Origin of the sequence: Acinetobacter sp. YH12086, from assembly GCF_013419345.1 — a bacterium.
Taxonomy (GTDB): Bacteria; Pseudomonadota; Gammaproteobacteria; order Pseudomonadales; family Moraxellaceae; genus Acinetobacter; species Acinetobacter amyesii.
Genome location: NZ_VPAF01000006.1, coordinates 1 through 202,178, shown reverse-complemented (window position 1 = coordinate 202,178; position 202,178 = coordinate 1). Strand labels below are relative to the sequence as shown.

The window sequence follows — 202,178 nt, the reverse complement described above, 5'->3', positions numbered from 1 at the left end:
AATTACTGACAAAAATTTGCTCAAATAAACTTCGAGTAATTTCTACCATCAATCAATGAAAATAATTTCGATCAATCAATCAGTAAAAATCCACACAAGTTGTTCTTCATAATCTCTTAATGATCTTCTTGTTGGTTCGTCACCAGCAAGCTAGGTCGGCTATATTACTCTTTATTTCTAAAGAGTCAACCAGTAATTCAAATTATTTTTAAACTTATCAAATAAAACCCAACTCAATCAATTCAACCAAGTCATTGTTTTATCAGAAGTTTTAATCTTCATCACCGCCGATGGATGTGCATTCTACAGCATTTCTGACCCAACGCAACACCCTTTTCCATTTATTTTTAATTTTTCATTACGTTTGTTTATTTATTCTACTAAATTGAGTTTTTTTACTATTTTTTGAGCATAAAAGGGACAATATTTCCATATTTGTCCGTTAATTTATCTTTTTCATTCTTTTCTTGCCATTTTAAAGCTCGACAATCGACATATTCACAGTAGCCACCCTCCCCACACTCGATTTCGTCGTTAATTTTAATTCGATAGTTAAAGCTTCCTGCATAGCCAGCGCCGAGTCCAAATTTAAAATCCCCACGGCTCTGCGCCTGTATATGTATTTTTAGTTTGTCATTTTGGTAAATCCATTCAAATTCACGTGGTAAATACATTTTTTGCAAATTCGGTGTTTTAACCACAGGATAAACGCGCATGACTTTAAAGAACACGCCTTGATCCGCCATGAACACTTGCTGCTGATTTAAATCTCTTAGATATAAACGTGAACTCAAAATATTGTTATAACGGTCTCGCGTTTGCATAAAGATAATTTGACGTTGTCGACTAAGGTTAATCACCTGATGGGTATAAAACGCTAAAGGTAAATATGGGAACTTGCGTATTTGTGCATAAGACAAAACCGCCAACTGATTTACATCATACATCTGGCCCTGAAATTTGATTTGCCCTTCACATTGGCACATCACCGACCAATATTCAGCTAGACCTAATCTCAATTTAATTAAACACGAAGAAATATCGGTTGTTTGCACGGACAAATCTAAACTGAGTTCAGTATCTTCTCGATGGATTTGAAATACTGCTCCATCCCAACCGACCTGTTCTTTGTCTCTAAATTTAAAGACGGTATCACTCAGACTACAGTCGTCTTTGATGGAATATGATTGTAATTGCCCAACCATATGACCGCTCACACTGGTCAATACTGTGGCTGTATTGAGTTCGTCTTGTTGAATGGACGCAGGATTTTGAAAAGCGGGAATCTGAGGCTGCCCAAGCCAACTCATAAAGTTAAGATAATGTAAGGGCGCAGGAAGATTCGGTAGACAAAGTCCATAATGGACTGAAGGATAAGGCGTATTCGGCGCATGTAGATTTATTTTTTTATGTTGCATATCTGGAGCTTGATTCAATCGTCTTGATTGATCCAAGAAATCTTGAAATATCTGCATATCAAGCTCCTTTTCATTATTTTATTTCATACTTTAACTCATACTTCTGCCTTTTTTGCCATTAAGGTTGTGACAAAGCCAGACAATGCATAAATTACTGAAATAATTAAAATACCCATTGGAATATTATACGTTACAGCAGCTAAAACAAAGACTATGATTGGTAATACCGCAAATGGAACACGGCGACGATCCACCGTTTTAAATGAATAGTATTTCACATTTGAGATCATCAATAGACCCACTGCAATAATCACTACCGCATTAAAAATCTGAATACCTGTTTCGCGTAAGTCGAAGACCGCAGGGATATCCATGCCCACCCATACCAATGAAATAATCATAACGGCTGCGAGTGGACTTGCAACACCAATAAAGTAACGTTTATCGACGACCCCAATTTGTACGTTAAAACGTGCCAAACGGAAGGCTGCACATGCGGTGTAAACAAAACATGCTGCCAGGCCAATACGGCCTAAGTCATTTAGACTCCAGCTATACATTAAAATGGCAGGTGCAACACCAAATGCTAACAAGTCCGATAACGAGTCAAACTGTTCACCAAATGGACTTTGCGCGCCGATAGCACGTGCGACACGCCCATCCAAACCGTCAAATAATGCTGCAAGGAAGATGGCATAAATGGCTTGTTGAAACTCACCATTCATACTGGCAATAATTGAATAAAAGCCGGATAACAACGCTGCTGTTGTAATCAAGTTTGGCCACAGATAGATCCCACGACGTTTCACTTTATGCCCTTCATGGGTATGCTCCTCTTCTTCAACTTCGAATGTAATGCCATCAAAAGCATTTTCATCCTTTGAAGAAATTTCCCGCTCAGGTTTATTTGTATTTGTCATTGTTCGATCCTAACTGTGACCTTTCTTTTTCAAGTTTAAAATTATTCGCCAACCAACCAGCGTACAGCTGCGTGACCACCATTTTCATTCATACGAAGATGTGGGAACAACCATTGTAATGCTTCGTCCGCATCTTCAGAGAATTTCCAAGGTGGGTTAATCACCAGTAAACCACAACCATTCAAACCAACTGGAGTGTCATCAGGCCATACACAAATTTCGCAAACCAACTGACGACGAATGCCGGTTTTGTACATTTTCTTTTCAAAACGTTCAATCATCGCGCGGTCTTTAATTGGATACCATACCGCAAAAACGCCTGTCGGCCATTTTTTATAAGCAGCTACCAACAATTCTACAAGCTGTGGAAAATCTTTACGTTCTAATTCGTAAGGTGGGTCAATCATGACCAAACCACGTTTTTCTTTTGGTGGAATTACACCCAGTAAACCTTCGTAAGCATCACGCTCATGCAAGCCTGCACGTTTATCAAAAATATTGTGGCGCAATTGTTGGAATACATCGCGCTGCATTTCAAAAATCGTTGCCTTATCAGTTTCACGCATGCCTTCAAGTGCGAACCACGGAGAGCCTGGATAAGCGCCTTTACCAAAGTTTTCACGCATTTTTTCAACAACTTTTAAATATTGTTGAACACCTTCAGGCGCATTGCGTTTAATCGAATCATCGAGCTTAACTAAACGATGAATACCATTTAAAAACTCACCTGATTTCTGCGCTTCAGAGGTCGAAAGATCGTATTTACCTGCACCGCCATGTGTATCTACATAGCGATAAGGTTTATCTTTTGCATTCAGTCGACTTAATAACTGAAGCAGCAAAACGTGCTTCATCACGTCGGCAAAGTTGCCTGCATGGAAATGGTGACGGTAATTCATGTTTCTTTAATTCCTGATATCAACGGACATTTTAGCATGAAAAATAGTTTCATTCCGATGGTATTCTTGCTCTAGAATACGTCACCTTTTTTTCCACAACTTTATGGATCGTATATGGAAACAGCCTTTCTCCCAAAGTCATGGCCGGTTGATCAAATCCTCGATGATTTAGATCAACACGGTTTTAGCATTATTGATGACGCTTATCCTGCAGAATATATACATGCACTTGTTGAAGAATGTATGTCAAATTTAAATAAATTCAGGGATGCAGCCGTACAAAATGGAGTCATCAGTAAAATTAGAAGTGATCATATTTTATGGATTAACGACACATTAGATGTCGCACAAGAACACGTTCAAGCCTTAGAACATTTATCAGAACAATTTAATCGCGCATTTTTTTCTAACATTCACGAAGTCGAAGCACATTTTGCTTGTTATAACGCAGGTGAATTTTACGCATTGCATAAAGATAATCCTCAAGGCAAAAATGGACGTGTCATTTCAGCAGTTTATTATTTGCATGAATATTGGCAAGCCGACTGGGGCGGTGAATTGCGCTTACAAGATAAGAATGATGTTTGGCATATTTTAGAACCTAAACCAAATCGCATTGCGTTATTCCAAAGTGACCTATTACACGAGGTACTCGAAGCTAAACATCAACGTTTATCGATTACGGCTTGGCTACGTAATGACAACTCGATGTGGTAATTCGAGATTCCTCCTTTAAATCCCTTAAACTATCCTCATATATGAGTCATTCATAGATGAGGATGTACCCGATGCGTCAAAACAGTCATAAAATTATTCAGCGTATTGGCGAAACCGATCAATTATTTCTACAAGGCAACAGCCCTGAACTTGCTCTTGAGCGTGCAGACTTACGCCTGCAATTGGTTAATTTAAGTAAGAACCATCAAGAACAAGTGTATTTTCTGCAAGAAGCCATTGTTCTACTTGAGCAAAGCCGGATTGAATTTGAAGAAATGCCGATTGAGCTATACATCAATTTGTCTGTACATTTAGCCAAAGCTTATATGATATTTTTTGAAATTACCCAAGAGCAGCGCTATGCCCTGATTACCCAGCAGATTATGAAACCGATGTCCAAAGCTGAACATGGCGACATTTACTTCTACTTGGCCTATGCCTCTGCGGTAAAACAGGAACCTGCGTTAACCCGCCACTGGTTAAATAAATACTGCAAATCTCAAGAATTCAAACTGACCACATTACTTGAGCATCCTGCATTTAATCCATATCGCCAAGAAGATTGGTTTGCAGAGTTACGCCAAAGCAAACTGCACTAAATAAAAAACACCTCTGAGGAGGTGTTTTTTATTTGTGGAAAAATGAAATCTATGCCGGCTGCAGCTTATATGCATCCATATGCAACTGTTGATTCAGCTCATCAATCCATATAGCCCAATCATCATCTTGTACTAAATGACTGATTAGAAAATCACGCTGCGCTTTATTCCAAAACGGCGCATCATGTAAATTTTCACTTGCAGCAAGCTGATGCGTACGCACGTATAACTCGATCGCAGCTGGACTGCTAGCTAACCCCAATTGAGAAAACAATAAAGCTAAGGATGGTTTATTTTGATTGAGCATCTCGCCCTCCTTATCAACTAATCTGTCATTTATTATTTAATTAACTTATATGATGAAGCTAAAAAAACCTAGCGTTAAAACTAGGTTTGTTGTTTCAAATTGTATTTAGATTTTGCATGATCCGGAAAGCTTATGTTCTGTATGCAATTGTTCATTTAAAATATCCACCACTATGGCCCAGTCATCATCTTTTTTCCAATGACTGATAATGAAGTCACGCTGTGACTTCGTCCAAAATGGCGCTTCATGCAATGGAACATCCATGGTGATTTGATGCGTTTCGATAAATTGATCAATGCCTTCCGGACTTGCATCTAACCCCAATTGTTCAAAAAATAGTTCCAACGTCGGTTGTTGATCAAACATTGCCGTTCTCCTCAAGCCAAAAACATTTCTTCCACTTCATAGTTATCTGTTTAATTGACTTTGTCAGTTGCAACTACATCTCAACGTGTTATTTTTTGTTCAAAACTTAAGCTTGGTATTTTTCGCAGGCCATAAAAAAGCACCCCAAATGGAGTGCTTTTTTTTATAATTTAATTTAAAAAATTAAATTATTTAACCATGTCAGCAACTGCTGCACGTTCTTCTTCAAGCTCGTTTAGAGTGACGTTGATACGTTCACGGCTGAATTCGTCGATTTCAAGACCTTGAACGATTTTGTATTCGCCATTTTCACAAGTTACAGGGAAACCGAACATTACGCCTTCAGGAATACCATAAGAACCGTCAGAAGGAATACCCATAGTTACCCATTTGCCGTTTGTGCCAAGAGCCCAATCGCGCATATGGTCGATTGCAGCGTTTGCAGCAGAAGCAGCAGAAGAAAGACCACGCGCTTCGATGATCGCAGCACCACGTTTACCAACAGTTGGAAGGAATACGTCTTTGTTCCAAGCAGCATCGTTGATTTTGTCTTTTAAGCTTTCGCCGTTTACATTTGCAAAACGATAGTCAGCATACATTGTTGGAGAGTGGTTACCCCAAACTGTCATGTTTTCGATGTCAGAAACTGCAACACCCGCTTTTTGAGCAAGTTGAGTTAACGCACGGTTGTGGTCAAGACGTAACATTGCTGTGAAGTTTTTCGCTGGAAGATCTGGAGCAGATTTCATTGCGATGTAAGCGTTAGTGTTTGCAGGGTTACCCACAACAAGAACTTTAACGTCACGGCTAGCAACTTCGTTAAGTGCTTGGCCTTGACCGATGAAGATTTCACCGTTTACTTTAAGAAGGTCAGCACGTTCCATACCAGGACCACGTGGACGTGAACCTACAAGAAGAGCGTAGTCAGCATCTTTGAATGCAACTTTAGGATCATCAGTACCGATCATACCTTCTAAAAGAGGGAATGCGCAGTCATCAAGTTCCATCATTACGCCTTTAAGCGCTTGTTGAGCTTTCTCAACTGGAATTTCTAATAATTGAAGGATAACTGGTTGGTCTTTACCCAACATTTCACCGCTTGCGATACGGAATAATAAGCTATAACCGATTTGACCAGCTGCGCCAGTAACGGCAACACGAACTGCTTGCTTCATGTAATTATCTCCAATTGAGGAAGGTCATAATGATTAAATAGCTGTTCTATCTAATCTTAATAATCATAAACGGCAAAGATTGTACTCCAATCTTTTGACGCTTGCATGTAAAAGAGAATGCTTTTCAACAAAAGTATGATAGGAAATATAAATAAAATGCAGAAAAAAGCTTAGAAAGAACCTTTAATTATGAAAGTTGCAGGACAATTTCCGACAATAGTCGTAGGGCAACTTTTATACTGCCCATTGTTTTTATAGCAAATTTTAATCTCGGTCAGTAAACTGCCACCACGGGTTTGCATACAGTTAAATTCAATACTTTGGGATACCAATCCGCTGTTCATACGCAACATTTTATTACGCAAGACATTGGCATGAATGGATTGGGTTTCTTGGCTAGTCAATTCATCTGGAATTTTTAGCTTATCTGCATGATTAATAATGGTTCTGAAATACTGACTAGCATTCATTGGGATACAGCCGCCGGTAGTGTGCCAAAGCGCCACGCGAGCATTTTCATCAGGCATAATCCGTGCAACCACTTTGGCTTGCAACGGAGAAAGTTTAGCTGAACTATTGGTGGTGCAATCACGGGTAGAAGTTTCTGGATATAGGCCCGTGATATTGAGTGAATAGCCTTCCAGACATTTACGTTTTTTACTTTTTAAAGGATCATAGGCGCAAACAGCTGGCACCATTTGTACATCCATCACATAGCCATTAACCACGGGTGCTGCCGAAAGCACAGACACACCAAAGCCTGCACCAATGCCGATGAGCAGTGATGTCAGTATTCGATAAACAGGTCTAATGTTCAAGTTCGGCATTCATTATTTACCCATATTGCGCCTCAAAACAGGCGCGTTGCTTCAATGCTTATTGCGCATTCCGTAATGGAATCATTTGCATTCGTTTTTCAATCGATTGCGGCCCCTGACCCAATAAAAGGCCGTAATGGGTTGCATTGGTCATCACATGTTTTACATAGTCTCGAGTTTCCGTTAATGGAATCGATTCCGTATATTGGTCCGCTGCAATCGCTTGATACTCAGGCTGCCAGCGTCGAGCACGATTTGGACCCGCATTGTAGCCTGCAGTCGCTAATACTGGACTATTACTCAATTGACGTTGAATCATTGATAAATAGAAAGTGCCATAACGGATATTGGTATTCATATCCGTTAATGCAGCGGGGTTATAACTCTCCCCCATCTGACGAGCCACCAATTTTGCGGTGTCTGGCATAATTTGCATTAAACCACCGGCACCGACATGTGAACGTGCGCTAGTGACAAACCGACTTTCTTGACGCATCAAGCCATAAGCCCATGCAGGGTCAATCCCTGCATTACGACTATGACTCACCACATAATTTTGATGCGGCATAGCATAACGTAAAGCATAATTGTGCTGTTTAGTGGTTCGATCTGCCGCATAAATCGCCCGATCATACCACCCCATATCGGTTGCACGTTTAGCTGCGGCAAGAATCATGCCATCATCATGCTTTAAATAGGCTTGACGCACTGCCCAGTTCCATTCACGGTTAATATAGCTGTCAGATGCATTAATATTGCGCAATGCAAAGGCACGACGGAAGTGAATGTCCTGACTGAGACGCTGCGCATCTTGTGACGAAGGCTGCACATTTGACGGAATATTGTTATAAGACTGACCAATTTTGTCACGTGCTAACAAATTATGGTAATCATCGCCAACGGCAAGCTTGCGATAAATTTCTTTAGCCGCACGTTTAGATGAGGCATCTCCACGTTGTTCAGAGGCTCGTGCTAACCAATATTGCCAACGCTCTTCCTGCTTTTGCGAAACGCTCATCGCATCAATTGCACGAATGACACTTTCCCATGCGCCAAAACGAATGGCTTGTCGCGCATAAATCTCGGCTTCTTCTGCACTAAAAGGCAGTCCATAACTCAAATCAAGATAATTTAGAACTTCACGGTTGAAATTATTTTTCATTACCGTTGTACCACCGATATACCCGACACTTCGGTATAGGGCTTTTTGTACATCGGCTGGTGTGCCTTCTGCTGCACGTTTCACCGAAGAAATTGCGCCATTTAAGTCGCTATCTGCCAAGCGTCCCATCGCATAAATCAGGTATGCATGATCTTCAGCTGTGGCTTTGGGTGCAGACCATAAATAATTCAGTGGATTGGCTTGAATGGTGTTGAGTTGTGACAAATTAATATTTACGCCAATGGTTTGCGCAGTCGCAATCGCTTGTCCTGACTGACCCGCTCTTAACTGTCCCCACATCCGTTGATGGCGGTCATCTTGAGTCATTAAAGGACTCGACAGCATCATACGGCCCAAGCCAGTACACGAGTCAGGTTGTGAGTTTGTGGTCAACCATACATCTTTAAATTCTGCGTAAACCAGAGGGTCGCCCGACTTTGCTCGGACTTGAGCCATGGCACATGTTTCAGCACGGTCAGCATTAGTCACATATTGCAAGACAGGCTGTGCTGTAGCGAAATCAGCTTGTTTGACTTTTTCTTCAACATAATCTGCAGCTAATTTTTCTGCCATTGCCGAGTTTGGATAGCGCTGTGCAAAATTAATAATGGCACTTGCTGGCTGTGAAGCCAAATTGTTATTCAGTAACCAATATTCTGGATAATAGCCCAAAACGTCATTTTGCATGGATGATTGGTATTGTTGTAATAAACTAATATTGCCTGCATTCGCAGCACGTAAAGCATCGTTAAACTGCTCATCTGCAGCTTGGGTAAACGCAGAAATTCCGGAGAGCCCGACACTCAAAGCAAGTAATTTAGCGTAATTTTTCTGTTTAAAATTATGTTTTAACATCCACTTGCCTTCTTTCATGTCATTCTGCTCAGTTACAGCACATCGAACTTTGTTTAGGAATTAGTTTAATAATTCTAAACTCTGCATTGTGTTCTGTTATGTAACCTTATGATTAGCCAATATTAATTTTCAAACATTTTTGCTTCATAAATCAATATGGCAGAGTTGTAATTTTAGGCTGTAAGTTTCTAGTGAATTACTGCTAAAATATTGCCCATTCTTAAAATCCCCTTTTTGACCTCCGCAGCTGCACAATTCAATTGATTGAATTGTCTGTCAGCCACGTATGGTTATTGATTTTCATAAAATTCCTTTAGGAGCCTACATGACGGTTCAAACCTTCATCCCGAATAGTGCCCAAGCTGCCCCAGATAACACTGTTACCCAGCCACAGCACACCCCAGCTCAAGATGGAGCAGTGAAAAAACTGTACATCGAAACGCAAGGGTGTCAGATGAATGAGTATGACAGTCAACGTATGGGCGACCTTTTAGGTGATTCTCACGGCTATGTGCTGACAAACGATCCAAAAGAAGCGGATATTCTCCTGATGAATACCTGCTCTATCCGTGAAAAAGCACAAGAAAAAGTATTTTCTGAGTTAGGCCGCTGGCGCAAGCTGAAAGAAAAAAATCCTGACTTGGTGATTGGTGTTGGTGGCTGTGTTGCCTCTCAGGAAGGTGACAACATTCAAAAACGCGCACCGTATGTAGATATGGTGTTTGGTCCACAAACTTTGCATCGTTTACCGCAAATGCTGGATCAACACACTGAACAAGTGGTCAAACCGAAAAAAGAAAAAATTCAGTTGGTGGATATTTCATTCCCTGATATTGAAAAATTCGACTTTTTGCCGGAACCGCGTGTAGAAGGTTTTAAAGCCTTTGTTTCTATTATGGAAGGCTGTTCTAAATACTGTTCATTCTGCGTAGTTCCTTATACCCGTGGTGAAGAGGTTTCTCGCCCACTCGATGACGTATTGGCTGAAATTGCCACTTTAGCTGAAAAAGGCGTACGTGAAATTTCATTACTCGGCCAAAACGTGAATGGCTACCGTGGTGAAACTTTTGAAGGGGAAATCTGTACCTTTGCAGACTTATTACGTTTAGTTGCTGAGATTCCAGGGATTGGTCGTATTCGTTACACCACATCGCACCCGCTTGAATTTAATGATGACTTGATTCAATGCTACCGTGACTTACCGCAAATGGTTTCTCACTTGCATCTACCAGTTCAAAGTGGTTCGAATGACGTGCTACAAGCCATGAAACGTAACCACACGATTGATGTATATATCGATAAAATTGCTAAATTACGTCAAGTTCGCCCTGATATGCATTTATCTAGCGACTTTATTATTGGCTTTCCGGGTGAGACTGACGAAAACTTCGAAGAAACTTATCAATTTATCCAAGATATGGACTTCGATCATTCATACAGTTTCATCTACTCAAAACGTCCGGGTACTCCTGCCTCAGAACTTGAAGACACAACCCCTGAAGATGTGAAAAAAGAACGTCTTGCAAAAGTTCAACAATGGATTAAACAATCCAGTATCGATAAAACTGATGCCATGCTGGGCACCATTCAGCGTGTTTTGATTGAGTCTGTTTCAGACAAAGATCCGAACTTGCTGATTGGTACTGCAGACAATACACGTTTGGTTAGCTTTATCGGTGATCCTGCATGGGTTGGGCGTTTTGCAGAGATTGAAGTGACCGATATTAAAACTTTGAAGTTTGTTTACGGTGAACTCTTGAATCTTGAGCCTGACGTGGCGTAATGTAAGCTTAATCGTCAGACCAATTTAAAGGAATTCTCTTGACTGCAGCGATTCGACGTACTGTAACTTTTGCTGGTATTCCACTTGACCGTTTACAAAGCATGCTCGGTGCCTATAACGGTCATCTCAAACAAATTGAACAACGTTTAGATGTCAAAATTTCTCATCGTGCAGATGCTTTTTTTGTCGATGGGGAAATCGATGCGGTAGAGAGAGCCGAAAGTCTCCTTCACCGTCTTTATGAAGAGTCCGAAACCAATCCACAGATTAGTGCGGACATTTTACACATGATGATTCAAGGCAGTCAGACTGACCGCGAAATTCAGGAAGATTTTTCTGAAAATGAGCATACCGGTTTAGACAATGTTTATCTACAAACCCGTAAAGGTCGGATCAACCCACGTGGCGCCAATCAAAAACGCTATGTACAGCGTATTTTACAAAGCGATATTTCATTTGGTATCGGCCCAGCGGGTACAGGTAAAACTTATCTCGCGGTCGCCGCTGCTGTAGATATGCTAGAACGTAATGAAATTCAGCGTATTTTATTGGTTCGCCCTGCGGTTGAAGCCGGTGAAAAACTGGGGTTTTTACCCGGTGATTTGAGCCAAAAAATTGACCCTTACTTACGTCCGCTATACGACGCTTTGTATGAAATGCTCGGTTTTGAAAAAGTCGCTAAACTGATTGAACGTCAAGTGATTGAAGTTGCACCACTGGCCTACATGCGTGGTCGTACCTTAAATCATTCTTTTGTGATTTTAGATGAAGCACAGAACACTACCCCTGAACAGATGAAAATGTTCCTCACCCGTTTAGGCTTTGGTTCTCGAGCGGTGATCACGGGCGACATTACACAGGTCGATTTACCTCGTGGTCAACAATCTGGTTTGGCACATGCCTTACGTGTGATTGAAAAAATCAAAGAAATTCATATTACTCGCTTCCACTCTCGTGACGTGGTACGTCATCAATTGGTTCAAAAAATTGTTGAAGCCTATGAGGGATGGGACAGCGAACAACATCGCCTCACGGCTGAACAACGTGCAGAACGTAAAGCACGTCAGGAAGCCTTGGTGGCGGACAATGATGCTAAAGCTGATGGGCAGCATCAAGACGAAAACATTTAAGGATTCATTTTGAAACTTAATCTCTCCTTGCAGCAAAATTTTCAGTCACCTGAATTGGTGGTGAAACGTGCGCATATCAAAAAAGTCGTGGAAACGGCTTTACGTCATATCGATACACAAAGTGATTGTGAGATCGGTATTGCATGTGTGGACAATGACGAAAGCCACAAATTGAACTTGGAATATCGTGGTAAAGACAAACCGACTAATGTGTTGTCTTTTCCGAGCGATCTCCCCGATGAAATGGCTGCAGTTTTAGACTCATTTCCGATTGGCGACTTGGTGATTTGTATTCCTGTGGTTCTTCGTGAAGCACAAGAACAAAGCAAAGCACCCCTGACTCACTTTACGCATATGCTGGTACACGGTACGTTGCACCTCATGGGCTACGACCATGAAACCTCTGATGAAGATGCTGAAGAAATGGAAGCTTTGGAGATCGAGATTTTAGCCAAATTGGGGTTTGATAACCCTTATCTGGAAAGAGATTAAGAACCCAAAAAGCGAGCTCCGGCTCGCTTTTTTTATCGTCATAAAAAACAAGGAAGGAAAGATATGCAATATGTCGTGATTTTTAAAGCACGCATTCGTACGCTTGATGAGCTGTATTTTTCGACTGCACAGCAGCTTAGAGACAAAGCCTTGACACACTTTAACTGTCAACATTTTGAAGCGCTGACAGAGGGTGAGCATGAAATCGCCCTTTCCTACTGGAATACATTAGAAGACATTCGAGCTTGGCAACAAGATGCACAACATCTGGTCGCGCAGCAATTGGGGAAAAACCAATGGTATGCGAGTTTTAGCGTCGAAATCTGCGAAGTTTTGCGACGCAATCACAACTGATTAACGCACCTCAAACTCTGCTTCTGCAGGATCGAAGCGCCAAGTACGCACAATACGAAGTTCTGAGATGTCTTTCATTTTGGCATCAAACAAACCAAAAGGTGCCGCCTTACGTACAGAGGTTTTTGCAGCTTCGTCCAATAAGTTTGAACCTGAACTTTCGATCAAACGAATGGCACGAATCCCGCCATTACTGTTCAAAATAACCATTAAACGTACTTCACCGCGTAGCTGTTGCTGTTTTGCCGCTTCAGGATAATAACGGTTACCGTAAAATTCGACTTTTTCGCGAAATTTTTCCATGTAAGCAGCAGAAACATCTTGCTTGGCTTGAATACCATCAATGGTTTTAATTTTTTGCTGACGGCTAAAATTTTGTTGACGTTGTAAATATTGGGCTTCGATACTCGCCACCATCGCAGCCTTGGCCTGAAACTGACTATTCAACTCCTCAACGGCTTTTTTGCGACTGTTTTCTTCAGCTTGTTTTTGCCAACTCAAGGTTGTCATCAACACTTTGTCTTCAAAGCTCAGCTCTTTCTTTTGTTGCAGTTGTTCTAAAGCTTCGCTTTTTTGCTCCCCGGCTTTTTGTTCGATCATCGGTGCAGGCATGTCACTCGACATACGATGTGACTCACGGAATGTCCCTGAGCCCTGCTGATCGGCTTGTGCTAAAAAGTCTGCATGTTCAATTTTTTCCGTCGTAGAACGTAAAGAAACTGCAATTTCTTTGGTGTTATAATCCGCCTCTTGGGGCATGGAAAATTGCATGGTTAAAAAAGCCAAATGCAACACAGCAGCAAACACTAATGCAGTTGCAAATATGGGATCTTTCCACCACTCTTTCATCAAGGGCATGAACGTTATTTTTTTCAGCATCACATTAAACCGACAATTTGCCGCATTCCCCAAACTGCTTAAAACAGTATAAAATAAAACTCGTATTCATTTTTTGATGAAAACGAGAAATCCATCAACACATCGATAATGCACAATTAAAATCATGAAAATGGTGCAATTTATTTTGCTAAACTGCAAGATCAAAACCTTGTGTTTTTATAGAAATCGACAAGATAAACATCGTTAAAAAACATAATTTGTCAGGATGCACTTCTTATGCAAACGCTAGTTTCCAATATCGCTAAACGTATACGCCAAGTGTACCAAAAAGCTGAAGGATTTATTGAAGATGAGCGTGAATTCCCAATGTCTCAAGTGTTTTTAAATGCGACATTTCAGCGCTTTGTGACCGATAATGTGAAAATGCTCAAAGACTTGCATGCTGACCTGCATGATGACTGGCTTCGACTGTATGCCACATTGGATTATAACGGGCTGATCATAACACTCTCTGTCGATTTAAAACTGGTACAGATGGAACTCAACAAACAAACCCAATTGATCGTATTTGAACAAATTAGTGATACACAAGTGATTGAAGCGAAGTATCCAAATGTTCTGTATAAGATGGGCGTGCGCATGGCGTTATGGTTCTATCAAAAAGTACTCAACCAAGATCCATTGGGTATGATTTTGGAAAAGCTCAATGTGATCAAAGTTAAAGATGATTTACTGTATTTAGACCTGAATCGCTGGCTCGGTAAAAGTCGATCGATTATCGACACACTGGGCAAAGTCCATGTCAACCATGCTGTTTTACGTGAGGCCGAATTGGTGGTGATTGGTAATGTTAATTTAACCGCATTGTTCACCAAGATGTCGCAAGAACGGATAGAAGACTGGGATGACTCAAATTTAAAAGACGATGAAGTCACGCCAATTAAGCAAAAGGAAAGCTAGACTTATCCTGTACTTAGATATCTTGAGCCTATAAAACGCTACACAACATATACATTAGGCACGGATTTGCGACGAGATTCTCCACAATCCAGCCGCATAATAAACATATCAGGTGGTTTAGCCCACCGCACTTCTATTGAATAGGAAAACCATACTTATGGCACATTCACTTTTGAAAAATTTAGGTCTTGTTGCTGGGGTATCGACTACACTGCTTTTGACTGGTTTCTCAAGTCAGTCATTTGCCATGAGTCCATTCCAAGCCAACTACCAATTTAACTACAACGGCAAAAACTTGGGTTCTGCAACACGTACCCTAAAACAATCTGGGAATAACTGGACGTATGTTTTCGCAGCAAAAGCTGGTGCGATGGCCTCTGCAACTGAAACCAGTCGTTTTAGTTTAAATGGCAGCCAAATTCACTCGAACAGCTTTAGCCGCAGCAGCAAAATTTTGGTGCACAACAACACCATGAATATTAATTTTAATGCTGGCGCAAAAACCATTAATACCAAAAAAGATGATAAAGCGCGTTCATTTGCGTGGAAATCAGGTGTGTTAGATGAACTCAATGCTGAATTGCAAATTCGTGAAGATTTAAAAAATGGTGGTTTGAAATCGAATTACTACATTGCCGATGCCAAAGAGGTTGAAGCTCGTAAGTTCGTGAAACAAGGCACTGAAAAAGTGAAAACCACTTATGGAACTTTTGACACCGTTAAAGTCGTGATGCGTCATGACAAACCAGGCCGTCAAACGACTTTCTGGTTAGCACCAAAACTAGATTATCTACCTGTCAAAGTTTCCCACCAAGACAATAAAACCTCTTACGGTTTATTGTTAACGGGCTATAAAGGTGCAACAAATTAATTGATTTGATCAATTTCGCTTGCATTTTTCACGGTGCTTTTTAAAATACGCTTTTGCTTTAAAAAGCACCTGCCCCTCGAGGATTCTCCCGTGCACGCTCTGGAACAGAAAATCTTAGCTGAAGGTATCGTTCTCTCTGAAGAAGTTCTGAAAGTCGATTCTTTCCTGAACCACCAAATTGACCCTGTAATGATGCAGCAAATTGGTCAAGAATTTGCCCGTCTATTTAAAGATGCTGGCATTACCAAAATCATCACCATTGAAGCTTCAGGTATTGCACCTGCAGTAATGGCTGGTCTTGAACTTGGTGTTCCTGTGATTTTTGCACGTAAATATCAATCTTTAACCTTAAAAGATGATTTGTATCGCTCAAAAGTGTTTTCTTTTACCAAACAAACTGAAAGCACGATCGCGATTTCTAAAAAGCACATCAATGCTGAAGATAAAGTTTTAGTGATTGATGACTTCTTGGCCAATGGTCAAGCGGCTTTAGGTCTTGCAGATCTTATTCATCAAGCAAGTGCTGAAGTATTGGGTATCGGTATCGTGATTGAAAAATCATTCCAACCTGGTCGTGATATTTTGCTTGAAAAAGGCTATCGCGTTGAATCATTGGCACGTGTGAAATCACTGGCGAATGGTACAGTTGAATTTGTTCGTGACTAGTTTGCGTTCAAAAGAAAAAAGAACACATCAGGTGTTCTTTTTTTTGCTAAAAATTTGCCATTAAGGTGACATAGAGCGCACTTTTTAACGCCTTAGTTACAAGCAGACAAAACATCGGTGTGCAAAACTCGATAAAATTCAGGAAAATCGTCACATTTGATCGAATGGGTCAACTACTCATCTGTCAAATTACATTATGCTGCACCATAAATTCGGCCACTTTATTTTTTAAGGCTATGGAAAGTTATGAATACAGAAGAGCAAAACATGGAATCGACAGTTAAATGTCCAAAATGTGGATCAACCCATATTGAAAAGCGTAACCATGAACAAAACTTACAAAAAATTGGTGGTGTCTTACTCAGTGGTGCAGGAACTGCTGCAGGAACTGTCGGTGGTGCGGCATCTGGCGCATCTATTGGTGCTGCGATTGGTGGCGTGACTGCTGGCCCACTTGGCGTGATTATGGGCGGAACCATCGGGACTTTTGTTGGTGCAATTAGCGTCGGTATCACAGGCGGTTTCCTCGGACACCGTTTTGGTAAAAAAGCCGGCGTGATCGTCGATCAAAATATTTTTCTCGACTACCAATGTTTAGATTGCAAACAGCGCTTTGAAGTTGAGCAACAGCCTGAAGACGCTGCAAAGACTTCGGATCAAGACTAATTTGGATATAAAAAAAGAGCGCATCAGCGCTCTTTTTTTATAGGTTATTGTTTTTCTAATATGTATTTCTAGTCTATTGAAATGCTATTCGAAAACCATGGCGAATCAATTATTTTGAAACATCAGTTAAAGATTTTGAGTCCACTTTAACTTGATCTTGTTTCGCTAAAAATTCTTTTTCTTCGGCTTTTTCTCTTGCGGGAAATCCATACTGTATAAACTGGCATTGCCGTACACAAGGAAGATGCAGCCAATACGGAACACAGGAAAGTCATTAGAAAATTAACAATAGACATCACACACCCTAAAGAAGAAATTTAAATACAAATCATGTAATCAAAAAATAAAAATAACGCGCCCAAAGACAGAGCAATATTCGACTCGAAACCATCACTGAGCAGGCTGTATTTAAAAACTTTCAATATATTGTTGATATCATTTATTTTTAATATTTCAGGAATAGTTCGACAGATTTATTTTTATATTTTGGGCGGTATACAACGTCATAAATAAAAAGACGTCACACGTAAATAAAGCAAGAAAAGTGCAATATTTAAACCTTTTCTTGCCCGTTCGCTACAAAGTTAGCGCAACTTCCTAGAGCAAGTAAGTATCAAATCAACTTTTTGACGACTTCGCCTAGGCGTTTACCCAGCTCTTCACACAAGTTACGCTCATCTTGACTCAATGACTGATCATGGCGTGGACCACTGACATGGCTTGCACCATAAGGTGTACCACCCGTTTTGGTATTCGATAATGCAGGATGGGCATTAGTTAAACCCATAACCATCATTCCGTGATGAAACAAAGGCGGCAGCATGGTCAGCAAAGTACTTTCCTGTCCCCCATGCATTGAACCTGAACTGGTAAACACACAGGCAGGTTTGCCATGTAATGCGCCATTGAGCCAAAGCGCTGTGGTTTGATCCCAGAAATATTTCATTTCCGACGCCATATTACCAAAACGTGTTGGCGAACCAAGGGCTAAACCTGAGCAATGCGCTAAGTCATCTAAGCTACAGTAAATATCGCCTTCGGCAGGAATACTGGGCTGCACGTCAGTCACCACAGTAGATAAATTTGGAACGGTTCGTATTTTTACTGCCATTCCAGACGCTTCAATTCCATTGGCAATTAAATGTGCCATCTCACGTGTTGAACCATATTTGCTGTAATACAACACCAGTACATAAGCTTGCGTCATTTTTATAAATTCAATGAAAAAAGAAAACTATACGGTATTTTTCCTATTTTTTGGTTAAGCTAAGTGATGAAAATTGCATAAACATGACTAAAATAACTCGAGACTTGAACGAATGATCGAAGCATTTTTAAAAAAACTTCCCTTTTACGACAAGAAATGGTTTCAGTTTGTTTTATTTGTCATTCGACGTTTTGAAGCCGATCGCTGCCGTGAACAAGCAGGATCATTAACCTATACCACCTTGTTTGCAGTGGTACCCATGTTGACCGTATTCTTGGTCATCATCTCCTCAATTAAAGCTTTAGAACCTGCTCGTCAACAGCTTCAACAATTGATTTATAGTAATTTCCTACCGAAAACGACAATTGCTTTTGATAAAGCACTGAATGCATTCACCGATAAATCCAGTAACCTGACTGTTATTGGTGTACTGTTTTTATTCATTACCACAGTTATGATGCTGACCAGCATTGAGACAGTATTTAACCGAATTTGGCGGGTGCGTGAGACACGTGGCGGCATTATTGGCTTTATGCGCTATTGGACTATTATCTCATTAGGCCCAATCTTATTGGGTAGCGCATTTGTTGTGTCATCTACCTTGGCCTCTATGAATGTCCTCAGCAATAATTTTGCCGGCTATGAACTGGATGGGGCTTTTCTGCTGTGGATCTTGTCTTTTTCATTGACCATTTTAGGTTTTTTCATTCTGTATTGGACGATTCCCAACCGCAGTGTGCCGATTAAGGCGGCGCTGATCGCGGGTGTCTTTAGTGCCGTGGTATTTGAATTACTCAAAAACCTCTTTGGTTTTGTCATGTCAAATTTCACCAGTTATCAAATCGTTTACGGTGCTTTTGCTGCAGTGCCAATTTTCCTGCTTTGGATATTCCTTTCATGGAATATCGTACTGATTGGGGTAGAAATTAGTTATGCACTGACAGCTTTCAATTCGGGCAACGACCAAAAACGTCATCCTGTTATTATGTTGATGGATTTGCTTGAATTATTTTATAAAAAGCAAAAACTCGGTCAGAGCGTGACAGAAAAAGAAGCGCTTGAGGTTTTAGGGCGTGATGAAATCGGCCGCCTGCCAAGCTATATTTTATTGTTTGAAGAGCAACACCTGATTAAACGTACAGATGATGATCATTATGTTTTAGTTCGTAATTTAACCCAAGTGGACTTTTGGAGTTTTTACAGTAAGCTGCCCTATCCGCTCCCTAAACGGCAAGATTTAGGTCGCGTCGATCCAGATGATGTTTGGATGGAAAAAATTGGGCCGCAACTGGTCGAATCGGATGATTATCTCGCGGCCAAACTCTCGATACCGCTTGCGACTATTTTTGAAGAAAAATAACCGTATAAATTAAAAGGGAGAACTGCAGTTCTCCCTTTTAATTTATACATGATATTAGATCGCTGTGCACTGATGTCCCATCAATTTAGACAACCACCGATGCAAGGTTACCGTCATCACTCCAACCATTACTAAGGCCGTTCCCAAAATAAAGTTCAGTTCAATCGTTTCGTTTAAGATCAATACGCCAAAGACCAGTCCAAAGATTGGGGTAAGGAATGAAAAAACGCCCAGACCATTGGCCAGATATTTACTTAACAGCCAAAACCAAAGCATCAGGCTAAAAAATGAAATAATGAGCACATGAAAAATCATACTGCTGATGGACAACACCGTCCAATGTACAGTCATTTGTCCTGTCAGCCACGCCACGGGTAATAAAAATACACAACCACCAACCAACTGATAAAACAAGGTCTGAGTCGGAGGTGCATCAGAGAGTTTGGTGAGTCTTAATGAAATGGTGGTCAAGGCCCACATCACCCCAGCAAGTAATGCCATCGCATCACCCAACAGGGCTTGAGTGTTGACTGTAGTACTACTTTCACGTCCCATAAACGACAGTACTATTCCTGAAAAGGCAATAAAAATACCGACCCATTGGATCGCTGTGAGTTTTTCTTCAGGCAACTTCCAATGTAAACCTAATGCCACAAAAATCGGTGCGGTATAGAGCAAGACAACGGTATGTGATGCAGAGGTATAGCGCAGGGATTCTGCCACTAAAATAAATTCGGCTGAAAATAAAAACGCCAACCAAATACCCGGCAGCAAGTATTCGCGTGTATATAAATGTGTTCCCGGCTTGAGACGAATCAGTGGAAAGACCAACAGCGCAGCCAAACCCGATCGAATGGCAATTTGCATGATCGGCGCAATATCAACCGCGGCCAATTTCAAAATGACCTGCTGAATCCCTAAAATCATGCACAAAATAATCATCAGGCCAGAAGCTTTTGCATCTAGCGCCTTACGCTGTTCCACACTATTTACTCGACAATACGATAAGCAACACTATAGAACTGTCAGAAATAAAATATATACTTCAAAATAGACAAGTGATCTTCTTATTCAGGCAAAATTTCTCATGCGTCATAAAGCTCGTGCAGATCATACGCAGTTGCAACAACTTCCCACCAACGATGAAATTCAAGCAGCACTGTGGATCAGTTTTCGTGACGATCCTGCACTGTCTGTTTATCCCGTTCATGGACATGCTTGGGGCGAGTTTGTCTATGCCTTTAATGGCGTAATGGAAGTGAACATCAACCAGATAGACTATATTACCCCACCACCTTATGGCATTTGGCTTCCCCCACACTTAGAACATAGTGGTTTAAATCGTACTGCAGTTTCACATGGCACCTTATATGTACATGAATCTCTATGCACCCACTTGCCGAAACAACCGGGGATTTTACTCAGCTCACCTTTAGTTACAGCGATATTCAGCCATTTGCGTCTGTTGCATCAACAAGCCGATCTCATGGAAAATACGGCCGAGTATCAACGCTTACTCCATGTGATCTTAGATCAACTGCATCAAGCCAAACTGGTCAGTAGTTATTTACCGCATTCGGATCACCCTGCCCTCAAACAGCTGCTTGATTATTTACATCAACATCCTGCAGATCAGAGCGCGCTTGAGCAATTGGCACAGCGGATAAACATGACGGAACGTACTCTGGCACGTTATTGTCAAAAAGAACTTGGGATGTCGCTGCATGAATGGCGACAACGCCTCAAAGTCATGAAAGCCATGTCGATGCTCAACGCAGGTCAAACCGTCGAAAATATTGCTTTAGAACTTGGTTATGCCAATGCCTCGGCGTTTATAAATATGTTTAAAAAATGGATGCTTTGCACCCCAGATCAGTTTAGAAAATCTGCCTTAAAGCCCTAAATTTGTTTAAATTTAGCTATAAGGGTCTCTATAAAGTGATTCAACAATCCGCTAAGATCAAAAAATCCACAAAGAATGATAATGACTCCATTTCGAATGAATAAAAAAACCATTTTAGCGCTGTGTTTATCTGCCGTATTTTTAACGGCTTGTAGTTCCAAAGAACAGCGTGAATTTAAATCTGCACTCAAAACCGCTCAAACGGGCGATGCGACTGCACAAATGAAAGTGGGTGATTTATACCTCAGTGGAACGGGCACAGAACAAAATATCGAACAAAGTGTACATTGGTACAAAGCTGCTGCGGATCAAGGCACTACGGACGCATTCGCATGGTTGATGACCCAAGCTTATCAAGGCAACCCGCATGCAGATCAAGTGATTCGAAAGATGCAGCAAGATGGCAATATTTTCCTTGCACACTGGGTGCTAGACCTTGCAAAAAAGACCCATGATCCTGCTGCTGAATATACCGTTGGTTGGATGTACGACACGGGAAAAGGCTTAATTCAAGATAAGCACCAAGCGCAAATTTGGTATGAAAAAGCTGCCAAACAAAAGAATGTCGAAGCGATCAAAGTCTTGGGAAATCAACATTATTTTTCTGAACATCCTTCGTCTACACCCGACAAAGCAGCTGAATATTTAAGCTATGCCGCAGAACAAGGGCAAGATGCTGACGCGGCGATGAAAATGGCACATTATTATCATTATGATATTCGAGATGGTGAAAAAGCGCGACAATGGTATGCCAAAGCTGGTGCATTGGGAGACACCGACTCACAGCATATGGCCGACACCTATGAAACATGGAAAGACACTGGTCCTTTACAACCCAATGAGCCACCACCATCAAGCAGTACTGAATAGATCAATCAAAAAAGGCTGCATTAAGCAGCCTTTTTGTATGTCGTTCACAGATTATTTGACAAAGGTTGTCCAGACATAGTCCTGATTTTTGCCTTTTAGGGTCATTTTCAACTGCTCACCTGACTGTAGTGCCGCGACACCTGCAGGCGTACCCGTCATGACCACATCACCAGCTTCAAGACTAAATACTTGGCTAATATCGGCCAGTAATGTACCCACATCAAAAATCAGCAAAGCAGTATCACCGTTCTGACGCAGTTCATCATTGACATGCAAGGTATAATGCACATCTTTCCAATCTTGAACCACCTCTTGGACATCGACCCAATCCGCAAGGATGCAAGAACCATCATAAGCTTTGGCACGTTCCCACGGCTGACCTTTTTTCTTTAAGTCATCTTGTAGATCTCGCAAAGTCAGGTCTAGGCCCAAAGTCACAGCTCCTACTGCTTCTAAGGCTTTGAAAGGATCAGTTTCAGCCGATAAAGGTCGATCAATACGTAAACTTAATTCGCATTCATAGTGGCAACTGCCCCATACAGGATTCCATGAGATGCCTTGCTCTAATGCGGTTAATGCACTTGGCGGCTTCATAAAAAGCACAGGACGGTCAGGAATTGCATTGCCTAATTCTTTGGCATGATCTGCATAACTACGACCGACGCAAACAATTTTAGATGGACGTGACTGCATACTACTCCCTCTTTTGTTATGAATAGATTGTCTTAGTGCTGAAAAGTATTGGTAAAAATCGCTTGGTCCGCAGTATTTTTAAATGCACTTTTCGGCACAATAATCACGGTTTTATTTTTCAGCTCAAGCATATAGGTCAATTTGCCTTCAGCAAAATTTGCCACTTCAGCATAATGGAAGACATTCTTACGACCATTGGCATGACTTTCTGCATAGTCTTGAAATAAATCAATACCTTGTTCACTTTTGCCTAATTGGTATTTTACAAACTGGCGTTTAAACATCATCGGTAAAAACCAATAACGCATGATGCCTTGAAGGAGTAAAAAGAAAGCACCCAGCCCAACATAGTAGGCACCAACTCCATCTACACCCAAGTAAAAACCCCAGATGATAATCCCAAGGCTAATCGCTGGCGTTAAAAAACGCGTAAATTGCTTTTTGCCAAAAGTTGCTAGTGCAAAACCATCCTGTGATTCTTCTAGATTTAAAAAATAGCGCAGCGATAATGCAGGTAGATTCTCAGACATAAGCGTATGAATATTTAAAAATGAATTGCGCTAAATACTACACCACAATTCAAACTTGCTTCATGCTTTTTAATGGTCGGTTGTAACACTTCACTACTTCCCTTCCCTCTAGAAATACGTTAAAAACAGCAACAAATAAAAGATTGCATACGCAGGATGTGACATGCAGATAACAAAAATAATCATGGTACTGGTGTTTCTGAGTGGACTGAGCATATCGACCAGTTGGGCCAAATTCGTTCAATGGCAACCCCAGATCCCTAGTAGTTTGGACTTGTTTAATGGCAATGCCAAAGCCTTGGCAAATCTTGCCGGTGATCACATCGTGATTTTTGCACATCCCTCACAGCAGATTAGTCTGCCCACGATGAAAGCAGGTCAAAAAGTCGTTGGTAAATTTCAAAGTGCCGCCGTGGTTGTCCCAACCAACAGCAAAAATGTGTCCAGATTACTCAGTAATTATCCAAACTATGCTGGCTTATTTCCCACGCTAAAATCTGCTGAGGTTTTGCAACAGCAAGGTTCAACCAGCCAAGTTGAATACCGCATCCATATCCCGACACCTATTCCGGTTTTAAACTTTAAAGAAACCGTGGTGATGCAGCACCAAATTGATCACAACAGCATTAATAGTTTGGTTCTACAAGCACCGGTGCCCTTTGGTGCAGGGAAAATTGAATGGTTTGAGATCGATGCTCAACACACCTTGATTAGTGTGACCCAATGGGGCGATTTAAATCAGCCCAAAGGTTTTTTGTTTAGCAAAATATTAAATGCCTTACCCGATGCCAAATTAGGGATTCCTGCGGGAACCAATGGTTTTTTACTCGAATCTTTACAGCGCCGATTTAAAGCCTTTAGCAGCGAAACTCTCGCTGCAAATCAATTACCTGAACTCAAATTAAATGCCTCTCAACTCGACAAAGTCACCCAATTAAGTCAAAGCTCAAAAGAACCTGTGTCCTTTATTTTGACAGCGCAACGCGTTCCCTTTGGGCAAAATTATGAATTGATGCGCTTTAGCACCAGTTTTCAATATTATGCACAAGAGCCTTCGAGCTTACAGCGCTGGATTAATGTGTCTTCGTTCAAGCACTTATTTCCAAGACAAGTTAAACATATGCAAGTGCAGAAAATTAATCCGCACCTCATGGATGCCGACTATAAAATTTCGGTGGGTTTAGGCGTGATCAATATTCCCTTTGATTTTAAGATGCGTTTTAACTATCCCGACTTACTGCAAAATCAATATACCGCAACCGGTGGAGACTTAAAGTTTGTCCGAGGTGCAATGCATATTCGCCCCTTACAACAAGGGTCGTTATTACAATTGACCAGTGCGGTGAAGATTGATGACAAAGCACCGTTTTTACTTCGTGCTATGCGCAGTATGCCGTATCACGACATGTTGCCGGCTTTAGGCGGAAATACGGTCTTTGCACTCAAAGTTAAACAGAAGTTAAGTTAGAACCTCGAGTGATGAGCTGAATTTATTGTTTTTAGCTATATTTCAGACACAAAAAAACCGCAACATGTGCGGTTTTTTCAATCTTGATCAAGTTGGTGCGCTCAGAGAGATTCGAACTCCCGACCCCTTAGTTCGTAGCCAAGTGCTCTATCCAGCTGAGCTATGAGCGCGACGTCTTGATGAGGCTCATTATACGTGATTTTTATTTTTTGTTAAGAGCTTTTTCATATAAATTTAACCAAACGCACAGCAAATAAACAATTGCCCTTTAAACACGCTAAAAATCAGCTAGATTTACTTTTAAAGGGCTTTTGCATCACAAGTATGGAATTTAAAGTTAGCAATACTCACGTATAAATGCTCAAGATAGATTACAAATCTATCGCCATCATTGAATCACTGCTTTAACTCACTCAATTCTTTTTTAAACTTAGATTTAAAAAAATTGCATCACTATGAATATCTGAAAAAAGGGTTATCTATAGAAGATAAGCAAAATTGAAATTTACTGATGGGTAGTTTTATGAAATAGAACGCTTAATAGAATCCAAACAAAAGACAGCTATATCAAAGCGATAAATCACAGGCACAAAAAAACCGCAACATGTGCGGTAATTTGTTCAAGTTGGTGCGCTCAGAGAGATTCGAACTCCCGACCCCTTAGTTCGTAGCCAAGTGCTCTATCCAGCTGAGCTATGAGCGCGTAACTTGTGTCGTCTTAAAAGACTACGTATTCAGATTTACTTATTGGTGCGCTCAGAGAGATTCGAACTCCCGACCCCTTAGTTCGTAGCCAAGTGCTCTATCCAGCTGAGCTATGAGCGCGACATAAGTAAATCGTGGCGGTGAGAGAGGGATTCGAACCCTCGATACAGTTGCCCGTATGCATCCTTAGCAGGGATGTGGTTTCAGCCACTCACCCATCTCACCGTAACGTGCCGCCATAATACAAAGATCATGATACGACTGCAAGCACAGTCGTTATATTTTTTTCATTTTTTTACTCAATTAGATATTTTTTAAACGATTTTCAAAAAATTAGTGCAAAATTAGTTCAGCGCACACTGCTGTCCCCCTACATTTCAGCTTTAAACATTATAAAATATCGGCATAAAACACTTTATTGCAATCAATTGCGTGCAGTATCTGCTTGCATGACTTATGCTAATCCTAATCTTCTGATTTGAAGCCAAATACATATGAAAAACTGGGTCGACCCTGAAGCAAAAGCTGAAGCCGAACGTTATGACAATCCAATTCCAAGCCGTACTCTGATTCAAGAGACGATTGAACAACTGAAAACTGCAATGTCGCATGCCGATCTTGTAGAACATTTTGAAATTGCCGATCAAAAAAGTATTGATGCACTGAGTCATCGTCTGATTGCGATGGTTCGAGATGGTCAGTTGATGAAAGATGGATTTAAGTTCCAGCTTGCAGCTGAGCAACCGACTCATGAAGCAACGGTTTATATCAACTCAAAAGGTTTAGGCACAGCCAATATTAGCGGTGAAGATGACCTTTTACTTCCTGAGCGTGAGTTACGTCAGGTGTTTAATGGTGACCGTGTTAAAGTCCGCCAAACTTCGGTAGACCGTAAAGGCAAAGCATGGGGCTTTATTACTGAAGTTCTACAGCATCGTGTCAAAGAAATTATCGGTAAAGTGTCTGAGTATGAAGGTGAATATTTTATTCAGCCGGCAAATCCCAATGCACACCAACCGATTACGTTAGAAAGAGAATTAATCGAGCATGCCAAAGTCAAACTCGGTGACTCTGTACGTATTGCGATTGACAGCTACCCAACCAAAGAAGAATTTGCGACAGGTCATATTGTTCAGTCGATGGCTGATAAAGCAGACACTGAAATTATTATTCCGCAAACCATTTTAGAATTTGGTTTACCTTACGAATTCCCTGAAGCAGTACAACAAGAAGCCGACAGCTTTAAAGAACCGTCAGAACAAGACCGTGAAGGTCGTGTCGATTTACGTGATTTAGCGCTTGTCACCATTGATGGTGAAGATGCCCGCGACTTCGATGATGCCGTGTATGCGGAAAAACGTCCGGGTGGTGGTTATCGTGTTGTGGTGGCAATTGCCGATGTCAGCCATTATGTACGTCCGGGTAAACCGCTCGATGACGAAGCTCAAGAGCGCGGTACATCGGTGTACTTCCCTCATTTTGTATTGCCGATGTTGCCTGAAGCGCTGTCGAATGGTTTATGTTCTTTGAACCCACACGTAGACCGTTTATGTATGGTCTGTGATTTAAACTTATCTCGCGCGGGTCGTGTCACTAAGTTTGAGTTCTATCCGGGTGTAATGCATTCAAAAGCTCGTTTGACCTATACTCAAGTGGCCGAATATTTTGAGGGTAATAGTCAAGCCATTCCTGAAGACCGTGATGTGCGTAAATCGGTCAATACCTTATTCCAGTTGTATCAAGTGTTGAAAGGCTTACGTGCTGAACGCCACGCGATGGAATTTGAAACCGTTGAAACCTATATGACCTTTGATGAGCTAGGCGGTATTAACGAAATCCTACCGCGTAGCCGTAATGATGCACACAAACTGATTGAAGAATGTATGTTGTTGGCAAACGTTGCAGCGGCAGAGTATGCTTTGAAGAATGAAATTCCGATGCTGTACCGTGTGCATGAGCCACCTGAGTTCTCACGTATTCAAAAGGTTCGTGATTTTGTGAAGTTATTGGGGCTGCCATTCCCTGAACAGCCGACTCAAGCTGACTATCAAGCCGTGATTGATGCCACCAAAGACCGTATTGATGCTCCAAGTATTCATGCCGTTTTACTTCGTTCAATGATGCAAGCCTATTATGGCGCGAACAATGCAGGTCACTTTGGTTTGGCCTACGAAGCGTATACACATTTCACATCTCCAATCCGTCGTTATCCAGACTTGTTACTTCACCGTGCCATCAAAGCACAATTGAAGAAAAAACCTTACCCAATTTCTGGTGCTTCGCTGGATGATGCAGGTGAACACTTCTCTGCGACTGAGCGCCGTGCAGATGAAGCTTCTCGTTCTGTCACTACATGGTTGAAGTGCCATTACATGCAGCAGCATTTGGGTGAAGAATTTGTCGGTACCATCAGTGCGACTGCTGAATTTGGCCTCTTTGTAACGCTCAAAGACTTATATGTTGATGGCATGATCCACGTCAGCCAATTGGGTGATGACTTCTTCGTCTATGACCAACCAAGTCAGAGCTTAATTGGTCAATCTCGAGGTCAAGTTTTCAGTCTAGGCGATGAAGTAAAAATCAAAGTTGCTGGTGTAAATCTAGAAGAGCGCAAAATCGACTTTGAATTGATTCAACAATTGAGCCATGCAGGTCGCGCTATTCGCGCACGTGCCCCTCGTGTTGCAAAACCTACAGCCAAAGAAGAAGTCTTTTCAGAACGTAAAACCAACGCTGCTGAAGATGGAGAACAGCCCATACGACGCAAAAAGTCGAAATCTAAGCCCAGTTCATTCGGTAAAAAGCCTGCTAAAAAATCTGCAAGCAAATCTGAAGCGAAGGCTAAAGATAAAGTGAAGAAAAAATCAAAACCGAAAAAGAAAAAATCCAATGCAAAATCATCTGCGGATTAAGGTTTAAATCAAGAGCGCTTCGGCGCTCTTTTTGATTCTTCAGGTCAGTGAAGACTTCTCGACCTCTGCAGAAGATGAATAATTCCTGATTTAGTCTTGATTTAACCCGCAACAAACCCTACATCTATAAATAACTCAGGATTTATAGATGTAGAAAATATGACTTTAGAAAAGGCAACTTTGCCTGTTCCTCAATTTGATCAAATCACTTTAGATCAACTCAAAGAAAAAATTCAAAATGCGATTCAACACGGTCAACAATTTCTAAATGAACTGACGGTTGTTCCAGATTCGGTACAAAAACAACTGAATACTTTAGAACAGGTCGATGACCTTGAAAATAATATGAGTGAAGCTTGGGGCGTGCTGTCGCATCTGAACGCCGTGATGAATAATGCTGAAACTCGAGAGCTCTACCAATCTTTATTACCCAGCCTGAGTGAGTACTATACGCAGCTAGGTCAACATACAGTGTTGTATCAAACGTATCAGCATGTACATGACAACAGTGTATTCGACACGCTTCCTGCAGCACAGCAAAGCGCGATTAAACTTGCGTTACGAGATTTTAAACTTTCAGGTGTAGCCTTAGAAGGTGAAGCGAAAAAACGCTATGCAGAAATATCTGCACGACTTTCACAGTTATCATCAGACTTTTCCAATCACGTATTGGATGCCACCCAAGCCTACTTCAAACCTTTAACTGAAGCGCAGCTCAAAGGACTACCTCAAGGCAGTATTGAACTTCTGAAACAATATGGTCAGCAACGCGAACTCGAACAGGCTGTAGCCACACTCGACTTCCCGTCTTATATTGCCATTATGACCTATGCAGAAGACCGCGAAGTGCGTGAAGCACTCTATAAAGCCTATACCACACGTGCTTCTGATCAGGCAGACTCTGCTGAATTTGATAATACAGCGGTCATGGAAGAAATCTTGAAACTACGTCAGGAAATGGCTAGCCTGCTTGGTTTTAACAACTACGCCGAATTGTCTTTAGCAAGCAAAATGGCACCCGATGTGGCAACTGTAGATCAGTTCCTGATTGAACTGGCAGAACATGCGCGTGCGCCAGCAGAGAAAGAAATCGCTGAACTGAAAGCCATTGCAGCGCAAGACGGTATCACTGAGTTGCAACCGTGGGATGCCACTTTCTATTCAGAAAAACTCAAAGTTAAACAATTTAATTTGTCACAAGAAGACCTGAAGCCCTACTTCCCTGCACCTAAAATTATTCAAGGCTTGTTCAGCATTGTAAATCGTCTCTATGGCATCAATGTAATCGAGCGTGAAGCGCCTGTTTGGCATCCCGATGCACGTTACTTTGAACTTGAAGATCAAGGCAGCGTGATTGGCGGTTTTTACTTTGACCTGTATGCACGAAGCGGTAAACGTGGCGGCGCATGGATGAGCGGCTTCCGTTCACGCATGCAAACTGAAAATGGTCTGCAAAAACCAATTTGCTACATGGTCTGCAACTTTACCCCACCTGTCGGTGAGCAAGCTGCTTTACTTACCCATGATGAAGTAACGACGTTGTTCCACGAATTTGGTCATGGCTTACATCACATGCTCACTGAAGTCGATAATATTGCTGTGGCTGGTACACATGGCGTGGCGTGGGATGCAGTAGAGCTACCAAGTCAATTCATGGAATTTTGGACTTGGGATCAAGAAAGTTTAGATTTACTCAGTGAACATATCGAATCAAAACAAACTTTACCAGCCGATCTGTTAAAAGCACTACAAGATGCGCGTTTCTTCCAGTCAGGGATGCAAACGTTACGTCAAATTGAATTTGCCATGTTTGACTTAAATATCCATAAGGCCAACCCTGCTTTGGACGCTGCAGGCATCCAACACACCTTAGATGATATTCGTCAAAAATATGCAGTTGCACCCATTACTTCGTACAACCGTTTCCAACATGGTTTCAGTCATATCTTTGCAGGTGGTTACGCTGCTGGTTATTATTCATACAAATGGGCAGAGGTTTTGGCAAGTGATGCCTTCGACCGATTCGAAAATGAAGGAATTTTTAATACTTCGACTGGCAAGTCGTTTAGACAATTTATTCTAGCAGTTGGCGGAAAAGATACGGCACTTGACGCATTTATCAATTTCCGCGGACGCGAGCCAAAAATAGATGCTTTGCTGCGTCATCAAGGTTGGACGAACGCATCTAAAAACGCTTAAACTAGGGACCTTAGTTAGATTCAAGGTAAGTATGATGACCATTAAACGACGCTTCATTGCAGGTGCAAAATGTCCAAAATGCCAAGCGATGGACCGGGTTGTCATGCTGACCTCTGGCGAAGACGAATGGATCGAATGCATTGATTGTGGTTACAGTGAAAATCGACCGACTCATGTCGATCAACCTGAACAACCCGCCGTGCCAGACGATATCGGTGTGATCCAATTTAAGCCACGTCAGCCTAAATAAAAATTAAGGTCAAGCAATGACAGAAGATCAAAGACATAATCCAAAATTGTTAGTTGGAATCATTGGGGGCTTAACGTTATTGATTGCTATCTTTTTTGCATATCAATGGTTAAGCAGCAGTACAGCAGATAAATCTGCACTTCAAGAAGAACTGGTCGCTGCACCGGCTAAACCGCCTGTTGCAACCCCTGTCCAATCTGAAACTGAAGCATCAGTCCCTGTCGCAGAGACTGAAACCCTTAAATTGGTCGAAGAAGACATTTTAGATGCAGCTGTGCCTGAAAATGCCTCTTTAGCCAAAGAGGAAATTGCCAAATTAGATGACATTCAACAACAATTGAATGATCAGGAGCAAAGCTTAAAACAGCAACATTCAGATGCAGATGAGCTGATTAAACTGAAAGAAGAACAAATTAAATTACTCGAAGCACAGTTAGCGCAACAAGCAAAATAACTGACTTCTGCTACACCATGCGTACTTATAGGCTAGAATATCATCAGATTTTCTAGCCTTTTTGTTATGTCCACTACTACAACGCCACAAAATATCCCCAAAGCAATTGGCTTTCTCATGCTGTCAGCGCTGCTTTTTTCCATCATGGGGGTTTGTATACGCTTCGCATCTCACACAGTAGATAATGCCACCATCGTATTTTTTCGCAATGCGGTTGGCTTATTGATCTTTTTACCCCTGATTTTGCAAAAAGGCAGCACGTTTTTTAGAACTGAAAAACTGTGGATGCATACCTGGCGTTCAATCGTAGGCTTGGTGGCAATGTATGGCTTTTTTTATGCCATCGCACACTTAAAACTCTCCAATGCCATGGTCTTCACCTATTCCTCGCCGATCTTCATCCCCTTAATTGCATGGTTATTTTTAAAAGAAAAAATGACCCTGAGTATGCTCATTGCCGCTGTCATTGGTTTGATTGGCGTCCTCTTCGTCGCAAAGCCCGATGCAGGAATGTTTAATCAGTTATCACTGATTGGACTGACCGCAAGCTTCTTGGCAGCCATGGCATTTGTCACTGTCCGTGCCCTTACAGCAACCGAGCCGCCTGAACGCATCGTGTTTTATTTCTGCTTTTTTGGCACACTCATTTCCATGATCCCGATGTTCTGGCTTTGGCGTCCTTATAGTTTCAAGGAGTTTGCTTTTCTGATTACAGCGGGGCTTTTGGCCAATATCAGTCAAATTTTTATGTCCAATGCCTATAAGCTTGCACCCGCAGGTCAAATTGGCCCCGTGAACTATATCGCGATTATTTTTGCGGGTATTTGGGGCTTTGCACTGTGGCAAGAATTGCCAGATATTTACAGCCTATTCGGTTTTGCTTTTATATTTTTAGCGATTTTGCTATGTAGTCCGTTCCTACAAAATAAGTTTAAAAAGTCATAAATATCCATTCATTTACCTTCAAACGCACAGCCCCCTATTCAATAAAAAAAGCACCCGAAGGTGCTTTTTTAATGGCTCACTGCGAACTTATTGGTACCAACCAAACAGTTTCAGAATATAAGGAGCATAAGTCACGATCACCAAAGCTGGGAACAAGACAAGGATCGGTAAAATCCAACGTTCATAGCGATAATAGAAATTGGTGTATTGGGCTTTTGCTTCTGCATCTGCTGCCCGTACCTCTTCATCCCCGACGGAGAGTCGTGTCAATAAGTGATTCAGCGCTACAGGTGGCGAAACATAACCGAGCTCAAAGGCAACCAAAACGATCATCCAGAAGTGAATCGGATGGATACCATTTTCGTAGGCTACTGGTGCAATCGTTGCTGCAACCAAAATTACTGCCCCGAATGGATCTGTCGTCATACCAATAATCGCCAATAACAATGCGATAAAGGCCAACGAAATATAGATATTGCCCAAATGCGTTGGTAATAATTCAACGATTTCTGTCCGTTCAATCAAACCGCCGACACTTGCCGACAAGGCCATTAAGATAATTAATGCGCCAATGTGTCCAACCGTTTCTGAAGAAGCAAACCAAATTGAACTACCGAAACCACGACGGTTAGCCCCATGTCCACCATGTTCACGCATGAACTCAGAACTTTGCTCATGTTGTAAGCTGAGTTGTTCATGTGCATCTACAGTTTGCGAAGTAAAACGATCTGCAAACCAACGGTCAAACATAATGTAAACAATCAGAATGATCGGTAGAACCACAGGGGCAGTGAATTCATCCATTTGCGTATCTAAACCGTACTTGTAGAAAGCAATCACAAGCAAGGTCAGTACGATATACGGAATCACGGGAATGAATGCTTTCAGCATGCCCGGAATAGCCACTTTCGGCGATGCCACACGGAAACGTGTTTCTGCCAAGAACAGTGAAATACCCAAGAACAAGAATGCTGTTAGCCAGAACACATAGATACCGTGATCAAATAGTTCATCTGACGTGACATGGCGGCTATCAAGCATCGAGATCAAGATAATCAATAGACATGGACGGATGACCACACCTAAGGAACCTGACATTGCAGATACAGCGAGTGCGAACTGACGACGAGAGCCAGAGTTCCACACTTCTTTATAAATAATTGCACCGGCTGCTACAACGAAGATCCCTGAAGCGCCGGTATAAGCAGTTGGAATAGCCGCAGCAATCAGAATTAACCACGTCAAAGTCTCAGGTGCTAAGTTCCATGGACGTAAAATCCCCAAGAACAAATCCATCACGCGCGTTTGGGTCAATAACATCCCGGCCCAAATAAACAATGCAAGGTTTAGGAAAATCCCAGAGAATTCAACCAATTGTCCAAGGTAAATCCCCTGACCCATTGGATAGTCCATAAAGAAGGTAAACGCCACACCCGTAATAATCGCCATAAAGGCATATAACGGAACACTCAATAGTGCAAAACCAATATTCCCCGGCCCCGGCTCTTTCGCAGCAGGTGGTTTAAAGAACTGATAAATACTGATGAGGGTGACAATACCAAATAGGGCTAGCCACAACCAATATACCACCAAGGTTTCTGTGGTCGATTTCACCCCAGAATTCAGGACTGAATTAAATTGGCTATATACCGAGAAGGTTAATAGGCCATTCCCAATCGCCATGAATAAAGCATAGACTTTATAATCCAAGCGTGTTGTTGGCGCACGTAGACCAATATGATGGAACTTCACTGAAGCAGTAATGGCAGACACCAAGACCATCAGTAAAAGAATCAATACACGGTTTTCGGAACCAAATTTAAAGATGCCAAAGAATGTCGTTTCAATCGCACGATAAGTACGAATACTTGGATGCTCATCTAAATAAGCTTTTGCTTTGTCATAAAATTGGAATTTTTCTTCACATTGCTGTACACCTGCCATGACCGATGCACGTACATCGGATTCAGATGCTGTACCAAAAATGTCAGCAAATTCGTCAGCCGCATTGGCTTTCATTTGCGTTTGCACCATTTTTTCTACATCTGGGTGGCGGTCACAATCTGGCTTGGTCGGTTCTGCACGTAAAAATGAATACTGCATCCCAATGCTTTCATTACCATACAAACGCTCACCAGTACGCAGAAGCTGACCATGAATCATCTCCCCTGTCCCGATAATCAATGTAAGCAGAAGCAAGATCAACACGACTAGAGTCGAAATCCATTCTGTCCAGACATACCTTAACAGCCCGACGATGCCGGATCTGTTTTGTGTATCATTTTGCATGAGTCTTCCTATTTTTTTATTTTGGAGCCTAGCGGGGCTAAGCATCCTTTTCCTTATCGGCTCGAGAAGTTCCTTTCCCTGACCTAACTGTTTTATTATTACGTTTAAATTTGCATCAATATTCAAAACATTAAAATGACAATATGTATTTTCTTTTCGGTTTTTTTTGTCAACCCAATCACCTAAAGTGCGTTAGCGATCCCAGAAATAATTACCAATAAGATAAAACACGGCGATGACAATGCCCCAAATCACCCCCAATAAATGGGCTTCGACTAAAACGGGGCTTCCTATTAATTCTGCCGTTCCGGTATTCCCTACGGTATTTTCCCACACCAATTTTGCCAAAATCAGCAAGAGGACAAAGGCTGCAAAATTTCGCTCCCGCTTATACATTAAATGTACGCAAGCGACCGCAACATAGGCGCCATGCAAGACACCAGATAATCCTGCATAGGCTTCAATATCAGGGAGGAAAAAATAAAAACTCAGACTGATTAAAGGGGATAAAATCAATAAGATGGCAACAAAGTGCCATATTGAAACTCTTGGAAAAATAAACGGTAAGCAGATAAAGGCCAACATATTTAAAGCAAAATGAATCCAACCGACATGAACCCAATGGGCCGTCCATAAGCGCCAAAAGTCATGAAATAAATCATCTTGCCAGTAGATAAAATAGTCTTTAAATACCTGTAGCGAGGCACAGATCGAAACGAATACAGCAAGAAAGACAATTTTCGGAATTAAAAATTGTGTTTTCATTTTCGCTCCTCCTGTACCTCACATTTGGACTACATGCTTTATTAATTTGTTGCAGCGCCACTCGTTTCTGTAGCACCACTGGTTTCAGCATCGCCACTAAACAAATCATCGAGTTCTGAACTATTGGCACTTTCATCCCAGAAATGTTCCATACCATCATCGCCGGTACGAACGCCTGTATGTTCAGTCCAATAACGATCTGAAATCCCTTTCACCATGCTTTCAGCCATACTGTCGATAAGCTTAAATTGTGGATTAACAGGTTTTTCATCACTACGCGCTTGTGCAAAGGTACGTAAGGCATCACGGATTTTCGCATCATCGCCACTGGCTTGTGCAGCAACTGCATATAACGCATGTGACAGTCTTACGCCTTTTTGCTCACCAATTTGCGCGGATTGTTTTAAGGTCTGGTATGGATCAGGTTTTCCATCTCCTGCACCCGGCAATAACGTCCAGATCACAGCGCGGGTTGCATTTGGTGCGCCCCAGAATTTTTCATTATTCAGACAAACCATACCGCGTTCAACGATGGCAGCAATGTCTTTAGGAACGTTTACCGCCCCACCTGAGTTAATATCATTGGTCATGGCCTGTAAGCCACTTAACATTCCCAACATATACACTGTTTGGTCAATGTCACTGTTCATTTTTGGACAGCCTTCACCTAGACTTTTCTTATACTTCTTTTCAAAACGATCTTGAAATAATTGATAGCCGGTATATTGACGCTGTGCAGCAAGTGCCGCCCAACGCTTTTGCTCAACACGAGCATCCTGTGCTTCGGATACTTGGTTAGCTTTAGATGCACGTAAATAGCGTAACTCTGCATCCAAGGCTTTTTGTTCTGCACAAATCCCTGCTGCTGAATACATCAACACAGCCACACGTGTTGGGTCTGCGCCCATATCTTTGGTGGCCATAATGGCTGGAGTTAATGAATTACCTGAATTACACACCATTTCAGCATCTTCCATGGCTAAAATGGGTGGCACAATATGTTTTTCGGTAAATCCGAGTGCAACATTAGCACCGGTTTTTACAACCTGCGAACAACCCGCGAATAATGTACTTGTTATTGCTACAACTGCCACACCCTGGCATATTTTTTGGACGCTCGACATTTTCCTGTCCTCTATAATTGTGTTTATGTCCATCACGACAAACATATCAGAAGCAAAAAATGAATAAAAGAGTATTTGCTCTAATTTGAACGACACACTGTGCCATGAATTACGCTGAATGCAATTGACTGATTTTTCACAAAGACTAAATTTTAGGCAAAAAAAAGTAGCATAGCGACGGTTCGGCACATGCTACTTATTAACTGTGAAAGCGTTTGACTGCTTATTTTTGAGTTAACTGTTCCTTCAGCACTGTTCCTAGTCGTCCTATAACAATTGCTAACACAATCGCTATTACCAGAAACATCCAAGTTGGCATCATCATGATGATTTCCTTTAACGGCTGTTGGTAAGGCTAATATATAGGCAGAGAATCACCGCACAGCTTAAAATTGTCAGACAATTTAAATATTTTGCCAATAAAATCCAATCCTGTCAGACAAGATTATTTTAACCACAACACAAGGTAATGAAATATTTACATTTTATAGAATTTTAAAAATACAGGCTGTCTAACAATTAGATCATTTTGGCCAATACTTTGAGTGATTTCCACTGTTTCAATGACAATTGATCGCGCCAAATAATCACCGGTTTTGCACGCGCATGCATAAAGTACACCACAATATACATTTGATGATCCAAAATATGGCTAATTTGAACGCGTTGCACCGGGCGGTTCAGTCGTTGCAAAGACCAATCAGTTCCATCCAAATAATCTAGACTGGTGACGTGTAAATGCTTACGGAAAAACAGAACATAAACCACTAGCCCGATGAGGAAAAATATCCCCCAAAGCATGGGTGTTAGTAACTGATAAAGCAGCGTCATCAATACCGCAAAAATAAAAAACTGAAACGCATGCGATAAAAAACTGCGTTTCAGTTTGAATTGCCGATTATCCATGAACGTAATGTTTTAATTTTTGAATAAACGTTTTTAATTCAGGACGTGGCGGTTCACTAACTTCCATAAACCAATCCAACAAATCTGGATCTTCTGCAGCAACGAGTTCTGCAAACATGTCTTTTTCAGCTGCATCGGCTTGTAAATAGTAATTTTTGACGTAGGGATCAAAATAAACATCAATCTCTTTTAAACCACGACGTGCACGGTAGATCACTTTACGCTCTTCTAAGCTGATTTCATCAGTCATTGTCTTCCCCAATCGTTGAACCCATCTAGTGTAACTCATCCACCCCATTGAAGTGGAGTGTTTTCAAAGATTGACCGAATCCTTCATCGCAATTCTTGCTTTTGAATGTTCTGCACATTGTAGTCACACGCTGCATCTTATAAGTTGAGACAAAGCCATAAAAATGAATAGGATATTCAAAATGCAATCTGGAGCGATTCGCCCTCTCAACAACATGCTGCCACGTCAATTATTTAATGCGGAACATGATGCATTTCGTGAAACAGTACGAAAATTTTATGAAAAAGAAGTTGTGCCCAATATCGAAAAATATGAAAAACAACAACATGTTGACCGTGACTTATGGAATAAAGCCGGTGCCATGGGCTTGCTTTGTCCAACAATGCCCGAAGCTTATGGCGGCTATGGTGTAGACCGGCTTTATAGCATGATTCTGATTGAAGAGCAGGCCTATGCCATGGACTCCTCTACCGGCTTTTCACTGCATTCCGACATCGTGGCCAATTATATTCATAACTTTGGCAATGAAGAACAAAAGCTGCATTGGCTGCCGAAAATGGCATCTGGCGAAACCGTGACTGCCATTGCAATGACCGAACCGGGCACAGGTTCAGACCTACAAGCCGTACGCACAACTGCTACAGAAGATGGTGATGACTATATTATTAATGGGTCAAAAATTTTTATCACCAATGGCTATTTATGTGACATGGCGATTGTGGTCTGTAAGACAGGCAATAGTGAAAAAGGCTCAGCTAATTTATCGCTAATTATCGTCGAGGCAGATCGCGTCGGTTTTAGTAAAGGCAAACCTTTAAACAAAATTGGCATGAAAGGTCAGGATACCTGTGAACTGTTCTTTGATAATGTCCGCGTCCCTAAAAGCAACTTACTCGGCATGCAAGGTATGGGCTTTATGATGCTGATGAAGGAATTGGCTTGGGAGCGCATGTTGGTTGCGATTATTTGCCAAGCCGGTGCAGAAGCAGCCTTTGCGCACACAGTTCAATACACCAAAGAACGTAAGGCATTTGGCAAGACCGTATCAAGTTTCCAAAACACCCGTTTTAAATTGGCAGAACTACGTACTGAGATCGATTTTTGTCGAGCTTATCTAGATCGCTGTATGGAACTACAACTTGAGGAACAGCTCGGTATTGACGCTGCAGCCGCTGCTAAATACAAAATTTCAGAAATGTTTTCCAAAGTTGTGGATGAATGTCTGCAGTTGCATGGTGGCTATGGCTATATGCTTGAATATCCAATTGCTCGCGCTTATATCGACAATCGAGCCAATCGTATTTATGCAGGTACCAATGAAATTATGAAAGAGCTGATTTCCCGCTCTTTATAACAACAAAGCCCATCATCTGATGGGCTTTTTTCATTCTTTCGATATCAACTTAAATCATTCACAAAATCACAGATCAGTGCAGTGGCCAATGCGGGTTGCTCTTTATGCGGCATGTGATGAAGCCCTTCCAAAATCTCTAGTTCAGCATCACCTTGTATACCCGAAAAAAGTTTCTGAGCTTGTGCTGTCGTCCCGTATTCATCCAGTTCTCCATGGATGATCAAGCTTGCACACTGTACTTTTCCAACATATTGCTCGAGGTTCCATTGACGAAAACTCGGTGAGAGCCAAGTTTCAGTCCAAGCATCCAAAACCCATTGGGCTTTATCCCCATGATATTTAGCCAAGCGTTCAAGCTGTCCAGGCTGCGCAAACCCTGTTTTAGCTTCACGTATACCCGATAATGTGAGTTCTTCCACTTCATACTGTGCTGATATAGTAATCAGACCTTGACATTGTTCAGTATATTCACTGGCAATCACAACAGACATTCCTCCGCCAACACTATGCCCCATCACGATAAACTGTTGAATAGAATAATGTTGAAGAAGCGCCTTAAAGCCCTGCTGTGCTTCGGCATAGACAAAATCCGTACTTAATGCATCAGGGTTCGCTGATGATTTCCCGAAGCCCAAGCGATCATACGCTATTACCGTTCTGCTAGACTCAGCAGCCAATTGCGCAGGAAAATCACGCCACAAATCCACACTCCCCAGTGAATCATGCATCAATATAATCGGGGCCAAAGTTACATCTTTATCTGCTGTTTCAGGCTGCCAAGCTTTGCTATATAGCTCATAATCATTTAATTTTATAAATTCTGAATGTTCTTGAATATTCACATTAACCCTGTGTGCTTTTCCTTATTTTCAACATGATATATTTTTCAACAAATAAAGCGCATCAAATAAAACCCTAAAGTCACTCATCTAAAGCAAAAAAAAGGAGCATGATGCTCCTTTTTCTATAACTGACTTAAGAAACTAATCTGGGTTTAGCCGCCACTTGATCTGACTTTTTTTCAAATTTCAGCACTCCATCTTCAAATGAAGCATGCTTTAATTCTTTACGATCTGCCAAATAGTTATTGCTGACTTTCCACGGTGCATGTTTACCCTGTTTTGGCATCACATCTGCTGCACGTGCAATATAGCCTGAGGTCAAACTGCCCATCACCGTATCTTCTAACAACTCGGTCGCATCACCTTGTGGAATCACTTGGTTATAACCATTTTGATCCATATAGTTAATCAATTTACAGATGTATTCAGAAGCAATATCGACTTTTAAAGTCCATGAAGCATTAATATAGCCAATAATCATCGCCATATTGGGTACATCACTGACCATCACACCACGATATAACATATGTTTTGAGGTATTCAGTGGCTGTCCATCGATTGTGGCACTAATGCCGCCTAAAATTTGAATGTTGAGACCTGTAGCAGAAATTACTACATCTGCATCAAGATGTTTACCTGATTTCAATTGAATGCCATTTTCAGTAAAACTTTCAATTTGATCAGTTTCAACAGATGCACGGCCTTCGCGTAAAATTTTAAACAAATCACCATCTGGCACCACACAAAGGCGCTGATCCCAAGGATTATAATCTGGGGTAAAGTGCTTCATATCCACTTTACCTTTCAACTGCAACTCAATTGATTTTAATAAAAATTTACGGAGTAATTTAGGTTGCTTTTGTGCAACAGCATAAACAGCCCGTTGGACACCGATATTTCGTGCACGGGTAAGTTTATAAGCAACATCTTCAGGTAATACTTTACGCATTTTGTCGTAAATGATGTCAATAGAAGGTACTGAGGCAATATAGGTTGGAGAACGCTGTAGCATGGTCACATGCCCTGCACCGCCTTTTGCCATAGCTGGTACCAGTGTAATCGCTGTTGCTCCACTGCCAATAATCACCACTTTTTTGCCTGCATAATTAAAATTTTCAGGCCAATGTTGTGGATGAATGAAGGTACCTTTAAAGTTTTCCTGCCCTTTAAACTCAGGTTGGAACCCTTGGTCATAATTATAATAACCTGTACAGCCAAAGACAAAATTTGCAACCCAAGTTTGTTGTTTCTTCTTCGCATCTTCAATAACAACAGACCATTTACGAGTTTGTGAGTCGTAATTTGCACTCACAACACGATGTTGAAAATGAATTTTTTCTTTGATTTTATATTCATCAATCACTTCAGATAGGTAGCCTTTAATCGAAGGCCCGTCTGCAAGCACACTAGATTTTTTCCACGGCTTAAAATTAAAGCCAAAAGTTGACATGTCCGAATCAGAACGAATACCCGGATATTTAAATAGATCCCATGTTCCACCGAAACTTTCACGACGTTCAATAATTTCAAATGAACGATTTGGACAATTTTTTGAAAGATGCGCAGCCAAACCTACACCGGAAATCCCTGCACCTACAATGAGAATATCAACTTGTTTTTCCATGTTGTTCTTTTAACCTATCTTAGATTTATATTTATTAAATCACATTTTTGACAATGCACAATGTCAAGTTTAAGCAAAAGGCGATTTATTTTTATCTTTTAAGGACAAATTGAATTATTGTCTAACAATGTAAAGCTAATACAAAACTTCAGACACTAAAAAAGGTCGGTTAAAAACCGACCTTCTTTAGAACAATGTACGCTGCTCTTCACGAAATTAGTTAACTTCGCGATCTACTAGCTCAACGTAAGCCATCGGTGCAGCATCACCTGCACGGAAGCCCGCTTTAAGAACACGTAGATAACCGCCGTTACGCTCTTTGTAACGAGGGCCAAGAACGGTAAATAATTTACCAACAGTTGCAGCTGAACGAGTACGAGCAAACGCTAAACGACGGTTTGCTACAGAATCGACTTTAGCTAAAGTGATTAAAGGCTCAGCAACACGACGTAATTCTTTTGCTTTAGGAACAGTAGTTTTAATTAACTCGTGTTCGAACAAAGAATTAGCCATGTTTTGGAACATCGCTTTACGATGACTGCTTGTACGGCCTAATTTCACACCACTATTACGATGACGCATGGTGATAGTCCTACTTAATTAACGGCTACGATAAGCAAAGCGATCGTCCATGCGGAGGCTAGCCGGTGGCCAGTTCTCTAAACGCATGCCCAATTGCAAGCCTTTCGATGCCAGAACATCTTTAATCTCAGTCAACGATTTTTTACCTAAGTTAGGAGTTTTAAGCAACTCAACTTCAGTACGTTGAACAAGATCGCCAATGTAGTAAATATTTTCTGCTTTCAAACAGTTAGCAGAACGAACAGTAAGCTCTAGATCATCTACTGGACGAAGCAAAATCGGATCAACTTCTTCACGAGGCTCTTGAGCAACTGGTGCTTGATCTTTCTGAAGATCAACAAAAATTGCAATTTGTTGTTGCAAGATTGTTGCCGCTTTGCGGATTGCTTCTTCAGGATCAACAGTACCGTTGGTTTCAAGATCAATGATCAGTTTATCAAGATCAGTACGTTGTTCTACACGAGCGTTTTCCACTATGTAAGACACACGTTTGATTGGGCTGTAAGAAGCATCTAATTGCAAACGACCCACTGGGCGAGTTTCGCCCTCAGGGAAGCGTGAATCAGAAGTCTCATAACCACGACCTTGAGAAACTTTCAGGCGCATTTTTAATGAGCCAGAAGCACTTAAAGTACCGATCAAATGTTCAGGGTTAACCACTTCAACATTGTGTGGTAAACGAAGGTCAGCGGCTGTAACGTCGCCAGGACCTTGTTTTTCCAATGTCAGATAAGCTTCATTTTGATCGAACAGCTTAATAGACAATCCTTTTAGGTTCAGCAAGAGCTCGACGATGTCCTGCTGCAAGCCTTCCAAAGTACTGTACTCGTGCTCGACACCTTCAATCTCTACTTCAACCACGGCTGCGCCAGGTAAAGAAGACAAAAGGATACGACGTAAAGCATTACCAAGAGTATGACCAAAGCCACGCTCTAATGGTTCTAGAATAACTTTTGCCGAGGTCCCGCTTGCCGCTTCGACCTTAATCGCTTGCGGAGTTAGAAACTCATTTGCAGTACGCGTCATTATTGCTACCTCAAGGATTATTTAGAATACAATTCTACAATCAAGCTTTCGTTGATTTCAGCAGGTAAATCAGAGCGATCTGGTGCAGCTTTGAATGTACCTTCCAATTTAGAATGATCAATTTCAATCCAAGATGGAATGCCACGTTGAGTCGCTAACTCAACTGCGTTTTTAATACGCAATTGTTGTTTAGCACCTTCGTGAACCGCAACAACGTCACCAGCTTTAACTTGGATAGACGCGATGTTAACACGACGACCATTTAAAGTGATTGAACGGTGAGATACAAGCTGACGAGCTTCTGCACGTGTAGAACCAAAACCCATGCGATAAACAACGTTATCTAGACGGCTTTCAAGAAGTTTCAACAAGTTTTCACCTGTTGCGCCTTTAACACGAGCAGCTTCTTTGTAGTAGTTACTAAATTGACGCTCTAAAACACCGTACATACGACGTACTTTTTGTTTTTCACGTAATTGTAGTGAGTACTCAGATTGTTTGCCGCCACGAGCGCCACCATGTTGGCCAGGTGCTTTAGCAGCTTTTTTTGTTTTGACGTCAAATGGTTTAACGCCAGATTTTAATTGCAGGTCTGTCCCTTCGCGGCGAGAGAGTTTGCATTTTGGACCAATATAACGAGCCATGAATGTTTCTCCTTACACGCGACGTTTTTTAGGTGGACGGCAACCGTTGTGCGGGATTGGCGTCACATCGGTAATGCTGTTAATTTTATAACCCACTGCACCTAAAGCACGAACCGCAGATTCACGACCTGGACCAGGACCTTTTACAAGGACATCCAAGTTTTTCAAACCGTAATCTAAAGCAGCTTTACCAGCAACTTCAGCAGCTACCTGAGCAGCAAACGGAGTTGATTTACGTGATCCACGGAAGCCTTGTCCACCAGAGGTAGCCCAAGCCAGTGCATTACCTTGACGATCGGTAATAGTCACAATGGTGTTATTAAAAGAAGCGTGAATGTGTGCAACACCTTCAGAGACGGTACGAGTGACCTTCTTGCGTGTGCGAGTATCTTTAGCCATCTTTTAGCTTCCAGAAATCTTATTTCTTAATAGGTTTGCGCGGACCTTTACGGGTACGTGCGTTAGTTTTGGTGCGTTGACCACGGACAGGCAAGCTGCGACGATGACGAAGACCGCGGTAGCAGCCTAAATCCATTAAACGTTTAATGTTCATGGAAATTTCGCGACGTAAATCACCTTCGGTAGGAACCTTAGTAACTTCTGCACGAATCGCATCAAGCTGAGCGTCATCTAATTCACGAATTTTAGTTGTTGGTGCAATACCAGCAGCAGCTAAGATAGCTTTTGCAGTGTGGCGACCAATACCAAAAATGTACGTTAGAGAGATAACAGCATGCTTGTTATCCGGAATGTTTACACCGGCAATACGAGCCATTCAATTTTCTCCAAAAAGGCAGTTAAGATAATCAACCGCCCGACAAAATCTTTGAGGGGCGGATAATAACCTAATTAGCCTACTGAAATCAACAGGTCTTGATCAGATTAACCTTGACGCTGCTTATGACGAGGTTCTGCGCTGCAAATTACGCGAATAACCCCATTACGACGGATAACTTTACAGCTACCACAAATTTTCTTTACAGAAGCTTGAACTTTCATAATGAAACCTCTAAGTGCGCTTATCCTTTCGGATGAGCAGTCGTTTTACGCATTAACGATTGATTGTCATATTGATGCGATGTGAGATGAGCTTGAAGCTGAGCCATAAAGTCCATCACCACCACCACTACGATCAGTAAAGACGTACCACCTAAGCTAAATGGAATACCAAATGAACTTTGTAGAATCATCGGCATTAAACAGATGATTGTGATATAAACCGCGCCAATAAAAGTCAAACGATTCAAAATATGATCTAAATAGCGTGCAGTTTGCTCACCAGGACGAATACCCGGTACATAAGCACCACTACGTTTTAAATTCTCTGACACTTCTTTCGGGCTAAATACTAGCGCAGTATAGAAGTAACAGAAGAAGATAATTAATGCGCCAAATAGCACCAAATACATCGGTTGACCCGGCGACAATACGAGTGCCAAATCTTGTAAGCCACGTTTAATCACGCCAGCATTTGGATCTGCGCTGCCTACCCATTGACCTAAGCTCGCTGGGAACAATAGCAATGAACTAGCAAAAATTGCAGGAATCACACCCGCCATATTAATTTTTAATGGCAAATGTGTTTGCTGGGCAGTAAATACACGACGACCTTGTTGTTTTTGAGCATAGTTTACCGGAATACGACGCTGCGCCTTCTCAATAAACACAATTGCTGCTAACACTGCAACAGACAGCAATGCAAAAATTGCAAGACCAATTAAACTTGATTGGCCATTATCTACTGAGGTTAAAGATTGCAGAACCAAGTTCGGCAAACCAGCAACAATACCAGCGAAGATGATCATGGAAATACCATTCCCTACTCCACGCTCTGTAATTTGCTCACCTAACCACATCAGGAACATTGTACCTGCAACTAAAGAAGTTACAGCAGGAACGTAAAAAGCAAGTCCACTAGTCAAAGTAATATTTTGACTAATCAGACCTGCACACATCCCAACAGCTTGCACAAGTGCAAGAAACAATGTGCCTTGTCGCGTATATTGATTGATCTTACGCTTACCTTGTTCGCCTTCTTTCTTTAAAGCTTCCAGCGAAGGAACAACCGTAGACATTAACTGCACAATAATCGATGCAGAGATATACGGCATAATCCCAAGAGCAAGAATTGACATACGCTCTAATGCACCACCTGAGAACATGTTAAACAAACCAAGGATCGTACCTTGGTTTGCATTAAACAGATTCTCTAGTGCGGCATTGTTAATGCCCGGTACTGGAATATGTGCTCCCAGTCGAAAAACCAACAACGCCCCGATGAGGAACATCATACGGCGGATGATTTCACGATATTTCACATGAAAAGGCTGGCCTTTCATCATGTTAACATGACCTGTCGAACTAGGAGTCATAGACACTGGGGATTACTCCTCGACTTTACCGCCAGCAGCTTCAACAGCAGCTTTAGCGCCTTTAGTCAATGCAACACCTTGAACAGTGAACGCACGAGTAATTTCACCAGAAAGTACGATACGTGCACGTAACATATCTTTACGTACAACGTTAGCAGCTTTTAAAGTTTCAAGAGACACGATGTCGCCTTCAACTTTAGCGAGTTCTGATAAACGTACTTCAGCAGTTTTCAAAGCCATTTGGCTAGTGAAACCGAATTTAGGTAAACGACGATATAACGCAGTTTGACCACCTTCGAAACCAGGACGTGTACCACCGCTCTTACGTGAGTTTTGACCTTTGACACCACGGCCACCAGTCTTACCTACGCCAGAACCGATACCACGGCCTAAACGTAGGTTGTCACGCTTAGCACCTTCTGCAGGTGCAATTGTATTTAAACGCAGAGTCATGGCTTATTCCTCTACACTAACCATATAGTAAACTTGGTTGATCATACCACGGTTAGAAGGCGTATCTTGCACTTCAACTGTATGACCAATACGACGCAGACCTAAACCTTTAAGGCTAAGCTTGTGATTTTTCAAGCGATGCGATGAAGATTTAGTCTGGGTAACTTTAATCGTTTTCATGATTGATTACCCTTGAATTTGTGCTACTGATAAACCACGTTTCGCAGCAACTTTCTCAGGAGAAGTCATATCACGCAAACCGTTAAAAGTTGCGTTTACTACGTTAGCAGCGTTAGTAGAACCATAACACTTAGTTAATACGTTACGTACACCTACAGCTTCTAAAACTGCACGCATAGCGCCACCAGCAATTACACCAGTACCTTCAGAAGCAGGTTGCATGTAAACGCGGCTTGCACCGTGACGAGCATTGATAGGGTGCTGAACAGTACCGTCAACAAGGTCAACAGTAATCATGTTGCGACGAGCAGCTTCAAGTGCTTTAGAAATAGCAGCTGGAACTTCACGTGCTTTACCACGACCAAAACCTACGCGACCATTACCATCACCCACAACAGTTAATGCTGTGAAAGAGAAGATACGACCACCCTTAACAACTTTGGCTACACGATCAACGGCAACCAGCTTTTCAACAAGACCTTCGTTTTGTTCAACTTTAGCCATGATTAGAACTCCAAGCCGTTTTCACGAGCAGCATCAGCCAAGGCTTTGATACGACCATGATATTTGAAACCAGAACGGTCAAATGCAACTTTAGTTACACCAGCCGCTTTAGCACGTTCTGCAATTAAAGCACCAACTTTCTGAGCCGATTCAACGTTACCAGTAGTACCAGCACGTAGAGTAGCGTCTAAAGTAGAAGCTTGCGCTAATACTTTGCCACCATCTGCAGAGATAACTTGAGCATAGATGTGACGCGGAGTGCGGTTTACACACAAACGAGTCGCACCCAATGCACGGATGTGCAAGCGTGTGCTTTTCGCACGACGCAAACGGGATTGTTTCTTTTCGTTCATAAGAACCTCGCGCCTTATTTCTTCTTAGCTTCTTTACGAAGTACAACTTCGTCAGAATAACGAACACCTTTACCTTTATAAGGCTCTGGCGGACGGTAACCACGGATTTCTGCAGCAACTTGACCTAATTTAGCTTTATCAGCTGATTTAAGTACAATTTCAGTTGCACTAGGAGTTTCTGCAGTTACACCTTCAGGAAGGTTGTAGTCGATCGGGTGAGAGAAACCAAGGTTAAGGTTAACAATGTTACCTTTAACCGCAGCTTTATAACCAACACCGATAAGCTGTAACTTACGTTCGAAACCTTCGTTAACACCTTTTACAAGGTTGTTAAGCACAGCGCGAGCAGTACCAGCCTGCATCCAAGCATCTTTAGATTCAGCTTTAGGAGCAATAACTAGAGTACCGTCTTCCTGTTTTAGCTCGACCAGCGCATGCAGGTTGAAAGACAATGTACCTTTGCTGCCTTTCACTTCGACCTGCCGGCCGTTCTGAGTAACTGTAACACCGTTAGGTACAGTTACTGGGGCTTTAGCCACACGAGACATGAGGAATCACCTATTAAGAAACAAAAGCAATAACTTCACCACCGATACCTGCAGCACGTGCAGCGCGATCAGTCATGATGCCTTTGCTTGTAGAAACAATTGCAATACCTAAACCTTGCTTAACGCTAGGAAGTGCATCTTTACCGCGATATTGACGTAGACCAGGACGGCTTACGCGTTTCACAGTATCGATAACTGGTTTGCCTTCGAAATATTTTAAAGTAATCGTTAAAGTCGCTTTGCCTTCATTGTCAGCAACAGCTACATCAGCGATATAACCTTCTTGTTGAAGTACGTTAGCAATCGCAACTTTCAACTTTGAGTTTGGCATAGAAACAGTTTGTTTCTTTGCCATTTGTGCGTTACGAACACGTGTTAGCATGTCGGCAACGGTATCTTGCATACTCATTTATAGTGCTCCTTACCAGCTTGCCTTAACAACGCCCGGTACATCACCTTGCATTACTGTTTCACGTAATTTGTTACGGCTTAAACCGAACTTACGGAAGTAACCATGAGGACGACCAGTTAAACCACAACGGTTACGTAGACGTACTGGAGACGCATTACGTGGTAATGCTTGAAATTTCATCATCGCTTCGAAACGTTCTTCGTCTGATGCATTTACGTTTGCGATAATTGCTTTTAATTCAGCACGTTTCGCAGCGTATTTAGCAACAGTAGCTTCGCGTTTCAATTCGCGATTAATCATACCTTTCTTAGCCATATCGACCTCTTATTTGAACGGGAAGCCGAATGCACGCATAAGCGCACGGCCTTCGTCATCGGTGCGAGCAGTCGTAGTGATGGTAATGTCCATACCACGAATACGATCAATCTTATCAAAATCGATTTCAGGGAACATGATTTGTTCCTTAAGACCCATTGAGTAGTTACCACGACCATCAAATGATTTCGCAGAGAAACCACGGAAGTCACGGATACGAGGGATCGCGATAGAGATCAAACGGTCTAAGAATTCGTACATACGTTCGCCACGTAAAGTAACTTTACAGCCGATCGGCCAACCATCACGGATTTTGAAACCAGCGATAGATTTACGAGCTAAAGTAAGTACTGGTTTTTGACCAGCAATTGCTTGCATATCAGAAAGAGCGCCATCTAACAATTTCTTGTCAGCTGATGCAGCACCAACACCCATGTTGATGGTAATTTTTGTAATGCGAGGGATATCCATCACATTCTTAACGCCCAATGTTTCTTTTAATTGAGCCTTAAGTTCGTCGTTGTAACGCGTTTTAAGTCTGGCCATTGCCTAGTCAACCTATTACTTCGCTACCGCCACTGATTCACCATTAGATTTGAATACGCGAGTTTTCACGCCTTCAATCACTTGGTAACCAACACGGTCAGCCTTTTGGGTTGTAGCATTAAAAATTGCCACGTTAGAGATATGAAGCTCAGCTTCTTGAGTTACGATGCCGCCTTCAGCGCCAGTAGCTCGGTTAGGCTTTTGATGCTTCGTTACCAAGTTAAGGCCTTCAACCTTAACACGGTCATTTGAAACAGACAAAACAGTACCTTGTTTGCCTTTTTCTTTACCTGCGATCACAATTACTTGATCGCCCTTTTTAATCTTAGCCATGAGTGCCTCTTATAGAACTTCAGGAGCCAATGAAATAATTTTCATGAACTGTTCAGTACGAAGTTCACGAGTCACTGGTCCGAAAATACGAGTTGCAATCGGCGCTTTGTTGTTGTTCAAAATAACAGCTGCGTTATCGTCGAAACGAATAACTGAACCATCTGCACGACGGATGCCGAATTTTGTACGTACAACTACAGCATTCATCACGTCACCTTTTTTAACACGTGCGCGTGGAATAGCTTCTTTTACAGTAACTTTAATAATGTCGCCAACAGAAGCATAACGACGATGTGAACCACCAAGTACTTTAATACATTGTACGCGGCGAGCACCACTGTTGTCTGCTACGTCGAGCATACTTTCGGTTTGAATCATTGCCCTACTCCAAAACCGAGCATCACCGGTCGCAATTTCGAAAGGCTCAAAGAGTACTCGAAATTGACCGATGATGCAAGAACGTTTAATTACTCAGCAGCAGCTTCAACAACTTCAACTAAAGTCCAAGACTTAGTTTTAGACATTGGGCGGCTTTCTTTGATGCTTACTACGTCGCCAACTTTAGCAACATTGTTTTCATCATGAGCGTGTAATTTAGTTGAACGGCGGATTAATTTGCCATACAACGGGTGTTGAACGCGGCGTTCGATAAGAACAACGATAGACTTGTCCATCTTGTCGCTAACTACTTTACCGGTTAACGTGCGAACTGTTTGTTCACTCATTGTCCGTTCCCCTGTTTTTCGGTAAGGAGGGTCTTAATACGAGCAATTGTCTTACGAGTAAGCGCAACTTCGTGCGATTTACCCAATTGACCAGTTGCTTTCGCCATACGAAGACGGAATTGGTTAAGCTGTTGCTCATCAAGCAAAGCTGTCAACTCTTCTACCGACTTTTCACGTAGATCATTAGTTTTCATTACATTACCGTCCGAGTCACGATAGTGGTTTTAAACGGAAGTTTTGCAGCAGCAAGCGTAAACGCTTCGCGAGCAAGTTCTTCGTTAACACCATCAATTTCGTACAAGACTTTACCTGGTTTGATTTGGCAAACCCAGTATTCCACAGAACCTTTACCTTTACCCATACGAACTTCTAATGGTTTTTCAGTAATTGGTTTGTCTGGGAAAACACGGATAAAGATCTTACCACCACGTTTAATACGACGGCTGATTGTACGACGCGCTGCTTCAATTTGACGTGCTGTCATTTGACCACGTTCAACTGATTTAAGTGCAATAGTACCAAAAGATACTGAGCTACCGCGATGTGCTAGACCAGTGTTACGGCCTTTTTGCACTTTACGGAATTTAGTACGTTTAGGTTGTAACATGGATTATTCTCCTTTTTCAGCAGAACGATCATTGCGACGACCACGACGCTCTTGACCTTCACCACGACCACGGCCACGTTTAGCTGGACGTTCTTCAGCTGGAGCTGGGTTCATGACTTGTTTCATGCCGCCCAAGATCTCACCACGGAAGATCCATACTTTAACGCCGATCGTACCGTAAGTAGTCTCAGCACGCATAGTAGCATAGTCGATGTCAGCACGAAGAGTATGAAGAGGTACACGACCTTCACGATACCATTCAGTACGAGCAATCTCAGCACCACCTAGACGGCCTGAAACTTCTACTTTGATACCTTTAGCACCAGCACGCATAGAGTTTTGAACCGCACGCTTCATAGCACGACGGAACATTACACGTTTTTCTAATTGAGAAGCGATTGCTTCAGCAACTAAACGAGCGTCTAAATCTGGGCGATCGATTTCGTTGATACTTACTTGCGCAGGAACACCCATAATGGCTGTTAATTCGCGTTGTAATTTCTCAATGTCTTCGCCTTTTTTACCGATCACGATACCAGGACGTGCAGTGCTAATAGTAACTTTAGCTGCGCCTGTAGGGCGTTCGATAAGAATATTGCTTACCATCGCATTCTTAAGTTTTTTAGTTAAAAACTCACGAACTTGAAGATCTTTTAGCAAATATTCAGCATATTGTTTCGGATTCGCATACCAGTTAGCGTTATGACGTTTCACAACACCTAGGCGGATACCGATTGGATGAACCTTCTGACCCATATCAAACCCCTACCTTAACGGTAATGTGACAAGTACGCTTAGTAATACGATCTGCACGGCCTTTAGCACGTGGCAAAATACGTTTCAGGCTCATGCCTTCATCAACGTAGATCGTAGAAACTTTAAGGTCGTCTACATCTAAACTGTTATTGTGTTCAGCGTTTGCAATCGCAGATTCCAATGCTTTTTTAACTAAAACTGCAGCTTTTTTGTTGCTGAAGTTTAAGATATTTAAAGCATGCGCAACAGATTTGCCGCGAATTAGGTCTGCAACCAAACGTGCTTTTTGTGCCGAGATAGCGGCACCGCGTAATTTAGCAGTTACTTCCATCATAGCACCTATTAACGTTTAGACTTCTTGTCAACACCGTGACCACGATAGGTACGAGTTGGCGCGAATTCACCTAATTTATGACCAACCATATGCTCAGATACAATCACTGGAACATGGTTACGGCCATTGTGTACAGAAATTGTTAGACCAACAAAATCCGGTAAGATCATCGAACGACGCGACCAAGTTTTGATCGGCTTACGGTTATTAGCCGCGATAGCCGCTTCAACCTTAGCGAACAAGTGCGCATCGACGAATGGGCCTTTTTTCAGAGAACGAGGCATTGTCAGATTCCTTTACTTGTTACTTAACGCGACGGTCGCGAATGATCATCTTAGTCGTACGCTTGTTGGTACGTGTTTTGTACCCTTTAGCTTTTTGACCCCATGGACTTACAGGTTGAATACCTTTGTTACGTCCTTCACCACCACCATGTGGATGGTCTACTGGGTTCATCGCCATACCACGTACGGTAGGACGAACGCCACGCCAGCGTGATGCACCTGCTTTACCAAGTGAACGAAGGTTGCTTTCTGAGTTAGAAACTTCACCTAACACAGCACGGCATTCAACGTGTACTTTACGCATTTCGCCTGAACGAAGACGAATGATAGCGTAAGAACCGTCACGACCCAACAATTGAGCAGATGTACCAGCAGAACGTACTAATTGTGCGCCTTTACCGATTTTAAGCTCGATGTTGTGAAGAGTAGAACCGATAGGCATGTTGCGAAGTGGCAAGCAGTTACCTGGACGGATTGGAGCATCGTTACCAGACTGAACTTGATCACCAGCGCGAAGGCCTTTAGGTGCAATAATATAGCGACGTTCACCGTCAGCATATTTCAATAAAGCAATATGAGCTGTACGGTTTGGATCGTATTCAATACGCTCAACTACAGCTGGGATGCTGTCTTTGTTACGTTTGAAGTCTACGATACGGTAGTGCTGTTTATGACCACCACCTACGTGACGAGTTGTAATGTGACCGTTGTTATTACGACCGCCAGTACGTTTTTTAGCTTCAACCAACGGAGCATATGGCGCGCCTTTGTGAAGGTGGTTATGAACCACTTTCTCTACAAAGCGACGTCCTGGAGACGTTGGCTTACATTTTTGAATCGGCATAATTTTCGTCCTTATTCCGCTGCGTTTTCAGCGGTATCGCCCAAGTCAGCCATTTCAACATCTTGGCCAGCTTTCAGGGTGACGTATGCTTTTTTAACATCAGAACGACGTCCTAATGTTTTACCAAAGCGTTTAGTCTTACCTTTAGTGATCGTTGTGTTAACTTTAACAACTTGAACACCAAATAGTTGCTCAACAGCTTTTTTGATTTCAAGTTTGTTTGCATCCAGTGCAACTTTGAACACTTGAACACCAGCAGTTTCGCCTAAAACTTGTGCTTTTTCTGAGAATACAGGTCCTTGTAGGACTTGATAGATACGTTCGTTGTTCATCCGAGTTCTACCTCAATTTTCTTAGCAGCAGCAACAGACATAACAACTTTATCGAACGCGATCAAGCTAACAGGATCGATTGCAGCAGCATCAACCACATCAACGTGTGGAATGTTGCGAGCAGCAAGATACAAGTTCTCATCAACAGCATCTGTAACGATTAATGCACGAGGTGCATTCAAGTCGTTAAGTTTTGCAAGCAATTCTTTAGTTTTTGGAGCTGCAACAGCAATCTCTTCAACTAAAACAAGGCGATCTTGACGAACAAGCTCAGCCAGGATGCATTGCATAGCACCGCGATACATTTTACGGTTTACTTTTTGAGACCAGTCTTGTGGACGAGCAGCAAAAGTTTTACCACCGCCAACCCAGATTGGGCTACGAATAGAACCAGCACGAGCGCGACCAGTACCTTTTTGACGGAAAGGTTTTTTACCACCGCCAGAAACGTCAGCACGTGATTTTTGCGCTTTAGAACCTTGACGACCACCAGCTAAGTAAGCTGTAACAACTTGGTGTACAAGAGCTTCGTTAAAATCACGACCAAACGCAACTTCAGATAACTCAACAGCAGAGCCGGAAACAGTATTTAAATTCACGTTATTTCCCCTCAGGCCTTGATAGTAGGACGAACAGTAACGTCGCCACCAGTAGCACCAGGAACCGCGCCTTTAACAACTAGAACTGAACGTTCTGCGTCGATAGCAACGATTTCAAGACCCTGTGTAGTTACACGTTCAGCACCTAAGTGACCAGGCATTTTTTTGCCTTTGAACACGCGACCAGGAGTCTGGTTTTGACCTGTAGAACCGATAACACGGTGAGATACAGAGTTACCATGTGTAGCGTCTTGAGTACGGAAGTTCCAACGCTTAACACCACCTTGGAAACCTTTACCTTTAGATGTACCAGTAACGTCAACAATTTGACCCACTGTAAACACATCTACACCGATAGTTCCGCCAACTTCACGACCTTCAAGATCAGCTTCTGTAGCGCGAAATTCTTGAACTAGACGACCAGCAGCAACACCAGCTTTCGCAAAGTGACCTTTCTGAGCGTTAGTTACGCGAGATTCGCGACGTTCACCAGTAGTGATTTGAATCGCTTGATAACCATCAGTTTCAAGCGTTTTGATTTGTGTGATGCGGTTAGGATCAACCTCAATCACTGTTACAGGTACAGAAACACCAGCATCTGTAAAGATACGTGTCATACCGCACTTGCGACCGACTAAACCAATAGCCATGTGCATAAACCTCTAAAAAAGCGGCCTAATTAACTTAGAGCGTTAATTAACCGAAAGCCTTAACCCAAAGCGATCTGAACATCAACACCAGCTGCAAGATCTAACTTCATCAATGCATCAACAGTTTTATCTGTAGGTTGAACGATGTCGATCAAACGTTTGTAAGTGCGGATCTCGTATTGGTCACGCGCATCTTTGTTAACGTGTGGTGATGTTAAAACGTTAAAACGTTCGATACGTGTAGGCATCGGGATTGGACCACAAACTTGTGCACCAGTACGTTTTGCTGTTTCTACGATTTCTTGAGCTGATTGATCAATTAGACGGTGATCAAAAGACTTAAGACGGATACGAATTCTCTGGTTAGACATACCAGTTAACTCCAAGCCAAATATATAAAGAATCACTCTTGACGCATCTCACCCCACTTTAAAAGAGGCAAGTGTCAAGAGCAGTGAAATATCACTAAGGTCACGATCGATGCCGTGACTGTCACGATGTTAACTACTTTATTCGTAGCTAACCCCCTTCATCAAAGGGTCGCCCATTATAGCTATTGTTTAATGCATAAGCAAATCCCTTTTGCTGTTTTCTTATATTTTTCATTTTTTATGCAAGATCAATTGCTTAACTTTTAATCAATAGGCATTTTTTCTTAATACATACTCTATTGCTTGGTTTAGTATTTGATTTCCCTCAATAAATTTGTTTTTTGCGCTTTTCCGTAGATCATGTACTGGCTGTACATGTGTTCCTGAAAAAAATGCCACCTCTTCATCATTTTCCAAAAATAAATCGAGTACTTCAGGGGTAATTTCAGGATGAAATTGAAAGCCCAAAACATTTTGTCCAATTTGATACATTTGATTACGACATGCATCATTTTCCGCCAGTAATACCGCTCCTTTGGGAATTTCAAATGTTTCACTGTGCCACTGCATGACTTTAAACTCTTCAGGTAGTTTAAAACAGTCATGCGGTACGTTAGCGACCTTACGGATGGTCGTCCAACCCAATTCTTGTTGTGCATTTCGACTCACTGCACCGCCCAAAGCATTAGCAATCAATTGCCCACCTAAACAAAGCCCGATTGCGGGTTTGCCGAGTGCTAAATAGCGTCGCAGCCACCGTTTTTCTATTTTTAACCATGGGAAATTTGCCTCATCATTTACACTCATGGTCCCACCCATAATGATAAGTAAATCAACATCTTCAACATGCGGCAAAGCCTCGAGATCCAAGGCTTGATCGACCGGTAATGCAAAGAATTCTGTGGCCGAAATTTTGGCCTGATGCTGTTTTAAAAATTCATAACAACTGCCAAATCCTTCGCCAGCAATATGCTGAAAATAATGTACTTTTAAATGCGACTTCATGCGCTAAACCTATTGTTGTTGCTCTGATATCGGTTTTGCAAGAATGAAGCCAACTTTGCTTTTCACTTAATTTTCTATACAAAAGCATCGTAAATCCATGCGTTTTAGTCGTATTCTTTTGAACATTCATTATTATTTTGATCATTTCAGAGCGCCACGTGAAAAAGAATCCTCAAACTGAACTCATTCATGCACCAAGAAAGGCACCGCAATACATCAATAGTGTTCAACCTCCCCTGTTTCGTGCATCCACTATAATTTTCGAAAATACAGATGCGCTATTTAATCGCCATTGGACTGATGATTATGACTATAGCTATGGAACACATGGCACACCCACTACATTTACCCTAGGCGATCAGATTACTCAGATTGAAGGTGGCTTGTATCACTTACTCGCACCAAGCGGTTTATCTGCAATTAATTTGGTCAATTCATGTTTTTTAAGTCAAGGGGATGAAGTGTGGGTCGCAGATAATATCTATGGCCCAAATATGGACCATTTACGCAATTTAGAAACCCGCTATGGCATCGTGGTCAAGGTTTATAACCCTATTGATGTCGATTCATTTAGCCCTTCAGCGCAAGCCAAGCTTATCTGGTTAGAAGCGGCGGGTTCTGTCACTTTAGAGTTTCCAGATTTAGTCGGCTTGGTCAAAAAAGCTCAAGCGCAGAACATTCTCACTGCACTGGACAATACGTGGGGCGCAGGACTTGCCTTTAATGCTTTTGATTTTAGTGCTGAGCACCTGGGTGTCGATATCAGTGTGCATGCCTTGACCAAATACCCAAGTGGCGGCGGGGATATTTTGATGGGTTCGGTAATTACACGAGATAAAAAACTTCATCACAAACTGTTTCGTGCGCACGCCATTCAAGGCATTAGTATCTCTGGTGATGACACCGCGCAAGTACAACGCAGTCTGGCTTCTATGCGCCTGCGCTATGAACACCAGTCACAAAGTGCTTTAACTTTATTAAATTGGCTAAAACAGCAACCAGCCTTTGTACAGGTTTTACATCCTGCTGATGAAGCTTCCGCAGGACATCAGTATTGGAAAGAAATTTGTACAGAACAACACAGTGCCGGCTTGGTCAGCGTGGTATTTAATGAAAAATATAGCTTGCAAGATGTACGCCGTTTTTGCGATGCGCTGAAACTATTTAAACTCGGTTTTAGCTGGGGTGGCCCAGTCAGTTTAGTCATGTTATATAACTTAAAAGATATGCGTGTACTCGAACATTCACATATTCAAACCGGCTTACTGGTTCGCTTTTGTATAGGACTAGAACATCCTGCAGATTTAATACAAGATATAGAAAACGCACTACAACATTTAAATAAACAGCAACTCGAATAAATACAGGAACATCTATGGGTACACCAATTGTTATTGGCAAAAAAACACAAGACACTACACAAGATGTGGTGCTTCATTCACAATTTGCAAACCGCCATGGTTTGATTGCTGGGGCCACAGGTACTGGTAAGACGGTAACGTTGAAGGTGTTGGCAGAAAGTTTTTCTCGGCTGGGTGTACCTGTATTTTTAGCCGATGCCAAAGGGGATGTTTCTAGCCTTGCCAAAGCAGGTGAAAACAATCCTAAGTTTGACGAACGAATTAAAAGTTTAAATATCGAGAGCATTCCTTTTGCTGCCTCCCCTGTGGTGTTTTGGGATTTGTTTGGTGAACAAGGACATCCCATTCGCACCACCATTTCTGAAATTGGTCCACTTCTCCTTGCCCGAATTCTAAATTTAAACGACACGCAAGAAGGTGTGCTATCTGCGGTCTTTCGTATTGCCGATGATCAGGGCTTATTGCTCATCGACTTTAAAGACTTAAAAGCCATGATCAGCTACGTCAGTGAACATGCATCCGAATTTAAAAATGAATATGGCAATTTATCACCTGCAAGCTTAGGTGCAATTCAACGTAATTTGCTTGCATTGGCAGATCAAGGCGGTGACAAGTTCTTTGGTGAGCCTGCACTCAATATTATGGATTTCATTCAAACGGATGCGCAAGGTCGTGGCAACATCAACCTGCTCGCCGCCGACAAGTTAATGAATACTCCTAAGCTCTATGCGACTTTCTTACTTTGGATGCTATCAGAACTATTTGAACAATTGCCCGAAGTTGGAGATATGGATAAACCCAAACTGGTGTTTTTCTTTGATGAAGCGCATTTATTGTTTGATAATGCCAGCCCTGCTTTACAAGAAAAAATTGAGCAAGTGGTTCGTCTGATTCGCTCTAAAGGGGTCGGCATTTACTTTGTAACGCAAAATCCACTTGACTTACCTGAAAGTGTTTTAGGCCAACTGGGTAACCGTGTTCAACATGCCCTACGTGCATTTACCCCCAAAGATCAGAAAGCGGTCAAGACGGCAGCAGATACTTTTCGAGCCAATCCTGCGTTTAAAGTCGATCAAGTGATTACGGAACTGGCTGTAGGTGAAGCACTGATTAGCTGTCTAGATGAACAAGGCACACCTCAAATTGTTGAACGTGCTTGGGTCATGCCACCCTACTCTTCATTTAGCCCAATTGCTGTAGAAGAACGCAAAGCTCTGATGGCAAATAGCATTGTCGCAGGTGTGTATGACACCGAAGCAGATCGTGAAAGTGCCTATGAACTTTTACAAAATAAAGTGGCGGAGCGCCAACAACAAGCCGTCCAAGCGGAACAAGATAAAATAGAAGCCAAAGAACAAGAAGCGTTGGCCAAACAACGTGAAAAACTGATTCAAGACACGGTAGGAACTTTTGCAAAAAGTGCTGCACGCAGCTTGGGCGGGTCGACAGGTCAGAAAATCGTACGCGGTTTGCTAGGTTCACTGTTTGGTAAAAAATAATTCGCCATTACGATTATCTATGCTGAATTTATGGGATATTTTAATATCCCATATTTTTTTTATGGTTTTTACTAAAACATGTATTGCGCGGATGTATTTAAAAATGTATTTTAAATACATCTTATAAATAACAGCCATGAGAGATCAGCTATGACTCCGCAGCAAATTGACCTAGTAAAAGCTACTGTTCCTGTTCTACGTGAAAATGGTGTCGCGCTGACTGGTTACTTCTATAATCGTATGTTGGGCAATAACCCTGACCTCAAAGAAACCTTTAACATGGGACATCAGCGCAGCGGTGCTCAGGCACAAGCTTTGGCGGGTGCTGTATTGGCTTATGCTGAAAATATTGAGGACCCATCTGTACTTTTACCAGTTGTAGAATTAATTGCGCATAAACATGTGAGTCTTAACATTCAAGCTCCAGACTATAATATTGTCGGCGAAAATTTGCTGCACTCGATCAGTGAAGTATTAAGCATTTCAATGGAAGATCCACTGATTGCAGCTTGGGCAGCAGCATATGGACAATTGGCAGACTTGTTTATCAGCACTGAAAAAGCGATTTATGAGCAACATCAGCAAACTAAAGGCAGTTGGTTAGGTTGGCGTAATTTCAAAATCGCGAAAAAAGTGGCTGAAAGTGATGAAATCACCTCATTCTATCTTGAGCCTTCTGATGGTGGTGATTTACCAAAATATGAAGCAGGTCAGTACATCTCTGTACGTGTATTGGTCGATGAGCTGGGTCTAAAACAACCACGTCAATATACACTGTCTACCAGCCCACAAGACAACTACTTACGTATCTCTGTAAAACGTGAAGATCAGAAAGGTGACTTGGTTCCAGGTTGGGTATCAAATACACTGCATGGCTTGGAGATCGGTTCAGAAATCGAAGTGTCTGCACCAACAGGTAATTTCTTCCTGATTGATTCACAAAAACGCAATGTCTTTATCAGTGGTGGTGTAGGTCTAACACCAATGATTGCGATGCTGAATCAGTTGGTGACTTTAGACATGCCACAACCTGTAACCTTTATCCATGCCTGCCGTAGCAAACAAGTGCATGCAATGCATAAACACATTCAGGATTTGGAAGCAAAATACCCACGTCTTAGCACTTTTACAGCGTATGAGTTCCCTCATGCTAATGATAAATTAGGTGAAGATTATGATGCTGCTGGTCGTCTAGACTTAGGCAGCATGGATACTGCACTGTTACCGATCAATGCGGATTATTACCTTTGCGGTCCAATGCCATTTATGGCTGAACAACAGAAAGCTTTAATTGCTCGTGGTATTCCTGCTAGCAATATTCACAGCGAAGCTTTCGGCACTGGTGGTGTAAAACACTAACTAAGCTATTCACCTGAAATACAAAGGGTTAGTTTAGTTATGCTAGACTAGCCCTTATTTATTTCTCTCAGACTCACAGTATTATCATGCAACTCAATAAATTCACCGATTATGCATTACGCATTTTGCTCTATATCGCACGCCCTCGTGATGTGCCTTATAACATTGCTGAAATTGCAGAAGACCTGCATGTTTCGCGTAATCACTTGGTGAAAATTGTGCATTTTATGGCAAAACAAAACTGGTTAATCACCAGTCGCGGCAAAGGTGGCGGCATTCGCTTAAACCCTGAAGCACTTGACGCTCAGCTCGGTCAAATCGTACGAATTCTGCAAGGCCATCACCAGATAGTAGAATGCAATGACCCACCCTGCGTACTACGCAGTCAGTGTGGTTTAAAAAGCCTCTTAGACCAAGCTTTAGAACGGTTTTATCAAAGTCTCGATCAGTACAAACTTGCCGATGTTTTACAACCAAGCAGCGCATCTAAATTTACAACACAATCTCCGATTCAACTGATCAATCTCTAATTTCACTTTGCCTGCGACAAAATTCGCTTGCCTGCCCGACTTCCTTTATAATGCGTGTTGTTAAATCAGTTATTGAAGTTGGGTTATGCATCAGCACAGAGGAAAATCACGAAACAGTAAAGCGGCCAATGCGCCGAAGCAAAAGATTACTTATGAGAAAAAAGTAGACTCTGCGATTACTGAATATGCTGTGCGCTCGCTCAACTGGCTACGCAAAGCTGAGTTCTTAATGAGTGCGCCTAAACTCAACCTCTGCGTTGAAGATACCGGCTATGAAATTGCCTTTGCTGGCCGTTCCAATGCGGGTAAGTCGAGTGCCATTAATGCGCTCACTAACCAAAAACAATTGGCACGTGCGTCGAAAAAACCGGGTCGTACCCAAATGATCAACTTTTTCAGTTTAGGAAATCCTGATCAACGTTTGGTCGACTTACCGGGTTATGGCTATGCCGCTGTACCAGAAGCGATGAAAATCGTGTGGCAAAAAGAGTTAGAAAACTATCTGATACACCGTGAAAGTTTACAAGGTCTTGTGCTGTTGATGGATATCCGTCATCCACTACAACATTTTGACGTCATGATGTTGGAATGGGCACATTCACGTAAATTGTTCGTGCATGTACTGCTCACCAAATCAGATAAATTAAACCGTGGCCCAGCCTCTAAAGCACTACAAGAAGTGAAAGCGGCATTGAAAAAAATGAAGCTTAACTTCTCTATCCAATTGTTCTCATCATTGAATAAACAAGGTTTAGAAGAGTTAGCGAGTGTCATGGCGGGTCGTCTCAACTTCACTCTAGAACAATCGACAGAGTTTGATCTCGACAGCATCCCTGAAGCATCAGAAGATGATATTGAAATCGATGCAGACGCGGAAGCATTCGATGACTTCCACACTACATCTGAAGACTTACCCCAAACTGAAGGCAAAAATTCAGACCACTAATCGAGTAATTTTAAAGTCAGCGCAAGAATGATTGTCTGACAAAAAGTATCTTCTGAAGATAATGAAATGTCCTGTATTGCTAATCACAATGCAGGATTTTTTTTGGATACTGAATACATCAGATGTGCACTCGATCACATAAAAACAAGGATAGGTCATGAAATTACTCTCCCGCTTGAGAAATACAAAATTTGGATCATCAATCGAATATAAAATTAAGCCACGTAAAGTGAAATTTGAGTGGCAAGATACTCAAGTTGACTGGGTGCCTAACCAACCTTTTGTTAGCTATTTTATTAATGAAATTAATATGATCTTACCGGCAGGTGAGTTTTGGTTTTGCCGTCTGTATAACAAAGTATTGCCACAAATTAGAGATGAGAAATTAGCAGAGGACGTTAAAGCATTTATCCGCCAAGAAGCTATGCATGCTCAGGCGCATAACTCTGCCAATAAAGAATATCTGTCTCAGCGCAATATCAGTATTCAACGCAACCTCGAAATCATGGACTTTCTCTTTGGCAAACTGCTTGCGGACCAACCTCTAGGGCTCAACGTACCTAAAGCTTTGGATCATCAATGGGATCTCTTTCGTTTAGGGGTGATTGCAACTGTTGAACACATGACCTGTGTACTAGGCAAATATGCTTTATACAACAAAGAGTGGGAACGCCTCGGTGCCGATCCGAATATGCTCGATCTAGTAAAATGGCATGGTGCAGAGGAAATAGAACATCGTACCGTGGCTTTTGATTTGTATCGTCATCTTGGTGGGGGCTATATTTCTCGCTATTATCAAAGTGTGATCGTAATTGCAGCCGTACTAGGTCTATGGGTCGATGGTGCAGCACATATCATGCAGCAAGACTCGCGCTATGCATCGATTAAACCTGCCGTATATAAACCGTGGATTTGGCGTGAATGGGCGCGTATCGCGCAAAAAGACAATCGCTTATTGCCACATCCACTTTGGTTAGTGTCGCAGCAATTGGGGTATTTAATGCCTTGGTACGATCCTGTGCATGAAGCAAAAACGGAAGATGCGATTGCATACCTCGACAACTCTCCTGCTGCAAAACGTGCCGCACTGAAAGTCGCTTAAACACCACTTTAAAATCTGTATTAAGCAGGGTTCGCCCTGCTTTTTTTGTGCTCACATCCATTACGCTCCGTTTTTTATTGAGCAATCAACAAACTCAAGATGGATAGGCTCATAAGTTCGAGGTTTAAAGTACAGTTATTCCGAGTTCCCTATTCTCTTTAAAATGTATTTATACTCAGTCTCATCCTAAAATAAAAATAAGCCATTCAGGAGCATCTCCATGCACGCTCACATCTCCGTCATTACACTGGCCGTGAAAGATTTACATGCTGCATTCGCGTTTGATCAAGAGGGTTTAGGTCTTAATAGCGCGGGGATTATTGGGACTGAATTTGAACATGGCGCTGTGGCATTTTTTGATTTACAACACGGTTTAAAGCTCGCACTCTGGCCACAATATAGCCTTAGTCATGATACAGGAATCAGCACTTCAGCGTTTTGTCCAACGCAAATGTCTCTTGGACATAACGTCAACAGTCCCGCAGCCGTCGATCAAATCATGCAACAAGCCCAACGCGCAGGTGCAAAAACTATTAAGCCCGCACAGCCCACGTTTTACGGTGGTTATGCAGGCTATTTTCAAGACTTAGATGGGCATCTGTGGGAGATCGTCTACAACCCACATTTCAGTACTTTATCTGCTTAATTCGACAACGTTGGTTCATCTACATCTCGCGTATGGCGATCAACCACCACGCTAATCATCATATCGCCCTGTACGTTCACCACAGTCCGTACCGTATCTAAGAGTCGATCTATCGGTAGTAAAATTGCAATCGCTTCTGCAGGGAGTCCGACTGATTGTAAAACCATAATCATTGTCACCATTCCAGCGCTTGGAATGCCCGGTGCGCCGAGTGACGCAATCATGGCGGTTGCACAGACAATTAACTGCTGACCCAAGGTTAAATCTAAGCCCATCAAGTTGGCAATAAACAAGGCAGCAGCAGCTTCATATAGCGCTGTACCATCCATATTCAACTGCGTGCCCAATGGAATTACAAAGCCTGCCGTTTGAGGACGTACACCTAAATTTTCCTGCGCACATTTCATCGACAGTGGCATCGTTGCTGAACTTGAACTGGTTGCAAAAGCAGTGATTAAGGCAGCTCGTGTTCCTCTAAAAAATGTCAGTGGACTCATTTTCCCAAAGATCCAAAGCAGCAGAGGTAACACCACTGCCCCATGAAAAATCGTCGTCCCTGTGACCACCGCAGCAAACTCCGCGAGGCGACTCAACACCGAAATATCTTCTGTAGCAATCAATTTAGCCAATAATGCAAAAATACCAATCGGTGCAAGCTTCATCACCCAACCGATAACCATCATCATGATGTCAAAAAATTGCTGACTGAGCTTTCTCACACTTCGAAATTTTTCACCGCCTTTGACCAAGGCTACACCTAAAAATAGTGAAAACACCACAACTGCGAGTACGTTGCCATCACTAAAGGCTTTAAACGGATTGATCAGTGTATTTTGAATAAAATTGGTAAAGAATGAACCTGCTGTGAGGGTGTCAGGGCTCTGATGCTGTTGCATTGCATCTTGGAACATGACGATGTCCACGCCCTGCCCGACTTTAAAAATATGCGCGCATGCTAGACCCAAGATCAGTGCCAAAGTTGTGGTGGTGACGCAGCACGCTAAGGTAATTTTCCACGTTCGACTCAGCTGACCACCCGCTTGTAAATTCGATACCCCCACCACGATCGAACTAAAGATCAACGGAACCAAGATCATTTTCAGCAAACCAATAAAAATACTACTGGCAATCCCCAAGCCATACAGGCTGGCGGATAAAAACTGCGTCTCTGGAAACTGAATTAATAAAAAGCCAAATGCCACACCCAATATTGCGGCAATTAAAATCTGCGTATTTAAGCTCATTGTGCCTTGCATTTATCATCCTTTATTCAGGCACTATGCCATGCGCCCCACTGGGAATCGAGGAATTTTTTGTCACATGTACTGCTGCATTTCTGCAAAGCCCGAATTCAGCTTAATTTAACCTATGCCGAAAGACACTAACGAGATAGATCAAATCTACGAGTAGGCTCATACAGATAAATAAAGGTAATAAAAAACCGAATCTTCTGATTCGGTTTTTTCCAGTATTCAGCTTTTACGACTTAACACATAGTGCTCAAAACTTATTGGGTTTCAATTTCGCGTAAACGGATCAAGCCTTCTTGTGACGTACTACAGACCAACTCACCGTTTTGCCACATGCGACCGAAATTTAGACCACGTGAACTAGCGCTGACGGTGGCATCCATGTCATAAAGCATCCATTCATCTACACGGAATGGCTTATGGAAATACATGGCATGGTCAATACTCGCACACTGTAAACTTGGTGATAAATAACTTAAACCATGTGGACGTAGTGCAGTCGTCATCAATGTAAAGTCTGAATAGAATGCTGCAATGGCCTGATGTAAAGAGATGTCATCAACATCGGCAGCAATCGTGTCATGGGTACGAATATAGTGTGCATACGATGGCGCAGCAGGCTGCGGTTGGTACGGGTTTTGCGGATCAATCGGGCGAATTTCCACATGGCGGTCGCGCATAAAAGATGCACGGACGTTTTCAGGGACAAATTCCACCATCATTCTTTTCAGCTCAGCTTCAGATTTTAAATCTTCCACGGCTGGATATTCTGGCTCTGCAACTTGGTAGTTCAACCCGTCTTCTTGCTCTGCAAATGACACCATACACATAAAAATGGTTTTACCATGTTGAATCGCACGAACCTGACGACTCACAAAACTGCGTCCATCGCGAATACGATCCACTTCATAAATGATTGGTGCACTGATATCACCGCCAAATAAGAAATAGGCATGTAAAGAATGAGCAGGTCGATCTGTCGTATAAGATGCCGCACGTAGCGCCTGACCTAAAACCTGTCCACCAAAGACACGTTTCCCGACCAAATTTCGGCTTTGCCCACGAAAAATATTTTCTTCTAATTTTTCAAGGCTGAGTAAATCAACCAACTCTTGTGTTAAGGCATTCATAACAAACCTATCTATCATTCGGGATTAAGCTAATGCAGGCAACATCAACAGATGTTTAAATATATTTTCCATTTTGCCATAAATCCAGACTAAAACCCTAAAGATTCGCTGACTGATCTGTCACCTTGCTGATGCAATATAACTGCTAAAAATACGTTATTTAACGATAAAATCTTACAATATCTATGCAATTTGTCAGAAAATGACATACAGTTTTTAAGTACAATTACGCAGAATAGATTCCCCTCAGAATCTCTGTGGTTTGGTCATGAAAAGTAGGAGTTTGTATGTCCAAGAGCGGCTTTGGTCAGATGTATCGAAAGCTTTCGAGTAAACTGCTTGACCTTGTGGTAACACCGCATGTTTTAGGTGAAGTCCCTGTAGAACCTGTAGTGACTGAAACCGATACAGATACCGGCGTACAGACAACGAAAATTACCTGCTACGTTCTGCAAAATCATTCACGGAGTAATGCTTTAATTGTCGATGGTGAAACCCGTCGTTTAAAGCTACACCCTGCACTCGACCCAATGACAGTGGGTACGCAAACAGAAAAAGCATCTGTGGTGTTTTTACAACATCATGATGAAGACAACTTACTCAATCCACCGCCACATGCCTTTCCACCTCGTTTATTGCGTTTAATTGAGGTTTTGGAAAAAAATCCTGATGCGGATGTTGAGCTCGTTCCTGTAACCGTGCTGTGGGGTCGTGAACCCGATAAAGAAGATTCTTGGTTTAAATTATTATTTACCGATACATGGTCTACACCAAGCAAAGTGAAGCAGCTGGTCAATATTGGTTTGCACGGTCGTCAATCGTACCTTGAATTCCATGAGCCACAGTCTTTGCGTCGTTTGGTTGAATATGCCAAAACTACACATCCAAACTTGTCACCTGCGACTTATATTGTTAGCACACTGAATGATTATTTAGATGCGCAGCGTGAAGTGGTTTTGGGTCCGGATTTATCTGACCGTCGTAATGTGATGCATGGCCTGATCAAATCTACGGATGTGCAAGATGCGATTCGTCGTGAAAGCATTCGCAGTAAAATCAGCATGGTTGAAGCTGAACGTCGTGCGATTGGTTATTTAAATGAAATCGTTTCTGACTATTCAGCCTCAACGGTTCGTTTTGCTGACTTAGCTCTGACTCGTCTGTGGACACAGCTTTATGATGGCGTCGAAGTGCATAACTTCAGTACCGTTCGTGAACTAGCCAAAGACTACGAGATCATTTACACCCCATGTCATCGTAGTCATATCGACTATTTATTATTGTCATATGTGATCTATAAGCGTGGCTTGATGGTGCCGTACATTGCTGCGGGCGATAACTTAAACATGCCATTTGTCGGGCAAATTTTACGTGGCGGCGGCGCGTTCTTTATTCGTCGTTCATTCCGTGGCAATGGTCTCTACACCACCGTATTTAAAGAATACCTCTACAGTATTTTGGCGCGTAATACGCCGCTGGAATACTTCATCGAAGGTGGGCGTTCACGTACTGGTCGTTTATTACCACCGAAGACCGGCATGCTCGCCATGACTGTCCATGGTCATTTACGTAATCCAGCCAAACCGATCGTGTTCTTACCGACCTATATTGGCTATGAGCGTTTAATGGAAGGTGCGACCTACGTTGGCGAAATGAATGGTAAGCCGAAAGAAGGCGAATCAATCATCGGGATTATGAAAACACTGCGTAAGATCGAACGTATTTTCGGTAAAGTTCATTTGAACTTTGGTGAGCCGGTTTTCCTTGATGATATGTTGAAACAGCATAATGCAAGCAACATCAAAATCGAGAAAAATGACGACCCAATTCCGCCAGAAGTTTCGGATGCCATTAACAGTTCTGCACACGTGATTTTAGAAAATATTAACCGTGCAGCAGTGGTGAACCCAGTTTCATTGCTTTCACTGATTTTATTGGCAACATCTAAACACACTTTAGATGAAGAGATTTGCATTAAGCAGTTAGATACCTATCGCGATCTTTTAAATGCCTTACCTTACGATGAGCGCATGCAAGTAACACCGCTGTCAGGTAAAGAAATCATTGCTTATGGTTTAAAACTCAAGCTGATCAAACGTGTTAATCATGTCCTTGGCGATATTATTGCCATTGCTGATAATCAAGCGGTGCTGTTAACCTACTTCCGTAACAACATCCTGCACGCATTTATTTTGCCATCACTCATTGCTGCTTTGGTTGAACATAATGGTTCTATTCGCCGTGGTGATTTGATTAATGTCATTCGTACACTGTATCCGTTCTTAAAAGCTGAGTTATTCCTCAAATGGAATAATGAAGAGCTTAAAGATCAGATCTGTGCGTATGCAGAAGTACTGATCAAAGCTAAACTGATTTCTGAAGATACAGAAGGCAACCTGATCTCCCCTGCGCCTAACTCAGAGCAGCACAATCAGTTAGTGGTCTTGGCTGCACCTGTAATGCAAAGTCTTGAGCGTTACTACATGACTTTGGCTTTAATTACACAACGTGGTTCGGGCAATATCTCTACGCGTCAGGTTGAAGAACTCAGTCACTTGGTTGGTCAACGTCTATCTGTGCTGTATGAATTTAACTCGCCTGAGTTCTTTGATAAGGCCTTGTTCCAAAGCTTTATTAAAGTCTTAACCCAACAAGGTTATATCAGCACCAATGAAAACAATGCCATTGTGTTTGATGAAAATTTCCAAAATGTTGCGCAATATGCCAACCTCGTTTTGGATGATGTGACACTGCAAATGTTGCAGCACATTACGACCTTTAGTGATGAAGAATTAAAAGAAGCACTAGATAAAGTGGCTGCGGAACAAGCCAAAAAACGCTTGAAACGTAAGAAGAAATAAACCGTTCTGATTTTTTCGCAATAAAAGCGGAAGAAGATGAGCAAAATCAGGGACAAGTTGTAAAAAGCTTGTCTCTTTTTTTTGGACTATACAAAAGTATTTAATATTTTCTTTTTTAAAATTAAGGTATGTACATTCCAAAATTTTGGAGTTCCATTGGCTAGCGGTTTATTGCCTTTAAATTCATCGATATAAATAATATCAAAGTCCGCATCAAACAATTGTTTAAGCTCTTCCTGTTCAAAACCTATAAATTTTTCAGAAAAATTATTTACCCAATCATCATCTTTCCCTAACAGTTGTATGAGTAAGATGCCTTGCTCACTTAAGGATTGCTGCATTTTCTTTAAAACACTTTCAAGCGAATCCGTAGAACAAAAAAATAAACTGAATAAAGCAATAATTAAACTAGCTTTAGGAAAGCTATAGTCTTCAAAGGCCTGATTAGAAAATAAAAAATTCTTATTGTCTTTAAATTTACTTAGACAGATATTTTTAGCGTCAACAGATGGATCAAATGCATATACTTTAAAATTATGACGGAGTAGAAATGATGATTCATTTCCTGCACCACAACCACAATCAATCGCGATCTTTGGTAAATTCTCAAAATAACTCAAAGCTTTTTCCAAAATCGGTCTATGGGGTAGATTCTGAGTAAGTTCAGCAAATGATTTTGTCATTATTTAAATTTTATCCTTTGAGATCCATTCGAAAATTTGAACAATCCATGTTGTAAAAGACCTATCTTATTCATTTATAGATTTTTTTTAATACTCACAAAGCTGCACTGAAATTTATACGTCACACCAATTTTACACTACACATCACAATCAATCGTGCGCCAACTTAAAACCACTCTCCATCATCCGCGTTGCATAAAGCTTTTTCCCTGTTTCTGCTTCGCTCTCTAAAACCAATTCGGGTAAATGCATAGCTCTTTGCAATTCCAAGATTCGCTCATGCAAGGGTTGAGGTTGATTATTAGTACAAATATATGATTTTTCATGATGTTCCACGTGAAGTAGATGACACAGAAATTTTGCCAAATCATCGATATGTATTCGATTTGACCAATGGATATTGGGATAGCGATGAGTCGTTTCTGCCAGTTTCTGCATTCGTTTTGTCGATGTGCCATAAATCCCAGATGGACGTACAATCACGCATTCGGTAGGAAATGCTTGTGAGTAGCGATGCTCCATTTCGCGTAACAACATCCCCTGCTCATCGATCGGTTGTGGCACAGTGTCATCATCAATGCGCTCCCCCGCATGCTCACCATAGACACGAGTGGACGACACCACGATTAAACGTTGTATTGGATGATGTGCTAATGCTTGAACAATTGGCTGTACAGAATCGACATAAGTGTGTTGGTAAGCATCCACAGCATTGAATTGAGCATGACGTGCGGGAGCCAAAAGAACATAGACAGCATCAATCGGTTGAACCTGCGACAAATCCAGTTGGTGAATATCTTGGATTAAATGTTCTGCAAAATCATCCTCTTTCTCACTACGACTCACTGTGGTAATTTGGTGACCTTGCTGAAATAATTGTTTAGCAACACGTTGCGATGTTTTACCATAACCAATAAATAGAATATGCATCAAACGACCTATTCTCAGAACTGATCCATTTAGATCATATAAACCGAAGTTGAGGGGACATGGCTGCCGTCCATCAATTGCAAGGGGTTGGCAATGCCGCCGCTGCTTTACTTGAAAAACTAAATATTTTCACGACAGATGATCTTTTGTTTCATCTGCCACGCGACTATGAAGATCGTAGCACGATCATCCCCATGAACCAATTGACCGTGGGTCGCAGTTATTTACTGGAAGGCACAGTCAAAAGTATCGACTTCCCACCCGGTAAGCGTAAATCGATGGCCGCCCTACTGGATGACGATTGTGGCAAAGTTACTTTACGTTTTTACCATATCTACAAAGGCATTACTGATCGGGTAAAACCGGGGAATCGTTTACGGATTTTTGGTGAAGTCCGTGTTGGTGCTCGTGGCTTAGAAATGTATCATCCTGAACTACAGGTGATTACTGAACACACGCCTTTACCACAAACCCAACTCACTGCGATTTACCCTGCAACCGAAGGCTTAACACAGCCCAAACTACGTGAATACGTCAAACAAGCCCTACAGTTATATAGTGATGACTTACCTGAATTACTGCCAGAAAAATTCACCAATGGCTATGCACTAAAACAGGCTTTGGACTATATTCATCATCCCCCTGTCGATGCCAATATGTTGCAACTCAGCCAAGGTTCTCATCCTGCACAGCAACGTTTAATTTTCGAAGAATTGGTTGCCCATCAGGTCAGTTTGCTCAGCCGCCGTGCTTATATTCAACAAATCGAAGCACCGTCATTCTCTACAAGTAAGAACTTCACCAAACAACTTTTAAGTACACTACCGTTTGAAATGACCGGCGCACAAAAACGCGTGTCCAAAGAAATTGCGGTCGATCTGAAAAAGAACAAACCTATGCTGCGACTCGTACAAGGCGATGTAGGTGCAGGTAAAACCTTGGTTGCAGGCGTTGCAGCCTGTCATGCGCTTGAGGAAGGTTGGCAAGTGGCTATGATGGCGCCGACAGAAATTTTGGCCGAACAACATTATCTAAATTTCAAAAAATGGTTTGAGCCGATGGGTCTAACTGTGTCTTGGCTTTCCGGTAAACAAAAAGGTAAGGCTCGAGCTGCGGCAGAACAAAGTATTCAAGATGGTTCAGCCAATTTAGTGGTCGGCACGCATGCTTTATTTCAGGACAATGTTCAATTTGCCAAATTGGGTTTAGTGATTATTGATGAACAACACCGTTTTGGTGTCGATCAGCGTTTGGCGCTACGAAACAAAGGTCTCAATGGCATGACACCGCATCAACTGGTGATGACAGCAACCCCTATTCCTCGTACCTTGGCCATGTCGGCTTATGGCGATTTAGATACCTCCGTCATTGATGAACTGCCACCCGGTCGTACACCGATTCAAACAGTCACTATTCCACTTGACCGTCGTGAAGAAGTACTACAGCGGATTGCCAGCAATTGTGCTGAAGGTAAACAAGCCTATTGGGTCTGTACCTTAGTTGAACAATCAGAAACTTTAGATGCTCAGGCCGCTGAAGCGACTTTTAATGAAATTAAAGAACGCTTTCCAGACCTCAATATTGGTCTGGTTCATGGCAAAATGAAGGCCGATGAAAAACAAGCAGTGATGCAGCAATTTAAAAATAATGAATTGCAATTACTGATTGCAACCACAGTGATTGAAGTTGGTGTGGACGTCCCGAATGCCTCAATCATGGTAATTGAAAATGCAGAGCGTTTAGGGCTTTCACAATTGCATCAGCTACGTGGTCGTGTAGGACGTGGTGCCAAAGCCAGTTTCTGTGCCTTGCTGTATAAAAATCCCTTATCGCAAAATGGGCAAGAGCGTTTACGCATCATGCGCGAGACCAATGATGGCTTTATCATTGCTGAAAAAGATTTGGAAATTCGTGGTCCCGGCGAGCTCCTCGGCACTAAACAAACAGGCGATATGGGCTTTCGTGTAGCCAAATTGGAGCGAGATGATCATTTACTCAATCAGGCACACTATGTGGCTCAACAAGTCCTAAATGATTATCCTGCACAGGCTCAAGCGCTTTTAAAACGATGGCTGCCTGAAGCACCCCGTTATGCCTATGTATAATAATTATTGGGATGACAGATCGATCATCCTAAAAATACAGATTAGCTTTAACCAATAAGCTTGTCGAACAGGTTTCTGTGGTGTTGTGATTGCACTTCACCACGAACTGTGCAAAATATTCAAAAAAGAATGATTAGAATAAAAGCATGCTTCAATCCATCCAACATTTCATCCAAAAAGGAATGCAGAGCGTTTCCCCTTGCCTGCTCTGTGGTATCGATCGACAACAACATCATTCGCTTTGTACCGATTGTTGGGAACAATTGCCTTGGTTTAAACAAGTAGTTGATCGCCATGAACACAGCATCTCTTGTGCCTTTCACTATGATTTCCCAATAGATCGCATCATCCAAAGCTATAAGTATGAGCAACAATTGCACTATCAAAATTTACTGGCACAGAGCCTTTTAAGCATGCGCTTAGCTCGAGTTCAGGCCATTGTTCCCATGCCTATTTCAGTTGAACGCCTCAAGGACCGTGGATACAACCAAATGCTGCTCGTTGCACACATAATGGCAAAGCAATTGCGCATCCCTGTGTGGCAACCAGTGATTCGTCAAGCACAGCACGCTCAAAAAGGTTTAAGTCGGCTAGAACGCCTAGAAAATATCGAACAGCAATTTATTATCAACCCAACCGAAAAAAGCCGTTTCCGTAAAGTCCTCATCATCGATGATGTGGTGACCACTGGGAGTTCAATCCATGCATTAAGCAAGCTGTTACATCAGCTACATTGCACGCAGGTATATGCCGCATGCATTGCTGCGGCACAGCCTTAGTTTCAAACATCAACCAAACAATAAACTGAGCAAACTAAGTTGTTTAGCTTTCAGCAAGAGATCGAGCCTGCTGCTTCACCCAAGGAATCACCACCTCACGCGTTAAAGGCGCAAGTTTTGTTTGTGTATCATCCAAGCTGACCCATTGCATCGCTGCAATTTCCGCATCAATTTTCGGTTCACCTTGCAACTGGACCAGATAGACATAACTCACCAGTAGATGATCGACTTCGTTCGCAGCAGCCGTTTCAAAACGACCAATGAATTGCTCAATCTGCGCAGCGCAGCCAATTTCTTCCTGAATTTCACGCAGCATGGTGATTTCAGGAGCTTCATTGGGTTCTAATTTTCCACCTACTTGCATAAAGAATGCCGTGTGTTTTTTACGAACCACTAAAAGTTCATGCTGTTCATTTAAAATAATGGCTGCGGCAACAGTGATAATTTTCATCTATCTTGTTCCAAATCGGCGATAAAGGCTGTACGTTCAACCATGCCCCATTTCGGCTCTGGCGCAGTGAAATGTTGAAACTGCTCAACAATCGTTTCAATATTATCTTCTGCAATTAAGCCTTCGATAAAACGCGGATGGGTAAAGCCTTTTTCTGCAGTTGTTTTTAGAAAATTCAATAAATCGTCATAAAAACCATCTACATTGAGAAAGGCACATGGCTTTAAATGAATGCCCAATTGAGCCCACGTCCACTGCTCAAAAATTTCCTCTAAAGTCCCTGCTCCACCTGGAATCGCCACAAAACCATCCGAGAGTTCAGACATTTTAGTTTTCCGTTGTTGCATATTTTCTACCACATGCAATTCGGTTAAATCTGGATGTGCCAATTCTTTATCGACCAAGACTTTTGGAATCACCCCAATGACTTGCCCACCTGCACGCAAAGCACTATCTGCCACGACACCCATCAAACCTGAACGGCCACCACCATAGACTAATGTAATACCTTGGGCCGCTAAATGACGACCGACTTTTTCAGCCACCTGTAAATAGGCAGGATTGTTACCAAGGGCGGAACCACAGAAAATTGCGATAGATTTCATTTATAATCACCATCAGATCAGGAACGCTATGCTGGAAAAATCAACTTTAAACAGATTTTTTCATAAATTAAGCATTAGAACAGTGTTTTTCAGCAAATCCTTGTCTAAAATACACCCATTCATTTTTAACTTACTGCGTAAGGGGAAAAGACAACATGCTTGAAGCCTTTTACGCCACAGAGCGCGGTAGCCTGGAAGATGTCACCATCAATGGTGACTTCGATTTACATCAGGATTTAGTCTGGCTCGATCTCATTGCCCCGTCTCAGGAAGAACAGCAATGGATTATGGATGCCTATGATCAAAATTTACCTACATTAAAATCATTAGAAGATATTTCGTCGAGTGCACGATTCTACCGTGATGACGACGGTATTTTGCACATCAGCACCTATTTTTTAACGAAAAATAAAAATTTTCAGGTCGATGGCGAACCCGAAGAAAATGCCAGCACCTTAGCTACCGTACAAACGGTTGCCTTTATTTTGCATAAAGAGCGCTTATTCACTTTACGGGGTGAAAAGCTGGTGGCTTTCCGTGCCTTTCGTGCCCGCGCGCGTCGTAATGACTATGAAATTGACTATAAAGATCCAACTTGGATTTTATTAGGACTTTTAGAAGCCAAACTCGATGAGCTTGCGGATATCTTGGAAGATATCCACAAGGACTTAGAAAAGTATTCCACAGAAGTGCTGAATAACCGTCATCGTGAGATGATTTTAGACTTAGATGACATGATTACCCGCCTTGCGCATTTAGAAGATATGCTCGGGAAAGCACAGCTGTGTCTGATCGATTTACGTCGTGTTCTCACCTTCCTATCACGTCCTCGCGCCTTGGGCAGTCATATTTATGATGCCGACATCCGAGAACTCAGTGAGGACGTGCGCTCTCTTGTTGAGCATGATGCCTTCTTGTTCCAAAAGGTTCGATTCTTACTGGATACCACTTCTGGGTTCATTAACACCGAACAGAACGATACGATTCGTCGATTCTCGATTTTACCAAGTATGCTTGCGCCACCGATGTTAGTAGCTAGCGTCTATGGAATGAACACCGATGTACTGCCATTCGCGCATGGTACCACCAGTTTTATCGTGGTCAGCTTAATCATCGTGGCATTCTTTATTGGCCCATTGATGTACTTCCGCTGGAAGAAATGGATTTAATCCTTTCCTATTGCGTGGACTTGCGAGAACTTCTTATCGCACTGCAATAAAAAAAGCACCTTACGGTGCTTTTTTTATTTAGATCAATTGCAAGTCATGCTCAAGATGACAGGCTTGAATAATCTTCATCATTTTTTCAGGGACTGCTTTAAACTGCAAACCTTGCGCTTTTGGCGTTTGACGTAACCAACGAACCAAAACAGCTAAAGCTAAAGTACTGCCATGCTCAAGCTCAGCAAGATTGACCACTAAGGGAAAAGCTTGCTGTTGTTGAATCAATTTCAAGCCGTCTTGATAATACAATTCGGCATTGTTGTAATCGATTTTGCCTGAAACCATCAATTCTTGTTGATGAAGTTTAATCACACATCACCTATCTTATTTTTTCTTGTCTAATGCTGCATCAGCATCAGGTTTGAAGTTCGCAATTGCTTTATCTATGTTACCGCCATTACGTTTTACAGTGGCCGCAAACTGATTACGGAATTGTAGGCCTAGGTCGATACCCGAAACGTTGATATTACGGATTTTCCATTGTGAACCTTTATCCGCCAACTGGAAAGAAACTGGAATTTTTTCACCGTTGTTATGGAAATCAATCGTTACAACAGGGTTCTTACTGTTCGACGCTTTATATGGACGCATGCTATACGTTTGGTTACTAAACTTGGCAAAAGCTGAACCATAGTTTTCGATCAGTGTTGCACGGAAGTTACGTTCAAACTGCGCACGTTGAGCCGCTGAGCTGTATTGATTCGTTGCATAAGTACCCATCACGATACGTGTGAACGCTTGTGAATCGATATACGGGTCTAAGTTTTGACGAACAATCGTTTTCACAGCCGCAGGGTTATTTTGTAGTTTTGCGTGGTCTGCTTTTAAACGTGTAATGAGGCCATCAGCCACTTTTTTTACAAATGCAGGTGGTGCTTCGCTTGGAGCTGCAAAAGCTGTACCTGCCATCATAGTTGATAAGATACTTGCTGTAAGCGTATGTTTTAACAATGTGTTCACTTAATTTCTCCTAAAAATTATTCAACAAATGCAGGTTCTTCTGCCGTTGTTGTGTCAGCAGCTTCTGTTTTTTGTTCAGCTTCTGCTGTGCTGTCAGTTTTGTTCCCTGCACCACCGGTCACAAATTTAGACACCAAATCTTCGATTTCCATCGTACCTTGGGTATTACCAATCTGGTCACCACGTTTTAAGAAGTTGACACCACCACCCGGTACAATTTTCAAATATTTCTCGCCCAATAAACCATTGGTTGCGACCATAATGTAAGCATCTTCATCAATATTGGTGATGGATTTCATGTTAGCAATCAGTTGCTGTTCCATTTCTTTTTGTTTCGCAGGTGTTGCTGCTTCATAATCTGATGTGTAACGCAGTTCTTCGAGTGCATTCTTTTGCACTTCTTTTAATTGTTCTGCATTGTAAGAAGTTAATGAGCCATCCATAATGAGATGTGCTGTCACTAAACGCGTCACAGGATCGAGTTTCAACGATTCCACTTGACCAACTTTAACACCGCTTAAGGTAACTTTGGCACGGGGTTTAATCCCGTTTACATTTTCAAATGTCGCGGTCAATTCATAACTGTCTTCGATGTTATTGCCGACCAAACCACTCACACGCATCGCCAAGAAGAAAATAGCGATAGCAAACAGAATGACAAAAAAACCGACGGCCAGTTCACTCGTACGTGATTTCATTAAATACCTCCGAACATGACCGCAGTCAACACGAAATCTGAACCTAAAACACACAACGAAGAATACACGACAGTACGTGTGGTCGACGTTGCAATACCTTCTGAAGTTGGGACACAGGCATAACCCTGATAGACCGCAATCCAAGTACAAATTAATGCAAAAACAAAACTTTTGATGATGGTGCCATTAAAGACGTCTTTAAAGAATTGCACACTGTTCTCGATGCCACTCCAATAAGAGCCTTCATCTGCACCCAGAAAATCAACACCCACCAATTTACCACCCATGATACCGACCGCAGCAAAAATCACCGACAACATTGGCAAGCTAAAAATACCAGCCCAAAGTCGAGGCGAGATCACTCGTTTTAATGGATCGACCCCGATCATTTCCATACTCGACAACTGCTCAGTGGCTTTCATCAAACCAATTTCAGCCGTCAAAGCAGAGCCTGCACGCCCTGCAAAGAGTAAAGCCGCAACCACAGGTGCAAGTTCACGCAGTAAAGTCAGTGCAACGGCGGTACCGAGCATCGCTTCACTACCAAAGGTCGACAGAATGCTATACATTTGCAAACCCAGTACCGAGCCAATAAATAAGCCAGATACCACAATAATCAGTAATGAGAGCACACCAACACGGTACATCTGATAAATAAACAATTTCACGCCAAGTAAAGTCGGCATGGAAAAAAGAATCTGCAGCAACATAATGGTTGCTACGCCGATTCCTCGAACACGTTCAATGACGCGTCTACCTAATGCGGCAATAGCATTCATGAACGAACCTCATGATTTAAATAGGGCTGATGACTGAATTGATAATCGACTGGACCTTCTACCGAACCCGTCAAGAACTGCTTCACAAAAGGCGAGGCATGTGCTTTTAACTGCTCAGGTGTTCCCTCGCCCTGCACTTTCCCTTCAGCCACCACATAGATGTAATCTGCAATTGATAATGTTTCAGCCACGTCATGCGAGACAATAATCGTGGTTAAATCTAAAGCTTCACGTAGCGAACGAATCAAGCGAGTTAAAACCCCCATCACAATCGGGTCTTGCCCTGCAAAGGGTTCGTCATACATGATTAACTCAGGATCGAGTGCAATAGCACGAGCCAAAGCCACACGACGATTCATACCACCTGAAAGTTCAGAGGGCATCATTTGTTCTGCACCACGTAAACCAACAGACTCTAATTTCAACGCCACAATTTCAGCAATCAAATGCTCTGGCAACTTGGTATGCGCACGAATTGGAAAGGCTACGTTTTCGTATACCGACATATCCGTAAATAATGCGCCGCTCTGGAACAACATCCCCATACGTGCACGCGCAGTGAAGAGCTCCTGACGTGACATTTGTGCAATGTTTTGCCCATCAAGCAACACCTCTCCATTATCGGGAGTCAATTGACCACCAATTAAACGTAGTAAAGTCGTTTTACCTGTACCAGATGGACCCATAATTGCAGTGATCTGACCACGACGAATTTTTAAACTGACATTGTCATAAATGACGCGCTCTCCTCGCTTAAAACTCAGGTTTTTCACTTCGATCAGTGCCTGAGTCTGAGAAGACGTTTGATTATTCATAGCTGAGGATTTTCCTGCATTTTTTTCAGCATGCATACTATAAAGGATTGAAGTTTAAAATGTTACCATTGCATGAGCGCATATCCCTGCATTCCATCAGGTAAATTGTTTTTTATTATTAATGCGATTTTATAGAGGGTGTTTTCAACCCAATAGAAGAATTTAGTTAAAATAATTGTATATATAGTAAACGATATTACACAATAAGAGTGTCAAACCGATATAAGGCATAAGTACCTCGATCATCACTGTACGCATATTTACCAACGCGTTTCCGTTCATATTAATTATCATTAAACACATAAAGTTTGATCAAGTATACATTTTTCTGATTAAAAAGCTAATTTAAATCCATAAAAAAAACCGGTGTTTCCACCGGTTTTTTCGATATTTCTTTCGAAATTCAATTAGTCATTGAATTTACGACGTGGACGGTCTTCACCGAAAGTGCGTTCGCCACGCGGTTTATCATCACCGAAACGTTTTGGACGGTCATCGCCGAAACGTTTTGGACGATCTTCACCAAATGAACGTTGAGGACGGTCACCGTTGAATTCACGACGTGGTCGATCTTCACCAAATGAACGTTTTGGACGATCGCCATAACCTTCACGAGCTGGTTTGTAATCTACACGGTTACCACGGTTGTCATCGTTAAAACGACGGTCAAAACCACCTTCACGACGTGGACGATCGCTGTTAAATTCGCGACGTGGACGATCTTCAAAACCGCCTTCACGACGTGGACGATCGTTGTTAAATTCGCGACGTGGACGATCTTCGAAACCGCCTTCACGACGTGGACGATCGTTGTTAAATTCGCGACGTGGACGATCTTCGAAACCGCCTTCACGACGTGGACGATCGTTGTTGTATTCGCGACGTGGACGATCTTCGCCACCGAATGAACGACGTTCGCCATCACGGTTGCCTTCACGACGTTTGAAGTTTGACTCACCTTCAAAACGACGACCGCCACCGAAACCACCACGACCACCGCGACCGCCATCACGACGACCACGACCGCCATCACGGCTACCACGTGCAGGAGGTGGAGATGGCTCAAGACCTTCAATTTCAGATACATTTAAACGTGCATCTAAGAAGTCTTCTAAAGCACGAATTTTACCGCGTTCACGGTAAGTCGCTAAAGTAATCGCGTTACCAGTACGGCCCGCACGACCTGTACGACCGATACGGTGTACATAGTCTTCGTTCTTCATTGGAAGACCGAAGTTAATTACGTGAGAAATAGTTGGTACGTCTAGACCACGTGCAGCAACGTCAGTCGCAACTAAGATTTTTGCACGACCTTCACGAATGCTGCGTAAACGACGGTTACGTACAGTTTGTGGCATTGCACCGTGAAGAGCGACAACTGAGTGACCTGCTTCTGCAAGTTCTTCAGCCAACATATCTGTATCTTCTTGAGTAGATGCGAATACAACTGCTTGATCTACAGACTCATCAGATAACCAGTGAGTCAAAAGTTTTTTCTTGTGTTCGAAACCGTCAGTCCAATGAAGAGTCTGAGTAATGTCAGTATTTGTAGAGTGACCAGTTTCAATCGCAATACGCTGTGGATCATTCATCATGCGTTCTGCAAGTGTAATGATACGCGGCGCAAATGTTGCAGAGAACATTAATGTTTGTTTACGGTTAGCAGCCAAGTCGCTGATCGCTTCTAGGTCTTCAGAGAAACCTAAGTCAAGCATACGGTCAGCTTCGTCAACGATTAACGCATCAACGTTGTCTAGTTTAATTTGACGACGGTTAACCAAGTCAAGTAAACGACCTGGAGTCGCTACGACAACTTGTGCACCTTTAAGCTGTTGAATTTGTTTACCGAAAGGCATACCACCCATAATTGCAGCAATACGAACACCTTTCATATGACGTACTAAAGCAATTGCGTCTTGGCTAACCTGTTGAGCCAATTCACGTGTAGGGCAAAGTACAAGAATAGACGGTGCAGTTACCGCTTTCATGCGCTCTTTGAAAGACATCAAAGTGTCTTGACCAGCCAAAGCATTCACAGTTGGGAGTAAGAATGCAGCAGTTTTACCAGAACCAGTTTGGCTTGATACAAGAAGGTCTTTACCTTCTAATGCAGCTGGAATTGATTGTTCTTGCACTGGAGTCGGAGTAGTAAAACCTAGACCTTGTAATGCTAGTTGTAACGACTCATGTAAAGGAAAATCAGCAAAAGTTTTGCTCATAGAGTATTTCACCCCAAAAATGGGTGCTCCATTAAAAATATAAATTCAGATGGACATCGGCAAAAAGCGGCACAGCAAAAAACGCTGAAAATATAGAATCAGCGGCGATCCGAGAACGACGATGTGTATAACGCACACATGATTACAGCCGCAACCTGAAGGAATCGCTTAGCGATTGGGTGGGGCGCGAAATATCGTCCTCTCTTTGGACCGGAACGCGCATACACAATGATAGAAGAGAATGTTCAGGTAATGAACGAAATTTAGTGCGTGCGGGGATTATAGCAGAAAGTTTTTAAATGTCACCTGTTTTAGTCAACTTCAGAATGTTTTTTGTAAGAAGCTTTAAATTATAGGTGTTTAAGCCTTTATTTTTGACCAATTAGACAAAATAAAGCCCTCATAAAGAGGGCTTTATTTCATTATTCTGTCAATAAACTCGAACTAAGCGTTCTATTATTTAGCAGCTTCACCCCAAGCTGGAACAACAGCTTGCATAAGTGGTTTAAGCATTTTCATAGAACATGCAAGTACTTGACCATTGTCCATTGAGTCGTTACCACCACGAGCATCAACCACAGTACCACCCGCTTCTTTTACAATAAGTTCACCCGCAGCGATGTCCCATGGTTTCAAACCAAGTTCGAAATAACCATCGAAACGACCTGCAGCAACATATGCTAGATCAAGAGCAGCAGAACCTGAACGACGGTATTGAGCACCGGCTTCAGTCACATTTAACAATGAGTTGAAATGGTTTTTCGCATAAGAAACCACTTCGCCATTACGAATTTTACGATACGCATGACCCACTGAAAGGAAAGTGTTTTCTAAGCTGTCTTTTACATTTACACGAATACGGCGTTGGTTCATCATCGCACCGCGACCACGGCTTGCAGAGAACAACTCATCTTTCACAGGGTCATAAATAACACCGTGTTGAGTTACACCTTTATGTTGAACTGCGATAGAGATGCAGAAATGTGGAACACCATTAACGAAGTTTAATGTGCCATCAAGTGGGTCGATGATCCAACACCAATCAGAGTCATGACCTTTACCTTCTTGAAGACCAAACTCTTCACCTAGGAAACTGTGATTTTTATAGCTTTTACGTAGGGTATCGATAGTCAATTGTTCCAAATAACGGTCTACACGCGTTACTGGACCATCAATTCCTTTTTCTTCGACTTGTAGATCGAGTTTATGACGATTTTGATGCGCTTTTAAAAGCTCTTGACCAACTAATTGAGCCGCACGCGCAGCCATAACCACCATAGGTTCCATTGAACACCCACTACAAATTTGAAGATACTGATAAAGAATAATGCATAAAAGCCCTTATATCTTATCAAATATAAGGGCTTTTAGGGAAAAAATGTTTCTAAAAATTAGAAATTCAGCAAACTACAGTTGACTTATGCTTTATCCAGCTTTGTGTCACAGAAGTGATAATGCCTTCAGCATCTAGTCCAGCTTGTTGTAGCATTTGAGCATGTGTCGCCTGATGCATAAATTCATCTGACAAACCTAAATTCAGCATCGGTTTAACAATACTAGCCTGCGCTAAATATTCATTTACCGCACTACCCGCACCCGCCATCACTGCATGCTCTTCAACTGTCACAAATAGTTGCGTGCTTGCCGCGATTTGATCGATCAACTGTGTATCTAATGGTTTTACAAAACGCATATTTAGCACACGAACTGCAACATCCAGTTTTTCAGCCAATACTTCAGCCGCCTCAACCGCTGCCTGAACACGGCTACCAAATGCTAAAATAGAAATTGTTGCATCTTGCTGAACATTGAAGTTTGCAAGAACTTCACCACGGCCAATTTCAAGCTCGGTCATCTCTTGCTGAATCTCAACACCTAGTCCATTACCTCGTGGGTAACGTACTGCCGCTGGGCCTTTATACAAATAAGCCGTATGCAACATTTGACGACATTCATTTTCGTCTTTCGGCGCCATGATCACCATGTTCGGCACGGTACGCATAAAGGCATAATCATATGCACCGGCATGCGTTGGGCCATCTTCACCAACCAAACCTGCACGGTCGATACCAAATGTCACATCAAGATTTTGCAAAGCGACGTCATGAATCAGTTGGTCATAACCACGTTGTAAAAAGGTTGAATAGATTGCAACAACCGGTTTTACCCCTTCACAGGCCATACCCGCAGCCAAAGTCACCGCATGTTGTTCTGCAATGGCAACATCAAAAAAACGCTCAGGGAACTGCTTTGCAAATTGCACCATGCCTGAGCCTTCGCACATCGCAGGAGTAATCGCTAATAAACGATCATCCTGTACAGCTTCATCACATAACCACTGACCAAAAACATCTGAATATTTCGGTGCAGTTGCCACAGCAGCAGGTGCATTCAGTTTACTGATGGCATGGTATTTAATTTGATCTGCTTCGGCAGGTGCAAAGCCTTTACCTTTTTTGGTATAGACATGCATTAAACGTGGGCCTTTGCGTTTTTTTAAGGCTTCAAACACGTGTGTTAATTGTTCAACATCGTGCCCATCAAAAGGACCAAAGTAGTCAAAGCCAATGGCTTTAAATAGGTTGTCTGCAGCATCGGTCGCAGCACAATGTAGGCGTGAGTTATACGCCCATTCAGGATGAGGTTGAATATAAGCTTCGCCATTTTCAGAAATATTCACCGATTGACCACTTTCCCAAATCGCAGCCAAATGCTTAGCAAAACCACCTGTACTGCATGAGATCGACATATCGTTGTCGTTCAATACCACCATGAGGTCAGCATTGTGTGCCACCGCATCGTTCATGGCTTCAAAAGCCATGCCCGCTGTCATCGCGCCATCACCCACGATTGCAACCACATGACAGGGATCTTGCTTGAAGCGACGTGCCAATGACATCCCAAGACCAGCAGAAATCGCGGTTGATGAATGGCCCACACCGAAGGTGTCAAATTCAGATTCTTCACGGGCAGGAAACGCAGCCAAACCATCTTTGGCACGAATCGTCACTAATTGTTCACGACGACCCGTTAAGGCTTTATGCGGATAGGCTTGATGACCCACATCCCAAATCAGACGATCACGTGGCGTATCAAAACAGTAATGCAATGCCACGGTTAATTCGATCACCCCAAGATTGGCACCAAAATGCCCACCACTTTGTCCGGCCGCATACAAAATAAATTGACGTAACTCATCCGCCACTTGCTCTAATTGGCTGCGCTCGAGTAAACGAAGTTGTTGAGGATGGTTAATCGTATCCAGCAACGGTGTTACAGGGCGTTGAAATGGTATTTCTTTATACAGCATAATGTGGCAAAGCCTTCTAAAGCCTGGCAAATTCCTAAGCTCGGTCTAAATGGGTAACTCGATCATATCGTCGAATTGTATCACCTTACAATCAGCCAAACTTGTAGCGATGTAATTTTTAGCAATGATCTCGTTGGGGAGATTTTGAATGAGTCAGATTATCCTGAATAATCTTCCTATTTATCAACTATTATCGTTCGCTTTATACAAAAAAGAAAATGTTCTGCATAAATTCGTCGTTGCAATTCTACCAATGTCCAAGCATTACGCTATACTTTAGCCAATTTATAATCGAATAAACGGGTTAAGCAGTGCCTATAGAATTTGTCGCAACGTCAAGATTACCGACCGCTTTTGGTGAATTCAATATTACGGTTTTTCAGGATCCTGAAACCGGTGAAGAACACGTCGCACTCTCTAAAGGACTAGAACAAGCTCCCACTGAACCTGTTTTAGTTCGTATCCACTCCGAATGCCTCACCGGTGATGCCTTCGCTTCACTCAAATGTGACTGCGGCCCACAGCTTCAAGCGACCCAAAAATTAATTAATGAAGCAGGTCAAGGGGTGATTTTATATTTACGCCAAGAAGGTCGCGGTATTGGCTTGACCAATAAAATTCGTGCTTACGCCCTACAAGACCAAGGCCATGACACAGTGGATGCCAATTTATTATTGGATCTTCCTGCCGATGCACGTCGTTATGATATGTGCCCTATCATGTTGAATCATCTCAACATTACGGCTGTGCGTCTCATTACCAATAACCCATTAAAAATTGAAGCGCTCCAAGAGCAAGGCGTGAATGTCGTTGATCGTGTTCCGCTGACTGTGGGTTTAAATCCCTTTAACGAACAATATTTAAAAACCAAACATGATCGTATGTCGCATATGTATCAAAAGGACGATTTTTAAAAAATCTCCCCTGCCCCCTCTTTAAAAAAGAGGGGGAAAATAAACCATCCTTTGAAAGAAAGATTTCACTCCCTCCTTTTTAAAGGGAGGTTTGGAAGAGATTCAAATCGTCATCGAAAAAATACGATTTTCAGGAACACGACGTTTTAATCGTAAATCAAAAGCCATGCAGATATTACGGACAAAAGGCTTGCCTGCATCACTCACCTGAATGTGCTGATCAAAAATCTCGAGCAAGCCATCTTCTTGCATTTCAGCCAATTGCGCTAATACTTCATCAAGCTCAGGAAATTGCATTTCTGGACCTGCCCAAGAAGTTTGGAAGGTACACATCAAATTGAGAATATGTTTACGAATGATTAAGTCCTCATCTGTCAGCACATGCCCCCGATAGACTGGAATTTCATTCGCTTCTAAACGTGCATAATAGTCTTCAATTTTCTTTTCATTTTGTGCAAAGCTGTACCAACTGTCACTGATCGAAGATAAGCCGAGACCAATCATCACTTGGGTTTTCGATGCGGTATAGCCCATAAAATTACGGTGCAAACTGCCCTGCTGAAAAGCTTGATACATTGGATCTTGGATTAATGCAAAATGATCCATTCCAATTTCATGATAGCCATGTGCAAGTAATTGCTTCTTACCTTCTTCATAGCATTGACGTTTTAAATCATCTTTCGGCACATCGGCATCTTTAAAACCACGTTGCCCATTGCCCTTAATCCACGGCACATGCGCATAGCTATAAAAGGCTAAACGATCTGGCATCAAACGATTGGTCTGTTCAATAGTATGCAACACGTCGTTTAAATCCTGAAATGGCAAACCAAAAACCAAGTCATGCGAAATAGAGGTATAGCCAATATCACGTGCCCACTGTGTCACTTGTTCAACATGTGCAAAGGGCTGAATACGGTGGATGGCTTTTTGCACCTTCTCATTATAATCCTGCACTCCATAACTTACGCGTCGAAAACCAACATCATACAAAGCTTGTAAATGCTCACGTGTGGTATTGTTCGGATGCCCTTCAAAGCTAAATTCATGTGTATCGGCAATATCAGCATGCACTAGAATGCCTTGAATCAACTGGGTGAGATGCTCAGGAGAAAAGAAAGTAGGCGTTCCCCCGCCCAAATGAATTTCTTTAATTATTGGCCGGTCGACCAAGAGCTGACAATATAAGTCCCATTCTTTCAGCACCGCCTGAATATAAGGCAGCTCCATCTCATGTTTTTTCGTGACTTTTTTATGGCAACCACAAAACGTACATAAGCTTTCACAAAATGGTAGATGGATGTACAGACTGATGCCTTCAAGGTGATTGCTCTCATTAAAAGATCGCTTCAAGCCCTGTTTCCACTGTTGTAATGAAAACTCAGCTTCCTCCCAATACGGCACGGTTGGATAACTGGTATAGCGTGGACCTGGTACATTGTATTTTTGAATTAAAGAACTCGCCTGCTGAGACATCGATGCACCATTTCAATCAATGAGATTCAATTTAAATCTACCTTATGATTATTGTGCTGAGCTTCAGATGTGAATTCAACCTAGCAAATTTGTCGGAATAGGCCCAATTTCAGCCGGAGCAATTGCTGCTAACTTTGCATGATCTTTTGGTTTAATCACTAGATATCTAGATTTAAAGCAAAGATCCGATGCTGAGTATCGGGAAAAATGCCTTAAGTTTTCACGTAATTTATGCTTTGATGACACTTATCTTTAAATTATTTTAATAAAGGTCACCATGCAGAATCCAACTTCAGCCGATATACAACGTGTAGATGAATTCCTTCGCGATTTACAGGCACAGATTTGTGCCGCATTGGAACAGCAAGAACGTGCTGGTGGCGGAAGTGCCGAATTTGCGATCGATGACTGGGAACGCCCTGAAGGTGGTGGTGGTCGCTCACGTGTTCTTCAAAATGGAACGGTGATTGAAAAAGGCGGCGTGATGTTCTCGCACATTAACATTTCAAAATTACCGGCCTCTGCGACTGAACGCCATCCCGCTATTGCAGGTGCAAAAGCGCAAGCCATGGGCGTGTCATTGGTAATTCACCCGAAAAACCCCAACGTCCCGACCTCACATGCCAATGTGCGTTTATTTGTCGCGGAAAAAGAAGGCCAAGATCCGATTTGGTGGTTTGGCGGTGGTTTTGACCTCACTCCATTTTATCCAAATGATGAAGATGTCTTGTCTTGGCATCAAACTGCCCATGATCTTTGTGCCCCATTTAGCGATACACTCTATGATGAACATAAAAAATGGTGTGATGACTATTTTTATCTCAAACACCGTGATGAACAACGTGGTGTGGGCGGTTTATTCTTTGATGATCTCAACCAATGGGACTTTGAAACCTGTTTCAAATATATGCAGGCCGTGGGTAATGGTTATTTAGAGGCGATTTTACCAATCTTCCAAAGAAACCAAGACAAAGCCTATACCGAAGCACAACGAGACTTCCAACTTTACCGTCGTGGTCGTTACGTTGAATATAACCTAGTGTATGACCGTGGCACCTTATTTGGTTTACAAACTGGTGGGCGTATTGAATCCATTTTAGTAAGTATGCCACCTTTGGCGGGCTGGTCATATCGTCCTGAATGGGAAGAAAATTCTCCAGAGAAAAAGCTCACCGACTTTTATTTAAAACCGCATGATTGGCTTAATATATTGAAATAAAATAGATAGACATGTATTTGCCTCTGTCCATCAGGGGCTTTTCATTGCCTTTTAATTAAAGTATTTATATTTCTAGGTAATATCTTGATGCATAAATAAATTTTTTAAGCATTTACTTTGTAATCATATTGCTCAACAATGACACATCTTTTAAACAGCTTTACGCTATGTCATTGCACAATGTGTCAATAAACTCATGGCTGTAACTTTCTTGTACGGAGTACAACGCACATGACACATCAAACACTCAATAAAAAAGCAGTCAGTCTTACTGCCTTGGTGTTTTGGAGCTTTGCTGTTGTGCTGATCAGCGCTATCAGTACTAATATTTTTTCCGAAACGTCTTTGAATGACAATTTGGCTATTGGCTTCATGGTGGTTGCCTTGATTGGTTTAGTCATCAGTGCTGCCAGCATCTTGATTCAAAGCGTCTTAGATATTTGTAATCCTTAATTTTCCGCCTTTATTTCACGATTTTAAGACTGCCCGAACTTTAGCCATCATCACATTTGGCGTATATTGTCTGCTCTTTCACATCTACATGGACGCTGTGCAATGAGCAAACAATTTGCCGTGATTGGCAATCCGATTGAACAATCACGCTCACCTGAACTTCATCATGCCTTCGCTGAAAAAACAGGCCTCGACATTCAGTACAGCAAACGACTTGCGCCACTTGATGGTTTTCAGCACAGTGTCGAATCCTTCTTTGCCGAAGGTGGCATCGGTATGAATGTCACTGTTCCGTTTAAAGAACAAGCTTATGCACAATGTGCCGTCCTTACTGAACGTGCCAAAATTGCAGGTGCGGTCAATACATTATGGATGCAAGATGGCACACTCCATGGCGATAATACCGATGGACAAGGCCTGGTCGATGCCATCCGTGCCTTAGATTGGAATTTAGAACAGAGCGATATATTGATCATTGGTGCAGGTGGTGCGACACGTGGCGTGATTTATCCACTGGTACAAGCTGGGGCCAAAAAAATCGTGATTGCCAACCGTACTTTAGCGCGTGCTGAACAATTGGTCGCTGACTTAAAAACTGCCGTACCGAATGCCGAACTTGCAGCCATTGCCCTCACCGAATTAGCAGGTCAATTTGATCTGGTGATTAATGCCACATCGGCAAGCTTAACGGGTGATCCGCTAATTTTGCCTGAAGCTTTACAATTCACCCACGCCTATGAAATGGCCTATGGCAAACCATCGACATTTTTGGATCAAGCCAAAGCACGCCATGTTCCAACCTCAGAAGGTTTTGGCATGTTGGTTGGTCAAGCGATTGAATCTTTTTCCATTTGGAATGGCGTCAAACCTGATCTAAAAGACTTTCTATAATTCAAAATGATTTGCTCAATTTACTTTCAAAGCAGTCGAAACACCTAAAAAAAGAACCTCAATTGAGGTTCTTTTTTTATCCAACTTAGTTCTTGTGTTTTTGTATGGCTTTATAGGTTTCATAATAAGCCGATTGGCTGAACAACTCTTCGTGTTCTGCTGTTAGGCCTTGTAATGACGCTTCTGATAATTTTCCTTTGATATCATCAGTAAAGGCTTGCGCATAGATTTTTGATGCTTTCACCAAATGTGCTTTTTCAGTTCCTTCCAGTTCATAGCTAGCTAAAAAGTTTTGTTGGTATAAATGTGCAAAAATCGCCTGATCAGTCTTATAGGTTTTTTGCAACTGCTTCCATTCAACCTGAGCTTTGTACTCACCAATCCCCGACTGCACATAATGATTGACTGAAGAACCTAAGTCATCAAAGTCTTGATAGCGATGCAAAGCATGCTTATCACGTAATTGATTTAAACGTTTCAGCGCATTGCCTGTTGGCTCTTTTAAGCCATCAACAAATCGATATGCATAAACTTCTGCAATTTCATTCAAATCATTGGCCGAGTAATAACGCACATACTGAGCGCGATAGTTAGCAAATGCCACGACAAATGCCGCTTGATAGGCTTTCACTTCAGATTGATGGCGCTTATAACTTTGCAAAGCCACAGTACTGAGATATTCAGGAAGTTCGATTTCTTCATTTGCAGCACGGACATCATCAACCGATGCAGTTTCTGCTTCAACAAGCAGAGGATCATTTCCCGTGATTGGCGCAAGCAGGCCTTTCAACATATTTTCAAAGAGTGAATCTTTACTGACTTCCTCAATGGATTTTGCCTGTTTCATGGCTTGACGATCAATTTTAGTCGCATTGCCATAATTCAAAATTTGGTTGCTACTTTTCAGCTTTAACTGACCTAAACGTGGCTCATTAAAGGCCAATTGATAGTCCATTACTTGGACGCGGCCTTTGTGATCTAAGCCTACATCCATCACAACATTCGAAGATGATTTATCCTGTCCATTCAGCACCTGCGCAATTTCAGCTTGATGCTTTTGCCATAATTGCTGAAATTGTTTTACATCGATAAGTTGTTCACTTTGATATTGCTGGAATACCGGCTTTAACTGCTCAACAGCGTCCGCAATCTCAGAATCTGTATAGGATGCGTCCGCAGCAGAGGCCGATGGTACAGAATCTTCTTGCAGCGGTATCACCCGAACATCTTGATAATCCTGACACAGCGTGACTTTACCAATCGGCACCTGTTTGGTGTTCATCAAGGCCTGACAGGTTTCCTCAGATAAGTTCGCTGTTTCGTCATCTTCTTCGGAAGCCGCATAAGCTTCGGTTACTTCAGTATCCGAACTATAGGCTTCTTCGTCATCACCCGCGGTCGCCTCCGCATATGCACTTGCAGTATCAATCGCGTATTCAGCAGATTCAGCGGCAGAAGACGTTTGTTCTTCTTCCGTTTCATGTTGGTGATACATCAGGCCATGCATTTTCGCATTGAGCAGCTCATTCACACGTTCTACAGATGCATAAGCCGCATCATAGTCTTCATCCTCAGCTGCTGCCGCTACTGCACCTCCCGCCGCTTCAGCCGCAGCCATCGCCTCTTCGGAAGCACTGAGATGCACAGCTGCATCCACAGATTCATCTTGCTCAGCGTCACTATTGCGCTGACCTTTGATTTGCGTGGTGTAATAGTTGGCGTTCACAAAATCAAAAAGTTCAAGCTGGGTGTATAGCGCATCAAGATCACCCACATAGCGGATTTTTTTAGTCAGCCCTGCATTTTTTTCATCACGTGTTAAAGCAATATTTTGCACTTGATTCGGCTCTGCCAAGACATAAGGCAAAGCATTCATTTGTTTTAAATAGTCAGCAAATTTTTTCAAATCGTACTGAGCAATCGTGTCTTTATGTTTTGAAAAATCCACATAAGCCAAGCTGTTTTGGCTTTCACGATTTACCATAAATGGCATGAACGCAAAGTAGTTGGTATAAAATTTATGCTGATTAAAATCAATGATCATCGGCAACTGTGCATTCACCTGCAAAGTCGGTTTTTGATAACTCAATTGCAAGGTTAAGGCAGCAAGTTTTTCTCTAAAATGTACTGAACCGCTATAGCTAAACTGTAAATCATTCAACACATTCAGCAGTGATTGAGCAATTTTAGATTGCGGAGAAACGCCATCATCTTCATCGCTATAGCGCGCTGATGGTGGGATCGATTCATTGGCAATAGCTTGATAGAGCTGTTTCTTTTCTTTTTGGCTAAATGGAATATTTTGGGTTTTAATCAACTGATCCAGTTGTTTTTTAAGTTTAGGATCCAGCTCTGGCTGTGTAATAGTTGCAGGCTTTGACTTGGTTTCAGGCTTTTTTTCATCAAACTGAATATCGGTCTGAATTGAAAATTGCCCTTTCATGTCATAACTGGCATTTTCAAACATTGCGTTTAAGCCTTGAGTGGCTTGTTGCCCGAGAGACTGATCCGTTGAATTGGTTTTTATGACATGTTGAGCACACCCAGTAATACTCAAACCCAGTAAACAAAGTGTTATATATTTTAATCGCATAATTGTACGAAAGACCTAAGTTCTTTATGATTTATTAAAAGAAAAAAATGATCAAAAGATCAACATCCAGTCTATCAGAAGTTTACATTTCACATGTTGGTTAAATATTACAATTCGCCTTTCTGACATTTTTTAAGGGCGTATTCATCAATGTTTTTTGGATAAAATTATGAATAATCAAATCATCAATACAGATAATCCAAAAAAATTTAGATATTAGGATTAAGACTATGCCTGCATATAAAGCGCCTTTACACGATATTCGTTTCTTAATGAATGAAGTGCTCGATTACCCAGCACACTACAAAACTTTGTCTAATGGTGAAGCTGCTGATGCAGATACTGTCGACATGATTTTAGAAGGTGCAGCGGATTTTTGTGAAAACATCCTTTCACCTTTAAACCAAACGGGTGATGAAGAAGGCTGTCATTTTGAAAATGGTGATGTGAAAACACCAAAAGGGTTTAAAGAAGCCTATGACCAATTTGTACAGGGTGGCTGGCAAGGTCTGTCTTTCCCTGAAGAATTTGGCGGTCAAAACTTGCCACAGTCGTTGAATCTCATCAAATCTGAAATGATGGGTACAGCAAACTGGTCATTCCAAATGTATCCAGGTCTAAGCGTAGGTTGTATCAACACCATTCTACAATTTGGTTCAGAAGAACAGAAAAACCAATATTTACCGAACCTTGTTGCTGGAACTTGGTCAGGCACCATGTGCTTAACTGAACCTCAATGCGGTACCGACTTAGGTCAGGTAAAAACCAAAGCGGAACCTCAAGCTGACGGTAGCTATGCAATTTCTGGTACAAAAATCTTCATCTCTGCGGGTGAGCATGATTTAACAGAGAACATCGTGCATATCGTACTTGCTCGTCTTCCAGATGCTCCTGCAGGTACTAAAGGGATTTCATTGTTCATCGTTCCAAAATTCCTTGTGAAAGCAGACGGTTCAGTGGGCGAACGCAACCCAGTGACTTGTGGTTCGATTGAACACAAAATGGGGATCCGTGCTTCGGCAACAGCTGTGCTGAACTTTGACAATGCCATTGGTTACTTGATCGGTGAAAAACACAAAGGCCTACATGCAATGTTCACCTTCATGAACACTGCACGTATTGGTACAGCAATTCAAGGTATTGCACATGCTGAATTGGCATTCCAAGGCGCACTTCCATACGCCAAAGAACGTATGTCTATGCGTGCACTTTCAGGTAAAAAAGATCCTGAAAAAGTAGCCGATGCGATTATTCACCATGCAGACGTACGTCGTATGCTTTTAACTCAAAAAGCGATCGCTGAAGGCGGCCGTTCAATGATTTACTATGCAGCTCAAATTGCGGACAAAATGACTGATGCTTTAACCCGCGGTGATACAGCAGCGTTTGAAGCACATGATGACCACTTAGGCTTCTACACACCGATTCTCAAAGGTTTCTTAACCGAAATGGGTTATGAAGCTGCAAACCATGGTATGCAAGTATACGGTGGTCATGGTTATATTAAAGAATGGGGCATGGAACAAATCGTTCGTGACTCACGTATCTCTACTCTCTACGAAGGCACAACCGGTGTTCAAGCACTAGACTTGATTGGTCGTAAAGTTCTGCTGACCTCTAAAGGTAAAGTGATTCGTGACTACACAGCAGAAATCTTGAAGTTCTGTGGTCAACATGCACGTAACAAATACATGCGTCGTTTTGCGTGGGACTTAACGAAGCTTTGCGCACAGTGGAATGCATTAACGGTTCGTATCATGCTTGCAGCACGTAAAGACCGTGACATCGTATCTTCTGCTTCTGTCGATTTCTTAATGTTCTCTGGCTACGTGATGATGGCTTATTTCTGGGCACAACAAGCTGCCGTAGCTTCTGAAAAATTAGCAGAAGGCAATGGTGCAGAAGTTCCTGAGTTCTATAAAGCAAAAATCAAAGTGGCTGACTTCTACTTTGAACGTCTATTACCACGCTCACAAGGTCACGCTGAAGCAATGGTTAACCCATCGAAGACCATGACTTCTTTGGCTCCTGAACACTTTAGCTTTGACTACTAAGCTTTAAACCGAGTTAAATGACTCTATAAAAAGACCGCTTCGGCGGTCTTTTTTGTCTTCTCTTTTAATTTTCATCTATAGCGATAATGAGCAGCATTCTTAATTTCTTCATGAGGTAATAACAATGTATAAAGATGAACTTTATATGGAGAAATATTGTTGTATTTTTCAAAAAAATAATTTTATTTAATAAATATTAAATACTTAAAGTAAATTTCACTCGATGATTTTAGCTTTACATTTGTATCTCATACAACTTCATATCTTCTCCATAGCCTCCCCCTATGATGACTTCATTGATTCATAAAGAGCGTAAACATGAAAAAATTGATGTCTTCATTAATGATTGGTCTAATTGCAACAACTGCGACAATGTCTGCAATGGCAGCGCCTGCATTCGATCATAAAAATCCACCACCTGCTCCATACTTTGATAAAAAACCTGTACCGCCTAAAGCAATACATCACAAATCTGCTGGGCCCCACATGGTGAAAAAAGAGCATCAACACGCTCATGCAAAATTTGCCAAACAAAATCATAAGGCAGTAGCTTTTAAAGGCAATCAACACAAACCTGCTTCGCAGCATAAATTACCGCCAATGCCACCGAAACATCGTTAAGCTAAATTAAAAAAAGACCGCTCATGCGGTCTTTTTTAATATTTACTTTGCTTTATCAGCAATAAATTCTTTAATCTCTATGGGTTTATCTTTTACCAACTCAACTGTCCCTTCATTCACACCATTAAAGTTCTTAAAGTGAATTGAAACACCTTGGTCGTTGGCAAGTCGTACACCACTTCCTGAAACTGCTCGTTTCAATTCATACACACGATCAGAATTATCAGTCAATTGTGCGGTTTCAAAATTATCTTTGGTTTTTAACTCAAGGCTTAGATCTTGTGGCCCTGTAAAGTGAATCACTTGCTCATCTTGAGCTACTGCAACATCGTTTGTTTGTGTAGTTGCGATCGTTGCCTCTGTTGCAACATTTTGTTCTGATGGTGCTTTTTTATCGGTGCAACCCACCAAAGCTATAGTTAATAACGTCGTAGTTAAAATATATTTCATTTTCTGAAGTTCCTTTATGACATGTAAATTCAATTATCAACTGAATAATTTCATACACATTCTGCAAATTACATTCGAAATATGAAAAATTACTTGTCGCTCAAATTTTAAAACAAGTTTGACATAGCTTTCATTACAGGAATTCTTCCAATACTGAATTTAAAAAGATATGTCCCTGCTCGGTACAAGACAAAAGTGTTGGATCACTGACCATCAATTTACGTTCACGTAATGAGTTCAATAACTCGGCAATTGGCTCTAAACTTTCCCCTGTACGCTCACTATATAGCTTGGCTTCCACCCCATGATTTAAACGAAGTGCATTCATCATAAATTCAAAAGGCATGTCGGCTGCTTCGATACGCTTAAACTGAAGATGTTCAGCAGGTACTTTGGCTAAATAGTCTTTCGGCAATCGGGTTTTTTGGAAACGATACACCCCGTCTGGCATGGTCACTTTACCATGTGCGCCTGCGCCAATCGCCAAATAATCGCCAAACTGCCAATAATTTAAATTATGTGCCGACGGCTTTTCTTTACGCCATGCCGATACTTCATAATTGATAAAGCCTTGCGCTGTTAAATAGGCTTCGCCCTGTTCTTGAATATCTTCAAGCACATCATCGACAGGTAAAATTGGTTTTGTGCGGAAAAAAACTGTATTGGGTTCAATGGTCAATTGATACCACGACACATGGGTTGCCCCATTTTCAACAGCAAGTTTTAAATCCAACAGTGCTTGTTCTAGACTTTGCTCAGGAAGGCCATGCATTAAATCAACATTCACTCGCTCAAAGCCTGCTTCTCGCGCATGCTGAATGGCTTGAATCGCATCATCATTGGAATGAATACGACCCAGTTTTTGTAAATGCTCTGGATTAAAACTTTGTACACCAATTGAAAGTCGGTTAATGCCTGCGTCTAAATAACCCGCAAAAGGATCGTGCTCAACCGTGCCTGGATTGGCTTCTAAGGTAATTTCACAGCCCGCTTCAAATGGCACTAACGCTTTGAGTTGAGCAAATAACCATTGATAGCCTTTGGATGAAATGAGCGATGGTGTACCCCCACCAATAAATACACTATGAATCAAGCGACCCTGAGCAAAATCGACTTGCGTTTTAAAGTCTTCAACCAACGCCTGTAAATATTCTTGTTCTAAGTCTAAAGACAATTCACCATTCGGCACCGCATGCGAATTAAAATCACAGTATGGACATTTGCGCACACACCACGGCATGTGAATGTATAAAGATAACGGAACAACTGCAGGATTTAATTCAGCCAAGGAAAATGCTCAAAAGGAACAAAAGAAGTAAGCGCATTTTAACATGACTGCATCAGAGCGCTTATGAAATCTCATCCACAATACAGTAGACTAATAAATTTAAGAAGAATTAGATGATTAGAAGATGAAAATAAGCAGCCATTTATTGTACTTACTGCCGCTCGCGATGGGTGTTGGTATCGCTATGACCATTCAAACAGCGATCAACAGCCAATTGCGTGAATATTTATATTCACCGCTGCAAGCTGCCCTTTTTTCTTTTTTGATTGGTACAATAGTCCTCGCCTTTATGGTGTTTTTTCAATCGGCCGAAAAACCGGACTTTGCAAGTTTTGCTCAAATCCCTTGGTATTTATGGCTGGGGGGATGTTTGGGTGTTTATGCCATCAGTATCAGTATTTATACCGCACCGAAACTGGGTTTTTTATCCCTCTCCGGTCTGATTATTTTTGGACAGATCTTAATGTCGATGGTATTTGACCATTTTGGCTTGCTCGGCACTGAAAAAACCCCGATTAACTGGCAACGCTTATTGGGTGGCGTGGTGATTTTTATTGGTGTGCTTCTCACTTTCCAACGCTAAGACCTCATTCCTAAGCACCTCACAAGAAATGAGTACATTCTGTGTCTACTGTCACGGCTGTAACAAGCAGCAAGTATGAATTAAAACAACTGTTTCATTTAATGATCCCGATATTGATCACGCAGTTTGCGCAAGCGGGATTTGGTCTCATTGATACCATCATGGCTGGACACATGTCCGCCAATGACCTTGCAGCCATTGCGGTCGGGGTCGGCTTATGGATACCAGTCATGCTGCTGTTCAGCGGCATTATGATTGCCACCACCCCATTGGTGGCCGAAGCCAATGGTGCTCGGACGCCTGAAAAAATTGCCACCATCGCCCGTCAGTCTTTGTGGGTTGCGTTGTTTCTTGGCATTATCGCTGCACTGGTTTTACAGGCAATGCCGCTTTTACTTCCTGTACTTGGTGTACCTGAGGCCTTGCTTCCCAAAGCCAGTTTATTTCTACATGCGATTAGTTTAGGTATGCCTGCTGTCACCATGTACGCAGCTTTACGTGGTTACTCAGAAGCATTGGGGCATCCGCGTCCAGTCACTGTGCTGAGTCTGCTGGCCTTATTGGTGTTAATTCCACTGAATTTTATTTTTATGTATGGTTTAGGCCCAGTCCCTGAATTAGGTTCTGCAGGATGTGGTTTTGCCACCGCGATTTTGCAATGGTTAATGTTCTTTGCTTTGGCGATGTACGTTTTCAAAGGAGCGGCCTATCAAAAAACCCAACCTTTCGCTGCTTTTGAAAAAATGAACAGTGAATGGATCAAACGTATCTTAAAACTTGGCTTTCCCATTGGCTTAGCCATTTTCTTTGAAGTCAGTATTTTTAGTACAGCCGCTATTGTTTTGAGTCCCTTGGGCGAAGTCACCATTGCCGCGCATCAAGTTGCCATTTCGATTACCTCGCAATTGTTTATGATTCCCATGTCACTGGCGATTGCGCTGACCATTCGGGTCGGTACCTATTATGGGGAAAAGAACTGGCTAGCGATGCGAAAAGTCCAGAAAGTCGGTATGTTGACAGGGACGGTATTTGCCCTGATTACCATGTTGCTGCTTTGGCTTTTACGTAATGAAATTGTGTCACTCTATACCAATGACTATGATGTGACTCAGCTTGCAGTATATTTGGTCTTGTTCGCGATTGCCTATCAGTTGATGGACGCATGGCAAGTCAGTGCCGCAGGGTGTTTACGCGGCATGCAAGACACTAAAGGGCCGATGTGGATCACCATGATCGCGTATTGGATCATTGCCTTCCCTGTCGGGATCTATCTTGCACGCTTCACCACGACTGGTGCTGCAGGCGTTTGGATTGGCCTAATTGTGGGTCTGACTGTCGCCTGTATACTGCTACTTACACGTTTATTTATGATGAATAAACGTTTAGCACATGCGGGATAAGCCCTAAAAAATCATCTAAAAAGTTACTTAAAAATACGGCTACGCTATGCAGAAGATTAATGCAAATTAACACCCTGCATAGCAATGCCATAAATAAAAAGCACGAAGAAGAGGAAAATAAACATGTCCCATGTATTTCGCTCGATCAGTCTCTGTCTGAGCTTGGGCTTCTCCATGTCACTACAAGCTGAACAAACGATCAACCGACATGAATTTCCTTTATATCACGCACCTATCAAAGTCCAATCACAACCCGAATTTGATTACATCAATCAAGCACTTTGGACAGCCTTTCGCTTTTATCATGAACAACAAGCGGACTCATATACCACACGTTTAAAATTAAGTTGTCAGCAGACTGGTATGGCATACACCTATCAGGACTTCATCAAGGCCAATCAAAAGTTTGTCTCTGCGGATGATCAGGATTTTATCGTGACGCAAAACCTTATCACCTTGAATGAAAATTTACACCATAATCAATGCAGCAAATATCTCAGTCCACATTTAGAACTCGAAAAAACTGAAGCAACTGATGTTACGGAGTGACATCAGTTGCTCAATTTGATTCAAAAAAAGAACTATACACGAAAAAGTCATCTGCAATTGTTTGAGACAGGACTACCTCTAATCAAAAATGTTTTTGCGATACTTTAAATAATTAGACGCTAGCGAACGAGTTTTGTCGGTAAGGTGCATTGCACCGCAAGATGGTTTCCTTGCGAAGCACGCTTCTCATTTTGCCGAATGAGAAACAACGTTTCGTAAGAGTACCTCCAGCTGAAGGCTAATCCCTTTATTCAATCCCTGGATGAAAGACTCTAAAGAATAGAATTGAAAATCTTTTTTTAAATGCGTAAATACTTTTACATGCATAACATCAGTGAAGCAAGCAAAGCACCAAAACCAACTAATTAAGCGCCTCGATGGCATTTTTTAAACCTTGTGGCACTTGGCTGTCGTCCTCTACGTCTTTCACGATCGCTTGCCCGACAATCACATCTGTCCCATTAAAACTCATGGTTGGTGAGCCATACAATTCATAGCCTTCATTTAAAGCTTTGGTCACACGGGCACAGAAATTGACATCATCTTTACCGGTTAAATAGCGATACACTTTCATCGTTCAGTTCTCTTCTAGTGACGCGATATTTTAAACCATTCAGCGCGTGGCTTAAATTTGCCTGAATTATTTTCAGTATTTACATTTTTGCCCATAATTTTATCAATGGAAATAAAGTCTTAACAATTTAAAGTAGGCAGTTTGTGTTTTGTCGCCTATGATCGGTATTAGATAATAAATGATGATCTTGAGGAACATCACATGGCAAAAACGGCTAGCACACCGGGTCGTCGCTTTATGAAACTTGCCAGTATGACGGCAAGCATTGCTACTAAAACCGTTTCCAATTCCATCCGCAATATCACTGCCGACGAAGAACAGAAAAATGCATCTCGCAGTAAACTTTTTCAGGACATCGGTCTGCAAATTGCAGACACTTTGGGTGAAATGAAAGGTGCGGTGATGAAAGTCGGACAAATTGCCTCGCAGTACAAAGACATTTTTCCACCTGAAGTCGCAAAAGCCATTAGTAAATTACAACGCCAAGCACCAGCCATGCCCTTTGCTGAAATTAAGGCCCAAGTAGAACAAGAACTCGGCAAACCCCTCGCGCAAATTTTTAAAAGTTTTGAAGAACAACCTTTTGCCGCTGCATCCATTGGGCAGGTGCATAAAGCCGTGTTACCTAATGGTCAGCAGGTGGTGGTGAAAGTGCAATATCCGGGTGTCGAAGAAGCCTGTGAAAGTGACTTAAAACAAGTTCGGCTTGCACTTCGTCTGATGGGCGTATTGAAAATTGATCGGAAGTTACAAGACAAGCTATTTCGTGAAATTCAGGACAGTTTAGACAACGAATTGAACTATGAAATTGAAGCGCAAAACTTAGATGTGGCCCGTGCGTTTCATTGTGCGCTGGATGACAAAATCATCATTCCACAGGTCTATAAAGATTATTCTTCACGTCATATTTTGACTCTAAGTCTAGAGCTTGGCGACAGTATAGAAACTGCCAGCACATGGTCACAAGAAACACGAAATGCCTTGGGAAGACGGTTATTCCGTGCCATTGGCCGTGAAATTTTCTTCCTTAAACGTTTCCACTGTGACCCACATCCGGGCAACTTCGCCTTTCGTGAAGATGGTTCAGTCATCGTATATGACTACGGCGGTGTGAAAACCCTGTCTCCTGAAATCGTGTCGCACTTTAAGCAATTGATCAATGCTGCACGCAAGCACGATATTCCACTGATGGAACAGCAACTCGATGCCTTACATTCACTCAATGAACTCGGTAAATTCCCTACGGAGTTGTATGAGCAATGGCTTGAAGTACTGATGCGTCCGCTGACCACACAATACGACTTTGCTGAAAACTCAGCACACCATGACGGGGTAGAATTAATTAAGCCTTCTCTTAAATACTGGGATGTGTTTAAACCATCACCGGATACCCTGATGGTGAACCGGACTGTTTCAGGACATTATTGGAATTTGATTCATTTGAAAGTGAATGACAATCTCAATGATCTCTTTGATGAGTTGGTCCCACCTAGCGCTTAAGAAAACATGAAGCGCTGATGATTGCCTGATGAATTTCAGACAATATTTGCATTTTCAATTGTTATGTTATAACATTTCTTTAATCAATAAATTTAAGGAACAGAAGAATGCGTGCCAACATCCATCCCGAATACCGTGAAGTACTCTTTCATGACACCAATGCCAATGCCTTTTTTGTGATTGGCAGTACCTTAAGCACCAATCAAACCAAAGAGTTTGAAGGCAAAACTTATCCCTATGTGACGCTCGATATCTCAAGTGCATCACATCCTTTTTATACAGGTGAACAACGCCAAGTGAATAACGAAGGACGTATTGCGAACTTTAATAAACGCTTTGCGCGTTTCAAACGCTCACAATAAGTTCAGTTTAGATTAAGTTTTTTCTTTTAAAATTAAAACATTAAAGAAGTTCAGGGTTCCCCTCCTCCAGCCTGAGCTTCTTTTTTTATGTCTGAAATTTTGTGGTTTTCAAACGTTGTTTTAAACATCTATTTTTAAAATCGACTGAAATAAGTAATATCCTAGCCCCAATACGATGACACCAATTACCACACTGGAAATGGCATAACTAAATGCCAGCCCACTTTGCCCTTGTCTGAGCAGTTGAAAGGTTTCTAAGCCGAAACTGGAAAATGTGGTAAAGCCACCTAAGATCCCGACCATAAGCAATAAGCGTGCTTCATTTTGTAGAACGGGATATTTTTGGCTAAATGCAAAGAACGCACCTGCACAAAAGCAACCTAAAATATTCACCCACCATGTAGCCCATGGAAAGAGTACTGTTGGCTTGGCCAATAACAGTCCTGCTGCATAGCGAAGTGTTGCTCCAATTGCGCCGCCACATGCGACCAAAAGCCAGTTCATAGTTGTCCTACTTCAACATCATTGGTATCTACAATTTAGGCAACAGTCTGCCTAAGGTCGCCCTTCAATATACACGCATTTAATTTACGCAAATAGTGTTAAATGTTTGGGCCAAAGCTTGCTATAGTCTGCAACACTTTGCGGTATTTTTTATTGAAAGAGGACATTATGGCTCAGGAATTATTAGATCAACTTCAAGCAGGGACTGCGAAATTTTCAGATGTGATTGCATTTATTGAAGCGCGTTATAACCACACACCAACTGCTTTTACCAATGGCAAACAAGCCAATGCAGCGACTGAAAACCAAGGCAGTGCCAAAGTATTTTCTTTTGCCCAATTGAATGGTCTAAACCAAGCTGAAACCTTAAGTCTTTTTGCTGAACATTATGCTGCTGTTTTGGCGACACCAGACGCAACTGACCACCAAAACATTCGCCAATTTATGCAAAATGGTTGGGAAGGTATTCAATTTGACGGTCAAGCGCTGAGCGCGAAATAATGCATACGTGGACGTTTTAAATCAGTTCATCTGCAATAAAAAAGCCAGTATAAATACTGGCTTTTTTATCTTTTCATCATTGGTTCAAATCAAGATACTCGAACTCTGCAAGTCCATTCAGCCATCGCGGTTTTTTCCCAAGCTCGTGCATGCTTCAAATGTAGTAATTCTTCACCCGCAGTCGTTGCGGTAAAACGATAAGTTTTTTGACCACCGACACCAAGCACTGGTGTCGCATCTGCAGCAGCAGCTTGTTGTTGTTGAGCTGATTGAAACACTTCTTCAACTTTAAAAAGTTTCGGTTGCTCAGCCAAAGACCATACATATCCGGTACTTGGATTTTCGTTTAACAGTACTTCTAAAGTTTGTCCACGATCCATCTCAAGCAAGGTCGGACAACTTTGCTGTTCAGTAAATACATGGGTTTTCCCATCTACAGTTGAACTCATACTGGTACATCCACCAAGCGCCAAACCACTCGCCAACATTAGACTCAAAATAAGCTGTTTCTTTATCATCATTTTCATCATCAAATTATTTTACCTTGAATCTAATGCACACCGATTTCAATACGATCTCGATGTAATCGAAGTTTAGCCTTTGACTTTTTCAATCCACTGAATCGAACTTACACGAAAAACTTCACAAGCCCCATCACCCGTATCTGTTGGGGTCAAAGATGAAGTCCAAACCAAATCTTTGTCTTTCACCTCAACCAAATCCCCTTTTAAACGCACAAGATCGCCACGTTTTACTTGAGTAATTTGTTTAGCAATTTGCGGGTTTGCAGGAATGATGTGCATATTCGACACCATCATCATGGCTTGCTTTTGCGGTACAGGAACACGATCCATTTTCCAATTTAAGAAACGGTCATATTGATTGACTGAAATCGTACGAGCAATTTCTGGCTCTGCAAATAAGCCCCAACTGACCGCATAATCAATCGGAGAAAATTTTGCTTGTTCATCTGTTTGATAGGTTTTAGAACCTAAAATTCGGAAATCACCTTTAAATTCTTTCAAGGTAGAAATCGACTGGCCTTTGGCAACAGGTGCTAAGCCTTTAGCAATATTATAATCTGAAGACGCTTGGACACCGACATTCAATAAAAAGCCTGCAAGCACAGTACTTAATGCAATTCGCTTGATCATCGCGTTATCCTCTTACCCTGTAATACTTCACATTACTCAATTTTCATTCTGCAATTGAGCCGACTTCATCTATACATAATGCCCCAACCTGAACATGAGCTTAAAATCCCGTAGGTTGAGCGTGATGAATGTCGTTTTTACTAGTTGTAACTCTATATTACGCACACAGTCTGCATAAACCTTATGAACTTGGTAACAAAATGCTGTTATTCAGTCAATTGGCCCATATTCATGCTCCACGACATGATTTACACTTTAAAAAAAGCCAACAATAATGCCCGCTATGATTTATAAATTTTATCAACAACACATTTTTCCGCATCTTTTAAATCAAGTCATGCAAGTACCAAGCTTGATGGATAAACGACGCGAAATCCTGTTAGCCGTATCTGGTGAGGTGCTCGAAATTGGCTTTGGTACAGGTTTGAATTTAGCGCTTTATCAAAATGTCGATACGGTTTTTGCCCTTGAGCCCAATCCCGATATTTTTCATTTAGCTGCTGAACGTGTACATGCAGCACCTTTTGAGGTACAGCATATTTTAGCTGGTGCTGAAAAATTACCCTTTGCAGATGAAAGTCTAGATCATGTCGTGAGTACATGGACCTTATGCAGCATTGCCGATATTGAAACTGCGCTTGAAGAAATCTACCGTGTCCTTAAACCAACAGGGACATTTCATTTGGTTGAGCATGTACAACACAATGAAAATCGAAAAATTAAGCAGTTACAGCATTTACTCACACCCATTCAAAAGAAAGTCGCGGATGGCTGTCATCTGGATCGTAATATGCAAAAGTTGCTTGAAGATGCCCAGTTTGAATGTTTTGAAACGCAGTATTTTGATGCTGAAGGCATTCCAAAAATTGGACAGCGCATGTTGCTCGCCCGCGCACGGAAGTTGAGTTAAAGCTTCCAAGGCCATGTTTAAGCACAATCAAATCTAGATAAAAATACCTAGTCTTTGATTAATCGAATGGCATTAATTTTTAGGATATGACAGGGCTTTTTATTCAACACATTATAGGTGTTATACGACTTCCCTGTTTTGATGGAATGTACATCCACCCATGCACCCAAAATCTCCACACGATCCCCTGATTTTAAACGACGAATACGATTTGCAACGTCTTCGGATTGAGCAATCACACTGACATTTTGCAATTCAGACTTGAGCTGTTTAACTTGTGTCGAGGGTACATTTTTCGCTTGTACGTTAAAACAGCGGTTCTGCTGCGACCATTCAAGATGATATTTTAAAGACTGGAAATCATTTGCGCCTGAACCCAGTAGCAAATCAATATTGCTGACATAGGCCAAGTCTTGAAAGCCACCCACCACGGTCGGTGCGGCCGGATGTAATGTACGACTACTCGCACTGTAGTAGCGTTTATCCAACAGCAAATATTCACCGGAAAATGCCTGAGTCGGTGTGACCTGAAAATTTTTCAGCACACCAGTTTGCTCTAAATGTGGAATGGCACGAAAATATTCAGACCATATCCACAGCATGAGCGCAAAAACGGCTGCAGTCGCTAAGAGTTTTTCCATGTGGATATTCTGTCCTTATTACTTTTCGACGGTTCTGAGGCTGAGTCACGCGAGCTTAAATATGCTCAAAATCAATTCGGATGGTTTCAAAACGTACTCGCCCTTCGGCAATGGCTTGAGCAATCGCTTGTTGCCCTTTGGTCAAACGTGCGCCACCACTTTTAATATCAATCAGCACCACTTCGATGTCTTCAGCAAGTCCATCACCATCACGAAAGTCGGTATAGCCATCAAAAACCACATAATCAATCGGGTCACCGAGAAACTTTGCATCGCTAGGTAAATACTGAAATTCAGGCATGATCGGCGCCATTTGTTCGGCCATTTTGCCTTTTAAAACAGCACGACTGGTATTTACACTGCGTTTTTGTGCATGGGCCAAGGCCTGCTGATGTTCCAATTCTAGTTCTGCAATATATTGCTCGTATTCTGCCTTAATCCTTCCATTGCGACTGCCACTTAAAATTAAGGTGGTCAGTACAATCCCAATACACGCGCCAATGAGCATGGCCATCCAGACAGACATTTAAAATTCCTAATCTTTTTAATATATTACAGCGAAACGTATAGAAAAAACTTAGACTTTGGTTCTTTGTCATATTCCCCGCATTAAACAATGATATGCTAGGGATGAGCAGAATAAAATCTATTTAGGTCGATGAAAACGATATTAATTGCCAATCAAAAAGGTGGTTGTGGCAAAACCATCACAGCAATCAGTTTAGCCTCTGCACTTGCGCAAAAAGGTTATAAAGTGGCCTTGGCAGATGCTGACAATCAAAAGTCTGCACGTCAATGGCTCAAACAGCGCCCAGAGACTGCAGCCCCAATTCAGAGCCTAGATTGGCGTCATGAAAAATCGATTGGTGATGTGCCGAAAGGGATTGAATATCTAATTATCGATGCACCGGGTGCGTTATCGGGTGAACATGCAGATCAGTTGGTGAGTGAAGCTCATGCCATCATTACCCCGCTACAACCATCTTTCTTCGACATCGACTCGACCCGTCGTTTTTTAAAGCATTTGCAAGAAATTAAGCGGATTCGTAAAGGTAAAGTCCAAATCCTATTGTTGGCAAATCGTGTCAAACCCAATTCTGCTCATTCCAAAGAAATTCAAGATTTTTTCAATAAAGTTGAACAACAGCCCGTTGCTTGGATTTCTGAACGTACCGCTTATGGTCAACTTGCCATGCAAGGTCTTTCGGTTTTTGATAAAACGCAAAAATTGTACCTCGGCATGCAGCAACAATGGCAACCTGTGCTCAATGCCATTATTGAAGACGAAGCCGAGTGGTTTTAACCCATCATTCCACATTTTGCTGATATAAAGGCCAATCTTGCAAGGATCTAGCCTGAAAGATATTCACCATAAGTTAACAAGCTCTCGTTTTCGGGAGCTTTTTTTTCGGTTAAGATTGAACACAACATGATGAAAAAATCAGAGCACGCATTGCCAACGTTCGCACCTACATTACAAAAAGTCTTATTGTTCGGATTATTTTTTATCCTGATTTTTTTGAGCTTTAGCGTACTCAAATACTTTATTGTGCCTGTTGTTTGGGCAGCGATTATTGCCTATATGACATGGCCGCTGTATCAATCGGTGCATCGTTTTTGTGGCAATCGTGCAAATCTAAGTGCGGCGCTGATGATCTTACTGGTGGTGCTCGTGGTGGGTCTGCCGGTGATTTTTGCGATCTTCTTGCTACAACATGAAGGCCGTAACTTGTATTTTGAATTACAAAAGCAGGTCTTCTCAGGTCATGTCAATGTGCCTGATTTTATTCGCCAACTACCGTTTATTGGTAAAGAAGTCAGTCGTACCCTGCATGAACTGAACAATGACCCAAACAGTATTATTCAATCGGTACAAATTTGGATTCAGGGGCATTTGAACTACGGTAAAGTTTTGGTCGGCGAAGTCAGTAAAAATATCTTTAAGCTGTGTTTTGCTGTGATGTCTTTATTTTTCTTCTATCGTGATGGTCAAACCATTTTAAGTCAGGTCAGTAAAGCCCTCGAAATGGTCATTGGGCCACGTATTCATCATTATCTTGCCACCATCTCGGATACCACACGTGCCGTAGTGTATGGCATCGGTCTCACCGCCATTGCCCAAGCTTTACTTGCCGGTGTCAGCTATTTTGTTGCCGATGTGCCTAACCCAATGTTATTAACCATCATTACCTTCATGTTGGCACTGATTCCGTTTGGCCCACCGATTTCATATACCGCTGTGTCGTTGTGGTTATTTTCACAAGGTCAAACCATTGAAGCCATTGGCGTCATGGCTTGGGGTGTTTGTATCGTGAGTACGGCCGATAACGTGATTCGTCCTTTAGTGATTTCAGGGGCAACGCAGATTCCATTCTTATTAATCATGTTTGGTGTTTTAGGTGGGATCGCCAGTTTCGGTCTTGTTGGTTTATTTATCGGCCCAGTGATTTTGGCAGTATTGTTAGCCATTTGGCGTGAATGGTTGCATGAAACCCAAATTGAACCCGTCATGATGCCCAAAGCAACATTGGCACATAACTTAGACAATATGGATGATAAGCCTGAACAACCTTAATTCGGGCTTGAATTCATTAAACAAATATTACAATCAAATACTTAAATTATCTGTCATCCTGTATCCGCATCTGTTTCAATGGTTGAAACTCCATAAAAACAGACAGGATGCCAAACATGTCTTCACTATTTAAATTCGGTGCGCTTGCTGCGGTCAGTGCCCTGATGTTTACAGGCTGTGCGAGTACCTCGACTTCAACAGGTCTGAATGCAAAAACCGTGACGGTCAATGCCGTGACTGCTCAAGGTATTGGTCAAAGCATCGGTCAAATTAACTTGGTTGATAGCCCTGCTGGCTTGGTTATTCATACCAATTTAACCCAGCTTCCTCCGGGTCCACACGGTTTCCATATTCATGAAAAAGGCTCTTGTGCCCCAGCTGAAAAAGATGGAAAAGCAGGTGCTGCTCTTGCTGCAGGTGGTCACTTTAACCCTAAAGCTGCACCTCACCACGGTACGCCGCTAACAGGTCACTTGGGTGACTTACCGATCCTTCAAGTTCAAACCGATGGCACAGCAAAAGTGAATTTAATTGCACCACGTTTGAAATTGGCGGATGTACAAGGCTTAGCCATCATGATCCATGCTGGTGGTGATAATTACTCTGACGACCCTAAACCTCTAGGCGGTGGCGGTGACCGTATTGCCTGTGGTGTGATTCAATAATCGACCTTGCATATAGATTTGAACAAGCGGACTTTAAGTCCGCTTTTCTATTGAATAAAAATTGACAGTTCACAGAAAAAAGCTCAGTCTAATTTACAAAATCATTCGAATACTTCATAACTCTGTGAACACGCGACTCTCTTGGTTTCAACAGTTTCAATCCAGTGCAATCATTATGTATTGCCTGCAAATTTGTATTGTTTTGAGTGGCACCACGCTCGGATTATATTTTCTCGGTTTTCATAGTTTTATTGTGCCCGTCACCTTAGGTGCGATTGCCACTGCACTCACCGACTTTGATGACCGACTCAGCATCCGACTGCGTAATTTGCTCTATGTCTGCGTACTCTTCTTTAGTGTCAGTAGTATTTTAGATTTTCTCTATCCCTATAAGCTGCTGTTTATCTTGTATCTTTCACTGTCCAGTGCAGGATTTATTTTATTGGGGGCTTTGGGGCAACGCTATGCCACGATATCTTTTGGCACGATTTTACTATCGATTTATACCATGTTCGGCTTGGGCGAATATGAGACCTGGTATTTTCAACCCAGTTGCTTTGTTCTAGGGGCTTTATGGTATGGCTTCACCTCAATTCTCTTTTACTTGATTAAACCCACCCTACCCGTACAAGACAATCTCTCGCGTTGTTTTTTACAAATCGCCGAAGTACTGAATGCAAAAGCACGCTTATTTGACCCAGATAATGTCGACAATGTGGAACACTTACTGTATGAATTATCACTCAAAAACAGTGATGTCATCCCGAGTTTAAATACGACCAAAGCTTCTTTACTCACCCGTTTAAAAGCCTCAAGAGCAAATAAAAACACCATCTACTGGCTGAATTTATATTTCTTGGCACAAGATATTCACGAACAGGCCAGTGCGAATTATTTACACTACGAACAAATTCATCAAAATTTTAGCCGTACTGATTTAATTTTCCGTTTTCAAAAAAATATTCGATTACAAGCACAGGCTTGCCAACAGTTGGCCTATTGTATTTTGCATCGGCAGCCCTATCAGCCTGATCCCATTACCGCGCAAGCACTGGCACATTTGCATGCCTCTTTGCAGGAGTGGATGGCCAATAATCCGCAAAATATAGAAGTGAAAAATCTACAGCTGATCTTGAGTAATTTGGACAGTGTGCAAGAACGCTTTTCGCATGTGCAGGATTTAGATCATTCACAGCAACAGGCCTATCAGCAGCATATCGACAACCTCAATTTACTCGATGACGATATTCACGGTTTGCACGATTTATGGCTCAAACTGAAACAGCATTTGAGTCCAGAATCTGCCTTATTTCGCCATGCTGTTCGCATCGCTTTTGTCTTTGCGATGGGCTATGCCATTTCGCTACTGCCCTTTGCCAAAAATGGCTACTGGATATTATTGACCAGTTTATTTGTCTGTCAGATGCGTTATTTTGCGACCAAAAGTCGTTTAAAAATGCGGACTTTGGGAACCATATTAGGGGTCTTACTTGGCATTCCTATTTTGTATTTTGTGCCGAGTGTCGAAGGTCAATTACTACTGACGATTATTTTTGGCGTATGCTTTTTCTATCTGAGTGCCAAAAAATATGCTATGGCGACCCTCATGGCAACCTTAATGGTCTTGCTGATTTTTAATTTAAAAGGCGCAGGTTATGCGGTTATTTTACCGCGTATTGTTGATACCCTACTCGGCTGTTTTATTGCATGGTTTGCGGTAAATGTTATTTGGCCAGATTGGGACTTTCGCAATATTTCCAAGACCATTCAAAAAAGCTCTGCTGCGACCTTGCATTATTTTGATGCCGTAGTTGAGCAATATCTCCATGGGAAAACCAATAGCATTGATTATCGGCGTGCCCGTCGTTCAGCCCATAATGCTCAAACTGAACTATCGAGCATGATTTCAAGTTTAAGTACGGAACCTGATCCTGACCAGAACCTAATACAACACGCCTTTCGCTATTTGGTCTATAGCCATAGTCAGCTCAGTTATATTTCGGCATTGGGGAGCCACCGTGAACAGGTACAAGACCAACAAGTCCTTGAACTGCTGCAATGGTGTCAAAGCACCTTAGACGACGTCTTAATTCAGCAAAAACCGCTCAACCCTGAGAAAATTCAGCAAAAACTCTTTGAAATTAAAACACTCAGCACTGAAGAAATGCGGTCTAATCACCTACAACTGGTGCTCAAGCAAATCAGTTTATTATTAGAAACATTAGCCGAACTGATTCAGCTTCGAACACAGCTGATTCAGGCGGAAATTAAATAAAATCATTCGAGACTCATGATGAAAATGCTTAGTTTAGGTTTTAGACGCCTCATATTACCTACGATTGTGGCGACCTCATGTTTAGCTGCGTCTTCTGTTTTTGCAGCACCGACAGCACAAGATTTGAAGCGTATTTTGGAATGTCAGGCCGATTACGACACTTATCATGACACTTTGCTCGATTATGAAAAGGCTCTGGGGCAATTGGGCTGGAAACGCCATGATGACCCACATCAACCGTTTATTTATATCTATAAAAATACGCAAGCTGTTGAATTTTTTGGCATGCCGACCCAAGAAATTGGCCTGTCTTCCAATGCAGTATTCGCGATCTATCGCCAAGCCGATGTGAAAGAACTTGCCCAAAAATATGGTATTGAACAACATCCGATGTTTGCCGATATGCCATTTTTCCGTGGTGAAAAAATCCTACGTACGGAAGCCGAAACAGATGATCTACATGCCATCAATCACAAACTGAGCCTGTCTGAAATGACCGGAAAAAGCCCAATGATTTTATTCGGCTGTAACTATGAATTTGATCAAGGTTCGATTGAAGATGCCTTAACGGATCTAGAAGGTTAATCCGAGCAGATAACTCAGAATTAACTTAAAAAACATTTACTTAGATTCAATATGCGAATCAATTATTTCAACGGGAATGCTTCGTTCCTGCTGTGCTTTCAGGTACACTCAAGGCTGAAATCACTTTGAATTTAAGCTTCGCATGAATATCAAGACCTTACGCTTTGTGGGCCTACTCGAAGGCATCTCCTTTTTATTATTGTTGTTCATTGCTATGCCAATGAAGTACCTGATGGATAATCCAATATTGGTCAAATACGTCGGTATGGGACATGGCGTCTTGTTTATTGCCTTCTTGGTGGTGCTATTTGTGGTCTGTGAAAAGCAAAAATGGTCACTCAGCGTATTTCTAATGGGCTTGATTGCATCGATTTTACCTTTTGGCCCGTTCATTTTCGATCGCAAATTAAAAAATGCAGAACAACCTGCAACATCAAATTAAGACGGAATACAACAAATAAAAAAGCCCAATGTTGTTCTACACAGCATTGGGCTTTTTCTATGATTGCATGAACTCGAATTTAAAATTCACCCGACAATTGACGTTGTCGCATAATATCTCGCACCACCAAGCGTGGTAGGCTGAACCACAACATAATGAGGGTAAATCCTGCCAAACTATAGGCCCAAAGGCCAAAGTTTTCATACAGCACGCGCACGATTTCGATCACGGCAAAGAACGTCAGCATCATGATTACAGACACTGCCGCAGCCACTGTGCCCTTCGACATTTCAGACGACATTAAGGCAAAACGATAGAGCACAGAAAAGCTAATCCCTTCACCAAAACTGACCAAACTCATGCCGAGAATGAGAAAGGTCAGAAAATAACTTTCAGTCATCGTCCCAATCACCACAAGGCTCGTCCCGAGTAACATCAGCGGTAGCCCGATCATCACAGACTGACCTAATGGCAATTTGTCGATGATTTTAATCAGGACAATATTACCGAGGATCAGACCGCCCAAAACAGGAAACTGTGCCATGCCATATTGCATGCTACTCAGTCCTAGCTGCTCCACCAACATGACTGGAGATAGCGCAATCCAGAGCATCAGTGGCATTGCCACCATCGGTAGACCCAGTGTCAGTGCCAAAAAGCGTTTGTTTTTTAACACCTGTTTAAAGTCATCGATAATATAACCCACCGGTTGCTTTGGGATGCTGATGTGCTGTGTCGGCATCTTGGCTTTTAAACCAAACCAACTCAGAAAAGATAGAAATGCGATTCCAATAAAGCCCCAATGCCATGACACGTGATCAATCATAAAGGCACCGAGGACAGGACCGATCAGTGGTGCCAGTAGTGAAATATTCGCCATGATCGCCATGACTTTGATGGCATCTCGCTCTTCAAAAGTTTCCTGAACAGCGGCATAGCCCACGGCTGAAATGACCGATAAACCAAAACCTTGTAAAAAACGCAACGTTAAAAAGCTTTCGATATTATGCGTGAGCAATATCGCTAAACAGCATAAGCTAAAGAATGCCACACCACCCAACAAGACTTTTTTACGGCCTAATCGGTCTGACAAGGGTCCTAATATCGCAGCGACACAGGCACCTCCCAATAAGTAAAATGACATCGACGAGGGTGCCCATGCACTACTCACACCAAACTCTTGGGTAATCGCAAGCATGGCGGGTTGGACTAAGTCGTTGCCGATATAGACAGAAAATTCAAATAAAACCAGTGCCAAGGGAAACATTAAGGTGGCACGACTTAATTTTGTGGTTTGTACGTTTTGCATTGTTATCTACATATCAAATGTGTGCTGTCGAGCTTGAAATGACAAATAGGGAGAGACACTTCAGCCCAATGACGAGCACTGTAATATTAATTTTAAAAATGAATTTTCGGCGTATCCGCCATATGTGCGTCGTATTCACAAGACGCTAGATAGAGATAAAATGAACTTCAACGAACCGATCTGTCGGTTTGAGTCCGACTATTTTAACAGTGTTTGCTGGCGTTGTATTGGTCTTTTTAAACTACCGCTTTTATGATTTTTCATTGTCTGCATTTTGGATAAAGCGACCTTGTTTTAGGTCCTCATAGGCTTGCATGACTTCTGCAAAATGATTCATCACAAAATAACCTCGCCCATAGATGGGTTCATTTAAAGGCTGCGCCGATAAATACAACATGTGGCTATCTTCAACTGCCGTCAATTCGACATTTTCACCTCGGCTCGACATAACTGCCATATGCTGTGCATTTAACTGTTCATCTGTTTCAGTAAATTTCAGCTTGCCCGAACGTAAATACACAAGCGTGGTATCCCCTTCCTGTGCAGGCAGGGTGATGCTTTGATTGGCTCTGACAAAGACATCAAATACCTGCATAGGCGTATGTGTTTCTGCGGGGCCGTCGGCTGTTAAATAATGCCCTGCAATAATCCGTACATAACCTGCATTTTGGGCTAAATTGACCTTTGGAATATTGGCTTTGGCTAAGCTCTGATAGCGTGCAGGATTCATTTTATCTTTAGCAGGTAAATTGACCCACAATTGCAATATTTCAAATGCTCCGCCCCGCTGTGCAAAGGCTTGGCTAAAGACTTCTTCATGTTGAATACCTGAAGCAGCAGTCATCCACTGTACATCTCCCTCACCAATGACTCCACCGCCGCCAGTCGTATCATGATGTTCAAGTTCACCTTTAAACACCAATGTGACGGTTTCAAAGCCTCGATGTGGGTGTTCCAGCACACCTTTTTTCAGTTGGGTTGGTTTCAGCACCCCAGGCCCTAAATGGTCGAGCAGTAAAAAAGGCGAGACCGTATTGCCCAATTCATAATGGGAAAATACTGATGTGACTGGTGCAAAGTCACCAACGGGTGAACCTGAATCATTGACGTGAATAAAAGCGAGGGTTTTCATATTGTTTTAGGTTTATTTAGGATCGTTTGATCTTAGCTTACTAGAGATAGCTGATTCGATAGGCTAAATGGATTTCAGTGTCACAGTTTTAGGATGCTGATATTTTGGTAATTCGACGGGCTTTATTCCATTAAGTTTTGCAATATCTGGATTTTTCTCAAATTTTAGCCAGCCTTTCTTCATCCATTTTTCTACTATTATCTTTCCAATTATATCCAACAAATTATTAAGCAAATCAAATTTAGCTTGCTCATGAAAATAATAAATTACTACATTGCATCTATGCTCAATTAGTTCTCCATTAAAAGAAAATATTTCTTTTATATAGTTAGAATCAGATCGATCTAAAGAATGCCCCCAAACTTTTATGTTATATGTTTCCTCTGTGCTCGTACTAAGATGTATAAAATCATTCCGCTTTGCATCAAACATAGCTCTAAAATACACATCAGAAGTAAGCATTGGGTTATCTAAATATGTATTTATTTCATCTTCCAAAGTTTTTTTTGCTTTTTCAGTTGAAAAAAAATGATCAACGATTTCACTAAGAAATAAATAATCAGTTTCTTTAAAAAGTTTTTGATGATATTTCGTTAAGCCATAAGCTTTTAACTTCTTTAGATATTCATCATCTATATCTGAAACACCTAAAACGATATTTTGTTGCTCACCATGACGACCATGTAAATATTCAATTTTTACTGAATTGTAAATACGCTCATATGTATTTGTATAATTAAATGAATAAATTTTTTCTGGAAAAACCCAATTATCACCTTTAAAAGTGAAATCATTAGTTCGAGATAATTTGCTGACTATCATTTCAAGATATAAATTAAAAATTTCAATAAACTCATCTAATTTTTTGTTCAAAAAATTTAAAAATAACGATGGATTCACCCCATTTTTGTCGTTACTACCATAACAAAATTTGGAGTTAAATCCTTTATGCAGACCTTTCTCCTCAAATAAATCGAACTTCTTTAAAATAATTGAATTTCTTTTTCCAACTTCTGTATCGAATTCATGATGATTAAAAGCATGTTGTGATTGATGATTTATTCTTTCAATAAAAGGCAATACATGTGCGAAACTTAATAGAATTTCTTCAATTTTATTTTCAATATCTATCCAAGTTTGAACTTCTCTCACATGATCAGAAAAATACTGAAACCACACATTTTCTTTTAATCTATATTGTAATTGCTCAATTTGTGCTACAGGAATCTGAATTTCTTCAGTTTTATACATTGCTTTCGTATATCCAAAGAAATAATCTTCTTTTTCATACAAGGATCCAAAAAGATCATCAAAGCCCATATCACCTTTGGCTTCGTCCCAATTTTCTATGACATCCATTACCACCATAAAATGGTCATATTTCGTCGGCAAATAATGTGATAAATCAAAACCGTTTCCGACAATTAAAATATTCATTATTCTTATTTCCCCAATAAAAAAGCGCATCAATCGATACGCTTTTTATGAGGCACACATGCCTAAATTTCAACCATAAATCAAAGATTTATTAAGGACACTTCGCCGATTGGAAAGTCTTAGTATTTTTACCACGTTGGCACTGATATTCCTTTTGCGTATTTACACGCTCCCAGTCACCATCCACCAATCTAAAACTATAAATAGTACGAATTGATTTCACCGAATCATCCATCAAACCAGTTTCAGTCACTTTCACCTGCCCCGCATTTGGCGACTCAACACGGTTAAAATACTGACGAATTTCCACAGTCGACAGTTCTTTACGCAAATCAGGACGTTCTTTTAATACCTGATCGAGTGGCGTAGCAGAAGAACCGACTTTAGACACAATTTTCTGCGTTGTCGCACAACCCGTCAACATCCCCACACACAATGCAGACACAGCAATTAAACGATACATAGAACCAACTCAAATTTATTATTCAGCCCTATCATGCCGAACATTTGTCCAAAACACTATTTAAGCAATGTAAAAGAAGTACCTCACTCCACAAAATCAACGTGCTGTTTCTCATCCATGCGCAGCTAAAAAGGCGTGCTATAACCATAAAAAAAACGCATCCGAAGATGCGTTTTCAATCGTCTTTAAAAATTAAAGATCGAACAATTTACCTGGGTTCATAATTGCATTTGGATCAAATACTTTTTTCAATGCTTTCATATATTCGATTTCTTCTGCTGAACGTGTGTAATCGAGGTAAGGCTTCTTAGTCATACCCACGCCATGTTCTGCAGAAATTGAACCGTCATATTTTTTCACAGTTTCAAATACGTATTTGTTTACCACTTGGCATTTTGCAAAGAATTCATCTTTACTTAAATCCGCAGGTTTCAAAATATTTAAGTGCAAGTTACCGTCACCAATATGACCGAACCAGCAAATTTCAAAGTCTGGGTAGTTCGCTTCCACAATTGCATCAATTTCTTTAATAAATGCAGGCACATGTGTAATCAAAACTGAGATGTCATTTTTGTATGGCGTGAACGGTGCGATTGACTCTGAAATGTCTTCACGTAAACGCCATAAGCTATGTACTTGGTCTAAGCTTTGGCTCATCACGCCATCCAGTACCCAACCTTGTTCCATGCAATGTTCAAAGATTTCCATTGCCGCATCCATGATCGGTTCAAATGGTGCTTCAAACTCAAGTAAAACATAGAACGGACATGGTGTTTCAAATGGACGTTGTACATGACCATTGTCCAATACTTTTTGCATTGCAAGCTCACCAAAGAACTCAAATGCAGTCAGGTCGATTTTCTTTTGGAAGGCATGTAGAACAGGCATAATCGCATCAAAATCAGGCACACCGAGAACCAACACTTGTAAGTCATGGGGTTGACGTTCAAGTTTGATTTCAGCTTCAGTCACTAAACCTAGCGTACCTTCACCACCAATAAATAAGTGTTGAAGTGCATAACCAGTCGCATTTTTGATCATGCCTTTGTTCAAGCGCAGGATGTCACCTTTACCAGTAACCACAGTCATGCCCAACACCCAGTTACGAGTCATGCCGTATTTAATCACTTTAATACCGCCGGCATTGGTACCAATGTTGCCGCCAATTTGAGATGAACCTGAAGATGCAAAATCAACTGGGTAGTACATGCCTTGTTCTTCAGCATAGTTCTGAAGTTGTTCAGTCACTACACCTGCTTGTACGCGAACCATACGGTCAGCTGGGAAGAATTCCAAGATTTGATTCATCTTGTCCATGCTCACCACGATTTCACCGTTAGCAGCCACAGCACCTGCTGATAAACCTGTACGACCGCCACTTGGGGTAATCGCGACATTAAATTGGTTTGCCAGCTTAACAATTTGTTGAACTTGCTCTGTGCTTGAAGGGAAAACGACGACCGAAGGATTTGGATCGAAGTGCTTAGTATGGTCACGACCCCAATTTTGGAGACTATCCGCATCTGTTTTAATACGGCTTTCGCCAACAATAGCGGTCAATTGGGTCAATAACTCTGGGGTTAAAGCGACTGGAGCATTCATCGTTTTCAGACCTTGCAAGAAGTAAACAAGTTTTTTTAAAGGTCCAGACTTCATTCAGTCAAAACTGCGGTAACGCATATTTCAAGGGAAAAAGCCTGAAACAGAGCGCATCAAAATGTCAGGGACTTGGTCATGATGATTTTGAGCGGCACCATTATAAGCTATAACTGGGCTTTTTTTGACAAAACCCAAAGAAAAACGTGATTTCAAAATGTCACGAGGAATATGACTAAGTTAATTAGACCAAATCTAAAAAAATTGACTCATCATTCGCCAAAATAGCCATGACGTCGGTCATAAAGGAAATGTATATCAGGCGACTTCCTATGCTATTATATGCGCACTAAATTTGGCCTTTGTAGCGGAGCCGTAATGAGCCAACATCTTTCTTTACCTAAAGATAAAATTCGTTTCTTGTTGTTAGAAGGCGTTCACCAAAACGCAATCGACACTCTAAATGCTGCTGGATACACCAACATTGACTACCGTAAAACTGCGCTTGAGGGTGAAGCGTTGAAAGAAGCGGTTAAAGATGCTCACTTCATTGGTATTCGTTCACGTACTCAATTAACTGAAGAAGTTTTTGAAGCGGCGAACAAACTGATTGCTGTGGGTTGTTTCTGTATCGGTACAAACCAAGTGAACTTAAATGCTGCAATGATTCGCGGTATTCCAGTATTTAACGCACCATACTCAAATACGCGTTCAGTTGCTGAACTAGTACTTGCTGAAGCGATTCTATTACTTCGTGGTGTTCCTGCAAAATCTGCTTCAACTCACCGTGGTGGTTGGAACAAGTCTGCAGTTGGTTCATTTGAAACTCGTGGTAAAACTTTAGGTATTGTTGGTTACGGTTCGATTGGCTCGCAACTTTCTGTACTTGCTGAAAGTTTAGGTATGCACGTAATTTATTACGATGCTGTAACTAAACTTCCAATGGGTAATGCACGTCAAGTCGGTTCTATGGGTGAACTTCTTGCCAATGCAGACGTGGTTTCTTTACACGTTCCTGACGTTCCATCTACACGTAACTTCTTCGGTAAAGAGCAATTTGCTCAAATGAAAGAAGGCGCAATCTTCCTCAATGCTGCACGTGGTACATGTGTCATCATTGAAGATCTTGCTGATGCAATCAAATCTGGTCATATTGCTGGTGCGGCTGTAGACGTATTCCCTAAAGAACCTAAAGCAAACGGTGAAGAATTCGTTTCTCCACTTCGTGGCTTAGACAACGTGATTTTGACTCCTCACGTGGGTGGTTCAACAATGGAAGCGCAAGCGAACATCGGTCTTGAGGTTGCTGAAAAATTCGTTGCTTACTCTGATAAAGGTATGACTTTATCTGCAGTGAACTTCCCAGAAATCGCGTTACCGTTGACTGAAGGCAAACACCGTTTACTTCATATCCACAAAAACGTGCCAGGCGTGCTTTCAAAAATCAACAACTTGTTTGCTGAACACGGTATCAACATTTCTGGTCAGTCTTTAATGACTAAAGGTGATGTGGGTTATCTTGTGATGGACGTTGATGCAACTGCATCTAAAGAAGCATTGGATACACTTCACGAAGTTGAAGGTACCATCCGCGTTCGCGTATTGTTCTAATTTAATTAGACACTGAAGCCACAGCCTTCGGGCTGTGGTTTTTTTATTGTAGTAGACTTTTAAAATCTGGCTTTTGCCAATCTCCCGCTATTCGAGTCATCGAAACAAATTTAGTCTATGCCAAATTTTAAAATTACCCCTGCTCTACAAGCACCACTGATCTTGCTTATTGCAATGATCAGTATGCAAAGCAGTGGTTCGTTCGCTAAGTACCTGTTTGGTCAGTTTCCCGTCCTGACCGTCTCGGCCATGCGTTTACTGCTCGGTGCATTAATCTTGGCGATCATCTTTAAAATTTGGCAAATCAATTTTAAACAAGTCAAATGGTCTGCAATTATCAGCTATGGCTGTGCGCTTGCAGGCATGAATATGCTGTTTTACTTGTCCATTGATCGCCTACCTCTCGGCATTGCCGTGTCTTTTGAATTTATTGGTCCGCTCAGTGTCGCACTATTTGCTGCACGCCGAAAATTTGACTTTATTTGGGTCGGACTGGCTATTTTAGGCCTTATCCTACTTTTTCCTTTTGACCAAGCTGCACAACGACTTGATCCCTTGGGCATTGCCCTCGCCCTTGGCGCAGGTGCGTGTTGGGCACTCTATATCGTGGCTGGTCAAAAACCGTCAGGGGTCTCAGGCAATCATACCGTTTGCTTAGGCATGTTCGTCGGCATGTGTGTTTTGATGCCCATCGCACTCTTTGCAGGTATGCCGGCACAGGCGTTTGAGCCAAGTAGTCTGCTGTATTTTATTGCACTTTCGACCCTAGCCAGTGCTTTACCTTTTACTCTAGAAATGATTGCGCTACGTAACATGACTGCGCTGAGTTTCGGTACACTCATGAGTTTGGAACCCGCTGTTGCCGCTCTCTCGGGTTTTATCTTTTTGCATGAACAATTGTTATGGACACAATGGTTGGCCCTTGCTGTCATCATCTGTGCATCGATTGGGTGTACTTATACCACGCAAAAGGCCAAACGAATTTAAATTCAAAATCCATCATGATTTGGTCAAATGTTAAAATTCACTCAATTGTTAGCATTAACCGCTATACTGTACTGACTCAAAAATAGGGCTCAACACCGCCCAACAACTGTGTGCCGCATGCCAAATTCACAACTTCTCGCTGTTGTTTTCATGGTGCTCTCCATGATTTCCTATCAGATCAGTGCATCATTCGCCAAACAATTATTTTTGGTGCTTGATCCACTCAGTGTGACCATTTTACGACTCTGTTTTGCTTCAATTATTATCTGCTTAATGTTTCGTTCATGGCACATTTTAAAACGGCTGTCTTTTTTAAAATGGTGGGATCTGCTCTGCTATAGCGCGGCACTCTGTTTGATGAATGTGTTGTTCTATATGTCACTGGGTAAATTGCCACAAGGCATTGCCGTGGGTTTAGAGTTTATCGGCCCTTTGGGTTTGGCATTGTTATCCATTAAAAACAGCAGTGATTATATTTGGGTCTTTTTAGCAATCTTAGGCATTACCTTGATGGTGCCTTGGGGACAAGCTCATGATGGTAATTTCTCAATACTTGGGGCAGCCTATGCCTTAGCAGCGGGACTCTGTTGGGCATTCTATATTTATTTCGGGCAAAAAGTCGTACACCAAAATATTGGTATGCATGCGCTAACGATTGCCATCACACTGTCCGCACTGACCTTGCTCCCGATTGGACTATATAACAATGCACCCGCCCTACTCGATACCCAATATTGGCCGAAAGCCTTATTAATTGCGATTTTAGCCACGGCCATACCTTATGCACTGGATTTAAAAGCGTTAAAAATCCTCAGTAAACTTAGTTATGGGACTTTATCGAGTTTGTCGCCTGCATTAGCTGCCATTACAGGTATGGTTCTGCTTGGCGAAAATATTGGGACGTGGCAATGGGTGGCCTTAGTCTGCATTATGTTGGCGTCCGTCGGGGTGACTTTACGTTCCTCTCGCAATACTCCGAGCAGCGTATCAGACTAAATTTTTATATTTATAGTTGAAACAAAAAGACGGCCTCTGCCGTCTTTTTTTTTGATTTTGCATTCGTCTTCAGGCTTCACTTGCGTTTAGCCCGTCAAACTGTCTTTATCTGCTTTCTTGTATTTCTTATATTCCGCCAAATATTGTTTGGCTAAACTTTCCTTTTGTTTTTCATCTAAGATTTTACCCGCTTGCTGAAAAAAGCCATGTTCTTCTTCCTGCAAATGATGATGTACCGTTTCAGATAACTTTTTCGCAATTGCCAACCAACCTGGATTACTAAATTCAGTTTCCGTCAGTTGCTCTAATAATTCATCCATCTCATGATGTTCCGCCAATGCATGACGGGTGATGTTTAGGCCTGAATCAGTCATCATTAACGGGATGTAAAAATAACGATCTTCGCCAACAGCATGAGCAAATAACTCATTTTTGAGCAGCTCAAATAAATCTCGACGCTCAGGTGTATCCCCTGATGTTTGAATGAGTTTTTCAGCAAGTTCTCGTTGCTTTTCATGACTTTGGCGTAAAGCTTCAAATATATTCATTGTAGTGATGACCTCTGATGCTTAGCTAATTGTGTATTATGCAATTTAATTATTATCCACAACTCAAACGAGTCGCTTATTTTCATACTAATCATTTCAGCGACAGAATTCAGCAACGCTCTGTTAAGATTTGTTTTAAGCTTGTCCCGTAAAGGTTTGATAACCCAACCGTATAATCAAAATACTCACCAAAATCAAAAATAGAATTCGAATAAAGCCACTACCGTATTTAATTGCCGCACGCACACCAACGATCGAGCCTAAAATATTTGCTACAGCCATCATTAAGCCTATCGCAAATAACACATGGCCAGTGGGCGCAAAAAAACTCAGTGCAGCTAGATTTGTGGTTAAGTTGGCGACTTTTGACAAAGCAGAGGCATGTAAAAAGTCTGCTTGTAGATAACGAATAAAAAAGAAAATAAAGAAACTGCCAGTGCCAGGTCCAAAGATGCCATCATAAAAGCCAATCACCAGACTACCAATAGCGGCAAAACCGAGGATTTTAGGAGTCAGTTCTTGGCGTACATGCACCTGACCAAATTGTTTTTTGGCAAAGGTATAAATCGCAATCACGATCAACATGACCAAAACGAAAGGACGTAAGACTTCTTTAGGAATCATTGATACACAGGCTGCTCCCACAAAGGAGGCAACAAATGCACAGCTTGCAATGACCGCAAGTAATTTCCAACGGAGTTTGACTTGGCGTAAAAAAGAATAGGACGCCGAAGCCGTACCAAAGATAGAAGACAACTTATTGGTGCCAAACACCGTCGCAGGAGATAAGTGCGGCATGGCATTCATAATGGCAGGAATTTGAATCAGTCCGCCACCGCCAACAGCTGCATCAATTGCACCAGCAAAAAATGCAAAAAATAGCAGGCTTAAGATGATTTCAATTTCCATAATTTGGCTTCAGTGGCTGTTAATGACTATTCAAGATTTAATACACGTTTTGGTACTAAGCGCTTACGATCGGTAATTTCCGCTAGACCTAAGCAACGCTCACCTTCAAATACCAAAACCTGCGCTTCCGCAGCATGCTCAATATTACTTTCCATTCCACGACTAAAATATTCAGCTCGACCTTCCGGCGCTTGCACTTTGCAGAAATGATCGACAGGTGAATACACCGGCAGCAATAATGCTTCACGCTCAGCTTCGGTCAGACTCTCTAAATATTCAATGGTAAAGCTTGGGTTAAGATCAAAATGACCCGTTTGAATACGGTGTAGATAGGTTAAATGTCCAAAAGTACCCAATGCTTTGGCAATATCTTCGCCTAAAACACGAATATATGTGCCTTTGGAACAGGTGATGTCGAGTGTAATACTATTCTCATTAAATGATAATAACTCGATGGCATAAATCGAAATTGGACGTGCTTCACGCTCTATTTCTATGCCTTTACGCGCCAACTCGTACAGCGGGCGACCTTCTTTTTTCAGCGCAGAATACATCGGTGGAATTTGTTGAATATCCCCTACAAATTGCGCCAAGACATTTTGAATAATTTCTTCAGTCAATGTTGGAACAACTTGCTCTAATAGTATTTCACCTTCCACATCACCCGTCGTGGTACTGTGTCCTAAAAAGACGGTGGTTTTATAACGTTTAGTCGAATCCAATAAAAAATGCGAAAACTTTGTTGCTTCACCTAAGCAAATTGGTAATAAACCTGAGGCTAATGGATCTAGCGCACCTGTATGTCCTGCTTTTTGTGCTCGATACAACCAACGCACTTTTTGTAATGCAGCATTCGAGCTAATGCCCAAAGGCTTATTTAATAAAAATACACCATGTACAGGACGACGCTGAATCTTAGGAGAAGCTTTTTTCATGACTAAAATAGGGCAAAAAGAGAACTGCGCCATGGTATCAATCCATGCTAAGCGTTTACAACTTTTCTATGTTTTTATCTGCATTTTATGTCATATTGAGTTCGCATTTAGAACTCTAGAACAATTAAAAACGGAATAAAGGTGCATTGGGATATGCAAAAAAATAAACTTTGGCTCATTATAGCCTTGGTCGTTATCGCAGTTGCTGCATTCATATATTGGCTTGCGCCAAAAGCATCACAAAATGATCCTTCAGATCAATCGATTCAACAACAAAATACGCCTTTAGCTCAGGGCGAAACCGCTACGGCTCAAGCAACAAGCGGTTCTTCGCTGCTCAGTCCAAGTCAACAAGACACGGAAGTTAACTGTCAAATCAGTATGGATGGTTCAAACCGTTTGATCGTGAATGAACAAACACGGAATTGCTTTGAATATTTCATTACTCAGTATGGTGAAAAGTCGATAGATCAAATTAAAAAGGATTTTAAAGCCTACATTGCACAAGGTCATAAAGAACCTGCGCTGTCCCAAATTTATGATTTGTGGGATCGTTATATGAAATATCGTGAACAGTTAGGTCATTTACAGCCACCAAGCGACGACAAAGAATCACCACAATACTATCGCTCGATCTACAGCAGCACCCAGAATTTAAGAAAACAGTTCTTTTCTGATTATGAAATTGAAGGTTTATTTGGCAAGGAAAATACTTATCACGAATACACGCTGAAACGGATGGAAGTAGTAAATGACAAAAAACTATCTGAATCAGAAAAAGCCAAAAAACTAAAAGCCCTGTTTGATGAACTCCCAGAAGATTGGAAAGAAAATCTGGAACAAATCAATAAACTTGAAGATTTACGCAAGCTCACAGCAGACATTAAAGCCCGTGGTGGTTCAAGCGAAGAAATCCATCAAATGCGGTTAAATTTAGTGGGTCCAGAAGCTACTCAGCGCCTTGAAAATCTAGACAGCCAGCGCAGCTCTTGGAAATCTAGCGTAAATCAATACCTCACAGAGCGTGACAGCATTGTGAAAAGCAATATGAGTGACAGTGCTAAACAACAAGCAGTGCAGCAACTCCGTAATCAACATTTTAAATCGAAGGAAGATCAGCTCCGCGTCAGTACCTTTGAATCTGTACATGATCAAGGTGGAAAATTACCTTTCGCAGAATAACTGCAAACAACAATTTAAAAACAACTTCAATTTCAGGATGAAATGATGAAAAAACCACAAGCTCTTTTATGCGCAATCATCGCTGCATCAGCAGTGATCGCCAGCACACAATCCCAAGCGGCGGCAGGACTCCAACATGTCACCACCAACAGCTCGGCAAACTATGCCAAGACCAAATATCCGATTGTGTTTACCCATGGTATGTTCGGGTTTACTCGCATTGGTTTTGACAGCTTTGGCATGGATTATTTTTATCAAATTTTGCCAGATTTAGCTCGTAATGGGGCCAATACCTTTGCTGCCCAAGTTTCACCGCTAGAGTCGACAGAAGTCCGTGGTGAGCAATTACTCTCTCAAGTCGAAGAAGTCCTTGCTCTGACCGGCCAACCCAAAGTGAATCTCATTGGTCATTCACATGGTGGACCGACAACTCGCTATATTGCAGCGATCAAACCTGAATATGTAGCTTCGGTGACTGGGGTTGCAGGCACTTATCGTGGCTCTCTAGTCGCAGATAAAATCCAAGCGAATAAAACCATTAATTCAGTCTTTGGGGTCCTTGGCGATCAACTCTTAGCACCGATTATTACTTGGGCTGAAGGCAACTCGAGTCTACCTAACAGTGTTGATGCATCACTTACCGCGATCAGTGAAAAAGGTTCTGCTGAATTTAATGCAAAATTTCCAACCGCAGCACTGGCTGCGAACTGCAATCAGTCGGGTGCCAAAGTCGACAATGGCGTGTATTACTACTCATGGACAGGTACAGCGCAAACCACAAATGTATTAGATGTACTAGATACAGTGATTAGTCAGCTTGCCCCTTTGGCCTATGGAAATCGTGACAATGACGGTTTGGTTGGACGCTGTAGCACCCACATCGGACAAGTAATCCGTGATGACTACAATCACAACCACTTAGATGAAGTGAATATGATCTTTGGCCTACGCAGCCTATTTTCACCTGACCCAGTTGCGCTCTACCGCCAACATGCCAATCGTTTAAAATTACAGGGACTTTAACTCAAAAGTTAGTTCCCTTTCAGCACTGAACAGGACGTCTTTGGACGTCCTTTTTTTGTTTACAATTTTTTTTATTTGTACGCATTAAACAATTTAATTCAATAAGTTCTTAAATGAAAACAACTAAAATAAATAGCAAAAATAAAAGACGAATGTATATAAATATACTTGTCACCTCAACGCCGTCCATGTCCTAAAATGACATGGAATTTCAAACCGAGCATGAAAAAATGACAAGGCATCTTTGTCTATTCAAACTCTCTAAAATCAAAGATATGGCCTGGCCAATCACAAAGATGTTGCTTAAAAACAGAGAGTATTTTCATTATTAAAAAGTAATAAAAACAACATCAGATCAAGGAACATTTATGCGATCTTTAGTAAACACGGCCAAGATGGCCTCTGTAGCTGCAGTTGCAGGCTTAGCGATGAGTATATCGGCAAGCACTCAAGCTGCGCCTAGCGCCCTCCAGGTGAAGGAAACGGCAAAATCTGACTACGCAAAAACCAAATATCCAATTTTAATGGTGCATGGTTGGCTCGGTTGGTCACGTATCGGCACTGACACCATCGGACTAGATTATTGGTACCAAATCTTGCCAGATATGGCACGAAATGGCTCAACCGTATTCGCAGCGCAATTATCTCCTGCAAATACCACAGCACATCGTGGTGAGCAGTTAATTGCACAAGTTGAAGATGTTTTGGCTATTACAGGGAAGCCAAAACTTAACTTAATCGGTCACTCTCATGGTGGTCCAACTGTATTGTATGTTGCTCAAACAAAACCACAGTACATTGCGTCTATTACAGGTGTTGCAGGTACCTATCACGGCTCTAAAGTAGCGGATGATATTCAAGGCAACTCACTTTCTCGTACTGCCTTCAATATTTTAGGTGATTATATTGTCGGCCCACTGATTGCTTTAGGTCAGGCAAAACCTGAGCTTGAAATTGATTTCGATGCTTCTATGAGATCATTATCACAAACAGGTTCTGCTGCATTTAACAGTACGGTTGCAAAATCTGCTGTAGCTGACGGTGTTTTGGCATCTTCAGAAAATTGCAGCAAAAACTTAAAGCAAGTTGACAGCAAAGGCATTCAATACTATTCATGGACCGGTGTTGCGCAAACTACAAATCTACTTGATATCGACACGATCCTGATGCAACTCGGGCCATTGTCTTATGGCAATAAAGACAATGACGGTATGGTTGCACGTTGTAGTGCTTATATCGGTAAAGTCATTAATGACAGCTACAAACTTAACCATACCGATTTAGCCAATATGATGTTTGGCTTAACAGGGCTATTTGCACAAGATCCTGTGGCGCTGTACCGTCAACATGCAAACCGTTTAAAACTGCAAGGACTTTAATTCTTATCGTTGAAATTTAAATGCAATAAGGGGGCTTCGGCCCTCTTATTTGCTTTTATCAATCTGAAAATTCGTGATCTTTTATTTTGTTACATTTAGCGTCACAGTTAATCTTTTTCAATTTGCAACAGGTGATCTTTATTGCTTTATTAGAAGTGACAATAAATATTGTCATAAAACAATAATACATTGAGGATCGCTCATGAAATACGGATCATTTTTAGCAGGTTTAATTGCAGCTACGTTCATCAGTAATGTATCTGCATCGCAAGCAACCCAAGTCACTGCCAAAGCTAGTTCCAGCTATGCAAAGACCAAATATCCAATCGTATTCAACCATGGTATGGGTGGTTTTATTACCGTTGGTACGGACTCATTTGGACTCGACTATTGGTATCAAATCCTTCCTGATCTTGCCCGAAATGGTGCAAATGTTTGGGCAACTCGCGTATCGCCTTTTAACTCTACCGAAGTGCGTGGCGAACAGCTTCTACAACAAGTTCTTGAAATCCAAGCACTCACAGGTGCGGATAAAGTGAATTTAATTGGACATAGTCATGGTGGACCAACGATTCGTTATGTTGCCGGTGTTCGCCCAGATGTCGTGGCTTCATTAACCAGTGTTGCAGGACCTCATCAAGGCTCCCCTGTTGCAGACTTAATTTTAAAAGCTGAAGGCACCGCTGTCGAAGCACCCTTGGTTGGAGCTGTGAATTTTGTCTCTAAAGCCATCGTTTGGGCGCAAGGTCTAGATCCAAAGACTTACCCTCATGATGCATTGGCAGGTGGTTCAAGTTTAACGCTAGCGGGTTCTGCAAAGTACAATGCCGCATTCCCTCTGGGCTTGCCTAAATCCAATTGTGCTGATGGCAATAGCGTTGAGAAAGGCATTTATAACTATTCATTTACAGGTGTGGGCCAAATCACCAATATTTTAGATTTAGACTCAGCCCTAAAAGTGACCGCATTACTGATCGATGGCGGAAAAGACAATGATGGCCTCGTATCACGCTGTAGTGCCAAGTTTGGTAAAACCATTCGTGATAACTACAACTGGAACCATTTAGATGAAGTCAACCAAGTGCTTGGTCTCAAAGCGTTGTTCGCACCAGATCCTGTCGATGTTTATCGTCAACATGCCAATCGTTTAAAACTTCAAGGTTTATAATTTAGTAAAGCTATACATTAAACCCTGTAAATTCAGGGTTTAATGATATTTTCATTAATCTATTTACAAAATATCTTTCATTCTGTCGATTAGTTCTCACATTTTGCTTTCCTTTTTTTATAATCCTTAATGACAATAAAAATTGTCAGATAGGCAATTTTGTCTATTTCCAAACTGAACTAAATCACAGTTTGAATACCAAAACAAAAAGAAAGGAATGAAAAATGAAAGGAAAATTGCTCTGCGCCACGCTCCTTGCAAGTATGGCAGTGACCCAAACGCATGCTGAATTGGGTATACAGCAAGCGACCACTAAAAAAGTCATCGACAATTATGCTGAAACCCAATACCCCCTAGTGTTTGTACACGGGATGTTTGGTTTTAACCGCTTAGGCGGTGCCGTTTTTGGTCTAGATTATTGGTATCAAGTTCTCCCCGATTTGGCAAGCCATAAGGCAACGGCCTTTGCTACTCAAATCTCCCCATTGGAATCCATTGAAGTTCGCGGTGAACAACTGTTAGACCAAGTTGAACAAGTGGTTGCAATTACAGGCAAACACAAAGTGAATTTAATTGGTCATTCACATGGGGGTCCTACGGCTCGATATATTGCTGGTGTACGACCTGATTTGGTTGCCTCTGTCAGTACAGTTGCAGGCACCAATGACGGTTCACCTGTGGCGGATTTAGTACAGAGTGTGCCGATTTTAAATGGCGTATTAGCGACAGTTATGGATGCCTTAATGACCCCGGTGATTAACTTCGCCCAGCAGTCGAATCTGCCTTCAAATTTTAAAGCTTCGATCTACAGTATGTCTCAACCAGGTGTGAAAGCTTTTAATGCAAAATTCCCGCTCGGTATGCCTACAACCAAATGTGCTGATGGCCCAAATGTAGCCAATGGCATTAGCTTCTATTCATGGACAGGTATATCTAACACCACCAACTTACTTGATCCAGATACGATCTTTACTGCAATGGGGCCAATAGCATTTAGCGGACAACCGAACGACGGCTTAGTGAGCCAATGCAGCAGTAAATTGGGTAAAACCATCCGTGATAATTATAAGTGGAACCATTTCGATGAAGTCAATCAAGTATTAGGCTTGAAAGGCTTATTTGCACCAGACCCTGTTTCAGTCTACCGTCAACATGCCAATCGTTTGAAACTTCAAGGGTTATAATTTTCTTTCTTGCATAAAAAAATGCGCCTAAAGGCGCATTTTTTTACAGCGTTGTAAAACAAATTATTTTGCTTTACGAGCTGGTAATTTTTCACGAATACGTGCAGCTTTACCAGACAATTCACGTAGGTAGTAAAGTTTAGCACGACGAACGTCACCACGACGTTTCACTTCGATACCAGCAACGATTGGTGAGTGAGTTTGGAATACACGCTCAACACCGAAACCACTAGAAATTTTACGTACTGTGAACGCAGAGTTCAAACCACGGTTTTTCTTAGCAATTACAACACCTTCAAATGCCTGAAGACGTTCACGCTCACCTTCTTTTACTTTTACTTGAACAACTACTGTGTCACCAGGAGCAAAAGCAGGGATGTCTTGTTTCAACTGTGCATTTTCAACAGCTTGTACTAAAGGATGTTTACCGCTCATGGGGTATCTCCGATTATGCGAGTTAGAAGAGGTCTAATCATCGCTGGGGCTAGAGGCTAAAGCGCATAGACCCGATTGACTTTCCCTTTATGCTTGACCGCTTCAATGCATAAAGAGCCTAATATAAGATTTAAAAAATTTAAACCTGAGAATCTTTTAGCCATTTCTTTTGCTGCTTGGTCAATTCAACTTTTTCAACCAACTCAGGTCGGCGTTCTAAAGTGCGTTGATATCGCTGCAAAAACCGCCATTTCTCAATATTGGCATGATGTCCCGATTTTAATACTTCAGGAACGTCTAAACCTTCAAAATGGTCTGGCTTGGTATATTGTGGGCAATCTAAAAGACCATCCACAAATGAGTCTTGCACATGTGATTGCTCATCAGACATTGCACCCGGAAGTCTCCGAATCACACTATCCAATAAAACCATCGCAGGGAGTTCACCACCAGATAAAACGTAATCGCCTATTGACCATTCCTGATCAACATATTGTTGGATCAAACGCTCATCAACTCCTTCATAACGACCACATAATACAATCAATCCATCATATTTGACGAAATCTTGTACCGCAGGTTCATTTAAGGTTTTTCCTTGCGGCGACATATACACCACAGGGACATGAACAGCACCCGCTTGCTTGGCAAGCTCTTTGGCACGATGAATTGCTTTCGCTAATGGCTCAGCCATCATCACCATACCTGGACCACCACCAAATGGACGTTCATCCACTCTTTTGTAGTTGCCCTCAGCAAATTCGCGTGGATTGATACAATGAACTTGCACAATGTCACGTTTTGCTGCGCGCCCGCTAATACCGTAGGCTGTAATCGCTTCAAACATTTCAGGAAAAAGCGTAATGACTGCAAAAAACATCGCAGACTCCTCTATTTTCCTGCTGCGTCAATCCTTAAAGGATTAATAATCTACGCCCCAATTTACGTAGATACGACCAGCTTCGAGATCAACACGCTGTACTACATCTTTATGCCATGGAATCATTCGCTCTTCGCTATCGACACTGTCAGCAGTAGCGCGAACTACCATCACGTCGTTAGCACCTGTTTCAAACAATTCGTGGATTTGACCGAGGTTGACTTCTTGTTCATCTTCTCCAAGACCTAACACTGTTAAGCCCTTCAAATCTGACCAGTAATACTCGTCCACGCCTGCTTGAGGCAGTTGCGATTTAGAAATCCAGATATTTGCGCCAACCAAGTTATCTGCTGCGGTACGATCACTCACACCTTTTAGCGAAACAACCAAGCCTTTGCCATGTGGTTTCCAACGTTTTACATCTACTGTTTGCCAACCTGCTTTGGTCTCAATGTACCAAGGGAGGTAGTCAAAAATATTGCTCATAGGTTCTGTATTGGAATAGACCCAGAGCCACCCATTTAATCCATATGCTGAACGTAGCTGTCCAATCTGAATACGATCTTCGGGAACATTCTGTGTTGGTGTCATGGGCAACCTACTACTAATTAAGCAGTAGCTGCAGCTTTCTTAGCTTCAGCAGCTAAAGAAGCAACACGTTCTGAAGGTTGAGCACCTTGTGAAACCCAGTGAGCAAAACGGTCAGCATCTAAACGAAGTTTTTCTGCTTTACCTTGAGCTGTAGGGTTGAAGAAACCGATACGTTCGATGAAACGACCGTCACGTGCATTACGGCTATCAGTCACAATGATTTGATAGAACGGACGTTTTTTAGCACCACCGCGTGCAAGACGAATAACAACCATGATAGAACCTTATAGTTTTTACGGATTATCCCTGTACCGACCATCGATACATTTCAAACCCCTTTCATAGAGGGCAATATTTTACGTGAAATTTGCCCTGAATGAAAGATCAAAAAGTGTTTATCCACAATTTTGAATTTGAGGTTATTTGCCGTCCCAGTTTGAGGTGGCAGATGGAGTACAAGCAGTACCAGAATTATCTGTACCAACAGTCCAACACCGCTCACCTTTATAATTTAGTGCAATATGCCCATCAAGGTGCTGAGTTGAAGTTGCAATTGGTGTAGCAACTAATAACCACCTTTCTGAACCTAAGGGTGAGGATGTATCAATAACTCCACTATCATCAAGCCATTGCAGTTCTAACATATACAAAGGATTGCCCTGAATCGGGTATGTAGTCTTAATACCAATATCAGTCATAGTTGCACCTGTTACCTTAAAATTAGCAATTTTAAAGCGCTGAATTTGTGCAGCAACTTGCAACATATTTGCTTGCATATCAGTACGTTTAGTTTTTTTCACATATTGAAGATATGAGGGATATGCAAATGCTGCAAGTATTCCAACTATCGCAACAACAATCATCAATTCAACAAGTGTAAAGCCATTTTTTCTTACCATGACTCTGCTCCGGAACAATCAAAACCTATTGTCTTCCCTTGCTTAAAACACTGTATACCGGTACTCGTTACTACATAACTATTATTTTTTTCATCGGTTGATGTAGCCATAATTGCCCAACTTTGCCCGGTAGAAGATGAATTACTTAAAGTATTTGCTGTATTCGCTCCATCTCTAACACTAATATTATATTTAATATCAGTGCCCGTCGCACCATTAGGTACAACCAACAAATTGGATGAAGCAGTAAAATTTAAATAATTAAAATTACGCGTTTTATGCTTCTCCAAATCAACAGCGATTTGTTTCATCGTTTGTTGTGCTTGCGATGCTAAAGATTTTCTTGCATAAGCTTGATAACTAGGAATAGCAATAGCTGCAAGTATTGCAATGATGACAACTACAACCATCAACTCAATTAAAGTAAAACCTTTTTGAGCAAATAAAGTATTTTTGTTATACATACCGCCCACCTATTGTAACTTGGCATACCAACGCTGAGGAATTAAACAAATCTTACTCGCTTCACCGGTATTACCACCCAGACCATTATAAATAGTTCGAGTCCCAGTACTTAAACAATAATTGTTTTCACTACCGCCAGTTCCACCACCATTTCCACCACCATTTCCACCGCCAGTTCCACTACCAGACCCGTCATCAACACTGACCACTGTACCTGTATGAATACCTACACCAATTTCATCTTTGCCATACCATTCAGTACCAAATTTTGTTTTATCACATTGACCATAAGGCAAACAAATTCGTGACAAGTAACTTTGACCTTTTACACCAGCACCACAATCGCCCGAAATACCCGGACGCGAACCATCAAAAGTTGTTACGTAAAGTACGTAATTCATTGCGATAGGAGTTCCAAATACTTTTTCACTTTGAGCTTTATAATTTGAACATGGTGCAGTTCCTGAGCAATTTTTATACTCATAATACCATCCTTTAGAGGTGGCATATGGGGCCTTAAGAGTTGTGTCATCTTTTCTATCTGTATCAGTGATAACAGCTAAATCACCTTTTATTATATCTTTGGTGCTATAAGTAGATAATGACATTAAATTTTTATTAGCTACATCTTTATCATAAATATTATAAACCGCCTCATAATCTGCTGTACCAGTAGTGTAATCTTGTAATGGCTTACTTCGATTCCCTGAACCAATGCTAATTAAAGCAAATACCGCCCCTTGGTCACTATATAAAGAAAATGCTGGCATATCATAAAAACGAGGACTCATACCACCGGTTTTATTAAGGTTTAATAATCTAACAGGATTATTAACAATCGTACCTAAGGTTGATGCTTTATTATTAAAGTCTACGCGGAATACTTGCCCACCTAAATCTCCAAAATAAATATTATCAATAAGATCATCTCCATCACGATCTACAGTTCGTATTTCACTGACAACACTATGGTACATGTTTGAAACTTTAGTTGCTAAAGGTACTGTTGTACTAGTTGTAGCACTCGCACCCGACCACCATAATAAATCTCCATTTTGTGCATCAAACATATAAACACCCGCACCTTTTGCAGGCGTTGATTCAGAAGGGGCAAATTTTTCACATTCATATCCAACGGTCTTGGCTACCGTATCTGTACCAGTATTACATGCTGTTGTCCCAGTTTTTGCATCATAACCACCACCAACAAACATTACTTGCTTACGAGTCGTTTTTCCTGCTGAATCCTTCCAATTGATCCAACCAATTGCTGGTTTAGACCAACTTTGCCCCATATGTTGAAGTTGGGTGAACGACTTAGACGTGTTATTGTAAAAAACTTTTTGATTTTCTGGGTCTATATGGAACTTCAGCTTAGGATCGCTCATATTTTGCAGATCTAACGCGTAGTAACTTTTTCCGCCCATGCGTAGTCCACCATATACCATCTGTCGGCCTTTTTGCGTTCCCTTTCCTGAACCAACGGTTAAGTAACCATTATCATCTACCACATATTCGGTATAAGCGGTCCAAGGCCCATCTATACCATAATAAAGATTATTAACACCGCCATTTGTAGAATCATATTTTAGAAAAGCATTTTTTTGCTTTTCAATCATTTCATTTGGCACAAATGTAAATACTTCATCACCACCAGCATCAGAAATTCCAGATCCATTTTTATCACCAATTACAATATCGCCATTTTCTAAACGTTGTTTTCCAGCTTTAACGACATGTAAAACACCTTGTGTAGTACCAAATAAAATGTAATCTTCACGCCCCTCAGAACTGAGTCGCTTGACATCTTTATCGTATGCAATTTTACCCTTATTCGTAATTAATAAAGGAGATGAGTGCATTACTGCACCGATTTGGCGTAACTCTTTATTTAAAGTTGTTGATGTTGGGTTGTTTAAATCATTTACGTTATAGCCAAGCAAAGCCATAAGATAACTATTATTTGCATTATCGGCTTTATAGACACTATTTGTTAGATCAGCCCGAGTGACCTGTCTAAGTTTAGTCCCACCACTCCAAACACCTGAATTTACATCTCGATTTGTTAATACTTTACGTTGCTCTTTTGTGTTATCACTCGCACTAAACCCTAATTTTAGTTGAGAAAACACCCCTCCACGCAATGCAAACTTAGTACTACCTTCTGTAAACTCATCACCTTCTTTATTTGCATCAACAACTGATGCTGCCCACAGGTCATAATTATCTTTAATCGCACCATCATCATCTAAAATAGTATTTTTATTTTTATCTTTTAATACACCGTTGATAACAGCATATTTTTTTAAATTACCCGCCCAAAGTTGAAAGCTTTTCTCTGGGGTTGGTTGAAATTGAGGATAATATGCAAAATCTTGAATAACTGATGGATTTAAAGCGTCTTGCGGAACAGAAGGTGAACCTGTGGTTACTGACGGGATAGTAACCCCCAAATCACCTAAAAATGAATTTACGCTGTCAACAATATCATTTGAGCTATTACCAGAATACCACCCGCCTTCAGCTTTAACACCCCAACTTGCAGCCTCCTTCTGATTAGGAGTAGCAGTAGAGTTTGCAATATTATCTAAATTTTCTTTTTGAGTAAGCTTGCGATTAAATGAGGGAATAACATTAAAATCACCACCAAATCCCACTACTGCTGTTTTAATAATTAATCCTGTTGGATTACTTGCTCCTCCTAATAAAGCCTGAGAAAACTTATGAGTACAATCCCATCCTGCTGTACTATTAGTACATGAAAAAGCTTTACCATCCAAAGATTTATTCATTAGTCCATATGCTGAACCGCTCGCATTTGGATCCCCATCAGTTAATACATATACACCCTGCCCACTACATTGTTTTCCAACTCCACCAGAAGCAACTAATTGTTGCTGAGCATTTGCTATACTTTTTGGTTTAACGTAATTATTTCCACTTGTCGCACCATTACTTGCGTAATCAAATCCACTATATGTTTGCCCTATAGTAGACGTTCCCATTAAAGCTGCTGCTGCTTCTGCGTAAGCATGCGCTGTAGGAGTACCATTATTAGCTCCTAATTTTGCAATTTCATTAAGCAATATCTGTCGCTGAGTTACGCCATTAACAGTCTCACCCAACGCTCTTGCAGGGATTCGAACTTGCCCACGATAACCATCTGCATCAATGGGCTCACCAGAACTATTGGTCTTTGTAACACGTGAATATGTAGTTAAACCAATGACTTTAGAATCATCTAACTTGTTTATCCCTTTTAAGCTATTACCATTTAAAAGATCAAACATCCCATCTTTTACACGTGTTATACGATCATAAAATTTTTTATTTGATTCAGTTGTATACCAATAAGTACCATCATTGGACATATTTAAAGGAACATCAGGCACTTTTGAACCGGATATTAAATTTAAACAACTTTTTTGAAATACGGAACCATCAATGCCACAACCATAAACCTCATAAATTGGATTTTTAGATGTTCCAACATTTACACGTTTATAATGATAAATTTTTGCATTTTTAACAGTACAATAATAACGTTTATAAACAGGAGTTCCATTAGTTGAATTAATACTATTGCTACTTTCAACAGTATTATTTCCAACATCACAAGAGCTTGCATTTCCAACTTGCTGAGGGTATCCCATACTGCCTGAAGTATCTATTAAAAACATTAAAGATATGTCACCAGCTTTAGCTTCCTGATAAATATCAATATCACTAGCCTGAGCAATACTTGTCGCAACTAAACTGGTATAAATTGCTGCGATACTGGTCGCAAGAATTTTCTGACGATAGGATTTTTTTATCGCATTCTGTTCAATCTTTTTCATCTTTTCTTACTCCCAAATCACGTAAAATCTTGTGCAATCACATACTCAGTCGCATGTGAAGTATATGGAACATTTAACCCCGACAAACATTCCGTCACACTTTTAGTTGGATCATCCTCGATAGGATCAACTTTAGATGGTTTTGTCGTACCATCAGGTATGGAAACTTCATTCATTCTTGCATTAAAACAAGTATCAATTTTCGAGCGATCTGCTGTGCTGAGCGCAGGCATAATCGAAACAGCGAACACTTTCACTGGTTTACTTTTTTCAAACTTCACACCCTTTTCATCAGAACCGAACTGCATTCCATAAAATGGATCCGCATCAGACTGAGTTGAATATTTCACAGCAACTTGAGTAATAACAGCCTTACGACCACTCGTAAAAAAATTGCTTGTCGCAGATGTTGATGTACTGCAATAACCATCCATTCCCATTGCATTTGCTGTTGGTTTTGACTGTCCACCTTCCCATTGCATAATGCTGGCACGATTAATATCAAAAAAGTCCGCCTTATCACCTCTATAACAAAATACTAATTCTTTATCTTTATTTTCAGCCCCACTGATATAACCAAACATTCCACTCGTGGTTAAACTTTGAATTAAGTTCTCTTCTTTTTCCACACTAAAAAAAGCTGAATCAGCATTTTGTAAAAGTAGTTGTTGAGCTTGGCTGTTTGTAGCAATGCTTAAACCCACTACACTATTTTTTATAGCTAATGTCCCAATTACAGTTATCGCCAATAAAAGTACCAATACAACAATCAAGGTTGCACCATTTTGATTTTTCATTTTCCTCGCTCCCCAAACGTGTTACGTAACGCAATCGTTTGCGACACAACCTGTCTTACGTACTTAGAAGATGAATTAGTTTTTGGCGTTTTAACAACGACTGTCTGATCCAAAACTTTAAATTCTTGATCATCCTTAAAAGCTGAATCACTCCCAACACTTTGGGTCGAACGACCTAATAGCCCTAACTGTACAGATAAAATCCGCGGTTTAGGCTCTTCTGTTAAATCCATATATTTTTCTTGAGAAATATATTCATAACCATTTTTCGTATGAATCCCAAATAAAACCCGAAAGTGGTCAACTCGTTTCATTATAATTTCACCCTGACCACCAAAATCAGTTAATACTGTTGGATTGACGTCTGCAGAAGCGCTATTTTTATAAGACTCCCAATACCACCCTGCATCACAAGCTAAAGAAAGCGATTCATTTGGTTCAGTACCTTTATCGGTATCTTCCCTTAAGAAATAGCGCTGTACAATAATTCGCTTTGCAGGTTCTGTTTTTAAAAATTCAATTTTATTACCTTCACAATCATATCCCCCAAACCACATATCATCTGATGTAACTGTTGTTCCTTTATCATCTGTGACATATTGAGGCTTGTATTGAATAACTAATTGATCACTAGACACATCACCCGACTCACAACCATTATCTATTACATCAGCACAAGAGACATTAGATGAATGAATCCCACTAGATGTCAAAAAAGATTCCGCCGTATTAGCGCCTATTAATGTTGGATATAAATTACTAAAAACTTTTTTGGGTACGGTACCAGTTGCAGGAATAGTTCGTGCATTTGCAGCAGATGTAAATACTATTCCTCCATATGTTGTTTCGTCATTAATGATAGATTTAATATTGTTTAAATTAGTAGATCTAATTTCGTCAGTAATATAATTCAAACCAAAAGTAGTATTATCCTGCAAATTAGCCATACCTTGTTGTAAAGCATAACTTTTTTGAGCCGTAATAAACATCAATATTGCTGCAGCAGAAACAATCAAACCCAATGCTAATGCAATCATTAACTCAATTAATGTAAAACCATGTTGAAGTTTCATATTAGTACACCTCCATGATCAGGCATGTTGAACTTGGATCATAAGAAGTCGAGTTAGTACATCCACCAGCCCCTGCATCCGTTTCATTCGTCGGGCTTGTCTCCCCCCACGCGACATATATACATGCACGACCATCATCATTCCCCTGACAATCGATCAAATTTACTGCCATGGCTTTTTCATGTGCTTTTTTAACAATTTCAGAAACATCAAAATCAGCCATTTCATCTGCATCACATGCGGTCTGATAACAGTTTTTAGTAGACGTTTTTTGTTCAGCCGGCGTTGTTATTTCAGACTTATATTTTTCCAAAGCACCCCGATTTACACGAATGCGCTCGGCAAAATCACGAGCCAAACTCATGCCTTCTACTCGATAGGTACTTTCAGCCGATGCCTCAATTGCACGATATTGCAATGCAATAAATCCAAGCACGCCTATTGCTAGCACTAATAGCGCGACTAGGACCTCCATCAATCCCAAACCTTTCTGTACTGATATGTAATGATGCATTAGCAAGTACCCTCTACAATTTGTTGAATTATCCCCATTCTTGAAATCGTAATTATCTTTGATTTCTCTCCGGAATTTTCATTACAGACTTCAATGACTACGTCAGTCATTGAACTACTCACTCTTCCTGTCATATCAAATACAATAGGGCTAACTGATGTTTTTAATTCAGATTTACCAGAAGGACTCCACCCAAACAAAAGCTTTTCTCTCATTTTTTCTTTTTCAGCACTACTCGGGGTAACAGTATTTAATGAAAGATCAACCTCTACATTTTGACGATTTAATACAGCTTGAGCTCTTGCCTCATTCATTACCGAGATTAAAGTATTCGTACTTTTATTTAGATTCTGATTTAAAAGCATATTATTCATAAATGGCGCTGCCATTCCCGCAATAATTGCTATCACAGCAATTGTCACCATCAGCTCTATTAACGTAAATCCATTATTTTTCTGCATACTCCCCCCAAGGCACGCCAAACTTTACCCTATTAAAAATAATATCCAATTAAATTACAAAACAAACACAAATAAGGATAAAAGGCATAAAAAAACAGATAATTGCCAAAAAGCAATTATCTGTCAATTCTTAAAAAAATTCAGAATGTTAAGTCATTAACACTTTATGCCTGAGTTACAGGAATACGTAACTCTTTTGGCAAACTAAATGTAATATTTTCTTCACGACCATCCAACTCTTGCGGTGCTTTTGCCCCCCAATCTTGTAGGCGCTGAATTACTTGTTTAATTAAAATTTCAGGTGCAGATGCTCCTGCAGTTACACCAATTTTTGTGTGTTCATTAAACCAGTCTTGCTGCAACTGATCGGTATTGTCCACCAAATAGGCATGCTTACCCATCCGTTCAGCCAATTCACGTAATCGGTTCGAATTCGAAGAGTTCGGTGAACCCACAACCAATACAACATCACATTGCTCAGCCAGATCACGTACGGCATCTTGGCGGTTTTGAGTGGCATAACAAATATCATCTTTACGCGGCCCCTGAATTTCAGGGAACTTCTGACGTAGAGCATCAATCACTTTTGCTGTGTCATCTATAGAAAGCGTGGTCTGAGTTACAAACGCTACTTTTTCAGGATGCACCACTTTTAGATCAGCAACATCTTGTTCATCTTCAACCAAATAAATCGAACCACCATTTTTGGTGTCATATTGGCCCATCGTCCCTTCAACTTCTGGGTGACCTTCATGACCAATCAAAATCGCTTCCACACCTTCACGTGCATACTTGGTCACTTCTATATGCACCTTGGTCACCAAAGGGCACGTCGCATCAAAAACTTTTAGCCCACGGCGTTCAGCTTCTTGTTGTACCGCTTTAGATACACCATGCGCACTAAAGATCACGATATTGTCATCAGGCACTTCATCCAGTTCATCCACAAATATCGCACCGCGTTGACGCAAGTCGTCCACCACAAATTTATTGTGTACCACTTCGTGACGTACATAAATGGGTGGGTTAAAGCATTCCAATGCACGGTTCACAATCGCGATGGCGCGATCAACACCTGCACAGAAACCGCGTGGATTAGCTAAAACAATTTCCATAGAATCCTCAATGCCCACTCAATTTTACGGGTATCACTTGAAATAAATGTAAACAATAGACGTCTGACTATTTTGTTTGGCGCGCGTCTACTCTAAAATAGAGAAGATATTTTATCATATCAGGAAAAATATCATGTCGGGTCTCTTGTTTGTCGTTTCTGCTGCTTCGGGAACGGGCAAAACATCCCTCGTTAAAGCCCTGCTTGAACGTGTAAACAATTTACATGTCTCTGTTTCTCATACCACTCGTGGTCAGCGTCCTGGCGAATTAGACGGCGTACATTACCATTTTGCAAAAAAAGAAGATTTTCTATCTTTAGTAAATGAAGGCGGCTTCATTGAATATGCAGAAGTTTTTGGTAATTATTACGGTACTGCACAGCGCACAGTAAAAGAACAATTGGCCAAAGGTCATGACGTTTTACTTGAAATTGACTGGCAAGGTGCTGAACAGGTTCGTAAACTTTTTCCTGAATCTAGACAAATTTTTATTCTCCCTCCGAGTCAGTTCGATTTACGTCAACGTTTATCCAATCGTGGTACAGACTCTGTTGAAGTGATTGAACATCGTCTCAGCTGTGCCGTAGAAGATATGCAGCAATATGTTAATTTTGACTATATCATTATTAATGATGACTTTAATAAAGCACTGCATGACTTAGAGTCCGTGATTATTGCCAATCGTCTTGTTTTAAAACAACAAGCTATGCGCCATGAAAAACTGATTGAGAAATTAATCACCCCTACGGAACAGTGATTAAAACTTGAGTCTATAGACAAAGCACCTTATACTGCACAGTCTGTTAAAAATTTATATTCAAACGAGAATTCTTATGGCACGCGTAACCGTTGAAGATTGTTTAGACCATGTAGACAACCGCTTTGAGCTTGTACTAGTGGCAAGCAAACGCGCGCGTCAATTGGCACGTCAAGGTATCGAACCTACTGTTGAGTGGGACAATGACAAACCAACCGTTGTTGCTCTTCGTGAAATCGCAGCGGGTCACGTTTCTAAAGACATTTTGAAACAACGTGAACAAGACTACCAAACTTCAAGTTTAGACCTTGCACTTTCTGCAAATAACCTAAACTTAGACGGTTTTTCTTTCCAATAAGATAAACCTGATCTTAAAAGCCTAGTTTTTAACTAGGCTTTTTTTATGGATTCTCTTTAATATTTTACTCAGAACAGTTATAACATAAGCTTAAGAAGTGCAAAGCAAGCAAAAAAGATTTTCATTTTTTTAAACTAAAAAATTGACAAGTCATGCAATATGCATTTCATTAAAGTATTAACCGTTTCATTTGTAAATCAGTAGTAAAAGGGTGTTCTATGCCAGGCCCAATGGTCAGCCAAGCCAAGCAACAGTTAAATGTGATAATCGACGCTTACCTTTCAGTAAGTGATGTCGAACGCGTGCTTGAAGCTTGCGACTATGCGGATATTGCCCATGATGGTATTACCCGTAAAAGTGGCGAACCCTACATCCTTCACCCGATTGCGGTGAGCTGTATTTTGGCGCATATGCGTCTGGATGCGGAAACTTTGATGGCCGCTTTACTACATGATGTCATTGAAGATACCGAATTTACAAAACAAGATATTACTGAAAAATTTGGTCTGACGGTTGCTGAACTCGTCGACGGTGTCACCAAACTCAGCCATTCTAGCGATAAAGAATATAATAAAGCCGCATCTTTCCGTAAAATTCTGCAAGCCACCCTACAAGACCCACGTGTCATTATTATTAAACTGGCGGATCGATATCACAATATGACCACACTGGGTGCATTACGTCCCGATAAACGTGCTCGTATTGCCCAAGAGACTTTTGAAATTTTTGTGCCTATGGCACGCCTAGTCGGTATGAATGAAATGGCCGACAACCTTGAACATTTGTGTTATCAAAATCTAGACTTAGACATGTATAACAATGTTCAAGAAGCTTTATTGCAAACCAAACCGAAACGCTGCGAATACCAAACCAAGTGGGAAAACAACCTTACCACCTTACTAGAACAACACCATATTTCAGGTCGAATTAAAAAGAAAAATAATAATATTGAATTACTTCGCCACTTTGTAAAAAACGATATCGATCTGCAAGAGCTCACCCATAGTCATGCCTTTGAAATTATTTTACAAAGCATCGCAGACTGTGACCGACTTGCTGATATCCTTAAAGAAAGCTTTAAAGTTCTAAATTACACCGATCATATTCGCCGCCCGTTACCCGGTGGCAACCAGTCACTGATGATGCGCTTAAAAGGTGAAAAGACCATTTTATCTCTGACTATCCAAACGGAGTTGATGCGTAAAGCGGCGCGCTTTGGTGTGGTTCTCGGTGAAAATGCACCACAAGCTTGTCGCTCAGCGATCCAAGCCTCCATGCAAAATTTAAACGTGTTAGTCGATGGTGCATGTGCCAAGACCACATTTAGTGAATTACTCGATTATCTACATCAAGAAAAAATTTGGGTCTACACCCCACATGGTCATTTGCATGAACTCCCTCAGGGTGCCACAGCGGTTGATTTCGCTTATTCAGCAAGCTTATTTTTGGGCAACCATGCCGTTGGTGCGAAAATTGATGGGGAAACCAAGCCCCTTTCAACACCATTACTGAGTGGTCAAGTGATTGAAATTATCACTGATGTTCTTGCAACACCAAACCCTGACTGGCTAAGCTTTATTAATACCCAAAAAGCCCGCCGCGCATTACAAAATATCCTCCGCGACCAAGACCAAGATGAACAACGTTTAGTTGGTCAGCAAGCTTTAAATCGCGCATTAAAACTCTTTAACCGTTCTGTAAGTGATTTGACATTAGCGGATTGGGAAAATGTGCTGAATTGGCGTCATTTAAATGATAAAGAACAATTATTTGAACACATTGCCGTGGGTGACTTATTACCGCAATTGGTTGCTAATCATTTATATGCTCAAGATACCATTCAGAATTCAAACTCTGCACGCTTAATCTTGGGCACTGATGGCGTCGATGTCAAATATGCGCACTGCTGTAACCCGGTTTTAGGTGATCCAATACAAGGGCATTTATCACGTCGTGGTTTGATTGTGCACCGTTCACGTTGTCATAATTTATTGCATGAACAACATTTACATCCTGAAAATATCATGCCTTTACACTGGACTACAGAAGACAGTGAGGACATTAGTTTTACAGCCTATTTATGCTTAAACATGCTGTTAAATGATGAACAAATTTCAGAGCTGATCTATCTATGCCGTAAAGAAAAAGTCGGTGTAGAAACTGTCCGTTCACATGAAGAAAAAACCTATGTGAATATTGTTGTACACAATCGTAAACAAATTGCCGAAATTATCCGTAATTTAAGAATGCATTTTGGCTTCCCACGCATCAGTCGTTTGGCACAACCTGTTGCCATAAATGAACCTGCGAAAGTTGCCAGCTAACCTGATACCGCTTATTTATATATGTTGTGTCTGTGATGATAATAGGAGAAATAGATGTCCCGCCAGGTAATCCATACTGAAAATGCACCCGCTGCAATTGGTACTTACTCACAAGCCATTTTAGTGGGCGACACTTTGTATTTATCAGGTCAAATTGGCTTAGATCCATATAGCATGGAGCTGGTAGAAGGCATTGAAGCTCAAATTCGCCGTGTATTCGACAACTTAAAAGCGGTATGTGAAGCTGCAGGTGGTACGCTAGCCGATATCGCCAAGCTGAATATTTTCCTCACTGACCTTTCTAACTTCCAATTGGTCAACCAAATTATGGGCGAATACTTTGCTCAACCCTACCCTGCACGCGCAGCACTCGGTGTAGCTAGCCTACCAAAAGGTGCACTAGTTGAAATGGATGGCGTGGTGATTATTAATCAATAAGTTAGTAAACATTGCTTAAGCCCTTCACTAAATATCACACCCCCAAAAGAACAAAAGCCTCACATGGAAATCTGAGCATTACTCAGATTTCCGCTTAAGTACATTTTTTTATTTAAAAATTCAATCATCATAAAAGTTTTTTCAAATGATTTTTATTGACAAACGATAATAATTATCAATAATATTACTTATCCCATTTATTCACTTGGTTTGATTTCATGTACGTTTGTTTGTGCCGTGGTATTACTGATCAAGACATTAAAGATGCAATTGCCAATGGTGCAGAAAGCTATCGTGAAGTTCGCGATATGCTTGATTTAGGCACCTGTTGTGGTCGCTGTGCTCCTGAAGCTCGTATGATCATAAGTGATGAAGTTGCACAAATTGCAGCCCGTATCGCAATTGCCGCATAAACCAAGCTTTTAAATTTTCTTAACAATCATAATTATAAAACCAATGGTTTTAGACCATTCCTCCTCCCCCGCTTCTGACTCTAAGCGGGTTTTTATTTATTAAAGTCCTGAAAATTAGCGCCTTGTTTTGATTGTGATTTTCATTTGCTGTTCTATAAAATACTCGCTAAATTGCACTTTGTTGTTTAAGATATTTCTATTCTAATATCGAATTTATATTGCTTAATTCGAGCTTTATTGCAGTTAAGGAGTCAGACATGAAAGGCAATCGTGATGTAATTAATCAGTTAAATCAAGTGCTTTATCATCATTTAACTGCAATTAACCAATATTTTCTTCATTCACGGATGTTTAACGATTGGGGCATTGAGAAACTTGGTTCAGCAGAATATAAAGAATCAATCCGTCAAATGAAGCATGCCGATAAAATTATTGAACGTATTTTGTTCTTGGAAGGTTTACCGAATTTACAACATTTGGGCAAACTCTATATTGGGCAACATACCCAAGAAGTGCTGCAATGTGACGTGCGTAAAGTTCAGGAAAATATTGAAGCCATGCAGCAAGCCGTACAATTGGCTGAACAACACATGGACTATGTGACCCGTGATTTGGTACAAGAAATTTTAGAAAAAGAAGAAGCCTATTTAGACTGGACCACTACTCAACTCGACCTCATTGAACAGGTGAGTATTGAAAACTATATTCAAAGTCAGCTCTAATTTAAAAAAAGCCTGCGTTAAGCAGGCTTTTTTGTTTTAAGGTTTAGGCTGTTCTTCGATGAGTGATTCATAAGAGACATTCAAGTCACGTAATAACTTTAAGCGCAACAACTGATGTTTCGCCTCTTGCTCATAGCCGTTATAAGCCAAGAGCCGTGCATATTTCAGCAAATCATAAGGAATAGGATAATTGAGTACCATTTCATCTATTTGCTGAATGTGTTCAGGACTGACATGCGTATAAGGATTTAAGCGTACCCAAGCAATACGGCGATCAAACTCACTTAACAAATAAATAGGCTTGTTATTGGTCCATTTGGCAGGATCATCGTATTTAATGGACTGACTTAACTTTGGACCAACCACCACATAATCACGATGAATAGCCAACATGATGACTGCACCCACCACAAAACTCAGTTGAGTAAAACGTGGCGACCACGACCAACATGCACCGTCTTTTTGCGCCTGTAATACCCCAATTAAGAAACCAAAAGGCAATAAGAAATAGGCATATAATAATGGGAACTCGAGCATGGCATGGGTCAAAATTGCCCCAAGCATAAGCATCGCCACCACCGACTCTAAGGAACGAATATTGAGGTGTAAGCGCAGCATCCAATAAGCAAAATAAGCCAAAAATGGCACAGCAATCACTAAACCATTCCATAGCGCAAAGTCGAGTACAAAGTTATGTGCGCTTTTAATCCAAACCGGCCCCTGTACGGTATCGCTAATTAAAGTATAGGCCACACTAGTTTGATGCCAACCATAGCCCCACCATGGCTCTGCCGCAATGGCATGCAGCATTTGGTTCCAAATCGCCATACGCGACATATCGCCTGTGGCACGGCGTGCCAAGTCTACCGCCTTAATCGGGGCATCTAGGGCTTCCGCAAAAACCGTACTAACCTGTGGAATCAACCATAAAAAAGCCACAAAGCTGATGGCACAAAGCGCTATGCTACGCCAATGAATGTGTAAAAGACCCCGATAGCGCTGATAGCCCATATAAATAACAATACACAGCAATGCCACCCATGATGTCCGAGATTGACTTAAAGCAATCGCAAATAAAATCACCGCAACACTTGGAATCAGCCAACCCAGTGCCAGCTGCTTACGCTCATACAAGTATAGTGCCGACAACACCCCTAAAATCAGGAACGTCGCCATATTGTTGGGTTGCGCAAAGTTGGCATACGGACGTCCTGAACGTAAGTCTGCCATGAAACCCGGAAAATACTGATCAATGGTCAACCATTGGAACACGGCAATTACGCCCGACAACGCTGCCACATACAGCACCAATTCACAAAATGCGGCAAATAAAGTCGGACGCTGCTCTGCCAAGCTCAGGTTATACGCCACGACAATACTCAGCCAAAACGCAAAAATATAGCAGCTACTGACCAACGCCTTACTAAAGAAAAATAGCTCGCCCGTTGCACATTGTAATAAGGGAACAAACATGAGTAATAACAACGGTAAGCTGATTTTAGGCACCTGCAAACGTTGTTTGAATAAGGGAATGGTCAGCGCAAATAACGCTAAAAATGCCATGGCATCACCAGTATAGGTGACCTAAGGGCGATAATGCACCGGCAGCAGCCATGCCAGCGCAATCAAGATGGCTGCAAGCCACATCCAAATGGATTTCATTGGGAATCAAATTCGTAAAAAATTGTGCTTATGATAATAAAAAAGCAGATTAAAAGGTAATCTGCTTTTTCAGGTCTTATTCCTGCCAAGGTCTAAGGTCAACCGTGGCAACTACATTTTGTTGCTGATCGAGCAGCACCACTAAACCCAAACCTGTGGTACGTAACGGCATCCATGCGGTAGCGTTTGGATATTGTTTTAATACCTGCTGTACCTGTGCAGAATCATTAAAAGTATTTAACGCGTCGAGCTGTTGTGCATTCCTTTGAATGCGCTGTTTAGCATCAGACAGTGCGGTATACACGTTTGGTACTAGCGTTTGCTCTGCATAACGCTGATATTGTGCATGTTGTTGATTGACCGCCACCCATTGAGGACCCGTCCATGATTTGGTCTGATACTCAGGCTTCGCGTCTTTTTGATCTTCCGGCAATATTGCATTTGCTCGAACCATTTGGAAGATGTTGCCATTTTGTACAATCCAGACGGGACGTGATTGGGTAATGCTATACAGCCCATACAACATAGCAGACAGCTGAATCAAAATAATGATAGCCAAGTCCATTTTTAAGGTCTTTTTGCCTTCTTTATAGACCAATAAACTGAGTATTGGCCCCAAAGTCACATCAATCGCCAAGAGCATTAAAAAAATATGGGTCACGCCTTCGGCTTTGGCTAACGGTGCCGGATACCATACTAAAAAGACCAAAGCAAGCAGTGTTAAACCCACACCTATAGAACAACTAAAATGTCCCAAAAAATAACGAATTCTTTTAGAAAGAGTCATTCAGGTTTACTCTCTATATGCCAAGGTTATTTAAGTTTGGATAAAAAAAGCCCCCATAGAGGGAGCTTTTTTCGCTAACTTCTTAAATCAATTATTGACAAGAAGAAGGACGGAATTTAGCTGGCGCAGTTGTAGCACAACCCCAAGAACCTAAAGCAGTACGAGTCCAAGTTACTGTAGCTGGGGTAGTATCAGTAAGTGCTGCTGCTGCAGAACCTGCAAATGTACCCGCAATTGTACCTGTAGAAGTAAGCGCTACTGTGTTAGTCACTTCAGCAGTAGGCGCAGTACCAGCAGTTGTAACTGCAGGCGCACTTAAGCTCAAGATAGAAGAACCAGTGAAGCCAAGATCACATGCACCTGTAGCAGTTTGACCATTGTTTAAACAGTCTTCATAAGCCGTTTTGATTGAACCTAATTCTGCAACTGCACGGCTAACTTGTGATTTAGCAATGTAGTTTTGGTATTGAGGAATCGCAATTGCAGCAAGAATACCGATAATTGCAACAACGATCATTAATTCGATAAGAGTAAAACCCTTTTCAACTGATTTCATAACATTCTCCACAAATGTTTTTTAATTTAATTATTTAATAAAGCTATGTAGCTTGTTTTATAAATAGCACAGAGCGTGCCAAGATTTATTATAGTGAAAATGACAGAAAAAACAGCACTTTAAAAAAATATTTTTATTTTTTGTAATCATTACGTCTCTTTTTGTGTTTAAAAGTGACGATTTGTGTCACTTTATCACCGTTTTTTAGCGCAAAATTATTGGTGCATTTGCGATTTCATTAGTTCTATCTACTGACTTCCCTGCATAAAAGTGATCCATCACTTCACCGATTTCTTTTACACCAACCGTCAAAGCTGTTCGGTATTGTTTATTTTGCATGTTTTGGATAATTCGCGCGCAAATATCCTGCCACACTTGAGCCTCGGTCGCCTGCCTCATCCCGCGATCTATCACAATCTCTACCTGACGTTCACATAAGTTTAAATAAAGCAAAACACCACTATTAAATTCTGTATCCCACACACCCAATTCAGCAAAGAGCTGTTCAGCACGTGCGCGGGTATTTTGATAATAGGCTTGGTTTGACGGAATATGCCCTTCAATCACCACCTGTATTTCGCCCACATGGCCATGTTCAGCTTCTGTCACCGCCTGAGCAATGGCCTGCTGATCTTGCTTATTAAAAAACCGGTTTGCTGCAGGCATATAAAAAAAGTGCTTCAACCAGCGTTTAAAACTTGGTTGTTGTATTTCCTGTGTTTTAGGACAGGTGACAATTTCTGTTGTTTCTGTTTTCGTTACCATGAACCTGATGCTCCCCCACCGCCAAAGCCACCACCGCCTCCGCTATAGCCTCCGCCACCAAAGCCACCACCTCCGCTACGGCCTCCACCCCCCCCACCACCAGCAAGAAACATTTGAAAAATGGTTTGAGCAATAGCCGTAATCAGTAAAAAGAAAATTGCTCCACCCATCAACAGACTGGTGAGTAGACCTGCACCATTGACCAAACCCGCAACGGTACCTGCAACAGCAGCAGTTGACGCACTTAAGCGCTTACCCACAATAAAAGACGCAAATATACCTATCACCAAAATGATAAGTACTGTCGTAAAAGTTTTCTCTTTGGCTTGCTGCTCGTGTAAGGCTTGTTCCTGACGTTCTTTCAGCTCTTGGGCTGCTTGAGCGGCAACTTCAGGGTCTTGATTTAAAATACGTGTTATTTCCGTTAAGCCAGCATCAATGCCTTGAGCATACTGAGCTTGCTTAAAATACGGCGTGATTTGATTACGGATAATTCGACTAACAATAATGTCCGGCATAATGCCTTCAAAGCCATATCCAGTCAGAATCTGTATACGACGATCATTCACAGCGATCGCCATCAATATCCCATTGTCACGTTTTGCTGAACCGAGTTGCCATTTTTCTGCAACACGCATGGCGTAATCAAAAATATCTTCTTGACCTGTGGTTGGCACAATCACGACGCCAATTTGTGCCTTGCCTTGTTCGTGTAACTGTAAAATTTTCTGGCTAATGGCTTGCTTTTCAGCAGCAGAAAGTAAGTTTGCCTGATCAACTACAGGTTCATTGAGCGTCGGCAAGCCACGAATCGACTCGCCATCTGACATATCATTGGCGATATTCGGCTGCTGAATTTTGATTTCAGGCTGCGCTGTTGTATCTTTTTGCGCAGCTGACTGTTGATCTTTTAATATTTTACCGACAACAACTGTTTCAGCATCTACATCTGTAGCGGTGGCAGTTTCTGCATGTGTGAAACCCACCACACACAATAAGCATGCTAAAACCATGCGCTGCAACCACAACAAACCTGTATGTTTTAGCTCAAAATCCACCATCAGCCCACCTCACAATGCAGTGATGCCAATTAATTAAAATCAACTTTTGGTGCAGTTTGTGCACTTTGCTCTGCGCTAAAGTTAGGCTTGGTATCCATACCGATGACTTTAGCTGTCATCACTTGCGGGAACTGGCGTGCATAGCCATTAAAGTCTTGTACCGTAGTAATGTAGCGATTACGTGCGACAGCGATCCTGTTTTCAGTGCCTTCAAGCTGTACCTGTAAATCACGGAATTGCTCATTGGCTTTTAGGTCTGGATAATTTTCCGAGACTGCAATTAAACGAGAAAGTGCGCTGGTCATCTGCGCTTGAGCTTCTTGATATTTTTGAAACAGTGCTGGATCTTCCAAAACTTCCTTATCCACTTTTAAGCCCGCAACATTGGCACGTGCTTGAGTCACTTGGGTCAGTACTTGTTCCTCATGTTTCGCGTAACCTTTAACCACATTGACAAGGTTAGGTACCAAATCTGCACGGCGTTGATATTGGTTTTGCACCTCAGACCATGCTGCTGTAACGGCCTCGTCTTTGACTTGTAATGTGTTATAGCCACAACCACTCAGGGTCAACGTACTGACTAATGCGATTGCGAGCATGCTTTTTTTCATTGAATTCATAACCCTTAACCTCAAGTATTTATTTGTAATTGTTTAAATAAATTCATTCTAACCTTATTTTTCGAATGAATTATGTATTTTCTTTGTGATTAAACTGATCTACTCGAAAAATATTTAGCATTAAAAAAAGCCCACAACTCGGGCTTTTTTAACATTTTGAATTAACTATACAATTGAGGTGTAATTTCAGTCTGAAAACTTTCCATTTGATATTCATCAGCAAGGCGTTCTTTCCAATATTTCACGATTTGGCTGTAATCAATTTCGCTCGGATGGAATTCCGCTTTGTAATATGACAAATATTCTGGCGTCAATTGAATAAACATTTTTGCCAATAAATACGCCCCGAATATATTTCCACCAACCTTCGGCAAACTTTTTTTCTTATCCTGCATAAATAGCTTCGTTGCAGAATAAAACGTGAGACTTGCAAAACCTGTGGTCACACTGCGCATAATCATCCGACGTATTTTGTCATCACCATAGACATGTTGATATACATCAAATGCCACTGCGCGATGCTCAATCTCTTCAATCGCATGCCACACCCAAAGTTTCACCGCATCATCATCTAAAGTACTCAGCACTTCAGGATGTCTTAAAATATAGCCACCGAGCAACGCAGTAAAATGTTCAAAAGCACAGGTAATTGCCAGTTGAATCTTTGGATGTAAGTTTTTTACATAGCTGTCTTTACGTGCCAGCCATGCTTGGAAACGATCTAAATTATAGGTTTCACTGCGCCAAGCATCGTTAAATTCAGCATGGGCCTTGGAATGCATCGCTTCTTGCCCAATAAATGCTGCGATCTCAGCTTGTAATTTTTCATCACTGACTTTATCGCGTACATTGCGCACACTATGCACAAAGAATTGCTCACCAATGGGAAAGGTCGATGACAATGCCGTCAACAAATGCGACATCACCGGTGAGTTGGCAAAATAATGCCGGCGAATCGCTTTAGGATTGAATTGTGCTCGACGTACCGTAATGCCAATGGCTTTCGGACGATTTAGATATGTTTTTTGTGTCGTCACTTGCGTCATGGTCGCTTCCTAAGATTTGGATCATGATCGCAGTATGTAATTCCTAAGCCCTTTCACACATGGCAAAATGTGCTAGCACACTTGCATAATTCACCATTCTAAAGCGCTGTCTGACAACTTTTCAGCGTATTTATCTGCAAAATCCATTCACGTGTCATTTGAGGTAAATTCCAAAAAATAAAAAACCCGCCGAAGCGAGTTTTTTGAATAAATCCAATGCAATCACTGGCATGTCATGACTTAAACATCTAAATAGTCAAGAATACCTTCTGCAGCTTGGCGACCTTCCCAGATTGCGGTTACCACAAGGTCAGATCCCCGGACCATATCACCGCCGGCAAAAATTTTCGGATTCGATGTTTGGAACTTAAATTCTTGCTGTTCAGCAGCAATGACGCGGCCTGAACCATCCATACTGATGTTTGATGTAGTAAACCAATCTGCGGGGCTTGTACGGAAACCAAAGGCTAGCAATACTGCATCTGCTGGTAAAATTTCTTCTGAACCTGGAACTGGCTCAGGGCTACGACGACCGCGACTATCAGGCGCACCAAGCTGTGTAGTCACAACTTTAACACCCGTCACTTTGCCATTTTCACCTACAATTTCAATCGGCTGACGATTAAATTGGAAATCCACACCTTCTTCACGTGCATTTTTCACTTCACGACGTGAACCCGGCATGTTTTCTTCATCACGACGGTAGGCACAGACAACGGATTCGGCACCTTGACGGATCGAGGTACGGTTACAGTCCATCGCGGTATCACCACCACCGAGAACAATCACTTTTTTGCCTTCCATGCTGATGTATTCAGATGGATCTTTTTCCCAACCTTGCGTACGGTTGACATTGGCAATCAAGAAATCCAGTGCATCATGAACACCAACAAGATCTTCACCCGCAAAACCACCCTTCATGTAAGTATAGGTTCCCATACCCATGAATACAGCGTCGTAATCAGCCAAAAGCTGATCAATCGTCACATCTGTACCAATTTCAGTATTTAGACGGAATTCAACGCCCATGCCAGAGAAAATCTCACGGCGACGTTTCATCACATCTTTTTCCATTTTGAATTCTGGAATACCAAATGTCAGCAAACCACCAATTTCAGGGCGTTTATCGAATACAACTGGCTTCACACCATTACGTACAAGAATATCTGCACAGCCAAGGCCAGCAGGACCTGCACCAATAATCGCAACTTTCTTGTCTGTCCACTTAACGTGTGACATATCTGGACGCCAGCCCAATGCAAAAGCCGTATCGTTAATGTATTTTTCAGCATTACCAATGGTGACTGCACCAAAGCCGTCATTTAGCGTACACGCGCCTTCACATAAACGGTCTTGCGGGCACACACGACCACAAACTTCAGGCAAGGTGTTGGTTTGATGACACAATTCTGCCGCTTGGAAAATGCGACCTTCTGCAATCAGTTTTAGCCAGTTTGGAATGTAGTTATGTACTGGACATTTCCATTCACAATACGGGTTACCGCAACCTAAGCAGCGGTGTGTTTGGTTTTTTGCAACTTCAGCTGTAAACGGTTTATAGATTTCCACAAATTCTGCTTTGCGGACAACTAGATCTTTTTTCTCTGGATCTTGGCGTGCTACATCCAGGAACTGAAAGTCATTATTTAGGCGCTCTGCCATGTCTCTCTCCGTGGGTAGGTGTAAGCATGTTTGCACTTACACCTGCCTATCAAATCTGCAGTAGTGGAATTATTGTGGATCAGCTTGAGTTGTTTTCAACAAAGTCTGCAAATTAGCAGCTTTTGGTTTCACAAGCCAGAATTTGCGGCTATAGAAGTCAAACTCGTTGCGGATCTTATACGCCCAAGCACTACCTGTTTCTTTAATATGTTCATCTAAGATACGGCACAAGAACTCTTTGTGTTCTTCCATCGACTCTGTAGAGATACGGTTCAATTCAATTAATTCGTGGTTGTAATGGTCAACAAAGTCATTGTCGAGGTCGAGCACATAAGCGAAACCGCCTGTCATACCCGCACCAAAGTTATGACCCACTTTACCCAATACAGTCACGATACCACCTGTCATGTATTCACAGCAGTGGTCGCCTGCACCTTCAATCACAGCAAACGCACCTGAGTTACGTACAGCAAAACGCTCGCCTGCTGTACCTGCAGCAAACAATTTACCGCCTGTTGCACCATACAAACAGGTGTTACCAATAATCGCAGTATTTTGCGTTTGGAACGGTGAACCTTTCGGTGGGAAGATCGAGATACGACCGCCAGCCATACCTTTACCCACGTAGTCGTTCGCATCGCCTTCTAGGCTGATGTGTAAACCACCGGCGTTCCAAACACCCAATGACTGACCTGCAGTCCCTGTTAATTTAACTTTAACAGGATGCGCTTCCATACTGAGGTTGCCATAACGTTTTGCAATCTCACCCGAAATACGCGCGCCAATTGAACGGTCACAGTTACCAATTGTGAAGCTATATTCACCGCCTGTACCTGCTTCAATCGCTGGCAGCATTTCCGCCACCATTTTTTCAGCCAAGAGACCTTTATCAAATGGTGCATTGCCTTGTACTTCACAGTACTGTGCTTTACCTTCTGCCGCAGGATGCGATTGGAGTAATGCGCTCAAATCAAGGTGTGCATGTTTTTCAGTTTCACCTGGAAGCATTTCCAGTAAATCTGTACGACCAATCAAGTCTTTCAAGCTTGCTACACCAAGCGCTGCCAGCCATTCACGCGTTTCTTCTGCAATAAAGTGGAAGAAGTTGATCAGCATTTCAGGCTCACCGATATAGTGTTCCTGACGTAAATGATCTTGCTGTGTTGCAACACCGGTCGCACAGTTGTTTAAATGGCAAATACGCAGGTATTTACAACCCAATGCGATCATCGGTGTAGAACCAAAACCGAAACTTTCAGCCCCAAGAATCGCTGCTTTCACAACATCTAGACCTGTTTTCAAGCCACCATCAGTTTGTACACGGACTTTGCCACGCAGATCGTTCACACGTAGCGCCTGATGCGCCTCAGATAGACCAAGCTCCCATGGCGAACCTGCATGGTGAATTGAAGAAAGTGGAGAAGCCGCTGTACCACCGTCATAACCAGAAATGGTAATGAAGTCTGCATATGCTTTTGCTACACCTGCCGCAATCGTACCAACACCCGGCTCAGAAACCAGCTTAACGGACACCATCGCCTGTGGGTTAACCTGTTTTAAATCGAAAATTAACTGTGATAAATCTTCGATTGAGTAGATGTCGTGATGCGGCGGCGGAGAAATTAATGTCACACCCGGTACTGAGTAACGTAAACGTGCAATTAAGCCATTCACTTTACCGCCCGGCAACTGACCACCTTCACCTGGTTTTGCACCTTGTGCCACTTTAATTTGAAGGACTTCTGCAGAAGTTAGATATGCAGGGGTCACACCAAAACGGCCAGATGCAATTTGTTTGATTTTCGAGTTACGGATAGTGCCGTAACGCGCTGGATCTTCGCCGCCCTCACCTGAGTTCGAGCGACCACCAATGGTATTCATAGCGATTGCAATAGCTTCGTGCGCTTCAGGTGATAATGCACCTAAAGACATACCTGCAGAGTCAAAACGTGGCAGAATCTCTTCTACGGATTCAACTTGATCGAGTGCAATCGATTGATCTGTTTTCAGCTTGAATAAGTCACGAATCGTCGCGATTGGACGGTTATTCACTAGCTCTGCGTATTCTTTAAAGTCCGCATAATTACCAGAACGTACAGATTTATGCAGCGCATTGATCACGTCTGGGTTAAATGCGTGATATTCCTTACCGAATACAAATTTCAGCATACCGCCTTGATCGATTGGCTTACGTGATTTCCACGCCAAATCTGCCAATTTTTTCAAGTCATTTTCTAGATCAGAGAATGTTGCGCCTTTAATACGGCTCGGTACACCAGTAAAGCATTTTGCAACCACTTCATCAGAGAGGCCGACCGCTTCAAACAACTGACCGCCACGGTAAGAGGCAACAGTAGAAATACCCATCTTAGAAAGGACTTTCAATAAGCCTTTTTCAATGCCTTTACGGAAGTTAGCTTGCGCATGGATTGGGTCACCCAACAACTCACCTTTGGCAATCAAGTCATTGATCACGTCATAAGCTAGGTACGGATAAATCGCAGTTGCACCAAAACCAAGAATCACCGCAAACTGATGTGCATCACGTGCTAAACCAGTTTCGACAATGATGTTAGCATCGGTACGTAGACCTACATTGATTAAATAGTGGTGAACCGCGCCAGTTGCCATCAATGCATTTGCAGGTAAGAAACCTTGACGGATTTTCTTATCAGACAATACAAGCAATGTTTTTCCGTCGCGAATCGCTTGTGCAGATTCTTCACAAATACGCGCGATAGCAGCTTCTAAGCCTTCATCTTCTGCATAGTTCAGGTCGATGTCTGCAATTTCGTAACCTTTACGACCAAGAGTACGAATTTGATGCATTTTCGAATTTGACAATACAGGGCTTGAAATGATCAGACGATCTGCATGCTCTGGACCTTGTTCAAATACATTTTGTTCACGGCCGAGGCATGTCTCTAATGACATTACAATCGATTCACGTAATGGATCGATTGGTGGATTCGTAACCTGAGCGAACTGCTGACGGAAGTAGTCAGACACATGGCGCACCTGACGAGACAATACTGCCATTGGCGTATCATCACCCATTGAGCCCACGGCTTCCTGACCACTTTCAGCGATTGGACGAAGCAATTGGTCACGTTCTTCAAATGTCACCATGAACATTTTTTGTGAAGCTTTCAGGTCATCACCTTTTAAGCCTTGATCACATAAATATTCTTCTAGCTCTGGACTACCTTGCACACGTACTGAGTTTTCACGTAACCACTGACGGTACGGACGCATACGTTTGAGGTGATTACTCACATCTTGAGTATCGAGCATTTTGCCGGTAAAGGTATCAATCACCAAGATTTGACCCGGACCGACACGGCCTTTAGACACAACGTCTTCTGGTTCATAACCCCAAACACCAATTTCTGATGCCAATGTGATGTAACCATTTTTGGTAATTACCCAACGTGCTGGACGTAAACCATTACGGTCAAGCATACAAATCGCATGACGACCATCTTGAATTACCAGACCTGCTGGACCATCCCAAGCTTCCATATGTTTCGAGTTGAATTCGTAGAATGCACGTAAGTCCGCATCTAAAGTTTCAACGTTTTGCCAAGCTGGTGGAACCAACATGCGCAGCGCACGGAACAAGTCCATACCGCCACCGACAAGTATTTCCAGCATATTGTCTAAACTTGAAGAGTCCGAGCCTGTACGGTTTACGATTGGATTCAGCTCAGTTAAACCTGGCAACAATGGGTTTTCAAATTTTGGTGTACGTGCCATTGCCCAGTTACGGTTAGCAGTAATGGTATTGATCTCACCATTGTGTGCTAAGTAACGGAACGGCTGAGCCAATGGCCAACGAGGCAAGGTATTAGTTGAGAAACGCTGATGGAATACAACAATGTGTGACTTTAAACGCTCATCAGCAAGATCGGTATAGAAATCAGCAATGGCTGCTGGCATCATCAAACCTTTATAGCTGATCACAGTTGAGCATAAAGTGGTTACATAGAAGTATGGGTCAGCAGTCAGCTGTTGTTCTGCACGACGACGTGCCATCACCAACTTACGGTTGAATTCAACCTCTGAAACACCCATTGGGCAATTCACGATAATTTGTTCAAATGCAGGCAATGACTGCATCGCGATTGAACCCAATGCATCGTTATTGGTTGGCACAACACGCCAAGCGATGACTTTACAACCTTCGTCTTCAATTTCTTTGGTTAAAATTTGTTTTGCATGTGCGGCTAATGCAGGGTCTAGGTTTAGAAATACCGTACCCACAGCAAAGATTTCACTCAATGTAATGTCACTGAGTTTTTTCGCTTCTTCACGGAAAAATTCTTTTGGCATAGCAAGGAGTAGACCACAGCCGTCACCGGTTTTACCATCTGCGGCAATACCACCACGGTGGGTCATACAACTTAAACTATGCATTGCGGTTTTGACGAGATCATGGCTTGCATCACCCTGCATATGGGCGATTAAACCGAAACCACAGTTATCTTTAAACTCATCCGGTTGGTATAAACCTTGAGCGGGAGCTACAGTATTAGGCGATGGCATGTGCATAGCGTACCCTTCTTTTCTTTACAGCTCTTTCGAGCACTTAACAAACTAATTTCTTGTTGCGATTCGTCTTAACTTACTCACATGAATTGTTCTGTCGAGCAAAATTATTTCTTATTCACACCCTTAAGATAAACCGAATTCATCTTAGATGCATGAATAAAAGTCAAATTTTCTGCTTTTGCAGTTCAGATCAGGGATAACGACTGGATTAATGACTTCGCACTTTTATCGAATCATTTTCGCGCCAAAACAGGGAGAAAAGTTCAATTTACGCACCAATTAAGCAATTTATATGCCAACTTGATGCATTTTCTCCTAAGATGGCTGATTACAAGCATTTTTTAGTTATAACAAATAATTCAAATTGTTCTTTTTTTATTTTATGCACTTTTTCTGTGCAGTTTAAGCTTTTCCTAAGACGTCTTGCGCTATTTTAGAACTAATTAAAAGGATCGGTTACTTCTTGTTCTAGCGGTGCAGGTTTTGGACGTGGTGCATCTACACTACTTTGTGATTTTTGCACATCAATCACATTCCCTTCAGCATCACGGCGAGTCACCGTAGTACTTGTTGTTGCATTAGCTGGAGTTGTTACCGACGCTGCAGCCGCTGCTTTTCGTGCTGCGATTTGAGCTTCATCAATTTTCGGTAAAGGCACAGACTTTAATTTAACAGCATATAACTTTTGACTCGACGACATTTCTTCCGCGCCTAAGTCATTCACATATGCTTGATATTGTTTAAATTCCACAACCTTAGGTTTAATTGATGCAGGCAAAGCAATATTGAGGCTCGACATTGCAGTTTTCGCATCATTTTGAGACGAATATGGTCCTGTTAAAATGACGTATTGCTCAGGATGGTCTTCACCAGAAAGACGTAGATAAATAAATTTGTGACGCTCAGGCTGCTTGCGTAAGAAGCTTTTTAAAATATCTTCTTCAGAAACCCTAAATAATTCAACACCATAAAGCTTGACAGAATCATTGATAAATTTAGTGCCGCGGAATTCTGGTTCATGTTGAGCTGTAGCAACCACACGGGTCGTCATATCAAGCGGTCGCACTTCGTCATTTAATGCACCAAGATGGGACATTGCTGCCACTTTCTCTGGCTGAATTTGTAAATCGACTTCGGTTTCCGCTTGTTTTTCAACTTCAACCAATTCTTTGGTATCTGTAATCGCCCAGAAAACCAATGCAGCGAACAGACACACAGCTCCACCCACCAACCATGTGTAGTGATGAACTTTTTGCCATTGAGACTGCCGCGCTGCCATGATGTACCTACTCTGCCTGATTTGCCAAAATTGCCTGTTTCATTAATTCGACATCAAACTCTTTGGTGATGATGGCCTGACCTAATGATTTCAGTAAAATAAGTCGTAATTGCCCATTCAATACTTTTTTATCATGGGACATATACGCCAAAAATTCCTCTAGCGGAATTTTAGGGCAAACTATCGGTAATTGTGCACGTAAAATGATTTTTTTTGTACGCTCTAAATCTTCAACTGTGATCCAGCCCATACGATGGGACAAATCTGCAGCCATCACCATCCCTGTTGCAACGGCTTCGCCATGTAACCATTCACCATACCCCAAGTACGATTCAATCGCATGGCCAAAGGTATGACCCAAGTTTAATAACGCACGCTCACCTTGTTCTTTTTCATCATTGGCCACAATACGCGCTTTATGGGCACATGAACGATAAACCGCTTCAGCCAACAAAGTTGCATCACCTGCAACTAAAGCATCCATATGCTGTTCAAGCCAAGTTAAGAATTCAACATCACCCAACAACGCATATTTGATCACTTCAGCCAAACCTGCAGAAAGTTCACGCGCTGGCAAAGTTTTTAATTGCGCCATATCCGCAAGGACCACTTGGGGTTGCTGAAAGGCACCAATCATGTTTTTACCTAGTGGATGGTTAATCCCTGTTTTGCCACCAACACTTGAATCCACTTGAGACAGCAAAGTCGTCGGCACTTGAATAAAATATACACCACGTTGATAGCATGCAGAGGCAAAACCGGTCATATCTCCAATAACACCACCACCTAACGCCAAAACCGTACAATCGCGGTTAAAGCCTGCTTCAAGCAAGGCATCAAAAATTAAATTCAAATGGTCTAAATTTTTATACTTTTCACCATCAGGCAAAATACATGTCGCAACAGTTTTCCCTACTGCCTCAATTGCTTCTACATAATGTTTTAAATAGAGCGGTGCAACTGTGGTATTAGAGACAATCATCACTTGTTTACCCTGAACATAAGGCTCAAGTAAAGTTTGTGGATTAAGGTCACTCCCAATAAAAATAGGGTAGCGACGATCACCGAGTTCAACATGTAAGGTTTGCATGAATTTAACCTTTTCTAACGAGATATATTTTGTGAAACAATTAAATTAAAAATTTTTTGCGCAAGATCTCTCGCGGCACCTTGATTGGTTTCAATAATATAGTGCGCGACTTCACGATAAAGAGGATCACGGGCAGCCAATAAATCTCGTAGCTTTTGCTCTGGATTTTCCACTTGAAGAAGTGGGCGATTTTTGTCGCGGTAGGTTCGTTGTAACTGAATTTCCACCGGAGTATATAGATAAACAACAATACCACGTTGTTTTAAAAATTCACGATTTGGGGGCTGAGTCACAGCACCACCGCCAGTCGCTAAGACCAGTTGTTTCTTTGCAGTTAACTCATCAATGACATTCGTTTCACGACTTCTAAAGCCTTTTTCCCCTTCCTTTTCAAAAATCCAAGGAATGGTCGCACCTGTTTTACGTTCAATTTCATGATCACTGTCTAGAAATTCACGTCCTAACAATTCTGCTAAATGTCGCCCTACGGTTGTTTTTCCTGCCCCCATTGGCCCTACCAAATAGATATTTGGTAGGGTTTCAAACTCTTTGCTTGGCAAGGAGTCACCTATTTCTTTTGTTAAATTGAAAATATATTAATGATTTCTGGTAACACTGTCATTAACAATTCGCGGAGTAACAAAAATCAGCAACTCATTTTTTGCATCGCTTTTCATATCTTTACGGAATAAGCGACCCACATAAGGAATATCACCTAAGAACGGTACTTTAGTTTGCTTACTTTGTGTTTCCTGATTAAAAATACCGCCGAGCACAACAGTTTCACCATTGTTGACTAAGACATCGGTATTAATTTCATTTTTATTCAGGATAATTTCACCATTATTGGCATACCCTGCTGGTGAGTCGCTCTTAATATTCAGCTTCATTTGCACTTTACCATCTGGAGTGATGCTCGGTGTGACATCCAGACTTAATAAAGCTTCTTTAAACTCGGTAGAAGAAGTCGCATTTGAACCAGTACCCGTTGTGGTTTGATACGGAATTTCTTGACCTGAAGCCACTTTGGCCTGTTGTTTATCCGCTGTCAGTACTTTTGGTGTAGAAATGACTTCACCATAACCATCTGCTTGTAAAGCAGAAAGCTCTAAATCCAACATAAAATCAGAAAGACTAATTAAGCCGAACGCAATTCGACTGGCACCTGCAGTAGTCACCCCTAAGTCCACGTTTAAGTTACTTGGACGCTGAATCGTATATTTACCATCATCATCCGGTGTTTTTAAGTCCCAAAGCGTAGTATCACTACCACCCACCAATAAATGGTCATTTTGGTTAATCCCTTGAGACAAGAGACCCCATTTCACACCCATTTCTTTGGTAAAGTCAGTAGATGCTTTTACAATACGTGCTTCAACCATGACCTGCTTGACTGATACATCAAGCAAATCCACCATCTTACGAATCTGATCAATGTTTTGCGCGGTATCATTAATAATCAGTGTATTTGTACGCGTATCTGCAGAAATCGTTCCGCGTGGACTTAACAAATTACCCCGATCATCATCAGCATTATTACTATTATTTGACGAACCGCTATTACCCGCAGTTTTAGACTGCGTAATCAGCTTCTCTAGCTCAGCAGCTTTTGCATAGCTTAACGTTAAATATTCAGTCTGTAGTGGTGCCAACTTCATACTTTGACGTAAGGCTTTTGCTTCTTCTTCTTCCGCTTTAATCAACTCAGATACAGGCGCAATCCAAATCACATTACCATTACGACGTTTGTCCAAATTCTTGGTTTTCAATACGATATCTAGCGCTTGATCCCAAGGCACATCTTTTAAGCGAAGTGTAATATTTCCTTGAACCGTATCAGCAGCAACCATATTGATTTCAGTGAAATCAGCCAAAAGTTGCAGCACACGACGTACTTCAATATCTTGGAAGTCTAATGAAATCTTCTTACCGGTATAATGATTGGCAGCTTTAGGACGTAATGGATTCTTATCTTCCGGACGTTTCAAACTTACCGTTAATTTATTATCAGTTTGGTACGCCATATATTCATAGCTGCCCGTCGACTGAATGGTAATCACACCATTACCGCCATCATTATGTGCATCCACCGTTGCAACAGGTGTTGCAAAATCATTGACATTTAAACGGCGAGTCAAATGTGCAGGTACTTTATTGCCTAAAGTACGGATCACCACTTTACTGCCTTGCTGTTGAACATCAACGGGAGTATTTCCACCCAGTAAATCAACAACAACTTGACCTTCACCATTAGAACCACGGTGGAAACCAATATTTGAGATGCCCTGTTGCTGACGTTGTGCTACAGGCTGTACATAATTTGCAGCTTGTGCAGAGTTGATTTTTAAAATAAAGGTATTACCTTCAACACGCGTGGTAAAAGCGCCAGCATTGGCTAAATTCACAGTTAAGCGCGCACGTTGTGCATCCGAACTCACATCCACAGTGCTCGCTTCAGCCGTTGCAACAGGAATTGAACTTTGTTTTAAATTTTGCTGTGCTTTATCAAAGTCTAAAACTAGTCGTGATGGTTGATCGAGTTGATAAGCTTGTGGTTGCGGCGGCAAGCCATTAAACATCACGCGAATTTCAGTCCCTTGACCTGGAATTTGCATTGGTACCACATTGGTTACACTCACCTGAGCATTGGCAACTTGCATCATCGCCATTGCAACAGCCCCCATCGAAAACTGACGAAACACATGATTCATTGTATTGCCATCCCCAAAAATAAAATCTTGTACACTATTCTTCATTTTTATTCCTTTAAGCTTAAGGTGCTGGTCCAATTAATATGAGACTTCTAGGACGCTCTACATATCCTTCTCGCCCATCCGGAATAATCTCAATCAAATCAATTTGAGTCGGGGTAATATTTACCACTCGACCATGATTGAGCCCCATATAACTTCCACGTTGAATACGCTCAACTTCACCATCAGGTGTCTGAATCAAGGCTAATATTTGCCCAGATTGGTTACGCATACTACCCTTCATATTCAGGGTTTCTAGTGCATAACTCTCCAAAGGTTGAGGCTGACGGCTCAAGTTTGGATAAACACGCTTACCTGCCATGATTTTAAGTTCTGCTGCCAAGGAACTTGGCAAGAACGGACTTTTTAAAGAATGCGCCGCATAATTAAAAGTTTCGACAGGTACAAAATCTGGCGCAGGTTCAATCGCTAGTGGAGCTTGATTGCGTATATTTGCCATCTCTTGATTGACCACATCAATACGTGATTCACAACCAGCCAATACAAATCCAACCATCACAGAAAGTGCCAATTTATTCATTTTCATTTTGGAGCCTCCTGTGTGCTTGCTGAATCTGCAGCTTTCGCAGCACTTTCAGTATTCCCTTCATAACGATATGTTTTTGCAGAAATCACATAGTCAATTTTTGGAATATCTGAGTTCTTTTCTTTATTTTCAGTTGCTGTAATCGTTAAATTATGCAAAGTCACAATCCGTGAAAGACCCGCAATACTACTTACAAATGAACCAAAGGCGTGGTAATCACCTGTTGCCTCAATATGAATTGGCTGTTCCGTAAAGAACTCTTGCTTCACTTCAGGCTCAAGACGAATAATTTTAAATTTCAATCCAGAATTCACGCCTGTTAAGTTGATATCTTCAACCAAACCTGGAATTTCAGTTTCTTTCGGCAATTGTTCTAACTGTTGATTAAAACGTGCTTCCATATCCTGCAACTGCAATTGATATTGTTGCAAATTACGTAGTTTTGAATCTTTTTCACGAAACTCATTCAACAAATTTTGTTCTTGTGCATTGGCACTTGAAATAGCTTCAATCTTGCCTTTAATCGCCAAGAAATAGCCCAAAATTGCCACAAGGATAATGATAAAAATCCAACATGTAATTTTGACTGAAATTGGCCAACTACCATAGTTATTCGGATCTAGCGTATTGAACTGCTGTACAAACTTATCAAAAGTCATTTTCTTTTTCGGAATGACCACAGCATCTTGATTCAATTGTTCAAATTCATCACGACTCATTTTGCAGCCTCCGGAGTTGGTGTTGCTGCAGTTTGTGCGTCAGATGTTTGCGCCGATGAAGCTGACTGTCCTGCATTTGCTGCTGGATCATTAATGGTCGGCTGCGCAATTTGCTCCAAATCAGCAGTCACAGTAAATGCACCATAAGATTCTTCTACGCGAGGAACCACTGACGTCGGCGCTTTGTCTTTTTTCTCTTCCGCCACAAGGAATGAGCTCATGAAGGCATTACGATACCAAGGTGATGCTTCCAAATTACGCAGTAGATCTGCAACAGTGTTTGGACTTTCCGCACGCCCTTCGATCATAAATTTGTCGCCATTACGTTCAAATTTTGTGATGTACATATTGGCAGGTGTCACACGAACCAATTCATCTACAAGATGTACAGCGATTGGACGTTGACCTTGTAAGCCTTGAATCAACTTCATTCGTTCAATAATGGCATTACGCTGTTCTTGTAAACCATCCAAAGACTTTAATTGAACATCTAAGTTTTGGTTATGACTGATAATCAATTGGTTCGCTTGTTCTTGATCTTTTAATTTGTGATCAAAGTACAACCATGTTAAACCAACCCCAATTACCCCAATTAAGAAAGCCCCAATACAAAGTGCAATAAATTCTTTTTTTCGTTTCTCTCTTAGCTCATCACGCCAAGGGAGCAAGTTAATTTTTGCCATTAATCAAAACTCCTCAATGCTAGACCGCATGCCACCATGAGTGATGAGGCATCATTTTCAATTTTTTTAATATCAATTTGAGGTGAAAAACCCATTTGTAAGAATGGATTGGCAATCGTGACGCGGTAACCCAATTTTTGTTGAAGTAATTTTGCAAGCCCCGGAATATTGGCATTCCCCCCTGCCAATAAAATATGGTCAATTTCGTTGAACTGTGAAGATGAGAAAAAGAACTGTAAAGAACGTGCTGCTTGTTGAACGACAGCTTCTAAGAAGGGTTCTAAGACTTCGATATCATAATCATCTGGCAAGGCACGTGTTTTTTTCGCACGACCAGCTTCTTCGAAAGACAATGCATAGCGATTTTGAATTTCCTGTGTCAATTGTTTGCCACCAAACACTTGCTCACGGGTATAAATCACTTTGTTATTCTGCATGACAGATAAGGTCGTCATACTATGACCAATATCTAAAATACCCACGGTATTCACACCCATTGGCAAAGTATCTGAGAAAACTTTAAATGCATTTTCAATTGCAAAGCTTTCTACATCACCAATTTTTGGTGTAAGACCAGCAAGCTGAATGACTTCCGCACGCGCTTCAACATTTTCAATACGCGTAGCGACAAGCAAAACATTGACACGATTTGGGTTGGACAGACGATCTGGCAAGACCTCAAAATCAAGGCTCGCTTCATCAAGTGGGAACGGAATATATTGCTCAGCATCATCACGAATCTGAATTTCACGTTCATCATCGTTCATATCTGCGTCCATTTCGATGATTTTTGTAATCACCATCGACGTTGGAACCGCCAAAGCTGCATTAGTGGTCTGCGTATTGGCCAAATTAATTGCGCGCTCTAAACAGTCACCGACAGCTTCCGGATTCAATATGTTCTTTTCAACAACACTTCCTTCTGGTAATGGCACCAAAGCATAGCTTTCTACCCAATACCGCCCACTCTTTACAGAAAGTTCCAAAACCTTAACAGAAGTCGAACTAATATCTACTCCTATTAACCCCTTATTTGGCTTACGATATAACCTGAGCACAATATAATTCCTATTATTTTTTTATCCCCAAAAAAATTAACCCACTAATTAGCATTGGTCTATAATTTTATACAGATACAATAACTCATCTAACAATCCGTATATCGAAAGGATATACTGACCACCAATTAGTTTGCCATTAGCTCTTATTAAAACTTACTTGTTATGAAAAAGCTATCTTGTTCAGGCCTTGTTCATCCATTTTTTTTGGCCATTATTATTATTTTGGTCGCAATTCCAATGGGTTTCTATGGCATGTATCTCTATATTGCCCCGTCTTTGCCTGAAATGTCCATCTTAAAAAAGGCTCCATTATTAAAACCATTGCAAGTTTATAGTGCTGATAATGAGCTGATTGCAGAATATGGTGGCAAACTTTCGGTTCCTGTAGAGTACGACCAAATTCCGTCTCATTTCATTCATGGCTTTTTAGCTGCGGAAGATTCTTCGTTCTTTGAACACAGCGGAATTAGTTTCAAAGGATTGGGGCGTGCCGTCAGTGAAAGTATTACAGGCTCAGATGTGCAAACGGGTGGTTCAACCATAACCATGCAGGTTGCAAAAAACTATTATCTGACTCCAGAGCGTACTTTAAAACGTAAACTAACAGAAGTTTTCCTTGCTCGAAAAATTGAACAAAATCTAAGTAAGGAAGAAATTTTAACGCTGTATGTTAACAAAATCTTTTTGGGCAAAAATGCATACGGGATCGCAGCAGCTGCAAAAATTTATTATAACAAGAGCTTGCAAGATTTGAGCTTGGCTCAAATGGCAATGATTTCAGGCCTACCCAAAGCACCATCAAAATATAATCCTGTAGCCAATCCAAAACGTGCTTTAGAGCGTCGTAATTGGATTTTAGGACGTATGTTGCAATTGGGTTATATCAATCAATCGGAATATCAAGAAGCAATTGCTGAACCAATTAATCTCGATATGCCTGACCGCGGAGTTAGCAACAAATTCCCCTATGTCGGGGAAATGGTTCGCTCTGAGCTCGTAGAAAAGTTTGGCGAACAAGCGACAGATTCTGGCTATAAAGTCTATACCACCATCAACAGCCAACGCCAAGCCTATGCTGAGCAAGCTGTGCAAGATGGTCTTGAAGCTTACGATAGACGACATGGTTGGCGTGGTGCAGAAGCACATGATGAGCCATTAAAAAACTTTATTCCATATGCTAACACTTATCCTGCCGAAGTCACTAAAGTCAACAACACCAGTATCGAAGTGTTGATGCAAGATGGTAGTAGTGTGACTGTTCCATGGTCAGGTCTGTCTTGGGCACGTCCCTATCGCAATGCCAATAGTGTAGGCAATGCGCCAAGCAAAGCCTCACAAATTGTTAAAGTAAAAGATATTATTCGCCTACGTCCGAATGCTGATAAAAGCTCATGGGCTTTGGTGCAAATTCCAAAAGCGCAAGGTCAATTGATCGCACTCAACCCCAATAATGGTGGCATTGAAGCCATTGTCGGTGGTTATAATTTTTATCAATCTAAATTTAACCGTGCTCTACAAGGCTGGCGTCAGCCGGGTTCAACCATTAAACCCTTTGTTTATGCTTTAGCACTTGAACGCGGTATGACTCCATACTCCATGGTCAATGACAATCCAATTACGATTGGCAAATGGACGCCTAAAAACTCTGACGGTCGCTATTTGGGAATGATTCCTCTACGCCGTGCCCTCTATTTATCACGTAACACAGTTTCAGTTCGCTTATTACAAGTCGTCGGGATTGAACGTACTCGCCAATTATTTATGGATTTTGGTTTGCAAGAAAACCAAATTCCACGTAACTACACCATTGCTTTAGGTACCCCACAGGTATTGCCGATTCAAATGGCGACAGGTTATGCGACATTTGCCAACGGTGGATATCGTATTCAACCGCACTTTATTAGTCGTATTGAAGATGCTTATGGCAAAGTGATTTATCAAGCCAATCCTGAATATGCATGTATTCAATGTATCAATCAAAAGGACGAAGTTGAATCTGCAGATCCGACCACGCCAGATGATGAAGTGATTGAAGTCACTAATAAGGATAATAAACCTGCTGAATCGAAAATTTCCGATACTGAAGCAGCAAACTATAAACAAGCTCAGCGGATTTTGAAGTCAAGTTCAGCCTTTGATATGGCGAACATCTTGCGTGACGTGATTCAACACGGTACAGGTCGTGCGGCTTTAAAAATTGGTCGCGGTGATTTAGGCGGTAAAACCGGTACAACCAATGATGCAAAAGACGCGTGGTTTGCTGGATTTAATGGAAAATTGGTCACTGTGGCTTGGGTCGGTTTTGACCAACCCTCTACTTTAGGTCGCCGTGAATATGGTGGTGTTGCAGCACTGCCGATTTGGTCAGACTTTATGGCGAAATCCCTCAAAGGCACACCTGAAGCTTGGGTGCGTTTAGACACTCATGCCAAAAATCCAATCAATCGCAATTCAGCTAAAGCGACTCAAGGTCAACCTGAACAAGATCGTGCAGCAACGCCGCCGATGGCTCAACCGCTGTATCGTCCTGCTCCTGTTGTACCAAAACCACAGGCTACGCAAAATGATTTTGAAGATCTTCCAGGGGCTGCTGAAACCAATCTTGCACCTACTCGGACTGCGCCACCACCAATGCAGCCTAAACCACAAAGTACAGAGCATAAAACTGACGCACTTGATCATCTCATCGATCAAGTTCAGTAAATAAGCTGCATAAAAAAGCCCTCAAACTAGGGCTTTTTTTATCAATTCAAATGCATTATTTCTTTTTAAAGAGATAAATTTGATACTGCGCTTGCAACTCAAATTGTTCATTTTTTTCTAGAGCTTCTCGACGCTCAGCTTTCACTTTATAGGCATAAGGCGTCATTGCAATTAAGTTTTTGAGATCCTGCTGAGAAAGTGACATTTTCGCTTGTACCACTTGCTCACTTTCCAATTCAAAATCATTCGCCAGTTGTTCCACAAATTTATGCGGTTCATGTAGTTTTACTTCTTCAAATAAGGCTTCACGCATTGCATAAAGATGCTCTGGCGCAGGTGTGACCACCATCAAGTGCCCTTCAGGCTTTAACACACGAAGGATTTCTTCTTGAGGAATAGGACTAAATAAACTCGTACACAAGTCAATCGAATGATCTAATACAGGTAAGGTTGCCCCTGTCCCAACCACCCAAGTCACCTCTTTATTCAGTTTAGCGGCCACTTGTACTGCATTTTTAGCGATATCGACACCCACACACTGTAATACTTCAGCTTGCATCGCATTGGTGTAATAGCCTTCACCACAGCCAATATCCAATAAGTTTTCAACACGTAACTTTTGAATCAAAGCCACTACTGTCTGTTGCAAAGGTGCATAGTGACCTGCACTTAAAAATGCTCGACGCGCCTGTACAGATTCAGGCGTATCGCCCGGGTTTTTACTGTGTTTATGCTGAACCACATGTAAATTGACATAGCCTTGTTTTGCAACATCATAGCTATGATTATTTTCACAGCGCCATGTCCGCTCTGTGAGTTTCAATGCTTCACGGCATACAGGACACATCAACAGGTTCATCATTTACTCCACTATATTTTTGAAATAAAAAAACCGGCATCTGTGGGAGCAAATGCCGGTTTCGTTTATTTATTTGCTTAGCGTAATTTTAAAGTCATTAGACCCAAAACTACCAGCATAATTGTGATAATCCAAAAACGAATCACCACCTGAGTTTCACGCCATCCCTTTTTCTCATAGTGATGGTGCAGCGGTGCCATTAAGAATACACGCTTGTTCCGCATACGCAGTGAGCCAATTTGCAAGAAAACAGAAATAGCTTCAACCACAAAGACACCGCCCATAATGGCAAAAACGATTTCTTGACGAACCATGACTGCGATCGTACCGAGCATCGCACCTAGAGATAAGGCACCGACATCACCCATAAACACTTGCGCTGGATGCGCGTTAAACCATAAGAATGCCAAACCAGCACCGATCATTGCCGCACAGATCACGACAAGTTCAGATGCGTATTTCACATAAGGGATATGTAAATAATCGGCAAAACGAACATCACCAGCCAGATAAGCAAATACACCTAAACCAGCGGCAACCAGAACAATTGGCATAATTGCTAGGCCATCTAAACCATCCGTTAAGTTCACAGCATTAGATGCACCGTTAATCACCAAATAAGTAAAGACAATAAAGCCAATACCGAGTGGAATAATAGACAATGGAATGCTAATTTCTTTAAAGAATGGAATCAGCAGATCCAACATATTTGAGGTATGTACAGGATTCGCTTGCTGTGTCGCAATCACATAAAGTGCAATACCAGCACCTAATGATGCCACAGAAGTCCAAAAGAATTTCTTCTTCGCAGATAGACCGGCATTGTCTTTATAACGGATTTTAATCCAGTCATCGGCCCAGCCAACAGCACCAAAGATCACCATCACGCCAAGTACAATCCATACATAAGGGTTTGAAAGATCGGCCCAAAGTAAGGTTGAAATCCCAATAGACAGTAAAATCAACACACCGCCCATAGTCGGTGTGCCCATTTTTTTGGCATGATTTTCAGGTGCAAATGAACTGACTGCCTGACCATATTTGAGAGCTTGCAATTTGCGGATCATCACAGGTCCAAGCAACAGACCAATGGCCAATGCCGTTAAGACACTGAGTAGCGAACGAAGCGTTAAATAACGAACAACCTGAAACGAGCTGTGATAACCCGCAAGCTGCTCAAATAACCATAACAGCATTAAAGTTTCTCCATCAATTCAGCCATCAAAGTTTCCATGTGGGTATAACGAGAACCTTTAAACAGGAAACTCATGGACTGAGGCTGATGTGTTTTGACTAGACTAATTAATAACGGTAAAGCCTGTTCTTGAGTAAGAAAGGCCTGTAATTTTTTACCATATTGTGTACTGCGCGCGCCTTCTTGCACAGCAGGTGAAAACTCACCGACAGCAACGACAAATTGAAGACCAGAGTGTGAGACAAGATCACGTCCCAACATGTAGTGCTGCTGTGCAGCAGAAGAACCTAACTCACCAATATCCCCAATGACCATGACTTTGATGCCATCTTGCTGCGCAAGTACATCAGCAGCAGCACGCATTGAGGTTGGATTTGCATTGTAAGTATCATCAATAAACAAATAATCTTTATGTTGAATAAAGTTTAGACGGCCTTTGGCACCTGTCGCATGTTCAAGCCCCACAACGATATCATCTAAACTCACACCAATCGACAACGCGAAAGCTGCGGCTGCAGTGGCATTTTGCACATTATGTTCACCAGCAAATGGCAGTTGAACATGACGTGCACCTTGTGGCGTATTTAAGATAAAACGTGAAGATTGAGCCTGAAGCTCCGTCTCAGTCGCAAAGACATCCCCGCCCTGACCAAAACTCATTAATTGCTCAGTTTGCACAGCTTGACGAATGGCATCTGTAAAATCATCTGCCGCAGGCACAATCGAAGTTCCTGTTTTCGCTATATGTGCATAAATTTCAGACTTGGCACGACAGATGCCATCACGTCCACCAAACTCACCCATATGAGCGGTGCCAATATTTAAAATTCCGGCAACCTGAGGCTGTACCAAATTTGAGGTGTAATCAATTTCACCTTTATGACTGGCACCAAGCTCCATCACGGCATACTGATGTTCTGGACGCAACTCAAGTAACATCATCGGTACGCCAAGGTCATTATTTAAATTACCGCGCGTAATTAATGTTGGTGCAAGACGAGAAAGGATACTCCCGAGCATCTCTTTGGTCGTAGTTTTACCACTGCTTCCTGTCAAGGCAATTACTTTTAAAGCTGGGTTTTGGGCACGACGAAATGCACCCAAATGTCCAAGCGCCAAACGTGTATCTGCAACCACCAACTGATAAATATCCACATCGACCGGATGACTAACGATGGCAATTTCACAACCCTTTTCAGCCACTTGAGCAAGGAAGTCATGCGCATCAAAGCGTTCACCTTTCAGGGCAAGAAAAGCGTCACCTTGCTCTGCATGACGTGAATCGGTCAAAATTCGTTTTACAGGACCTGTCGGCGCTTGATTATTATGCCAGTGACCTTGTGTCGCTTGAACCAACTGTTCGGCAGTCCATGGTTCTAATGGAACCGTACTGGTCGTTGAAGTATGCATATCTGTTTCCTATTGCGCTGGATAAGCCGAGTCAGTGTTGTGATGCTGTGAATCAATCGCTGATTTCACTTCCACCACATCATCAAACCAATGTCGAACTCCATCAATTTCTTGATAGTTTTCATGGCCTTTACCAGCAATCACCACAATATCACCCGCTTGCGCATGGTTGACTGCGAATTTAATCGCTTCACGGCGGTCATGGATTTCATGGACAGTTTTTCCAGTGAAATCAATACCAGCCTTCATATCTGCAAAAATTTGTTCTGGGTTTTCAGTACGTGGATTATCTGAGGTAATCAACGCAATATCTGCATGGTTTAATGCCGCTTGTGTCATCAATGGACGCTTACCACGGTCACGATCACCACCACAGCCAAACACCGCCCATAGCTGTTGCGATACATGACGTTTTAAGGTCTGTAACACTTGAATCAAGGCATCTGGTGTATGTGCATAATCCACCACAAACAGGCGTTCATCATCACGGATCACTTGCATACGACCCGGTGCACCTTTTAACTTGGGCGCAGTTGCGATCAAGGCAGATAAGTCAAAACCCGCTTGCTCCGCTGAAATTAAGCTCGCCACAATATTTTCAATATTGAAGTGTCCCAATAATGGACTTTGCACCACAAATTCAGCTTGAGCAGTACGCAATTTAAATTGTGCGCCCGTTAAGCTGTATTGAATATCCGTCACTTGATAATCCGCAGCCTGACGCGTTGAATAAGTCAAAATTTTAGGCTGAGCCGGGTTTTGGCGTGCGGCATTCAGCATCACTTCTGCATGTTCATCATCGAGATTGATGACTGCAACTTTGAGCGATGGAAACTGAAACAAACGTGATTTCGCTTCAGCATAGGCTTCAAGGGTTTTATGATAATCCAAATGATCACGACTTAAATTGCTATAAGCGGCAATTTCAATTGCACAGCCATTTAATCGACCTTGTTCTAAGCCATGCGAACTTGCCTCAATGGCAGCAAACTCTGCACCCTCAAGCGCATAGGCATGCAATGCATTTTGCATATGTAACGCATCTAAAGTGGTGTGAGAAGAGGCTTCTAAATTCGGTAAAATTCCATTACCAGTGGTTCCCATCACTGCACATTTTTTGCCTTGCAGCATGAGTAATTCAGCGATTAAACGAGAGATCGTGGTTTTACCATTGGTACCCGTCACTGCCAAAATTCGTGCAGCTTGAGCTGGTTGAGTCGCCTGTAAATATTGCTTTTGCCACTGCCCCATCAATTGACGCACATCCGCGATCACGACACTTTGATCCAAGCCCAAATCAGTTTCTGAAATGACAGCCAACGCGCCATTCTCTAACGCTGCACGTGCAAATTGTGCTGTTTTTTCAGGTTGCGAAAACGAAGTCAGGGCAATAAATATTTGCCCTGCTGTAACTTTGCGACTATCCAGATTGAAGCCCTGAAAGGATTGCAACATCCATTCAGCGGGCTGTTCAACGGTGTATAGATCTTGAAACGTAATTTTCATTCATCACCTATTACTGGATCTTAGGAGTGTCTAAAGGTTTATCTAATGGTACGTTCATTAAACGTAAAGATTCTTGCATTACACGAGCGAAAACTGGTGCAGCCACCAGACCACCGTAATACTGACCTGTCGGGTTTTCCACTACAACAATCATGGCCAAACGTGGATCACTCACTGGTGCAACACCGGCAAAGAGTGCTCGATATTCTGAAGTCGAATAGCCTTTACGGTCTGCACGTAATTTATGTGCTGTACCAGTTTTACCCGCCACGCGATAACCCGGAATATTGGCTTGACGTGCCGTACCACCCGGCAAGGTCACTGCTTCCATCATTAAAAGCACTTGATCAGCAATTTTAGGGTCAACCATCTGCTCACCTTTCGGCTTTTCCTCAAGCTTGTACAAGCTCAGTGGCATTTTGACGCCCTTATTGGCAATCATGGCATAAGCATCAGCCAGTTGAAGCACTGTAGCGTTCAAACCATAACCATAAGCCATGGTCGCTACTTCTGACACATTCCATTTACTCTTCGGCAAAATCAGACCAGCACTTTCGCCGGGGAATTTCACCGCTGAACGTTGACCAAAGCCAAGACGTTGATAGAACGTTGGTAATGTTTCATAAGGGAGAGATAAAGCGATTTTTGCCACACCGACGTTAGACGATTTTTGAATAATGCCGCCCAAAGTCAGAGGGCCATAGTTATGCGTATCTCGGATAGTATGATTCCCTACACGCATAGAACCGGGTGTGGTATTTACAACGGTATTTGCAGTGTATTTACCGCTTTCCAATGCCATTGCCACGGTCAATGGCTTCATGGTTGAACCTGGCTCAAAGGAGTCAATCGCACCACGGTTACGCATAGCATCTTTATTTAAGACACCTTTTTTATCATTCGGGTTGTACGACGGCCAAGACGTCATCGCTAAAATTTCACCTGTTTTGACATCCACGGCAATCGCGGTTGCAGAACGTGCGTTATTGGCTACGCCGGCTGCAGTCAACTCACGATACATAATGTATTGCAAACGTGAATCAATACTCAGCGTGATATTTTCACCCGACTCAACCTCTTTCACGATCTCAGGGTCTTTAACGCGGTTGCCTTTTTTATCTCGGACAATTTGCTGCGCACCATCTACGCCTGCAAGACGTTCATTCAATTGCATCTCTAAACCTTCGATGCCCATACCCTCACTATTGGTTAAACCAATAATTTGTGAGTTTGGCTGAGGCTGTGGATAGTAGCGCTTATAGTTTTTCTCGGTATATACCCCCTGAAAGTCACGTTTCATGATCAATTCAGCTTGTTGTGGTGGCACTTCTTTCTTTAAAACTAAATAACGTGAACGTGGACGCTCATTCATTTTGCGTCTCAATTCAGCACGATCCATCCCTACAGCATCAGCGAGTTCATCTAAATTCAGATTTTTATCTGGTAATTGACGTTTTAACTTACGGTTGTTTGGATCTTTAGCCAATTCCGCCGTAATTTCTTCAAAGAGTTTTTTATTGTCAAAATAATCACGTGGATCGATCACGATTTTCATGATCGGAGTACTAATGGCTAAAGGAACGCCGTGACGGTCATAGATTACACCGCGCATGGCTTTTAAGGTTTCAGTTCTTAAAATTTTGGCATTGGCTTTATTTTGTAAAAAGTCTTTATTGATGATTTGTACATAAAAAGCCCGCCCGACCAATGCAATAAAGCACAGTAAAACCACCGCCCACATCAAGTGATAGCGCCACATCTCCACCGAAATTGCTGTACGACCAGTAACAGACTGCTGTTTTTTACGCGGAGTTTGTTTGTTTCTCTTTTCAACCATGTGACCGGCAGCCTATTTTTTCTGTTCTGGAGTTTGTGGCAATGAAATAACAACGGTTTGTGCAATAGGAGGCGAATACATCCGTAATTGGGTAACTGCACGTGTCCCAATTTGGGCTGTTGCACCAAAAGTTTGTTGTTCGATCAGCAAACGTCCCCATTCTGCATTGAGGTCATCCCTTTCACGCATATAGGTACTCAATTGACGATAATCTTGGCGATATTCAAAGACTTGAAACACCACCATAATCGCACTCACAAAAACCAAGAGCAATAAAATGCCGTATGTAATGATTTTCTTCGACTGCGATTGATCAGAGTTTTTTTCGATTGCTTCGGTTTTCATTCTTTGCCTTTTAAGCTAAACGCTCTGCCACACGAAGCCAAGCACTACGAGATCGTGGATTGGCTTTAACTTCTTCTTCACTTGCTTTAATTCGTGACACTTTTTTTAAGCGGCGGGTATCTTCGCGTTTTTGTGGCAAACCCCAGCCTGTGTCTTCTGCAAGTGTAGATTCTTTTTGAATAAATTGTTTAATTAAACGATCCTCTAAAGAATGGAAACTGATCACTGCCAGAGTGCCTTGAGGTTTCAGCATCTCCACCGCTTGAGGTAAGAAGTTATCAATATCGTCGAGTTCTTTGTTAATAGCAATACGAATTGCTTGGAAAGTTCGTGTCGCTGCATGTTTATTTTTTTCCCATTTCGGGTGGGCAACTTTCACAATTTCGGCCAATTGAGCTGTGGTTTCAATATACCCTGCAGCTTTAATCGCTTTGGCAATACGGCGGCTATAACGCTCTTCACCATATTTAAAAATAATATTAGCTAAATCTTCTTCTTCAATATCAACCAACCACTCTGCGGCTGTTGGACCTTGTGAATTGTCCATACGCATATCAAGTGGGCCATCTTTCATAAAACTAAAGCCACGCTCTGCTTGGTCTAGCTGCGGAGATGATACCCCTAAATCCGCCATAATACCGTCGACCAAATCGATACCTCGACTACGCAGTTCTTCTTTTAAGTCTGCAAAACTAGCGTGAATGATTTTAAAACGCGCATCTTCTTGTTCTAATTCTGCTGCAACAGCCAATGCTTGCGGGTCTTTATCAAAGGCATAAACACGTGCGTTTTCATCTAATTTAGACAGTAATAAACGCGTATGACCACCACGCCCAAATGTGCCATCTACGAAAATTCCTGTATTGCGATCTGCCAGTAAAGCATCAACAGTTTCATGAAGTAATACAGAAATATGCGACATAAGGGTTCGTTCAACACAGCTAAAAATGTAACTGCACATTATTACCTTGTTTTAGCAAAGCTCCAAACGTCTTTTTGTACAGAAATATTACTTTCCATAGAGAAAACCGTTTTTATTTTTTGCCATCCATTAAAAAACCTCCCGAAGGAGGTCTTTGAACATCTCAAATCATAGATTTCGATGTATTAACGCTTATTATTGTAGATCTGATCGAAGATCGCACCATTCACAAAATGTGTCTTTTGCGCTTTTGCCCAACCACCAAACACTTCATCGATGGTAAAGGTTTTTAATGGCGGGAACTGTGATTTATATTTTGCTAAAACTGCTGCATTACGTGGGCGATAGAAATGACGAGCCGCCATCTCTTGACCTAATGGAGAATAAAGATAATTGATATAGCCTTGAGCTAACCATTTATTACCATTTTTATCGACAGTTTTGTCTACGATTGCCACTGAAGGCTCAGTCAAAATCGACATCGATGGATATACGATATCAAATTTATTTTTACCCAAAGTTTTTTGAGTAACTAAAGCTTCGTTTTCCCAAGTCAATAACACATCACCAATACCACGTTCTGCAAATGTAGTCATCGATGCACGTGCCGCAGAGTCCATCACTTTTACGTTATGGTACATTTTACCCACGAAATCTTTGGCTTTCGCTTCATTACCACCCGGCTGTTTCAAAGCATAACCCCAAGCTGACAAGTAAACCCAACGTGGGAGACCGCCAGTTTTCGGGTTCGGGGTAATAATTTGTACGCCCGGCTTGGTTAAATCAGACCAATCTTTAATATGTTTCGGGTTGCCCTTACGCACCATGAAGACAATCGTTGACGTATATGGCGCTGAGTTATGTGGAAACTCTTTTTGCCAGCCCGGCTGAATCTGTCCAGACTTCACAATTTCTTCGATGTCATTGGCCAATGCCAAAGTCACGACATCACCTTTTAAACCATCAACCACGGATCGGGCTTGTTTACCTGAACCACCATGTGATTGTTTAAATGCAACCGTTTTACCGGTACGCTCTTTCCAATATGCACCAAATGACTTATTAAATTCGTCATAAAATTCACGCGTTGCATCATAAGAAACGTTTAAAAATTCACGATCAGCGGCCTGAGCAGACGCTGAGAAAGCAACACCAGTGGCAAGCAACGCAGCACTAAGCCAAGCCTTAAATTGAGTTTTCATAACAGCCAGCATAAAGTTATATTCAATACTGCTAAATATATGAAATAAAGTCATAAATCGCAATTGCAGCAAGTTTAGACCCTTTTGCTGAATACAGCTAGCGCAGCGAATTTAATTGTCTGTTTTTCATATTAAAATACACAAAAACAATCTACTTATTGCCTATATATAGATTTTTATGCATTACATATGCAAAAAACGGATAATCTAGATTATCCGTTTTTACAGCGCACATTATAGTGGGTCGTTTTACTCTTTATTCTTTTCACTATAGATTTGATCAAAAATCGCACCATTCACAAAATGTGTCTTTTGCGCTTTAGCCCAACCGCCAAACACTTTATCAATGGTAAAGGTTTGAACTTTCGGGAACTGAGCAGCATATTTTGCAGTGGCTTTTGCATCGCGAGGGCGGAAGAAATATTTGCCTGCTAGCTCTTGGCCATTAGGTGAATATAGATAGTTTAAATAACCCTTCGCCAAATTTCGATTACCATTTTTATCGACGGTTTTATCTACCACAGCCACCGAAGGCTCGGCTAAAATCGAAATAGAAGGATAAACAATGTCATATTTATCTTTGCCTAGGCCCTGAGTCGCTAAGAGTGCCTCATTTTCCCAAGACAATAAGACATCTCCAATGCCACGCTCAGCAAAGGTCGTGAGCGAACCACGTGCACCAGAATCCAATACTTTGACATTGCTATAGAGTTTTTTCACCAATTCTTTGGCTTTGGCCTCATTTCCACCCGGCTGTTTTAAAGCATATCCCCAAGCTGATAAATAGATCCAACGCGGTGCCCCACCTGTTTTTGGATTTGGCGTAATAATTTCAACACCCGGTTTGGTCAGGTCATTCCAATCTTTAATTTTTTTCGGGTTGCCCTTACGCACCAAAAATACGATAGTTGAGGTATACGGTGCAGAATTATGTGGAAATTGTTTTTGCCAATTTTTATTGATTTGTCCAGTCGCCACAATTTCATCAATATCATTGGCCAATGCCAAAGTGACAACGTCTGCTTGTAAACCCGTTGCTACTGCACGAGCTTGTTTGCCAGAACCACCATGTGATTGTTTAAAGTTAATCTCTTGTCCTGTACGTTTTTTCCAATATTGTCCAAATTCTTGGTTATATTCCTGATAAAACTCACGTGTTGGATCATATGAGACATTTAAGAAACCTTTTGCGGCATATACCTGTACTGCTACCCCACCCAATAAAGCGAAAATACCCGATGCTATTATTTTTTTCATCTGCTCAAACTCAAATTGATCTTGAGAGCACTATATAAATCAAAAATAACTTTAACAATCAGCTATCTATAATATAAATTCAAATCTATTTCTGTTTTAAAGATATCTAAAAATAACGTATTTAAAGCTTTAATTCTGCTAATACAGCAACAATCAGAAGCGATCTCCATGCTATCTTCATAGTTGTTTGCTAAAACATCCGAAAATCTGGAGAAAACAGTCTATTTAGGTAATCCTAGTACAGACTTTTTTAGTTTTTTTGTAAAAATTGTGACGTAGTTCTACTTTTTAATTACGAAAGATGGTTAAATCGTAGTCTAAATATTAAAACTATTTTGCAAATAAAAAGTTCCATCACCAAAACTAGGGGGAGATTTGGACATGAAATTTTCATACGCATTATGCCTAGGCTTAAGTTTAAGTGTGACTGCACAGACTGGTTTTTGTGCTGCAACCAGCACCGCATCGAATAACAAACTTACGATGCCTGCTGAACGTACCTCATTGATCGAAAAAGCGATTAATCAGCAAAAATCTGAAGGTAAAGGCCGTACAGACGATAATTTAAAAGTACTTACGTCTATTAAAGCTGCACCGACTCAAAGTTTCTTTGCATCACAAAACCAAAGTTTTTCTCGTTTTGTTCAAGCCATTTTTTCTGGTAGCAACTCATAACGACATCAGCATACTGATGCTGTCCAAGCTATTGTTTTAGACGAGTTCCCCTACTGTCGTCTAAAAAATACTAAAAAACGCCTGATCATTCAATGTTGAATTAAGCATTAAGTGATCAGGCTTTTTCGTTATAATAGATCCCAATTTACATTCTGATTAAAAGCTGATTATGACTGTTCGTACTCGTATCGCACCTTCTCCTACTGGTTTCCCACATGTTGGGACTGCTTATATTGCATTGTTTAACTTATGTTTTGCGAAGCAACATGGCGGTGAATTTATTCTTCGTATTGAAGATACAGACCAACTGCGCTCTACCCCAGAATCTGAGAAAATGATTTTAGATTCATTGCGTTGGTTAGGTTTGAACTGGTCAGAAGGTCCAGATGTGGATGGCCCTCATGCGCCATACCGTCAATCTGAACGTATGGACATTTATAAACAATATGCTTTGGAACTGGTTGAAAAAGGCCATGCATTCTACTGCTTCGCAACAGCAGAAGAACTCGATCAAATGCGTGCGGAACAACAAGCGCGTGGTGAATCACCGCGTTATGACGGTCGTGGCTTAAAACACACTGCAGAAGAAGTGGCACAGCGTTTGGCTGCTGGTGAACCGCATGTCATTCGTATGAAAGTGCCTGAAGAAGGGATTTGTAAATTTAATGACTTACTGCGTGGTGAAGTCGAAATTCCTTGGGCGCAAGTTGACATGCAAATTCTACTGAAAACCGATGGTTTACCGACGTATCACTTGGCAAACGTGGTTGATGACCATTTAATGGAAATCACTCACGTAATTCGTGGTGAAGAATGGATTCCATCTGCGCCTAAACACCAATTATTGTACAAATATTTTGGTTGGGACATGCCTGTACTTTGCCACATGCCGCTGTTACGTAACCCAGATAAATCAAAACTGTCTAAGCGTAAAAACCCAACGTCAATTAACTACTACAAAGACATCGGCGTTTTACCTGAAGCATTATTGAACTACTTAGGCCGTATGGGTTGGTCAATGCCAGATGAAAGTGAAAAATTCACTTTGGCTGAAATGATTGAACACTTTGACATTCAACGTGTATCACTAGGCGGTCCAATCTTTGATGTTGAAAAGTTGAACTGGTTAAATGGTCAATGGATTAAAGGTTTAACACCAGGTCAATTGCTCGACACCCTGCTTGCTTGGAAATCAGATCGTAATACCTTGGAAGAAATTGCGGCTGCGATTCAACCGCGTATTAATTTATTGTCTGAAGCAGTGAATTGGGCAGGTTTTTATTTTAACCAATTCCCAACACTCAGCAAAGAACAGTTTGAAAGCAAAAAATTGACCGAAGAACAAGTTCGTCAAAGCCTTCAATTTGCCATTTGGCGTCTAGAAAGCATGTTCACTTGGAACAATGACACCGTCAGCCAAACTTTGATGGATTTGGCGAACCAAATGGACATTAAACTTCGTGACTTCATGCCAACCTTCTTTATTGCTATTGCTGGTTCGACATCTTCGACACCGGTTATGCAATCAATGGTAACCATTGGTCCTGATTTAACCTTTGCTCGCTTACGTCATGCACTTGAAATTGTGGGCAGCCCGAGTAAAAAAGAAACAAAAGCATGGGAAAAACTCAATGAAAGCTTAAAACTGCCGAAAAATGATGCAGTTGATGAAGCTTAATTGATTTTTTAGTTGACGGATGGGCGTTATCCCCCTAATATAGCGCCCATACCAAGAGATGGTGTCAACCAACTCTAAGTTGCCTCAAATTGTCCCTATCGTCTAGAGGCCTAGGACATCGCCCTTTCACGGCGGTAACCGGGGTTCGAATCCCCGTAGGGACGCCATATTCAAGGTGATGCAAATCATCTTATAAAAAACCCAAGCATTATGACTTGGGTTTTTTATTGCCTAAATTTTATCTGATTTAAATTTACGGTATTTTTGCTTTCTGCGTCATTCTGATTAAAATAAACCATAGATTAAAATTATGGAGTTGCAATGCAATACCGTTGCCCAAAATGTCAAAGCCCTAAAATTATGCCTCTTGCGCAAGCAGGCCAGCCTGTTGCTCGTCCTGTCGTGCCAAAAAGCCTGATTATCCTCATCCCTGCGGTATTTATTCTTTTACTGTTGGTGATTATCAGCATCGCAATGTGGATTTTTGGTGACGGTGCAGGTACTACATTACAAACTGCGACTGTTGTTGTATTTATTGCTTGCTTGATTGCTGGCTTCATGTTCTATCGCGACCTGCCAGATTTCAAAATTTCAATGCAAGGTTTTATGCAATCACAGAAAAAATGGAAATGCCGCGAATGTAATCATGAGTGGGAAATCTAAGCAGGCCCTTTAAATTACATCAGCATTAGTGCTGATGTGATTCATCATGAGAATGCGCGTGATCATCTTGATGATGCCCATGTGCATGATCAGACTTTTGGGTATGTTGGTGTACCACACATTCATCTTCTTCGATTTGTAATGTCATCTCCGTGATTCCATGTTCATGTTGCAACATTTCAATCGCCTCAAAATACAAGGCATTACGATCGGCTTCAGGTGCAAAGAGATGAACTGTCAAATGCACATTCTTTGATGTTATTGCCCAGACCTTTAACTGGTGAATACTCTCTACCCCATTGAGTGCCAATAAATCATTGCGTAACTTTTCTATGTCAATTTCTTCTGGTACACCTTCCAATAAAATATTGATGCTTTGTTTTAATAAAATCCAAGTCCTTGGTAAAACCCAAAAGCCAATGAGCACTGCAATTAGTGTATCGACCCACATCCAGCCCGTAAAATAAATAATCGCTGCACCAATAATTACACCAACCGAACCTAGGGCATCACTCAACACTTCTAGATACGCCCCCTTCACATTCAAGCTTTCTTGTGAACTGGAAAATAAAATACGCATCGAGATTAAGTTAATGATCAAACCAATAACGGCGACCATCATCATACCCATACTTTGAATTTCCGGCGGCGTTGAAAAGCGCTGATAGGCCTCATACAAAATATAAATCGCCACCACAAATAGCATCAAGGCATTAAACAAGGCTGCCAAAATTTCAAAACGCTGATAGCCAAAGGTGCGTTTGTTGTCAGCGGGAAGCTTGCCAATTTTAATCGCGACTAATGCTATAGCAAGGGCTGCAGCATCGGTGAACATATGTGCCGCATCTGACAATAGCGCCAAACTTTGCGTCATAAATCCTGCAATGACTTCAATAATCAAAAACGTCGTGGTCAGTGCTAAGGCAAAACTTAATTTTTTGACATTCCCTTCCGTCACAACGGCATGGCTGTGGTCATGCCCATGATGCTCACTCATTATTTTCTGACCTTTATAAATTATATGTTCTTCAGTCTTGAGCTTAACAGGTGCAGTAAACGTAATAAAATTACATTATTCAACCAACAGCATGGCATTTTACTCTCAAACTTTAAAACTGCTTTTTTCAGCATCTACTTTCAATTTATTAAAAATAATTTTTCGCAATCTAGATGACTGAAATCACTTATAGATATTTTTCAAGAACTATTCACATATCATGACAAGCATGCTAATTTTCATCTTAAGTGTGATCTGTTTAAAACAATTAAATCATTCATCGCAGCGCACGAATGACTGCAATTAATATTTTTATTAATCAAGTGGTTATATTTAGAAACAAGGAGTTTAACAATGATGATACAAGCTCTGAAAAAAGTCTATGCACTGTTATCACAACAGATGAATCCAAAGTTGCAAGGAATGCATCTTTCGGTTCCAGAAGCCGAGGGTAATTATGCCCAAGGGACTTATTTTGAAATTCTTGCGGCTCAACACCATCAAGACTTTCTCAGTCACCATACTATGGATTCAGCAGACCAATCCCCTACTGACTATCGCAATGCTATGTGGAATTTTTTAAGTGCCGCATTAAAAGGTCATAAAGATGCCCAATATCGCTTAGGCCTCGGTTTTTTACGGGGAGAACTCGGCTTGGACCGCAATTATGGACTTGCAGAATTTTGGCTCAGTAAAGCTGCTGCACAAGGCCATGAACATGCAGACTTCGTCTTACATCATGCCTATGAAGACATTGTCGTATAGTCATTGCATCCTAAGTAATAAAAAAACCAGCCCGCAGGCTGGTTTTTTTATTTTAAAACTGGAACTTAGTTGCCAATTTTGCGGTATTTTTGACGCTTTGCAACAAGGTCATCACCATCACGTTTACGACGGTATTCTTCAAATTCATGGTAGTTACCTGTAAAGAATTCAGGTGTTTCACCTTCAAATGACAAGATGTGCGTAGCAATACGGTCGAGGAACCAACGGTCATGCGAGATCACCATGACAGTACCTGGGAATACCAGAATAGCATCTTCAAGCGCACGTAAAGTTTCAATATCCAAGTCGTTTGACGGTTCATCGAGTAAGATGACGTTTGCACCCATTTGCAGGATTTTCGCAAGTTGTAAACGGTTTCGTTCACCACCTGACAATTGACCTACACGTTTTTGCTGATCTTGACCTTTGAAGTTAAAGCGACCGATATACGCACGAGATGCGATTTCGTATTCACCAATTTTCAAGATATCTAAACCGCCAGAAACTTCTTCCCAAACAGTTTTGTTGTCATCTAAGGTGTCACGAATCTGACCAACATAAGCCACTTTAACAGACTCACCCAGTGTAATTGTACCTGTATCTGGTTGTTGTTCGCCTGTCATCATACGGAACAGAGTCGTTTTACCCGCACCGTTTTCGCCCACGATACCTACAATTGCAGCAGGTGGTACAACGAACGATAAATCTTTATAAAGTGTACGGTCACCAAAGGATTTACTAATACCTTCAACTTCTACAACTTTATTACCTAGACGTGGACCAGGTGGAATATAGATTTCAGACGTTTCATTACGCTGTTGGAATTCACGTGAGTTAAGCTCTTCAAAACGCTCCATACGCGCTTTGTTTTTCTTTTGCTGACCTTTGGCATTTGAACGAACCCATTCAAGTTCTTTCTTCAATGCTTTAGCAAAAGATTCTTCTTGCTTCTGCTCTTGCTCTAAACGGGCATTTTTCTGCTCTAACCAAGAAGAGTAGTTGCCTTGGTATGGAATACCCATGCCGCGGTCAAGCTCAAGAATCCACTCTGCCACATTATCCAAGAAGTAACGGTCATGGGTAATCGCAACGATCGTACCTGGGAAATCTTTCAAGAAACGTTCCAACCATGATACTGATGAAGCATCCAAATGGTTCGTTGGTTCATCTAGAAGTAACATGTCTGGTTTAGACAATAACAAACGGCAAAGTGCAACACGACGGCGCTCACCACCAGACAACTTAGATACATCTGCATCCCAAGCTGGAAGGTTTAACGCTGCAGCAGCCTGATCCATTTGGTTCACAATGTTATGTGCATCCCATGAATGGATAATGGCTTCTAACTTCTCTTGTTCTTTTGCAAGTGCATCAAAGTCAGCATCTTCTGCTGCATATTCTGCAAACACTTCATCAAGACGCGCCAAAGCATCTAACGGCTCACGTAAACCGTCTTCAACGTTACCACGAACGTCTTTGCTTTCATCCAATGGCGGCTCTTGTTCAAGGTAACCAATTTTGATACCCGGTTGAGCACGTGCTTCACCTGAGAAATCTTTATCTACGCCCGCCATAATACGAAGCAAGGTAGATTTACCTGCACCGTTTAGACCAAGCACACCAATTTTTGCGCCTGGGAAAAATGATAAAGAGATGTCTTTCAGGATTTCGCGCTTAGGCGGAACCATCTTCGACACACGGTTCATCGTGTAAATATATTGGGCCACTTAGGACTCCTCAATAGTCAAAACATATACGGAACAACACAAAGTTGCCCCTGCTCAATTGAGCGAAAAAATAATCGGCTATTATACGCATAAAGTCGTGAAAAAATAAGGTTTCGCACACGCCTTCAATGCATTGTTACAAGTTTAATGGCGAACAAAATTTAAACATGCGTTTTTAAGCATGATTTCGCTCATCTTTAGCTGAAAATTTTTCAATAATATGAATAATTATGATATTCATTTTATAAATAAAGCACTTTTATTCATATATATAAATGATAGACTATTTAAAAAATTAGCTCACTTAGATGATGTAATCATGACATATAAAGACGAAACTTTAGCAATTCACGCGGGGTATACCCCGGAGCCAACCACCAAAGCGGTTGCGGTGCCGATTTATCAAACCACCTCATATTCCTTTGATAACACACAGCATGGTGCTGATTTATTTGACTTAAAAGTTCAGGGTAATATTTATACCCGCATTATGAATCCAACCACGGCGGTACTTGAACAGCGTGTTGCAGCACTCGAAGGCGGTATAGGCGCACTGGCGTTAGCATCAGGTATGGCGGCCATTACATATGCGATTCAAACCATTGCTGAAGCAGGCGACAATATCGCTTCAGTTTCGACCCTGTACGGCGGCACATATAACCTGTTTGCCCACACCCTGCCGAAACAAGGCATTGAAGTTCGCTTCTTTGATTATCAGAACCCTGAAGCGCTGCGTAGCCTCATCGATGACAAAACCAAGCTGGTCTTTGTCGAATCTATTGGTAACCCATTGGGCAATATTATTGACCTCGAAGCAATTTCGAAAATTGCGCATGAATTTGGCATACCTGTAGTCGTAGACAATACTGTTGCCACACCTGTTCTGCAAAAATCATTTGAATTTGGTGCCGACATCGTGGTGCACTCACTCACAAAATATATTGGCGGTCATGGTAATTCGATCGGTGGCATCATCGTCGATAGCGGCAAATTTCCTTGGGGCAAATACCCTGAACGCTTTAAATCACTCAACACCCCTGATCCAAGCTACCACGGGGTCAATTATGTCGAAGCCTTAGGTGACGCAGCCTACATTGCCCGTGCGCGCGTGGTCCCGCTGCGTAATACAGGCGCTGCGATCAGCCCGCATAATGTATTCTTAATCTTACAAGGTTTGGAAACCTTAAGCCTGCGCATGGAGCGTCATACTGAAAATGCGCAAAAAGTGGCGGAATATTTACAAGCACATCCAAAAGTAAAATGGGTCAACTACGCTGGCCTAAAAGACCATCCTCAGCATGCTTTGGCGCAAAAATATGTCAAAGGCAAACCATCTGCGATTCTTTCATTTGGAGTTCAAGATGGCCTTGCAGGCGGCACGCGTTTCATCGATGCGTTGCAGTTATTTACTCGCCTTGTGAATATTGGTGATGCCAAAAGTTTAGCTTGCCATCCTGCGACCACGACACATCGCCAGCTCAATGAAGATGAACTCAAAGCAGCCGGTGTCAGCGTTGATATGGTTCGTTTATCGATTGGGATCGAGCATGCAGATGACTTGATTGCCGACTTAGAGCAAGCCTTAGCTGCTGTTTAAACCACAAGTGCACAATCCACAGGCCTTATTTTTAAGGCCTGTTTTTATTTCCATTTCATTTAAATAACCCCCACATTATCCGCCTTTCAATTTTGCGCATCTATGACCCTGCTTCTATATTTATTTACAATTTTATTTATCTTGAAAATCGACTTTTTTACGTTGCAACGATGTGGATAAAAGCACTTCTCTTTCACATATTTATGTGTTAAAAATTGAGTAAATAGGGATTTTAATTTAGAGTAAAAACTCTAAATATTTTTTTATTATCAATTACTTATCATATGGCTTTTTTGAAATAAAACGCTATCATACCGCTGACTTAAAACAGCCCTGCACATAGCGTTGTCGGGCCGATAAATGAATACAATAAAACTGATTTAACAGGGAACCTCATCGTGAATTCAAGACTTGAGAAACGTTTCGTTGACCGTGTCAACGGCAAAACCATTTTAATCACGGGTGCATCGAGTGGTATTGGCTTAACCACAGCGCATCGCCTTGCCAATGCAGGCGCACATGTTCTACTGGTTGCACGTACCAAAGAAACTCTTGATGCCGTAAAAGCTGAAATTGAAGCCACTGGCGGTAAAGCCGATGTTTTCCCATGTGACCTCAATGATATGGAATCCATTGATGCTGTGGCACAACAAATCCTCGCTTCCGTCGATCATATTGATATCTTAATTAATAACGCTGGCCGTTCTATTCGCCGTGCCGTGCATGAATCAACCGATCGTTTCCATGATTTTGAGCGCACCATGCAGCTGAACTATTTTGGCGCGGTACGTTTGGTGATGAACCTGTTGCCTAAAATGATGATTCGTCGTGAAGGTCATATCATCAACATCAGTTCGATTGGTGTATTGGCCAATGCAACGCGCTTCTCTGCATATGTTGCGTCTAAAGCCGCATTAGATGCTTTTAGCCGTTGCCTGAGTGCTGAAGTTCACTCGCATAATATTGCCATCACGTCTGTCTACATGCCATTGGTGCGCACACCAATGATCGCCCCAACCAAAATTTATAAATACGTACCAACCCTTTCTCCAGAACAAGCAACCGACCTGATTGCCTATGCCATCGTGAAACGTCCGAAGAAAGTGGCGACCAATTTGGGCCGTTTGGCTTCGATCACCTACTCCATTGCTCCTGACATTAACAATAAACTCATGTCGATTGGTTATAACCTGTTCCCAAGCTCTTCAGCGTCTATTGGTAAGCAAGAAAAACTCAATTGGGTACAAAAAGCATATGCTCGCCTATTCCCTGGTGAACATTGGTAAGACCTGATGCATCCCTAAAAAAGCCCTTATGAGGGCTTTTTTATTGGGTTTTATACGACAACTTTGCTACATTGGGGTGAGATAAAATCAACTTTTATAACAATGAAAACTCAAAATATTGCCATCATCGGTGCAGGTACAGCAGGATTAGCTGCTGCAGCAATGCTTGCTGCTCAAGGCCATCAGATCTGCTTATATGAAAAAGTCTCACAACTTGAACCTGTGGGTGCAGGATTATTATTACAACCTGCCGGACTGGCAGTTTTCGAACATTTAGGCATTTTGGAACATGCCTTAAGCCTTGGCGCTGTGGTAACTGGTCTTGAAGGTCAACTGGCTGGCGGCGACTTGCTGATAAACAGTCATTATCGACAAGCCGATGAACGTTCATATGGACTCGGCATTCACCGTGCCACGCTCTGTCATGTCCTCGCATCCAAAGTCCGTGAATATCCTCAACACGTTGAGTTGTGCATGGCGCATGAAGTGCATGAACTTCAAGAATCCAGTGAGGGTATAAACGTAATTGGGCAGTCCGCAGATCAATCTTTTCAACGTCAATTTGATCTCGTGCTGATTGCCAATGGCGCACGCAGCCATTTACGCCCTAATGCATGGGAAAAGCTCAACCAAGCCTATCCTTGGGGGGCGAAGTGGATCATCGTGCCTGAATGCGAAGTACTCAATCCGCAGATCTTGCATCAGTTCTATGACCGTTCCAATATCATGATGGGTGTGATGCCAACGGGAGCAATTCCAACGCAGCCTGAACAGCGCCTTTCGAGCATTTTCTGGAGTTTGCCTACAGAAGATTTAGAGGGATTCTTAAAAACAAAGAACGCACAGCAGCAATGGTTGCTTGAAGTTTCAAAACGCTGGCCGAGTATTGCAGAATGGTTAGCGCATGTGATTCCACATCCAGATGATCCGCAGCAATGGCTATCTGCAAATTATCGTGATGTGGTGCTGAGCAAACTTGGTGAAGGTCGTATCGGCATATTAGGCGATGCTGCTCATGCCATGAGTCCACAGCTTGGACAAGGCGCCAATATGGCTTTGCTCGATGCATGGGCCATCAGTCAAGCTCTGCTTCAATATCAACAGGACTCCTCACTGCAAAACCTCTGGCAGGAGTATCATCAGCTACGGTTGTCATCCGTGCGATTTTACCAATTTTTTAGTCGCTTGCTGACTCCTTTTTATCAATCACATCATCGCTGGACAGCGCCGCTGCGTGATTTTTCATTTCGTGCTATGTATCAGCTGCCGTTTTTCCGCAAAGAAATGGCGATTACGATTTCCGGCTTAAAAACGGGTGCATTTGGGCACATGAATTATGCTGACATTGCCCGAAAGCCTGCAGATGATTCTGCGGCTGAACTGCGCAATTTAAAATTTGATTAAGAATTAACTCCCCATCATTCTCTTGATGGCTTACACTATAGTGCTGCTCAAATGCTGCGGCATTTATTTTTTGATTTTTGAATTGGTGAAATCCTCATGAACAACCTGCAATGGCTCGATGAAGTAAAATTTAACGAACAAGGCTTAGTGCCTGCTATTGCACAGCATCATCAAAGTGGGCGCGTATTGATGGTGGCATGGATGAACCGTGAAGCCTTGGCGCAAACTGCAGAAAAAAATCAAGCGGTGTACTTTTCACGTTCACGCAATAAGCTATGGCATAAAGGTGAAGAATCTGGCCATTTCCAAACCGTACATGAAATCCGTTTGGACTGTGATGCTGACGTGATTGTGCTACAAATTGAACAGCATGGCGGCATTGCCTGCCATACCGGCCGTGAGTCATGCTTCTACCGCAAGCTTACTGCCAATGGCTGGGAAATTGTCGATGCGCAATTAAAAGATCCGGCTGCAATTTATGGTGCAAAATCAGCAAATCCACATACCCTTGCGATGAATGCATCCAATGTGCAATCTGAGCAAGTCGAAGTACTCGACTACTTAGGTAAAATGATGGCTGAACGCAAACAAGCTGATCCTGAGTCCTCTTATGTGGCAAAGCTTTACCATAAAGGCCTCAACAAAATTTTAGAAAAAATCGGTGAAGAAAGTGTTGAAACCATCATTGCCGCTAAAGATTTCAAAATCGAAGCCAATGAAGACAACAAAAACGATTTGATTTACGAAGTAGCAGACCTTTGGTTCCATACCATTGTGATGTTGGGTTATTTCGATATTGATCCTCAATTGGTACTTAACGAACTCGCTCGTCGTCAAGGCCTTTCCGGTTTGGTTGAAAAAGCCAACCGTCAGCACTAAGACGCAACCGTGCCAGATCTTAAAAAACCGACCGCGACCTATGAGCAGGCCACCGCCATAGATAACGCACGTCTTGGTAAATCATTTAAAGTGATTGCCTATGCTGGCACAGGTAAAACAACCACACTGCAAATGATCAGTGATGCCATGCCTCAGCGGCGTGGCATGTACTTGGCCTTTAACAAAGCCATTGCCACCGAAGCACAGAATCGTTTTCATCAAAATGTCGACTGTCGAACCTTCCACTCATTGGCTTATCGTAGTGTTCCACGTGGAGTGACTGACAAACTGCGTCTACCACGTTTAAGTCCGAGCTTTATTGCCAAAGAATATCGACTAGAACCGATCACCTTACGTCGTATGATGGGCGGTCGTTATGAAAAATATGTACTCATGCCTTCGCGTTTGGCAAGTCTGGTGGCAAACGCTGTCAGTTATTTCTGTTCGACCAGTTCACAGTACCCTGCCCCACGACATCTACAAGCACCGAGTTGGCTGCATCCGGACGATATCGAAAGCTTACAAAAGCATTTGTATCCTGCCATTGAACGTCGTTGGTTAGAGTCGATTGATCCGAACCATGCAGCAGGGATTGGACACGATATTTATTTAAAACTTTGGGCTTTGTCTGAACCGAATATTCCTGCGGATTATGTGCTGTTCGATGAAGCTCAAGATGCTGACCCGCTAATGCTAGGGATTTTACTGAAACAGCGGAATACCCAAGTCATCTATGTTGGCGATGCGCATCAACAAATTTATGCATGGCGTGGCGCAGTCAATGCCATGCAGCAACTCCCTTTACCTGAATCCCGTTTAACCACGTCTTTCCGTTTTGGTGAAGAAATTGCCTTGAACGCCAATGCTCTACTGGGCGCATTGAACGAAACCGTGCCTTTATTGGGTAATCCGCAGCTCAACTCTAAAGTGGTCAATAAGCCACATACCAAGATGCGCGATGCCATTTTATGTCGTACCAATGCACGTGCGATGGAACTGTTATTGGCGGGTTTGGTTAAGGGCGAAAAAGTTAGCCTGCAAGCAGATCATGCGCGACTCAATCGTTTTGTCGATGCTGCAGCCATGCTCAAGCAAGGCAAGCGCGTAGTCGATGTCCCAGAGCTTGCGTGGTTTAACTCATGGCATGATGTGCATGAATATTGTGAAACCAATGACGGCAGCGATATTAAACCGCTGGTGAAGTTGGTCGATGACCACGGTACTGACCCACTGAAAAAGGCGCTGGCGAAAATCACCCCGATTGATCAAGCCGACTACATCATCTCGACCGCCCATAAAGCCAAAGGTTTAGAATGGGATCGAGTACATATTGAAGATGACTACCAATTTAAGCTCAACGATAAAGATTATAAAATTAGTGACGAAGAGTTACGGTTACTTTACGTGGCTTGCACACGTGCTAAAGTAAGTTTAAATATCCATCATATTTATGACTTGATGCAGCACTTAAAACGTCAAATGCCCAAATCTTTGGCACAAGCGGTCAGCTAGTATGATGAAAAAGGTGAATAAACAATAAATCAGTAAAAGGTGCACCATGAAATTACAATCGATCCAACTCAAGCACACCCTTCATTTTACTGATATCACCCTCAATTTTAATTACCACGATCTGCCGATCACCTTAATTTTGGGTGATCAAAGTTCTGGAAAAACCTCCCTACTACGCTTTAGTTATCAGGCCCTCACTTGGTTCGCTGCACGTTATAAAGATTTACGCACCGCAGGCGTGGTAATGCTCGATCAAGACATCATGTTAAATCGCTTGCAATCGAAACTTGATATTCAAGTCAGTTTTCCCGAAGACATTGGCTCATTTCAGCTTTCAAGTGATCAACAAGACCAAGACCCACAATGTTGTTCATGGCAATTGTACAAAACCTTAAACAGTCAAGGCGTCGGCCTCAGTAAGGCCGAAACACAGCAATTAGAATCGATGGTTGCGCTGTATCAAAAAGCCCTCAAAGCCGATCCGTTACAAGGGTTGCCACTCATTGCCTATTACCCTGCTGAACGTTTCGTCAACGATGTGAATATTCTCAATAAAAATAATCCTGCTATTTTTCAGCCTTCGCATGCTTATGAAATATCGGCCATTCCCTTTACCACGTTTATTCGTTTTTTTGAGTGGTTTCGAGAAATATCCGACATTGAAAATGCGCAAAGTGCCGAATTAATTCAAAATTTATTACATCCTAAAACCCAAGCCAATATACCCAACGCATCAGACACGCCTCTTTTTGGGCATAAACTAGCACAAGCTCAGGCCGACCTACACGCGCCGTCACTCAGATCATTAAAACAAGCTTTAGAGACCGTGTTGCCCGATGTGAGCAATATTTATCTGCAATATCACCCCAAATTACAGTTAATGGTCTGCTATCAAGGCAAAGACATGTTATTTCAACAGCTGTCGAATAGTGTGCGCAACCTTGTGGCCTTAATTGGTGATATTGTACGTCGCCTCTGTCTACTCAATCCTCATAGCTTATATCCATGCCAAGAAGGTGACGGTATTTTATTGATCGACGCCATAGACCACCAACTCGATCAAAACATGACTCAAGTGATTTTGACCCGTTTAAATCAAGCGTTTCCACGACTCCAAATCATTGCCAGCGGCAACCGTCCCGAACTGCTGGAACAGGCTTCTCGCTTTCAGTGCTTACAATTACAGAATAAAAAGCTCAGTGAGATTCAGCCTGAAAAACTACAAGAAACCTATGATCAAATTTATCAGCAGTTGCAACTCGGATCTAAACCATCGCTTCCACCTAAAACTGAAGAGACTGAATTAAATGAGCCGCTGAATAATCCGGATATCACCCAGCACATGTTGCAATTAATTCAGACACAACTGACCGAGCAACAGCAACAAGAATTGGTTAGGGCTTTATCACAGCGAGGTGATCAGGACATTACGATCCAACCGCTGAGTTAAAATACTGAGGTTGATTGACTGAGTGTAATCCATAGCCTCGATGAATAAATATTCAGCAATAAGGCCGCAATAGATGTCTATACAGTTTCGTCAGGCGTATAATGTGTAAGTGGTTCATAAAAAAGATTGATGTTGTTTTACGCATGTAATATGATCGGTTTTATTTGCAATTTTCATAGTAACATCGGAAATTGCTATCGCTTCACGAGTTGCGCAACACAGCTTGTTTTTAATTTTTTGACACACATGGCTTTCAAGATTGAATTTTTGGACTGCTCTTTGCTGTCCTGTAATCCTTGAAAGATGAAATACACCTAGGTTTCACCGCCTAATCATGACAATGGATACGAGTGTGCTACCGATTATTATATTGTTACCGTTAATACTAGGCACAACACTTGTCTCGTGGTTGAAGCAATTCTCTCGCGGGGTAACAGCTTTAGGGGCGATTGGCGTCAGCCTCAGCAGTTTAGTTTTATTATTGAGTCAGGCTCAAGATGTATTTAATGGCAAAACCATCATTCAAACATGGCCATGGCTCACTCAAGTTGGCATTGATTTCAGTTTCCGTCTTGATGCACTGGGCTTATTGTTTTCCCTGCTCATTACCGGGATCGGCACCTTAATTTATATCTATGCCTACTATTATTTAAGTCCAAAGAATTCGCTCAGTAAACTGTATTTTTTATTGATGCTGTTCATGGCTGCCATGCTCGGCATTTCATTGTCTAATAATTTAATTTTATTGCTTATTTTCTGGGAACTTACCAGCATTTCATCTTTCCTTTTGGTTGGTTACTGGAGCAATTACGACGCAGCTCAGCGTGGCTCTCGAATGGCTTTGACCATTACAGGTATGGGTGGTTTATGTATGCTGGGTGGTTTTGTTCTGTTGGCGCAAATCACGGGCACCTATCAGATTGATCAAATCCTAACGATGAGTAGCCAAATTCAGCAGCACTCGCTTTTTGTACCCACACTGCTATTAATATTAATGGGAGCATTTACTAAAAGTGCGCAGTTCCCTTTCCATTTTTGGTTGCCAAATGCTATGGCGGCACCGACCCCCGTCTCGGCTTATTTACACTCTGCCACAATGGTGAAAGCCGGAATTTTCCTGCTTGCACGCTTATTACCGATTTTTGCAGGCGCTGTGTTGTATCACAACTTGGTCACCTTTATTGGCTTATTTACCTTATGTATGGCGGCCTTTTTTGCCATTTTCAAAGAAGATTTAAAAGGGCTTTTGGCCTATTCCACCATCAGCCATTTAGGTCTGATTGTTTGCTTACTGGGGATCGGTTCTCCCCTTGCAGTTGCGGCTGCCATTTTCCATATCATTAACCATGCGACCTTCAAAGCAGCCTTGTTTATGATCGCAGGGATTATTGACCACGAATCAGGTACACGCGATTTACGAAAACTCTCTGGTTTATGGCAATTACTTCCGTTTACCGCAACGCTAACCATGATCACTGCGGCCTCTATGGCAGGTGTCCCATTAACCAATGGTTTCCTCTCTAAAGAGATGTTCTTTACTGAGCTTTTAGCCAATCTAACTGGGCCTGTGATGATCGTATCAGCCATCATTGCCACCTTTGCCGGTATCTTTGCTGTCGCGTATTCAGTACGTTTAGTTCACGGGGTGTTTTTTGATGGTCCACTGGGGAAAGAAATTCCCAATAAAGAAGCACATGAACCACCGTTTGGTATGCGCGCACCAGCAACATTACTGGCTGCTTTATGTATTTTAGTTGGATTATTCCCTGCCCTATTGGTTGAGCATATAGTCAACAGCACAGCACGTGCGAGTATTCAAAACCCTGCGTTTGAAGGTGCCCATTTAGCGATTTGGCATGGTTTAAATGCACCGCTTTTGATGAGTGTAATAGCACTATTGGGTGGTTTAATTTTCTACTTCGCATTGGCAAAGGGCGGCAAATTACGCCGGATCGACTTAGATCCATTTTTGGGTCGTTTGCAAGGTAAAGTGCTGTTCGACTTATTTTTAAAATATCTTTTACTCAGCTCAAGAAAATTTCGTCGCTTTACTGAAAACGGCAAATTACAAAGCTATGTATTGTGGATTTTAATCTTTAGTGTAGCCATCGTCATCGTTCCATTTTGGCTACAAGGCATCGGGACAGGCAGTCGTGAACTGGTACATGCACCGGTCATCGCGATCGTTCTGTGGCTATTATTATTCTCTGCATGTTGGATGATGCTTTGGTTCCACCATGAACGTATTAAAGCCGTCCTCATCAGTGGTGCAGTCGGTCTAGTTGTGACCATGGTGTTTATCTGTTTCTCCGCTCCCGATTTGGCGTTAACACAGATTACTGTTGACGTGGTGACCACCGTGCTCTTACTCATGAGCTTATCGTTATTACCACAGCTCACCCCTTATGAGTCGAGCGTGTCACGTCGTTGGCGAGATGCATTGATTGCGATTATTGCAGGTCTAGGGATTGCATGGATTTCATGGTTGATCATGACCCGTGATCATAACTCCATTTCATGGTTCTTCATGCAGCAGTCTATCCCACTTGGTGGTGGTACCAATGTGGTCAACGTGATCTTGGTGGACTTCCGTGGTTTCGATACCTTTGGTGAAATTACCGTACTGGGAATTGCTGCAATTGGTACGCTATGCATGATGGATGGTATGCGTGCTCATGGCACCACCATTACGCAAGGTCTGACCTATCGTTTTAATCCGTCGCCACTGATGTTCCGTATTACCTCATCTTGGATTTTGCCTTTGGCCTTGGTGATCAGTCTGTATATTTTCCTACGGGGTCATAACTTACCTGGCGGTGGCTTTATTGCAGGTTTAATTACCTCTTTAGCCTTAGTGATTCAATATATCGCGCTCGGTCAAGACCGTGCTGAACAATTGATTGGTGCAAAATCAGGTCGCTTATATGAAGTGTGGATTGGTATTGGTTTAACCATTGCGGGTTTGACAGGGATCGCTGCTTGGCTATGGGGCCGCCCATTCCTGACCAGTGCTCATATCTATGTCTCACCACCCATTTTAGGTGAAATGCACCTTGCCTCCGCTGCCCTCTTCGACACAGGTGTCTACATCACTGTTGTGGGTGCGACGATGTTAATGATTTCCGTCTTAGGCGACTCGCGTCACTCGAGTATGTCTGGTCCAGTTCCAAGAGGCGAATAAGATGATTAGTTTAGAATTTTTACTCGCTTCAGCCATTGGCTTACTGACCGCAACAGGGGTATACCTGATTTTGCGGGCACGTACCTTTCCTGTCGTGCTGGGTTTAGCCATGATTGGCTATGCTGTGAACTTATTTTTATTTGTCATGGGACGTATTCATGTCAACGCACCGGCTGTGTTAACGGAAACAACCAAAGCGACCGATCCTTTACCACAAGCCTTGGTCCTAACCGCCATTGTGATTGGCTTTGCGACCACTGCCTTTATCGTACAATTGGCTCTGCGTAGCCGCTATGAAACCGGAACAGATCATGTGGACTCCAAAGAAGAAATACCGCAAATTGACCCGCGGGAGGATGAGCCATAATGCATGACTTCATCCAATTTTGGACTACCCACAGCCCGATTTTCAGTATTTTAATTCCTGCAATTACTGCATTTATTTTAGTCCTGTTGGGCAACCCCGGCTCTGGCTCGTTGGCACATGACTGGCGACAACCTTGGCGGCGTGGAATCAGCTATGTTTCTGGCATCCTTGGGCTGATCACATCTATCAGTTATTTGATGATCGCCAGCTCTGGCCAAGTCTTGGTTTATAACCTGAGTGAATGGGCCGCACCGTTTGGTATTGTCTTAGTTCTAGATCGACTCTCAGCATTCATGTTGGTACTGACTTATGGTCTTGCTGTGCCTGTGATGTGGTTTGCCAGCAAAGAATGGGATGAGCGTGGTCGTTATTTCCATGCCATGTGCCATTTCTTACTGATGGGTTTGTGTGGTGCGTTCCTAACAGGCGATTTATTTAACCTATTTGTCTTCTTTGAAATCCTGTTGATGGCATCGTACGTTTTGCTCTTACACGGCCAAGGCAAAGCACGTTTTCAATTGGGGATTCATTACGTCACCATTAACCTATTTGCCTCTGCCCTCTTCCTGATTGGACTCGGGATGATTTATGGCAGTGTAGGTAGCTTAAATATGGCAGATGTTGCACGACTTATGCCTTTGCTTGAAGCGGATCAACATCGTATTGCTGTAGCTGGTGCATTGTTACTGTTTACCGTCTTTGGCATCAAGGCAGCAATGCTGCCTGTAGGGTTCTGGTTACCGAAGACCTATGCTGTGGCAACCACTCCTGTCGCAGCCTTGTTCACCATTATGACCAAGGTCGGCATCTATGCCATTCTCCGTGTTAATGGCACTGTGTTTGACGATGGGATTAGCCGTGAAATCTTACAGCAGTGGCTATTACCGATTGGCTTAGTAACCTCGCTCTATGGTGCTTATGGTGCAATCGGAACGGATCGTTTACGTCGTTTTGTCGGTTTTATGATTTTGTCTTCTATCGGCACAATATTGGTTGCGATTTCACTCTTTAATACGGATGCATGGGCTGCAGGACTTTATTACCTGATTCACAGTACCATTATTGGTGCAGCTTTTTATATTCTATCGGGTTGGATTACCTCACAACGCGGCGAATTTAAAGATCATTTTAAACTTGCGCCCCGCATGAAACAGCATAATACAGTTGCTGTCTGCTATTTCATCATTGCGTTGATGATGGCTGGTCTACCACCATTTAGCGGCTTTTTGGGTAAAGTATTTATCTTACAAGCAACAGCCAATTCACCTTACCAAATCATGATTATTTTAATTGTTTTGTTGGTGAGTTTACTCAGTATCATGGCATTTACCCGCGCTGGTTTTGTACTTTTCTGGCGTTCATCTCGTCCAGAAGATGATAGTGATACTGAAGAATATCAACGCTATCAGGCTTTGCCGTATAAGGCTCCGCTACGCAATGACAAGACCATTTATCTACTATTAACAGCGCTTGTGGGATATATGGTCTTTGCTGCACCAATCTATGACTATACCTACAAAACTGCGCAGCAAATTCAAGACAACCCATTATATGAATCGTTGCTATTGAAAAAGGATAAAGAAGGTCAAATTATCAGTGTTCAACCTTATGATCCTGAAAATTTACCTGAAACCAAATATGGTGGCGAATCAGCGGATCCAAATGCACACCTCATCCCTGCATTGATTGCGCCTGAAACCCTAAATGGCGAACATATTTCTGAATATAAGCGACGCCAAATTCAGGGACAGCAACAAGAAGAAAAATTGCCTGAAGAGACCCAGCTGAAACCGATGGAGGTACCTTAACATGGCGACACTATCTTTATTTAATCGCTGGTTTCCGCATCCATTGGTATCAGTCATGGTTGGTCTGAGCTGGGTGATGTTAGCGCACAGTTTAGATGCGGCCACACTATGCATGGCCTTGGTTTTAGCAATTGTTATTCCGCGAATGGTTCGCCCTTTTATTGATCGAACACCGAATATCAACTGGCTGGCAGCATGTAAATTATTCTTTGTAGTGTTATGGGATATTATTGTCAGTAATATCCATGTTGCAAAACTCGTCCTTGGTCCGACACATAAATTGCATCCGAAATGGTTCCGTGTTCCTCTCGATACACAGCATGAAGAAGTCAATTCTCTGCTTGCGATGATCATCACCACGACACCCGGTACGGTGTCTGCCGGAATTGACCAAGACCGTGGTGATATTTTGGTCCATGCTCTGAGCACGGATGATCCTGAAGCAGAAATTCAAACCATTAAAGAGCGCTATGAACGCCCTCTCATCCTCATTTTTGGCGCTGATACAGGAGAGTCTTCATGACAATTTTACCTTATGCGCTTGGCATTTGTTTAGTTGCGGTGACGATCTCGATGTTACTGTGCCTCATCCGCTTGGTGATGGGACCTTCAGTTGTGGACCGACTACTTGCTTTAGATACTTTGTTCTTAAATGCCACCTGCTTAATCGTCATTTTAGGTATTTATTGGGCAAGTACATCAATGTTTGAAGGGGCTTTATTGGTTGCCATGCTGGGGTTTGTATCTACAGCTGCTTTAGCGCGTTATTTCACTACTGGCCACGTCATCGACTAGGAGTCCTTTAATATGCAATTAGTCATGGAAATTTTGGTCTCGATTTTTTTGGTGATTGGCGCTTTTTTCATGTTGGTCGGCGGTATTGGCATGGTTCGCCTACCTGACTTATTTATGCGACTGCACGCACCGACTAAATCAAGCACCTTAGGCTTAGGAAGTTTTCTAATTGCTGCAATTATTTATGCAGCATTTCAAGGCCGTTTTGGATTTGCAGAAATCCTGATCACGCTTTTTGCTTTTATCACTGCACCGGTTTCTGCAAACCTCATGGCACAAGCGGCATTACATTTACGACTGCGCTCGATGAGTGGTGAGGCACCAGAAGCTCTGAATCGCCCTCTTCCTTGGCAGCGAACTCGGCGCCGTGCATTTCACTCTAAACTCCATTCAAAACCGGAGGATCTGGATTAAATCTAGATCCAGTTTTGATTATGTCTTCGAGCTAAAAAATCTTTGATTCGCATCCACATTTTTTCAAATACGCTACTTTGAGCCATATATTGCAAACGCTTATGGTTATAAGGTGTTTTTTTTAAACCATACTGCCTAGCTAAATCAATCAGTAAGTTAATCTTAAAACTACTTTGAAAATTGTTATACCAGCCAGGCTGATTCTGGCTCATCTCAAGATTCGCCAATTCATAAAACAGCTGTGCCATCACGGCATCCTGTCTTGAAACAAAATTCTTCCGCTCACTGATTTGTAAGCTGACCTGTTCTCGTATGGCATCGTATTCCGCTGTTGTGGGTTTGCGCTGATCACTCCAATGTCCATCAGGAACATAGCCTGTTCCATAATGTACATTTAACAATGGATATTCATGAAAATATTTTGGTGTCGCGCGCTTGGTTTTGGCTTCTAAAATATTCAGATGAATCCATTCACTTCCAAGGTGAATCGTTGGATCACGTTTCATACCTTCAGCAATCCATCTTTTGGCCTGTGGAATATTGCCAATCAACTCATATGCAGTACCTAAATTCACTGCAGTCTTTGGTAAACCTGGATGCTCTTTTTCAATTTCACTTAAAACCATAATGGCTAAATCGTATTTACCTGCATAAATCTGATGTACGGCATAATCATTTTCTGCCTGATAGTCTATTGGGCTAGGATGCCTTGATACAAAGTTATTCAATTTCTCGTCATGATGTTCTTCGCGTTGATTTTCTTTTTGTGAATCAGATGTATAAAAATCTTCTACATAGGTATTTAAACATGCCCAACTTGGCATAGTAATAAATAATGCGCTACTCAAAAAGATTATTTTTTTCAATTCATTAGACTTCTTTCATAATTCATTTTTTGCTCAGCTCTAAATTATAGATTCCCGCAATTAAATTAAATCTTAAGCCCAGTCTTTTTCCTCGATTACGATATCGCTCGGCAAGGATTTTGAAAGTTTTAAACTACCAAATACATGCTCAACCCCAATTCTTCTTTTGTTGATTTCTTGATTATAGATTTTTAGTTCAGGATCCAAATTACAGCGCTTTTTTGCTTTTAATGGCAACAAGCTATTTGGATAC

Annotated in this window: 203 protein-coding genes, 5 tRNA genes and 1 pseudogene; 82 read left to right on the top strand and 127 right to left on the bottom strand. The window is 41.7% G+C overall.

Annotated elements, in window-relative coordinates:
* Positions 1 to 398 precede the first annotated feature (398 nt).
* The 3 genes from FTU29_RS09360 to FTU29_RS09350 are packed head-to-tail and all read right to left on the bottom strand — an operon-like array spanning position 399 to position 3,237.
* Positions 399 to 1,475, bottom strand: a complete 1,077-nt coding sequence (locus FTU29_RS09360; RefSeq protein WP_180121490.1) for a DUF6670 family protein — start codon at positions 1,473 to 1,475, stop codon at positions 399 to 401.
* A gap of 38 nt (positions 1,476 to 1,513) precedes the next feature.
* On the bottom strand, positions 1,514 to 2,338 hold the full coding sequence (gene pssA / locus FTU29_RS09355) for a CDP-diacylglycerol--serine O-phosphatidyltransferase (RefSeq protein WP_180121488.1): 825 nt from the start codon (positions 2,336 to 2,338) through the stop codon (positions 1,514 to 1,516).
* 41 nt (positions 2,339 to 2,379) lie between these two features.
* A complete protein-coding gene (locus FTU29_RS09350; protein ID WP_078189232.1) occupies positions 2,380 to 3,237 on the bottom strand; it encodes a 23S rRNA (adenine(2030)-N(6))-methyltransferase RlmJ in 858 nt (285 codons plus the stop codon).
* Positions 3,238 to 3,351: 114 nt separating this feature from the next.
* On the opposite strand from FTU29_RS09350, the gene FTU29_RS09345 reads away from it, so the two are divergent.
* Complete coding sequence (locus FTU29_RS09345) at positions 3,352 to 3,954, top strand: 2OG-Fe(II) oxygenase (protein WP_111885952.1); 603 nt, start codon at positions 3,352 to 3,354, stop codon at positions 3,952 to 3,954.
* Positions 3,955 to 4,025: 71 nt separating this feature from the next.
* On the top strand, positions 4,026 to 4,553 hold the full coding sequence (locus FTU29_RS09340; RefSeq protein ID WP_180035684.1) for a hypothetical protein: 528 nt from the start codon (positions 4,026 to 4,028) through the stop codon (positions 4,551 to 4,553).
* Positions 4,554 to 4,602: 49 nt separating this feature from the next.
* Here the strand turns inward: FTU29_RS09340 and FTU29_RS09335 are convergent, their stop codons facing one another.
* The 5 genes from FTU29_RS09335 to FTU29_RS09315 all read right to left on the bottom strand — a co-directional run bounded on the left by FTU29_RS09335 (position 4,603) and on the right by FTU29_RS09315 (position 9,254).
* Entirely contained in the window at positions 4,603 to 4,860 is a 258-nt protein-coding gene (locus FTU29_RS09335; RefSeq protein WP_078189234.1) for a DUF2789 family protein, read from the bottom strand.
* 105 nt (positions 4,861 to 4,965) lie between these two features.
* Complete coding sequence (locus tag FTU29_RS09330; RefSeq protein WP_078192425.1) at positions 4,966 to 5,226, bottom strand: DUF2789 family protein; 261 nt, start codon at positions 5,224 to 5,226, stop codon at positions 4,966 to 4,968.
* A 188-nt stretch (positions 5,227 to 5,414) separates the two neighbouring features.
* On the bottom strand, positions 5,415 to 6,401 hold the full coding sequence (locus tag FTU29_RS09325) for a malate dehydrogenase (protein ID WP_078192426.1): 987 nt from the start codon (positions 6,399 to 6,401) through the stop codon (positions 5,415 to 5,417).
* A gap of 170 nt (positions 6,402 to 6,571) precedes the next feature.
* A complete protein-coding gene (locus FTU29_RS09320) occupies positions 6,572 to 7,228 on the bottom strand; it encodes a ribonuclease I (RefSeq protein ID WP_180092952.1) in 657 nt (218 codons plus the stop codon).
* Positions 7,229 to 7,277: 49 nt separating this feature from the next.
* The gene (locus FTU29_RS09315; RefSeq protein ID WP_180121486.1) at positions 7,278 to 9,254 is read right to left on the bottom strand and encodes a lytic transglycosylase domain-containing protein; all 1,977 of its coding nucleotides are present in this window, start codon (positions 9,252 to 9,254) and stop codon (positions 7,278 to 7,280) included.
* Between the two features lie 307 nt (positions 9,255 to 9,561).
* Between FTU29_RS09315 and miaB the strand changes: the two genes are divergently transcribed.
* From miaB to FTU29_RS09295, 4 genes are all read left to right on the top strand, one after another.
* A complete protein-coding gene (gene miaB / locus FTU29_RS09310; protein WP_078192429.1) occupies positions 9,562 to 11,019 on the top strand; it encodes a tRNA (N6-isopentenyl adenosine(37)-C2)-methylthiotransferase MiaB in 1,458 nt (485 codons plus the stop codon).
* A 38-nt stretch (positions 11,020 to 11,057) separates the two neighbouring features.
* Positions 11,058 to 12,149: a PhoH family protein gene (locus FTU29_RS09305; RefSeq protein WP_111885944.1), complete on the top strand. Its 1,092-nt coding sequence runs from the start codon at positions 11,058 to 11,060 to the stop codon at positions 12,147 to 12,149.
* A gap of 9 nt (positions 12,150 to 12,158) precedes the next feature.
* Positions 12,159 to 12,641, top strand: a complete 483-nt coding sequence (gene ybeY, locus FTU29_RS09300) for an rRNA maturation RNase YbeY (RefSeq protein WP_078192431.1) — start codon at positions 12,159 to 12,161, stop codon at positions 12,639 to 12,641.
* 63 nt (positions 12,642 to 12,704) lie between these two features.
* Positions 12,705 to 12,995, top strand: a complete 291-nt coding sequence (locus tag FTU29_RS09295) for an antibiotic biosynthesis monooxygenase (RefSeq protein WP_111885943.1) — start codon at positions 12,705 to 12,707, stop codon at positions 12,993 to 12,995.
* Here the strand turns inward: FTU29_RS09295 and FTU29_RS09290 are convergent, their stop codons facing one another.
* Positions 12,996 to 13,853, bottom strand: a complete 858-nt coding sequence (locus tag FTU29_RS09290; protein ID WP_194087884.1) for an energy transducer TonB — start codon at positions 13,851 to 13,853, stop codon at positions 12,996 to 12,998. It abuts the gene before it with no gap.
* Between the two features lie 258 nt (positions 13,854 to 14,111).
* On the opposite strand from FTU29_RS09290, the gene FTU29_RS09285 reads away from it, so the two are divergent.
* The 4 genes from FTU29_RS09285 (at position 14,112) to FTU29_RS09270 (ending at position 16,998) form a co-directional block, all read left to right on the top strand.
* On the top strand, positions 14,112 to 14,795 hold the full coding sequence (locus tag FTU29_RS09285; protein ID WP_078192433.1) for a hypothetical protein: 684 nt from the start codon (positions 14,112 to 14,114) through the stop codon (positions 14,793 to 14,795).
* A 157-nt stretch (positions 14,796 to 14,952) separates the two neighbouring features.
* The gene (locus tag FTU29_RS09280; RefSeq protein WP_180008408.1) at positions 14,953 to 15,666 is read left to right on the top strand and encodes a DUF3108 domain-containing protein; all 714 of its coding nucleotides are present in this window, start codon (positions 14,953 to 14,955) and stop codon (positions 15,664 to 15,666) included.
* Between the two features lie 90 nt (positions 15,667 to 15,756).
* The gene (locus tag FTU29_RS09275) at positions 15,757 to 16,332 is read left to right on the top strand and encodes a xanthine phosphoribosyltransferase (protein WP_078189246.1); all 576 of its coding nucleotides are present in this window, start codon (positions 15,757 to 15,759) and stop codon (positions 16,330 to 16,332) included.
* 267 nt (positions 16,333 to 16,599) lie between these two features.
* The gene (locus tag FTU29_RS09270; protein ID WP_143221668.1) at positions 16,600 to 16,998 is read left to right on the top strand and encodes a hypothetical protein; all 399 of its coding nucleotides are present in this window, start codon (positions 16,600 to 16,602) and stop codon (positions 16,996 to 16,998) included.
* A 613-nt stretch (positions 16,999 to 17,611) separates the two neighbouring features.
* Here the strand turns inward: FTU29_RS09270 and wrbA are convergent.
* Entirely contained in the window at positions 17,612 to 18,205 is a 594-nt protein-coding gene (wrbA, locus tag FTU29_RS09265) for an NAD(P)H:quinone oxidoreductase (RefSeq protein WP_180026043.1), read from the bottom strand.
* A 112-nt stretch (positions 18,206 to 18,317) separates the two neighbouring features.
* Here wrbA and FTU29_RS09260 point away from each other — a divergent pair, with 112 nt between their 5' ends.
* Positions 18,318 to 19,565, top strand: a complete 1,248-nt coding sequence (locus tag FTU29_RS09260; protein WP_078192438.1) for a YihY family inner membrane protein — start codon at positions 18,318 to 18,320, stop codon at positions 19,563 to 19,565.
* Positions 19,566 to 19,619: 54 nt separating this feature from the next.
* Here FTU29_RS09260 and FTU29_RS09255 read toward each other — a convergent pair whose 3' ends face one another.
* Entirely contained in the window at positions 19,620 to 20,549 is a 930-nt protein-coding gene (locus FTU29_RS09255; protein WP_180026044.1) for a DMT family transporter, read from the bottom strand.
* Positions 20,550 to 20,652: 103 nt separating this feature from the next.
* Here FTU29_RS09255 and FTU29_RS09250 point away from each other — a divergent pair, with 103 nt between their 5' ends.
* Complete coding sequence (locus tag FTU29_RS09250; RefSeq protein ID WP_180121484.1) at positions 20,653 to 21,468, top strand: helix-turn-helix domain-containing protein; 816 nt, start codon at positions 20,653 to 20,655, stop codon at positions 21,466 to 21,468.
* 81 nt (positions 21,469 to 21,549) lie between these two features.
* A complete protein-coding gene (locus tag FTU29_RS09245; RefSeq protein ID WP_180010536.1) occupies positions 21,550 to 22,338 on the top strand; it encodes a tetratricopeptide repeat protein in 789 nt (262 codons plus the stop codon).
* 51 nt (positions 22,339 to 22,389) lie between these two features.
* Here FTU29_RS09245 and FTU29_RS09240 read toward each other — a convergent pair whose 3' ends face one another.
* Together FTU29_RS09240 and FTU29_RS09235 are read right to left on the bottom strand one after the other, a co-directional pair.
* Positions 22,390 to 23,031: a fumarylacetoacetate hydrolase family protein gene (locus FTU29_RS09240; protein ID WP_180121482.1), complete on the bottom strand. Its 642-nt coding sequence runs from the start codon at positions 23,029 to 23,031 to the stop codon at positions 22,390 to 22,392.
* Between the two features lie 32 nt (positions 23,032 to 23,063).
* Positions 23,064 to 23,561: a YcxB family protein gene (locus tag FTU29_RS09235; protein WP_180121480.1), complete on the bottom strand. Its 498-nt coding sequence runs from the start codon at positions 23,559 to 23,561 to the stop codon at positions 23,064 to 23,066.
* A gap of 163 nt (positions 23,562 to 23,724) precedes the next feature.
* Here FTU29_RS09235 and FTU29_RS09230 point away from each other — a divergent pair, with 163 nt between their 5' ends.
* Entirely contained in the window at positions 23,725 to 25,029 is a 1,305-nt protein-coding gene (locus tag FTU29_RS09230) for an SRPBCC family protein (protein ID WP_180121478.1), read from the top strand.
* Between the two features lie 93 nt (positions 25,030 to 25,122).
* Here FTU29_RS09230 and FTU29_RS09225 read toward each other — a convergent pair.
* The 4 genes from FTU29_RS09225 to FTU29_RS09210 all read right to left on the bottom strand — a co-directional run bounded on the left by FTU29_RS09225 (position 25,123) and on the right by FTU29_RS09210 (position 25,959).
* A tRNA-Arg gene (locus FTU29_RS09225) sits at positions 25,123 to 25,199 on the bottom strand.
* A gap of 456 nt (positions 25,200 to 25,655) precedes the next feature.
* A tRNA-Arg gene (locus FTU29_RS09220) sits at positions 25,656 to 25,732 on the bottom strand.
* A 45-nt stretch (positions 25,733 to 25,777) separates the two neighbouring features.
* A tRNA-Arg gene (locus tag FTU29_RS09215) sits at positions 25,778 to 25,854 on the bottom strand.
* Positions 25,855 to 25,869: 15 nt separating this feature from the next.
* Positions 25,870 to 25,959, bottom strand: a tRNA-Ser gene (locus FTU29_RS09210).
* Between the two features lie 269 nt (positions 25,960 to 26,228).
* Between FTU29_RS09210 and rnr the strand changes: the two genes are divergently transcribed.
* The 5 genes from rnr to FTU29_RS09185 all read left to right on the top strand — a co-directional run bounded on the left by rnr (position 26,229) and on the right by FTU29_RS09185 (position 32,494).
* Positions 26,229 to 28,646 carry a ribonuclease R gene (rnr, locus tag FTU29_RS09205; RefSeq protein ID WP_180121476.1) on the top strand — a complete coding sequence of 806 codons (2,418 nt, stop codon included), beginning with the start codon at positions 26,229 to 26,231 and terminating at the stop codon, positions 28,644 to 28,646.
* Between the two features lie 159 nt (positions 28,647 to 28,805).
* Complete coding sequence (locus tag FTU29_RS09200; RefSeq protein ID WP_218954875.1) at positions 28,806 to 30,845, top strand: M3 family metallopeptidase; 2,040 nt, start codon at positions 28,806 to 28,808, stop codon at positions 30,843 to 30,845.
* A 40-nt stretch (positions 30,846 to 30,885) separates the two neighbouring features.
* Positions 30,886 to 31,095 carry a YheV family putative zinc ribbon protein gene (locus FTU29_RS09195; protein WP_171256675.1) on the top strand — a complete coding sequence of 70 codons (210 nt, stop codon included), beginning with the start codon at positions 30,886 to 30,888 and terminating at the stop codon, positions 31,093 to 31,095.
* Positions 31,096 to 31,111: 16 nt separating this feature from the next.
* Positions 31,112 to 31,549, top strand: coding sequence for a hypothetical protein (locus tag FTU29_RS09190; protein WP_180103018.1), 438 nt, complete (start codon positions 31,112 to 31,114; stop codon positions 31,547 to 31,549).
* 66 nt (positions 31,550 to 31,615) lie between these two features.
* The gene (locus FTU29_RS09185) at positions 31,616 to 32,494 is read left to right on the top strand and encodes a DMT family transporter (protein WP_180121474.1); all 879 of its coding nucleotides are present in this window, start codon (positions 31,616 to 31,618) and stop codon (positions 32,492 to 32,494) included.
* A gap of 87 nt (positions 32,495 to 32,581) precedes the next feature.
* On the opposite strand, the gene FTU29_RS09180 is transcribed toward FTU29_RS09185, so the two are convergent.
* From FTU29_RS09180 to FTU29_RS09160, 5 genes are all read right to left on the bottom strand, one after another.
* A complete protein-coding gene (locus FTU29_RS09180; protein ID WP_180121472.1) occupies positions 32,582 to 34,783 on the bottom strand; it encodes a TRAP transporter large permease subunit in 2,202 nt (733 codons plus the stop codon).
* 192 nt (positions 34,784 to 34,975) lie between these two features.
* On the bottom strand, positions 34,976 to 35,548 hold the full coding sequence (rrtA, locus tag FTU29_RS09175) for a rhombosortase (RefSeq protein WP_078192449.1): 573 nt from the start codon (positions 35,546 to 35,548) through the stop codon (positions 34,976 to 34,978).
* A 41-nt stretch (positions 35,549 to 35,589) separates the two neighbouring features.
* Positions 35,590 to 36,672, bottom strand: a complete 1,083-nt coding sequence (locus FTU29_RS09170) for a hypothetical protein (protein ID WP_180121470.1) — start codon at positions 36,670 to 36,672, stop codon at positions 35,590 to 35,592.
* A 519-nt stretch (positions 36,673 to 37,191) separates the two neighbouring features.
* Positions 37,192 to 37,578, bottom strand: coding sequence for a hypothetical protein (locus FTU29_RS09165; protein WP_078189263.1), 387 nt, complete (start codon positions 37,576 to 37,578; stop codon positions 37,192 to 37,194).
* On the bottom strand, positions 37,571 to 37,828 hold the full coding sequence (locus FTU29_RS09160; RefSeq protein ID WP_078189264.1) for a succinate dehydrogenase assembly factor 2: 258 nt from the start codon (positions 37,826 to 37,828) through the stop codon (positions 37,571 to 37,573). The genes FTU29_RS09165 and FTU29_RS09160 overlap by 8 nt, the downstream gene beginning before the upstream one ends.
* A gap of 181 nt (positions 37,829 to 38,009) precedes the next feature.
* Between FTU29_RS09160 and FTU29_RS09155 the strand changes: the two genes are divergently transcribed.
* On the top strand, positions 38,010 to 39,182 hold the full coding sequence (locus FTU29_RS09155; RefSeq protein ID WP_168379120.1) for an acyl-CoA dehydrogenase family protein: 1,173 nt from the start codon (positions 38,010 to 38,012) through the stop codon (positions 39,180 to 39,182).
* Between the two features lie 44 nt (positions 39,183 to 39,226).
* Here FTU29_RS09155 and FTU29_RS09150 read toward each other — a convergent pair whose 3' ends face one another.
* The 31 genes from FTU29_RS09150 to FTU29_RS09000 all read right to left on the bottom strand — a co-directional run bounded on the left by FTU29_RS09150 (position 39,227) and on the right by FTU29_RS09000 (position 56,423).
* A complete protein-coding gene (locus FTU29_RS09150; protein WP_373423600.1) occupies positions 39,227 to 40,024 on the bottom strand; it encodes an alpha/beta fold hydrolase in 798 nt (265 codons plus the stop codon).
* A gap of 133 nt (positions 40,025 to 40,157) precedes the next feature.
* Positions 40,158 to 41,648: an NAD(P)/FAD-dependent oxidoreductase gene (locus tag FTU29_RS09145; protein ID WP_180103015.1), complete on the bottom strand. Its 1,491-nt coding sequence runs from the start codon at positions 41,646 to 41,648 to the stop codon at positions 40,158 to 40,160.
* 216 nt (positions 41,649 to 41,864) lie between these two features.
* Positions 41,865 to 42,230: a 50S ribosomal protein L17 gene (gene rplQ / locus FTU29_RS09140; RefSeq protein WP_005012953.1), complete on the bottom strand. Its 366-nt coding sequence runs from the start codon at positions 42,228 to 42,230 to the stop codon at positions 41,865 to 41,867.
* Between the two features lie 18 nt (positions 42,231 to 42,248).
* A complete protein-coding gene (locus FTU29_RS09135; RefSeq protein WP_180121468.1) occupies positions 42,249 to 43,256 on the bottom strand; it encodes a DNA-directed RNA polymerase subunit alpha in 1,008 nt (335 codons plus the stop codon).
* A gap of 17 nt (positions 43,257 to 43,273) precedes the next feature.
* On the bottom strand, positions 43,274 to 43,900 hold the full coding sequence (gene rpsD, locus FTU29_RS09130) for a 30S ribosomal protein S4 (protein WP_078192454.1): 627 nt from the start codon (positions 43,898 to 43,900) through the stop codon (positions 43,274 to 43,276).
* A gap of 12 nt (positions 43,901 to 43,912) precedes the next feature.
* Positions 43,913 to 44,299: a 30S ribosomal protein S11 gene (rpsK, locus tag FTU29_RS09125; RefSeq protein ID WP_001040166.1), complete on the bottom strand. Its 387-nt coding sequence runs from the start codon at positions 44,297 to 44,299 to the stop codon at positions 43,913 to 43,915.
* A 19-nt stretch (positions 44,300 to 44,318) separates the two neighbouring features.
* Positions 44,319 to 44,675, bottom strand: a complete 357-nt coding sequence (gene rpsM / locus FTU29_RS09120; protein ID WP_078189269.1) for a 30S ribosomal protein S13 — start codon at positions 44,673 to 44,675, stop codon at positions 44,319 to 44,321.
* 107 nt (positions 44,676 to 44,782) lie between these two features.
* Positions 44,783 to 44,899 (bottom strand): 50S ribosomal protein L36, encoded by a 117-nt coding sequence (rpmJ, locus tag FTU29_RS09115; protein WP_000867907.1) that lies wholly within the window; start codon positions 44,897 to 44,899, stop codon positions 44,783 to 44,785.
* A gap of 20 nt (positions 44,900 to 44,919) precedes the next feature.
* Positions 44,920 to 46,239 (bottom strand): preprotein translocase subunit SecY, encoded by a 1,320-nt coding sequence (gene secY / locus FTU29_RS09110; protein ID WP_171263746.1) that lies wholly within the window; start codon positions 46,237 to 46,239, stop codon positions 44,920 to 44,922.
* 45 nt (positions 46,240 to 46,284) lie between these two features.
* On the bottom strand, positions 46,285 to 46,725 hold the full coding sequence (gene rplO / locus FTU29_RS09105; protein ID WP_078189271.1) for a 50S ribosomal protein L15: 441 nt from the start codon (positions 46,723 to 46,725) through the stop codon (positions 46,285 to 46,287).
* Between the two features lie 3 nt (positions 46,726 to 46,728).
* Positions 46,729 to 46,905: a 50S ribosomal protein L30 gene (gene rpmD, locus FTU29_RS09100; protein ID WP_005012961.1), complete on the bottom strand. Its 177-nt coding sequence runs from the start codon at positions 46,903 to 46,905 to the stop codon at positions 46,729 to 46,731.
* Positions 46,906 to 46,911: 6 nt separating this feature from the next.
* Positions 46,912 to 47,409, bottom strand: a complete 498-nt coding sequence (rpsE, locus tag FTU29_RS09095) for a 30S ribosomal protein S5 (RefSeq protein ID WP_067762902.1) — start codon at positions 47,407 to 47,409, stop codon at positions 46,912 to 46,914.
* A gap of 2 nt (positions 47,410 to 47,411) precedes the next feature.
* Positions 47,412 to 47,762, bottom strand: a complete 351-nt coding sequence (gene rplR / locus FTU29_RS09090; protein WP_067762903.1) for a 50S ribosomal protein L18 — start codon at positions 47,760 to 47,762, stop codon at positions 47,412 to 47,414.
* 14 nt (positions 47,763 to 47,776) lie between these two features.
* On the bottom strand, positions 47,777 to 48,310 hold the full coding sequence (rplF, locus tag FTU29_RS09085) for a 50S ribosomal protein L6 (protein WP_180121465.1): 534 nt from the start codon (positions 48,308 to 48,310) through the stop codon (positions 47,777 to 47,779).
* A 13-nt stretch (positions 48,311 to 48,323) separates the two neighbouring features.
* Positions 48,324 to 48,719, bottom strand: coding sequence for a 30S ribosomal protein S8 (gene rpsH, locus FTU29_RS09080; protein WP_078189273.1), 396 nt, complete (start codon positions 48,717 to 48,719; stop codon positions 48,324 to 48,326).
* Between the two features lie 12 nt (positions 48,720 to 48,731).
* The gene (rpsN, locus tag FTU29_RS09075) at positions 48,732 to 49,037 is read right to left on the bottom strand and encodes a 30S ribosomal protein S14 (RefSeq protein ID WP_067762906.1); all 306 of its coding nucleotides are present in this window, start codon (positions 49,035 to 49,037) and stop codon (positions 48,732 to 48,734) included.
* 9 nt (positions 49,038 to 49,046) lie between these two features.
* Positions 49,047 to 49,583 (bottom strand): 50S ribosomal protein L5, encoded by a 537-nt coding sequence (rplE, locus tag FTU29_RS09070; protein ID WP_067762907.1) that lies wholly within the window; start codon positions 49,581 to 49,583, stop codon positions 49,047 to 49,049.
* Between the two features lie 15 nt (positions 49,584 to 49,598).
* Positions 49,599 to 49,916 (bottom strand): 50S ribosomal protein L24, encoded by a 318-nt coding sequence (gene rplX / locus FTU29_RS09065; RefSeq protein ID WP_078189274.1) that lies wholly within the window; start codon positions 49,914 to 49,916, stop codon positions 49,599 to 49,601.
* A 9-nt stretch (positions 49,917 to 49,925) separates the two neighbouring features.
* On the bottom strand, positions 49,926 to 50,294 hold the full coding sequence (gene rplN, locus FTU29_RS09060; RefSeq protein ID WP_005012978.1) for a 50S ribosomal protein L14: 369 nt from the start codon (positions 50,292 to 50,294) through the stop codon (positions 49,926 to 49,928).
* Between the two features lie 89 nt (positions 50,295 to 50,383).
* Positions 50,384 to 50,641: a 30S ribosomal protein S17 gene (rpsQ, locus tag FTU29_RS09055; protein ID WP_078192456.1), complete on the bottom strand. Its 258-nt coding sequence runs from the start codon at positions 50,639 to 50,641 to the stop codon at positions 50,384 to 50,386.
* Positions 50,638 to 50,835: a 50S ribosomal protein L29 gene (rpmC, locus tag FTU29_RS09050; RefSeq protein WP_005012982.1), complete on the bottom strand. Its 198-nt coding sequence runs from the start codon at positions 50,833 to 50,835 to the stop codon at positions 50,638 to 50,640. The genes rpsQ and rpmC overlap by 4 nt, the downstream gene beginning before the upstream one ends.
* Complete coding sequence (gene rplP, locus FTU29_RS09045; RefSeq protein ID WP_068909575.1) at positions 50,835 to 51,248, bottom strand: 50S ribosomal protein L16; 414 nt, start codon at positions 51,246 to 51,248, stop codon at positions 50,835 to 50,837. The genes rpmC and rplP overlap by 1 nt, the downstream gene beginning before the upstream one ends.
* A 3-nt stretch (positions 51,249 to 51,251) precedes the next feature.
* On the bottom strand, positions 51,252 to 52,004 hold the full coding sequence (gene rpsC, locus FTU29_RS09040; protein ID WP_078189277.1) for a 30S ribosomal protein S3: 753 nt from the start codon (positions 52,002 to 52,004) through the stop codon (positions 51,252 to 51,254).
* 1 nt (position 52,005) lies between these two features.
* Positions 52,006 to 52,335, bottom strand: a complete 330-nt coding sequence (rplV, locus tag FTU29_RS09035; protein ID WP_035265103.1) for a 50S ribosomal protein L22 — start codon at positions 52,333 to 52,335, stop codon at positions 52,006 to 52,008.
* A gap of 11 nt (positions 52,336 to 52,346) precedes the next feature.
* Positions 52,347 to 52,622 carry a 30S ribosomal protein S19 gene (gene rpsS / locus FTU29_RS09030; RefSeq protein WP_004281508.1) on the bottom strand — a complete coding sequence of 92 codons (276 nt, stop codon included), beginning with the start codon at positions 52,620 to 52,622 and terminating at the stop codon, positions 52,347 to 52,349.
* Between the two features lie 19 nt (positions 52,623 to 52,641).
* The gene (gene rplB, locus FTU29_RS09025; protein ID WP_078189278.1) at positions 52,642 to 53,466 is read right to left on the bottom strand and encodes a 50S ribosomal protein L2; all 825 of its coding nucleotides are present in this window, start codon (positions 53,464 to 53,466) and stop codon (positions 52,642 to 52,644) included.
* Between the two features lie 11 nt (positions 53,467 to 53,477).
* Positions 53,478 to 53,798 (bottom strand): 50S ribosomal protein L23, encoded by a 321-nt coding sequence (gene rplW, locus FTU29_RS09020; RefSeq protein WP_005012992.1) that lies wholly within the window; start codon positions 53,796 to 53,798, stop codon positions 53,478 to 53,480.
* Positions 53,795 to 54,397, bottom strand: coding sequence for a 50S ribosomal protein L4 (gene rplD / locus FTU29_RS09015; RefSeq protein ID WP_078189279.1), 603 nt, complete (start codon positions 54,395 to 54,397; stop codon positions 53,795 to 53,797). The genes rplW and rplD overlap by 4 nt, the downstream gene beginning before the upstream one ends.
* An 11-nt stretch (positions 54,398 to 54,408) precedes the next feature.
* Complete coding sequence (rplC, locus tag FTU29_RS09010; protein ID WP_078189280.1) at positions 54,409 to 55,047, bottom strand: 50S ribosomal protein L3; 639 nt, start codon at positions 55,045 to 55,047, stop codon at positions 54,409 to 54,411.
* A gap of 59 nt (positions 55,048 to 55,106) precedes the next feature.
* Complete coding sequence (gene rpsJ / locus FTU29_RS09005) at positions 55,107 to 55,418, bottom strand: 30S ribosomal protein S10 (RefSeq protein ID WP_000070912.1); 312 nt, start codon at positions 55,416 to 55,418, stop codon at positions 55,107 to 55,109.
* A gap of 267 nt (positions 55,419 to 55,685) precedes the next feature.
* Positions 55,686 to 56,423, bottom strand: coding sequence for a type 1 glutamine amidotransferase (locus FTU29_RS09000; protein WP_180121463.1), 738 nt, complete (start codon positions 56,421 to 56,423; stop codon positions 55,686 to 55,688).
* Between the two features lie 158 nt (positions 56,424 to 56,581).
* Between FTU29_RS09000 and FTU29_RS08995 the strand changes: the two genes are divergently transcribed.
* From FTU29_RS08995 to FTU29_RS08965, 7 genes are all read left to right on the top strand, one after another.
* Entirely contained in the window at positions 56,582 to 57,784 is a 1,203-nt protein-coding gene (locus FTU29_RS08995; protein ID WP_180121461.1) for a PLP-dependent transferase, read from the top strand.
* A gap of 14 nt (positions 57,785 to 57,798) precedes the next feature.
* The gene (locus FTU29_RS08990) at positions 57,799 to 59,283 is read left to right on the top strand and encodes a helicase HerA-like domain-containing protein (RefSeq protein ID WP_180121459.1); all 1,485 of its coding nucleotides are present in this window, start codon (positions 57,799 to 57,801) and stop codon (positions 59,281 to 59,283) included.
* 150 nt (positions 59,284 to 59,433) lie between these two features.
* Positions 59,434 to 60,642, top strand: a complete 1,209-nt coding sequence (gene hmpA, locus FTU29_RS08985) for an NO-inducible flavohemoprotein (protein WP_078192460.1) — start codon at positions 59,434 to 59,436, stop codon at positions 60,640 to 60,642.
* Between the two features lie 86 nt (positions 60,643 to 60,728).
* Entirely contained in the window at positions 60,729 to 61,172 is a 444-nt protein-coding gene (locus FTU29_RS08980; protein ID WP_180121457.1) for an Rrf2 family transcriptional regulator, read from the top strand.
* An 85-nt stretch (positions 61,173 to 61,257) separates the two neighbouring features.
* Positions 61,258 to 62,118, top strand: a complete 861-nt coding sequence (gene yihA, locus FTU29_RS08975; RefSeq protein ID WP_180039474.1) for a ribosome biogenesis GTP-binding protein YihA/YsxC — start codon at positions 61,258 to 61,260, stop codon at positions 62,116 to 62,118.
* Positions 62,119 to 62,275: 157 nt separating this feature from the next.
* Entirely contained in the window at positions 62,276 to 63,220 is a 945-nt protein-coding gene (locus tag FTU29_RS08970) for a metal-dependent hydrolase (protein WP_180106913.1), read from the top strand.
* Positions 63,221 to 63,440: 220 nt separating this feature from the next.
* Positions 63,441 to 63,866 (top strand): VOC family protein, encoded by a 426-nt coding sequence (locus FTU29_RS08965; RefSeq protein WP_180121455.1) that lies wholly within the window; start codon positions 63,441 to 63,443, stop codon positions 63,864 to 63,866.
* Here FTU29_RS08965 and FTU29_RS08960 read toward each other — a convergent pair.
* Together FTU29_RS08960 and FTU29_RS08955 are read right to left on the bottom strand one after the other, a co-directional pair.
* Complete coding sequence (locus tag FTU29_RS08960) at positions 63,863 to 65,122, bottom strand: dicarboxylate/amino acid:cation symporter (protein WP_180121453.1); 1,260 nt, start codon at positions 65,120 to 65,122, stop codon at positions 63,863 to 63,865. The two genes, FTU29_RS08965 and FTU29_RS08960, sit on opposite strands and share 4 nt — an antisense overlap.
* Positions 65,123 to 65,373: 251 nt before the next feature.
* Complete coding sequence (locus FTU29_RS08955; protein WP_180121451.1) at positions 65,374 to 66,246, bottom strand: acyl-CoA thioesterase II; 873 nt, start codon at positions 66,244 to 66,246, stop codon at positions 65,374 to 65,376.
* A 287-nt stretch (positions 66,247 to 66,533) separates the two neighbouring features.
* Between FTU29_RS08955 and plsB the strand changes: the two genes are divergently transcribed.
* Positions 66,534 to 69,107: a glycerol-3-phosphate 1-O-acyltransferase PlsB gene (gene plsB, locus FTU29_RS08950; RefSeq protein WP_180121449.1), complete on the top strand. Its 2,574-nt coding sequence runs from the start codon at positions 66,534 to 66,536 to the stop codon at positions 69,105 to 69,107.
* A gap of 86 nt (positions 69,108 to 69,193) precedes the next feature.
* On the opposite strand, the gene FTU29_RS08945 is transcribed toward plsB, so the two are convergent.
* Both FTU29_RS08945 and FTU29_RS08940 read right to left on the bottom strand, forming a co-directional pair.
* Entirely contained in the window at positions 69,194 to 69,790 is a 597-nt protein-coding gene (locus FTU29_RS08945; protein ID WP_180121443.1) for a methyltransferase domain-containing protein, read from the bottom strand.
* A 150-nt stretch (positions 69,791 to 69,940) separates the two neighbouring features.
* The gene (locus tag FTU29_RS08940; RefSeq protein ID WP_180121441.1) at positions 69,941 to 70,720 is read right to left on the bottom strand and encodes an NAD-dependent epimerase/dehydratase family protein; all 780 of its coding nucleotides are present in this window, start codon (positions 70,718 to 70,720) and stop codon (positions 69,941 to 69,943) included.
* Between the two features lie 59 nt (positions 70,721 to 70,779).
* On the opposite strand from FTU29_RS08940, the gene recG reads away from it, so the two are divergent.
* The gene (gene recG / locus FTU29_RS08935; RefSeq protein WP_180093004.1) at positions 70,780 to 72,825 is read left to right on the top strand and encodes an ATP-dependent DNA helicase RecG; all 2,046 of its coding nucleotides are present in this window, start codon (positions 70,780 to 70,782) and stop codon (positions 72,823 to 72,825) included.
* 146 nt (positions 72,826 to 72,971) lie between these two features.
* The gene (locus FTU29_RS08930) at positions 72,972 to 73,604 is read left to right on the top strand and encodes a ComF family protein (protein WP_180121439.1); all 633 of its coding nucleotides are present in this window, start codon (positions 72,972 to 72,974) and stop codon (positions 73,602 to 73,604) included.
* A 43-nt stretch (positions 73,605 to 73,647) separates the two neighbouring features.
* Here FTU29_RS08930 and FTU29_RS08925 read toward each other — a convergent pair whose 3' ends face one another.
* Positions 73,648 to 74,055 carry an NUDIX domain-containing protein gene (locus FTU29_RS08925; protein ID WP_180084604.1) on the bottom strand — a complete coding sequence of 136 codons (408 nt, stop codon included), beginning with the start codon at positions 74,053 to 74,055 and terminating at the stop codon, positions 73,648 to 73,650.
* Complete coding sequence (locus FTU29_RS08920; protein WP_180024338.1) at positions 74,052 to 74,660, bottom strand: TIGR00730 family Rossman fold protein; 609 nt, start codon at positions 74,658 to 74,660, stop codon at positions 74,052 to 74,054. Before FTU29_RS08920 ends, FTU29_RS08925 begins: the two co-directional genes overlap by 4 nt.
* Before the next feature lie 155 nt (positions 74,661 to 74,815).
* Here FTU29_RS08920 and FTU29_RS08915 point away from each other — a divergent pair, with 155 nt between their 5' ends.
* Positions 74,816 to 75,829, top strand: a complete 1,014-nt coding sequence (locus tag FTU29_RS08915; protein WP_078189297.1) for a CorA family divalent cation transporter — start codon at positions 74,816 to 74,818, stop codon at positions 75,827 to 75,829.
* A 78-nt stretch (positions 75,830 to 75,907) separates the two neighbouring features.
* On the opposite strand, the gene FTU29_RS08910 is transcribed toward FTU29_RS08915, so the two are convergent.
* The 8 genes from FTU29_RS08910 to dxs form a co-directional block, all read right to left on the bottom strand.
* Positions 75,908 to 76,168: a lipid asymmetry maintenance protein MlaB gene (locus FTU29_RS08910; protein WP_218945760.1), complete on the bottom strand. Its 261-nt coding sequence runs from the start codon at positions 76,166 to 76,168 to the stop codon at positions 75,908 to 75,910.
* Between the two features lie 39 nt (positions 76,169 to 76,207).
* Positions 76,208 to 76,843: a phospholipid-binding protein MlaC gene (locus FTU29_RS08905; RefSeq protein ID WP_078189299.1), complete on the bottom strand. Its 636-nt coding sequence runs from the start codon at positions 76,841 to 76,843 to the stop codon at positions 76,208 to 76,210.
* A 17-nt stretch (positions 76,844 to 76,860) separates the two neighbouring features.
* The gene (locus FTU29_RS08900; RefSeq protein ID WP_180121437.1) at positions 76,861 to 77,541 is read right to left on the bottom strand and encodes an outer membrane lipid asymmetry maintenance protein MlaD; all 681 of its coding nucleotides are present in this window, start codon (positions 77,539 to 77,541) and stop codon (positions 76,861 to 76,863) included.
* The gene (mlaE, locus tag FTU29_RS08895) at positions 77,541 to 78,320 is read right to left on the bottom strand and encodes a lipid asymmetry maintenance ABC transporter permease subunit MlaE (RefSeq protein WP_078189301.1); all 780 of its coding nucleotides are present in this window, start codon (positions 78,318 to 78,320) and stop codon (positions 77,541 to 77,543) included. Before mlaE ends, FTU29_RS08900 begins: the two co-directional genes overlap by 1 nt.
* Positions 78,317 to 79,135, bottom strand: coding sequence for an ABC transporter ATP-binding protein (locus tag FTU29_RS08890; protein WP_078192847.1), 819 nt, complete (start codon positions 79,133 to 79,135; stop codon positions 78,317 to 78,319). Before FTU29_RS08890 ends, mlaE begins: the two co-directional genes overlap by 4 nt.
* Before the next feature lie 407 nt (positions 79,136 to 79,542).
* Positions 79,543 to 81,354: a DEAD/DEAH box helicase gene (locus FTU29_RS08885; RefSeq protein WP_180121434.1), complete on the bottom strand. Its 1,812-nt coding sequence runs from the start codon at positions 81,352 to 81,354 to the stop codon at positions 79,543 to 79,545.
* Between the two features lie 456 nt (positions 81,355 to 81,810).
* Positions 81,811 to 82,641, bottom strand: a complete 831-nt coding sequence (locus FTU29_RS08880) for an inositol monophosphatase family protein (RefSeq protein ID WP_180121432.1) — start codon at positions 82,639 to 82,641, stop codon at positions 81,811 to 81,813.
* 112 nt (positions 82,642 to 82,753) lie between these two features.
* Positions 82,754 to 84,664 (bottom strand): 1-deoxy-D-xylulose-5-phosphate synthase, encoded by a 1,911-nt coding sequence (dxs, locus tag FTU29_RS08875; RefSeq protein ID WP_180121430.1) that lies wholly within the window; start codon positions 84,662 to 84,664, stop codon positions 82,754 to 82,756.
* Positions 84,665 to 84,975: 311 nt separating this feature from the next.
* Between dxs and ribA the strand changes: the two genes are divergently transcribed.
* On the top strand, positions 84,976 to 85,578 hold the full coding sequence (ribA, locus tag FTU29_RS08870) for a GTP cyclohydrolase II (RefSeq protein ID WP_168379100.1): 603 nt from the start codon (positions 84,976 to 84,978) through the stop codon (positions 85,576 to 85,578).
* A 102-nt stretch (positions 85,579 to 85,680) separates the two neighbouring features.
* Here the strand turns inward: ribA and hemN are convergent, their stop codons facing one another.
* The gene (gene hemN / locus FTU29_RS08865) at positions 85,681 to 87,054 is read right to left on the bottom strand and encodes an oxygen-independent coproporphyrinogen III oxidase (RefSeq protein WP_180024332.1); all 1,374 of its coding nucleotides are present in this window, start codon (positions 87,052 to 87,054) and stop codon (positions 85,681 to 85,683) included.
* Between the two features lie 277 nt (positions 87,055 to 87,331).
* On the opposite strand from hemN, the gene hemF reads away from it, so the two are divergent.
* From hemF to aroE, 3 genes are all read left to right on the top strand, one after another.
* Entirely contained in the window at positions 87,332 to 88,273 is a 942-nt protein-coding gene (gene hemF, locus FTU29_RS08860; protein WP_180003423.1) for an oxygen-dependent coproporphyrinogen oxidase, read from the top strand.
* Between the two features lie 231 nt (positions 88,274 to 88,504).
* Positions 88,505 to 88,726 (top strand): hypothetical protein, encoded by a 222-nt coding sequence (locus FTU29_RS08855; RefSeq protein WP_078189308.1) that lies wholly within the window; start codon positions 88,505 to 88,507, stop codon positions 88,724 to 88,726.
* A 102-nt stretch (positions 88,727 to 88,828) separates the two neighbouring features.
* Positions 88,829 to 89,617: a shikimate dehydrogenase gene (gene aroE, locus FTU29_RS08850; RefSeq protein WP_180024330.1), complete on the top strand. Its 789-nt coding sequence runs from the start codon at positions 88,829 to 88,831 to the stop codon at positions 89,615 to 89,617.
* Between the two features lie 85 nt (positions 89,618 to 89,702).
* Here aroE and FTU29_RS08845 read toward each other — a convergent pair whose 3' ends face one another.
* On the bottom strand, positions 89,703 to 92,210 hold the full coding sequence (locus FTU29_RS08845; protein WP_180121428.1) for a hypothetical protein: 2,508 nt from the start codon (positions 92,208 to 92,210) through the stop codon (positions 89,703 to 89,705).
* Between the two features lie 230 nt (positions 92,211 to 92,440).
* Between FTU29_RS08845 and FTU29_RS08840 the strand changes: the two genes are divergently transcribed.
* Positions 92,441 to 94,264 carry an acyl-CoA dehydrogenase C-terminal domain-containing protein gene (locus FTU29_RS08840; RefSeq protein ID WP_180121426.1) on the top strand — a complete coding sequence of 608 codons (1,824 nt, stop codon included), beginning with the start codon at positions 92,441 to 92,443 and terminating at the stop codon, positions 94,262 to 94,264.
* A gap of 318 nt (positions 94,265 to 94,582) precedes the next feature.
* A complete protein-coding gene (locus FTU29_RS08835) occupies positions 94,583 to 94,885 on the top strand; it encodes a hypothetical protein (RefSeq protein ID WP_180121424.1) in 303 nt (100 codons plus the stop codon).
* Between the two features lie 42 nt (positions 94,886 to 94,927).
* Here FTU29_RS08835 and FTU29_RS08830 read toward each other — a convergent pair whose 3' ends face one another.
* Together FTU29_RS08830 and hemW are read right to left on the bottom strand one after the other, a co-directional pair.
* Positions 94,928 to 95,335, bottom strand: coding sequence for a hypothetical protein (locus FTU29_RS08830; RefSeq protein ID WP_180026073.1), 408 nt, complete (start codon positions 95,333 to 95,335; stop codon positions 94,928 to 94,930).
* 133 nt (positions 95,336 to 95,468) lie between these two features.
* Entirely contained in the window at positions 95,469 to 96,623 is a 1,155-nt protein-coding gene (hemW, locus tag FTU29_RS08825) for a radical SAM family heme chaperone HemW (RefSeq protein ID WP_180121422.1), read from the bottom strand.
* A 124-nt stretch (positions 96,624 to 96,747) separates the two neighbouring features.
* On the opposite strand from hemW, the gene FTU29_RS08820 reads away from it, so the two are divergent.
* The 3 genes from FTU29_RS08820 (at position 96,748) to FTU29_RS08810 (ending at position 99,155) form a co-directional block, all read left to right on the top strand.
* A complete protein-coding gene (locus FTU29_RS08820) occupies positions 96,748 to 97,206 on the top strand; it encodes a DMT family transporter (protein ID WP_180084595.1) in 459 nt (152 codons plus the stop codon).
* Positions 97,207 to 97,247: 41 nt separating this feature from the next.
* Positions 97,248 to 98,606 (top strand): MATE family efflux transporter, encoded by a 1,359-nt coding sequence (locus FTU29_RS08815; RefSeq protein WP_373423598.1) that lies wholly within the window; start codon positions 97,248 to 97,250, stop codon positions 98,604 to 98,606.
* A 123-nt stretch (positions 98,607 to 98,729) separates the two neighbouring features.
* Positions 98,730 to 99,155: a hypothetical protein gene (locus tag FTU29_RS08810; RefSeq protein WP_180121415.1), complete on the top strand. Its 426-nt coding sequence runs from the start codon at positions 98,730 to 98,732 to the stop codon at positions 99,153 to 99,155.
* A gap of 361 nt (positions 99,156 to 99,516) precedes the next feature.
* On the opposite strand, the gene FTU29_RS08805 is transcribed toward FTU29_RS08810, so the two are convergent.
* Complete coding sequence (locus FTU29_RS08805; protein WP_078189319.1) at positions 99,517 to 99,729, bottom strand: DUF1737 domain-containing protein; 213 nt, start codon at positions 99,727 to 99,729, stop codon at positions 99,517 to 99,519.
* A gap of 201 nt (positions 99,730 to 99,930) precedes the next feature.
* Between FTU29_RS08805 and FTU29_RS08800 the strand changes: the two genes are divergently transcribed.
* Entirely contained in the window at positions 99,931 to 101,229 is a 1,299-nt protein-coding gene (locus tag FTU29_RS08800) for an AarF/ABC1/UbiB kinase family protein (RefSeq protein WP_180121414.1), read from the top strand.
* Between the two features lie 107 nt (positions 101,230 to 101,336).
* On the top strand, positions 101,337 to 101,591 hold the full coding sequence (locus FTU29_RS08795; RefSeq protein WP_078189321.1) for a type B 50S ribosomal protein L31: 255 nt from the start codon (positions 101,337 to 101,339) through the stop codon (positions 101,589 to 101,591).
* A 120-nt stretch (positions 101,592 to 101,711) separates the two neighbouring features.
* Here the strand turns inward: FTU29_RS08795 and crcB are convergent, their stop codons facing one another.
* A complete protein-coding gene (crcB, locus tag FTU29_RS08790; RefSeq protein ID WP_180062842.1) occupies positions 101,712 to 102,095 on the bottom strand; it encodes a fluoride efflux transporter CrcB in 384 nt (127 codons plus the stop codon).
* Positions 102,096 to 102,263: 168 nt separating this feature from the next.
* Between crcB and FTU29_RS08785 the strand changes: the two genes are divergently transcribed.
* Complete coding sequence (locus tag FTU29_RS08785) at positions 102,264 to 102,596, top strand: HopJ type III effector protein (RefSeq protein WP_078192490.1); 333 nt, start codon at positions 102,264 to 102,266, stop codon at positions 102,594 to 102,596.
* 89 nt (positions 102,597 to 102,685) lie between these two features.
* On the opposite strand, the gene FTU29_RS08780 is transcribed toward FTU29_RS08785, so the two are convergent.
* Both FTU29_RS08780 and FTU29_RS08775 read right to left on the bottom strand, forming a co-directional pair.
* The gene (locus FTU29_RS08780) at positions 102,686 to 103,117 is read right to left on the bottom strand and encodes a protease inhibitor I42 family protein (RefSeq protein ID WP_257226911.1); all 432 of its coding nucleotides are present in this window, start codon (positions 103,115 to 103,117) and stop codon (positions 102,686 to 102,688) included.
* A 72-nt stretch (positions 103,118 to 103,189) separates the two neighbouring features.
* Entirely contained in the window at positions 103,190 to 103,750 is a 561-nt protein-coding gene (locus FTU29_RS08775) for a hypothetical protein (protein WP_111884184.1), read from the bottom strand.
* Positions 103,751 to 104,033: 283 nt separating this feature from the next.
* Here FTU29_RS08775 and FTU29_RS08770 point away from each other — a divergent pair, with 283 nt between their 5' ends.
* The gene (locus FTU29_RS08770; protein WP_180121500.1) at positions 104,034 to 104,660 is read left to right on the top strand and encodes a class I SAM-dependent methyltransferase; all 627 of its coding nucleotides are present in this window, start codon (positions 104,034 to 104,036) and stop codon (positions 104,658 to 104,660) included.
* A gap of 47 nt (positions 104,661 to 104,707) precedes the next feature.
* On the opposite strand, the gene FTU29_RS08765 is transcribed toward FTU29_RS08770, so the two are convergent.
* Entirely contained in the window at positions 104,708 to 105,301 is a 594-nt protein-coding gene (locus FTU29_RS08765; protein ID WP_180121412.1) for a hypothetical protein, read from the bottom strand.
* Positions 105,302 to 105,356: 55 nt separating this feature from the next.
* Positions 105,357 to 105,827, bottom strand: a complete 471-nt coding sequence (locus tag FTU29_RS08760; RefSeq protein ID WP_078192492.1) for a Holliday junction resolvase-like protein — start codon at positions 105,825 to 105,827, stop codon at positions 105,357 to 105,359.
* Positions 105,828 to 105,959: 132 nt separating this feature from the next.
* Here FTU29_RS08760 and FTU29_RS08755 point away from each other — a divergent pair, with 132 nt between their 5' ends.
* From FTU29_RS08755 to FTU29_RS08730, 6 genes are all read left to right on the top strand, one after another.
* Complete coding sequence (locus FTU29_RS08755; protein ID WP_078192493.1) at positions 105,960 to 106,604, top strand: ParA family protein; 645 nt, start codon at positions 105,960 to 105,962, stop codon at positions 106,602 to 106,604.
* A gap of 150 nt (positions 106,605 to 106,754) precedes the next feature.
* A complete protein-coding gene (locus FTU29_RS08750; protein WP_180003496.1) occupies positions 106,755 to 107,876 on the top strand; it encodes an AI-2E family transporter in 1,122 nt (373 codons plus the stop codon).
* A 116-nt stretch (positions 107,877 to 107,992) separates the two neighbouring features.
* Positions 107,993 to 108,541, top strand: a complete 549-nt coding sequence (sodC, locus tag FTU29_RS08745; protein ID WP_180084590.1) for a superoxide dismutase family protein — start codon at positions 107,993 to 107,995, stop codon at positions 108,539 to 108,541.
* Positions 108,542 to 108,665: 124 nt separating this feature from the next.
* A complete protein-coding gene (gene yccS / locus FTU29_RS08740) occupies positions 108,666 to 110,816 on the top strand; it encodes a YccS family putative transporter (protein ID WP_373423597.1) in 2,151 nt (716 codons plus the stop codon).
* A gap of 15 nt (positions 110,817 to 110,831) precedes the next feature.
* A complete protein-coding gene (locus tag FTU29_RS08735; protein ID WP_180121410.1) occupies positions 110,832 to 111,401 on the top strand; it encodes a hypothetical protein in 570 nt (189 codons plus the stop codon).
* Positions 111,402 to 111,543: 142 nt separating this feature from the next.
* The gene (locus FTU29_RS08730; RefSeq protein ID WP_078189335.1) at positions 111,544 to 111,843 is read left to right on the top strand and encodes a DUF3817 domain-containing protein; all 300 of its coding nucleotides are present in this window, start codon (positions 111,544 to 111,546) and stop codon (positions 111,841 to 111,843) included.
* Between the two features lie 79 nt (positions 111,844 to 111,922).
* On the opposite strand, the gene FTU29_RS08725 is transcribed toward FTU29_RS08730, so the two are convergent.
* From FTU29_RS08725 to FTU29_RS08705, 5 genes are all read right to left on the bottom strand, one after another.
* Positions 111,923 to 113,152: an MFS transporter gene (locus FTU29_RS08725; protein WP_180121408.1), complete on the bottom strand. Its 1,230-nt coding sequence runs from the start codon at positions 113,150 to 113,152 to the stop codon at positions 111,923 to 111,925.
* Positions 113,153 to 113,402: 250 nt separating this feature from the next.
* Positions 113,403 to 114,284 (bottom strand): pirin family protein, encoded by an 882-nt coding sequence (locus FTU29_RS08720; protein ID WP_180121406.1) that lies wholly within the window; start codon positions 114,282 to 114,284, stop codon positions 113,403 to 113,405.
* A gap of 63 nt (positions 114,285 to 114,347) precedes the next feature.
* On the bottom strand, positions 114,348 to 115,721 hold the full coding sequence (locus FTU29_RS08715) for an AbiH family protein (protein WP_180084586.1): 1,374 nt from the start codon (positions 115,719 to 115,721) through the stop codon (positions 114,348 to 114,350).
* Positions 115,722 to 115,812: 91 nt separating this feature from the next.
* Positions 115,813 to 116,184: a hypothetical protein gene (locus tag FTU29_RS08710; RefSeq protein ID WP_180121404.1), complete on the bottom strand. Its 372-nt coding sequence runs from the start codon at positions 116,182 to 116,184 to the stop codon at positions 115,813 to 115,815.
* A 192-nt stretch (positions 116,185 to 116,376) separates the two neighbouring features.
* Positions 116,377 to 117,786: an FAD-binding oxidoreductase gene (locus FTU29_RS08705; RefSeq protein ID WP_078189543.1), complete on the bottom strand. Its 1,410-nt coding sequence runs from the start codon at positions 117,784 to 117,786 to the stop codon at positions 116,377 to 116,379.
* 372 nt (positions 117,787 to 118,158) lie between these two features.
* On the opposite strand from FTU29_RS08705, the gene serA reads away from it, so the two are divergent.
* From serA to FTU29_RS08690, 3 genes are all read left to right on the top strand, one after another.
* Positions 118,159 to 119,391 carry a phosphoglycerate dehydrogenase gene (gene serA / locus FTU29_RS08700; protein WP_180021554.1) on the top strand — a complete coding sequence of 411 codons (1,233 nt, stop codon included), beginning with the start codon at positions 118,159 to 118,161 and terminating at the stop codon, positions 119,389 to 119,391.
* A gap of 117 nt (positions 119,392 to 119,508) precedes the next feature.
* Positions 119,509 to 120,378: a DMT family transporter gene (locus FTU29_RS08695; RefSeq protein ID WP_180121402.1), complete on the top strand. Its 870-nt coding sequence runs from the start codon at positions 119,509 to 119,511 to the stop codon at positions 120,376 to 120,378.
* 117 nt (positions 120,379 to 120,495) lie between these two features.
* Positions 120,496 to 121,374, top strand: a complete 879-nt coding sequence (locus FTU29_RS08690) for a DMT family transporter (protein WP_180121400.1) — start codon at positions 120,496 to 120,498, stop codon at positions 121,372 to 121,374.
* Between the two features lie 86 nt (positions 121,375 to 121,460).
* Here FTU29_RS08690 and FTU29_RS08685 read toward each other — a convergent pair whose 3' ends face one another.
* The 3 genes from FTU29_RS08685 to truB form a co-directional block, all read right to left on the bottom strand.
* A complete protein-coding gene (locus FTU29_RS08685) occupies positions 121,461 to 121,922 on the bottom strand; it encodes a hemerythrin domain-containing protein (RefSeq protein WP_078192502.1) in 462 nt (153 codons plus the stop codon).
* 135 nt (positions 121,923 to 122,057) lie between these two features.
* Entirely contained in the window at positions 122,058 to 122,831 is a 774-nt protein-coding gene (locus tag FTU29_RS08680; protein WP_180121399.1) for a TSUP family transporter, read from the bottom strand.
* A 26-nt stretch (positions 122,832 to 122,857) separates the two neighbouring features.
* Positions 122,858 to 123,766, bottom strand: a complete 909-nt coding sequence (gene truB, locus FTU29_RS08675) for a tRNA pseudouridine(55) synthase TruB (protein ID WP_180121496.1) — start codon at positions 123,764 to 123,766, stop codon at positions 122,858 to 122,860.
* A 153-nt stretch (positions 123,767 to 123,919) separates the two neighbouring features.
* On the opposite strand from truB, the gene FTU29_RS08670 reads away from it, so the two are divergent.
* From FTU29_RS08670 to FTU29_RS08650, 5 genes are all read left to right on the top strand, one after another.
* Positions 123,920 to 124,948, top strand: coding sequence for a lipase secretion chaperone (locus FTU29_RS08670; protein ID WP_180004766.1), 1,029 nt, complete (start codon positions 123,920 to 123,922; stop codon positions 124,946 to 124,948).
* Between the two features lie 42 nt (positions 124,949 to 124,990).
* Positions 124,991 to 125,971 carry a lipase family alpha/beta hydrolase gene (locus FTU29_RS08665; protein WP_373423596.1) on the top strand — a complete coding sequence of 327 codons (981 nt, stop codon included), beginning with the start codon at positions 124,991 to 124,993 and terminating at the stop codon, positions 125,969 to 125,971.
* Positions 125,972 to 126,339: 368 nt separating this feature from the next.
* Positions 126,340 to 127,350, top strand: coding sequence for a triacylglycerol lipase (locus FTU29_RS08660; RefSeq protein WP_180121397.1), 1,011 nt, complete (start codon positions 126,340 to 126,342; stop codon positions 127,348 to 127,350).
* 202 nt (positions 127,351 to 127,552) lie between these two features.
* Positions 127,553 to 128,518 carry a triacylglycerol lipase gene (locus tag FTU29_RS08655; protein WP_078192507.1) on the top strand — a complete coding sequence of 322 codons (966 nt, stop codon included), beginning with the start codon at positions 127,553 to 127,555 and terminating at the stop codon, positions 128,516 to 128,518.
* Positions 128,519 to 128,742: 224 nt separating this feature from the next.
* Entirely contained in the window at positions 128,743 to 129,702 is a 960-nt protein-coding gene (locus FTU29_RS08650; RefSeq protein WP_111884168.1) for a triacylglycerol lipase, read from the top strand.
* A gap of 63 nt (positions 129,703 to 129,765) precedes the next feature.
* Here FTU29_RS08650 and rplS read toward each other — a convergent pair whose 3' ends face one another.
* The 12 genes from rplS to ispH all read right to left on the bottom strand — a co-directional run bounded on the left by rplS (position 129,766) and on the right by ispH (position 140,771).
* Positions 129,766 to 130,137 carry a 50S ribosomal protein L19 gene (gene rplS / locus FTU29_RS08645; RefSeq protein ID WP_078189351.1) on the bottom strand — a complete coding sequence of 124 codons (372 nt, stop codon included), beginning with the start codon at positions 130,135 to 130,137 and terminating at the stop codon, positions 129,766 to 129,768.
* A gap of 139 nt (positions 130,138 to 130,276) precedes the next feature.
* Positions 130,277 to 131,017 (bottom strand): tRNA (guanosine(37)-N1)-methyltransferase TrmD, encoded by a 741-nt coding sequence (gene trmD / locus FTU29_RS08640; protein WP_180024307.1) that lies wholly within the window; start codon positions 131,015 to 131,017, stop codon positions 130,277 to 130,279.
* 42 nt (positions 131,018 to 131,059) lie between these two features.
* Entirely contained in the window at positions 131,060 to 131,608 is a 549-nt protein-coding gene (gene rimM / locus FTU29_RS08635) for a ribosome maturation factor RimM (RefSeq protein ID WP_078189353.1), read from the bottom strand.
* Between the two features lie 17 nt (positions 131,609 to 131,625).
* On the bottom strand, positions 131,626 to 131,883 hold the full coding sequence (rpsP, locus tag FTU29_RS08630) for a 30S ribosomal protein S16 (RefSeq protein ID WP_078189354.1): 258 nt from the start codon (positions 131,881 to 131,883) through the stop codon (positions 131,626 to 131,628).
* Between the two features lie 144 nt (positions 131,884 to 132,027).
* Positions 132,028 to 132,507, bottom strand: coding sequence for a type IV pilin protein (locus tag FTU29_RS08625; protein ID WP_180024306.1), 480 nt, complete (start codon positions 132,505 to 132,507; stop codon positions 132,028 to 132,030).
* Entirely contained in the window at positions 132,501 to 132,971 is a 471-nt protein-coding gene (locus tag FTU29_RS08620; RefSeq protein WP_180024305.1) for a type IV pilin protein, read from the bottom strand. Before FTU29_RS08620 ends, FTU29_RS08625 begins: the two co-directional genes overlap by 7 nt.
* A gap of 9 nt (positions 132,972 to 132,980) precedes the next feature.
* Positions 132,981 to 136,811 carry a hypothetical protein gene (locus tag FTU29_RS08615; protein ID WP_180121395.1) on the bottom strand — a complete coding sequence of 1,277 codons (3,831 nt, stop codon included), beginning with the start codon at positions 136,809 to 136,811 and terminating at the stop codon, positions 132,981 to 132,983.
* Between the two features lie 17 nt (positions 136,812 to 136,828).
* Positions 136,829 to 137,608: a PilX N-terminal domain-containing pilus assembly protein gene (locus tag FTU29_RS08610; protein WP_180055423.1), complete on the bottom strand. Its 780-nt coding sequence runs from the start codon at positions 137,606 to 137,608 to the stop codon at positions 136,829 to 136,831.
* Complete coding sequence (locus FTU29_RS08605; protein WP_180059146.1) at positions 137,605 to 138,681, bottom strand: PilW family protein; 1,077 nt, start codon at positions 138,679 to 138,681, stop codon at positions 137,605 to 137,607. The genes FTU29_RS08610 and FTU29_RS08605 overlap by 4 nt, the downstream gene beginning before the upstream one ends.
* Before the next feature lies 1 nt (position 138,682).
* Positions 138,683 to 139,195: a type IV pilus modification protein PilV gene (pilV, locus tag FTU29_RS08600; RefSeq protein WP_078189360.1), complete on the bottom strand. Its 513-nt coding sequence runs from the start codon at positions 139,193 to 139,195 to the stop codon at positions 138,683 to 138,685.
* Complete coding sequence (locus FTU29_RS08595) at positions 139,195 to 139,656, bottom strand: GspH/FimT family pseudopilin (protein ID WP_180121393.1); 462 nt, start codon at positions 139,654 to 139,656, stop codon at positions 139,195 to 139,197. Before FTU29_RS08595 ends, pilV begins: the two co-directional genes overlap by 1 nt.
* Positions 139,657 to 139,820: 164 nt before the next feature.
* Positions 139,821 to 140,771, bottom strand: coding sequence for a 4-hydroxy-3-methylbut-2-enyl diphosphate reductase (ispH, locus tag FTU29_RS08590; protein ID WP_180121391.1), 951 nt, complete (start codon positions 140,769 to 140,771; stop codon positions 139,821 to 139,823).
* A 133-nt stretch (positions 140,772 to 140,904) separates the two neighbouring features.
* Here ispH and gmk point away from each other — a divergent pair, with 133 nt between their 5' ends.
* From gmk to bfr, 6 genes are all read left to right on the top strand, one after another.
* Positions 140,905 to 141,528 carry a guanylate kinase gene (gene gmk, locus FTU29_RS08585; RefSeq protein ID WP_078192517.1) on the top strand — a complete coding sequence of 208 codons (624 nt, stop codon included), beginning with the start codon at positions 140,905 to 140,907 and terminating at the stop codon, positions 141,526 to 141,528.
* 76 nt (positions 141,529 to 141,604) lie between these two features.
* Positions 141,605 to 141,886, top strand: a complete 282-nt coding sequence (gene rpoZ / locus FTU29_RS08580) for a DNA-directed RNA polymerase subunit omega (protein ID WP_067762989.1) — start codon at positions 141,605 to 141,607, stop codon at positions 141,884 to 141,886.
* Positions 141,887 to 142,104: 218 nt separating this feature from the next.
* Entirely contained in the window at positions 142,105 to 144,210 is a 2,106-nt protein-coding gene (locus FTU29_RS08575) for a bifunctional (p)ppGpp synthetase/guanosine-3',5'-bis(diphosphate) 3'-pyrophosphohydrolase (protein ID WP_180121390.1), read from the top strand.
* Positions 144,211 to 144,264: 54 nt separating this feature from the next.
* On the top strand, positions 144,265 to 144,648 hold the full coding sequence (locus FTU29_RS08570; RefSeq protein ID WP_078189365.1) for a RidA family protein: 384 nt from the start codon (positions 144,265 to 144,267) through the stop codon (positions 144,646 to 144,648).
* A gap of 218 nt (positions 144,649 to 144,866) precedes the next feature.
* Positions 144,867 to 145,061, top strand: coding sequence for a bacterioferritin-associated ferredoxin (locus tag FTU29_RS08565; protein ID WP_078192519.1), 195 nt, complete (start codon positions 144,867 to 144,869; stop codon positions 145,059 to 145,061).
* A 257-nt stretch (positions 145,062 to 145,318) separates the two neighbouring features.
* On the top strand, positions 145,319 to 145,783 hold the full coding sequence (gene bfr / locus FTU29_RS08560) for a bacterioferritin (protein WP_180121388.1): 465 nt from the start codon (positions 145,319 to 145,321) through the stop codon (positions 145,781 to 145,783).
* A 36-nt stretch (positions 145,784 to 145,819) separates the two neighbouring features.
* Here bfr and FTU29_RS08555 read toward each other — a convergent pair whose 3' ends face one another.
* From FTU29_RS08555 to FTU29_RS08475, 17 genes are all read right to left on the bottom strand, one after another.
* On the bottom strand, positions 145,820 to 147,346 hold the full coding sequence (locus FTU29_RS08555; protein WP_306423176.1) for a PglL family O-oligosaccharyltransferase: 1,527 nt from the start codon (positions 147,344 to 147,346) through the stop codon (positions 145,820 to 145,822).
* A 175-nt stretch (positions 147,347 to 147,521) separates the two neighbouring features.
* Positions 147,522 to 148,232, bottom strand: coding sequence for a TfpX/TfpZ family type IV pilin accessory protein (tfpZ, locus tag FTU29_RS08550; protein ID WP_180121386.1), 711 nt, complete (start codon positions 148,230 to 148,232; stop codon positions 147,522 to 147,524).
* Between the two features lie 91 nt (positions 148,233 to 148,323).
* Positions 148,324 to 148,788, bottom strand: coding sequence for a pilin (locus FTU29_RS08545; RefSeq protein ID WP_180121384.1), 465 nt, complete (start codon positions 148,786 to 148,788; stop codon positions 148,324 to 148,326).
* 204 nt (positions 148,789 to 148,992) lie between these two features.
* Positions 148,993 to 149,553 (bottom strand): TPM domain-containing protein, encoded by a 561-nt coding sequence (locus tag FTU29_RS08540; protein ID WP_180121382.1) that lies wholly within the window; start codon positions 149,551 to 149,553, stop codon positions 148,993 to 148,995.
* Entirely contained in the window at positions 149,547 to 150,566 is a 1,020-nt protein-coding gene (locus FTU29_RS08535; RefSeq protein WP_257226912.1) for a YgcG family protein, read from the bottom strand. Before FTU29_RS08535 ends, FTU29_RS08540 begins: the two co-directional genes overlap by 7 nt.
* Before the next feature lie 77 nt (positions 150,567 to 150,643).
* On the bottom strand, positions 150,644 to 151,234 hold the full coding sequence (locus FTU29_RS08530) for a LemA family protein (RefSeq protein WP_180121378.1): 591 nt from the start codon (positions 151,232 to 151,234) through the stop codon (positions 150,644 to 150,646).
* Positions 151,235 to 151,395: 161 nt separating this feature from the next.
* A complete protein-coding gene (locus tag FTU29_RS08525) occupies positions 151,396 to 152,280 on the bottom strand; it encodes a metal-dependent hydrolase (protein WP_180116022.1) in 885 nt (294 codons plus the stop codon).
* Positions 152,281 to 152,520: 240 nt separating this feature from the next.
* On the bottom strand, positions 152,521 to 153,942 hold the full coding sequence (locus tag FTU29_RS08520; RefSeq protein ID WP_078189374.1) for an FAD-dependent oxidoreductase: 1,422 nt from the start codon (positions 153,940 to 153,942) through the stop codon (positions 152,521 to 152,523).
* 69 nt (positions 153,943 to 154,011) lie between these two features.
* On the bottom strand, positions 154,012 to 158,487 hold the full coding sequence (gene gltB, locus FTU29_RS08515) for a glutamate synthase large subunit (RefSeq protein ID WP_180021664.1): 4,476 nt from the start codon (positions 158,485 to 158,487) through the stop codon (positions 154,012 to 154,014).
* A gap of 445 nt (positions 158,488 to 158,932) precedes the next feature.
* A complete protein-coding gene (locus FTU29_RS08510) occupies positions 158,933 to 159,772 on the bottom strand; it encodes a hypothetical protein (RefSeq protein WP_180121376.1) in 840 nt (279 codons plus the stop codon).
* 7 nt (positions 159,773 to 159,779) lie between these two features.
* Positions 159,780 to 160,862, bottom strand: a complete 1,083-nt coding sequence (gene aroB / locus FTU29_RS08505) for a 3-dehydroquinate synthase (RefSeq protein ID WP_180121374.1) — start codon at positions 160,860 to 160,862, stop codon at positions 159,780 to 159,782.
* Positions 160,863 to 160,876: 14 nt separating this feature from the next.
* Positions 160,877 to 161,422, bottom strand: a complete 546-nt coding sequence (gene aroK, locus FTU29_RS08500) for a shikimate kinase AroK (RefSeq protein WP_078189378.1) — start codon at positions 161,420 to 161,422, stop codon at positions 160,877 to 160,879.
* 36 nt (positions 161,423 to 161,458) lie between these two features.
* Positions 161,459 to 163,573 (bottom strand): type IV pilus secretin PilQ, encoded by a 2,115-nt coding sequence (gene pilQ / locus FTU29_RS08495; protein WP_180121494.1) that lies wholly within the window; start codon positions 163,571 to 163,573, stop codon positions 161,459 to 161,461.
* A gap of 61 nt (positions 163,574 to 163,634) precedes the next feature.
* Positions 163,635 to 164,162, bottom strand: coding sequence for a pilus assembly protein PilP (locus FTU29_RS08490; RefSeq protein ID WP_078192530.1), 528 nt, complete (start codon positions 164,160 to 164,162; stop codon positions 163,635 to 163,637).
* Positions 164,159 to 164,881: a type 4a pilus biogenesis protein PilO gene (locus FTU29_RS08485; RefSeq protein WP_078192531.1), complete on the bottom strand. Its 723-nt coding sequence runs from the start codon at positions 164,879 to 164,881 to the stop codon at positions 164,159 to 164,161. The genes FTU29_RS08490 and FTU29_RS08485 overlap by 4 nt, the downstream gene beginning before the upstream one ends.
* Positions 164,878 to 165,564, bottom strand: coding sequence for a PilN domain-containing protein (locus tag FTU29_RS08480; RefSeq protein WP_078189382.1), 687 nt, complete (start codon positions 165,562 to 165,564; stop codon positions 164,878 to 164,880). Before FTU29_RS08480 ends, FTU29_RS08485 begins: the two co-directional genes overlap by 4 nt.
* Entirely contained in the window at positions 165,564 to 166,622 is a 1,059-nt protein-coding gene (locus tag FTU29_RS08475) for a pilus assembly protein PilM (RefSeq protein ID WP_078192532.1), read from the bottom strand. The genes FTU29_RS08480 and FTU29_RS08475 overlap by 1 nt, the downstream gene beginning before the upstream one ends.
* 165 nt (positions 166,623 to 166,787) lie before the next feature.
* Between FTU29_RS08475 and ponA the strand changes: the two genes are divergently transcribed.
* A complete protein-coding gene (gene ponA, locus FTU29_RS08470; RefSeq protein WP_180121372.1) occupies positions 166,788 to 169,328 on the top strand; it encodes a penicillin-binding protein PBP1a in 2,541 nt (846 codons plus the stop codon).
* Positions 169,329 to 169,383: 55 nt separating this feature from the next.
* Here ponA and FTU29_RS08465 read toward each other — a convergent pair whose 3' ends face one another.
* The 9 genes from FTU29_RS08465 to FTU29_RS08425 form a co-directional block, all read right to left on the bottom strand.
* A complete protein-coding gene (locus tag FTU29_RS08465) occupies positions 169,384 to 170,187 on the bottom strand; it encodes a putative RNA methyltransferase (RefSeq protein ID WP_180106972.1) in 804 nt (267 codons plus the stop codon).
* A 77-nt stretch (positions 170,188 to 170,264) separates the two neighbouring features.
* Positions 170,265 to 171,383, bottom strand: a complete 1,119-nt coding sequence (mraY, locus tag FTU29_RS08460) for a phospho-N-acetylmuramoyl-pentapeptide-transferase (RefSeq protein ID WP_180084554.1) — start codon at positions 171,381 to 171,383, stop codon at positions 170,265 to 170,267.
* On the bottom strand, positions 171,383 to 172,792 hold the full coding sequence (gene murF / locus FTU29_RS08455) for a UDP-N-acetylmuramoyl-tripeptide--D-alanyl-D-alanine ligase (protein WP_180121370.1): 1,410 nt from the start codon (positions 172,790 to 172,792) through the stop codon (positions 171,383 to 171,385). Before murF ends, mraY begins: the two co-directional genes overlap by 1 nt.
* Before the next feature lie 9 nt (positions 172,793 to 172,801).
* Positions 172,802 to 174,298 carry a UDP-N-acetylmuramoyl-L-alanyl-D-glutamate--2,6-diaminopimelate ligase gene (locus FTU29_RS08450; protein WP_180121368.1) on the bottom strand — a complete coding sequence of 499 codons (1,497 nt, stop codon included), beginning with the start codon at positions 174,296 to 174,298 and terminating at the stop codon, positions 172,802 to 172,804.
* 10 nt (positions 174,299 to 174,308) lie between these two features.
* Entirely contained in the window at positions 174,309 to 176,135 is a 1,827-nt protein-coding gene (ftsI, locus tag FTU29_RS08445; RefSeq protein WP_078192538.1) for a penicillin-binding protein PBP3, read from the bottom strand.
* Positions 176,136 to 176,147: 12 nt separating this feature from the next.
* Positions 176,148 to 176,480, bottom strand: a complete 333-nt coding sequence (gene ftsL / locus FTU29_RS08440) for a cell division protein FtsL (RefSeq protein ID WP_078189390.1) — start codon at positions 176,478 to 176,480, stop codon at positions 176,148 to 176,150.
* A gap of 10 nt (positions 176,481 to 176,490) precedes the next feature.
* Positions 176,491 to 177,402 carry a 16S rRNA (cytosine(1402)-N(4))-methyltransferase RsmH gene (gene rsmH / locus FTU29_RS08435; RefSeq protein ID WP_180121366.1) on the bottom strand — a complete coding sequence of 304 codons (912 nt, stop codon included), beginning with the start codon at positions 177,400 to 177,402 and terminating at the stop codon, positions 176,491 to 176,493.
* Positions 177,403 to 177,587: 185 nt separating this feature from the next.
* On the bottom strand, positions 177,588 to 178,604 hold the full coding sequence (locus FTU29_RS08430) for a sulfate ABC transporter substrate-binding protein (protein WP_180121364.1): 1,017 nt from the start codon (positions 178,602 to 178,604) through the stop codon (positions 177,588 to 177,590).
* Between the two features lie 249 nt (positions 178,605 to 178,853).
* On the bottom strand, positions 178,854 to 179,861 hold the full coding sequence (locus FTU29_RS08425; RefSeq protein WP_180121362.1) for a sulfate ABC transporter substrate-binding protein: 1,008 nt from the start codon (positions 179,859 to 179,861) through the stop codon (positions 178,854 to 178,856).
* 381 nt (positions 179,862 to 180,242) lie between these two features.
* On the opposite strand from FTU29_RS08425, the gene FTU29_RS08420 reads away from it, so the two are divergent.
* The 4 genes from FTU29_RS08420 to FTU29_RS08405 all read left to right on the top strand — a co-directional run bounded on the left by FTU29_RS08420 (position 180,243) and on the right by FTU29_RS08405 (position 182,877).
* Entirely contained in the window at positions 180,243 to 180,536 is a 294-nt protein-coding gene (locus FTU29_RS08420) for a hypothetical protein (RefSeq protein WP_078192541.1), read from the top strand.
* A gap of 169 nt (positions 180,537 to 180,705) precedes the next feature.
* Complete coding sequence (gltX, locus tag FTU29_RS08415; protein WP_180121360.1) at positions 180,706 to 182,214, top strand: glutamate--tRNA ligase; 1,509 nt, start codon at positions 180,706 to 180,708, stop codon at positions 182,212 to 182,214.
* 91 nt (positions 182,215 to 182,305) lie between these two features.
* A tRNA-Glu gene (locus FTU29_RS08410) sits at positions 182,306 to 182,381 on the top strand.
* A 154-nt stretch (positions 182,382 to 182,535) separates the two neighbouring features.
* A complete protein-coding gene (locus tag FTU29_RS08405; RefSeq protein WP_078189395.1) occupies positions 182,536 to 182,877 on the top strand; it encodes a hypothetical protein in 342 nt (113 codons plus the stop codon).
* Positions 182,878 to 182,902: 25 nt separating this feature from the next.
* On the opposite strand, the gene FTU29_RS08400 is transcribed toward FTU29_RS08405, so the two are convergent.
* Positions 182,903 to 183,874, bottom strand: coding sequence for a zinc transporter (locus tag FTU29_RS08400; RefSeq protein ID WP_180042170.1), 972 nt, complete (start codon positions 183,872 to 183,874; stop codon positions 182,903 to 182,905).
* Between the two features lie 354 nt (positions 183,875 to 184,228).
* On the opposite strand from FTU29_RS08400, the gene FTU29_RS08395 reads away from it, so the two are divergent.
* Entirely contained in the window at positions 184,229 to 184,639 is a 411-nt protein-coding gene (locus FTU29_RS08395; protein WP_180121358.1) for an SEL1-like repeat protein, read from the top strand.
* A gap of 65 nt (positions 184,640 to 184,704) precedes the next feature.
* On the opposite strand, the gene ettA is transcribed toward FTU29_RS08395, so the two are convergent.
* Positions 184,705 to 186,366, bottom strand: coding sequence for an energy-dependent translational throttle protein EttA (gene ettA, locus FTU29_RS08390; protein WP_078192544.1), 1,662 nt, complete (start codon positions 186,364 to 186,366; stop codon positions 184,705 to 184,707).
* Positions 186,367 to 186,685: 319 nt separating this feature from the next.
* On the opposite strand from ettA, the gene FTU29_RS08385 reads away from it, so the two are divergent.
* The 12 genes from FTU29_RS08385 (at position 186,686) to FTU29_RS08330 (ending at position 201,059) form a co-directional block, all read left to right on the top strand.
* Positions 186,686 to 187,963, top strand: coding sequence for an O-acetylhomoserine aminocarboxypropyltransferase/cysteine synthase family protein (locus FTU29_RS08385; protein ID WP_180024276.1), 1,278 nt, complete (start codon positions 186,686 to 186,688; stop codon positions 187,961 to 187,963).
* A 398-nt stretch (positions 187,964 to 188,361) separates the two neighbouring features.
* On the top strand, positions 188,362 to 189,249 hold the full coding sequence (locus tag FTU29_RS08380; RefSeq protein WP_180024275.1) for an SDR family NAD(P)-dependent oxidoreductase: 888 nt from the start codon (positions 188,362 to 188,364) through the stop codon (positions 189,247 to 189,249).
* 102 nt (positions 189,250 to 189,351) lie between these two features.
* Positions 189,352 to 190,653, top strand: a complete 1,302-nt coding sequence (locus FTU29_RS08375; RefSeq protein ID WP_180121356.1) for an NAD(P)/FAD-dependent oxidoreductase — start codon at positions 189,352 to 189,354, stop codon at positions 190,651 to 190,653.
* Between the two features lie 96 nt (positions 190,654 to 190,749).
* On the top strand, positions 190,750 to 191,532 hold the full coding sequence (gene hisIE / locus FTU29_RS08370; protein ID WP_180121354.1) for a bifunctional phosphoribosyl-AMP cyclohydrolase/phosphoribosyl-ATP diphosphatase HisIE: 783 nt from the start codon (positions 190,750 to 190,752) through the stop codon (positions 191,530 to 191,532).
* A gap of 9 nt (positions 191,533 to 191,541) precedes the next feature.
* Positions 191,542 to 193,044 carry a UvrD-helicase domain-containing protein gene (locus tag FTU29_RS08365; protein WP_111884125.1) on the top strand — a complete coding sequence of 501 codons (1,503 nt, stop codon included), beginning with the start codon at positions 191,542 to 191,544 and terminating at the stop codon, positions 193,042 to 193,044.
* A gap of 46 nt (positions 193,045 to 193,090) precedes the next feature.
* The gene (locus tag FTU29_RS08360) at positions 193,091 to 194,494 is read left to right on the top strand and encodes an AAA family ATPase (protein WP_180121352.1); all 1,404 of its coding nucleotides are present in this window, start codon (positions 193,091 to 193,093) and stop codon (positions 194,492 to 194,494) included.
* 340 nt (positions 194,495 to 194,834) lie between these two features.
* A complete protein-coding gene (locus FTU29_RS08355) occupies positions 194,835 to 197,675 on the top strand; it encodes a monovalent cation/H+ antiporter subunit A (protein ID WP_180121492.1) in 2,841 nt (946 codons plus the stop codon).
* A gap of 1 nt (position 197,676) precedes the next feature.
* Positions 197,677 to 198,042, top strand: a complete 366-nt coding sequence (locus tag FTU29_RS08350; protein ID WP_078189407.1) for a Na+/H+ antiporter subunit C — start codon at positions 197,677 to 197,679, stop codon at positions 198,040 to 198,042.
* On the top strand, positions 198,042 to 199,850 hold the full coding sequence (locus tag FTU29_RS08345) for a monovalent cation/H+ antiporter subunit D (protein WP_180121350.1): 1,809 nt from the start codon (positions 198,042 to 198,044) through the stop codon (positions 199,848 to 199,850). Before FTU29_RS08350 ends, FTU29_RS08345 begins: the two co-directional genes overlap by 1 nt.
* Before the next feature lies 1 nt (position 199,851).
* Complete coding sequence (locus FTU29_RS08340) at positions 199,852 to 200,373, top strand: Na+/H+ antiporter subunit E (protein WP_180121348.1); 522 nt, start codon at positions 199,852 to 199,854, stop codon at positions 200,371 to 200,373.
* Positions 200,370 to 200,645, top strand: a complete 276-nt coding sequence (locus FTU29_RS08335; RefSeq protein WP_078192553.1) for a monovalent cation/H+ antiporter subunit F — start codon at positions 200,370 to 200,372, stop codon at positions 200,643 to 200,645. Before FTU29_RS08340 ends, FTU29_RS08335 begins: the two co-directional genes overlap by 4 nt.
* Positions 200,646 to 200,657: 12 nt before the next feature.
* Positions 200,658 to 201,059: a Na+/H+ antiporter subunit G gene (locus FTU29_RS08330; protein ID WP_180121346.1), complete on the top strand. Its 402-nt coding sequence runs from the start codon at positions 200,658 to 200,660 to the stop codon at positions 201,057 to 201,059.
* 2 nt (positions 201,060 to 201,061) lie between these two features.
* On the opposite strand, the gene FTU29_RS08325 is transcribed toward FTU29_RS08330, so the two are convergent.
* Both FTU29_RS08325 and FTU29_RS17660 read right to left on the bottom strand, forming a co-directional pair.
* The gene (locus FTU29_RS08325; protein WP_180121344.1) at positions 201,062 to 201,907 is read right to left on the bottom strand and encodes a M48 family metallopeptidase; all 846 of its coding nucleotides are present in this window, start codon (positions 201,905 to 201,907) and stop codon (positions 201,062 to 201,064) included.
* 40 nt (positions 201,908 to 201,947) lie between these two features.
* Positions 201,948 to 202,069 (bottom strand): annotated as a pseudogene (locus FTU29_RS17660) (IS5/IS1182 family transposase); the annotation flags it as partial.
* Positions 202,070 to 202,178 lie beyond the last annotated feature (109 nt).

What these genes read in the sequence shown, in the direction of transcription:
- serA (WP_180021554.1), top strand. Translation starts at nt 118,159, where the DNA reads ATGAGCCAACATCTTTCTTTACCTAAAGATAAAATTCGTTTCTTGTTG.
- pilQ (WP_180121494.1), bottom strand. Translation starts at nt 163,573, where the DNA reads ATGAATCATGTGTTTCGTCAGTTTTCGATGGGGGCTGTTGCAATGGCG.
- hisIE (WP_180121354.1), top strand. Translation starts at nt 190,750, where the DNA reads ATGAACAACCTGCAATGGCTCGATGAAGTAAAATTTAACGAACAAGGC.
- FTU29_RS08350 (WP_078189407.1), top strand. Translation starts at nt 197,677, where the DNA reads ATGATTAGTTTAGAATTTTTACTCGCTTCAGCCATTGGCTTACTGACC.
- FTU29_RS08925 (WP_180084604.1), bottom strand. Translation starts at nt 74,055, where the DNA reads ATGAAAATTATCACTGTTGCCGCAGCCATTATTTTAAATGAACAGCAT.
- FTU29_RS08930 (WP_180121439.1), top strand. Translation starts at nt 72,972, where the DNA reads ATGCTTCAATCCATCCAACATTTCATCCAAAAAGGAATGCAGAGCGTT.
- FTU29_RS08990 (WP_180121459.1), top strand. Translation starts at nt 57,799, where the DNA reads ATGGGTACACCAATTGTTATTGGCAAAAAAACACAAGACACTACACAA.
- FTU29_RS08540 (WP_180121382.1), bottom strand. Translation starts at nt 149,553, where the DNA reads ATGGTAACGAAAACAGAAACAACAGAAATTGTCACCTGTCCTAAAACA.
- FTU29_RS09345 (WP_111885952.1), top strand. Translation starts at nt 3,352, where the DNA reads ATGGAAACAGCCTTTCTCCCAAAGTCATGGCCGGTTGATCAAATCCTC.
- rplF (WP_180121465.1), bottom strand. Translation starts at nt 48,310, where the DNA reads ATGTCTCGTGTGGCTAAAGCCCCAGTAACTGTACCTAACGGTGTTACA.
- crcB (WP_180062842.1), bottom strand. Translation starts at nt 102,095, where the DNA reads ATGAACTGGCTTTTGGTCGCATGTGGCGGCGCAATTGGAGCAACACTT.
- FTU29_RS09325 (WP_078192426.1), bottom strand. Translation starts at nt 6,401, where the DNA reads ATGAAGCAAGCAGTTCGTGTTGCCGTTACTGGCGCAGCTGGTCAAATC.
- FTU29_RS08800 (WP_180121414.1), top strand. Translation starts at nt 99,931, where the DNA reads ATGGCAAAAACGGCTAGCACACCGGGTCGTCGCTTTATGAAACTTGCC.
- FTU29_RS08890 (WP_078192847.1), bottom strand. Translation starts at nt 79,135, where the DNA reads ATGAATAATCAAACGTCTTCTCAGACTCAGGCACTGATCGAAGTGAAA.
- FTU29_RS09160 (WP_078189264.1), bottom strand. Translation starts at nt 37,828, where the DNA reads ATGACTGATGAAATCAGCTTAGAAGAGCGTAAAGTGATCTACCGTGCA.
- rplW (WP_005012992.1), bottom strand. Translation starts at nt 53,798, where the DNA reads ATGAACAACGAACGTATCTATCAAGTCCTACAAGGACCTGTATTCTCA.
- FTU29_RS08615 (WP_180121395.1), bottom strand. Translation starts at nt 136,811, where the DNA reads ATGAAAAAGATTGAACAGAATGCGATAAAAAAATCCTATCGTCAGAAA.
- FTU29_RS08335 (WP_078192553.1), top strand. Translation starts at nt 200,370, where the DNA reads ATGACAATTTTACCTTATGCGCTTGGCATTTGTTTAGTTGCGGTGACG.
- hmpA (WP_078192460.1), top strand. Translation starts at nt 59,434, where the DNA reads ATGACTCCGCAGCAAATTGACCTAGTAAAAGCTACTGTTCCTGTTCTA.
- plsB (WP_180121449.1), top strand. Translation starts at nt 66,534, where the DNA reads ATGTCCAAGAGCGGCTTTGGTCAGATGTATCGAAAGCTTTCGAGTAAA.
- FTU29_RS09190 (WP_180103018.1), top strand. Translation starts at nt 31,112, where the DNA reads ATGACAGAAGATCAAAGACATAATCCAAAATTGTTAGTTGGAATCATT.
- rplN (WP_005012978.1), bottom strand. Translation starts at nt 50,294, where the DNA reads ATGATTCAAACCGAAAGTATGCTCGACGTAGCAGACAACAGTGGTGCT.
- FTU29_RS08525 (WP_180116022.1), bottom strand. Translation starts at nt 152,280, where the DNA reads ATGACGCAAGTGACGACACAAAAAACATATCTAAATCGTCCGAAAGCC.
- FTU29_RS08755 (WP_078192493.1), top strand. Translation starts at nt 105,960, where the DNA reads ATGAAAACGATATTAATTGCCAATCAAAAAGGTGGTTGTGGCAAAACC.
- FTU29_RS08610 (WP_180055423.1), bottom strand. Translation starts at nt 137,608, where the DNA reads ATGAAAAATCAAAATGGTGCAACCTTGATTGTTGTATTGGTACTTTTA.
- FTU29_RS08425 (WP_180121362.1), bottom strand. Translation starts at nt 179,861, where the DNA reads ATGAAAAAAATAATAGCATCGGGTATTTTCGCTTTATTGGGTGGGGTA.
- rpsC (WP_078189277.1), bottom strand. Translation starts at nt 52,004, where the DNA reads ATGGGTCAGAAGGTTCATCCAATCGGTATCCGCCTAGGTGTTGTGAAA.
- rpsS (WP_004281508.1), bottom strand. Translation starts at nt 52,622, where the DNA reads ATGCCTCGTTCTCTGAAAAAAGGCCCATTCGTCGATGCGCACTTGTTC.
- FTU29_RS09340 (WP_180035684.1), top strand. Translation starts at nt 4,026, where the DNA reads ATGCGTCAAAACAGTCATAAAATTATTCAGCGTATTGGCGAAACCGAT.
- gltX (WP_180121360.1), top strand. Translation starts at nt 180,706, where the DNA reads ATGACTGTTCGTACTCGTATCGCACCTTCTCCTACTGGTTTCCCACAT.
- FTU29_RS08385 (WP_180024276.1), top strand. Translation starts at nt 186,686, where the DNA reads ATGACATATAAAGACGAAACTTTAGCAATTCACGCGGGGTATACCCCG.
- FTU29_RS08490 (WP_078192530.1), bottom strand. Translation starts at nt 164,162, where the DNA reads ATGAAAATGAATAAATTGGCACTTTCTGTGATGGTTGGATTTGTATTG.
- FTU29_RS08965 (WP_180121455.1), top strand. Translation starts at nt 63,441, where the DNA reads ATGCACGCTCACATCTCCGTCATTACACTGGCCGTGAAAGATTTACAT.
- rplQ (WP_005012953.1), bottom strand. Translation starts at nt 42,230, where the DNA reads ATGCGTCATCGTAATAGTGGTGTGAAATTAGGCCGTACAAGCAGTCAT.
- FTU29_RS08780 (WP_257226911.1), bottom strand. Translation starts at nt 103,117, where the DNA reads ATGATGATAAAGAAACAGCTTATTTTGAGTCTAATGTTGGCGAGTGGT.
- rplC (WP_078189280.1), bottom strand. Translation starts at nt 55,047, where the DNA reads ATGGCTATTGGTTTAGTCGGTCGCAAGTGCGGTATGACACGTATCTTT.
- rpmC (WP_005012982.1), bottom strand. Translation starts at nt 50,835, where the DNA reads ATGAAAACTAATGATCTACGTGAAAAGTCGGTAGAAGAGTTGACAGCT.
- FTU29_RS09285 (WP_078192433.1), top strand. Translation starts at nt 14,112, where the DNA reads ATGCAAACGCTAGTTTCCAATATCGCTAAACGTATACGCCAAGTGTAC.
- FTU29_RS08910 (WP_218945760.1), bottom strand. Translation starts at nt 76,168, where the DNA reads ATGGTTTCAGGCAAAATCGATTACAACAATGCCGAATTGTATTATCAA.
- ponA (WP_180121372.1), top strand. Translation starts at nt 166,788, where the DNA reads ATGAAAAAGCTATCTTGTTCAGGCCTTGTTCATCCATTTTTTTTGGCC.
- pilV (WP_078189360.1), bottom strand. Translation starts at nt 139,195, where the DNA reads ATGCATCATTACATATCAGTACAGAAAGGTTTGGGATTGATGGAGGTC.
- rpsK (WP_001040166.1), bottom strand. Translation starts at nt 44,299, where the DNA reads ATGGCTAAAGATACTCGCACACGCAAGAAGGTCACTCGTACCGTCTCT.
- rnr (WP_180121476.1), top strand. Translation starts at nt 26,229, where the DNA reads ATGAAAAACTGGGTCGACCCTGAAGCAAAAGCTGAAGCCGAACGTTAT.
- rplP (WP_068909575.1), bottom strand. Translation starts at nt 51,248, where the DNA reads ATGTTACAACCTAAACGTACTAAATTCCGTAAAGTGCAAAAAGGCCGT.
- FTU29_RS09165 (WP_078189263.1), bottom strand. Translation starts at nt 37,578, where the DNA reads ATGGATAATCGGCAATTCAAACTGAAACGCAGTTTTTTATCGCATGCG.
- FTU29_RS08730 (WP_078189335.1), top strand. Translation starts at nt 111,544, where the DNA reads ATGAATATCAAGACCTTACGCTTTGTGGGCCTACTCGAAGGCATCTCC.
- FTU29_RS08715 (WP_180084586.1), bottom strand. Translation starts at nt 115,721, where the DNA reads ATGAATATTTTAATTGTCGGAAACGGTTTTGATTTATCACATTATTTG.
- FTU29_RS08915 (WP_078189297.1), top strand. Translation starts at nt 74,816, where the DNA reads ATGCTTGAAGCCTTTTACGCCACAGAGCGCGGTAGCCTGGAAGATGTC.
- rplS (WP_078189351.1), bottom strand. Translation starts at nt 130,137, where the DNA reads ATGAGCGGTAAACATCCTTTAGTACAAGCTGTTGAAAATGCACAGTTG.
- rimM (WP_078189353.1), bottom strand. Translation starts at nt 131,608, where the DNA reads ATGACACCAACACAGAATGTTCCCGAAGATCGTATTCAGATTGGACAG.
- FTU29_RS09295 (WP_111885943.1), top strand. Translation starts at nt 12,705, where the DNA reads ATGCAATATGTCGTGATTTTTAAAGCACGCATTCGTACGCTTGATGAG.
- FTU29_RS08705 (WP_078189543.1), bottom strand. Translation starts at nt 117,786, where the DNA reads ATGAATGCTCCAGTCGCTTTAACCCCAGAGTTATTGACCCAATTGACC.
- tfpZ (WP_180121386.1), bottom strand. Translation starts at nt 148,232, where the DNA reads ATGACTCTTTCTAAAAGAATTCGTTATTTTTTGGGACATTTTAGTTGT.
- FTU29_RS08650 (WP_111884168.1), top strand. Translation starts at nt 128,743, where the DNA reads ATGAAAGGAAAATTGCTCTGCGCCACGCTCCTTGCAAGTATGGCAGTG.
- FTU29_RS08400 (WP_180042170.1), bottom strand. Translation starts at nt 183,874, where the DNA reads ATGAGTGAGCATCATGGGCATGACCACAGCCATGCCGTTGTGACGGAA.
- FTU29_RS08405 (WP_078189395.1), top strand. Translation starts at nt 182,536, where the DNA reads ATGCAATACCGTTGCCCAAAATGTCAAAGCCCTAAAATTATGCCTCTT.
- FTU29_RS08605 (WP_180059146.1), bottom strand. Translation starts at nt 138,681, where the DNA reads ATGAAACTTCAACATGGTTTTACATTAATTGAGTTAATGATTGCATTA.
- FTU29_RS08900 (WP_180121437.1), bottom strand. Translation starts at nt 77,541, where the DNA reads ATGAAATCACGTACGAGTGAACTGGCCGTCGGTTTTTTTGTCATTCTG.
- FTU29_RS08570 (WP_078189365.1), top strand. Translation starts at nt 144,265, where the DNA reads ATGTCCCGCCAGGTAATCCATACTGAAAATGCACCCGCTGCAATTGGT.
- FTU29_RS08835 (WP_180121424.1), top strand. Translation starts at nt 94,583, where the DNA reads ATGAAAAAATTGATGTCTTCATTAATGATTGGTCTAATTGCAACAACT.
- rplE (WP_067762907.1), bottom strand. Translation starts at nt 49,583, where the DNA reads ATGGCCAGACTTAAAACGCGTTACAACGACGAACTTAAGGCTCAATTA.
- FTU29_RS08625 (WP_180024306.1), bottom strand. Translation starts at nt 132,507, where the DNA reads ATGGTAAGAAAAAATGGCTTTACACTTGTTGAATTGATGATTGTTGTT.
- FTU29_RS09290 (WP_194087884.1), bottom strand. Translation starts at nt 13,853, where the DNA reads ATGCCCTTGATGAAAGAGTGGTGGAAAGATCCCATATTTGCAACTGCA.
- rplB (WP_078189278.1), bottom strand. Translation starts at nt 53,466, where the DNA reads ATGCCGATTCAAAAATGTAAGCCAACGTCTCCAGGACGTCGCTTTGTA.
- FTU29_RS08855 (WP_078189308.1), top strand. Translation starts at nt 88,505, where the DNA reads ATGACACATCAAACACTCAATAAAAAAGCAGTCAGTCTTACTGCCTTG.
- FTU29_RS08520 (WP_078189374.1), bottom strand. Translation starts at nt 153,942, where the DNA reads ATGGCAGAGCGCCTAAATAATGACTTTCAGTTCCTGGATGTAGCACGC.
- FTU29_RS08660 (WP_180121397.1), top strand. Translation starts at nt 126,340, where the DNA reads ATGCGATCTTTAGTAAACACGGCCAAGATGGCCTCTGTAGCTGCAGTT.
- FTU29_RS08710 (WP_180121404.1), bottom strand. Translation starts at nt 116,184, where the DNA reads ATGTATCGTTTAATTGCTGTGTCTGCATTGTGTGTGGGGATGTTGACG.
- FTU29_RS08510 (WP_180121376.1), bottom strand. Translation starts at nt 159,772, where the DNA reads ATGGCAGCGCGGCAGTCTCAATGGCAAAAAGTTCATCACTACACATGG.
- FTU29_RS08720 (WP_180121406.1), bottom strand. Translation starts at nt 114,284, where the DNA reads ATGAAAACCCTCGCTTTTATTCACGTCAATGATTCAGGTTCACCCGTT.
- aroB (WP_180121374.1), bottom strand. Translation starts at nt 160,862, where the DNA reads ATGCAAACCTTACATGTTGAACTCGGTGATCGTCGCTACCCTATTTTT.
- FTU29_RS08360 (WP_180121352.1), top strand. Translation starts at nt 193,091, where the DNA reads ATGAAATTACAATCGATCCAACTCAAGCACACCCTTCATTTTACTGAT.
- secY (WP_171263746.1), bottom strand. Translation starts at nt 46,239, where the DNA reads ATGAAAGGCCAGCCTTTTCATGTGAAATATCGTGAAATCATCCGCCGT.
- rpsQ (WP_078192456.1), bottom strand. Translation starts at nt 50,641, where the DNA reads ATGAGTGAACAAACAGTTCGCACGTTAACCGGTAAAGTAGTTAGCGAC.
- rplR (WP_067762903.1), bottom strand. Translation starts at nt 47,762, where the DNA reads ATGAACGAAAAGAAACAATCCCGTTTGCGTCGTGCGAAAAGCACACGC.
- FTU29_RS08340 (WP_180121348.1), top strand. Translation starts at nt 199,852, where the DNA reads ATGGCGACACTATCTTTATTTAATCGCTGGTTTCCGCATCCATTGGTA.
- FTU29_RS08545 (WP_180121384.1), bottom strand. Translation starts at nt 148,788, where the DNA reads ATGAAATCAGTTGAAAAGGGTTTTACTCTTATCGAATTAATGATCGTT.
- FTU29_RS09320 (WP_180092952.1), bottom strand. Translation starts at nt 7,228, where the DNA reads ATGCCGAACTTGAACATTAGACCTGTTTATCGAATACTGACATCACTG.
- FTU29_RS08575 (WP_180121390.1), top strand. Translation starts at nt 142,105, where the DNA reads ATGCCAGGCCCAATGGTCAGCCAAGCCAAGCAACAGTTAAATGTGATA.
- FTU29_RS08420 (WP_078192541.1), top strand. Translation starts at nt 180,243, where the DNA reads ATGAAATTTTCATACGCATTATGCCTAGGCTTAAGTTTAAGTGTGACT.
- FTU29_RS09000 (WP_180121463.1), bottom strand. Translation starts at nt 56,423, where the DNA reads ATGAAGTCGCATTTAAAAGTACATTATTTTCAGCATATTGCTGGCGAA.
- rrtA (WP_078192449.1), bottom strand. Translation starts at nt 35,548, where the DNA reads ATGAAAACACAATTTTTAATTCCGAAAATTGTCTTTCTTGCTGTATTC.
- FTU29_RS09135 (WP_180121468.1), bottom strand. Translation starts at nt 43,256, where the DNA reads ATGACGCGTACTGCAAATGAGTTTCTAACTCCGCAAGCGATTAAGGTC.
- rpsN (WP_067762906.1), bottom strand. Translation starts at nt 49,037, where the DNA reads ATGGCTAAGAAAGGTATGATTAATCGCGAATTGAAACGCGAAGCTACT.
- pssA (WP_180121488.1), bottom strand. Translation starts at nt 2,338, where the DNA reads ATGACAAATACAAATAAACCTGAGCGGGAAATTTCTTCAAAGGATGAA.
- FTU29_RS08655 (WP_078192507.1), top strand. Translation starts at nt 127,553, where the DNA reads ATGAAATACGGATCATTTTTAGCAGGTTTAATTGCAGCTACGTTCATC.
- mraY (WP_180084554.1), bottom strand. Translation starts at nt 171,383, where the DNA reads ATGCTGTTATGGTTATTTGAGCAGCTTGCGGGTTATCACAGCTCGTTT.
- FTU29_RS08595 (WP_180121393.1), bottom strand. Translation starts at nt 139,656, where the DNA reads ATGCAGAAAAATAATGGATTTACGTTAATAGAGCTGATGGTGACAATT.
- FTU29_RS08535 (WP_257226912.1), bottom strand. Translation starts at nt 150,566, where the DNA reads ATGGTTTTAGCATGCTTATTGTGTGTGGTGGGTTTCACACATGCAGAA.
- rpsP (WP_078189354.1), bottom strand. Translation starts at nt 131,883, where the DNA reads ATGGTTGTTATTCGTCTTGCACGCGGTGGTGCTAAAAAACGTCCGTTC.
- FTU29_RS09240 (WP_180121482.1), bottom strand. Translation starts at nt 23,031, where the DNA reads ATGCAGTCACGTCCATCTAAAATTGTTTGCGTCGGTCGTAGTTATGCA.
- rpsD (WP_078192454.1), bottom strand. Translation starts at nt 43,900, where the DNA reads ATGGCTCGTTATATTGGTCCAAAATGCAAACTCTCTCGCCGCGAAGGG.
- FTU29_RS09270 (WP_143221668.1), top strand. Translation starts at nt 16,600, where the DNA reads ATGGAATCGACAGTTAAATGTCCAAAATGTGGATCAACCCATATTGAA.
- FTU29_RS09330 (WP_078192425.1), bottom strand. Translation starts at nt 5,226, where the DNA reads ATGTTTGATCAACAACCGACGTTGGAACTATTTTTTGAACAATTGGGG.
- FTU29_RS08670 (WP_180004766.1), top strand. Translation starts at nt 123,920, where the DNA reads ATGCAAAAAAATAAACTTTGGCTCATTATAGCCTTGGTCGTTATCGCA.
- rpsE (WP_067762902.1), bottom strand. Translation starts at nt 47,409, where the DNA reads ATGGCTAAAGTTGAACAAAACGAAGGTCTTGTTGAAAAGCTGGTTGCC.
- rpsJ (WP_000070912.1), bottom strand. Translation starts at nt 55,418, where the DNA reads ATGTCTAACCAGAGAATTCGTATCCGTCTTAAGTCTTTTGATCACCGT.
- rpmD (WP_005012961.1), bottom strand. Translation starts at nt 46,905, where the DNA reads ATGAAAACGATTAAAGTTACCCAGACTAAATCTTCATCGCATCGCTTG.
- FTU29_RS09245 (WP_180010536.1), top strand. Translation starts at nt 21,550, where the DNA reads ATGACTCCATTTCGAATGAATAAAAAAACCATTTTAGCGCTGTGTTTA.
- FTU29_RS08695 (WP_180121402.1), top strand. Translation starts at nt 119,509, where the DNA reads ATGCCAAATTTTAAAATTACCCCTGCTCTACAAGCACCACTGATCTTG.
- FTU29_RS08960 (WP_180121453.1), bottom strand. Translation starts at nt 65,122, where the DNA reads ATGCAAGGCACAATGAGCTTAAATACGCAGATTTTAATTGCCGCAATA.
- FTU29_RS09335 (WP_078189234.1), bottom strand. Translation starts at nt 4,860, where the DNA reads ATGCTCAATCAAAATAAACCATCCTTAGCTTTATTGTTTTCTCAATTG.
- truB (WP_180121496.1), bottom strand. Translation starts at nt 123,766, where the DNA reads ATGAAAAAAGCTTCTCCTAAGATTCAGCGTCGTCCTGTACATGGTGTA.
- rpmJ (WP_000867907.1), bottom strand. Translation starts at nt 44,899, where the DNA reads ATGAAAGTTCAAGCTTCTGTAAAGAAAATTTGTGGTAGCTGTAAAGTT.
- FTU29_RS08330 (WP_180121346.1), top strand. Translation starts at nt 200,658, where the DNA reads ATGCAATTAGTCATGGAAATTTTGGTCTCGATTTTTTTGGTGATTGGC.
- FTU29_RS08735 (WP_180121410.1), top strand. Translation starts at nt 110,832, where the DNA reads ATGATGAAAATGCTTAGTTTAGGTTTTAGACGCCTCATATTACCTACG.
- hemF (WP_180003423.1), top strand. Translation starts at nt 87,332, where the DNA reads ATGCAGAATCCAACTTCAGCCGATATACAACGTGTAGATGAATTCCTT.
- FTU29_RS08345 (WP_180121350.1), top strand. Translation starts at nt 198,042, where the DNA reads ATGCATGACTTCATCCAATTTTGGACTACCCACAGCCCGATTTTCAGT.
- FTU29_RS08770 (WP_180121500.1), top strand. Translation starts at nt 104,034, where the DNA reads ATGATTTATAAATTTTATCAACAACACATTTTTCCGCATCTTTTAAAT.
- FTU29_RS08395 (WP_180121358.1), top strand. Translation starts at nt 184,229, where the DNA reads ATGATGATACAAGCTCTGAAAAAAGTCTATGCACTGTTATCACAACAG.
- FTU29_RS08945 (WP_180121443.1), bottom strand. Translation starts at nt 69,790, where the DNA reads ATGACAAAATCATTTGCTGAACTTACTCAGAATCTACCCCATAGACCG.
- FTU29_RS08775 (WP_111884184.1), bottom strand. Translation starts at nt 103,750, where the DNA reads ATGATCAAGCGAATTGCATTAAGTACTGTGCTTGCAGGCTTTTTATTG.
- bfr (WP_180121388.1), top strand. Translation starts at nt 145,319, where the DNA reads ATGAAAGGCAATCGTGATGTAATTAATCAGTTAAATCAAGTGCTTTAT.
- ftsI (WP_078192538.1), bottom strand. Translation starts at nt 176,135, where the DNA reads ATGGTTGAAAAGAGAAACAAACAAACTCCGCGTAAAAAACAGCAGTCT.
- FTU29_RS08805 (WP_078189319.1), bottom strand. Translation starts at nt 99,729, where the DNA reads ATGAAAGTGTATCGCTATTTAACCGGTAAAGATGATGTCAATTTCTGT.
- FTU29_RS09315 (WP_180121486.1), bottom strand. Translation starts at nt 9,254, where the DNA reads ATGAAAGAAGGCAAGTGGATGTTAAAACATAATTTTAAACAGAAAAAT.
- sodC (WP_180084590.1), top strand. Translation starts at nt 107,993, where the DNA reads ATGTCTTCACTATTTAAATTCGGTGCGCTTGCTGCGGTCAGTGCCCTG.
- FTU29_RS09250 (WP_180121484.1), top strand. Translation starts at nt 20,653, where the DNA reads ATGCGTCATAAAGCTCGTGCAGATCATACGCAGTTGCAACAACTTCCC.
- FTU29_RS08885 (WP_180121434.1), bottom strand. Translation starts at nt 81,354, where the DNA reads ATGAGCAAAACTTTTGCTGATTTTCCTTTACATGAGTCGTTACAACTA.
- FTU29_RS09200 (WP_218954875.1), top strand. Translation starts at nt 28,806, where the DNA reads ATGACTTTAGAAAAGGCAACTTTGCCTGTTCCTCAATTTGATCAAATC.
- rplX (WP_078189274.1), bottom strand. Translation starts at nt 49,916, where the DNA reads ATGGCTAAGATTAAAAAGGGCGATCAAGTAATTGTGATCGCAGGTAAA.
- FTU29_RS08840 (WP_180121426.1), top strand. Translation starts at nt 92,441, where the DNA reads ATGCCTGCATATAAAGCGCCTTTACACGATATTCGTTTCTTAATGAAT.
- recG (WP_180093004.1), top strand. Translation starts at nt 70,780, where the DNA reads ATGGCTGCCGTCCATCAATTGCAAGGGGTTGGCAATGCCGCCGCTGCT.
- hemN (WP_180024332.1), bottom strand. Translation starts at nt 87,054, where the DNA reads ATGTCTCAGCAGGCGAGTTCTTTAATTCAAAAATACAATGTACCAGGT.
- FTU29_RS08920 (WP_180024338.1), bottom strand. Translation starts at nt 74,660, where the DNA reads ATGAAATCTATCGCAATTTTCTGTGGTTCCGCCCTTGGTAACAATCCT.
- gltB (WP_180021664.1), bottom strand. Translation starts at nt 158,487, where the DNA reads ATGCCATCGCCTAATACTGTAGCTCCCGCTCAAGGTTTATACCAACCG.
- rsmH (WP_180121366.1), bottom strand. Translation starts at nt 177,402, where the DNA reads ATGTCGCATATTTCTGTATTACTTCATGAAACTGTTGATGCTTTACTG.
- FTU29_RS09145 (WP_180103015.1), bottom strand. Translation starts at nt 41,648, where the DNA reads ATGGAAAAACAAGTTGATATTCTCATTGTAGGTGCAGGGATTTCCGGT.
- FTU29_RS08665 (WP_373423596.1), top strand. Translation starts at nt 124,991, where the DNA reads ATGATGAAAAAACCACAAGCTCTTTTATGCGCAATCATCGCTGCATCA.
- miaB (WP_078192429.1), top strand. Translation starts at nt 9,562, where the DNA reads ATGACGGTTCAAACCTTCATCCCGAATAGTGCCCAAGCTGCCCCAGAT.
- FTU29_RS08690 (WP_180121400.1), top strand. Translation starts at nt 120,496, where the DNA reads ATGCCAAATTCACAACTTCTCGCTGTTGTTTTCATGGTGCTCTCCATG.
- FTU29_RS08680 (WP_180121399.1), bottom strand. Translation starts at nt 122,831, where the DNA reads ATGGAAATTGAAATCATCTTAAGCCTGCTATTTTTTGCATTTTTTGCT.
- FTU29_RS08955 (WP_180121451.1), bottom strand. Translation starts at nt 66,246, where the DNA reads ATGAATGCCTTAACACAAGAGTTGGTTGATTTACTCAGCCTTGAAAAA.
- rplO (WP_078189271.1), bottom strand. Translation starts at nt 46,725, where the DNA reads ATGACTCTGCGTTTAAATACAATTGCACCTGCAGAAGGTGCTAAGCGT.
- FTU29_RS09230 (WP_180121478.1), top strand. Translation starts at nt 23,725, where the DNA reads ATGCAGATAACAAAAATAATCATGGTACTGGTGTTTCTGAGTGGACTG.
- FTU29_RS08830 (WP_180026073.1), bottom strand. Translation starts at nt 95,335, where the DNA reads ATGAAATATATTTTAACTACGACGTTATTAACTATAGCTTTGGTGGGT.
- FTU29_RS08375 (WP_180121356.1), top strand. Translation starts at nt 189,352, where the DNA reads ATGAAAACTCAAAATATTGCCATCATCGGTGCAGGTACAGCAGGATTA.
- FTU29_RS08940 (WP_180121441.1), bottom strand. Translation starts at nt 70,720, where the DNA reads ATGCATATTCTATTTATTGGTTATGGTAAAACATCGCAACGTGTTGCT.
- FTU29_RS08450 (WP_180121368.1), bottom strand. Translation starts at nt 174,298, where the DNA reads ATGAAAATTACGTTTCAAGATCTATACACCGTTGAACAGCCCGCTGAA.
- FTU29_RS08845 (WP_180121428.1), bottom strand. Translation starts at nt 92,210, where the DNA reads ATGCGATTAAAATATATAACACTTTGTTTACTGGGTTTGAGTATTACT.
- rplV (WP_035265103.1), bottom strand. Translation starts at nt 52,335, where the DNA reads ATGGAAGTAACTGCTAAATTACGCGGTGCCGCTATCTCGGCACAAAAA.
- ftsL (WP_078189390.1), bottom strand. Translation starts at nt 176,480, where the DNA reads ATGAAAACCGAAGCAATCGAAAAAAACTCTGATCAATCGCAGTCGAAG.
- rpsM (WP_078189269.1), bottom strand. Translation starts at nt 44,675, where the DNA reads ATGGCTCGTATTGCCGGTGTAAACATTCCGGATAACAAGCATGCTGTT.
- FTU29_RS08980 (WP_180121457.1), top strand. Translation starts at nt 60,729, where the DNA reads ATGCAACTCAATAAATTCACCGATTATGCATTACGCATTTTGCTCTAT.
- yihA (WP_180039474.1), top strand. Translation starts at nt 61,258, where the DNA reads ATGCATCAGCACAGAGGAAAATCACGAAACAGTAAAGCGGCCAATGCG.
- FTU29_RS08725 (WP_180121408.1), bottom strand. Translation starts at nt 113,152, where the DNA reads ATGCAAAACGTACAAACCACAAAATTAAGTCGTGCCACCTTAATGTTT.
- murF (WP_180121370.1), bottom strand. Translation starts at nt 172,792, where the DNA reads ATGCATACTTCAACGACCAGTACGGTTCCATTAGAACCATGGACTGCC.
- FTU29_RS09350 (WP_078189232.1), bottom strand. Translation starts at nt 3,237, where the DNA reads ATGAATTACCGTCACCATTTCCATGCAGGCAACTTTGCCGACGTGATG.
- FTU29_RS08485 (WP_078192531.1), bottom strand. Translation starts at nt 164,881, where the DNA reads ATGAGTCGTGATGAATTTGAACAATTGAATCAAGATGCTGTGGTCATT.
- FTU29_RS08530 (WP_180121378.1), bottom strand. Translation starts at nt 151,234, where the DNA reads ATGAATTCAATGAAAAAAAGCATGCTCGCAATCGCATTAGTCAGTACG.
- FTU29_RS08565 (WP_078192519.1), top strand. Translation starts at nt 144,867, where the DNA reads ATGTACGTTTGTTTGTGCCGTGGTATTACTGATCAAGACATTAAAGAT.
- FTU29_RS08465 (WP_180106972.1), bottom strand. Translation starts at nt 170,187, where the DNA reads ATGAACCTGTTGATGTGTCCTGTATGCCGTGAAGCATTGAAACTCACA.
- FTU29_RS08795 (WP_078189321.1), top strand. Translation starts at nt 101,337, where the DNA reads ATGCGTGCCAACATCCATCCCGAATACCGTGAAGTACTCTTTCATGAC.
- FTU29_RS08555 (WP_306423176.1), bottom strand. Translation starts at nt 147,346, where the DNA reads ATGGCATTTTTAGCGTTATTTGCGCTGACCATTCCCTTATTCAAACAA.
- wrbA (WP_180026043.1), bottom strand. Translation starts at nt 18,205, where the DNA reads ATGACGCAAGCTTATGTACTGGTGTTGTATTACAGCAAATATGGTTCA.
- gmk (WP_078192517.1), top strand. Translation starts at nt 140,905, where the DNA reads ATGTCGGGTCTCTTGTTTGTCGTTTCTGCTGCTTCGGGAACGGGCAAA.
- FTU29_RS09260 (WP_078192438.1), top strand. Translation starts at nt 18,318, where the DNA reads ATGATCGAAGCATTTTTAAAAAAACTTCCCTTTTACGACAAGAAATGG.
- FTU29_RS08685 (WP_078192502.1), bottom strand. Translation starts at nt 121,922, where the DNA reads ATGAATATATTTGAAGCTTTACGCCAAAGTCATGAAAAGCAACGAGAA.
- ispH (WP_180121391.1), bottom strand. Translation starts at nt 140,771, where the DNA reads ATGGAAATTGTTTTAGCTAATCCACGCGGTTTCTGTGCAGGTGTTGAT.
- mlaE (WP_078189301.1), bottom strand. Translation starts at nt 78,320, where the DNA reads ATGAATGCTATTGCCGCATTAGGTAGACGCGTCATTGAACGTGTTCGA.
- FTU29_RS09170 (WP_180121470.1), bottom strand. Translation starts at nt 36,672, where the DNA reads ATGTCGAGCGTCCAAAAAATATGCCAGGGTGTGGCAGTTGTAGCAATA.
- FTU29_RS08760 (WP_078192492.1), bottom strand. Translation starts at nt 105,827, where the DNA reads ATGTCTGTCTGGATGGCCATGCTCATTGGCGCGTGTATTGGGATTGTA.
- rpsH (WP_078189273.1), bottom strand. Translation starts at nt 48,719, where the DNA reads ATGAGTATGCAAGATACCGTTGCCGACATGCTAACACGTGTTCGTAAC.
- dxs (WP_180121430.1), bottom strand. Translation starts at nt 84,664, where the DNA reads ATGCTGTATAAAGAAATACCATTTCAACGCCCTGTAACACCGTTGCTG.
- trmD (WP_180024307.1), bottom strand. Translation starts at nt 131,017, where the DNA reads ATGTTTTTTGCAGTCATTACGCTTTTTCCTGAAATGTTTGAAGCGATT.
- FTU29_RS08785 (WP_078192490.1), top strand. Translation starts at nt 102,264, where the DNA reads ATGGCTCAGGAATTATTAGATCAACTTCAAGCAGGGACTGCGAAATTT.
- FTU29_RS09180 (WP_180121472.1), bottom strand. Translation starts at nt 34,783, where the DNA reads ATGCAAAATGATACACAAAACAGATCCGGCATCGTCGGGCTGTTAAGG.
- FTU29_RS09280 (WP_180008408.1), top strand. Translation starts at nt 14,953, where the DNA reads ATGGCACATTCACTTTTGAAAAATTTAGGTCTTGTTGCTGGGGTATCG.
- FTU29_RS09360 (WP_180121490.1), bottom strand. Translation starts at nt 1,475, where the DNA reads ATGCAGATATTTCAAGATTTCTTGGATCAATCAAGACGATTGAATCAA.
- rpoZ (WP_067762989.1), top strand. Translation starts at nt 141,605, where the DNA reads ATGGCACGCGTAACCGTTGAAGATTGTTTAGACCATGTAGACAACCGC.
- FTU29_RS08820 (WP_180084595.1), top strand. Translation starts at nt 96,748, where the DNA reads ATGAAAATAAGCAGCCATTTATTGTACTTACTGCCGCTCGCGATGGGT.
- FTU29_RS08810 (WP_180121415.1), top strand. Translation starts at nt 98,730, where the DNA reads ATGTCCCATGTATTTCGCTCGATCAGTCTCTGTCTGAGCTTGGGCTTC.
- FTU29_RS08765 (WP_180121412.1), bottom strand. Translation starts at nt 105,301, where the DNA reads ATGGAAAAACTCTTAGCGACTGCAGCCGTTTTTGCGCTCATGCTGTGG.
- FTU29_RS08620 (WP_180024305.1), bottom strand. Translation starts at nt 132,971, where the DNA reads ATGTATAACAAAAATACTTTATTTGCTCAAAAAGGTTTTACTTTAATT.
- FTU29_RS09185 (WP_180121474.1), top strand. Translation starts at nt 31,616, where the DNA reads ATGTCCACTACTACAACGCCACAAAATATCCCCAAAGCAATTGGCTTT.
- FTU29_RS08480 (WP_078189382.1), bottom strand. Translation starts at nt 165,564, where the DNA reads ATGGCAAAAATTAACTTGCTCCCTTGGCGTGATGAGCTAAGAGAGAAA.
- FTU29_RS09235 (WP_180121480.1), bottom strand. Translation starts at nt 23,561, where the DNA reads ATGTCTGAGAATCTACCTGCATTATCGCTGCGCTATTTTTTAAATCTA.
- aroE (WP_180024330.1), top strand. Translation starts at nt 88,829, where the DNA reads ATGAGCAAACAATTTGCCGTGATTGGCAATCCGATTGAACAATCACGC.
- FTU29_RS09155 (WP_168379120.1), top strand. Translation starts at nt 38,010, where the DNA reads ATGCAATCTGGAGCGATTCGCCCTCTCAACAACATGCTGCCACGTCAA.
- FTU29_RS08355 (WP_180121492.1), top strand. Translation starts at nt 194,835, where the DNA reads ATGGATACGAGTGTGCTACCGATTATTATATTGTTACCGTTAATACTA.
- FTU29_RS08970 (WP_180106913.1), top strand. Translation starts at nt 62,276, where the DNA reads ATGAAATTACTCTCCCGCTTGAGAAATACAAAATTTGGATCATCAATC.
- FTU29_RS08880 (WP_180121432.1), bottom strand. Translation starts at nt 82,641, where the DNA reads ATGGAACCTATGGTGGTTATGGCTGCGCGTGCGGCTCAATTAGTTGGT.
- FTU29_RS08430 (WP_180121364.1), bottom strand. Translation starts at nt 178,604, where the DNA reads ATGAAAACTCAATTTAAGGCTTGGCTTAGTGCTGCGTTGCTTGCCACT.